Raw genomic sequence first — 225,438 nt, 5'->3', positions numbered from 1 at the left:
CAGCGTAGGTTTCAGGACACGCGGCAAGCTGCGCGAGGTTGTTGCCTGCCATTGTTCGCAATGCCGCAAGCAGACCGGTCTCTATTACGCCGCAACCAACGTCGCGCGCGAAAATCTCGTTATCGAGGGAGAAGAGGCGATTACCTGGTATCGTGCCAGCACATTCGCGCGCCGCGGTTTTTGTAAGACTTGCGGCTCGGCCTTGTTCTGGATGGCCGATAGCGCTGCCGAAATATCGATCATGGCCGGTCTGTTCGACCAGCCGAGCGGCCTCAAGATAGCTTATCACATCTATTGTGCCGACAAGGGCGACTATTATGAGGTCAGCGACGGACTGCCGCAATATCGGCAGGGCCGACCGGGATTGCTGACGGCCGGCCCCTCCGATTGACCCTCAGATACTGCCTTTTTCGATAACGAGCTTGCTGAGCTTGGCGAGCTCCTCCCGCACCACCGCGAGCTCGGTCAACACCTGCATATCAATCTTCTGGTGCAGCGATAGCACTTCCAGCTCGGATTTAAGATTGACCTCGTAATCCTTGGCCGCCTCGAAGCGGTCCCTTTCTGCCTGCCGGTTCTGGGACATCATGATGATCGGCGCCTGGATCGCGGCGAGCATGGATAGGACGAGGTTCAAAAAGATGAAGGGATAGGGGTCGAAGGCGTTCGTGGTGAGAAGGATCGTGTTGATGATGCACCAGAAGACCAGAAACAGCAGGAAGGCGATGATGAAGGACCAGGAGCCGCCGACGCGGGCAATGCCATCAGCCAGACGCTCTCCTCTGGACGATCCCGCCGAGATAGCTGCATTGATATCGGTGGAGATGACTTTTCGCTCGTGCGCCTTTTTAAGAACGCGCTTTTCGATATCGCCGAGCTGATCGGCTGTCTTGTCAAAATGGAGATGAACGAAGTTGGGAGGATTATGCATTGAGAGGGCTCCGAGGTCCAAGTGGCGTTGAATGCAACTATTCGACCAATGGGCAAAAATGCAACGAGAGAAGGTATCAAACATCACGAGGCGGTTTGCCGCTGTGCGGCCAGAGCGCATGCTGGCCGCTGAGGTTCGGAGCATCTGGGCTGCCGCCCCAGTCATTCGCGCCGTCCATGATAATGCCGAAGATCGGGTCCTTTATGGCGTAATAGGCATCGGCATTCACGGCATCGATGAAGGGAATGTCTGCCAGCGCGGATTCAATGATCAATGCGATCAAAGTCTTCTTTGTAAGGTTGGCTTAGTATTTTTCCGGGCAGAAATACCCCTTGTGCGGGTGGCGTGATCTTTGATGCGTGTGCGGGAAGGAAGGCGGTTGCGGAAGGAAGATGGCATCGCTAAATGTATGGCATGACAGAGCAAAGCCAGATTACCAACACCATTCGCATCGCCGTCGCGCAGCTCAATCCGACGGTCGGCGATGTCTCCGGCAATCTCGCCAAGGCGCGTGACGCCCGCGCCGAAGCCGCGCGCGAAGGCGCACAGCTCGTATTGCTGACGGAATTGTTCATTTCCGGCTATCCGCCGGAAGATCTCGTGCTGAAGCCGGCCTTTATCCGCGCCTGCTGGAAAGCGGTTGAGGCTCTGGCCGCGGATACGGCCGATGGCGGCCCCGGCGTCATTATCGGCTTTCCCCGACAGGACGAAACTGGGCGCTATAATTCGATTGCCGTGCTCGATGGCGGGAAGGTGATCGCCGTCCGTGACAAGGTAGACCTGCCGAACTACGGTGAGTTCGACGAGAAGCGAGTGTTCGATCAGGGCGCCATGCCCGGTCCGGTCAATTTCCGCGGCGTTAGGCTGGGTATTCCGATCTGCGAGGACATCTGGGGTGAACTCGGCGTTTGCGAAACGCTGGCTGAGAGTGGCGCTGAAATCCTGCTGTCGCCGAATGGTTCGCCCTATTATCGCGGCAAGGTGGATATCCGCCATCAGGTCGTGCTGAAGCAGGTTCTCGAAACCGGCCTACCGATGATCTATGCCGCTCAGCTCGGCGGCCAGGACGAGTTGGTTTTCGATGGCGCGAGCTTCGGCTTCAACGCAGACAAGACGCTGGCCTTCCAGATGAGTCAGTTCGAGACCGCGCTTGCCGTGACGACCTGGAAGAAGAACGGCGATGGCTGGCATTGCGCCGAAGGGCCGATGGCTCATATTCCGGAAGGTGAGGAGGCGGATTATCGCGCCTGCCTGCTGGGCTTCCGCGACTATGTCAACAAGAACGGCTTCAAGTCGGTCGTGCTCGGCCTTTCCGGCGGTATCGACTCGGCGATCTGCGCCGCGATTGCCGTCGATGCGCTCGGCGAAGAACGCGTGCGCACCGTCATGCTGCCTTATCGCTATACCTCGCAGGATTCGTTGAAGGATGCGGCCGATTGCGCCAAGGCGCTCGGCTGCCGCTACGATATCGTGCCGATCGAAGATCCGGTGACGGGCTTTACTTCGGCCTTGTCGGATCTCTTTGAAGGTACGGAAAGCGGCATCACCGAGGAAAACCTGCAGAGCCGCGCCCGCGGCACCATTCTGATGGCGATCTCCAACAAGTTCGGCTCGATGGTGGTGACGACGGGCAACAAGTCGGAAATGTCGGTCGGCTACGCCACGCTCTATGGCGACATGAACGGCGGCTTCAACCCGATCAAGGATCTCTACAAGATGCAGGTCTATGCGCTGTCGCGCTGGCGCAACCTGCATGTGCCCCCCGGTGCGCTCGGGCCCTCGGGTGAGGTCATTCCCCATAACATCATCGACAAGGCGCCTTCGGCGGAATTGAGGCCTAACCAGACGGACCAGGATTCGCTGCCGCCCTATCCGGTGCTTGACGATATCCTCGAATGCCTGGTGGAGAAGGAGATGTCGGTGGAGGAGATCGTGGCCCGGGGCCATGATGTCGCGACCGTACATCGCATCGAACACCTGCTTTATCTCGCAGAATACAAGCGCCGCCAGTCGGCACCGGGTGTGAAGATCACCAAGAAGAATTTCGGTCGCGACCGTCGCTATCCGATCACCAACCGATTCCGCGATCGCTGATCGCGATATCCAGCGGCAAGGGAGAGGAAGAATGCGCAGCTCGGTCGAGATCTATAATATCCGCACGGGTGCAAACCGGATCGTCTGGCAAACGGACCAGCTGATCGAAGCGCCGAACTATTCGCCTGACGGCCGATATCTGCTGCTGAATGGCGACGGCCTACTTTACCGGCTGCCGCTGGATGGCAGCGGCATCGCCCAGGTCGACACCGACTTTGCGACCCAGTGCAACAACGATCATGGCATTTCCCCGGATGGTTCGCTGATCGCGATTTCCGACAAGACGCAGCACGGCAAGTCCTGCATCTATGTTCTACCCGCAGAGGGCGGCACGCCAAGGCAGGTGACCACCAATCTGCCGTCCTATTGGCACGGCTGGTCGCCGGACGGGAAGCGTTTCTCCTATTGCGGCATCCGCAACGACGTTTTCGATATCTATACGATCTCGATCGATGGCGGCGAAGAGACCCGACTGACGCATGGCGAGGGCCGCAATGACGGACCTGACTATTCGGCCGACGGGCAATGGATCTATTTCAATTCGAGCCGCACCGGCCTCATGCAGATCTGGCGCATCCATCCCGACGGCACCGGCTTGCAGCAACTGACCGACGACAATTACGGCAATTGGTTCGCGCATCCGTCGCCAAAAAACGACAAGGTCGTCCTGATCTCCTACGATCCCGACGTCTTCGATCATCCGCGCGATCTCAATGTGCGGATGCGGCTGATGGATATGGACGGCGGCAATATCACGACGCTGTTCGAGCTCTTTGGCGGGCAGGGGTCGATCAATGTGCCGAACTGGTCACCGGATGGGAACGAGTTCGCCTATGTCCGCTATGAGCCGGCCTGAGCTCTGGACAGATCGCAACCGGCGCGATAGATCTGGATGCGTTCTCAGGGCGCATCCGATCCGCGGGAAGGGCTAGGCCCACCTGATGCATATAAAGTGAGACTGCCACACCTCTTTTCAGTCTGTGGGCGCGGATACCGGACGTAAATGGAAGGAGGTCTATCGTGACCACGCGCTCTTTGGCTGTCGACGCCACTCTCGATTCCCTGAAAAAGCAGGCCAAGTCTTTCCTCAAGGCCGTACAGTCGGGCGATGCTTCGGCGCGCAGCCGCGTTGCGCCCTATTTTGCCGATGTCGCTAACGTGGGGTTGCAGGACATTCAGCTCGTTCTTGCCCGCGAATTCGGCTTTTCCAGCTGGACGAAGCTCAAGGCGCATCTGGAAAGCGACGATCGTAAACATGTTCCACGGGACCAGCTCGCCAACCGTTTCCTGTCACTGGCGACGGTTTCTTACTTTGCCAATATTCCCGCCGATCCCGCGCGCTTCGATGAGGCGCTGCGACTGCTTGAAGACAATCCGGAGATTGCCGATGAAAGCATTCATGTCGCTGCCGCGCTTGGCGATGCCGACCGCGTAAGTCGTTGGCTCGATCGTCAGCCACAGCTTCTCGATCGCCGAGGCGGGCCGCATGATCTCACTCCGCTGATGTGCGCGGCCTATGCTCGCGTGTCGGGTCGTTCCAGCCTGCCGGCAGCCCGTGAGCTGGTCAGGCGCGGGGCCGATGTCAACGCCTTCTTCCTCGATGCCGGCCAATATCGCTTCACCGTGTTGACTGGCGTCTTCGGGGAAGGCGAGGCGGGGAAGGAGCGTCAGCCTCAGCATCCGGAATGCGAGGCTTTCGCGCGGTTGCTGCTCGATGCCGGCGCGGAGGCGAATGACAGCCAGGCGCTCTACAACCGCATGTTCGAACCCGACAATACATGTCTGAAATTGCTGATCGAATATGGCTTGTCCGCTAGGGATAAGAACAATTGGCTCGTGCGCGAGGATGGCAAGTTCGTCGAGAACACGCAGACCGTTTTCGACTATCAGCTTGCCTGGGCGCTGGAACATCGCATGAGCGAACGGGTGCGCCTACTGGTGGAAAATGGTGCTGATGTTCACAAGCCCGTCAATGGGAGAACGCCCTACGAATGGGCGCGGCTAGGCAATGATAAGGATCTCACATTATATCTCGTTCAGCAGGGAGCTGTAGCGGTTCGTCTGAAAGACGAGGATCAAGTCTATATCCAAATACATCGGAAGCCCCGAAAAAAGGCGATCACTCCGGCGGTAGCCGGCAAGCACATGGCGTCATTCATTAAACACATAAAGAGACTTGCGGGCGATGGTGATATCGCGGCGGCGATGCGTAAGGCCCATCCCGCCATGCTCCACGACGCTGCCGGGGAAAACGACTTGGAGGCCGTGCGCCGCATGCTGGCGTTGGGCCTCGACGTCAACGCGATGACGAGCCGTACGCCGCTGCATGAGGCGGCGCTGCATGGCCATATGGAGATGGCGAAGCTGCTGATCGAGCATGGAGCCGATACCACTATTCGCGATCCGAATTTTCATGCGCCGCCAATCGGTTGGGCCGAATATAATGGCAAGGATGAGATGGTCGAGTTTCTGAAAGCCCATCCGCTCGATATTTTCGCGGCGGCCACTTTCGGCCAGATCGACCAGCTGGCTGTCATTCTCGATAAGCATCCCGAGCAGGTGAATATCCGCTTCGGGGACTTCCGCTCGCATGGGCAGCCTACCGATCGCGATTGGATGACGCCGCTCGGGTTTGCCATTGTCAATCACTGCGGCGAGGCGGTGCGCTTCCTGCTGGCGAAGGGTGCGGATCGCTCGATCAGGGACGCTTCCGGACGATCTTACCGCGATCTTGCGCAGGAGGCGGGTGATGAGTCCGTCATCTCCCTGTTGCGCCAGTCGGCATCGGCATAAAACCTTGGAAGTAGCGCGGGTCAGGCGAAAATGAGAAACGGCTGGCCGCGCATTATTGCGTCGGCTGCGGCCCGGCCTCTTTGGGATGCTTGAGGTCGATGCTGCCCTGGTCAGTCGCGAGGAATTGCGGGCCGACCTGGCGTACCTTATGGGCTGAGGGATCGTAAGGGCGATCCGGCGGAAACTGCTGAGGCTGCGCCTGTGTTACCTTGGGAATCGGCGCGGGCGCCTGCTTTTGTTCGAGGCTCGAATTCTTCTGAAGCCTTGGCGTCTCGATGACGGTGATGGAGCTTTCAGGCTTGGCCAGGGACTGCTCCTGCGGTGCATAGGCGTCCATCTTCGTGTGGGTATCGATCACGATATCCGGGGTTGCCGAAGCCGGCAAGCTGCAGCCGTTGCGCTGCATCGTATCCAGCAACTGCCGGCGCTGCATGGCTACGGCATCGACGCGGTCGACGCTTTCCTCGCGCTGATCCATCAGCACGGAGAGATCCTGCCGCATCTGATCGATCGATTGCCTGATGTTATCGCAGACGCCCTGATTGTCCTGGCCGCCAAATACGCCATCGTCGCCTTCGGCGCAGCCCTGGTTGCGCAGATCGCTCATCGTCCGGCGGATCATCAAGTTCTGCTGCACGATGGCGCGCGAGAGCTGGCGCGTTTCCTGGCTAGCGCCGATCACCTCGTTGATGTCGACATAGCGGCCGCGCAGTTCGTCACAGAGATCGGCCTGTGCGAGGGCCGGCGTGGCCGCCAGCAGGGAAAAGAGGGCAATGGAAGCTTGTTTTATGCCGCGGTTCACGGTTCTGCTCTCGAAAGCGGTTTTAAGTCGCTAAAGATTACACGCTGCAGCTTAACAACGTATCCATGAAAAAGCACGGATTTCGAGAGGATTTTCGTGAAATTGCAGCTCGCAGCCGCCAATAGCCAGGAGATGGGCGGCACCGCGTTGCATGAAACGCGGTACCGTTCTGACGGCGGCTGCGAGGCGCAGTATCAGGCGATCTGTGAGGCCTCGACGACGGCGAGCGCCGCCATGTTGACAACGCCACGGGAAGTGACCGACGGCGAGAGAATATGGGCCGGAAGCGCCGTCCCGAGCAGGATGGGACCGACATGCAGACCATCGGTCATGGTCTTGACCACGCCGAGCGTGATATTGGCCGCATCGAGATTGGGGAAGACCAATAGATTGGCTTCGCCGGAAAGCGCGCTGTCCGGCATAACGTGGCGGCGCAGGCTCTCGGAAATGGCGCTGTCGCCATGCATTTCGCCATCGACCTCCAGATCCGGCGCTGCCTTGCGGACGAGAGCCAGCGCTTCGCGCATCTTGGTAGCGCTTTCCGACTCCCGGGAGCCGAAGTTGGAATGCGAGACGAGGGCAGCGCGCGGCTCGATGCCGAAGCGCTTGATTTCCTCGGCAGCCAGCCAGGTGGATTCCGCGATTTCCTCGGCTGTCGGATTAAAGGTCACATAGGTATCGGTGTAGAAAGTCGCGCCCCGCTGCGAAATGAGCAGGCTCAATGCCGAGAAATCACGAACGTCCGGCCGCTTGCCGATGACCTGGCGGACGATGCGCAAATGACGCTCATAACGGCCTTCGAGACCGCAGATGAGCGCATCGGCTTCGCCGCGCTTCAGAGCAAGTGCGCCGATGACGGTCGTATTGGTGCGAACGATGGTGCGCGCTGCTTCGGGGATAACGCCCGCGCGGCCGACCAGCGAGAAATAAAGCTCGACATATTCGCGGAAGCGGGGATCGTCTTCCGGATTGATGACGGCAAAATCGGTATTCGGACGGATCTTCAGGCCGTAGCGCTTCAGGCGCGTCTCGATGACGGAAGGACGGCCGATCAGGATCGGGACGGCCGTGCCTTCTTCAAGAAGAACCTGGGCGGCGCGCAGCACGCGTTCGTCCTCGCCTTCGGAAAAGACGACGCGCTTGCGCTCGGCAATCTTCGCGGCCGCAAAGATCGGCTTCATGACGAAGCCCGAGCGGAAGACGAAGCGGTTGAGCTCGTCCATATAAGCGTCGAAATCGGTGATCGGACGCAGGGCGACGCCGCTGTCTGCGGCTGCCTTTGCCACGGCCGGCGCAATGCGCAGGATGAGGCGCGGGTCGAAGGGCGAAGGGATCAGATAGTTGGGCCCGAAGACCGGAGTTTCGCCGGTATAGGCCCGCGCCGCGACATCGGAAGGCTCCTCGCGGGCAAGTGCTGCGATGGCGCGCACGGCGGCCATCTTCATCTCTTCGTTGATCGTCTTCGCGCCGCAATCGAGCGCGCCGCGGAAGATATAGGGGAAGCAGAGGACGTTGTTGACTTGGTTCGGGAAATCCGAGCGGCCGGTGCAGATCATCGCATCGGGGCGGGCGGCACGGGCGAGATCCGGCATGATTTCCGGCGTCGGATTGGCGAGCGCCATGATCAGCGGCTTTTCGGCCATCTGCGCCAGCAGTTCGGGCTTCAGCACGCCGGCGGCGGACAGGCCGAGGAAGACGTCGGCGCCCGGAATGGATTCGGCCAGCACGCGCTTGTCGCTGTCCTGGGCGTACACGGACTTCCACTCGTCCATCAGGACGTTGCGGTCCTTGTAGACCAAGCCTTCGATATCATGAACCCAGATGTTTTCGCGCCTGGCGCCGAGAATGACGAGCAGGTTGAGGCAGGCAAGCGCGGCTGCGCCCGCGCCGGAGGCGACGATCTTGACCTCTTCGATCTTCTTGCCGGCCAGTTCCAGTCCGTTGAGGATGGCGGCAGCGACGATGATGGCGGTGCCGTGCTGATCGTCGTGGAAGACCGGAATTTCCATTTTCTCGCGCAGGCGGCGCTCGACGTCGAAGCATTCCGGCGCTTTGATGTCTTCGAGATTGATACCGCCGAAGGTCGGTTCGAGCGCCGAGACGGTGTTGACCATCTCATCGACCGTCGGCGCTGCGATTTCGATGTCGAAGACATCGATGCCGGCGAATTTCTTGAAGAGAACGGCCTTGCCTTCCATGACTGGCTTGGAAGCGAGCGGGCCGATATTGCCGAGGCCGAGGACCGCCGAACCGTTGGAAATCACCGCTACGAGATTGGCGCGGGACGTGTAATAAGCGGCCGTTTCCGGATTGTCGCGAATGGCAAGACAGGGCGCGGCGACGCCGGGCGAATAGGCAAGCGCCAGATCGCGCTGGTTGCCGAGCGGCTTGGTGGCCTGGATTTCAAGCTTGCCGGGGCGGGGATAGCGATGGAAATAGAGCGCCTGTTCATCGAAATCGCCACTCGCCATGTTTTCGGCTTTTTTCGAAGTGTCGTGCGTATCCATCTCGCGGTCTCCATTCCTGCCTGCGCTTTGAGTCTTCTGCATACATCAATCGCTTCGCCTTCACAGTATGGAATTGAGGTCACAAAGCGTTTTTGTCGCGACAAAACTGAATTGCCTTTTTTGCAAGAATTAAGCGGCGCGCGTCCCTTGGATCGAACGCTGCGCTGGCGGCTGAGCCGTCAAGCACAGGGATTGTCATCTTCCTGAAACACGAGTCTGGTTTTGGAATAGCCAACGTAGGATAGGGCACGGACGTATAGTTCGTGAATGAAAACATGGACCCCCGGCATTTCCGAACGCTATTCATTTCTGACGTGCACCTCGGCTCGAAGGCCGCCAAGGCGGACTACCTGCTCGACTTTCTCCGTCATCACGAAGCCGATACCATATTTCTGGTCGGTGACATCGTGGATGGCTGGAGACTGAAGCGAAACTGGTACTGGCCCCAGCACTGCAACGACGTGGTCCAGAAGCTCCTGCGCAAGGCGCGCAAGGGTACGCGCATCGTCTATATCCCCGGCAATCACGACGAATTCCTGCGTGACTTCCCCGGCATGCATTTCGGCGGCATCGAGGTGGCGCAGCGCGCCATGCATGAAACGGCCGACGGCAAGAAATATCTGGTGCTACATGGCGATGAATTCGATGTCGTCGTCCGCAATGCCCGCCTGCTCGCCTATCTTGGTGATTGGGCCTATGACACGGCAATCCTGATCAACATCGGCCTTGCAGCGGTACGCCGCCGGCTGAACATGCCATACTGGTCCTTCTCGGCCTGGGCGAAGCTGCAGGTAAAGCACGCCGTCAATTTCATCGGCGAATTTCAGCGTGTCGTGGCCGAAGAGGCCAAGCGCAACGACGCCGATGGCGTCATCTGCGGCCATATCCACCATGCGGTGATCGAGGATCTCGATGGCATCCGTTACATCAACACGGGCGACTGGGTGGAAAGCTGCACGGCGATTGCCGAACACGAAGACGGCACGTTCGAGCTGATTACCTGGCAGAATATTCTCGAGACGCAACCGGTTGGCTCGCCTGTCGAGGAAATGCCGCGGGCACTCGGGGCACAGGCAGCATAATTCTGCGCCTGTTCACAGGCTTGCTAATAGCTTGTCATAATTATTGAACGCCTCCGGCTTCGGTTTTTCCGAAACGGTACGGTTTGGCCATTTCTCGCCATAGTCGTATTCTCGATAGCGTGATAGGGACAAATGAGTTCCCTTCAGGTCTGTCATGATTCCCGCGATCAAGTCCTTCCAGGGCGAGGGTGCGCCTCCATATTTCCGCTTGCGCACTGCCTTGTCCTACTGCGCTCCGTTGTTCGTCAACGGAATTGCCCTGCCGTTTTTCCCCGTCTGGCTGGCGGGGCTGAATTTCAATGACCATGAGATCGGCCTGGTGCTTGCCATTCCCATGGTCGTTCGGGTGCTCGTGACACCCATCATCGCGGTGCTCGCCGATCATATGACGGAGCGGGCGGATGTGTTGCTATGGTCGGGTGCCCTGTCGCTGCTGACGGCTGTCGCGCTCTACTGGACGAGCGACTTCTGGCCGGTGCTTCTGGTCTACGGCATTCAGGGCGCCACCTACGCGCCTTACGTGCCCGTGGTTGAGTCGATCGCCATGTCGGGCGTGCGCCGCTGGGGCTTCGACTATGGCTCCATGCGGGTCTGGGGATCGATTACATTCATCCTGTCGACCCTTCTCGGCGGCCAGCTGATTGGCATGTGGGGCGGCACCACTGTCTTGCCGGTAATGGTGGCCGGATTCATTCTGACGACGCTGATGGGGTTTTTCGCCCCGCGCATCGGGCCGACGCGCCGGCGCAACCTGCCGATCAATCTGCAATCGCCGACCGGAAATCTGCGCTCGCCGCACTTGCTCATCACTATGATCGGCGTGTCGATCCAGCAATCGAGCCATGCGATGCTTTATACGTTTGCATCGATCTACTGGCATAAGCTTGGCTTTTCCGGCGCGCAAATTGCTGTTCTATGGAGCATCGGCGTCGCGGCTGAGGTGATGGTTTTCTTCCTGTCGAAGAAGCTCAGTCGGCGGTTCAGCGCCTGGACATTGATCTTTTTCGGCGCGACCATGTGTATTCTGCGCTGGATCCTGTTTCCGATCAATTTCGGCTTCTTCGGCTATTTCATCCTGCAGTGTTTTCATTCCTGCACCTATGCCTGCGTCCACACAGGCATTCAGCGTCGCATAGTGGCCTCAGTGCACGAAACGCAGGAATCATCGGCCCAGGGGGCGTATTATTTTTACAATGGCATGTTCTTAGGGTTGATGACCCTTGCATCCGGCTATCTCTATGCCTGGCTTGACCTCGCCAGTTATTATGTCATGGCCGGCATTGCAGCCTTCGGGCTGGTTATGGTCATTTTCGCCTACGGGCTGCAGGCCAGGACGCCGGCAATCGGCGGCGGCGCTCACGGCGTATCCTGATGCGGTGCAACAAATTCATTTGGATATCAAAAAGCCGTGACATAAGTTGGCGTCGGCGCGAGATGGAAATTCCACGCATAGTCGGTGTATTAAGCATTGACCAAGCGGGCTCACCGAGTCGGCGTATGTTGTGCCAGATTTGAAAGACGCATGAGTTTGAAAGCAGCCGAGCAAAAGTCCGATGCACCGAAGATCGATGATGCGCCCGAAGGCGCAGGCCATCGCTATCGGCTGCAAGGCAATTGGCGCAGCGCCAATGTGCATGGCGTGCTGCGACAGATCGAGCAGTTGTCCAAGCGCAGCTCCGGCGGCGACGTCGTGATCGATCTTTCCGGTCTTTCGGATGTGGATACGGCAGGTGTGCTGCTGATCCGCCGGCTGAAAGAAAGCCAGGAAGCACACAAGGCTCGCGTTACGATCGAGGGGTCCAATCCGCATATCGACGAATTGCTGACGACTTTCGACGCGCATCCGGACGATGAGGCGGCAGCGGCGAAGCCGAGGAAATCATGGGCGGAGCGTTTCTTCGCGCCTATCGGCGAAAGCGTCTACGATATCTGGGGCAATCTCATTGCCGCCATGTATATACTGGGTTCGGCCGTGCGCGGCGGCCAGCTCAAGTTTGGCCGCGGCAGCGGTGTTTCGCCAGCCTCGATCATCAATCAGATCGATCATATGGCTGTGCGCGCCGTTCCGATCATCCTGCTGATGTCATCGCTGATCGGCGCAATCATCGCCCAGCAAGGTGCTTTCCAGCTGCGTTATTTCGGCGCGGAAATCTTCGTGGTCGATCTGGTCGGAATCCTGCAATTGCGCGAAATCGGCGTGCTTCTGACCGCGATCATGATTGCCGGCCGTTCCGGCAGCGCGATTACCGCCGAAATCGGCTCCATGAAGATGCGCGAGGAAGTCGACGCGCTGAAGGTTATGGGCCTGAACCCCGTCGGCGTGCTCATCTTTCCCCGGCTGGTGGCGCTGACGGTGGCCTTGCCGCTGCTGACGGTTATTGCCAACTTTGCCGCGCTTTTTGGCGCTGCATTGGTGTCCTGGGCCTATTCCGGCATCACGTTTGCGACCTTCATCTCGCGCCTGCATGAGGCCGTCAGCCTTTCAACGGTCATTTCAGGCATGATCAAGGCGCCGTTCATGGCGCTGGTGATCGGCATCGTCGCCGCAGTCGAGGGCTTGAAGGTGGGCGGTAGCGCCGAGTCTCTCGGTCAGCACGTGACGTCATCGGTGGTGAAGTCGATCTTCGTCGTTATCCTCATGGATGGGCTTTTCGCCATGTTCTATGCGGCAATCGATTTCTGAGGGACGATAACGATGAGCGCGCTTCACTCGGAAATCCCGTTGGAAAAAGATGAGCAGGGCAGGGACATCGTGCTGTCGGCTCGGGATGTCACTGTGGCTTTCGGCTCGAAAGTTGTTCTCGATAAGTTGAACCTCAATATCTATCGCGGCGAAATCCTCGGTTTCGTTGGCGCTTCCGGCGCCGGCAAGTCCGTGCTGCTGCGCACTGTGCTGCGGCTCCTGCCGCGCCGATCGGGCAAGATCGAGATCCTCGGCGAAGATTACGACAAGCTCGACGAAGAGGATCGCAATCGGCTCGACATGCGGCTTGGCGTGCTCTTTCAGCAAGGTGCACTGTTTTCCTCGCTGACGGTCAAGGAAAACATCCAGGTACCGATGCGGGAATATCTGGACCTGCCGAAAGAGATGATGGACGAGCTTGCGCTGATGAAGATCCGCATGGTGGGTCTCGCCGCTGACGCAGCCGACAAATATCCTTCCGAGCTTTCGGGCGGCATGATCAAGCGCGCGGCGCTGGCGAGAGCCCTGGCGCTCGATCCCGACCTCGTTTTCCTCGATGAGCCGACCTCGGGCCTCGATCCGATCGGTGCGTCGGAGTTCGACGAATTGATTGCCAAGCTGCGCGACACGCTGGGCCTGACCGTTTATATGGTGACTCACGACCTCGACAGCCTGTTTTCCGTCTGTGACCGTATTGCTGTCCTCGGACAGAAGCGGGTATTGGTGGAAGGCACGGTTGAGGACATGCTCGCCTGTGATGACCCCTGGGTGCAATCCTACTTCAGGGGCAAGCGCGCACGCTCGATCGTGCCGCGCGAGGACATCAGAGGGCACAACGACGACAAAGGCGCAGGCGCCCACAGCCGCGAGAAGTGACTGGAGACAATGGAAACCAAAGCCAATTACACGATCGTCGGGTTCTTCACGCTGGTTGTCATCGCTGCCGCCTTCGGCTTCGTCTACTGGATGGCGGAATACGGCCGGGGCGGTCCGATGGTCGAGCTCGTCGTGCGCATTCCGGGCTCGGCAAATGGGTTGAGCGTCGGCTCGCCGGTCCGCTTCAACGGTATTCAGGTCGGTTCGGTGCAGGGCCTTTCAATCGATGCCGACGACCCGAACTATTCTCTCGCTTTCACGCAGGTGCGCGCCGATGCACCAGTCTACACCTCGACCAAGGCCATTCTTGAGATCCAGGGCCTGACGGGTGCTGCCTATATCGAGCTTTCCGGCGGTCGCAACAGCGACGAAAATATCCTCAAGCGCTCGATCGACACGGGCAAGCGAGCGGTATTGCTCGCAGACCAGTCGAGCGTGACCAACCTGTTGACGACGGCCGACAAGATCCTGAACCGCGCCAACGACACGATCGGCGACATCCAGGGCTTCGTCTCGGATTCGCGCGGGCCGCTGACGGACACCGTGCGCAATGCGCAGAAATTCTCCAAGGCCATCGCTGACAATTCCGACAATATCGACAAGTTCCTGGCAAGCGTCGGCCAGCTTTCCGATACCTTCAAGACGGTCTCGGTCCGCGTCGACTCGACGTTGGATGCGATCGAAAAGCTGGTGCGCGCTGTCGATGCCCAGAAGGTCAACGACGTCATCGCCAATGCCGACAAGATCACGGCCAATGTCGCCGATGCGACGACCGATCTGAAGGCGACGATTGCAAGTTTCAAGCAGACGGCCGACACCTATACGACGTTTGGTCAGAACGCTCAAAAGACCCTGGATCGAGTCGATGCGATCGTCGCGCAGATCGATCCGGCCAAGATCAAGGGATCGGTTGACGATATTGCCGATGTGACGAAACAGGCTCGTACCGCGGTTGCCTCGATCCGGGACGTCGCTAACTCGGTTGCCTCGCATCAGCAGGATATCGATCAGACGATTGCCAATGCCCGCGAGATTTCGACCAAGCTCAATGCGGCGTCCGGCAAGGTCGACGGCATCCTGACCAAGGTCAATTCCTTGCTCGGCGACGACAGCACCAAATCGCTGTTTGCAGAAGCCAAGGACACGCTCGAATCCTTCAAGAAGATGGCGGACAATCTCAATTCCCGCATCGGGCCGATCGCCGACAATCTGCAGAAGTTTTCCAGCAGCGGCTTGCGCGATGCCCAGACCCTCATCAACGACATGCGGGGCACGGTTGACAATCTGAATAGTACAATCACTAATTTCGACCGCAATCCGCAACGACTGATTTTCGGCGGGGATACGGTCAAGACTTACGACGGCCGCGCGCGGCATTGATGAAGAGCGATATCTGGTCTCCAGGGGATAAGCGAAATATGGTCGGTTGCGTGTCGAGTGAGCGTCATCAGGTGTGGAAAGCTGTGATCGCGTTGCCGTTGCTCGCGGCCTTGCTGGGAGGCTGTGGAACCTCCTCCAACAATGATACCTACGATCTTTCCGCGTCGGCGAAGACGAATGGACCTTCGGTCAAAAGCCGCCAGATCCTCATCCCGCCGCCGACCGCGCTGCAGGCTCTGGACAGCAATCAAATCGTCATTCGCGTCTCGGGCTCGGAAATTCAATATCTCGGCAAATCGCAATGGAGCGACAAGCTGAGCAAGATGGTGCAATCGAAGCTGGTCGAGGCTTTCGAGAATACCGGCAAGCTCGGTGGCGTCGGCGTACCCGGGCAGGGGCTTGCAATCGACTATCAGATCGTCACCGATATCCGCTCCTTCGAGATCAATGCGTCCGGTGGCCATAAGACGGCAGTCGTCGAAATTTCCGAAAAGATCCTGAACGATCGCACCGGTACGGTGAAGGCCCAGAACGTATTCCGGAAGGTTGTGCCGGTCAGCGGCGGCAGCAATCCCGATTTCGTGCGGGCGCTCGATGCCGCATTTGCCGGTGTGACAGGCGAACTCGTCGACTGGACGTTGCGCTCACTGTAAGGGCGGTCAGCGCTCCATCAACTCCTTCAGCGTCTTCAGATCCCGCATGACATGCGCGGCATCGGCCGCGAATTGCTCTGCCTCCATGCCCGGTAGCTCAAGCACGGTGAACATGACCTCGCAACCATCGCCGTTCGGTACGACGCGTAAGGCATTATAGACTTGCAGATCGGATTCGAGCGTTACCCAATGGTCGATGACACCAAAGTCATTGCGGGGTGAGAAGCGCACACGTGCAGTGCCGAGCGTGCCTTCGGCGATCCAATCATTGCCATCCTGCGTCAGCCCGGATGCCAGGCCTGAGGCCCAGAAGGGCATGTTTTCAGGACGGCTGGCGTAGTCGTAGACCTTCCTCCAGTCGCGATCGATGGAGATATGTACGATCTTCGCATTCATGGTCGACATGGTGTTTTCCTCCTCTATATCACCATCAAGGGACTGAGACCGGCTGAACAAGCCAGGGTTCGCACGCGAATGAATCGCCAATTCGGCAACATTGTTGCACAGTCCTGCAAAGGGAACGATTCACGGCTTTCGGAGGCTTGCCGTTTTCCGCCCGGAGTGCAACAACAGCCCCAACGCAGGGCTGCCGCCTGTCGCGCCAAGCGCCGGCGGCATTGCGTCTCATCGGATATTGCTGCGTCTTCAGGGTGGGCTGAGCGCAGTGAACGGTTCATTGGAGGATTGTCGTGGAAAAGGCAGAAATCGGGCTGATCGGTCTCGCGGTAATGGGATCGAATCTGGCGCTCAACATCGCTGAAAAAGGCAACAAGATTGCAGTGTTCAACCGTACTCCTCAGGTAACGGATGAATTCTACGCGAATGCGGGCGCACTCAAGGACAAGATCATTCCCTGCAAGACGATCGAGGAGTTCGTCGAGGCAATCCGTCCGCCACGGCCGATCATCATCATGATCAAGGCCGGCGAGCCGGTCGACCAGCAGATGGCGGCGCTGCAGCCCTATCTGGACAAGGGCGATATCATGATCGACGCCGGCAATGCCAATTTCCGCGACACGATCGCCCGCTTCGACCGCCTCAAGGATACCGGCCTGACCTTCATCGGCATGGGCGTGTCCGGCGGCGAGGAAGGTGCGCGCCATGGCCCCTCCATCATGGTCGGCGGCACGGAAGAGTCCTACAAGCGCGTCGAAAAGGTGCTGACCTCGATCGCTGCGAAATACAACGACGATCCATGCGTTGCCTGGCTCGGCAATGACGGCGCCGGTCACTTCGTCAAGACGATCCACAACGGCATCGAATATGCCGATATGCAGATGATCGCCGAAATCTACGGCATCCTGCGCGACGGCCTCGGCAAGAGCGCTGCCGATATCAGCTCGATCTTCGGCGAATGGAACAAGGGTCGCCTCAACTCCTATCTCATCGAGATTACCGAGAAGGTTCTTGCCGCGAAGGATCCCGCAACCGGCAGCGCCATGCCTGATGTCATTCTCGACAAAGCCGGCCAGAAGGGCACCGGCAAGTGGTCGGTTATCGAAGCCCAGAACATGGGCATTCCTGCAACCGCCATCGAAGCCGCCGTTGCCGCCCGCAGCCTCTCGGCCATCAAGAGCCAGCGCGAGGCCGCCGAGAAGATCTTCGGCACGCCGGACTACAAGTTCCCGATCGCCTTCGGCCCCGACCTCTTGAAGGATCTGGAACTGGCGCTTTTTGCTGCCAAGATCGGCGCCTACGCGCAGGGCTTTGCCGTCATGACCGAGGCTTCGAAGGAGTTCAACTGGTCGCTGCCGATGCCCGTCATCGCCAAGATTTGGCGTGCCGGCTGCATCATCCGCTCACAGTTCCTCGATGAGATCACCAGCGCCTTCACGAAGACGCCGGATGCGGCGAACCTGATCGTTACTCCGGCCTTTGCAGAGATGGTCAAGGAATCGATCCCGTCGCTGCGCCGCATCGTTTCGGCTGCGACTGCTGCCGGCCTGCCGGTTCCCGCGCTTGCTTCTGCGTTGACCTATTTCGACGCGTATCGCCAGGCGCGCGGCACCGCCAACCTGATCCAGGCTCAGCGCGACTTCTTCGGCGCTCACGGCTTCGACCGTGTCGACGGCAAGGATATTCACCACGGCCCATGGGGCAGTGGTGCTACAGCCTGATAGAGTAGTCGGATACGATGATCAAAAGGCCTGCCGGTGAAACCCTGCAGGCCTTTTCCTTATCAGCCGTTTGACCAGACGGGCGGGCTGATGCTTTGCAGAAGCTCGGGCTCCACGCCGTCGATGCGCGCGATGACCGCCTTGGCGAGCTCCCGGCCGGCATGACGAAAGTCTTCCGACGCCGCAATGATATCGGGCCTGATCCAGCTCAAGACATCGGTCGATTGCTTGGCGACCATGTCGATGTCACGCCCGAGACGAAAACCAGCGGCCTCGATTCCGGCATTGACGGCAATGGCGCCGCCGCTGCTGGAGCAGATGAAACCATCGGGTGCATGTGGAGAGCGCATCAGTGCTTCGACCGTGTCCTTGATATCGGCAAGGGTGTTGTCCGTGGTGATCCCGAGCGGGATCTCTTCAGCACCATATTGACGCAAACCCGTCTGGAAACCGATGCGGGTATGCGAATAGTAAGTCAGCTTGTTGGAGGGCTGCAGAAGCGCCAAGCGACGCCGTCCTTTGGCGACCAGCGCCTGCACGGCTTCGTGCGTGAAGGCTTCGTTGTCGAAATCATGGAAGGGGTGGACGATGCCCATATCCGTCCGTCCATGCGTGGAAAAAGGCATGCCGCGATCATGCATGAGCGCGACGCGCGGATCGTTGGGTTCGGTGCGCGATATGATGACGCCGTCGGCCGAGCCAGTATCCAGGATATAGCGGACCGGAACCAGCGAGTCCTTGCTAAGCGAATGCGGCGTGATGACCAGATGATACTGGGTACCGGCGAGAACCTCGGAAATGCCGAAGACGATCTGGCTGGTAAAGCCCATGATGTCTTCGTGCATGCTCAGGACCAGGGCGATAACATTGGTCTTTCCGGTCCTGAGACGTACGCCGGCGCGATTGGGATGATATCCCAGCTGCCGCGCGACCATGCGCACCCGCTGTTTGGTCTCGGCGCCGATGTCAGGAGCATCTTTCAAGGCGCGAGAGACGGTGGTTATCCCAAGCCCGGTCATAAAGGCGATCGTCTTGAGCGTCGGCCGTTCATGTGTAGACTGCGCTGTGCTGCTGCCGGAAATCTTTTTACTGTCCATATCCTGCAATGCTGCCTCCCGCGACCGACCGCTTATAGTGCCCGCAACAGCGCTGCAAGCATATTTGTGATGTGGTCACTCCTTCCTCGTCTCGAAAATCTGTAACGATACAGTGGAAAAGTCGAGCACTTTTTCTCATGTCGAGAAAACTAATATATGCGACGGTTTAATCCGCATCCTTTTTCCAAAATTTGCAGATGCATGAGATGGTTTCTGGTGTTCGGTGGATGATGTAAAAAATAGATAAATATAATCAGTAACTTAAATTTTCCTGACACTTGCGAATGGTGGGATGAATGATGGGCATTTTGGCTTATTCGAAAGAAGGTATATAATTTGAGGCGCTATATTTGAGCCTGCTGAAAAATTTTATGAGCGAGCGGTTGCGCGTTGAAAATGATTCGACTAGGTTTTTCCGGCAACGTTTCAGTGAGGGAGGAGAACTCATGAATATTCGTTTGATGGCCGCTGTGCTGGCCGCTTCAGTTGCATTGCCGCTTGGTGCGGCCAAGGCAACTGATCTTGAGGTAACGCATTGGTGGACTTCCGGTGGTGAAGCTGCCGCCGTGGCGGAATTGGCAAAGGCGTTCGACGCGACCGGTAATCACTGGGTCGATGGTGCGATCGCCGGCTCGGGCGGCACTGCTCGTCCGATCATGATCAGCCGCATCACCGGCGGCGATCCCATGGGTGCCACCCAGTTCAACCACGGTCGTCAGGCCGAGGAGCTGGTGCAGGCCGGCCTGATGCGCGATCTGACCGACGTCGCGACGCAGGAGCATTGGAAGGACATCATCCGTCCGTCGAGCCTGCTCGATTCCTGCACGATCAACGGCAAGATCTATTGTGCCCCGGTTAATATTCACTCCTGGCAGTGGCTCTGGCTTTCGAATGCTGCTTTCAAGAAGGCCGGCGTTCCGGTTCCGAAGAATTGGGATGAATTCGTTGCCGCCGCTCCTGCGCTGGAAAAGGCAGGCATCGTTCCGCTCGCTGTCGGTGGCCAGCCATGGCAGGCGGCAGGTGCCTTTGACGTCTTGATGGTCGCCATCGCCGGCAAGGATAACTTCGAGAAAGTGTTCAAGGACAAGGACGCGAAAGTCGCTGCCGGACCGGAGATTGCCAAGGTCTTCAAGGCTGCCGATGACGCACGCAAGATGTCCAAGGGCTCCAACGTTCAGGATTGGAACCAGGCCACGAACTTGGTCATCACCGGCAAGGCCGGCGGCCAGATCATGGGAGACTGGGCACAGGGTGAGTTCGCCTTGGCAGGCCAGAAGGCCGGCACGGACTATACCTGCCTTCCCGGCCTCGGTGTCAATGAAGTCATTTCCACAGGCGGCGACGCATTCTACTTCCCGCTGCTGAAGGATGAGGCCAAGTCGAAGGCTCAGGATGCGCTCGCGAAGACGCTTCTCGATCCGAAGACCCAGGTTGCCTTCAACCTGAAGAAGGGTTCGCTGCCGGTGCGCGGCGACGTGGACCTCACAGCAGCCAACGACTGCATGAAGAAGGGCCTAGAAATTCTGAAGAAGGGTAATGTGATCCAGGGCACGGACCAGCTTCTTTCTGCCGACAGCCAGAAGCAGAAAGAAGATCTGTTCTCCGAGTTCTTCGCCAATCCTTCGATGACGCCGGAAGCGGCTCAGAAGCGCTTCGTCGAGATCATCGCTGCTGCTGATTGATCTCTATCTTCTCGCTGTAGTGATACCGGCCTCGCGTTGCGGGTCGGTATCACGGCCGGGACACGTCCTGTGATCCGGCTGGCTACGGCGCCCTTCGGCGGCGGACTCCCAGAGATGTGACGTTCGGCCGTGGATGAGGAGGAAGCGACAGGGACTGAGACCGGGTCATGGTCCAGAGTTCCTGATCGTCGAAGCAATCGCGCGTTAGAAGGAGCTACAATGACGGGTCATGCGAAAGCCGGCCGGCCAAATCAATTTCTTCGCAATCTGAATTCGAAGATTGCATCCATTCCAATGATCCTGACGGCCGTCGTTATCTTCCTCGGCGGCACGATCTGGACAGTGGTTTATTCCTTCACCAATTCAAAGCTGCTGCCACGTCTCAGCTTCGTCGGGCTGGACCAATACCACCGTTTGTGGGCGGCGCCGCGCTGGGTCGTGTCCATTGAGAATCTTGCCGTTTACGGCATTTTTTCCATGATCTTCAGTCTCGTCATCGGCTTCGTGCTGGCTGCGCTGATGGACCAGAAGATCCGGTTCGAAAACACCTTCCGCACGATTTTTCTTTATCCTTTCGCTCTCTCCTTCATTGTCACCGGCCTCGTCTGGCAGTGGCTGCTCAACCCCGAATTCGGCATCCAGTCCGTGGTGCGCTCGCTCGGTTGGACGACATTTACTTTCGATCCGCTCTATACCCCGAGCATCGTCATCTACGGTGTGCTGATTGCAGCTCTTTGGCAGGGAACGGGGCTCGTGATGTGCCTGATGCTCGCAGGCCTGCGTGGTATTGACGAAGATATCTGGAAAGCGGCGCGCGTGGACGGGATTCCGATGTGGCGGACCTATCTCTTCATCGTCATTCCGATGATGCGCCCCGTCTTCATCACCACACTGGTCATCATAGCCAGCGGTATCGTCAAGGTGTACGACCTCGTCGTCGCGCAAACGAGCGGCGGACCCGGTATCTCTTCCGAAGTTCCGGCGAAATACGTCTACGACTACATGTTCCAGGCGCAGAACCTTGGACAGGGGTTTGCTGCTTCCACCATGATGCTGGTGACTGTCGCAATCATCGTCATTCCCTGGGCTTATCTGGAATTCGGCGGAGGGCGCAAACGTGTCTAATCCTGTTACTCTCAAGAATGTAAACGGCGGTACCGCCTTGACGGAAAAGACGCTCTCCGGACCGAGTGGCCGCAAGCCGCGCCGGGTGATTTCCGGCCGCAATATCATGCTCTACGGTACGCTCTTCGTCGCCGCGGCCTATTACCTGTTGCCGCTGTATGTGATGATTGTCACGTCGCTGAAGGGGATGCCTGAAATCCGGCTCGGCAACATCTTCTCGCCGCCGCTCGAGATCACTTTCGAACCATGGGTGAAAGCCTGGGCAACGGCTTGTACGGGCCTCAATTGTGACGGCCTTTCCCGCGGTTTCTGGAATTCCGTGCGCATCACTGTGCCGTCGACGATCCTGTCGATCGCGATTGCCTCGGTCAACGGCTATGCGCTTGCCAATTGGCGCTTCAAGGGAGCCGATCTGTTCTTTTCGATCCTGGTGATCGGGGCGTTCATTCCGTATCAGGTGATGATTTATCCGATCGTCATCGTGCTACGCGAAATCGGCATCTACGGTACGCTGACCGGACTTATCCTGGTGCACAGCATCTTCGGCATGCCGATCTTGACGCTGTTGTTCCGGAATTATTTCGCGTCGCTGCCGGTGGAGCTTTTCAAGGCCGCGCGTATCGATGGCGCCGGATTCTGGCAGATTTTCCTGCGCATCATGTTGCCCATGTCGCTACCGATCTTCGTCGTCGCCATGATCCTTCAGGTCACAGGCATCTGGAACGACTTCCTGTTCGGCGTCGTCTTCACCAGGCCCGAATATTATCCGATGACCGTCCAGCTCAACAATATCGTCAATTCCGTCCAAGGCGTGAAGGAATACAACGTCAACATGGCGGCAACGATCCTCACCGGTCTTGTTCCACTTATCGTCTATTTCGTGTCCGGGCGACTCTTCGTCCGCGGCATCGCCGCCGGCGCAGTGAAGGGGTGATCCATGAACAGTAGCGTTTCCATCAAAGACCTCTCGCTCGATTTCGGCGCGGTCACCGTTCTGAAGAACCTCAACCTCGAGATCAATGACGGTGAATTCCTGGTGCTTCTCGGTTCGTCGGGCTGTGGTAAATCAACTTTGTTGAATTGCATTGCCGGCCTGCTCGATATCACCGAGGGGCAGATCTTCATCAAGAACAAGAACGTCACCTGGGAAGAGCCCAAGGATCGCGGCATCGGCATGGTATTCCAGTCCTATGCCCTCTATCCGCAGATGACGGTCGAGAAGAACCTGTCCTTCGGCCTGCGCGTTGCCAAGGTGCCGCAGGACGAGATCGACAAGCGCATCGCGCGGGCTGCCGAGATCCTGCAGATTCAGCCGTTGTTGAAGCGCAAGCCGGCCGAGCTTTCGGGCGGCCAGCGCCAGCGCGTCGCGATCGGCCGCGCCCTGGTGCGCGACGTCGATGTGTTCTTGTTCGACGAGCCGCTTTCGAACCTCGATGCCAAGCTGCGCTCGGAACTGCGCGTCGAAATCAAGCGGCTACATCAGTCGCTGAAGAATACCATGATCTACGTGACCCATGACCAGATCGAGGCGCTGACTCTCGCCGACCGCATCGCGATCATGAAGAACGGCGTCATCATGCAGCTCGATGATCCCACGACGATCTACAATGAGCCGCGCAATCTCTTTGTGGCCGGCTTCATCGGCTCGCCGTCGATGAATTTCCTCAAGGGCGAACTGGTAAACCGCGAAGGCAAGGTCGTGTTCGCGACCAATGACGTGCTGTTTTCTCTCGACGGCTACAAGGCCGGCGAGCCTCTGCAGGCCGGCCGCAAGGTAGTGCTGGGCGTCCGTCCCGAGCATATCAAGGTCAATGAAACGGCCGCGTTGGGTGCCGAGATTCACGATGCCACGGTCGATATCGAAGAGCCGATGGGCGCCGATAATCTGCTCTGGCTGAAGCATGCCGGTCACACGATGTCGGTTCGCGTCAACGGCGCGAGGCGCTTTGGCCCCGGTTCGGCCGTAAAGCTTGGCTTCGACATGTCTCTCGCATCGCTCTTCGATGCGCAGACAGAACTCAGAATATGATCCCATGCCCGGAGGCGGCCCGGCCGCCTCCTTCTTTGCAGCGGTCCGAGGAGGTCCGATGTCTTCTTCCATCAATGATAGCCTCACCGTCGATCTGGCCGGATCGTGGAGGCTGACGTCTCCCGACAGTGATCACTCGCTGTCCATGTCTCTGCCCGGTGACGTTCATTCCGCGCTCCATGCTGAGGAGCTTATTCCCGATCCTTATTTCGCGCGGAATGAAGAGATCGTGCAGTGGGTCGCCAAGCAGGACTGGGAGCTGACGCGCAGCTTCGTACTCGATGATGCCGGCGGAGACTGGTATCTCGATATCGATTATCTCGACACAGTCGCCAGCGTCTACGTCAACGATGCGTTGGTGCTGGAGGGCAATAACTGTTTTCAGCGTTATCGCCCCGACGTCTCGAAGGTGCTGAAGGCGGGTGAGAACACCATTCGCATCGTCCTGCATTCGAGCATTTCGGCTGGTGCTGCCCTGCAGGTGAAGCAGCCTTTCTACATTCCCTACAGCACCGGCAATTCGCCGATCCCGAACGGGAACATGCTGCGCAAGCCGCAATGCCATTTCGGCTGGGATTGGAACATTGCGATTGCGCCGCTTGGCCTCTATGGCACCATCGCGCTGAAGAAGCTCGAAATCGCCCGTATCGAAAATGTCGTCACCCAACAGATTCATAATGATGACGGCTCGGTCGATCTCAAGGTGACGGTGGCACTATTTGCCAAGGGAACGGGGATCGCGCAGCTTTATTTCTCGCTTGATGACGAGCGGGTTCGCCTCGATGTCGGCGTCAACGCCGGCGAGACGTCGATCACCCATTTCTTCCATATCGACAAGCCTAAGCTTTGGTGGCCGGCAGGCAATGGCGAGCAGGCACTCTATACGTTGTCGGTGGAAACCAATTTTGAAACCGTCACGCGGCAGATCGGCCTGCGCACGGTCGAGTTGATTACCGACGAGGACGAGGCTGGCAGCCGTTTCGCGTTGAAGGTCAACGGTCGCGAGATATTTGCCCGTGGGGCCAATTGGATCCCAGCCGATGCCCTGTTCTCACGCTCCAATCCGGCCGCGACCGAGGATCTGCTGCAATCGGCCGTCGATGCCAATATGAATGCGATCCGCGTCTGGGGCGGCGGCTTCTATGAGCATGACTGGTTCTACGACACCTGCGATCGTCTAGGTCTGATGGTGTGGCAGGACTTCATGTTTGCCTGCAATCTCTATCCCTCGACTGGCGACTTCCTGGAGAATGTCGAAGAGGAGGTGGGTTATCAGGTGCGCCGGCTTGCGACGCATCCGTCCATCGTTCTCTGGTGCGGCGACAATGAGCTGGTGGGTGCGCTCACCTGGTTCGAGGAGTCCCGCAAAGATCGGGATCGCTATCTCGTCTCCTACGATCGCCTGAACAGGACAATCGAGACGGCGATGAAGAAGGCGCTGCCGGATGCGATCTGGTGGCCGTCGAGCCCGGCTTCGGGCTATCTCAATTTCGGCGACGCCTGGCATGCCGATGGTTCCGGCGACATGCATTACTGGTCCGTCTGGCACGAGAACAAGTCCTTCGACAATTATCGCTCCGTCCGTCCACGCTTCTGCTCGGAATTCGGCTTCCAGTCCTATACCTCGCTGCCCGTCATCAAGACCTATGCCGAGGCGAAGGATATGAATATCGCCTCTCCGGTCATGGAACTGCACCAGAAGAATGCCGGCGGCAACGAGCGCATTGCCGGCACGATGTTCCGCTATTTCCGCTTTCCCAAGGATTTCCCGAATTTCGTCTATCTGAGCCAGGTCCAGCAGGGCCTCGCCATCAAGACGGCGGTGGAATATTGGCGTTCGCTGAAGCCGCATTGCATGGGCACTATTTACTGGCAGCTCAACGACACCTGGCCTGTCGCTTCGTGGTCCAGCCTGGATTACGGCGGCCGGTGGAAGGTTATGCACTACCTGGTGCGGCGCTTCTTCCAGCCTGTATCCGTTGCGGCAATTCCTTCGGACGACAATAAGACGATCCGCTTCTCTCTGGTCAACGACACCAATGCCGATGTGGTGGTCGATATTTCCGTATCGCTGCTCAAGCTTGATGGTGAGCGCGTGCCACTGACGACGGCGCATGCCGTCTGCACGCCGGATGTCGCCGTCACGGCGTTGTCGATCGATGCGGATCAGGTTCCCACCGATTGCCTGCTGGCGTGGCGCTTCACCGCATCGAACGGCATGGGCGGCGAGGGGCATTATGTTCACGGCACCTACAAGGCGCTTGAGCTTCAGCCCGCCGGCTTGACGGTGTTGCGGGAGGAGAAAGAGGAAAACGGGACCGTGGAACTCACCATCACCGCAAGGGGACTTGCGCTGTTCGTGATGATCGAGAGCGAGGCGGAAGGGCGTTACTCCGACAACGCCTTCGATCTTGCCGCCGGCGAAAGCCGCCGCGTCGTGTTCACGCCCACCAAGCCGCTCGCAAGCGGCGTGCCCGAATTCCGCATCTACGATCTGCAATCCAGCCAGTCGGTGGATAGCTAACCGGCGATAGCCGGCTGATGGATTGAGCTATTGCGTCGCAGTGGCGGCGCTTTCGGGGCCCCAAGCCCCAAGACGGACGGCCCGAAGGCCATTGGAGGACTATTGATGACGAAACTTGGATTTCAGCTCTACAGCGCCCGCAATTTCCAGCCTTATTCGGAGATCTTCGTAAAGCTCGGCAAGGCCGGCTATGCCGAAGTCGAAGGCTTCGGCGGTATCTATGCCGATCTTGATGAGGCCGGCCTCAAGAACCTGCGCGCCGAACTCGACAAGAACGGCCTGCGGATGGCAAGCGGCCATTTCAGCCCGGATTTCCTCGACGGCGAGGTGCAGAAGTCGCTCGCGATCGCCAAGACCCTGGGCATGGATTCGATCTATGCGCCCCATATCGGCGCCGATCAGCGCCCGAAGGATGCCGCCGGCTGGCTCGCCTTCGGCAAGCGCCTGCATGAAATGAGCAAGCCTTACAAGGATGCAGGCTTCGAATTCGGCTGGCACAACCACGACTTCGAATTCGTCAAGCAGGCCGACGGCTCACTGCCGATCGAGCAGATCTTCGAAGGTGCTCCGGATATTTCCTGGGAAGCCGATATCGCCTGGGTCATCCGTGGCGGCGGCGATCCCTTCGCCTGGATCGAAAAGCTCGGTCCGCGCATCACCGCCGTTCACGTCAAGGACATTGCGCCGGCTGGCGAGAACAAGAATGAAGATGGCTGGGCCGATGTCGGGTACGGCACCGTTCCGTGGGCAGGACTGCTCAAGGCGCTCGCCGGTACCAAGGTCAAGCACTTCGTCGTCGAACATGACAATCCGAGCGACGTCGATCGCCTGATCACGCGCTCCATCGCATCCTTCAAGAGCTTTTGAGGCACTTCCACATGGCTAAGGAACTTGGCGTCGGCATCATCGGATGCGGCAACATTTCAACTACCTATTTCTCGCTGGCACCGCTCTTCAAAGGCCTGAAGGTGCTGGCCTGCGCGGATATCAACATGGAAGCGGCGCGTGCGCGCGCCGAAGAATACAAGGTCAGGGCCCAGACGATCGACGAGCTGCTCGCCAATGACGAGCTCGATGTCATCGTCAACCTGACCATCCCGGACGCGCATTTCCCGGTTTCCAAGCGCATCCTCGAAGCCGGCAAGCACGTCTACTCCGAAAAGCCGCTCGTGCTGACGCTGGAGCAGGGTGAGGAGCTCCGTCGCATCGCCAAGGAAAGGGGGCTGGCGGTCGGCTGCGCTCCGGACACCTTCCTCGGTGGTGCACATCAGCTCGCCCGCAAATTCATCGATGACGGCGGTATCGGGCGCGTCACTTCGGGCGCATGCTATGTGATGAGCCCGGGCATGGAAATGTGGCATCCGAACCCGGACTTCTTCTTCCTGCCTGGCGGCGGCCCGATCCTCGATCTCGGCCCTTACTACGTCGCCAATCTGATCAACCTGATCGGTCCGGTGAAGCGCGTGGGTGCGATGACCTCCATGGCATCGCCGACCCGCACCATCACCAGCCAACCGCGTCATGGCGAGATTATCCCGGTGAAGACCCCGACGACGATCCAAGCGCTGCTGGAATTCGTCAGCGGCGCTCGGATTACGCTGACGGCGAGCTGGGATGTGTGGTCGCACCGCCATGCCAATATGGAGCTCTACGGCACCGAAGGCTCGCTCTACGTGCCCGATCCGAACTTCTTCGGCGGCACCGTCGAGGCGAGCGGCCGCGACAAGGACATCAAGCCGCTGGAGAACTGGGCGCATCCTTTCGGCATCGTCAACCAGGAAAGCCCGAACGGCTCGCGCGCCAACTACCGCACGGCCGGCCTTGCGGACATGGCGGCCTCGCTGATCGACGGACGCGATGCCCGTTGCTCGCTCGACCGCACCCTGCATGGCGTCGATGTCATGACCTCGATCCTGAAATCCGGCGAGGAAGGGCGTTTCATCGATCTCAGCACGACCTGCACACAGCCCGCAGCGCTCGGCATCGAAGAGGCTCAGGCGCTCTTGAAGTAGGCGCAGGAAGAGCTAGTTTGCGCGCGGGTGACCAATCCCGCGCGCTTTTTTCATCTCGAAGGAATTCCATCATGGCCTGGCAACCGGCATCCGATCGTTATTCAAAAATGAAATACAACAGGACCGGCCGTTCCGGTCTGAAACTGCCGGCGGTCTCGCTGGGGCTCTGGCACAATTTCGGCGGCGACACGCCGCATGACCGCAAGGTCGACATGTGCCGTACGGCCTTCGATCTCGGCATCACCCATTTCGACCTCGCCAACAACTATGGACCGCCTCCCGGCAGCGCCGAGACCGCGTTCGGCGAGATCCTGCGCACCGATTTTGCCGGTTTGCGCGACGAGCTCGTCATCTCCTCCAAGGCCGGCTACAATATGTGGCCGGGTCCCTATGGCGAATGGGGCAGCCGCAAATATCTGATCGCCTCCTGCGATCAGAGTTTGAAGCGCATGGGCCTCGACTATGTCGATATCTTCTATTCCCACCGCTTCGATCCGGATACGCCGCTCGAGGAGACCTGCGGTGCGCTCGACCATATCGTCCGCTCGGGCAGGGCACTTTATGTCGGTATTTCCTCCTACAACTCGCAGCGTACGCGTGAGGCTGCCGCCATCCTCAAGGACCTCGGCACGCCATGCCTGATCCATCAGCCGAGCTATTCCATGCTTAACCGCTGGGTCGAGGATGACGGTCTGGTCGATACGCTCGAGGACCTCGGCATCGGATCAATCGTCTTCTCGCCGCTCGCTCAGGGCATGCTCTCGACCAAGTATCTCGGCGGTATTCCGGAAGACAGCCGTGCCGCACAGAACCACTTCCTGAAGCGCGAGTTCATCCGCCCGTCGATCATCGACAACATCAGAAAGCTGAACGAGATCGCCGAAAAGCGCGGCCAGACGCTGGCGCAAATGGCGATCGCCTGGGTTCTGCGCGGCGGCCGCATCACGTCGGCTCTGATCGGGGCCAGCCGTTCGTCGCAGATCGTCGATTGCGTCAAGGCGCTTGATAATCTCGACTTCACTGCCGAAGAGCTGAAGCAGATCGATGTCTATGCCAAGGAGGCTGATATCAATCTCTGGGCCAAGTCGGCTGAACGCGACTGATCATCATAAGGCGCCCGGGACCTGGTTCCGGGCGTCTCATTTGTATGACCGCACATCGCCGCATGTCGTGGTCTCTGGAGGAGAGAATTTCATGATCCGCAATCCGATCCTGCCGGGCTTCAATCCCGATCCATCCATCTGCCGCGTGGGCGAGGACTACTATATCGCTACCTCGACATTCGAATGGTATCCGGGCGTGCAGATCCATCATTCGCGCGACCTCGTGAACTGGACGCTCGTGAGACGGCCGCTGGAGCGGGCTTCGCAGCTCGATATGCGCGGCGAGCCCGACAGCTGTGGCATCTGGGCGCCTTGCCTCTCCTATGCGGATGGGCTGTTCTGGCTCGTCTATACCGACGTCAAGCGCTATGACGGCAACTTCAAGGACGCCCATAACTACATCGTGACCTCGCCAACCATCGAAGGCGAATGGTCCGAGCCGGCCTATGTCAATTCCTCCGGTTTCGATCCATCCCTGTTCCACGACGATGACGGCCGCAAGTGGTTCGTCAACATGCAATGGAACCATCGCACCGAGAGCTATGGCGGCTCGCCGAAAACGCCGGCTTTCGACGGTATCCTGCTGCAGGAATGGGATCCGGCGACGAAATCGTTGAAGGGGCCGATCAGGAACATCTTTGCCGGCACCGAGCTGGGGCTGGTCGAAGGGCCGCATCTCTTCAAGCGGAACGGTTGGTACTATCTGACCACGGCTGAAGGCGGCACCGGCTACGATCATGCCGTGACCATGGCTCGATCCCGCGACATTGCCGGGCCATACGAACTACATCCGAACAAGCATCTGATCACCTCGAAGGATCATCCGGACGCGGCGCTGCAACGTGCGGGCCATGGCCAGTATGTCGAGACCCATGATGGCCAGTTCTACCATACGCATCTCTGTGGGCGGCCTTTGCCTCCGCATCGTCGCTGTACGCTCGGTCGGGAAACGGCCCTGCAGAAATGCGTTTGGAAAGAGGATGGCTGGCTCTATCTCGAAAACGGCACCAGTGTTCCCGATGTCAATGTCGTCGGCTTGAACGGTGCCGTGCCGGTCGAGAAGGCGCGCCGTAGCGGTTACAATTTCGACGAGGGCAGGCTGCCGACGGATTTCCAATGGCTGCGCACGCCGCAACCGGAACGCATCTTCAGCGTGACGGAGCGGCCCGGCCATTTGCGGCTTATCGCCCGCGAGAGCATCGGTTCCTGGTTCGAGCAATCGCTCGTTGCCCGCCGTCAGGAGCATCACAGTTTCCGCGCTGAAACGGTCGTCGATTTCGAACCCGACACCTATCAGCAGGTTGCGGGCCTGACGCACTATTACAATCGCTTCAAGCTGCATGCCATCGCCGTGACCTTGCACGAGAAGCTCGGCCGCTGCGTCACTATCATGACCTGCCCGGGCGATTATCCGAATGGCCGCTTGAGCTTTCCGATCGAGGGCGGCGTCGCTGTGCCGGATGGGCGGATCCAGCTTGCGATGGAGGTGCGGAACAACGATCTACAGTTCTTCTGGCAAGCGGAAGGCATGGGCGCATGGCAGGCGATCGGGCCAGTACTCGATGCCGGCGTCATCTCCGATGAGGGCGGGCGCGGCGAGCACGGCTCATTCACCGGTGCGTTCGTGGGCATGTTTGCCTTCGACCTCTCAGGCCGGGCAAAGACAGCGGATTTCGACTGGTTCAACTACGATGAGCTGTGAGGGATGATGACTTCCGGTAGCGCGCTGTAAAGCCCGCCGCTGTTCTCACTCTATTACGGAATTGTAATTCGACTGTCAGATGCGTTTCATGTCTGTCACGATAAGTTCGCGTGCAGATTCTGAAATGAGGAAACAACCAATGAGAAAAATCTTCACTGTCCTTCTTGCTGCATCCGTTCTCGGTATGCCGCTGGCTGCGACAGCGCAGGTCAAGCCGGCTCCCGCCGGCAAGCAGGCCGTTGTTCAAAAGGAGGCGGTGAAGAAGAAGATCGTTATCCGCAAGGGCGGATGGGTCAAGGGGCGTCGCCTGTCGGCCTCCGACCGCCGCCGCGCCACGGAAATCGACTATCGCGCCTTCCAGCTATCGACGCCTCCGCGCGGCTATCACTGGGTTCGCCTCAAGAACAATTTCCTTCTCGTCGGCATTACCAGCGGTTTGATTTCGAAGGTGCATGAAGCCAGGTAGGCCGGATGGAGCTACCACCAAGCAAACCAAGGGCGGCCGAGAGCCGCCCTTTTCGTGCCCAAAACTTATGGAGCAGTTTGAATCAAAAATCCCCGGCATCTCTGCCGGGGATCGAGCGTTCGTCTCTTATCTATCAATCTCAGCTCAGGCGGCCGGCTGCGTGGGCCAGCATCGTGTAGACCTTGCCGGTGTCCGAGGTGAGATAGGACTGTGTGACGGTGCGATCGCGATCGGTACGCGCGACATCGGCGAGCAGCTTTTCGAAGTCGGCGATGTAGCGATCGACTGCGGTGCGGAATTCCGGCTCGCGGTCGTACTTGCGCTTGATCTCGTCGAAAGTCTGCTGACCCTTGAGCGTATAGAGCCGGCGGGTGAACACATCGCGTTCGCCGCGCTGGTAACGGCGCCAGAGATCGACCGAGGCGTCATGATCGATGGCGCGGGCGATATCGACCGAAAGCGAGTTCAGCGACTCTACGACATGGCGCGGGTTGCGTGCGGCGGGAGCAGGAGCCTGTTCCGGAGGCGCCTTCGGCGCTGGTTGGCGGGCCGGCTGCAGACCGGCATTTTCATCGCGCGACGCGCCACGCAGCAGATCGCTGATCCAGCCGCCACCGGCCGCTTCCTGGCGAGCAGGAGCTGCTGTTTCCGCTGGACGCTGCGGCTGTGCTGCCGGTCGCTCGGCAGGGAGTGATCCACGCAAGCCGAGCGCCTCGATCGAAGGCTGCTGCGGCTGCGGTGCCGGGCGCTGTACGGGCTGCTGGGCGACCGGGGGCTGTGGCGCCGGTTGCTGCGGGGTCGATTGTTGTGGCGGCGGAGCTGCAGCTGCCGGGGCAGGTGCAGCGGGTTGCGGCCGTGGAGCAGGCTGTGCTTCGGCCAGCGCGCGCGCGGTCGGCTCGGAAATCTCCAGCTGCTGCGTCGAGCGGCCGACAATCTGCGAGATGTCCTGCAGGGCCTTGATCTGTTCGGCAACGGCGCGACGCATGGCTGCAGCGCTCTCCTTCGCTTCTTCCGGAAGATCGAAGGCTCCGCGCTTCAGTTCGTTGCGGGTGAGGTCAAGCTCGCGGCGGATATCGCCGGCGGAGCGGCGGATCTCATCCGTCGCACCGGCGAAGCGGCCGATCGCGTCATCGACTGCAACGCGCAGGGTTTCACGCAGCTGCTGGGCAGCCGTATCCGAGGTCTTGCCGGCGTCGGCGAGCATCTGCTCGACCTCGGACAGCGAGGCCGTGAGGCCGCCGCGCAGTCGATTGGTGAGATCGCTGGAGCGGCGCTCGGCGTTGGCGAATGTGTTCTCGACAGCCTGGTTGGCTTCTTCGCCGGCCTTCTGCAATGCGGTGCGCATGTTTTCCGCTGCATCTTCGGCACGCTTCTCGGCGTCGGAGAGAACGCGGCCGATATCGCCGAAGGAAGACTGAACGCTCTGGCGGAGATTGCCGGTCACCTGGTTCGACCGCTGTTCCGCCCGGTCGAAGGCCGTTTCCACCATAGAGCCGAGGGCGCGCATGGTGTTCTCGATCTCTTCCGAGCGCTGAACGAGACCGACGGCCAGGTTCTGCAGTGCCGTTTCGCGCTCTTCCAGCGTCGATACGAGGTTCGACTGGGCAGCGCCAAGGAGCTGGGATGCTTGCGTCAGCACCTTGGAGTGATCGTCGAAACGACCGACGATGCTGCCGACCTGCGACAAGGTCTGGCCGGTAATCTCAGACAGCTTGTCAACCTTGCCTTCGAGAAGACGGCTGGAGGCCGAGACCATCTCGCCGGCCTTCGCGGCGGATTCGGCGAAGCGTGACGAGGTTGCCATGAGGCGGTCATCGACGTTTGCGAATTCGCTTGCGGCATTGGACAGCAGTCCGGCGATCGCCGAGTTATTGTCCGCCAGACGGGCGATGATGCCGTTGACGCTCGCAAGCAGGTTGTTTTCGAGTGCGCTGACCGTGCTGACCGCGTGCTCAGTGCGCGACGAGATCGCATTGATCAAGGCGGCATTTTCAGCGCGCAGGCGTTCCGTGCTTTCCTGAGCTGCCGCCGTGATGAGAGCGGCCGCCTCCTGACCCGTTGCCGCATAGCGATCGACGATCGGGCGAGCCTTTTCGTCGATGAGGCGTGAAAGTTCGGTGGAGCGCCCAGCCAGCATCGAATTCAGCTCGCGCGTGCGCTCGTCGAGCGAGGTGCGGATGGAGGAGCCACGGGCTTCCAAGGCCTTGTCGACATCGGCAAGCGTGGTGTCGATTTCGCGGGCGCGTTCCTCCAGAGAGCTGCGGATCGCCGTGCTGCGCTCGTCGAGCGCACGCTCGACCTGCGCCATGGTGGAGGCGATTTGCTCGCTGCCGCCGGTAAGCGTGTTGCGGATGGCCGCGCCACGGGCTTCCAGCGACTGTTCGGCCGAAGAGAGCGCCTGCGAGATCGTATTGACCTGGTTGCTGACGAGGCCTTCGGCTTCGGCAACCTTGTTGACGATCGCGTTGCCTGCTTCCGAGAAGGTCTGGGCGACGGCCGCAGCCTGGCTTGCAAGCCGGTTCTGCGTTTCCGAGACGCGGTTGACGAGCTCGTCGGAGCGCTCGCTCATGGCACGCGTAAAGGCATCGCTATGGCTGCCGAGGTTCTCGGCGAATTGTTGGCCGGTATTGGCGAGCAATTCGGCCGTGCGGGTTGCTTCCGTGTCCATGCCCTGCGCGGCGTCGGCAACGGCCGTGCGCAGCGTCGTTGCAAGATTGGCGGCCTTGCCTTCGATCGTGCGGTTGACCGCTTCGAGGCCGAGATTGAGAGCGCGATCCATGGTCGAAAGGCGCTCTTCGATGCGAGCAGCTGCCTGGCTGCCGCTGTCGTCGATCTTTGCCGCGCCACTCGCCAGCGTATCGGAGAGGCGGTTGCCGGCAACATCGACCTGGGCGGCAACGCCGGTGACGCCTTCGTTGATGCGATTTTCGAGCGCCGAAAGGCTCGCTTCGACGCGCGAACCGGTCTCGGCAAAGCGGTTCGTCATGCCGTCGATCGACTGGTTGAGGTTGGATGAGAAGGTTTCGGCTGAGCGTGCGATGTCGCCGGCGGCCTGCTGGATACGGCCGGCAATGTCGCCCGCACCGCTGTTCAGGCGCTCTTCCAGCGTCCTCGCGCTGGCGTCGATGGTCTGGCGCAGCGAAGCCTCACGGTCCTCGAGCGACATTTCCAGCATGCTGGCGCTGGTGGCAATCGAGGTGCCGATGGCGGTCGTCTGTTCCATCAGCGTGTTGTCGATCTGCGCGTGGGCATCGCGCAGGGCAAGGTTGATCGCATTGCTGCGGTCTTCCAGCGTGGAACGCATACGCTCGTAGGCCGAGGCGAGGTTCTGATCCATCTGCGACAGACCGGCGCCGAGCGTATTCTCCAGCTGGCGGGTCGTCGTGCCGAGAACGGTTTCGACGCGATCGCTGTTGGCGCCGAGCATTTCGGAGAGGGTGTCCGTATGGGCGGTGAGCGAGCGGTCGAGGCGTTCCTGGTTTTCGCTATAGGCAGCACGGATGGCTTCCGCCTTGTCGCCAAAGGCTCCGGCAACGCGGGACTCTGCACCGGAGACGCTGTCGAGAAGCGCGTTGGCGCGTTCCTCCAGGGCGCTTTCGAAACGGTTCTGGTTTTCTGCAAGCGAAATTGCGAAGGCCATGCTCTTGTCGTCGAGCGTGTTGGTCAATGCCTCATGGCCGCTGGTGACGGTATGGGCAATAGCCTTGGCGCTGTGGGAAAGAGTGTCTTCCAGCTTCGCATGGCCTTCCGAAAGAGCAACGGCGAGCGCCATAGTCCGGTCGTCTAGGCTGTTGACGATTTTGTCGTGAGTGCCGGCGACGGTTTCGGAGAGGGCGTCAAGACGGCTGGATACTGCATCCTCCAGGCGTGACTGGGTGTCCGAAAGCGAAATGGCGAGGGCCATCGCCTTGTCGTCCAGTGCATCGGCCAGCGCACTGTGGTTGCTGGTGAACGCATTCGTGATCGCCTCGGCGCGATTGGCAAGCGTCGCTTCGAGACGCGATTGGCCAGAGGTCAGCGCATCGGAAAGCGCCCGTGTCTTGCCATCCAGCGTATCGGCAACGCGATCGGCATGGCCGGAGACGGTATCCTCCAGGCGGGCCTGGGCTTCCGACAATGCGATGGCGAGTGCCATCGCTCTGTCGTCCAGCGCTTCGGCCAAGGCATTATGATTGCCCGCAAATGCCTTGATGATGGCCTCGGCGCGGTTTGCGAGGGTTTCGTCAAGACGAGCCTGTCCGGAGGTCAGCGCAGCGGCGAGGGCGCTGGCCTTGCCTTCGAACGTGTCAGCGACGCGGTCTGCGTGACCGGAGACGGTTTCCTCCAGCCGAGCCTGGCTCTCTGAAAGTGCGATGGCGAGCGCCATCGTCCTATCGTCGAGAGCATTGGTGACGCTTTCGGCGTGACCCGAGACGGTGCTTTCGAGGCGAGCCTGTCCCTCGGCAAGTGCGCGTGCCAGCTCATTGGTCTTGGAATCTAGCGTGCCGGCAACACGTTCCGCATGACCGGAAACCGTGTCTTCCAGGCGGGATTGGCTTTCGGAAAGCGCGATAGCAAGTGCCATCGTCTTGTCGTCGAGCGTATCGGCCAGCTTACTGTGAGTATCGGCCATGACGCCAGTTATCGCGTCGGCGCGGCTCGCAAGCGTGTTTTCGAGGCGCAGCTGGCTTTCGGCCAGCGAAATGGCCAGCATCGAGGTACGCTCGTCCAGGGCGGCGGTCAGATGTTCGTGAGAACCGCTGACGGCGCTGGCAATTGCTTCCGAACGCTCGGCAAGCGTCTGCTCGAAACGGGACTGGTTATCGGCCAGCGCGCCGAACAAGGCGTTGCTGCGGGCGGCCATGACGGCATCGACCCGCTCATGGGCAGAGCTCAAAGCCTGCGTGATTTCGTTGGTGCGAGCAGAGAGGGTGTTGTTGATGTCGTTGGCACGGCCGGTGAAGGCCGAGGTGAGTTCTTCCGTGCCGCTTTGCAGCGCGGCGGAGACATCGCGCGTGACACCCTGCACGGCGGATGTGAAGGCACCGGCATGCGAGGCGAGGGTAGTGTTGAGTTCGCTCGTGCCCGAGGTCAGGGCGGAAGAAATGCCTGTCGTGGCGTTCTGCAGCGCGGAGGTGATCTCGTTCGCCTTGGAGCCGATCGCGCTTTCCAATACTTCCTGGCCGGTTGCCAGCGTCGTTGCGAGAGCGAAGGACTGGTCGGTGAGATGCGAACCCAGGCGCTCGATGCTGGAGGTCAGGATGCCTTCCAGCGCATCCGAATTGCTGCCGAGCGACTGATTGATGCGGGCAAGGCTTTCCGAGAGCTTGGTGTCCAGGGAGCCGGCGCGCTTGTCGAAGGCGGAGGTGAATTCCGACACGCGGTCATCGAAGGTCGTCGAAAGCTGCGCGATCGTCGACTGGAAGCGTTCTTCGAAGAAGCCGGAGCGCAGGTCGAGATCCATGATGGTGTCATCGGCTGTCGACTGCAGGCTTTGACGGAAGCTCGCGCCTTTTTCGTCGAGTGCCGTGTTGAGGCGGGACAGAACATTGTCCAGCGTGCCCGTGATGGACCGCTCGCCGCCGCTGAGGCTTTCGCTGATCTCCTTCGTGCGGGCAACCAGTGTTTCATTGAGCTGGCGTGCACGTTCATTCAATGCGGAATTCAGCTTTTCGGTGTTTGCATCGAGCGTCGAGGCGCGCGTTTCGAACTGACCGAGCAGGTCCTTGCCGCGGTCGGCAAGAGTCGACGACAGAGATTCCAGGCGGGTATCGAATTCATGGCTGAGCGCGAGGCCCGAGGCGTTGAGGTTCTGCAGCAGGCTGTCGGTCTTGGCGGAAAGCAGGGTGCCGAGGGCCTGGACCGCGGAATCCGACTTCTCCATCAGGGCGGCTGCTCGCGTGTCGATCATCGATGCGAAAGCTTCGCCAGAAGTAGAGAGCCGCACGGCGATTTCTTCGGTCGCCAGCGACAGGTCTTCCTTGATCTGATCGTGCACGCCTGAGATCGAAGAGCGGATACGCTCGGCGTGATTGACGATGGCGTCGCGTTCTGCGCCGAGTTCGTGCACGAGGCCGCGCACGCGCAATTCGTTGTCGGCGTAGCTGCGTTCCAGTGCGTTGACCTCGGAATGGACGAGGGTTTCGAGTTCCGTCGCGCGTGCAATGGTGCGCTCGATGCCTTCGTTCATCGCCGAGACTTCACGGCGAACGGCCTGACCGACCGTCATGATGCGCTCGGAAGCGATGGTTTCCGGCTCGACGAGACGCAGGGCGACTTCCGCCATGGAGCGCGCTGCATTGCGCATGTCGTGCGCACGCGAGATCATCATGCCGAAAGCATAGAAAAGCAGCACCGGAACGATAATGCCGACGATGCAGGCGATGACGCCCGGAAGGGCGGCGAGATCCGCGATGGAATGAATGTTCCGGATCTGGGTGCCATAGAGCATGAACGCGAGGCCGGCGCCGCCGATGATCCAGAGCAGCGAGAAGATCGTGGCGTTTCTAACCGCACGGCTCTGCGAGGCTCCGTCGAGCGCTCTCAATATGCTTGCGGAACTTGCCCTGTTGCCGTCATTGGCAGCAGCGAGGTTCGGATTCTTCGGTGCCTCGGCAGGGCGGGGCGGAGTGGCAGGGGCTGCGGTGCTGCGCGCGCCGCCATTCTTGCGGGCGGCATCATCCCTGGTCTGCTTTATCGGCTGTTTCGGCGGCTCAGACACATTTTGCTCCGGGATATCGGGCGTAGTTCCGCTGCGAGACTCCAAGCTCTCGTCACTGAAATCGATCTGCAAAGCTTCGTCCAATGCCTGAAAGGCCTTGTCCTCGACCGACTCGATGTACTTTTTGTTCGCCATGCGGTTACGCCTCGTTACAACTCACTCGGGCTTGCCGTGCCTTTTCCGGTAATTCCGCCGCGTCCGGAAAAGACGAACCCTGCCTCCCGTGGGGTCTTCCGCCTTCGGTCAACACCGAGCTTGGATTTCCCATTACATTCAGAGTGGATAACTGGTTTTTCAAACGGATGTTATGAAAACATTACCATCATCCACTTCCGGGGCAAAGGCATGTGCCATCCACCCAATTTACCAGTATCGTAGTGACACATTCCCCCAGTCATGACAATTAATTCCACCTTAAAGCCAGTGGATCATTAAGGGGCCATTAACCCTGTTTGACTGTTCAATGCGATGAAAACCCAAGATTTTGAGCATGTTTAACGCACGTTAACCATGTCCCGAGTTTTCAGCCCTTAATGTGCCAAAATTTAACTCGATGGCCATGTCCGGGCCGCAACTATGCGGCAGGTCTATAAAACAGACACAGATAAAAGACTGGAGCATTGGCACATGGCAGCTTTGAACATCGCATTTGAATCTCCGGACAATTCGCGGGGCGCGGCTCCGTCGCGGGAGCGGGCCATCGATCTTGTCCATCTCGGAAAACAGACGATGGGTGATAAGGCCCTGGAAGTCGAGGTGCTGCAGATGTTCGCAAGGCAGGCTCGTTCATGCCTGCAGGAGATTGGCAGCGGCGATTTGAAACGCATAGAAGCTGCATCGCACAAGCTGAAGGGGGCTGCCAGCTCCATTGGCGCCTTTCGCGTGGCGGATGCGGCCGGAGCGCTCGAAAGCAACGTCGGCGACGCTGCTCGTATGGCAGCGGTTACAGCTAGCGTTATCGAGGCCGAAAACTTCATTTTGAAGCTTTCGCGCTAGGCCGAGCGTTCGAACAGCAAATCTCAAGCATTCTTGCGCCGCCAGAAGGGATAATCCGTTTCGGCGGCGCAAATGTTGACTGCTCCAGCGAATTGTTGGAAGTAAAATTCCGATCGTCCTTCATTCAAGCAATTCGGAATTCACCCACATGACCAAATTGACCATCGTCGCCTTCGACGGCACGCGCTTTGACCTCAATGTCGACGAGGGCTCCACCGTGATGGAAAATGCAGTGCGCAACTCTGTTCCGGGTATCGAAGCGGAATGCGGCGGCGCCTGTGCCTGTGCCACCTGTCATGTCTATGTCGACGAGGAGTGGACCGAAAAGGTCGGCGGACCGGAGGCCATGGAAGAAGACATGCTCGATTTCGCATTCGACGTCCGTCCGAACTCGCGGCTTTCCTGTCAGATTAAGATGAAGAGCGCGTTGGACGGGCTTGTGGTGCATGTGCCGGAGCGCCAGGCCTGAGGCAGCGCTCCAACGCGCCTTATGCGATTCCTCGGCCAGATCTCCTGTAGACGCTCGTCACGCAAAAAGATGCCCCGCTCAGCTGGTGCAGCGAGCGAGGCGAGGCGGGCGCATCACCACAGGCAAGGGAGGAAACACCTGCGGCTTCAGGACGCGCCAGGAGAACACTTAGCGCATGCTTCGAAAAACAAACCCGACTGCGCCGAAGAGCGAATAGACCCGCCGACGCAGGCACTCGAAATCGATCCTTATGAGACAACCGCCAGGCCTTTTTCGAATCAACCAGTGCGTTTGTCTCTGTAATTGATAGGAAAAACCTATTTCAGATTCTCGTAAAGTTCAAAGAGCAGCGGGATCGCACGATTCACAGGATATAGTGACCTATTTCCCACAGCTGTCGTCACTCGATCGCTTTTTGCGCTGAGGGCAGCTCTTCGGACTACTGCGAATTGCCTTGTCGGCTGCGATAGTAGAGCAGCCTCTGCATGCGGCTCGAAAAATTGAGCGCTTCTATGCGGTCGAAGCGCGCCTGATCGGCGTCGTGCCGTTCGGTTTCGCGCGATGTCACCGCGTTTGCCCGTTCCTGCAGCGTATCGCAATTGCTGGCGGGTGGCAGAGCGAGGATCTGCTTTTCCATCTGCCGCGCATGCTGGCGGGCGATTTCGACATGCCGATCTTCGTGGCGCCGGATATCGCCGGCCAGGGTATCCCAGATCACGGAAAGCTGCTTGCTGGCGCCCCGCCGGTCCCGCCAGCGCGGCAGGATGATTTCCGTATTGACCGTTACCTTGACGCTGGAGATATGGCAGCGGCCGTTTGATTCGCTGTAGGTCGCACTGCCGCCGAAGCGGATCTTCGTTGCGCCGGGATGGTGGCTGCTTGAGCCTATCGCCAATGGCCCGCGCTGGTTCAAGGCTGCATCGAGCTCGTCGGCGGTGCTTCCCTTGATGTCGAAATAGGAAATTGACTTGCGGGCGATGACTTCTGCACCGGCCACACCGGGTATGCAGACCGCGAGCAGCAATGCACACGAAAGACTGAACTTATGGGACGCAAGCGGCATTCGTGTCGCTACCATGTTGAACTTCTGTGAACCTTGCGGCATAGCCACTGTGAGCGCAATATCAAGCGCAAGGTTTTTTCCTTTTCAATGGGATGGACAGTTCGTGACGGAGCTTCGCAGCCAAAGCTGGCATGTCGCGCATGGCCGCAGCATCGATGTCGGCGGGCAGAGTGTCATCATGGCTATCGTCAATGTGACGCCGGATTCCTTTTCCGACGGCGGTCATTATGAGGCCGTCGATGCGGCCGTTGCCCATGCGCTGGCTTGCGTCGAGGAAGGGGCCGCCATCATCGATATCGGTGGCGAATCGACCAAGCCGGGTGCTGTCGCCGTCAATGCCACCGAGGAGCAGGGACGGGTACTGCCTGTCATCGAAGCGCTGCGCGGGAGGACTGACGCACTGATTTCGGTCGATACCTACCGCGCCGATACGGCGCGGCTGGCGATCGGAGCGGGTGCCCATATCGTCAATGATGTCTTCGGTCTGCAGCGCGAGCCTGATATCGCCGCTGTGGCGGCACAAACTGGCGCCGGTCTCTGCATCATGCACACGGGCCGCAACCGGCAGAAGCTGCCTGATGTCATTGATGACCAGCTTTTCTTTCTCAATCGCTCGCTGGAGATCGCAGCCGCCGCAGGCGTAGACAGGCGGACGATCGTGCTCGATCCGGGTTTCGGCTTCGCTAAGGAAAATGTTGAGGAAAATCTGGAACTCATGGCGCGTTTTAACGCCCTGTTGCGCTTCGACCTGCCGCTATTGGTCGGCACTTCGCGAAAGCGGTTCGTCGGCACTATAACGGGTCGCGAAGCAGCTGATCGCGATGTCGGCACCGCTGCAACCAGCGCAATCTTGCGATTGCAGGGAGCTGCGATATTCCGTGTACACAATGTCGCAATCAATAGGGACGCGTTGGCCATCGCGGATGCTATTCTCGCGACGCGGGCGAGACTTAAAACATGATGCTCGGATCCAAGGAGCGGTTTTCGGACGCGATCGCGCCTGTTCGAAATGGAGATACGCCATGAGCGCTGTGACATACACCATTACTCTACAGAATTGCGCCTTCTTTGCCCGGCACGGCGTCCATGACGAGGAGGAATTCCTCGGCCAGCGCTTCTTCGTCGATGCCGAACTCGATGTGGAAGCCGGCGACGCGCTGGAGCGCGATTCGATTGACGATACCGTCAATTACGGCGTCGCCTTCAGCGTCATCGAGGAAATCGTGACAGGTCGCCGGCGTTATCTGATCGAGGCGCTGGCGCTCGATGTGGCGAAGGAGCTATGCCGTCGTTTTCCGAGTATCCGCCGGGCCAAAATCACGGTACGCAAGCCCAATGCCCCGGTTCCGGGCGTTCTCGATTATGTACAGGTGAGCATTGAGCATTTTGCCTGAGGGTGCAGCCGCGCGGACGACGCTCGGTTTGGGCGGCAATCTGGACAACCCGGTCCACGCCATGGCGCTCGCCCTGCGTACGTTGGACGCGCGTGCCGATTGCCGGGTGGTTTCGGTGTCGCGGCTTTACCGAACGCCTCCCTGGGGCAAGACGGATCAATCCTTTTTCTACAATTCCTGTGCTGCCGTCGACACGACACTCTCGCCAGAAGCCCTGCTCGACGTCTGTCTGGACATAGAGCGGCAGATGAAGCGGGTGCGGATCGAGCGCTGGGGACCACGCACGATCGATATCGACGTGCTGACCTATGGGGATTTGGAAAAGGCCGAGCCGTTGCTTACCATTCCACATCCGCGAATGGTCGAGCGTGGTTTCGTGCTGATGCCGCTTGCTGATTTTGCCGCCGATCTCGTGGTGAAGGGCAGGGCAATCTCGGATTGGCTGCTGGACGTCGATGTCGAAGGTATCGAGGTCGCGGACGAAAGCCGTGATTGGTGGCGGACAGCCTGAACCGGACCCTTGGATCTATAAAAACAAAGGCCGGCAAATTGCCGGCCTTTGTTTTTCTGAGTTCTCATCTAATGCTATTGGATCGACCCGACCGCCATCTGGTCGACGTCGGCGCGCTTCAGAGTGACGCCGATAACCGGTACCATCTGATCGCCGACCTTCACCGAGATTGTGACATTCATCGACTTGTTGTCCGCAACGCGAGCGATCATGGCGCCGTTGAGCTTCTGGCGGATCAATCCGAGAACGACGGTGTTGTCGTTGACCGCGCCTGATGTCACGTCGAGGCCCTTGCCGGCTGCGCCATCCAGGAACTTTCCGCTGTAAGAACCGCCATTCTGCGTGATCTCGGCCGACATCGGCTGCTGGAAGACGCCGACGCGGCAGGTGCCGTCGAGCTTGACGCCAGCGCTGCCACCATCGGATGGCTTGCCAGTGAGATTGCATGTGAACTTGGTGCCCTTGTACTTGCCGGCGACGATTTCGCCGGGGCCGCTCCAGGTACCTGAGATTGACTGGAAGAAGGCCTTGTCGCGGGGCGCCGCGTCGGCCGACTGCACCCAGGCGCCGGTGGAGATGGCTGCGGCTGCAAGGCTGCTTACAAGAAGAAATCGACGCGAAAACATGGACATTCCCTAGCGAGGCGGAACCGTGAAACTGATTGTCACTTTTGCCGCAGAATGGTTAATGCTTGGTTTCCTGAATGCCAAAGCGCCTGATTTTCAGGTCCTCATGCAGGATTGCGGCCGCCTACGCTCGGCGTGAGGTCGCCGGCAAAATCGGCAATGCCGGGACGCTTGAGCGCCTTGAAGGGGAGCGGCCGGCAGAGGTCCATGGCGGCGATGCCGATTCTTGCGGTCATCATGCCGTTGACGACGCCCTCGCCAAGACGCGCCGACAGTTTCGACGCCAGGCCGTGGCCGATCAGTTGCTGGACGATGCTGTCGCCGACTGCAATGGAGCCGGTGACGGCCAGGTGGGCGATCACATCGCGCATCAGCCTGACCATGCCGAGCGTTCCGGGTCTGCCGCCATAAAGCTCGGCCATGGCGCGGACGAGTCTTGCCGCTTCGTACAGAACGTAGAGAATATCGACGAGAGCACGGGGGCTGACGGCAGTTACCACCGATACCCGTTTCGAGGCACCGAGAATCAGCGCGCGGGCGCGGCGGTCGAGCGGGCCGAGCAGCTCGCGTTCGGCGAGGTCGATCAGTTGCGGCGCATCGATGATATCGTCTTCTGCCGCCTTCAGGGTCGCGCGGCCTCTTGCTGTGTCCGGATTGGCTTCCAGAATGGTGCAGAGTCGCTTGACCAATGCTTTGGCGCGTGCCGGCCGGGTTTCGACAATGGCGGCATCCGCCTCCGCCTTGATGCTCTGCACGGCGGCGAGCCGCATCATTCCAGCTGTCTCGCGGATGACGATGGCAAGCACGGCCAGGACGCCGACGGCCACAACTGCAAGGGCAGTATAGCCGAGCCAATCGGCCCGGCTGAACAGGTCGCGGATGAGCTGATCCGTCCAGAGACCGAAAGCGAGCGATACCAGAATGCCGAGCGCGCTGAGTGCCACCTTACCGAAGGAGAACCCCTTGCGGCGGGGCTTGGCGATGGCAGCCGCATCCGAATCGGCACCGAGGGCCGGGTTGATGAACGGATCTTCCGCGTCGGGCGTCAGCACGATATCGGTATCGAAGCTCTGCGGTTTGCGAACCGCTGGCGCGGTTGCCTCTTTTTGGGAGGTTTCAGGTTCCACCGCGAAGGCGCCGGGACGACGATCACCGTTCGGCTCGTTTTCGGTCGATTTCGTCATGCGAGACGGTCTCCGAGCAGGAACTGCATGGCACGGTCGAGGCGGATATGCGGCACCGAAAGCTTGATGCCTTCCCCCGTTTTTTCCAGCTCCGGCGGGCGAAACCGTACGACATTCACTTCGGGCAGATGGACGTTTGCTCCATTGGATTCAAGGGCTTCGAACAGCCAGCGGGGATTTTCCGGGAGATCGCCGGGGAAGACCGCCGTCTTGCGATTGCCGTCGAAGGTCTCGCCGGCGATGGTTTCGCCGTCCATCGGCGTGCCGACGATGACGGGAAGCGTCTGCCCGTCGCGGGTCACGGTTGCCTCGCGGGTCGCCCGCACCGAGGCGATGGCCATCACATCGATGCCGGCCCCGGCCATGCCGATACGCTCAATGGCGCGGTCGACGAGACGGCGCGTCAACGCCTCCAGCCGATCATGACTTTCATGATGGAGATGGTCGGCCTTGGTCGCGGCCACCAGCACGCGGTCGATGCGGCGGCCGAGCAGCGAGGAGAGGAGGGAGTTGGTGCCCGGACGGAAGCAGGCGAGCACATCCGTCAGGGCCCGTTCGAGATCCTGCACCGCTTCCGGGCCGCGATTGACGGCCTGCAGGGCGTCGACCAGAACGATTTGGCGGTCAAGCCGGGCGAAATGTTCGCGGAAGAAGGGCTTGACGACAACGGCCTTGTAGGACTCGTAGCGCCTCTCCATCATCGCCCATAGCGACCCTTTCGGCGCATTGCCCTCGGAAGGCAACTTCAGCGGTGCGAAGGTGAGGGCAGGCGAACCGTCGAGATCGCCGGGCAGAAGGAAGCGGCCGGGGGGCAATGTGGAAAGCGAACGTTCGTCGGATTTGCAGGCTTTCAGGTAGTCGGCGAAAGCTGTGGCAAGATTGCGCGCCTTCATTTCATCCGCGGGTTCAGCGATATCTGCCGCTTCCGTCATGCCAAGCCAATGACGTGACAGTTCGGCACGAATGCCGGTCTCCGCCAGCGCCAGCGTCTCCTCGCTGAAGGTACGGAAATCCTTGGCGAGCAATGGCAGGTCCAGCAGCCATTCACCCGGATAATCGACGATATCGATCGAGAGGCGGCCGGGCGAGAACAGGCGGTTCCAGCCGCTGGCGCTTTGGTAATCCAGCGTGAGGCGCAGCTCGGAAATCGCCCTTGTCGAATCCGGCCACACGCGGTCTTTCACGAGCGCGTGGATATGATCCTCATACTGAAAGCGCGGCACGGCGTCGTCGGGCTGCGGTTCGAGACGAACGGCGGAGACACGGCCGGACTGCACCGGCTCGAACAGCGGCAGGCGTCCGCCATTCAGGAGATTATGCACCAGCGAGGAGATGAAGACGGTCTTGCCCGAACGGGAGAGGCCCGTGACGCCCAGACGAATTGTCGGATTGACGAGACCGGCGGCTCGATCGGCCAGATTATCGAAGGCGATGAGGGCGTCGTCGGTAAAAGAGGTCAGGCTTGGGGGCAAGGCGGGATCCCTGGATGACAGCGTGACCGTGAATATAGGGATGGAAACTTGCGCCGAAAAGATGAGCGGATATGTGTCTGCAATCAGCCGCGCGGCCGCTTGCGGCCCATATCGCCGAAGTCTCTATTCGGTGACAAAGTCGAGCAGTACCCAGCCCGATGGCGTCGAATCGACAACGGCAAGGCCGGCTGTCGGAAATCCGCGCGGAAGAGCGCTGGCCAGAGCATCGCGTCCGATCAAGGCTGCAAGCGTCAGTTCGATGACCGGGTTATGCGCGACCAGCATGACCGACTCCTGATCGGTCTGCGCAGCGATGAGTGACAGATAGACATCCGGTGAGCCGTTATAGAGTTCGTCGACAAAGCGGAACTCCGTCGACGGCGCGACGACGCGGCGTATAGCCTCGGCGGTCTGGCGGCATCGCAGGGCGGTGGAGGAAATGACAAGGTCGGGCTTGTAGCCTTTATCAGCCGCCTCGTCGGCGACAATCTCGGCCGCGGCATAGCCGTTGTCGCTCAAGGGACGGTCGAAATCTTTTTGGCCGGGTGCAGCCTGCATGGCCTCGGCGTGGCGTAGAAGATAGATCCGGGAGGGCGGCGGCGAAATGCTGATCATGGCAAGATCTCGAGGCTCGATTTCACTCATGAGGTAACGTCTCTTCATTGGTGCCGTCAACTGCTGCGCGATCTGTCAGAAGGCGAAATGCTCCATCATCACGGGAAGGTTACGAGAGACGCGAATCTGGCTCGATGAGAAGAAGTGATGAAAAAATAGACCCTTAGCTGAATTTTATGACAAATTTAAAAATCAGTTGACAGCATCTATTTGGCTTGAATCGGCACTATCGGTTGGGATATACAGCCCAGCCATATGAGATGTTCTTCAGGAGAATCGCGTTGAGTGAGAAGATCGATCTTAGTAATTATGTGCCCTCGGAAGACGAGGAGTTCATGAATCTGAATCAGCGAGCTTATTTTCGAGCGAAGCTGGTGGCATGGAAAAACGACATCCTTAGAGAAGCGCGCGAAACGCTGGATCATCTGGCGGAAGAAAGTGCAAATCACCCCGATCTCGCCGATCGGGCTTCTTCCGAAACTGACAGAGCTATCGAACTTCGGGCTCGCGACCGCCAACGTAAACTCATTTCCAAGATCGATGCCGCATTGCAGCGCATCGAGGATGGCACATACGGCTATTGTGAAGAAACCGGCGAGCCGATCGGTCTCAAGCGTCTGGACGCTCGCCCGATCGCAACCTTGTCGATCGAGGCGCAGGAGCGTCACGAGCGCCGTGAAAAGGTTTACCGCGACGAGTGATGACAGCATCGGTTTCGACCGGCTTAAATAAAACAAAGGCACGATGGAAATCTCCGTCGTGCCTTTTTCGATTCCGGCGTTTCTGAGAGGCCGCACCTTATTTATCGCGGCTGACGCTCATTTCCCCAAAGATGCGAGCGACTTCCTTCTGAAGAGCGCTGTCCGCTCCGGTCAGCGGAGCGAGCTCCGGTTCGACGCGTTTTGCCGGGCTTGGGATCGTGGATGGTTCAGCATTTGGTTGCTGCTGCACCTGTCGCGGTGCCGGCGCGTTCGGAATGATCCGTTCGGCGGTCAGGTTCTTCGACATTTCCGCTTCCAGAATACGCTGGAAATCATTGCCAGGTTCGACCGATGGCGTCGGTGCGGGGGTAGCCTCGGCTGTTGCCGGGAGTGCGGGAGCCGGTTGTTGCTGAGGCAGGACGACATGTCGGGCAGCGTCCAGTATGTCGGCGGCTTCCGTCTCGCTGATAGTCGGCACCGGCTGGGGCGCCGGTTGCTGCAGCTTAACGGCGGCGGGTTGCGGGTGTTCGGCCACTTGCGGGACTGGAGCCGGCGGCGCCGTAGGCTCAGGGCGCCGCTCGTTGCGCAGATAGGCTTCGATCTTGTCCTCAGCGGTTTGCTGGCGCTGCGGAAGCGTTGCGGGAGGAGCTTCCACCGCAGCCGCCTTCTGCTGCTGCGGCCGCCTCTCTTCAAATGCCATGGGGATATCGACCGGCGTCGCGGCGGTTCCGGCGCGTGTGGGATCGGAAATGCCCGATTCGATGACGATGTCCGTCGGGCCGCCGATCATGATCAGATGCTCGATCCCATCGCGTCGCACGAGCACGAGACGGCGGCGAGCATCGACGGCGGCGGCATCCAACACCTGCAGGCGAGGCTGACGGTTCTTGCCACCGCGCACGAAGGGAGAAGGCGCTCGGTTGCGCATGACCCACAGAATGCCGATGAGCACGAGCAGGGCAATGCCAACTCCACCGGCTGCGAGAAAGAAACGGCTGCCATAGGCTCCGGCGATATCGTCCAACATGTCGAGATACTCCGTAATTGTCCCCGATGTTGCGGTTTACAGCGCCGCGCGTCACATGTGACGCGCAAAGGTCGTTGTAGTACTTTAAATCCACTGCATAATTTTACCCTTAATCAAATCCTGTTTTGGGGAATTATGCAGTAGTTGCAACTTACGAGTGTAATGCTTTCACCATGACCCTTCTATACGGCGATCATATGAACAGGATTGCGCCGGAGACAAGATGCGATTGCAGGCTGTTGTCTTCTATTGCCTGTGAATTCAAGCCTTTCTGGCCCGGCAAAGCTTTTTGCCGATGACGCAACTTGATAAAGAAGATTCGAAAGGTCCGACTCCGGCGACCCCTAAAAACGTGTATGACATGTCGCGAGGAGAACGGCCGATACGAGGAGTTCATGACGAAGCAGCGTCCGTCCGACGAGTATAGCGTGCCGCTGGTGGATCGCGGGGTTCGTTCTGGAACCGTGCTGCGCATCATCCTGCTTGCGCTCGTTCTCGTGGCCGCGGCCGCGGCTTTCGTCGTCTTCAAGAACCAGCTGGACAACGAAGCGGTTCTCGGTGGCCTGGGCATTCTCGCCATGGTCGGCATCTTCTTCCTGGTTTCCTCGATCATTGGCTTTGTCGAGGTCATGCCACAGCCTCAGTCCGACAGTCTTGCCCGGTCCTTCCTCAACAGCCATCCGGACGGAACGCTGATCACGGACGAGAAGGGGCGCATCGTCTATGCGAATGCCGCCTATGGCCGGCTGACCGGTGCGACGAAGGCGACGGAAGTGCAGTCGCTGGAGATGCTGCTGTCGCGAAATCGCGAATCCAACGAGGCTCTCTATCGTCTCGCCAATGGCCTGCGCGATGGCAAGGAAGGATCGGAGGAGTTCCGCCTGCTGAAGCCGCTCGGGCCTGTGGATGGAAGCGGCAATGTGGCGCATTGGTACCGGCTGAAGGCGCGCGTGTTGCCGGCCGAGCAAGGCGCCAACAAGGCGCTGCATATCTGGCAGATTACCGACATCACCTCCGAGCGTGACGATCAGGAACGTTTCTTCAAGGAACTGCAGAACGCGATCGACTATCTCGACCATGCGCCGGCCGGCTTCTTTTCCGCGGGGCGCAAGGGCGAGATCTTCTATCTCAATGCGACGCTGGCTGAATGGCTGGGCTTCGATCTGACGAAATTCGTGCCGGGCTCGATGACGATCGGCGATCTTGTGGCAGGCGAGGGGCTGGCGCTCATTCAGTCCGTCCAGGCCGAGCCGGGCTTGAAGAAGACGGTGACGCTCGATCTCGATCTGCGCCGTTCCAATGGCCAGAGCCTGCCCGTGCAGATCGTTCATAGTGTCACCTCGATGCGCGACGGCGCACCCGGCGAGAGCCGTACCATCGTCCTGACCCGTCAGAACGGTGCCGATACCGAGCAATCGGCCTCCGCTGCCGCGATGCGCTTCAGCCGCTTCTTTAACAATACGCCGATGGCGATCGCATCCGTCGATGGCAATGGCCGTATTCTTAGGACGAATGCGCCCTTCCTCAAGCTCTTCTCGGATCTGGTCTCGCGTGATGATATCGAGCGCGGTGCCGCCCTGGAGAGCGTCGTCAACGAAAGTGATCGGCCGCAGCTGCAGCAGGCGCTGGCGGCCGCCAAGGACCGGCAGGGTGACATTCCGCCGATCGATTCCCGTAATCCGAAAGACGAAACGCGGCATTTCCGCTTCTATGTCAATGCCGTCATCGACCAGACCGACGAGGCGCCGGAAGAGGCTGCCATCGTCTATGCCGTCGAGGTGACTGAGCAGAAGGCGCTCGAGACCCAGATGGCGCAGACGCAGAAGCTCAATGCCGTCGGGACGCTTGCTGGCGGCATCGCGCATGACTTCAACAACGTTCTGACCGCAATCCTTCTGTCTTCCGACCATCTCCTGCTGCAGGCTCGGCCTTCCGACGCCAGCTTCGCGGATCTGATGGAAATCAAGCGTAATGCCAATCGTGCGGCCGTGTTGGTGCGGCAGTTGCTCGCCTTCTCGCGCAAGCAGACGATGCGGCCGACGATCCTGAACCTGACTGATGTGATCGGCGATCTGCGTATGCTGGTTGACCGGCTGCTATCGGGTACGCATGTCAAACTCGACGTCGATTACGGGTGCGACCTCTGGCCGGTCAAAACCGATCTCTCACAGTTCGAGCAGGTGCTGATCAACCTCTGCGTCAATGCCCGCGATGCCATGCCGGGCGGCGGTACGCTGACGTTGCGCACCCGCAATCTGCGTGCGGCCGATGTCAGCGCCTTCAACTATCCCTACCTTCCGCATGAGGAGATGGTGCTCGTCGAGGTCAGCGATACCGGAACCGGTATCGCGCCTGAGATCATGGACAAGATTTTCGAGCCCTTCTTCACGACCAAGGAAGTGGGCAAGGGCACCGGCCTCGGCCTTGCCATGGTTTACGGCATCATCAAGCAGTCCGGCGGCTACATCCAGCCGGAATCGGAAGTGGGCAAGGGAACGACCTTCCGCATTTTCCTGCCGCGGCACATCGTGGAAATGCCTTCGGTAACGGAAGCGAAAGTGTCGGAAAGCCGCGATGTTACGGCCATGGACCAGGGTGCGGGTGTCGCCGCTTCTCCGGAAGAACCGGCCGATCTTACAGGCAAGTCCGCTGTCGTGCTGCTTGTCGAGGACGAAGAGGCGGTACGCCGTGGTGGCAAGCGCATGCTTGAGACGCGGGGTTATACCGTCCACGAGGCCGGCTCCGGCGTTGAGGCGCTCGACATCATGGAGGAGCTAGACGGACAGGTTGATGTCGTCGTCTCCGACGTCGTCATGCCCGAGATGGACGGGCCGTCGCTGCTGCGCGAATTGCGCAAGAAATATCCGGATCTGAAGTTCATCTTTGTTTCGGGGTATGCCGAGGATGCCTTTGCCCGCAACCTGCCAGCGGACGCCCAATTCGGCTTCCTGCCGAAGCCATTCTCGCTGAAGCAGCTTGCCGTCGTCGTGCGCGAGACGCTGGACAAGAATTAAGTGAGGGGTGTTTTGCGCCTCTCCATGTTGCCGATTACGGCGCAACGGTGTAATCAACCGCCCATGATCGACCTCGCCAAGCCCGTTTTCCAAATGTGGTGGCGCTCCTTCTAGGAGCGGCAGTCGTCATGTCTTGAAATCGACCCTGCCGCCGTAATCCGGCAGGCATGGTCCATTTCCGTTTTTCCCTTCCCGATTGCGGCGGCTCCTTTTGCGGAGCAATGAAATGTTTTCCCCTACCGATAATCGTCCCGTCATCCTGACGGGCGATCGGACCACGGGTCCACTCCATCTCGGCCATTATGCCGGGTCGCTGAAAAGCCGCGTTGCACTTCAGCACAGCCATGAGCAATTCCTGCTCTTGGCGGATACGCAGGCACTGACCGACAATGCGCATGATCCCCAGAAAGTGCGGCGCAACGTCCTTGAAGTCGCCACGGACTATCTTGCAGTCGGCATCGATCCGGCGCTGACAACGATCTGCCTTCAATCCGCTTTACCCGCGCTGGCGGAATTGACACTGCTCTATTTGAATTTCGTTACGGTCAGTCGCCTGGAGCGCAATCCGACGATCAAGACGGAAATGCAGCTGCGCGGTTTCGAACGCGATGTGCCAGCTGGCTTTCTCTGCTACCCGGTGGCGCAGGCTGCCGATATCACCGCCTTCAAGGCGACCGTCGTTCCCGTCGGGGAGGATCAGGCGCCGTTGATCGAGCAGACCAATGAGATCGTTCGCCGTCTCAACCGACAGATCGGGCGAGACGTTCTGGTGGAGGCAACAGCGATAGTGCCGGCGGTCGGGCGTCTGCCCGGCGTCGACGGCAAGGCGAAGATGAGCAAATCGCAGGGTAATGCGATCCCGCTTTCGGCATCGTCCGATGAGATCAGGGATGCGGTGCGGCGCATGTATACCGATCCGGATCACCTTCGCGTCAACGATCCAGGCAAGGTCGAAGGAAATGTCGTCTTCACCTATCTCGATGCTTTTTGTGAGGATCGGCGGTTGGTCGACGAGATGAAGGCGCATTATCACCGCGGCGGACTTGGCGACGTCACCTTGAAGAGACATCTCGAGGATGTCCTGCAGGCGCTGCTCGCGCCGATCCGAGAGCGTCGCGCGCGTTATGCCGCCGAACCGGACTATGTGATGGCAGTCTTGCGGGAGGGGACGCGAAAGGCGAGGGAGCGGACAGAGGCTACGCTTGCCGAATTGAGGTCTGCTCTGGGTCTTTTCTCTCTCACTTGAAAGAAAGAGAACGGCCGGGCGCTCGCACACCCGGCCATTCCTGTGACGACGGCCTTGATTAGTCCGCCAGAGCTACGGCGATTTCCGCGGCCAAACGCGCATTGTTTTCGACAAGCGCGATATTGGTCTTGAGGCTGCGGCCTTCGGTGATGTCGAAGATCGTGCTCAGCAGATAAGGCGTAACCGCTTTGCCGGTGATCTCGTCGCGCTCGGCACTGTCGAGGGCCCGCTCGATATAGATTTCCATCTCCTCGCGCGGGATCTCGTCGGCTTCCGGAACCGGATTGGCGATCAGCATACCGCCATCGATGCCCAGCTGCTCGCGCGTCGTCTGGAAGTTGGCGATGGCCGCCGGGCTGTTCAGCGTCAGCGGGCTTGTCAGGCCGGATGAGCGCGACCAGAAGGCCGGGAACTCGGTGCTGTCGTAAGTCACGACCGGAACACCACGGGTTTCCAGCACTTCGAGCGTCTTCGGAATATCGAGGATCGCCTTGGCTCCGGCGCAGACGACGATAACGCCGGTGCGGGACAGCTCTTCAAGGTCGGCCGAAATATCGAAGCTCTCTTCCGCGCCGCGATGGACGCCGCCGATGCCGCCGGTAGCAAATACCTTGATGCCGGCGCGGGCTGCGGCGATCATCGTGGCGGCCACGGTGGTCGCGCCCGTGCGGCGCTCGGCGATCGCAAAGGCGATATCAGCGCGGGAGACCTTCATCGCCCCTTCCGTCTTGGCAAGGGCTTCCAGCTCTTCCGGCTCGAGGCCGATATGCAGGGTGCCATGGATGACGGCGATGGTTGCGGGTACAGCGCCTTCCTGACGGATGATCGCCTCAACGCTGCGCGCCATCTCGATATTGCCTGGATAGGGCATGCCGTGGGTGATGATCGTCGATTCCAGAGCAACGATCGGCGCACCGCGGAGCTTTGCGGCAGCGACTTCCTTCGAATAGGAGATCGGAAGCAGGGGCGAGATAGGCTGGGTCATTGTCGTTTCCAATTCACTGAAACAATATACGCGTCTTGAGCAGGCTTCATGACAGAATTTCGGCCTCGGGAACAAGGGCCAGGGCCGCGTTTAGCAGCTCGGGAGAGAGATTTTCTGCCGTTGCGTAGGGAGACTGGACGGTGATTGCCGCTGCCGCCGCGCCATGACGTATGGCTTCCGCGAGATCGTGGCCGGCCATCAGCGCCGACAGAACGCCGGAAGCAAGCGAATCTCCCGCACCGGTGACATCGGCTACATCTTCGACGATAGGCGGCTGCAGGCTGACGATGGTATCGCGCGAGAATGCGATCAGGGGGCGTTTCCCGCGGGTGATCACGCCATTACGCAGGCCGAGCGCTCGCAAAGCGCTCACCCATTCGCGTGGGTCCTCCGGGCGCATTTCAGTCAACGCCGCGGCTTCGGCTTCGTTGAGGAACAGGTGATTGATGCCGGCAAGGCTTGGCTTCAGCCGCACCACTTTTGCCGGTGAGATGGCGATAGCGGCGACCGGCTTGCCGCATAGAGCAGCTCTTGCCGCGATTGCGCCTAAGGTTTCGGCAGGCAGATTGGCGTCGCAGAGAATGAGGTCCGTTTCATCGAAGGCATCGCGAACGGCGCGAATCGCCAGGCGTCGCGGAACGAAGAGCTTGTAGAGCTCCATATCGGCAAGCGCGATGACCAGATTGCCGTCATTCTCGAGGATCGCGGTATAGCTCGGCGTCTTGCGATCGAGGAAGACGAAGGGCTTGTCGTCGATGCCGGCATGGCTTGCAGCCTCGGCCACCATTTCGCCGGAGGGGTCGCCGCCGCGCGGCGAGATCAGCTTTACGTCGAAGCCGAGGCGGGCGAGATTTCGCGCCGCATTGAAGCCGCCGCCGCCGGGTTCCTCGAACCATGCGCCGGGGTTGCTGGCGCCAGGCGCCGTCTCGCCGAAGATGCGGCCACGGCGGTCTATGTGGGCGCCGCCGAGAACGAGAATCTTTTTCGCCATAGGGTTATCCTCAGCAGCCGAAAAGACGAATCGAGCGGGGCGGCGATATGCGTGAATTGGCCGCCCCATAACCGTAAGTATCTGGGAAGAAAGAAGAAAACAAAAGTAGAACGGAAATCATTTTATCTTTTTCTTTCAATTGCTTGTTGTGCTCTTGCGATAAGAGAACAAATAGAGTACAGAATTCTCATCGGCGGCGACATTGCTAGAGCGGCTTCAATAACCTAAAGGTGGATCGAATGTCTCAGAATTCTTTGCGGCTTGTAGAGGACAAATCGGTGGATAAAAGCAAGGCACTTGAAGCGGCACTCTCTCAAATTGAGCGGTCGTTCGGCAAGGGCTCGATCATGAAGCTCGGCTCCAACGAGAACGTGGTCGAAATCGAAACGGTTTCCACCGGCTCTCTGAGCCTCGATATCGCTCTCGGCATTGGCGGCTTGCCGAAGGGGCGCATCATCGAAATCTACGGGCCGGAAAGCTCGGGTAAGACGACGCTGGCCCTGCAGACCATTGCAGAGGCACAGAAAAAGGGTGGGATCTGCGCCTTCGTGGACGCAGAACATGCGCTTGATCCGGTCTATGCCCGCAAGCTCGGCGTCGACCTGCAGAACCTGTTGATCTCGCAGCCGGATACCGGCGAACAGGCGCTTGAAATCACCGATACACTGGTGCGCTCCGGCGCGATCGACGTCCTCGTCGTCGACTCCGTTGCGGCATTGACGCCGCGCGCCGAAATTGAAGGCGAAATGGGCGACAGCCTGCCGGGCCTGCAGGCCCGCCTGATGAGCCAGGCGCTGCGCAAGCTCACGGCTTCCATCTCGAAGTCCAACACCATGGTGATCTTCATCAACCAGATCCGCATGAAGATCGGCGTCATGTTCGGTTCGCCGGAAACGACGACGGGCGGTAACGCGCTGAAGTTCTACGCCTCGGTTCGCCTCGATATCCGCCGCATTGGCGCCGTTAAGGAGCGCGAAGAGGTGATCGGCAACCAGACGCGCGTCAAGGTCGTCAAAAACAAGATGGCGCCTCCCTTCAAGCAGGTCGAGTTCGACATCATGTATGGCGAAGGCGTTTCCAAGACCGGCGAACTGGTCGATCTCGGTGTCAAGGCCGGCATCGTTGAAAAGTCCGGCGCCTGGTTCTCCTATAACAGCCAGCGTCTCGGTCAGGGCCGCGAGAATGCGAAAATCTTCCTGCGCGACAATCCGGATCTCTCGCGCGAAATCGAATTGTCGCTGCGCCAGAATGCCGGCCTGATCGCCGATCGTTTCCTGCAGAATGGCGGCCCCGATGCCGATGATGGCGATGCCTCTGGCGAATAAAGGCTTCAGGAAGCAATTCCCGACCTAAGATCGAGACCCAAAAGTCGAAACCGGCCGTATTGTCCAAGGGATGTGCGGCCGGTTTTGTTCGTGCGGCTGGACAGCGCCGGGAGCGGACGATAAAAGCCACTGACTTTGATGCAAGTTGCTGAGCGCAGGACTGAAGGGCCCCATATGAGCGGTGTGAATGAAATCCGGTCGACCTTCCTCGACTATTTTAAGAAAAACGGCCACGAGATCGTGCCGTCGAGCCCGCTGGTGCCGCGCAACGATCCGACATTGATGTTCACCAATGCCGGCATGGTGCAGTTCAAGAACGTGTTCACCGGCCTGGAGCAGCGCCCCTATACGACGGCGTCTACCGCGCAGAAATGCGTGCGCGCCGGCGGCAAGCATAACGACCTCGACAATGTCGGCTATACCGCCCGTCATCACACTTTCTTCGAGATGCTCGGCAATTTCTCCTTTGGCGATTATTTCAAGGAGCGCGCCATCGAGCTTGCCTGGAACCTGATCACCAAGGAATTCGGCCTCGATGCCAAGCGCCTGCTGGTCACGGTCTATCACACCGACGACGACGCCTTTAACCTGTGGAAGAAGATTGCCGGTCTTTCCGACGACAAGATCATCCGCATCGCCACCAGCGACAATTTCTGGGCGATGGGCGATACCGGTCCTTGCGGTCCGTGTTCGGAAATCTTCTACGATCACGGCGATCACATCTGGGGTGGCCCTCCCGGGTCTCCGGAAGAAGACGGCGACCGCTTCATCGAGATCTGGAATCTCGTCTTCATGCAGTTCGAGCAGATCACCAAAGAGCAGCGCGTCGACCTGCCGCGTCCGTCGATCGACACCGGCATGGGTCTCGAGCGCGTTGCCGCCGTGCTGCAGGGCAAGCATGACAACTATGACATCGACCTGTTCCGCGCTCTGATCGAGGCTTCGGAGGAGGCAACGGGTGTGAAGGCCGAGGGCGAGCATCGTGCCAGCCATCGCGTCATCGCCGATCACCTGCGTTCCTCCGCCTTCCTGATTGCCGATGGCGTGCTGCCGTCGAATGAGGGCCGTGGCTACGTGCTTCGCCGCATCATGCGCCGCGCCATGCGCCACGCGCAGCTGCTCGGCGCCAAGGAGCCGTTGATGTGGAAGCTGCTGCCGGCGCTGATCCAGCAGATGGGCCGTGCCTATCCGGAGCTGGTGCGCGCCGAAGCGCTGACCTCCGAGACGCTGAAGCTCGAAGAAACCCGTTTCCGCAAAACGCTGGAACGCGGCCTCTCGCTGCTCAACGATGCCACTTCGGATCTGCATAAGGGCGACAGCCTGGACGGCGAGACCGCCTTCAAGCTCTACGACACATATGGCTTCCCGCTCGACCTGACGCAGGACGCGCTGCGCGCCCGCGGCATCGGCGTCGATATCTCAAGCTTTACCGATGCCATGGAGCGGCAGAAGGCCGAAGCGCGCTCGCATTGGACCGGCTCCGGCGACAAGGCGACCGAAACCATCTGGTTCGAGCTCAAGGAAAAGAACGGCGCGACCGAATTCCTGGGTTACGATACGGAATCTGCCGAAGGCGTCATCCAGGCGATCGTCAGGGATGGCGTTGCCGTTGACAGCGCCTCTGCCGGCGACAAGGTGCAGATCGTGGTCAACCAGACGCCCTTTTACGGCGAGTCCGGTGGCCAGATGGGTGATACCGGCGTGATCTCCAGCGACCAAGGCAAGCTCACCGTCAGCGATACGCAGAAGAAGGGCGAGGGTCTCTTCGTTCACAGCTCCGAAGTTTCGGAAGGCAAGATCAAGGTCGGCGATGCCGTCGTCCTGAGCGTCGATCACAACAGGCGCTCGCGCCTGCGCGCCAACCACTCTGCGACCCATCTGCTGCACGAGGCACTTCGTGAAGTGCTCGGCACCCATGTCGCGCAGAAGGGCTCGCTGGTCGCGCCCGAGCGCCTGCGTTTCGACGTCTCTCATCCGAAGCCGATGTCAGCTGAGGAGCTGAAGGTTGTCGAAGAGATGGCCAACGAGATCATCCTTCAGAACTCGCCTGTTACGACCCGCCTGATGAGCGTCGATGATGCCATCGCGGAAGGTGCGATGGCGCTGTTCGGTGAGAAGTATGGCGATGAAGTCCGCGTCGTGTCGATGGGGCAGGGCGTGCGCGGTGCAAAGTCCGGTAAGCCTTACTCGGTCGAGCTTTGCGGCGGTACGCATGTCTCCGCTACCGGCCAGATCGGTCTCGTGCGCATTCTCGGCGAAAGCGCCGTCGGTGCCGGCGTGCGCCGTATTGAAGCTGTGACCGGCGAATCCGCGCTTAGCTATCTTGCCGAGCAGGACGAGCGCGTAAAGAACCTCGCCTCGACGCTGAAGGTACAGCCGGCAGACGTGGTTTCGCGTGTCGAATCCTTGATGGATGAACGCCGCAAGCTGGAACGTGAATTGGCTGATGCCAAGCGCAAGCTTGCCATGGGCGGCAGCCAAGGCGGCTCCGCCGATGCAGTCCGTGAAGTCAACGGCGTCAAGTTCCTCGGCAAGCCGGTTTCCGGCGTCGACCCTAAGGATCTCAAGGGCATGGCGGATGAGGCTAAGGCAAACCTCGGCTCCGGTGTCGTGACGCTGATCGGCGTTTCCGAAGATGGCAAGGCAAGCGCCGTTGTCGCCGTCACGGAGGATCTGGTTGGCCGCTTCAGCGCCGTCGATCTCGTCCGCGTCGCTTCAGCTGCCCTCGGCGGCAAGGGTGGCGGCGGCCGTCCCGACATGGCGCAGGCCGGTGGCCCTGATGGCGCCAAGGCCGACGAGGCGATCGAGGCGATTGCTGCGGCGCTTGCTGGCTAAGACACTGGTTTCCGATTGATAATTAAAGATGGCGGATGCTTCGGTGTCCGCCATTTTTCTTTGTGCAGGCAACTCCGCAGGATTTGTCAAATCGGGTTATGCTCTTGTCGGGCCGATCGATTTGCAAGGGGTTTGACATGAGCGGTGGAACGGCGTGGACGCTTTACGAGACCCGGCTGCGGCGGGTTTCGGCCTATATCCATGAGCATCTGGACGATGAACTCGATATGGAAAAGCTCGCCGAAATCGCCTGCATGTCCAGCTATCACTGGCATCGGATCTATCGGGCGATCTATGGCGAGACGGCGGCGGCGACCGTCAAGCGGCTTCGGTTGCATCGTGCCGCCGGCGATCTCGTCAACACCCGTCTATCCGTCAGCGACATTGCAAAGCGGTCGGGCTATCCCAACCTCCAGTCGTTCAACCGTATCTTCAGATCTGTCTACGGCATGCCGCCGGCGCGATATCGGAATGAGGGAAGCCACACGATCTTCGAACCGAGTACCCAAGGAAGGATCACGGTCATGTTCGACGTTACGCTTCGCACTATTTCCCCGATGTCACTGATCGGTGTCGCCCATCGCGGCTCCTATATGCAGATCGGCCAAGCTTTCGAAACACTTTTCGGTACCATCTTCGCCCGCGGCCTCGCCGGGCCGGATATGCGCATGATCGGTGTCTATCTCGATGATCCGGATGTGGTGGAAGCGGACAAACTGCGCTCGTATGCCTGCGTCACCGCTGGCGAGGCCGTCGTTGCCAATGCTCCGCTGGAGCGGCGTTCGCTCGATGGCGGCGACTATGCCGTGCTGCGCCACAAAGGCCCTTATGCAAACATGCATAAGGCCTATCACTGGCTTTATGCGCAGTGGCTGCCGGCTTCCGGTCGGCAATTGCGCGATACCGTCATGTTCGAGGAATATATCAACAATCCGCGCGACGTGCCGCCGACGGAGCTTTTGACCGATATCTATATGCCGCTGCAATAGCGGCATATAGGTGCGCTCGAAGATTTCTTTTTAATGCCTTGTATTGTCAGGCATTTGCTGGCTTCGGCATGGCTGCATTGTCGATCTCGTTGCCGCGGCGGTAAGCATCGCGGTCGCTGACCCGGGCCCAATAATCGACGAAGGCCTGGCGCTTCTCGATCGTGCCGAAATTGAGACCCCAGCCGATATGCGAACCGACATAGACGTCGGCGGCCGTGAAGCGGTCGCCGGCGATGAATGGCGAGCTTGAGACTGCATATTCGATCGTATCGAGCACGCCCTGGATGCTACCGCAGCCGGCCATGCGCTGACGTTCCGGTGGAATTTCGAAGCCAAGCGCGCGGATGGTAACTGCGGCTTCCAACGGGCCTGCGGCAAAGAACATCCAACGGAAATAGCGACCGCGCTCGGCCGCTGTCGGGGCGAGACCAGCCTGCGGGAAGGTTTCGGCCAGATAGGCGCAGATGGCGGCACCCTCGGTGACGACGGTATCCCCATGCTTGATCGCCGGCACCTTGCCCATGGGGTTGACCGCAAGATATTCCGGCGATTTCATCGTCGTGCCGTAGTCGAGATATTCGGTGCGGTAGGGCTGGCCGGTCTCCTCCAGCATCCAGCGGGCGATGCGTCCGCGCGACATCGGGTTGGTATAGAAAACAAGTTCTTCAGCCATCTGCCTCTCCCTTTTGTTGCGCGCATTTTTGCCATTGGTTCGCCCCGGCGGCAAGATTTCGCGTAAAAGAAAACCCGGCGCTAAGGCCGGGCTTTCGGATGTTCAGATAGCGGCAAGGCTTAGGCAGCCATGGCCTTCTTGAGGTTCTCGTCGATCTTGTCGAGGAAGGCGGTGGTCGAGAGCCACGGCTGATCGGGGCCGATCAGCAGCGCCAGATCCTTGGTCATGTAGCCGGCTTCGACGGTATCGACGCAGACCTTTTCCAGCGTGGAAGCGAACTTTGCGAGTTCTGCATTGTCGTCGAGCTTGGCACGATGGGCGAGACCACGGGTCCAGGCGAAGATCGAAGCGATCGAGTTCGTCGAGGTTTCCTGGCCCTTCTGGTGCTGACGGTAGTGACGGGTCACCGTGCCGTGTGCGGCTTCGGCTTCCACCGTCTTGCCGTCCGGCGTAAGCAGAACCGAGGTCATCAGGCCGAGCGAGCCGAAGCCCTGGGCAACGGTATCGGACTGAACGTCGCCGTCGTAGTTCTTGCAGGCCCAGACGTAGCCGCCGGACCACTTGAGGGCCGAGGCGACCATGTCGTCGATCAGGCGGTGCTCGTAGGTGATGCCGGCTTCGTCGAACTGAGCCTTGAACTCGTTCAGGTAGACTTCTTCGAAGATGTCCTTGAAGCGGCCGTCATAGGCCTTGAGGATGGTGTTCTTTGTGGAGAGGTAGACCGGCCACTTGCGCATCAGGCCGTACATCATCGAGGCGCGGGCGAATTCGCGGATCGACTCGTCGAGATTGTACATGGCCATGGCAACGCCGGCGCCCGGAGCGTTGAAGACTTCCTTCTCGATGACTTCGCCATCTTCGCCGACGAACTTGATGGTCAGCTTGCCCTTGCCGGGGAATTTGAAGTCGGTCGCGCGATACTGGTCGCCGAAGGCGTGACGGCCGACGACGATCGGCTTGGTCCAGCCGGGAACCAGGCGCGGAACGTTCTTGCAAATGATCGGCTCGCGGAAGATGACGCCGCCGAGGATGTTGCGGATGGTGCCGTTCGGGCTCTTCCACATCTGCTTCAGGTTGAATTCCTTGACGCGATCTTCATCCGGCGTGATCGTCGCGCACTTGATGCCGACGCCATGCTTCTTGATGGCGTTGGCGGCGTCGATCGTGACCTGGTCGTTGGTCGCGTCGCGGTTTTCGACCGAGAGGTCGTAGTAGTCGATATCGATGTCGAGGTAGGGGTAGATCAGTTTATCTTTGATAAACTGCCAGATGATGCGAGTCATTTCATCGCCATCGAGATCGGCAACGGGATTTGCGACCTTGATCTTCTTCATACTTCTGCCTCGTTTAAGCTAATGGGACCGGATGGTCCTGTGGGTAATGTGAAGTCCCGAGGGCTATAGCACCGCAAGCGCGGAACGCAAAGCCGATAGAGCCTTCTGCGTCGCGTTTTTGATCATTCGTGACATCCCGCGCAATTTGCGATCCGGCCATTGCCAAAGCGGTCGATGGGTCTAATGTCGCGCATGTTTTGCCTGTTGCAACGGAATCATATCATGCAGAAATTTGCCGCCTCCGCGATTGCCTTTACGCTTTTCCAGTTTTCGTTTGGTGCGCATATGGCGCTTGCTGCCGATGCGACGACGCCGGTCAAGGCCATCATGGATGCGACCGTCTCGAACTGGGCGGGCGGCGACAGTGACTGGCAGGATATTTTCGGCGAGGACAAGCTCAACGAAATCTACAGCAAGGATTTTGGAGCGAAATACCAGGCGGCGGCGCAATTTCCCGCCGCCGACGAGGATGGTATCTCGCCTTTCGACTACGATGTCATCGTCAATGCGCAGGACGCGTGTCCGCTGGAGGATGTGAAGATTGCAGCCCAGCCGCCGAAGAACAATGTGACGGAGGTGCTGGCGACCTTCAAGAAATTAACCTGCATGGGCTCCGACGCCGATTATCAGAAGGTGACGACGGTTCGTTTCGAGGTCATCGAGGAGGGTGGACGGCCCGTGGTGGATGATATCGTCACCAACGACGACAACGGCAATCCGAGCTCGCTCAAGAGCGTGATGGTGGATCTCGTCAAACAGCAACAGCAGCAACCTTCCGATCAGCAGAAGTCGGCCAATCCGCAATAATCGGGAGGGCTCGTAGCGGCGCTGACACTCAAAAACCTTGCCGAGTGGCTGGTGTGACGTTATTGCGACCGTGATTTGCGCGATTGAGTTCGCGCGCGGAGATTTAGGCATCATGGCAGGCACGAACAGCGAGCGTCAACTTCTGGCCGAAGGACCGGCCATCATTCTGGTCGAGCCGCAAATGGGCGAGAATATCGGCATGGTGGCGCGCGCCATGGCGAATTTCGGCCTTGCCGAGTTGCGTCTCGTCAACCCTCGAGATGGCTGGCCGAACGAGAGGGCGCAGGCGACAGCCTCGAAGGCAGATCACATCATCGAGGCGACGAAGGTCTATGAAACGCTGGAACAAGCGATCGCTGATCTCAACTTCATCTATGCGACGACCGCGCGCGAGCGGGATGGCTATAAGCCGGTGCGTTCGCCTGTCGTTGCGGCGGAGACCCTTCGCGCAAAGTTCAAGGCAGGTGAGGGCACCGGCATTCTCTTCGGGCGCGAGCGCTGGGGCCTGACGAATGAGGAAGTGGCGCTTGCCGATGAGATTGTGACCTTCCCGGTCAATCCCGCCTTCGCTTCTTTGAACATCGCGCAGGCCGTGCTCCTGATGTCCTATGAGTGGATGAAGTCAGGCATGGAGGATCTGGGCGATGTGCCGTTTCAGGCGATCGAGCAGCGGCCTTCGACCAAGGAGCAGCTTTTCGGCCTGTTCGATCAGCTCGAAGAGGCGCTGGATGCGCGCAATTATTTCCATCCTGCCGGGAAAAAGCCGAAAATGGTCGACAATCTTCGGGCCGTCCTCTCGCGCCGGGCGTTCACCGAACAGGAAATCAGCGTCTTGCGCGGGGTGATCTCGTCTCTTGACCGCTTCTCGCGGAAGTCTCCGCGCGGTAGCGGCTCGCATCCCAGATCCTCGAAAGCACCGAAGGAAGCCCCAAGCGATGACAGCAACGGCGAATGAGCTGAAACCGGTCCTCGTCTTCGATTCAGGGATCGGTGGTTTGACGGTGCTGCGCGAGGCGCGCGTGCTGATGCCCGAGCGCGGTTTCATCTACATCGCCGATGATGCTGGATTTCCCTATGGCAGCTGGGAGGAGCAGGCACTGAGGGAGCGCATCGTCGATCTCTTCGCAAAGCTGCTCGTGCAATATGATCCGGAAGTCTGCATCATCGCCTGCAATACGGCGTTCACGCTGGCCGGCGCCGCTCTTCGTGCCGCCTTTCCGCAAATGACGTTCGTGGGCACGGTACCCGCGATCAAGCCGGCCGCCGAGCGAACCCGCTCCGGCCTTGTATCGGTGCTCGCGACACCGGGCACCGTCAAGCGCGCCTATACGCGCGACCTGATCCAGTCTTTTGCCACGCAGTGCCATGTGCGGCTCGTCGGATCGCAGGACCTGGCACGCCTGGCGGAAGCCTATATTCGCGGCGATGTCGTCAGCGATGAGGCGGTCATGACCGAGATCGAGCAGTGCTTCGTCGAGATGGATGGCCGCAAGACCGATATCGTCGTACTCGCCTGCACGCATTATCCTTTCATGGCCAATATCTTCCGCAGGCTCGCACCATGGCCGGTCGACTGGCTCGATCCGGCTGAAGCGATCGCAAGGCGTGCCCGCAGTCTTGTGCCGCAGGTGGCCGATGCCGTCCATCCCGATGATTTTGATTTTGCGGTGTTTACCTCCGGTGCGCCAGATTTTCCCACCCGCCGGCTGATGCAGGGTTTTGGACTCAAGGCTTGATGATGAAAGACAAAGTTTCGCTGCGCAAACTCGAGCTCGTGGATATGCCGGCCGCTGCAGCCGTTCATCGTGCGTCCTTCAACGAGCGGCTGCCGACGCTTGCGGGGCTTCATACGCCGGAAGAGGATGTCGGTTTCTGGAGCGCTGTGGTCTTCAAAGACTGCCAGGTCTGGGGGGCGGAAGAGGGCGGTCGCTTGGTCGGCGTCATTGCCTTCCTCGAGGATTGGATCGACCAGCTCTACGTTCTGCCCGAGGCACAGGGGCGTGGCATTGGCAGCCGCCTGCTCGATGTCGCTAAGTCGACCTACCCGGCGCTGTCGCTCTGGACATTCCAGAGAAACGAGCCGGCGCGCCGCTTTTACGAGAAGCACGGCTTCTTCGTGGTTGACGAGTCTGACGGAGCAGGCAATGAGGAAAAGGAGCCGGATGTGCTTTACAAATGGGAAGCGCGCTTGCACCGGCTGTAATGCAGGATTTGACTGAGCGGCGGGATATTGGGGGGTATGTCATTGATGTCTTTTGAGAATGCCGAGGTCAGCCATGCGTCTGCGTGAGTGCCACAATTTCCATGATTTTCGTCTTCTTGCGAAAAAGCGTCTTCCCGGCCCGATCTTCAACTATATCGACGGCGCAGCCGACGACGAGGTGACGCTGCGGCGAAATACAACCAGCTTTGAAAGCTGCGATCTCGTGCCCAACGTTCTGCGTGGGGTCAGCGAGATCGACATGTCTGTCACCGTTATGGGACAAAAGCTCGCCACGCCCTTCTATTGCTCGCCGACGGCGTTGCAGCGTCTCTTCCATCATCAGGGCGAGAACGCGGTGGCTGCTGCGGCCTCCTCGCTCGGCACGATGTTTGGTGTTTCTTCGCTCGGTACTGTCAGCCTTGAGGAAATTCGCAAGAAGCATTCCGGGCCGCAGGTCTACCAGTTCTATTTCCACAAAGACCGTGGCCTGAACCGTGCGATGATGGAGCGGGCAAAGGAAGCCGGTGTCAATGTGATGATGCTGACGGTGGACAGCATTACCGGCGGCAATCGTGAGCGTGATCTTCGCACAGGGTTTTCCATTCCGTTCAAGCTCAATCTGGCTGGGATCACCCAGTTCGCCATCAAGCCCGCTTGGGCGCTGAACTATGTCACGCATGAGAAATTCCGCCTGCCGCAACTCGACGAGCATGTGGACATGAGCGGCGGCGCGATGTCGATCGGCAAGTATTTCACGGAAATGCTCGATCCATCGATGAACTGGAACGACGTTGCCGAGATGGTGAAGCACTGGAACGGGCAGTTCTGCCTGAAGGGCATCATGTCGGTCGAGGATGCCAAGCGTGCTGTCGACATCGGATGCACCGGCATAGTGCTCTCAAACCATGGCGGTCGGCAGCTGGACGGCTCACGCTCGGCATTCGATCAGCTAGCCGAGATCGTCGATGCCGTCGGCCATCGCATCGATGTGATGATGGACGGCGGCATCCAGCGCGGCACACATGTGCTGAAGGCTCTGTCACTCGGCGCCAAGGCTGTTGGCCTCGGCCGTTTCTATCTCTATCCGCTCGCGGCTGCCGGTCAGGCTGGTGTGGAGCGGGCGCTCAGGCATCTGCGCACGGAAGTCGAGCGCGACATGAAGCTGATGGGCTGCACGTCGGTCAGTGAGCTGTCGCGCGCCAATCTGCGCTTCAGATAGGTTTCATAATCGCCTGTGGGTTTTTTCAATCCACGGGCGCGAAGCTTGGAAATCTTTGCTAGACGAGGGCGCGTCCTTTCAGAAAGATGGGGCGCATTCACATTTGATTCTTGCTCATAGGGGAAGTGCATTGCAGGTCGGCATCGACATGGGAACGGCGTCCGGCGGGACCAGCGCCCAGCTCGATATCGAGGAGCTGCTGGCGACCCGTCTCCTGGTGCAGGGCAATTCCGGTTCCGGAAAATCGCATCTGCTGCGACGGCTGCTGGAGCAGTCGGCGCAGTGGGTGCAGCAGGTTATCATCGATCCCGAAGGGGATTTCGTTACGCTGGCGGACAAGTTCGGGCATGTGGTCGTCGATGGCGAGCGTACGGAAGCAGAACTTGCCGGCATCGCCAACCGCATCCGCCAGCATCGCGTTTCCTGCGTGCTGACGCTCGAAGGGCTTGATATCGAGCAGCAGATGCGTGCTGCCGCCGCCTTCCTCAACGGCATGTTCGATGCCGATCGCGAATTCTGGTATCCGGTTCTCGTCGTGGTCGACGAAGCGCAGATGTTCGCGCCCTCGGTCGGTGGTGATGTCTCCGAAGATGCGCGCAAGATGTCGCTCGGCGCCATGACCAATCTGATGTGCCGCGGCCGAAAGCGCGGTCTTGCCGGCGTCATCGCCACGCAGCGTCTCGCGAAGCTCGCCAAGAACGTTGCGGCGGAAGCTTCCAATTTTCTGATGGGCCGCACCTTCCTCGATATCGACATGGCGCGTGCCGCCGATCTTCTCGGCATGGATCGCCGGCAGGCGGAAATGTTCCGCGACCTCAAGCGTGGCAATTTCGTCGCGCTCGGGCCGGCACTTTCGCGTCGCCCGTTGCCGATCGCCATCGGCGCAGTGGAGACCTCGGCGCGCTCTTCCAGCCCGAAGCTGATGCCGCTGCCGGATGCGCCGCAGGATGTCGAGGATCTGATCTTCACGCCAGACCCGGAAGAGTTTGCGAGGCCCGTTGTCCGCCGCACCACGCCAGCGCCGCGGCCGACGACCGATATTCTGGCAGAGCTTTCCCGCTCCGTGCCGGCGGCAAGCCAGGCGCCTTCCGAGCCAAAGGTCAGCCAGCCGGAATTATCCAGCGAGGATCGCGAGGCGAGGGTGAGCGCCGTGCTTTCCGAAATCCTCGACGACCCGGCCTCGGGCTTCCGCACGGATTCGGTGCTCTATCAGGAGTTTCTCGTTCGTTTGCGCATGCGCCGGGTTCCCGGTGCGCCCATGAGCCTCTCGGAATTCCGTCGCCGCGTGGCGATTGCTCGCTCCGGCGCCGACGAAGAAGTCATGGCAACGGATCAATGGGCAACGGCGCTTTCGCTGTCTACCAGCGTCACCGATGACCTGCAGGGCGTCTTTTTAATGTTGGCCAAGGCCGCCATCAGCGGAGAGCCGTGCCCGTCCGACGCCCGCATCGCCCGTGCCTACGGCACACATTCGGCGAGACGCGCGCGGCGACTGCTGAGCTATTTCGAAGAGCAGGGCAGCGTCGTCGTTCACACGGATTTCTCCGGCAAGCGGATCGTCGCTTTCCCGGATATGGGCTCACAGACCGCGCCCGGCGATGCCAATGCGCCCGATCTGGAGGGTGGCGAGCAGGCGGCGGCCGAATAGCCTGAGATATGGGCACTCTTGATCCGTATCCGGGATACGCTTATATTCATCGTTGCAGGAGATGAATTCATGGCCGTGCGTGACAGGATCCAGCGATATAGGGAAAGTGGTGGAGCGTCCGACCTAGTGAGGGTGGAGGTTCTAGTTCCCGCAGCGTGCCGCAATGATATCCTGTCGCAAGCGGCGGAAATGCGCGCAGAACATCGACAAAGGAAAGAGCGTCTTCGAGAGAATGTCGAAGAAGCGCTTGACCGCTACGGCACCCGTCTTCTTGACAATATCGATCTGGATCGCCTGCCTGATTTGGCACAGAAGGCAAGGGTGATAGCCAGCGCCTTGATGGAGCGCGGCGATGCACGCGCCTTTGCAATGGGGCGTCGTATGCTTGACGAGGTTGGGCGATAGGCGATGGCGCTGACCAAACTGCAAAAAGAGATTATGGCGTCCATTGCGAAAAATCGCTCGGAAACCAGCTATGTCGCAGGTGGGCTTGTCCTTAATATGAATTGGCCTCGTCTGTCCGACGATATCGATATCTTCCAAGATACCGACGAGGAAATCGGTCCTGTCGCCGAGCGGGACATGGAAACGCTCAAAAGTGACGGTTTCCGTGTTTATGTCGAGGTAAATGTCTATGGCTGTGTCGAGGCGGAAGTCTCCAAGGCGCGGGAGAATACGCTCATTCAATGGATGAGCGAATCTCGAACCCGGTTTTTCCCGCTTATTCGAGACAAGGAGTGGGGTGCAAGGCTTCATCCAGCGGATCTTGCCGTGAATAAGGTTCTCGCGGCATCAACCCGGACAAAGCCTCGGGACTTCGTCGATTTGTTAATGATCGACGAAAGGTTGTCTCCGCTTGGTGCGGTTGTCGTCGCAGCCTCGGGAAAGCCACCGCATTATTCTCCAATCAGGATAATTGATGAAATTCGGCGAAGAGGGCTATCGGTTTCGACCGAGGATTATGATTCCGTGAGAGGTCTTCCCCTCGATCTTACGGCCAGCGTCATTCGCGACAGGCTTGTGGAGGTGCTGAATGGAGCGGAGCGCTATATTCGATCGGTGCCATCGGATATAGTCGGTCTGCTTGCAGTCAATCCCAGCGGCATCCCAATTCAGATATCGGCTTTGACCGACGATGGCGTTCAGTTTCGAAAGGCGACATCCGAGCCGGACCTAATGCCGTCGTTACCAGATGTGCCCGAGGACTGGCGCGGCCTCGGGCGTGCGGAATGAAACTGCGCGCTTCTCGCCGATCCTGCTGTTGACAATTCCATGACAACCCCTTACAGACCGCGCCAACGCCGGGCAGAAATGTCCGGTGTTTCATTTGACATGTCCCGTGGCTTCGTCCGTTCGCTAACGTGAGAAGCCTGTCAGAGCTCGAAAACGGAGTTCAGAGGAGGGCGTGTTTCCTTCGCGGTTCGGCAACGGGCCGCCATAACACTTGAAAGGAAATGCGATGAGCAAGCGCGAATCGTCCAAGTACAAAATTGACCGCCGCATGGGCGAGAACATCTGGGGCCGTCCGAAGTCGCCGGTTAACCGTCGCGAATACGGCCCGGGCCAGCACGGCCAGCGCCGCAAGGGCAAGCTTTCGGACTTCGGTGTGCAACTGCGCGCCAAGCAGAAGCTGAAGGGCTACTACGGCGACCTGCGCGAGAAGCAGTTCCGCGCGATCTTCGCTGAAGCTGACCGTCGCAAGGGCGACACCTCGGAAAACCTGATCGGCCTGCTCGAATCGCGCCTCGACGCGATCGTCTACCGCGCCAAGTTCGTTCCGACCGTTTTCGCAGCCCGTCAGTTCGTCAACCACGGCCACGTCACCGTTAACGGCGTTCGCGTCAACATCGGTTCGTACCGCTGCAAGGCTGGCGACGTTATCGAAGTTCGCGAAAAGTCCAAGCAGCTCGTAACCGTTCTGGAATCGGTTGCTCTCGCTGAGCGCGACGTTCCGGACTACATCGAAGTCGATCACAACAAGATGGTTGCGACCTTCGCTCGTGTTCCGGCTCTCGGCGACGTACCGTACGCCGTCGTCATGGAACCGCATCTGGTCGTCGAATTCTATTCGCGTTAATAAGCGGATAACTTTCTTGATGAATGAAAAGCCGCTCGGTTCGAGCGGCTTTTTTGTCTTTGGAGCGCCTCATGACGGATTTGCAGGCTATTCTCGACGGCATTCACAACGAGCTTTCGCCGCGCATCGGCGAGGGCAGGGTTGCCGATTACATTCCGGAGCTGGCAAAGATCGATCCGAAGCAGTTCGGAATGGCAATCGCGACTGTCGATGGCAAAGTCTATAGCATCGGTGATGCCGGCGTTCCGTTCTCCATCCAAAGTATCTCCAAGGTCTTCATGCTGACCTTGGCGCTCGGCAAGGTCGGCGAGAGCCTGTGGAATCGTGTTGGGCGCGAACCATCCGGCACGGCTTTCAACTCCATCGTCCAGCTGGAGCGGGAAGAGGGGATTCCGCGCAATCCCTTCGTCAATGCAGGTGCCATCGCCGTCAGTGACGTCGTACTCGCTGGACACGAGCCGCGCGAGGCGATCGGTGAGCTGCTGCGCTTCGTCCGTTATGTGGCCGACGACGAGACGATCAGCATCGATGACAGGGTAGCGCGTTCGGAGACGCAGACGGGCTTTCGCAATTTCGCGCTCGCCAATTTCATGCGCGCTTATGGCAATATCCACCATCCGGTCGAGCATGTGCTCGGTGTCTATTTCCATCAATGTGCGCTTTCCATGAGCTGTCGGCAGCTTGCCAAGGCGGGGCTCTATCTCGCTGCGCGCGGCAGCAATCCGATCACCGGGCACTCCGTCGTCTCGCCGAAGCGGGCGCGGCGCATCAATGCGCTGATGCTGACCTGCGGGCATTATGATGGCTCAGGGGATTTCGCCTATCACGTCGGCCTGCCGGGCAAGAGCGGCGTCGGCGGCGGCATCCTGGCCGTAGCGCCCGGCATTGGCTCGATCGCAGTCTGGTCGCCGGGCCTGAACAAGGTCGGCAATTCTCAGCTGGGTGCCGTGGCATTGGAAATGCTGGCGGCCCGCACCGGCTGGTCCGTATTCGGCGATTGATACCCATGTCTTCTCGTCCCGCTTTCTGCTATCAGCGTGGCGAGATCCAAGGAATGACGGAATGAATATCGCGACCACGGTGAAAGACGACATCGATATCGAGGCTGAAGATGGCGGCTCTGCCGCGCATCCGATGTTTTCCGATGCGCCGCGCTCCGTCTCTTTCAACAAGCTGCGCAAGCGCCTGTTGCGGCAGGTCCGCCAGGCTATGGAAGACTTCCAGATGCTGAAGGGCCAGAAGCGTTGGCTGGTTGGCCTTTCCGGAGGCAAGGATTCCTATGGTCTGCTGGCGCTCCTGCTTGACCTGAAATGGCGCGGTTTGCTGCCGGTGGAAATCATCGCCTGCAATCTCGATCAGGGCCAGCCGAATTTCCCGAAGCATATTCTGCCCGAATATCTCACCAAGATCGGCGTTGAGCATCGCATCGAGTATCGCGACACCTATTCGATCGTGAAGGAGAAGCTGCCGGAGGGGGCAACCTATTGCTCGCTCTGTTCGCGCCTGCGCCGCGGCAACCTCTACCGCATCGCCCGCGAGGAGGGCTGCGATGCGCTGGTGCTCGGTCATCATCGCGAGGATATTCTCGAAACCTTTTTCATGAACTTCTTCCATGGCGGCCGGCTGGCCTCCATGCCGGCGAAGTTGCTCAATGACGAAGGCGACTTGATGCTGCTTCGTCCGCTCGCCTATGCCGCCGAGGACGATCTTGCCAAATTTGCTGCGGCCATGCAGTTTCCGATCATCCCGTGCGATCTCTGCGGCTCGCAGGATGGGCTGCAGCGTAATGCCATGAAGGACATGCTCGCCGATATCGAGCGGCGCATGCCGGGGCGCAAGGATACGATGCTTCGCGCTCTGGCGCATGTGAATCCGTCACACCTGCTCGACCCGAAACTGTTCGATTTCGCTGGGTTGATGACACAGGGGCCTTCCAGCGATCCAACGTAAATTCAGCGCTTTTGCCACACCGATGTCATCGAATCGGGCATAAGAGGAAGCCCTTTCAAAACAGAGGCTTCCTATGACTTTCTCCGATGCTGATTTCGACTATGTGATGATGATCGTTGCCGAAGCGGCGTCAAAGGAAATCATGCTGCGTTTCCGCAACCTGGACGCTGGCGACATATCGGAAAAGACCTCGGCCATCGACCTGGTGACCGAGGCTGATCTTCTGGCTGAGCGGCACATCACCGCGGCGTTGAAGACACGGTTTCCGAAGGCTGTCATCGTCGGCGAAGAAGCCTATGAGGCCGACAAGTCCGTCGTGCCAGCGCTGGTGCATGCGGAATTGGCTTTCACCATCGATCCGGTGGATGGCACCTTCAATTTCGCTGCCGGACTGCCGGTCTTCGGCACGATCGTCGCCGTCATCGCCAATGGCGAGACGATCGCCAGCATCATCCACGATCCCGTGCTTGGCGACACCCTGACCGCCATGAAAGGCGGTGGCACTTTCCTGCGCCGGCAAACCGGGCAAGTGAGACGGCTTGCCGTCGCCGCGCCGGCGTCTTTGAACGCGATGACGGGCGCCATATCCTGGGGGCATATGGATGAACCGGACCGGTCGCGCATCTGCGGCAATCTATCGAAGACCCGTATGGCTTTCTCTCTCAATTGCTCGGCCTACGAATATTGGATGGTGGCGTCGGGCAAATGGCATTTCATCGGCCATTCCAAATTGATGCCATGGGATCATCTGGCCGGCGTGCTGGCGCATCAGGAAGCTGGCGGTTATACCGCCAAATTCGATGGTACGCCCTATAAGCCCGGCGAAACGACCGGCGGCATCATTTCTGCGCCTGACGAGGAAAGCTGGCGGATGATCCGCCGCGAGATTATCGGCGCCTGACGCGAAAGGAAAAAGCATGACATCGCTCGTTGACGTTACCACGCTTGCTCATGTGCTGCGCCGCGCGGCGCAGACGGAGATCCTGCCGCGTTTTCGCAGGCTCGGCAGCGACGATGTCCGCGCCAAGAGCGAGGCAACCGACTTGGTAACGGAAGCCGACGAGCGGGCTGAGCGCATGATCAAGGCCGAGGTTTCGCGGCTCTGGCCTGAAGCGCTGTTCATCGGCGAGGAATCGGTTGCCGCCGACCCGTCGCTACTAAAGAAGCTGCAGGATGCCGATCTCGCCATCATCGTCGATCCCGTCGACGGCACGTTCAATTTCGCAGCCGGAATTCCAGCCTTCGGCGTTATGGCTTCGGTGGTCTCGAAGGGGGAAACCGTTGCCGGCATCATCTTCGATCCGATGGGTGATGACTGGGTGCTGGCGGAGCGCGGCAGTGGTGCGTGGCTGCGCCGGCCTGATGGTGAGACGCTGCGTCTCAACGTTGCTCCGTCCGCTCCGCTGGAAGAGCTGGTCGGCATGGCGGCCACCGGTTTTCTGCCGAAGGAAAAGCGTGCGGAGGTCATGGGTAATCTCGCCAAGGTGCGCTATACGACCTGCTATCGCTGCGCGGCGCATGAGTATCGCACGCTCGCGGGCGGCTATGTTCATTATCTCATGTACAACAAGCTGATGCCTTGGGATCACCTTGCGGGATCGCTGATCTCGGCTGAATCCGGAGCCTATGTCCGCCGTTTCGACGGTTCGCCCTATTTGCCGCATCACGTCGATGGCGGGCTCCTTGTCGCGGTGGACAAGGACACATGGGAGCTGTTGCGGCGCGAAGTCTTCACTCTTTGAGGGGAACCACGCCACGATAGCCGGCGCGGCCTCTTGGAAAGTGACAGCCGGAGGGCTATCTTTGCTCCAACAGGCAAGAGCCTTGGTCGGCGCTTGCCGCGGGGATGAGACAGATGTCCGAGACGAGCCGCAAGCTGACCACCATCTTCTGCGCCGATGTGCAGGATTATACGCGCCTCATGGGAAAGGACGAGGAGGGGACGCTTTCAACCCTTCGTCGTTACCGCGACGCGATGAAACGGCTGATCGAAGCCCATGGCGGCCGGGTCATCAACACCTGGGGCGATGGTGTCTTCGCCGAGTTTCCAAGCGTCGTCGAGGCCGTGCGCGCTGCGATCGACACGCAGAACGAGCTTGCCGGCTACAATGCCGTAATCAAACCCGACAAGCAGATGCTCTTTCGCATCGGCCTCAATCTCGGTGATGTAATCGCTGATGGCGACGATCTCTATGGAGACGGCGTCAATATTGCCGCCCGGCTGCAGTCGCGCGCTGCTCCAGGCGGCATCGTCATTTCCAACACCGTCTATGATCAGGTCCGCAACAAGGTGGCGGTCGGTTTCGATTTTCTCGGGCAGCTCGAGGTCAAGAACATCGAAGGCGGCGTGCCGAGCTATGCGGTGCGGATCGGCGGCGTGCAGGTTGTCGACACTACATCCGATTATCGGTCCGCCCCGGAGCCAACTCCTGTGCAGGCGCCGAAACCTGCGTTGGGGGTACCCGTGCCGCAAGACTGGCGGCGGAGCTATGGCAGCGCCCTCATCGTCTGCATCGCACTTGCCATCATCAATGGGCTAACCTGGGATGGCGAGTTCTGGGCTAAATGGCCCATACTTGTGATCCTATGGGTTGCTGCGGTCCGCTACGCCCGCAGCAACAGGCAGATCGATATGGCGATTGCCAGCCTTGTCATCACCGGCATCGGCATCGTCGCGATCAATCTTTTCACCTGGCACGGCACGCCTTGGGCGATGTGGCCGCTCTTCGGGCTTGCGATCGCCGCCGCGCTTCGCTGGGTCAGCCGGCCGCGCAGCGGTGTTTAATTCATGAAGTCACGTCGCTCTAGACGTGCCCCATTCCCGGCTCCAGCGCCGGCGTATCGCCGGGATGGGTGAAGAGCTTGCCGCGTTCCGCCCACAGCGTTGCGACGATCGACAGCGCGCCAAATATGGTGAAGCCGGCAAGCAGCGGCTGTGCAGTGCCATCGAACATCTGGCCGACGACGCCGCCGAGCAGGACGCCGACCGTCGTAGAGACCGAGCTAGTGATGGCGGCTGCCGTTCCCGCCAGGTGTCCCATCGGCTCCAGGCTGATGGCCATGCAGTTGGTGGTGATGACGGCGAACATCATCAGCATGACCGAGATCAGCACATAAATGAAGGTGAAGCTCGGCTGGCCGAACATGCCGACGATGTAGCCGATGGCGCCTAAGACGGTGAAAACGATCATGGCGGCATGGGAAATGCGGCGCATGCCGAAGCTGCGGACGAAATAGCCATTGGCGAATTGTGCGACGGCGGTGCCTGCGGCCGTTGCCGCAAAGGCGATCGGGAACGTGTCCCCAAGGCCGTAGACTTCGCCGAAGACCTGCTGCACGGAGACGATGTAGGCGCAGATAATGCCGGTATAGAGCGTCAGCCCGATCATGTAGCCGCAGGTGATGCGGTTGGTCAGTACGGTTTTGAAGCCCGAAAGGACCGACGAAACAGAAAGCGGCAGGCGCTCTTCAGCGGGCAGCGTCTCCTTCATACGGAAGAAAGCGACCAGGAAGAGGGCGGCGCTGACGATGCCGAGCAGAATGAAGATCCATTGCCAGTTCGAATAGGCAACGATCATCTGGCCGACGAAGGGCGCGACCATCGGCATGATCATGAATACGATCATGACATAGGACATGACGCGGGCCATTTCGCGACCGCCGAAGCAATCGCGGACGATGGCAAGCGTCGTGATGCGCACGGCTGCAGCGCCGACGCCCTGAGCAAAGCGCATGGCAAGCAAGGCAAACAGGCTGCCGCTCCAGGCCGCGGCAAACAGGGTCACCGTATAGAAGGCAAGACCGCCAAGCAGGATGTATCGTCGGCCATAGGTGTCCGACAGGCTGCCGAAGAAAAGCTGACAGATGCCGAATCCGAGGAAATAGACGCCTATGACGAGCTGGATGTCGTTCGGATTGGCGACATTAAGCGACTGGCCGATATTCGGCAGCGCCGGCAGCATGCTGTCGATGCCCATGGAAATGCTGGCAGTCATCAAGGCGATGGTGAGGATAAATTCCACGATGCCAAGACCGATGCGGCTGGAGCCGGACTGCACCGGCGGCTGAGCCGGCGACTGGGATTGAGGCGGGGTTGTCATTCGAATATGCCTGTCAATGTAAAGCGAGAGACTGATCGGCCGGAGGCGGCGCATTGTGCGGGCGGAAGAGGCGCCCCCTTTCGGCGATCACCACGAACACCAGACCGATCAGCGAAACGGTGAAGTAGCCGATGACCATCGGCGTTGCCGTACCGTTGAAATACTGGCCGATACCGGCGCCAATCGAGGCGCCGCCGACCGTGCTCATGAAGCCAAGCACGGAGGAGGCGGTGCCGGCGACATGGCCGAGAGGCTCCATGGCGAGAGAATTGAAATTCGAGCCGATCCAGCCGAACTGGAACATTGCCAGCGCGAAAAACAGCATGAACAGTGGGAAGGGCATCGGCGCTGGGCCATAGAGCTGCACCAGCATCCAAATGAAGGTGATGAAGGAGAAGCCGAGCAATGCCGCATGGGAAAGCCGCCGCATGCCGAAGCGGCCGACGAGCTGTGAGTTTATGAAGGAGGACAGCGCCATGAAAAGCGCCACGCCGCCAAAGGCAACCGGCGTGTACACGCCCAGCCCATAAATGCCGCTATAGATCTGCTGCGCCGAATTGATGAAGCCGAACAGCGCTCCGAACAGGAACGTGCTGGCCAAGGTGTAACAGAGCGCCACGCGGTTCGTCAGAACTATCCTGAAGCCGGAGGCGACCGATCTGATGGTCAGGGGACGGACATTTTCCGGCTTCAATGTCTCCGGAAGCCGGAAATACATCCACAGACCGACGAGCGTCGCCATGGTGCCGATGAAGACGAATATCATGTGCCAGGTGCTGACGAGCATGATGATCTGGCCGCTTCCCGGCGCGATGACCGGAACGATCATGAATACCATCATGATGAGCGACATCACTTCGGCCATCAGGCGGCCGCCGAAGACGTCACGGACGATGGAAATGGTGATGACGCGCGTCGCCGCCGATCCTAGACCTTGAATGAAGCGGAGCGCCAGGAGGCCGGCAAAAGACGGGATAAGGGCAATGCCGAAAGCGGAGATGACGTAAACGGTCAGGCCGATCAACAGGGGCAGGCGGCGGCCGAAGCGATCCGACAGGGGGCCGTAGATGAGCTGCGCCGAGCCGAAGCCGATCAGATAGGCCGTCACCACATATTGCCGATGATTCTCGTTCATCACGCCGAGGCTGGAGCCGATCTGCTGCAATGCGGGGAGCATGATGTCGATGGCAAGCGAATTGATCGCCATCAGAAAGGCCGCGAGTACGATGAACTCGCGTTTGCCCATGGGCAGCTGCCCATGGGACATGGCCTGGGATGAAGTCGTCACGGTTTTATTCCCATAAACATGTCAAGGCGCCGCCCGGCGGCAGCGCCCAATTGATCAAATTTAACTATGGAAACCGGACGAGGAGCCCGGTGCCCGGTCAGGCGGCGCCGCGAACGCTGATGCCGTGTTCCTGAAGGTGTTGCTGCAACTCGCCCGCCTGGAACATCTCGCGCACGATATCGCAGCCGCCGATGAATTCGCCCTTCACGTAAAGCTGCGGGATGGTCGGCCAGTTGGAATAGTCTTTGATGCCCTGGCGAATCTCGGCATCGGCAAGGACATTGATGCCCTTATAGTCGACGCCGATATAGTCGAGAATCTGGACCACCTGGCCGGAGAAGCCACACTGCGGGAACTGGGGCGTGCCTTTCATGAAAAGAACGACGTCGTTGTTCTTAACTTCATTATCGATGAATTCGTGAATGCCGCTCATTGTCCAGTTCCTTTCACATGCGGGGTCAAGGTCCGCAGCGTTACATCTGTCCCTTAAATAGCAAGCAGCCGACAAGATTTCCAGCCGCAAAACATGCGCATCGTTTTTTTCATCGCATGAATGGACTCGCGGATTTACGACGTGGGACGACAGCGAATAGGCCCTATTGAGCTGATTTTCTGAACAGTGCGTTTTGAAAACGAACCTTCAACTCCGTGCCTGAACAACACACATAAATTTGAAGCAAGGGACGGCGAGTATTAGTCTGCTATCTAATTTACAAACGATCGGTATGTTTGTAAAAGTGTTTCGATTGATGCGATTTGGCGCGTATCGGCCCCTTGTGAGCATTACAGTCGCATTTTGAGGGAGCGGACACCATGAGCCACCACCATTATTCAGACGGGCAGGTTGGTGAAGAGCGCGAATTTTATAGCTCTGAAGACACCAGCGAAGGCGAGCGGGAATATTTCGAGCACGTGCGCACGCCAAGAGCATCAATCCTGAATAGCGCTGTAACCGTCAGTGCCATCGTCCTTATATTGAGTATCGCTTTCGGCTATCGTGCCGCGACCGCCCCGACACAGCAGCGGATGGCGTATCCTATCGCCGAAAAAATCATGATTGCTCCACCGGTAGACTCATGTGCCGAGGCTTCTCCATATCCTCGCCATGAATGCTGAGATATGCCGTGCTGCCACAATATGGCACGTCAGGGGGCGGGATTCTTGGGAACAGGCTTTTTCTGCCCACGGCAACGATCGTAAACGTTTGATTCCAGACTTTTTATTTTCAGCAGATTATATTGCTCCGCCATGAAAAAGCCGGCAGTTCGTGGTCATGGCCATCTTCAGTTTTATCAGTGCGTTTGGCGCGTCCCGGGGACAGACTATAATATGAATCCTATCAAGAAGAGGGTGGTTCTCCACTTCCCTGGCTTCGAGCCGCTGGATGCTGCCGCACATCGGGCTCGTTACGAGCGTTCCGCGCGGCAGAGCGCCGCCGCCTGGGATTTCACCGCGTCAGTGAATGAGATGAAGAATTTCGGCCGTGCGCCGTATTTCGATGTCACGGCGACGGCTGCGGATTGGCATACGCAAAGCCGCATTCACATCGTCGATCACAACGATTTGGTTGCCACGCTGAACGGGAGGCCATTCTTCACACGGTTGATGCAGGGCTATCTTGCCGCAGCAAAAGTTGCCGCTTCGGGCGGCATGACCGGCTATTTCCGCCATGCATGGCGCTTCGGCCTGTTCTTTATCTTTCCCTTTCTGCTGATGCTTGCGGGGCTGATTCTCAGCCTGTCGATCGCGTTTGCGCCAATCCTTTTCGGGCTGCCGGCCTGGAGTCATATCGGCAGCATCGCGCTCGCAGTCGCCTTTTTCGTCTATGTTTTCCTGCCGCAAGCCGAAAAGCTGCATACTCTGCATCTCTTTTCCGATTGGGAGATGGCGGTCGCGATGGCGGGTTTAAACGGAATAGGCGCAGAACAGTGGCTGGAAGCGAGCGCCGTCAGCGTCCGGCGAGCCTTGGATGAGCCCGACGTCGAAGAGTTCGTCATCTCCTCGCATAGCATGGGCTCGTCCGTGGCAGCTCACGTGGTCGGCCTATTGCTGGAGCGCGAGCCGGACCTGCTGCAAGGCAAGCGCGTGGTGTTTACGACCCTTGGCAGCGCCATCCTGCAATGTGCTCTCATGCGGCCGGCAAAGGTGTTGCGCTCACGCGTCGGATTGATCGCGCGCTGCAAGAACATCTTCTGGCTCGACGTTCACTGTCTGACCGATGCAATCCATTTTTATAAGGCGAAAGTCGCGGCTGTTTGCGGCCATGAGGATGTCCGGCAGGCTTCGATCCTCTTGGTGCGCTTCAAGCAGATGCTGTCGGAAAAGCATTACAAGAAGATCAAGCGGGATTTCCTGCGAGTTCACCGGCAATATGTGCTCGGTCCCGATCTCAGGGCCTTCTTCGATTTCACGCTGATGACAGCCGGTCCGTTGCCGGCTGCGGATTTCGCTGAATTCTCAGTGAAGAGATTGCCGGAGCTGAGCTTCAACTCCGGCGAAGCGGCGCAGGCGCTCTCAGTCGGGCGCTGACGTCTGCAGCGCGAGGGCGTGCAGAACACCGCCCATATTGCCCTTCAGGGCATCATAGACCATCTGGTGCTGCTGCACGCGGCTCTTGCCGCGGAAGGCTTCCGCGACAACTTCGGCTGCATAGTGATCGCCATCCCCGGCCAGGTCGCGAATCGTCACCTTGGCGCCGGGAATGCCGGCCTTGATCATGTCTTCGATATCGCCGGGGTTCATGGGCATAAGTGGTACCTCGATTATTCAGCAGCGGCGAGCGCGCCGCCATCCATGAAGGCAGGAAACCACGATTCATGCGCCTCACGCAACTGTTCAACCGGAAGCGTTAACAACCCATCGATAACGAGTGCATCGCCGCCGATCGTTCCGAGACGGCGGAAGGGGATGCCGGCGCTTTCAGCATTGATGCAGACGAAATCCGCCACATCGGCCGGAACGGCGATGACGTAGCGGGCCTGATCCTCGCCGAAGAGGGCGGCATGTGGCAATGTCTTGCATTCGCCGAGATCGATGCGCAGCCCCTTGCTCGACGCCATCGCCATTTCGGCAAGTGCAAGCGCGAGGCCGCCGGAGGAGATGTCGTGGCAGGCCGTGACCTGACCGTTGCGGATGGCGGAGCGCACGAAATCGCCGTTGCGGCGTTCGGCGAAGAGATCGACTTCCGGGGCAGGGCCGTCGGTCGAGCCGAGGATGTCGCGGAGATAGATCGAAGAGCCGAGATGGCTGCCGTCGACGCCGATCATCAGTACGTGGTCACCTTCCGAAGCGGAGCCGATGCGGGCCATCGCCTTCCAATCCGGCAGTAGGCCGACGCCTGCGATCGTTGGGGTCGGCAGGATGGCAACGCCATTGGTCTCGTTGTAGAGCGAGACATTGCCGGAGACGATCGGGAAATCCAGCGCGCGGCAGGCTTCACCGATGCCTTTAATGGCGCCAACGAACTGGCCCATGATCTCGGGCTTTTCCGGATTGCCGAAGTTCAGATTGTCGGTCGCGGCCAGCGGCTCGGCACCGGTTGCGGTGATGTTGCGCCAGCATTCGGCGACGGCCTGCTTGCCACCTTCGAAGGGATCAGCTTCGACATAGCGCGGCGTGACGTCGGAGGAGAAGGCGAGAGCCTTGGTCGCATGGCCTTCGACGCGGACGACGCCGGCGTCGCCGCCTGGAAGCTGCAGCGAATTGCCTTGGATCAAGGTGTCGTACTGCTCGTAGACCCAGCGGCGGCTGGACTGGTTGGCAGAGCCAACGAGCTTCAGCAGAGCCTGACCGTAATCTTCCGGCGCGGCAACCAGATCAGCGGGCAGGGCGACACGCTTGTCGGATTCCCGCCACGGACGATCATATTCCGGAGCCTGGTCACCCAGATCCTTGATCGGTAGATTTGCGACTTCCTCGCCCTGATGGATGACCCGGAAACGCAGGTCGTCGGTCGTCTTGCCAACGATGGCAAAATCCAGGCCCCATTTGACGAAGATCGCCTTGGCCACTGCTTCCTTTTCCGGCTGCAGCACCATGAGCATGCGCTCCTGGCTTTCCGAGAGCATCATTTCATAGGCCGTCATCCGCTCTTCGCGTACCGGCACCTTGTCGAGATCGAGCTCGATGCCGAGGTCGCCCTTGGCGCCCATTTCGACGGCGGAGCAGGTAAGGCCAGCCGCACCCATGTCCTGGATGGCGATGACGGCGCCCGTCTGCATCAGTTCCAGGCAGGCTTCCAGCAGGCACTTTTCGGTGAATGGGTCGCCGACTTGAACGGTCGGGCGCTTTTCCTCGATCGATTCGTCGAATTCGGCAGACGCCATGGTCGCGCCGCCGACGCCGTCACGGCCGGTCTTGGCGCCGAGATAGACGACCGGCAGGCCGACGCCCTTGGCTTCGGACAGGAAGATGGCGTTGGATTTCGCAAGGCCCGCCGCAAAGGCGTTGACTAGGATATTGCCGTTGTAGCGCGCATCGAACTCGACTTCGCCGCCAACAGTCGGAACGCCGAAGGAATTGCCATAGCCGCCAACGCCGGCAACGACGCCGGAGACGAGGTGGCGGGTCTTCGGATGATCCGGTTCGCCGAAGCGCAAGGCGTTCATGGCAGCGACCGGGCGAGCGCCCATGGTGAAGACGTCGCGCAGGATGCCGCCGACGCCTGTGGCAGCACCCTGATACGGCTCGATGTAGGACGGATGGTTGTGGCTCTCCATCTTGAAGACGACGCAATCGCCGTCATCGATGTCGACAACGCCGGCATTCTCGCCCGGCCCCTGAATGACGCGCGGTCCCTTGGTTGGCAGGGTGCGGAGCCACTTCTTGGAGGACTTGTACGAGCAGTGCTCGTTCCACATGGCCGAAAAGATGCCGAGCTCGGTGAACGTGGGCTCGCGGCCGATCAGATCCAGAATGCGCTGATATTCATCCGGCTTGAGGCCGTGGGCGGCAATCAGTTCGGGGGTGATCTGGATCGTATTGGAAATGGTCATGGGCGCTCGAGTGTCCTTGCCTGTAAAGGATTTGAAGACCGGTCAGGGATCGGGGTCTCTTTAGCGCAACTCTCCCTGTCGTGCGACAGGAAAATCACCGGCGTTCACAACACGCCGGCGTAGATGCAGCGAAAATCAAGCGCGCGGCCATCGGCGGCCGCTTCGCAAGGTCAGAATTTGTAGCCGACCATGATGCCGGCGCGCGTCATGCCGCCGTTAGGCCCATCGCAAAGATTGGCATGCGACGAGTGCGCGATCTGCGCCATTACGTTCCAATGATTATCGAAATTGTAGCCGAGGCCGGCATATTCGTGGAAGAGCAGGCGGCAGCCGAGCATCGGACCATGCTCTCGCCAGTCGTCCAGGTTGCCGGTGTGCACCGTGCCGCCGAAGCCGAGTTCGGTGAAGATGCCATTGCTATTCGTGAGCGTCCAGGAAAGGCCGCCATAGACCTGCGTCGCGGAGCCAGACGTACCAATCGACGTGCCTACATGGATACGAGGATGGGTCAGCTGATCCTTCCAGTCGGCGGTCGGATTGTAGCCGAACGGATTGAAGAGGACCTGAACATCCGGGAAGACACCGCTTTCGTGCTCGTTGCCGCTCTGGATGGAGCCGCTTGCGCCAAAACGCAGTTCGTCGAAGATCTTGACTTGAGGGGCGGGTGTCGCCGCCACTGCGTCGGCGGCGATCGCCGTCGATTGACCCGTAACGAATATCGAACTGACTGTCAGAAAACTCAAAACCAAACGCTTGCTGAAAAAGCCTGCAATAGCCATGCGCTCCCCCTAGTGTAGCGGGCGAATCCTCACGTTCATTGATAGAATGGTAGCGTGCTAAGTGTCGAGGCGACGAATGCGCATTTAGCCAAGATGTCTGTCGATAAATTGATAAGGCTTGCTTAAATGTGACTATCGTAACCCGATGAGCCGTTTTCCAACAACCTGCGTAATGTCATGAACCCGGCGGCAACATCTTTTCGCTGTGGTGGTGACGAAAAGGCGACGCGGACGCGATGATAGACCCTATCGATTCGGGCGGCCTTGAATTCATCCTCGTCATCGATGAGCACGCCTTCGGAGAGGGCTGCATTCTTGAAGGTACCCGAAAGCCAGGGTTCCGGCAGCTTCAGCCACAGGAATGGCAGATGCGGATGCGAATTGAACTCGAAGCCCGATAATGCCTCACGTGCCAATTGCTCGCGTGCCTTGATCTCTTCGACGGATTTGCGGCGCAGTTCCAGGGCATGACCGCCGAGCACGAGCCGGGCGCAGGTTTCGGCCAATATGAAAGGCAAGCCGCCTGTCGTCATCTTGTGCGTAACCTTGATGCGCTGGGCGAAATGCGGTGGGCAAGCGACCCAGCCGCCGCGCACGCCGGCTGTCACCGATTTAGACAGGCTGCTGACCACGAACGTCCGCTCAGGCGCAATGGCCGCCATCAGCGGGTTCTGGTCGCCGGTCATGCCGCCGTAGAGGTCGTCCTCGATCAGCCATACGCTGTGGCGGCGGGCAATGGCGGCAATCGCCCGGCGTCTTGCCTCCGGCATCGTCACCAGCGTGGGATTATGGGCTGTCGGCATCAGGAAAGCGAGGCGCGGATGCTGCTGCTGGCAGAGACGTTCGAAATCCTCCGGGATCATCCCGTGCTCGTCCGAATCCACGAGGATCGAGCGCCTTCCGAGCAGGCGCGCGGCGCGGCTGATCTGAGTATAGGTGAGGTTCTCGAAGACAATCTTGTCGCCCGGCGAGGTGACGGCGGAAATGACTGCTATGGCGGCGGCGTGCGCGCCGAGCGTCGGCACGATCGTTTCGATTGCCGGCTTCCAGCCGTTTCGGGCGAGCCAGATCTGCCCGGCCTCAAACCAGTTTGCCGGGAAGTTCCTTGAGTAGGAAGAGATCTCGGATTGGTGCTCGCTGCTGATGTCGGCGAAAAGCTTGCCGATGATCGTGCCTTGGCCGATGTCGGGAGCGGCGGTCGTGTCGAAGCGGATCTTGGCGTCGGGCGTGTTCAGGCCGCGGGTACCGGCAAGCGCCTGCGTGATCGGGTCGACAAGCTCGATCTGCTTGCCGTTCGAACGCTCGAGAACATAGGTGCCGCGGCCGACTTCGCCAGCGACGAGGCCGCGTTCATGCACAAGCGCATAAGCCCGGCTGACCGTGCCGATAGTAACGCCGATATCATAGGCGAGATTGCGCTGCGGCGGCAGCTTCGTGCCCGGCGGCAAGACGCCATGCGTGATCGCATTTTCGATGCTGTCAGCGACGCGGATGTAAACCGGGCCGGTTCCGCTTGAAATGTCAGGGAGCCAATTTGTCATAATGACAATTTCCTAGATTGTCCCTGTCGTTGAGTCAAGAGTATGAGTCAATTTGTACCGTTTGGCTCGGTACATCAAAATTGTCATCATCATCTGGAAATAAAAATGAGCACAATGGTTACAATCTGTTCGGCCGAGGCGGGAGACGCCCGTTCGGTGAACATGGAGAGTGCGGCGGCGCAGCCAAGGCCGCATGTCGTGCGTCGGCTTTGGGCACTTTACCTGCATTGGCAGGAGAAGCGCGAAGGACGGCGGGTTCTCAGGGATCTGACAGATGACCAGTTGGTCGACATCGGTCTGACGCGCCGCCAGGCGGTCAAAGAGGTCAACAAGTCGTTCTTTTGGGATTGAGAAGGGTTGGCATCAACTCATAGACGTGCAACCACAGCCATGACGAGACGAGCTGGATCGGAAAGCCCCGGGCGTCGACAGCGACTTGGATCTTGGTCGTGAGTCCGTGTCGTGATCGATCGAGACAATGATTTGCCCTCGATATACCGTTCGTCCACAAATTGGGCATGCCCGTAAATGGTCCTCGGCGATATTCTGCAAAGCTTGACAAAACAGCAAGATCGGTCGAGCGCGCCTTGCCTGCGTACGCCTAAATGATGTGGCCACGCAGGAGAGACGATGAAGACGGCGCTTCACAACTATCGGGCACGAATGCTGCGAGTGCTGGACCACATCGACCGGCATCTTGACAGTGATCTGGACTTGGAAACGGTGAGCGATATTGCGGCCTTTTCGAAGTTCCATTTCCATCGGCAGTTTACGGCGACCTTCGGGTTGTCCGTACATCGCTATATCCAGCTTGCCCGCCTGAAACGTGCGTCGCACCGGTTGGCCTACACGGACGACCAAAGCGTCACGGACATAGCGATGGATGCCGGCTATGACGCACCGGACGCCTTCGCCCGCGCCTTTCGGCAAAGGTTCGGGCAATCGCCTTCGTCGTTCCGAAAGTCTCCGGACTGGGAGCCGTGGCTTGCGGCCTTAGAGCCTTTCGACAACGCAAGGAGCACGCTCATGCAGAAGACCTTTACCTTTGACGACGTAACAATCCGCGAGGTGCCGGTGACGCCGGTAGCGATCATGGAGCATCGGGGCGACCCGGCGACGATCGGCACCACCATCAAGCGGTTCATCGCGTGGCGTAAGGCCGCTGGCCTGCATCCGAAGACAAATCCGACCTTCAATGTCTGGCGTTCCGAGCGGCGCCCCGCGTCGCCAGCGGATTATAGTATGGACCTCTGTGTCGGGACCGACCAGCCGGTCGAGACGAACGGCGAGGAGATCACCGTCGGTGAGATCCCCGGCGGGCGCTGCGCGGTCCTGCGTGTGGTCGGCAACACCGACAATCTGGAGCCAGCCGCGCTCTATCTTTATCGCGACTGGCTTCCAGCCAGCGGCGAGGAAGCGCGGGACTTCCCGATCTATTGCCAGCGGCTAGCCTTCTTCCCGGAGGTGGCGGAACATGAAACGGTCGCGGAACTGTTTTTGCCGCTGAAATGAGGGCCTCCGACGACAGCCTGTCCCTTCCGATCGCAAGAAGTGGGCAGGTGGACAATGATCCCTAAGATTAAGGGCACGTCATGCGTCGGCTGCGGGATAGCTTGAAACAGATAAACCTAAGGCTTGCAGCTTAGCTGCAGGCCTTCGATCCCCCAGCCCAGCGATTGACGTCGCCGGTGATGCGGCCGCCGGAGGCGCCTGACATCATCGGACCGAAGGCCTGCAGCTGTGCGGGATTGCCTTCCGCCTGCACAACGAGCGATGGCCTGCCGGTCGGGTGCTTCTTGTCGACCACGAGGATGCGCGGGCGACCGGTAAAGGAATTGAGCTCGGGAGCGAGCTGATAGCTGGCAAACGCCGGGTCCGAAGACTTGAACCAGCATGCATTGGCGTTGAGCATGATGCGTTCCATCGTCGACAGGGCGCTGTGATCCGTCGCGATGATGCTCGGCGGGCGCGGGCCGCAAGAGGTGACCAATAACCCAAGCATCGCGATAACGGCGGCGGAGTAAAGTCCTGTCAGGAGGCGAGGGCGCATCAATCTCTTTCCAATAAGGCGGTGGGGCTGGTCTGCCGGGTCGCATTCCGGCGCCCTGCTGTTCGATCCAAAAACGCCGATTTTATGGTTCTGATGGGGCTCTGGCCTATCAGGCCGCGATCACGCCAAGCGCGGATGCAAAGAGGCCACGGCCATCGCTACCGCCATGGGCTGCCTCGATCAGATTTTCCGGATGCGGCATCATGCCAAGCACATTGCCCTTGGCGTTCATGACACCGGCAATGTCGTTGACCGAGCCGTTCGGGTTGGTGCCTTCGGCATAGCGGAAGACCACCTGGCCATTGTCTTCGATTGCCTTCAGCGTTTCGGCATCGGCGAAATAGTTGCCGTCGTGATGTGCGACCGGGCTGCGGATGATCTGACCCTTGGCATAGGCGGCCGTGAAGTCCGTTTCGGCATTGACGACTTCCAGCTTCACTTCGCGGCAGACGAATTTCAGCGAGGCGTTGCGCATCAGCGCGCCGGGAAGCATGCCGGCTTCGAGCAGGATCTGGAAACCGTTGCAGACGCCCAAAACCTTGACGCCCTTATCGGCCTTGTCCTTGATTGCCTGCATGATCGGCATGCGGGCGGCGATCGCGCCGCAGCGCAGATAATCGCCGTAGGAAAAGCCGCCGGGAATGACGATCAGGTCAACATCCGGGATTTCGGTCTCCGTCTGCCAGACCGTAACGGGCGCATGGCCGGAAATCTTGGTCAGCGCCGCGATCATGTCGCGATCGCGATTGAGGCCGGGGAGTTGGACGACTGCTGATTTCATGATGCTGTTCCCGAGAGAGGCGAAAGATACAGACTTGGAACGTGATCGGTGAGCCATACTCCATTGTCGCTGACAAAGAAAGAATGACCTTCCGCATGCATGCGTGCCGCATCGATTTCAAGAATGATATAGTCACCCTTGCGTCTCGTCGCGACGATGTTGGCGGTCTCGATATCCGGCGACAGGTGCACATGATGTCGCTGCATTTTCTTCAGCCCTGAAACTTGAATGGCCGGCCAGCTTTCGAGCGATGTTCCGTGAAACAACTTCGACGGCGGCTCCCCCGGTCTTAGCGCCAGATCGACGGTGACGCTGTGGCCCTGAGCTGCGCGGATACGATGATCCAGTAGAGTGAAGCGTTTCTTCGGATTGGACTCGATCACTTCGAGGATATCGTCTTCGGAGACATCGAAGCGATCAAGAACCGCCCTTTTTAGATCGTTAAAGGGCACCCATCCTTCCGAATCCAGAGACAAGCCGGCTTCATGGGGCGCATGCCTCAGCACGTAGCTCATGAATTTCGAGATGTCGGTCTGAAGTTTGGTGGATGCCATTAACGGTGTCAGTCGATCGAAATGCTGAAGTTCTCGATGACCGTATTGGCGAGAAGCTTCTCGCACATGGCCTTGAGATCGGCTTCGGCCTTGTTCTTGTCGGTGCCCTCAAGCTCGAGATCGAAGACCTTGCCCTGGCGGACCTGATGGACGCCGTCAAAGCCGAGTGCGCCAAGCGCGCCTTCGATTGCCTTGCCCTGCGGATCGAGAACGCCGTTCTTCAGCGTAACGGTTACACGAGCCTTGATCACGATTGTCCTTTCTGAACTTACTTGACGAGAACCGGGCCCGTGCCGCGCACGGGTTCGTTTTCATTGATGATGCCGAGGCGGCGAGCCACTTCCGAATAGGCTTCGAGCAGGCCGCCCATGTCGCGACGGAAGCGGTCCTTGTCCATCTTTTCGTGGGTTTCGATGTCCCAGAGACGGCAAGAGTCCGGCGAGATTTCGTCGGCGAGGATGATGCGCATCATGTCGCCTTCGAACAGGCGGCCGCATTCGATCTTGAAATCGACGAGCTGGATGCCGACGCCGAGAAAAAGGCCGGTCATGAAGTCGTTCACGCGGATGGCGAGCGCCATAATGTCATCGAGCTCGGCCGGATTGGCCCAGCCGAAGGCGGTGATGTGCTCTTCGGAGACCATCGGATCTTCGAGCGCGTCGGACTTGTAGTAGAATTCGATGATCGAGCGGGGCAGGACCACGCCTTCCTCGATGCCGAGGCGCTTTGCGAGCGAGCCGGCGGCGACGTTGCGCACGACGATCTCGAGCGGAATCATCTCCACTTCCTTGATCAGCTGCTCGCGCATGTTGAGGCGGCGGATGAAATGGGTGGGAATGCCGATCTTGTTCAGATGGCTGAAGATATACTCGCAGATGCGATTGTTCAGAACACCCTTGCCATCGATGACTTCGTGCTTCTTCTTGTTGAAGGCGGTGGCGTCGTCCTTGAAGAACTGGATCAGCGTGCCCGGCTCAGGCCCCTCGTAAAGGATCTTGGCCTTGCCCTCGTAAATACGGCGGCGACGGTTCATTGGTATTCTTCTCTGTCTTTGGCGCTCATGGGACAGCGCAAGTGGATCGTATGTGGGCGTCCCCATAACGGATAAGAAGCGAATTCACAATCCGCCTGCGCCTCCTTCCTCGGAATTCCGGCCTCGGCGGGGTGCCAATGCCAGATTCGGGGTCCAGTCATGACCTGTTTTACAGGTTTTTATCTGACGATGGAATGAAGGTGCCGGGTACTTCACAGGCTAGTGAGGCGAGGCATGCCTCTATTCATCGTCACTCAGCAATAATACTACGGCTTCAGCTGGCTGAGAAACTTCGAAAAGACCATTGTGCCTTCCGGCCAGGGGCCGTGGCCGGATTCGGTATTGATATGGCCGGATTCGCCTGCATCGATCAGTAGCGAGCCCCAGCTGTTGGCAATATCGTCGGCATGCTCATAGGTGCCGAAGGGATCGTTGCGGCTGGCAATCGTGATCGACGGGAACGGCAGGGGATCGCGCGGGTAGGGACCGAAGGTCATCAGATGCTTTGGCCGGATGCCAGGGTTGGCGACATCCGGCGGCGCGACCAGGAAGGCGCCTGCGACCTTGTTGCGGAAATGCGGGATTGCATGGATCACCGAGGGAACGCCGAGGGAATGCGCGACCAGCACGACTGGCTTGTCCGAGGCATTCACTTCTTCCGCAATGCGGGCCACCCAATCGTCGCGCACGGGCTTCGACCATTCAGCCTGTTCCACGCGCCGCGCGGTCGAGAGCTTCTGCTCCCAGCGGGTCTGCCAGTGGTCGGGGCCGGAATTCGTATAGCCGGGGATGATGAGGATGTTTGCGTCGGAGGCTTTCATGATTTCGCCGATGTGGAAAAGGGGAGCCCAACTGTCAAGGGAAAAAGGCGACAATTGCGGCAAAATTTGCTATGATTACTGCTGCCGGTAGCGAATGACGATGTCGGTGACCCGTTTTGCCGCCATCTTGCACCGCCAACCGCGCGCTACGGTTGAGGAGGAGAGCATTATGACGGCCTTTCACGTCATGGCTGGAGCAGACCACACTTTTAAGCGTCCGGCCATCCGTAAGATCGCTATCGCCGATCTCGTCGATGCCCTGAAAATGGGACTGGACGATTTCAGCGAAAAACCATCGCACTATGTCTTCCTGTGCCTGATGTATCCGATTGCTGGCATTGCCCTGGCGATATGGAGCACCGACCAAAATCTGCTGCCACTGCTGTTTCCGCTGATGTCCGGTTTTGCCCTGCTCGGACCCTTGGCCGCGATCGGTCTCTACGAGATCAGCAGGCGGCGGGAAAAGGGGCTGGATACGTCGTGGAGCCATGCGTTCGACGTGCGCTTCTCGTCAGCCTTGCCGTCGATCATCGTCGCCGGCCTCATGCTGTTCGGCCTGTTCATCGTCTGGCTCGTCGTGGCGCAGAATATCTACTTCTTCTATTTTGGCGACGGTGTTTCCCCGACGCTTTCATCTTTCGTATCGAGCGTTCTGACGACGCGCGAAGGCATGGCGATGATGCTTTGGGGCGATCTGATCGGGTTTATCTTTGCACTCGTCGCGCTGACGACCACGGTCGTTACTTTCCAGCTGCTGCTGGACCGTGACGTCGGGGTCGTCGCGGCGATCGATGCAAGTATACGGGCGACGCTGACCAATCCGGTGCCGATTGCGGTCTGGGGGCTGATCGTGGCGGCGCTGCTCGTTGTCGGCACCATTCCGATCTTTGCGGGTCTGGCAGTCGTCATGCCGATCCTAGGCCATGCCTCCTGGCATCTCTATCGCAAGCTGATCGTGGCTGAAGATTAGGAGGACCGGCTTAGGAGGCAGGCCGCTATTGTTGGAACCGCGGCGCGGTTTTTGACGTTGATCCGCGTCACAAGGAGATGCGGATCATGGTGCGACTTACCCATATTTTCACCCGTTTCGCAGTCGTGGTTTCGGAATGGACTGGCAAGCCGGTCATTTTCGTGCTGGCGCTGCTTTCGGTGGTTCTTTGGGGAGCCACCGGGCCAATCTTCGGCTACTCCGACACATGGCAGCTGGTCATCAACACCAGCACGACGATCGTCACCTTCCTGATGGTTTTTCTGCTCCAGAATGCGCAGACGCGCGATACGCGGGCCATCCAGGCCAAGCTCAACGAACTTATCCTGACGAGCGCGGCCGAGAACCGCTTTGTCGGGATCGAGAATCTTGACGAAGAAGATTTGAAGCACCTCGACCGGCTGGTCGAAAAGGCGGCAAAGCGCGAACCTGAACAACATCAGGACAAGGCTGGCGAGAGCATCGAGTGTGACCGCGCTATCGCGGCCACAGCCGCCAACAACAGAAAGAGGCGGCGCGTCAGCCGCACCGCCTCAAGCAAAGCAAAATCGGAAACGGAAAACTCTAGCCGAAAACCCGCTTGAAGATCGTGTCGACATGCTTGGTGTGATAGCCAAGGTCGAATTTTTCGCGGATATCTGCTTCCGAGAGAGCCGCACGCACTTCCTGGTCGGCCAGCAATTCCTCGAGGAAGTCCTTGCCTTCCTCCCAAACCTTCATGGCGTTGCGCTGGACGAGCCGATAGGAATCCTCGCGGGAGACACCGGCCTGGGTCAGCGCCAGCAGCACGCGCTGTGAATGAACAAGCCCGCGGAACTTGTTCAGATTCTTCATCATATTGTCCGGGTAGACGAGCAGTTTGTCGATGACGCTGGTGATGCGGGCCAGCGCGAAATCGAGCGTGACGGTCGCGTCCGGGCCGATCATGCGTTCGACGGAGGAGTGCGAGATATCGCGCTCATGCCAGAGAGCGACATTCTCCATCGCCGGGATCGAATAGGAGCGGACCATGCGGGCGAGGCCCGTCAGGTTTTCCGTCAGCACCGGATTGCGCTTGTGCGGCATGGCGGACGAGCCCTTCTGGCCCGGTGAGAAATATTCCTCCGCTTCCAGAACTTCGGTGCGCTGCAGATGGCGGATTTCTGTGGCGAGGCGCTCGATCGAGGAGGCGACGACGCCGAGTGTCGCGAAGAACATCGCATGACGGTCGCGCGGGATGACCTGGGTCGAGACCGGCTCGGGCTTCAGTCCGAGTGCGGCGGCGACATGCTCCTCGACGCGGGGATCGATATTGGCGAAGGTGCCGACGGCGCCGGAGATCGCGCAGGTGGCGACTTCCTCGCGCGCGGCGATCAGGCGCTGCCTGCAGCGCTCGAATTCGGCATAGGCGAGCGCCAGCTTGACGCCGAAGGTGGTGGGTTCGGCATGGATGCCGTGCGAGCGGCCGATGGTGACGGTATCCTTATGCTCGAAGGCACGGCGCTTCAGGGCTTCCAGCAGCTTGTCAATATCGGCGATGAGCAGGTCGCTGGCGCGCACGAGCTGGACGTTGAAGCAGGTATCGAGCACGTCAGAGGAGGTCATTCCCTGGTGCACGAAACGGGCGTCCGGCCCGACGATTTCGGCCAGATGCGTCAGGAATGCGATGACGTCGTGCTTGGTGACGGCTTCGATCTCGTCGATACGCGCCACGTCGAACGTGGCCTTGCCGCCCTTTTCCCAGATGGTATCGGCTGCCGACTTCGGAATGACGCCGAGCGCGGCCAGCGCGTCACAGGCATGGGCCTCGATCTCGAACCAGATACGGAACTTGGTTTCGGGAGACCAGATGGCGACCATTTCCGGTCGGGAGTAGCGCGGGATCATAGGCTCAAAGCTTTCTTGGCTGACGGAAAGGGAGAACTCGGCGCCCCCATAACAAAGACGGGCGGCAATCACAATGTTTCATGGGCACAATGTTTCAGGGCCTCAATCTCTCTGCCGCGCAAGATAGGCCGAAACAACGATCAGGCATAGCAGGCCGAGCGGCAAAAACAGGGTAAGGCCGAGGACGGCGAACTGGTAGACGGCGCTGGCGCCGGTGAACAGGAACTGGAAGATCCAGATAAGCGAGCCGAATGGCGCATGCCAGCGCGAATAGAACCAGCGATAGTCCATGGCGAAAAGGAAGGCCGTCATCGCCGCGGTGCCGATGGAGAGGGCCAGAAAGAAGGCGGCAAAACGCGCGCTGGTCGGCCGCTGGCGGGCAAAACGCCGGGTGAGCGGCACAAGGATGGGCCAGGCGAGGGCGCTGCCGAAGAAGTAGATGAGGGTGAGGGCGGTGATGTGGCTGGTCAGAAGGCCATTGCGAAAACAGAGGGTGACAAGTGCCGAGGCGGCCATGGCCGCGCCCCAGCCGACCGCGCCAGCGAAGACTTCCAAGCAATGCGAGGCGACGGTCCGTGCCCGGCCCGTCGCTATTAGAACATTGGTTGGATTAGTTTGATCCAACGCGGCCTCGTTCGGCGGCCGCCCGGAGATCGCCGACAGTCTGACGGTAGGCGTCGACCGATTCGCCCTTGAAGATTGCCGAGCCGGCGACGAGGACATTGGCACCGGAAGCGGTGATCAGAGGGGCTGTTTCAACCGAGACGCCGCCGTCGACTTCCAATTCGATCGGGCGGTCACCGATCAGGGACTTGGCGCTGCGGATTTTATCAGCCATGGCCGGGATGAACTTCTGGCCGCCAAAGCCCGGATTGACCGACATGATCAGGATCAGGTCGATATCGTCGAGGACGTTTTCCAGCACGGAAAGCGGCGTTGCCGGATTGAGGGTGACACCGACCTTTTTGCCGAGATGACGGATCGTCTGCAGCGAGCGGTGCAGATGCACGCCGGCTTCGGCATGGACCGTGATGCGGTCGCAACCAGCCTTGGCGAAGGCTTCCAGATAGGGATCGGCCGGCGAGATCATCAGATGGCAGTCGAAGGTAGCGGTCGTGTACGGACGCAATGCCTTGATGACATCGGCGCCGAAGGAGATGTTCGGCACGAAATGGCCGTCCATGACATCGAGATGGATCCAATCGGCGCCGGCTTCGGTCACATCCTTGACTTCCTGCCCGAGCTTGGCGAAGTCGGCGGCGAGAATGGAAGGGGCAATGCGGATCGGCAAGGTCATGGGTGGCTGAGCTCCAACTGATTATTTCGCGCCTGGATTAGCACCGCTGCAACGGGCAAACAACCGCCAGAACGGCTTGCCTCAGTTCGATGGCGTCACCGGCACGAAGGCATTGCCCCGCCATTCCAGCAGGCGATAGGGGTTCTCGGTCAATTCGTGGTTTTGTCCGAATGAGATTTGTCCGATCACCGTTTGGAAAACTGTCCCCACGAACTTTTCGGCAACGGGCTTATTGTCCGCCTTGGCGCCGTCGACTGCCTGGCTGGCAATCTGAGCCGCTGCTGCAGCCGGCAGGGTATATCCGTCAGGTTCGATGCCACCTGCGCGCATCGCCTGCACAGTGGGCTGGGCTGCCGGCAGGCTGGCATAGTCGGGCAACGCAATTGCCTGCACGCCCTCCAGCAGGGGCAGGGGCTGATCTGCGGCGCGCATGGCATCGCCGCCCATCAGGACCAGCGGGATGTTCTCGCTCTTCGCGTCGCGGGCGATCACGGCGACATCGCTGCGATCGCCGCCGACGAAGACGCGTGTTGCGCCTGCCTTCTTCAGGCGTCGCACGAGGGCGATCTGTTGGTCCTGTCCGGGACGATAGGTATCGGTGAAAACAGGCTTCAGACCTTTTTCCTCAAGCGCGTTGCGGATCGCGCCAACCAGTTCGCGGCCGTGTATCGTGCCGTCATCGATCAGCGCCATCGGCTCTGCCGCCCAGTTCTTCAGAATGGTATCGATTGCCACGGCCGCCTCGGCGCTATCGACCGGAGCGAGGCGGAACAGGGGCCAGCCGTTCTTCAACGCATCTTCCATGAGAATGCGCGAGCGAACGGAAACGGTGATGACGGGAATGCCGGCATCCTTGAGGCGCGGCAGCGCGCCCTCGAGGGCCTCTGTGCAAAGAAAGCCGATTGCGACTTGTGCTTTGGCAGCCACCAGCGCTTCAGCGGCGGCTCGACCGCCATCCTCCGTACAAGGCTCGTTGACGACAGTTGCCGTGTCCTTTTGGGCCTGGATCTGGAAATTTGCGCCGGCTATTATCTCTGCCCCGAGCGCTGCGAAATTACCGTCCTGCGGTGCCACGACGCCGATGTGAATTCCTGCGGCATAGCTGCTGCCGGCTGCCGAAAGCAGCGCAAACAGGAGCGGAAGGCGGCGCAGAACGTTCATCGATGGAGTATCCCGGACAATTTTCCTGCCCTATTTATCCGTCTGCAGGGCATCGTCAAAGAAAAAGCAGCAAAATCACTCTGTTTTCAATAATGCTATTGTAGAAAAGCTAACATCTGATCGTCATATTGAATGGCAGGCAAGCACGCCTCAACAAAGGGAGACGGTGGTGCTAGACAGGCAACGTATGGACCCGGCGCTTTATCGCGATGCCATGAGCCGTTTTGCGGGGCATGTGCAACTGGTGACGACGGCGCTCGGTGCGGAGCGGCGTGGCGTGACGATCACAGCCGCGTGCTCGGTGTCGGATAGCCCGGCGACGGTTCTGATCTGCCTCAACAACAGCAATGCCAAGAACGAGATCTTTTTCAAAAGCGGCATCTTCGCCATGAATACGCTCGGCGCGGATCATCAAGCCCTGGCCGACGCCTTTTCCGGGAAGACACAACTGACCGTCGATGAACGTTTCGCTGCCGGCAGGTTCGAGACGCTGGCCACGGGTGCGCCGGTGCTTGCCGATGCGCTCGCGGCCTTCGATTGCCGCGTGCTCGAGATCAAGCAGGCCTCCACGCACAACATCATCTTCGGCGAAGTGATGGCCATACGCTACAGCGAACCGAAGCCGGCACTCCTCTATATGAACCGGGGCTATCACACGCTATAACCCCTGCAAGGGAGTTATCATGGCGGATCAGACATTACCTTCGCTGCCGAGTTCGATCGATGAGACGATGGCGTTACTCGGCGCGCACGACTATCTGGCCGGACGCGCGCTCGGCACGGTGCTTTTTCTCGCATTGAAGATGAAGCGGCCGCTCTTTCTGGAGGGCGAGGCCGGCGTCGGCAAAACGGAAATCGCCAAGGTCTTGGCGAAGGCGCTCGACCGGCCGCTCATCCGCTTGCAGTGCTATGAAGGACTGGATGTTTCCTCGGCCGTCTATGAATGGAACTATCCGGCGCAGATGCTGGAAATTCGCCTCGCTGAAGCGTCCGGCCTCACCGACCGGGACCGTATCGAGGCCGATATCTTTTCCGAACGCTATCTGATCCGCCGGCCGGTGCTGCAGGCGTTGTCGACCGTTGGCGGTCGGGCGCCGGTCTTCCTGATCGATGAACTGGATCGTACCGATGAGGCTTTCGAGGCATTCCTGCTGGAGGTGCTGTCCGATTTTCAGGTGACGGTGCCGGAACTCGGAACTATCCGGGCGGCTGAACCGCCCATCGTCATCATCACCACCAACCGGACGCGCGAGGTGCATGACGCCTTGAAACGGCGCTGTCTCTATCATTGGGTCGATTATCCGCAGGCCGAGCAGGAGCTTGAGATCATCCGCCGTAAGGTGCCCGGCTGCAATGAAGCGCTGTCGCGCCAGATCGTCGCCTATGTGCAGAGGCTGCGCACGCTCGACCTTTTCAAGAACCCGGGCGTTGCCGAGACGATCGACTGGGCTACCGCCCTAACAGAACTCGATCGGCTGGCGCTCGATCCGGAGACCGTTTCGGATACGCTCGGCACTTTGCTGAAATATCAGGACGATATCGCCCGTATTCAGGGCGCCGAAGGCAAGCGTGTGTTGGATGAAGTCAAATCCGAACTGCTGGCGGGATGAGCCATGAAGCCGGGCGCGCAGGATGGCATCATTGTTACGCCGTCACCGCCCGGTGACGGGCGTCTTGCCGATAATATCGTGCTGTTCGGCAGGGCGTTGCGCAAGGCCGGGCTTAAGATCGGACCTGGGGCGATCGCCGACGCTATAGAAGCGGTCGAGGCTATCGGCATCGGTTCCCGCGAGGAATTTCACGCCGCCCTCTGCTCCGTCTTCGTCAAGCGGCATGAGGATCTTGTCGTCTTTGACGAGGCATTCCGGCTATTCTGGCGCTCGCGCGATCTCGTCGCCAAGATGATTGCGATGATGTCGCCCGTTACACCCGACCACCGGCAGAAGGAAAAACCGAAGCCGGGCGAGAGCCGGGCAAGCGATGCCTTGCTCAGCGACCGTGACGAACGGCGTCCGCAGCGCGAGGCGCCTGATATCGAAATAGATTCGCGATTTACCAGCTCCGGCAGCGAGGTTCTGCGCCATCTGGATTTCGCCCAGATGTCGGCGGCGGAAATTGCCGTCGCCAAGAAGGAGCTGGGGAAGCTGCAACTGCCGCTGGACCGCGTGCGCACGCGCCGTTTCGCACCGTCACGCACGGCGGCCAAGGTCGATCCACGCGCGACGATGCGCTCGGCCTTGCGCACGGGAGGGGCGCTGATCTTGCCGCGCTTTCGGCGGGCGAAGGAAATTCAGCCGCCGTTGGTCGTGCTCGCCGATATCTCCGGCTCGATGAGCCAGTACACGCGCATCTTCCTGCATTTCCTGCACGTGCTGACCGAGCGGCGACGGCGTGCTCATACGTTTCTGTTCGGAACGCGCCTGACCAACGTGACCAGGGCAATGCGCCACAAGGACCCCGATCAGGCGCTGGACGAATGTGCGGCTGTTGTGCGCGACTGGTCGGGTGGAACGCGGATCGGCGAGACGCTGAAGGAGTTTAACAGACTATGGGCGCGCCGGGTGCTCGGGCAGGGCGCGATCGTGCTGTTGATCACCGATGGGCTGGAGCGCGAAGGCGTTGAGTTGCTCGCGCAAGAGATGGATCGCCTGCATCGCTCCTGTCGGCGGCTGATCTGGCTCAATCCGCTTCTGCGCTTCGAGGGTTTCGAGGCTCGGGCTCGCGGTGTAAAAGCAATGCTGCCGCATGTTGACGAATTCCGTCCCGTTCACAATCTATTATCTCTGGCCGATCTCGTATCGGCTCTCACCGCCGGCCGCTCGGACACTTATGATCCCAGGCGGTTTCTCGGCAAGCAATGAGGCTCCGATGTCAGATATATCCGAAAGCCTGGATCCGCTTGTGATTGCGGAGGAATGGGTGTCGGCAGGCCGCAACGTAGCCATGGCGACTGTCGTCGATACCTGGGGTTCGGCGCCACGCCCGTCCGGCAGCCATCTCGTTATCGACGGCGAGGGCAATTTTCATGGGTCGGTTTCCGGCGGCTGCGTCGAAGGTGCCGTCATCACCGAGGCGCTCGACGTCATCGAAACGGGCAAGTCGCGCATGCTGGAATTCGGCGTCGCCGATGAGACGGCTTGGCGGGTTGGTCTTTCCTGCGGCGGCCGCATCCGCGTCTATGTCGAAAGGCTCGGCTGATGGACCGGCAGATACTGGCGCGGCTGAACGAGATGCGGCGCAAACGGCAGGCGGCGATCCTTGTTACCGATCTCTCCGGGGGCCCGGATCGGCTTATCGTCGAAGGCGATGCGCTGGAAGGTGCACTCGCGGATGCGGCTTCAGCGGCATTTCGTTCGGGCAAGTCCACAGCACTTGATATCGATGGGCAGAAGCTGTTCTTCAATGTGCATCTGCCGCCGCCGCGGATCGTTATCATCGGCGCTGTGCATATCAGCCAGGTTCTCGCGCGAATGGCGGCCCTTGCCGGCTTCGATGTGACGATCATTGATCCGCGCACCGCCTTTGCCACCCCGGAACGCTTTGAAGGCATCGATCTCATCGCCGATTGGCCCGTGGATGCGCTGAAAGAGCGGCCGCTCGACAGCTATATGGCACTCGTGGCGGTAACCCATGATCCGAAGATCGATGACGAGCCGATTATTCAGGCGTTGAAGACGGGCTGTTTCTACGTCGGCGCACTCGGCAGTCGCAAGACGCACGCCGGCCGCGTGGAACGCTTGACGCGGGAAGGCTTGAGCGACGCCGAGCTCGCCCGCATCCATGCACCGATCGGGCTTGCCATCGGCGCTGCCAGCCCGGCCGAAATTGCGGTTGCCATCCTGGCGGAGATCATCGGCTCGCTTCGTGGGCGCGAGGTCTCGTCGCCAAAGGGCGTTGCACCATGATCTTCGGTGAGTTCTTGACGGCTGAGGCGGAGGGCGCGGTTCTCGCGCATTCAATCCGGCTGACCAATGGCAGTTTTTCCAAGGGACATCGGCTTGGCGGCGAAGATATAGAGCAACTCGCCGCTGCCGGAATTGACCGCGTTATCGCTGCGCGCATCGAACCGGGCGATCTCATGGAGGACGAGGCAGCCGAGCAATTAGCCCGAGCTGTCGCGCCCGATCATCTGACGTTCTCTGAAGCGGCGACAGGGCGTGTGAATGTTTACAGCGCAGTTGACGGTCTGTTCGTTGCAGATCGCATGGCGGTCGATCGGATCAACAGTCTCGATCCGGCGATCACCCTTGCCTGTCTTGCAGACCATGTACCTGTGCGAGCCGGCGACATGGTGGCGACCTTCAAGATCATTCCGCTTGCCGTTTCCGGAGCCAAAATCGCTGCTGGTGTTGAAATCCTCCGGCGGATGCCGGTTTTCGAGGTCAAACCCTTCATGCCGCATGCCGTTTCGCTTGTCGCCACGGAGTTGCCGTCGCTGAAGGTCTCGGTCATGGACAAGACTGCACGCATCCTTTCGCAGCGGCTGCAGCCTTCGGGCAGTGTGCTGCAGCGGGAAGAGCGTGTTGCCCATAGAGCGGCCGATGTTGCCGGCGCGATCCGTCGCGCTCTCGCTGCGCAGGACAGGCTTGCGAAACTGGTAATCGTTTTCGGGGCTTCGGCTGTTATCGATGCCGGCGATGTCATTCCGGAGGCGATCCGGCTTGCCGGTGGCGAGGTCATTCAGGTCGGCATGCCCGTCGATCCGGGCAATCTACTGGTGCTGGGCAGGGTGGGCGACGTTTATGTCGTCGGGGCGCCAGGATGCGCGCGCAGCCCGAAGGAGAATGGCTTCGACTGGGTGCTGGATCGTATATTAGCCGGCGAACGACCAGCGCCGCAGGATATCAGCGGCATGGGCGTCGGAGGGCTGCTCATGGAAATTCAATCACGCCCACGGCCGCGTGACATCGTCAACAAACCGCCGTCGGAGATCTCTGTGGCCATCGTCCTGCTGGCTGCGGGAAAGGCAAGCCGCATGGGCGAAGGTGGCTCGCACAAGCTTCTGGCGGAATTCGATGGCGTGCCTCTGGTACGCCGTTCGGCATCCATCGCCATCGCAAGCGGCGTATCGGATATCGTTGTCGTCACAGGGCACCGGCGCGATGAGATCGAAACCGCACTAAGTGGTCTCGCTGTCGAGGTCGTACTCAATCCGGATTATGCCTCGGGCATGGCCAGTTCGCTGGTCGCCGGTGTCGGTACGCGGGCAGCGCAGAGGGCCGATGGTGTCCTTGTCGTGCTGGCCGATATGCCCGGCGTCACCAGCAGCGATCTGAAAGCCTTGATATCAGCCTTTCGTGAGACCAACGGCCAGGCGATCGTGCGGGCGGTATCGGGCGGTAAGCGTGGCAATCCCGTTATCCTGCCACGGTCGGTCTTGAACGCCGTGATGCGGCTGGAGGGCGATGTGGGCGCCCGGCATATTATCGAGACATCGGGGCTTGCGGTCATTGATGTCGAGATCGGCGAGGCGGCACATCTCGACGTCGATACGCCTGAGGCCGTTGTCGCGGCTGGCGGGGTTTTGAAGGGGTAGGGTAGAGAATGGACAATATCGATATCGAGGAGATGTTTCAGTCGCTCGGGCCGATTACCATCAAACGGATGTTCGGCGGCAAGGGCATCTATCATATGGGTCGGATCCTGGCGCTGGAAGTGGGTGACGAAATCCTTCTGAAGGCGGACGATACCAGTGCTTCCGAATTCGAAGCGGCAGGCGCTCGGCGCTGGGCTTACGAGGGCAAGAAAGGCAAGGCCGTCAACATGCCCTATTGGTCGATACCAGAAGATGCGTTCGACGATCCGGATGAAATGGCGCGTTGGGTGCGGCTTGCCTATGAGGCTGCGCTTCGCGCCGATAAATAGGCGTCAGCGGAAGTCTTCTTCGCTCAAATGGGCGATGGTTGCCTTGGCGAACTTGGAAAGCTGAGCCGGCAATTCGTTTCGGCCAAACCAGCCGAAATCGGAGAGCTTATCCGGTTCCATCAACCGTGGTTCGCCGGAAAAGGCCCTGCAGATATAGATGAGCGAGATCCAGTGCTGCCGATCGGCCTCGATGATGACTTCCTCAGTGCAGAGATAATCGATTTCACCGATGGAGAGGCCGCTTTCCTCTTCGGCTTCGCGAACGGCGGCGCTGGCCGCCGGCTCCATATGATCCACCTTGCCGCCGACGATACTCCAGCATCCGGCTTCCGGTGCCTTGAGGCGTCGGTAGAGCAACAGCTTGCCGTCCCGCAAGATTGCGAGACCGGTTCCCAGTCCTGGGAAATCGATGCCAGGCTTGCCCAATATTCAGATCCCGAAGTTGGACGCAGCATCTCGCTAGCCGATTCGCTGCGTATCTGAACTGGATATATCAGGCCTTGGCGTTTGCCACGATGAGCATGAAAGCGGGAATATCGTCGCCAAAGCCAACCGGAGTCGGGCCATCATCCTGATCGCGATAACGATTGCGGCGCTCGCGATGATCGTCATTGGCAGCGGGGAATGGCCGGTGGCTGTTGCGAGAACCGTTATGGGATCTGTTATTGTTGTTCTCAGACTTGCGCTCGTTCTTCACGCTTTCGGCCTTTGCTGGTGCTGCTTCGATCGCTACGACGTCATTATCCTCGACGTCGATATCAGATTTATGACTCGAGCCGTTGCGGCCTCCACGGCTGCGATCCCGGTCGCGGCCCTTGCCCTTCTGGTCACGACGGCGGGACGAGCGATTGTCGTCACCGCTCTCGTCAGCGGGCGGCAGAGCCGAAAGATCGCCGTTCAGCCACTGGACATCTTCGCCGATCAGCTTCTCGATGGCATCGACATGCTTGGTGTCGCGCTTCGTCACGATAGTGAATGCTGCGCCGGAACGACCGGCGCGACCGGTGCGGCCGATACGATGGACATAGTCTTCCGAATGGATCGGAACATCGAAATTGAAGACGTGACCGACATCGGGAAGATCGAGACCCCGAGCTGCGACGTCGGAGGCGACGAGAAGCTGGATCTGTCCGTCACGGAAGTTCTGCAACATCGTCGTGCGCGAACGCTGATCCATGTCGCCGTGCAACGCGCCGACAGAAAAGCCGTGGCGTTCGAGCGAGCGGAAGAGATCGGCCACATCCTTCTTGCGATTGCAGAAGATGATCGCGTTCTTCAGATCCGTCTGGGCGCGGATAAGATCGCGCAGGGTGGCGCGCTTCTCATAATCCTTACCGTGCGAGGCAACGAAGCGCTGCGTCACGGTCTTGGCGGTCGATGCCGGCTTGGCGACTTCGACGCGCTCCGGGTTCTGCAGGAAGCGGTCGGCCAGCTTCTGAATTTCCGGCGGCATGGTTGCCGAGAAGAACAGCGTCTGGCGCGTAAACGGGATGAGCTTGGCGATGCGCTCGATATCCGGGATGAAGCCCATGTCGAGCATGCGGTCGGCTTCGTCGATCACGAAGATCTCGACGGCGCTCATCAGCAGCTTGCCGCGTTCGAAATGATCCAGCAGGCGGCCGGGCGTGCAGATCAGCACATCGGCGCCACGCTCGAGCTTGCGGTCCTGCTCTTCGAAGGAAACGCCGCCGATCAGAAGGGCAATGTTCAGGCGGTGGTTCTTGCCGTATTTTTCGAAGTTTTCGGCGACCTGCGCTGCGAGTTCGCGCGTCGGCTCCAGAATGAGCGTGCGCGGCATACGAGCGCGAGCGCGTCCCTTTTCGAGCAGCGTCAGCATCGGCAGCACGAAGGACGCGGTCTTGCCGGTCCCTGTCTGGGCAATGCCGCAGATGTCACGGCGCTGAAGCGCAAAGGGGATTGCACCGGCCTGGATAGGAGTCGGTGTGGTGTAGCCCGCGTCAGTCACCGCGGAAAGGACTTTTTGGCTCAGGCCAAGGTCAGCAAATGTTGTCAAAGGGAAATCTAATTCCGTCTTGGTTCAGTCGAACGCCATGAGTCGACACACAGGAGCGTGCCGCAATGCAGCGCGACATAGAACCAAATACCCGTGAAGTCAAGGAAAGCAGGCGCTTCAACAGCCTCGAAGTTCATTCATAACGCAATTTTTGGATTAGTGCCATCTTTGTTGCGCGTTTGTCACAATTCCGGCAGCTAAATTGCGCCCAATCCGCTGATGTAACTTGCGAGTTTCGTGCCGGCACCAATGAAATACATCGGGTCTATGGCATGTCCGTTCTCGCGCACTTCATAATGCAGATGCGTTCCTGTCGAGCGCCCGGTGCTGCCGGCAAGACCGATCGCATCGCCGGCGCCGACCTTGTCGCCGACTTTGACGAGCACCTGTTCCATATGTCCATAACGGGTGGAGATGCCGTCGCCGTGGTCGATCTCTACCATGTTGCCGTAGCCGCCAGTCCAGCCCGCCGAAACCACCTTGCCGGGGGCGGTGGCCTTGACCTTCTCACCGGGGCTGAAATGGAAGTCGGTACCGGTATGGAGAGCCAGCGTGCCGAAGAAGGGATCCTTGCGGTTACCGAAAGGGCTGGTGATAAGCTTGCCCGGCGCCGGGTTGCGGAAGGGCAGGCTTTCGGCTGCGCCCCGCACTGTTTCCAGATGTGTCAAGGCGGTATCGAGCGCCGCCATGGATCGCTCGAACTGGTCGATATTCTCAGGCGGCACATAAGGGCCGCCCACACCGCTATCCGTATCCTCACGCGCAATGCCCGCGATCTCGTTCGGCACCTTGATGCCGACATTCTGCATGATCGACTGGATCGAAGTGGCGGTTTCGGATGCATCTGCGGTGAGATTGCGGATGCGGGACAATTGATCCTGTTCGATATGCTTCAGCGACAGCGTCACCTTGGAGAAAACCCGGTCGGCACGGTCGGCGACGGTTTCGGGTGCCGGGACGTAGGCAAGCGTGGAGTTGTCGGGTGTGGCGTCAGCCGGCTTGCCGCTCAGGAGAAGCTTTTCGATTGCCTTGGGTGACGTCAGCTGGGCATGTTCATTCTTTGGCGCAGCAGAGTTGGCATCCGTATGCGCGTTCTTGTCGGTCAGGCCGGAGTTCTCTGCCCGGTCGAGAAGAGTGCTGAGCTTGCCGTTGCGCGAGGAGAGCTGCTGCTGCTGTTCGATCAGCTTGTCGACCTTCTCCTCCACGACCTGCTGATCCAGGAGTTGACGCGAGGTGACACGGTCGACCTGCGCCCGCAGCGCGGCGATGCGATCTTCATAGTCATATTGCATGCGCGCCTGGCGAGCCATCGTCGCGCCGATGAGATCGTCGCGAAGTACAAGGTAGGAGGTTGCAAGCAGATAGCCGATCGAGAAGACCCCGACCATGCAGACGGTAACGGCAGCCATCCACGGGCGCACGGTCATATGGCGCACGGTATCGCCGCTCGCCAGAATAATGGTGTGATGTCGCTGTTGCTTGCCGAAAACCCGGTTTTGAGGCTTGGCTGTCACCGAGAATCTCCCAATCGGTGCGTATTGGCACCCAAGGGAAGTACACGGCATTATGGTTAACGAATGCTTTCTTTTGCAATATTAGATGCTGGAAAAGCTGCTTGTTATCAGTATATCAAGCATTGCTTGTAGACGTCAGGGAACGGTAGAAGGATGGCGTCAGCCCGGCTTCCGCCCGCGCGATGTCATTGAAGGGAGCTTTCAGCGAACCACGGAAATTGGCGCGCACCAGCTCCTGGAAGGTTCGGGCCGGATCGCGCTTTTCCCTCGCGCACAGGAAGCGGAACCATTTGGCGCCGACGGCGACATGGCCTTTCTCGTCATTGTAGATGACGTCGAGTATGGCGGCGCTCTCCAGGTCGCCGGTTTCGCGCATTTTGGCCTGCAGCGCCGGCGTCACGTCTAGGCCTCTGGCCTCGAGAATCAATGGTACCACGGCCAAGCGGGCTGTAAGATCGGTGCGCGTCGCATGGGCAGCCTGCCAGAGGCCGTCATGGGCGGGCAGATCGCCATAATCCGCGCCGAGTTCGCGCAGGCGAGCCCGCACCATGCGAAAATGCTTGGCTTCCTCGAAGGCGACCTGCATCCAGCCGTCGAAGAAGGAGTTGGGGACCGGGCCGGTTGCAAAACGTGCGACGATATCGAGCGCCAGATCGACGGCATTCAGCTCGATATGGGCAATGGCATGCAGGAGCGCGATGCGGCCTTTCAGCGTGTGCAGCGAGCGCTTCTCCATGTTTTTCGGCGGCACCAGCTGCGGCTTTTCCGGCCGGCCGGGCCGATCGGCGAGCGGCGGGTCGAGCGGCGAACGCAGCGACAGGGTGCGCGCAAACCAGCGGTTTGCCGATTCCTGGGCAAGCTCGGTCTTGCGATCGAGATCGGCCGACCGGATCGCGGCAATGGCGCCGCCGCGTAGCGACGTGATGGTTTCGGGACTGCCGGACACGCCTTCAGAGTTCCCTGGCTGCGGCCAGAACGGCTTCGGCGTGTCCAGCAACCTTGACCTTGTCCCATATTGCAGCGACGCGCCCATCGGCGCCGATCAGGAAGGTCGAGCGCACCACACCCATATAGGTGCGGCCATACATGCTCTTTTCGCGCCAGACGCCATAGGCCATTGCCATGGTCTTTTCCTCGTCTGAGGCGAGCGGCACGGAAAGCGCATGCTTCTTGACGAATTTGTCATGGCTTTTCACCGTGTCAGGCGAGACGCCGAGAAGGGCGACGCCGAGCCTTGCGAAATCGGCTGACAGTGCCGTGAAGGTAATCGATTCGGTCGTGCAGGCGGTGGTGTCATCCTTGGGGTAGAAATAGATTACCAACGGCTTTCCGGCAAAATCGGCAAGGCGAACGCGATCGCCGCCGTCGCGTGGAAGATCGAAATTCGGTGCCTTATCGCCGATGCTAAGTTGAACTGGAAAAACTTCCGCCACGGGAAAACCTTTCTTTTGCCGGTTTTTTAGATGACACTTGAGGGAAGGCATATATACTGCTCGCGTGTGCCGTCCAATGGGACGCAGCGTCACCAACAAAATTGTAGAGAGCGAAAGGCACGCGCAGGAGTGATCCGAGGCGAAAAGATAACATTCCGCAAAAAGGATCTCGTGCCGCTCGACAATCTGCCGTCCGCCCAAGCCGAAGATCCGTTGATCGTGCATGTGCCGGAACGCGTTCGCCGTCGTCGTTCGCATGTCTGGCATGTTTGCCGTATCACGCTGGTTTTCTTTGCTTTTCTCGCCATCATTTTCGGTGCTGTCATAGCGACCATCGAAAGCGGCATCTTCGACGAGCCGCTGTCGCAGAAGGCGCAGACGGCGCTCGATCATGCCATCGGCCCGCGTTACAAGGCAGAGGTGGGCGCGACCGTGGTCCGATTTACCTCCGATCTCCGCCTGGCGTTGGAGGCCCGTGACGTCAACGTCGTCGACCAGGAGAGCGGCAAGCATCTGTCGACGATGTCGGCCGTCAACATGGAACTTGACCCCCTGGCCCTCATCGAAGGCCGGGTGGAAGTGGCAAGTGTCGCGGCAGAGGGGATCGCGCTCGATACCTCGCTGCTGCCGCAAGGCGACCCGGTGGATTTGACTGCCCTGCGCGTTGATGCCTTGCCCAAGGCCCTGAATTCGGCTTTCGACAATCTCGACTTTCTCGAACATTTCGTCCAGCGAGGCGGCACGAATTCCGTGCGTATTTCCGGCTTCTCCATGAAGCTGGCGCGGCAGGAAGGCGAGCCGATCTCGCTTGTCGTCGATAATCTGACCTTCGAGCGCACTGCACCGAATTCTCTGCATCTCTACGGCGAGGTGGCGATCAATGGTTCCGTGGCGCTTCTGGATGTGCGGGCGGATCAAAAGGAGGCCGGTCGCACCTCTTCGCTCGCGGCCAGGATATCCAATCTCGACCTCAAGCCGCTCACGATGGCCTATGATCCGAATGGTACGCCCCGACAGGGCTTCACGACCTTCGGGGACATCACGCTTTCGGCGGTCAAAGGAGAGGCGGGTGTAGATCCGAAGCTGAATGCCACCGTCAAAGTTCAGCCCGGCACCCTCTATATGGACCATGATCCGCAGGAGCTGACGCAGGCCAATATCAACCTGGCCTACAATTTCGATCACCAGACCCTGGAGATTGCTCCCTCCAATGCACAGTTCCTTGGGACGACCGTGCCGTTCTCTGGCGCGCTGATCGATCTCGACCGCGTCGACGCCAATGCAGGGAAGGGCTTTGGCATCGACTTCGTGATCAAGGATGGGGTCGCCGCCTCGTCTCTGTCAGGGGAGAAGCCCATCAGCTTCGATGGTCGTGCTACCGGCCGGTTCTTTTCGGCGACCAAGGAATTCCAGTTCGATAATCTCGGCATATCGACACCACAAGGCGCGCTTTTCGGCTCCCTGCATATGAAGCTTGGCGACAGTTCGCCTGAGATCAGTTTCGGCGGCCGCGCGGATAAGCTCGACACAGCTGCCGTCAAGCAGCTATGGCCGTTCTGGATGGCCTCGAAACCTCGAACCTGGGTCGAGGGCAATCTCTTCGGCGGATCGGTGACCAACGCCGTCATATCCGTTTTCATTCCGGCTGGCCGGCTGCGTGAAGCGTCACAGACCGGGAAGCTGCAGCTTGGCAAGAATGAGCTGCATATCGCCTTCGACATCGACGGCGCGCGGATGAATGTCCCGGGCGAAATCCCGCCATTGCGCGACACCAAGGCCCATTTCGATCTGACCGGTCCGAATATGGTGGTCGCTATCACCTCGGCGACCTCCTACTTCTCTACCGGGCGCACGATCACGCTGAGCGACAGCAGCTTTTCGATCCCGGCGACCTACGATAAGCCGCTGATGGCCGATCTCGATTTGACGATTTCAGGCTCCGGCGACGCCATCGGCGAACTTCTGAGCTACAAGCCTCTGGAGGTCCTGCAGCGGACCGAATTCAAGCCGGCGGATTTCAATGGCAAGATCGTCGCCAAGGTCGATGCCAGGATCGGGCTGATCAAGGATCAGCAGCCACCTCCGCCGGAATGGCAGGCGACGCTTGATCTCGACAATGTCGATCTGCTGAAACCGATGAACAATCGCAAGATCGACAATTTGACTGGCGTGATTTCGGCCGATCCGCAATCCGTGCATCTGCAAGCCCAGGCTCAGATCGATGGCATTCCCGCCCAGATCGACATGGTCGAGCCGACCGATAGCAAATCGACCGTCAAGCGCGCCCGGGTGATCACGGCAACGCTGACAGATGCGCAGCGCAATACCGTTCTGCCTGGACTTCGCGATATGATCGACGGGCCTGTCAAAGTGGAGTTGACCCGTATTGATGACGATCGTCAGGGCGTGAAGGTCGATCTCGGCAAGGCTGCCCTGACCGTTCCTTGGATCGGCTGGTCGAAGGGCAGCGGCATTGCGGCGACGGCACAGTTCGAAGCATCCGGCCCGGACAGCCAGACGGCGCTCAAGAATTTCACGCTCAAGGGCGATGGCTTCGGCGCCAGCGGCGATCTTCTGATCAGCAAGGGGAGCCTTACCTCGGCGAGTTTCACCAGCGTGAAACTTTCGGCGCTCGACGATTTCGCGCTTTCGCTCAAGCGGAGCAAAAGCGGCGGCTATGACGTCGCCGTATCGGGAAATTCCGCTGACATAAGACCGATCCTCGCGCGCCTGAAGGCATCCACATCGGGTGGACAGCAGAGTTCAAACGGGGATGGTTCGGCGAGTGCGACCGTTCGCGCCAATCTCGACAAGGTCATAGGCTTCAATGACGAGACGATCGGCAACGTCAAAGGCGTTTATTCGATCTCGGGCGGCAAGACGACGGCTGCGGATTTTTCGGGCTTGACCCGTAGCGGCGAAGCGCTGGTCACCCAGATGAGCAAAGGGGCCAACGGCGTCATCCGTATCACAAGCGGCGATGCAGGCGCCGTTGCGCGCTTCACCGACCTCTACAAGCATTTGCAGGGTGGGCTGCTCAATCTGTCGCTGCGCTCGATCGGGCAGGATGACTGGGACGGCTCGCTCGATATCCGCAACTTCTCCATCAACGACGACAAGAAACTTTCGACCATCGTGTCGACGCCGAGCGGGAAGAACGGCAAGAGCCTGAATTCAGCGGTGAAGCAGAATATCGATACGCGTTCGCAGAGCTTCGAGCGCGGCTTTGCGCGGCTGGTGATGCGCGATGGGGTGCTCTCGGTCGAAAATGGCGTGGTGCGTGGCGTGCAGGTCGGAGCGACGTTCCAGGGCGTGCTGAAGGACGCCAGTGGCAAGATGGACATGACGGGAACCTTCATGCCCGCCTACGGCCTGAACCGGCTGTTCGCGGAGGTTCCGATCGTCGGCTTCATCCTAGGCAATGGCAGCGATCGCGGTCTGATCGGCATCACCTTCAGGCTGACCGGTACGATCGAGAAATCGAACCTGCAGATCAATCCTCTCTCGATCATCGCACCGGGCGTTTTCAGGCAGATATTTGAATTCTGAATATTGAGGCGGACGGTGCTACGGCCTCCATCTTTCGATAGCGGAGGCAGGGCTGATTATTTTTCTTCCGCCAATCGCTCGCGTATACGCTCCGGCCCACCGCTCATGCGCTTGGCGAATGGTCGATCAGGGTCCACGATGCGCCAAAACGGGGCCGCGCCGCTCTGGCTGAGCTGTACCAGATGTCGTTGAACGGTGACAGGGCAGCAGGCATCCGCGCTATACTGCCTGGCAAGCGCCTGTCTTACTCCCGCAATATCGGACAATTGGCCCGGAGGCGCTGCCCAGAGCGCGCGAGCAACCATCTCCTCACTGGGAATCAACATGCTTTGGGTAGAGCTTCGGCCCTTGCGCCTTATCTTGATTACCGGCAATTCATCCATAATCCACCTCCAGGGTTGGAACCTTAACAGAGGACGAATGGGCAGGTCGCGATCCGACATGGGGATACAGAGAAACATCCGGTCAGCATTGATGGTGCTTTGCATCCGTGCCGGCCTAAAAATGACAAAGCCGGCGCGAAGGCGCCGGCTTTGTTCATTCTCGTGGCCCTCGGACGCTCAGGCGGCCGGGCGGATCAGGATATGCTTCTTCTTGCCGAGCGACAGCTTTATGACGCCATCGGCGGTGACTTCGCCGCTGCCGATGATCTTGCGCTCGTCGCTGACCGCCTGATCATTGATGCGCACTGCGCCGCCCTGGACATGGCGGCGAGCTTCGCCGTTAGAGGCGGCAAGGCCGGCACGCACGATCAGCGCCAGCAGACCGATGCCAGCTTCGAGTTCCGATGTCGGAACATCGATCGACGGCAGGTTTTCCGACAGCCCGCCTTCCTCGAAGGTCTTGCGTGCGGTTTCGGCTGCCTGCTCGGCTGCCGCGCGGCCGTGAAGGATTGCGGTGACTTCGGTCGCAAGGATCTTCTTGACCTCGTTGATCTCTGAACCAGCGAGCGCGGAGAGGCGAGCGATCTCATCCATCGGCAGCGTCGTATAGAGCTTCAGGAAGCGAGAAACGTCTGCATCCTCGGTATTGCGCCAGTATTGCCAGAAATCATAGGCCGAGAGCAGGTCGGCATTTAGCCACACTGCGCCTGTAGCAGACTTGCCCATCTTGGCACCGGACGCCGTTGTCAGCAGCGGCGAGGTGAGGGCAAAGAGCTGTTTCGTCCCCATGCGGTGACCGAGATCGATGCCGTTGACGATATTGCCCCACTGATCCGAGCCGCCCATCTGTAGGCGGCAATCGTAACGCTTTGCCAGTTCGACGAAGTCGTAGGCCTGCAGGATCATGTAGTTGAATTCGAGGAACGACAGCGACTGCTCACGATCCAGGCGCGTCTTGACGCTATCGAAGGACAGCATGCGGTTGACCGAGAAGTGCCGACCGACATCGCGCAGGAATTCGAGATAGTTTAGCGAACGCAGCCACTCGGCGTTGTTGATCATCAACGCATCCTTCGGGCCTTCGCCATAGGTGAGGTAGTTCGAGAAGCAGCGCTTAATCGAAGCGATGTTGTTCTCGATCGTGTCGATCGTCATGAGCTGGCGGGACTCTTCCTTGAAGGAGGGATCGCCGACCATGCCGGTGCCGCCGCCCATCAGCGAAATGGGCCGATGGCCGGTCGCCTGCATCCAGTGTAGCATCATGATCTGGATCAACGAGCCCGCATGCAGGCTCGATGCAGTCGGATCGAAGCCGATATAGGCCGTCACGGTTTCCTTGGCGAAGAGGTCGTCGAGGCCGGCTTCATCGGAAATCTGATGAATGAAGCCGCGCTCTTGCAGGGTGCGCAGGAAATCGGATTTGAACTCAGCCATGATCTTGGTCTCTCGAGGTCGCATTGCTGGAAAGCGCGGCGAAGTCGCTATTGTTTGACGTTGGGCGCGTTTAGCACCGATTTGGCGGCGCGTCATCATTTTGCTGGAACAGACGACAAGTTTCGGCGTGGGCAGCGTGTGTAACCGAGTACTTCTGAACGTCAATAGACCGTAACATGGCCGCGAATCTGCCTGGAATAAGTCCCGCATTCGCCCGAATCGAATCCTAGGCATTTTCTTATTGATCCCGTACGCACCTCATGTTTCGTGAAAGAAACCGGTATGTCGCCTCTGCTTTCGAAGATGGGATTGTCATCCAAAAAGACGATCTGGGCATTTTTTGCCATGATGTTGGTTTTGGCCGGTATTGCTGCTGCGAATCCGGCCGAAGCTCAGGGTTCCCCTGAAAAGAGAATAGCGCTTGTCGTCGGTAATGCCGCCTATACGGTGGGGGCGCTTCCGACACCGGCCAATGATGCCGGCCTGGTCGCGCAAACGCTGCAGGCTGCCGGCTTCGATGTGATCGGCGCGCGCGATCTCGATCAGAATGGCTTGCGCGATGCCATGCGCGACTTTCTGACGAAAGCCAACGCGTCAGGCCCCAACACCGTCGTCTTCGTCTATCTGGCGGGCTATGGTGTTCAATATCAGGGCGACAATTATTTTGTGCCTGTCGATGCGCAGATCGCCAATGCCACGGATGTCCCCGTCCAGGCCGTCCGCGTGAGCGACTTCACAAAATCGCTGTCGGCCATCAACAATCGTGGCAGCATCGTCGTGCTCGACGCGGCCAGAGCCAATCCGTTCGTGCAGTCCAATCAGCCGCTGGCGGGTGGTCTGGCGCTGGTCGATCCCGATGCCAATCAGCTAATTGCCTTCAATGCGGCGCCCGGCACGGTCGCACCGCAAGAGGCCGGTCCCTATGGTTCTTACGCGCATGCGCTGGCGGAGATGATCCGCGTTGGCGGCCTTTCGCTTGACGATGTCTTCGATCGAACGCGCCTGCGTGTCGGCGATCTCACCAAGGGCGCCGAGATTTCCTGGGATGCCTCCAAATTCAAGAATTCCTTCACCTTCTTCGATCGCAGTCCGAACGCGCCGGCCGCTGCGGTGTCGAGCACCGAGGATGTGGCAAACCGGACGAAGCCCATTCGCGATTTCGATGAACGCGATGCCTATTTCGCGGCGCTCGATCGCGACACGCTGCAGGGCTACGAGGATTTCCTCGCCGCCTATCCGAACGATTCCATGGTCAGGCGTGTCCGCGCCATTGTCGCCGCCCGCCGCGAGGCCATCACCTGGCGCGAGACCTGGATTGCCGATACGCCCGAAGCCTATTGGTCTTATCTGAGGCGTTATCCGCGCGGTCCCCACGTCTGGGATGCCCGCCGCCGTCTCGAGCATTTCGAGGCAGCGCTCGAGCCGCCGCCGTCTTTCACCGTGATCGAGTATGACGTGCCGCCGCCCCCACCGCCCGAGGTGGTCTATATCGACCGTCCCGTGCTTTATTTCGATGATGCAGACTTCGGCTATGCGCCGCCGCCGCCCGTCGTCTTCCTGGCACCGCCGCCACAGGATTTCGTCGAGTTGGCGCCACCGCAGCCCGCGGTCGACCTCTATGTGTTGCCGGCACCGGTCTTCGTTCCGGTCCCTACATGGGTCGAACCGCCACGCGATATCGCGCCGCCGGAAAACAACATTATCTTCAACAACATCCACAATACGGTCGTGAACAACACGACGGTCATCAACAACACTGTGGTCAACGAGAACGGGGCGGCACCCGTAGCACCTGGGCTGACGACAGGTCAGAAACTCGCCGGTGCAGCCGTTATCGCCGGAGCAGGGGCTGCAGCACTGCATGTTGCCCTGCCGCCATCGGTACAGAAGAAGGCGGCAGTTATACAAAGGCAGAATCCCGCCGCGGCCGCTAAGACGGTGCCTGGGGTTGCTCCGGCGGCGGCGCCGTTGGCGCAGCCGCAAGGCGGAAACGCCGCTGCCCACGTGCTTCCCGGCGCCAATGGTCAGCCGCTGCCGGCTGGTGGCAAGCTGCCCGTCAATCAGGGAACGGCTCAGACGAAGCAGGGGCAATCGCCGCAAGCTGCGCCGAATGCGGTGCATAATCCGTCTGTTGCCCCTCAACCCGCCCAGCAAGGTACAAATACCAATGCGCATACGCTTCCCGGCGCGAATGGTCAGCCTTTGCCAACCACGGGCAAGCTGCCGGTCAATCCTGGCGCAGCGCAGACGAAACAGGCTCAACAGCCTCAGGCTACGCCGAACGCCAATACACATGCGCTTCCCGGTGCCAAGGGACAACCGCTGCTGGGCGTTGGCAATGCGCCTGCCGTGAAGGGGCAAAACCAGATTGCCAAGACCCCGGCACCGCAAGCAATGCCGGGCGGCAAACCGAATCCAGTCGCCGCTGCACCGAAACCCAATGGGCATGCTCCGGCAGCGCCGGCTGTTGCCGCCAGAACTCCGGCGAAGCCCAAGGCCATCCCCAACAATCCACCTCGGGTCAGCAGTCAGCCGCATGTCGCTGCCACGCCGCCCCGGCAAGCCAACCCGGCTCCTGCGCAACCCAAACCCGCGCCGCACGTGGTGGCACAGGTGAGGGCGCCAGCACCCAAGCCACAGGCTCAGCCGAAGCCGCAACCGCAGCCGAAGGTCGTGCAACAGCAGGTGAAGAGACCACCTCCGCCTCCGCCGCAGAAGCCTCCCGAAAAGAAGAAGTGCGGCGCTCCCGGTCTGCCGGCATGTCACTGACGGATGATATCAAGCGATAACCTGCAAGGCCCGCTTCGGCGGGCCTTCGCATGCGACATTGTCGCTTGATCGGCTTGTTGAAATCAGGCTGAGCGGTTAGCACTCACCGGCGGGTTGTCAATCGGCGCTGCCATACACGTTACGGCAGGCTGGAGATCCATCACGAAAACAGGCAGGCAGATGAGTAATACTATCATACTCGAAACCCCACGCCTCGTTCTGACGATGTGGGATAAAGGAGATGCCGAAGAGATTCGGCAATTGCATTCGACGATCGAAACGACGCGCTATCTCTCAGGTGCAGCACCGTGGACCCTGGAGAAGGCCGAGGAACGGCTGAAAAGCTGGTTCGATGAACATGCGCGCGATGGCGTGACCAAATATAAGATGCTGCGGCGCGACGATGGACGCTTTATCGGCCGTGCCGGCTTTTCGCGCTTTCAAGAGAGGGGACGTGGCGAGTTCGAACTCGGTTATTCGCTTCGGCAGGACGCGTGGGGCAGCGGTTACGCCACGGAGATAGCCGGCGCCCTCGCGCAGTGGTTTTTCCGCCGCGGCTTTGCCGATCGATTCATCGCATTCACACATCCGGAAAACGCCGCATCGCAGCGAGTTCTCCAGAAAATCGGCATGCAATACGAAGCGCCGATCGTTGTCAGCGGCACTCCAGGCCTTTGCTTCAGGATGTCACGCTAGGAACAGTTCCGGCAAAAATGCGCAGCAGATTTTCGACCGGAATGTGTAAAACAGCAAGATTGAGCGTTTCCGTGTTTTAAAGAACGGCGGAAACGCTCTGAGAGCGCTGCTTTTTAGCGAATGCGCTTGGCAGCCGGTTCCGGCACCAATTCGCCGTTCAGGCGACGATCGAGATAATCCTCACATTCGCCGAGCAGCGTTTCGACCTGACCGTTGAAGAAGTGGTTGGCGCCCGGAACCACCTTGTGCGTGATCAGGATGCCCTTCTGGGTCTTCAGCTTCTCGACGAGGCCGTTGACGTCCTTTTCCGGAGCAACCTTATCTGCATCGCCGTTGATGATCAGGCCGGACGAGGGGCAGGGCGCCAGGAAGGAGAAGTCGTAGATATTCGGCTGCGGCGCGATCGACATGAAGCCTTCGATTTCCGGACGGCGCATCAGAAGCTGCATGCCGATCCAGGCGCCGAAGGAGTAGCCGGCAACCCAACAGCTCTTCGAATCGGGATGAAGGCTCTGCACCCAGTCGAGTGCAGAGGCAGCATCGGAAAGCTCGCCGGCGCCGTGGTCGAATTCGCCCTGGCTGCGGCCGATGCCGCGGAAATTGAAGCGGAGCGTGGTGAAGCCGCGCTTCTGGAACATATAGAAGAGCTGGTAGACCACCTGATTGTTCATCGTACCGCCGAACTGCGGATGAGGATGAAGGATAATCGCGATCGGGGCGCTCTTTTCCTTGGAGGGCTGATAGCGGCCTTCAAGGCGACCCGCGGGGCCGTTGAAAATTACTTCGGGCATCGATACTCCGGCTCTTCTTTTTCTGCGTTCAAACCATACGGCACGCAGCAAGTTGACTTGACGAATGCGCTCATCTTTTCTAGAACGCAGTTTAGAACAATTCGAAACTTGATGCGGTGGTCCGTGCGTTGTTTGTGCAACGGTTTGTGGAACGTGTCATAAGGCATGCCCGGCTGAAATTTCAAGGAAAATGAGCCGGTCGCAGCAAAGCAAAGTCGCGCAGGAAGAAGATTATGGCTGCAACACGCCTCTATCTCGACTGGAATGCTACCGCGCCGCTCCATCCGGCGGCCCGCGAAGCCATGCTGCGTGCTATGGATATTCAAGGCAACCCCAATTCCGTTCACGGTGAAGGTAGGGCAGCGCGCGCAGCTGTCGAGGCCGCACGCCGGCAGGTCGCGGCTCTTGCGGGCGCAGAAGCTGCCCACGTCGTTTTCACCAGCGGCGCCACCGAAGCGGCCAATATGGTGCTGACGCCGGAATTCCGAATGGGGCGCACGCCGCTTGTCGTCAGCCACCTTTATATATCGGCTGTCGAGCATCCGGCCGTGCGCGAAGGCGGGCGATTTGCCAGGGATAATGTCAGCGAAATACCGGTGACATCGGGCGGTACGGTCGATCTTGCTGCACTGGAGGCCACGCTCGCTGCCCACGACAAGGCGAGCGGCTTGCCGATGGTTGCCATCATGCTCGCCAATAATGAGACCGGAATTGTCCAGCCTGTCGGCGAAGCGGCCAAGCTCGTTCAGGCCGCGGGCGGCCTTTTCGTGGTGGATGCCGTTCAGGCGGCTGGTCGCGTTCCGATCGATATCAATGCGATCGGCGCGGATTTTCTGATCGTCTCCTCCCACAAGATCGGCGGTCCCAAGGGTGCCGGCGCGCTCGTCTCGCGCGGCGAGGTGCTGATGCCGAAGCCGTTGATCCATGGCGGCGGTCAGGAAAAGGGCCATCGTTCGGGTACGGAAAACACGCTTGCCATCGTCGGCTTCGGTGCGGCAGCCGAGGCTGCTGCCGCAAATTTAGAGGTTCGCAATGCTGCGATCGCTTCGTTGCGCGGCCGGCTGGAGGCGGGCATGGAGCTTGCAGCGCCGGATGTCATCATTCATGGAAAGGATGGCCCGCGTGTTCCGAACACCAGCTTCTTCACGCTGCCGGGACTGAAATCCGAAACGGGGCAGATCGCCTTCGATCTTGAAGGGGTTGCCATATCGGCCGGCTCAGCCTGCTCGTCGGGCAAGGTCGGTGAGAGCCATGTGCTCGTGGCGATGGGATGTAACCCGAAACTCGGGGCTCTCCGCATTTCGCTGGGGTCGACTACAACCGAAGCGGATATCGATCGCGCAATCGCCGCGTTTGCCCGCATAGCGGGAAGGCGCAAGCTGGCGGGCGCGGCGGCCTGACGGCCACAATTTTGCGGAAACCGAAATTTCCGCTTGCCAAGCGGGGTGAAAAGTCCCTTTTGGCCGACTACATAAGGGGCAGACATAAGTCTGCCGCAACGTTGACAAGCTGCCGGACCTTGGATCCGGCGAGATTGGAGAACGAAATGCCTGCAGTCCAGGAAACGGTCGATCAGGTTCGCCTGATTGACGTGGACCAATACAAGTATGGTTTTGAGACCATCATCGAAATGGACAAGGCTCCCAAGGGTCTGTCCGAAGACATTGTCCGTTTTATTTCCGCCAAGAAGCAAGAGCCGGAATGGATGTTGGAATGGCGTCTGGAAGCCTATCGCCGCTGGCTGACGCTGGAAGAGCCGACATGGGCGCGCGTCGACTATCCGAAGATCGACTTCAACGACATCTACTACTACGCCGCGCCGAAGAAGTTCGCTGGCCCGAAGTCGCTCGACGAAGTCGACCCGGAACTCCTGAAGACCTATGAGAAGCTTGGCATTCCACTGCGCGAGCAGGAGATTCTTGCCGGCGTCGAGAAGCCGAAGATCGCCGTCGATGCGGTGTTCGATTCCGTTTCGGTCGTCACTACTTTCAAGGAAGAGCTGAAGAAGGCCGGCGTGATCTTCATGTCGATCTCGGAAGCCATTCGCGAGCATCCGGATCTGGTGCGCAAGTATCTGGGCTCCGTCGTGCCGACCTCGGATAATTTCTATGCGACGCTGAATTCGGCCGTCTTCACCGATGGCTCCTTCGTCTTCGTGCCGAAGGGCGTTCGTTGCCCGATGGAATTGTCGACCTACTTCCGCATCAACGAGAAGAACACCGGCCAGTTCGAGCGCACGCTGATCATCGCCGAAGAAGGTGCCTACGTCTCCTATCTCGAAGGCTGCACGGCACCGCAGCGCGACGAAAACCAGCTGCATGCCGCCGTCGTCGAGCTCGTTGCGCTCGATGACGCCGAGATCAAGTATTCGACCGTCCAGAACTGGTATCCGGGCGACAAGAACGGCAAGGGCGGCATCTACAACTTCGTCACCAAGCGTGGCGATTGCCGCGGTCATCGCTCCAAGATCTCCTGGACGCAGGTCGAGACCGGCTCTGCCATCACTTGGAAGTATCCGTCCTGCATCCTGCGCGGCGACGACAGCCGTGGCGAGTTCTACTCGATCGCGGTTTCGAACGGCCATCAGCAGGTCGACAGCGGCACCAAGATGATCCACCTCGGCAAGAACACGTCGAGCCGCATCGTCTCGAAGGGCATCGCCGCCGGCGTCTCGCAGAACACCTATCGCGGTCAGGTTTCGGCTCACCGCAAGGCGTCGAACGCGCGTAACTTTACGCAGTGCGACTCGCTGCTGATCGGTGACAAGTGCGGCGCCCATACGGTGCCTTACATCGAGGCGAAGAACTCGACGGCGCAGTTCGAACATGAGGCCACGACGTCGAAGATTTCCGAAGACCAGCTGTTCTACTGCCTGCAGCGCGGTATCCCGACCGAAGCGGCGATCGCACTGATCGTTAATGGCTTCGTCAAGGAAGTGCTGCAGGAGCTGCCGATGGAATTCGCCGTCGAAGCGCAGAAGCTGATCGGCATCTCGCTCGAAGGCAGTGTTGGCTGACGCGCCCGAACCAGAATTAGCTTTGGCGCGCCGTGCGCGCCGCACCTTCATTCCTGCGATAGGATACTAAAATGCTTGAAATCAAGAACCTGCACGCCCGTATCGCCGAAGACGGCACCGAGATCATCCGTGGTCTGAACCTGACCGTGAAGGCAGGCGAAGTCGCTGCCATCATGGGTCCGAACGGCTCCGGCAAGTCGACGCTCTCCTACATTCTCGCCGGCCGGGAGGATTATGAAGTCACCGAGGGTGATATCCTCTATAATGGCGAGAGCATCCTGGAGCTCGACGCTGCCGAGCGCGCTGCCAAGGGCATCTTCCTGGCGTTCCAGTATCCGGTCGAAATCCCCGGCGTTGCTACCATGCAGTTCCTGAAGGTAGCGCTGAACGAGCAGCGCAAGGCGCGCGGTGAAGACGAGCTGACGACGCCGGATTTCCTGCGCCGCGTCAAGGACGCTGCCGCCAAGCTGCAGATCAACATGGACATGCTGAAGCGCCCGCTCAACGTCGGCTTCTCCGGTGGTGAAAAGAAGCGCGCCGAAATCCTGCAGATGGCGCTGCTCGAGCCGCAGCTTTGCGTGCTCGACGAAACAGACTCCGGCCTCGATATCGATGCGCTGAAGATCGTTGCCGATGGTGTCAACGCGCTGCGTTCTCCGGACCGCGCCGTGATCGTCATCACCCACTATCAGCGCCTGCTAGACTATATCGTTCCGGACACCGTTCACGTGCTCTACAAGGGCCAGGTGATCAAGTCCGGCGACAAGACGCTGGCGCATGAGCTGGAAGCCAACGGCTATGCCGACATCATCGGTGCTGCAGCCTGATCGAGGCGGAAAGGACACGTCGATGAACATTCAGACGACGAACCGCCTGACGTCAGCCGAAACGGCGCTGATCGAGGCGTATAACGACCAGATGGGCGACTTGCCTGGCGATGGCGAGGTTTTCGCCGTCCGTGATCGCCTGCTCGACGAGCTGAAGACCGCCGGCCTGCCGACGCGTCGCGTCGAGGCTTGGCATTATACCGATTTCAAGAACCTGCTGCGTCTGGTGCCGAGCGACATCGGCAAGGGTCTTGCGGAAGCACTGCCGGCGACGGTTGAAGGATCGCCAGTTATTGCCGTCCTTCAGGGCAAAGCAAGCGAGAAGGCATCGGTGAAGAATTTGACCGTTGCGCGCTACGCCGACAGCTTGATCAACGGCACGGCTGCTGTCGGGCTCGAGGCGCTTGGCAAGGATGACGCTATCGGGCGCATCAATGCGAGCTTCGTGCGTGACGGTTATGTCATCGATTTTCCTGATGGTACCGAACTCCAAGCGCCTCTGGAAGTGCAGTTCATCCATGCCGGCGGCCAGATCCACAGCCGCCTGCCGGTTACATTCGGCGCCGACGTCAAGGCGACCTTTATCGAGCGTCATCAGGCGGTCGAAGGCGCTGCCGCGCTGGTTTCCTCGGTGAGCGAAGTCAAGATCGGCAAAGGGTCCGAGATCACCTGGATTATCCTGCAGGAGCAGGGCAGTGAAGATACCCATCTCGGCCAGCTCCGCATCGATCTCGGAGAAGATGCCAAGCTGAAGCTGTTCGTCATCAACGCCGGCGGCAAGCTGGTGCGCCAGGAACTGTATATCAAGGTAGCGGGCGAGGGCGCCGATCTGACGCTGCGCGGCATCAACCTGCTCGGCGGCGATACGCATACCGACGTGACGATGGTGCTTGGTCATGATGTTCCGAACACAGGTTCCACCGAAGTTATCCGCAATGTGGTCTTCGACCGCGCTCGCGGCGTCTTCCAGGGCATGATCCGGGTTGCTCCGGATGCGCAGAAGACCGATGCCAAGATGGCCTGCAACACGCTGCTGATGTCCGACGATGCCGAGTTCTCGGTGAAGCCGGAGCTTGAAATCTTCGCCGATGACGTTCAGTGCGGCCATGGTGCCACTGTCGCGGATATCGACGGCAACCATCTCTACTATCTGATGGCGCGCGGCATTCCGGAGAAGAAGGCGCGGGCCATGCTCGTCAATGCCTTCGTGGCCGAGATCGTTGAGGAACTGGAAGACGAAGCCCTGGTAGAGGCGCTGGAAGGCGTTATCTCGGCCTGGCTGGAAAAGCACGCCTGATTGGAGGCAAAGCCCGTGGACAAGATCGTGCCGGCAACGGCCTATGACGTCGAAGCCATTCGCCGGGATTTTCCGATCCTGGCGAAGACGGTGCATGGCAAGCCGCTCGTCTATCTCGACAATGGCGCCTCCGCCCAGAAGCCGCAGGTCGTCATCGATGCTATCTCGCATGCCTATTCCAACGAATATGCGAATGTGCATCGCGGCCTGCACTTTCTGTCCAATGCTGCGACGGAAGCCTATGAAGCGGCTCGCGAAAAGGTGCGCCGCTTCCTGAATGCGCCGTCGGTCGACGATATCGTCTTCACCAAGAACTCGACGGAGGCGATCAACACGGTCGCCTACGGCTGGGGCATGCCTAAGATCGGCGAGGGCGACGAGATTGTCGTCTCCATCATGGAGCATCACTCCAATATCGTTCCCTGGCATTTCATTCGCGAGCGTCAGGGCGCGAAGCTCGTCTGGGTGCCAGTCGACGACGAGGGCGCGTTCCATATCGAGGATTTCGAAAAGAGCCTGACGGAGCGCACGAAGCTCGTCGCCATCACGCATATGTCAAATGCGCTTGGAACTGTCGTTCCTGTGAAGGAAGTGTGCCGCATCGCCCATGAGCGCGGCATCCCGGTGCTGATCGATGGCTCGCAGGGCGCGGTGCATATGCCCGTCGACGTGCAGGATATCGATTGCGACTGGTATGTCATGACCGGCCATAAGCTCTATGGCCCCTCGGGCATCGGCGTTCTCTACGGCAAGAAGGAGCGGCTTGCCGAGATGCGACCGTTCCAGGGCGGCGGCGAGATGATCTTCGATGTCACCGAGGAAAATGTCACCTATAACGAGCCGCCGCACCGCTTCGAAGCGGGAACGCCACCGATCGTTCAAGCGATCGGTCTTGGCTATGCGCTTGATTATATGGACAGTATCGGTCGTGAAGCGATTGCTCGGCACGAAGCCGAACTTGCCGCCTATGCGGCGGAACGGCTGCGGGATATTAATTCGCTGCGCGTCATCGGCACGGCGCCCGGCAAGGGTGGCATCTTCTCCTTCGAGCTGGCGGGAATTCACTCCCACGACGTCTCGATGGTGATCGATCGCCAGGGTGTGGCGGTTCGTGCCGGCACGCATTGCGCCCAGCCGCTCTTGAAACGCTTCGGCGTCACCTCCACATGCCGTGCATCGTTCGGCATGTACAATACGCGAGCCGAGGTGGATGCCTTGGCCGATGCACTGGAATATGCACGGAAATTCTTTGCCTGAGGAGGCAAGCGATGTCACTCGACGAAAGCGAACAGAAGATCGACGTACGCGAAGGGATCGTGCATTCCAGCATCCCCGCAGATGAACTGGCGCGCCTCAGCGACGACATCATCTCTGCGCTGAAAACGGTCTACGATCCGGAAATTCCCGCTGATATCTTCGAACTTGGCCTGGTCTACAAGATCGATATCGAAGACGACCGCATGGTGAAGATCGTCATGACGCTGACTGCACCGGGTTGCCCGGTTGCCGGCGAAATGCCGGGCTGGGTCGAAAATGCCGTCGGCGCCGTCGAAGGCGTTTCCGGTGTCGATGTCAGCATGACATTCGATCCGCCGTGGACGCCGGATCGCATGTCGGAAGAAGCGCAGGTCGCCGTCGGTTGGTATTGAAGCTTTAGGCCGCCGGCTTTACATTGAGACTCGAAGCGCCGGATCTTGACCCCGGTTGCGGAAGGAGAATGAGCCCATGGGCTTCGCAATCATGAGCATGACGGACGCGGCAGCTGCCCGCGTCAAGGCGATCGTCGAAAATTCCGGTCCCGATGCCAAGGGCGTTCGCGTCGGCATCAAGAAGGGCGGCTGCGCCGGGATGGAATATACCATCGATCTGGTGACCGAGCCGAATGCGAAGGACGATCTGATCGAGCGCGATGGCGCAAAGGTCTGGGTTGAGCCCTCGGCCGTCCTCTATTTGCTCGGCACAGAAATGGGCTTCGAGACGACGACCTTGCGCTCGGGCTTCATCTTCACCAATCCGAACCAGACATCGGCCTGCGGCTGCGGCGAATCCGTCGAATTGAAACCTGCCGATCTCGCCGCACTGGCGGCGCAACGACAGGCTGCGCAACCCGCCTAAATACACCTCCTGTATTTCACCTTGCAGCATTTCGTGCTTTGATCGATGGATGCTGAGGGTCTTCCATCGCCCTCGGCTGACCAGCGGCTTCGAGCCGGATGAGGTCGGGGCGCGCAAGGGGGGATCTTATGGCGGCATCGGCATGGGTTTACACATTGATCCCGGCGGCAGCAGCCATCGCGGGTGCCGTGGTTGCGGTGAATACGCGGCCGGGGCCTAATCTTGTCAGCGCGATCCAGCATTTTGCCGCGGGTGTCGTCTTCGCCGCCGCCGCGGGAGAAATTCTGCCTGATGTCATGCATCGCGGTTATCCCCTGGCGACGGTGATCGGCGGCGCAATTGGTGTTGGTGTGATGTTGCTGGTCAAGCAATTGGAAAATTGGGCCAAGGGGCCGGTCGGTCTTCTGGCTGCCATCGGCATCGACATCCTGATCGACGGGCTCGTGCTGGGCATCGGTTTTGCAGCGGGGCCGAAAGTCGGCTTGCTGCTGACCATCGCCCTGACGATCGAGGTGCTATTCCTTGGTTTGACAGTGGCGAACGAACTTGGCGAGAGTGTCCGTTCTCGAACGAAGATCGTCGCGGTGACGGCAGCGCTTGCGCTGCTGCTGCCGATCGGCGCCTTGCTGGGAACACCGATCGCTTCGTTGCCCGGCCCGATTCTGACTGGCTTCTTCGCGTTCGGGCTGATTGCGCTTCTCTATCTCGTCACCGAGGAGTTGCTGGTCGAAGCCCATGAAACACCCGACCGCCCCTGGGTGACCGCTATGTTCTTTGCGGGCTTTCTCGTGTTGCTTCTGCTTGAGGAGGCGATCGGCTAGCGGCTGAAAGTTTCAGTTAGCTGCCGAAACGGGCGTCAGCTTGAGGCCAAGCGCCTTGACGACTTTCAAGATCGTTGCAAATTCGGGATTGCCGTCGCCGCTGAGCGCGCGATAAAGCGCTGAGCGATTCATGCCGACATCCTTGGCAAGCTTGCTCATGTTACGCGTGCGCGCGACTTCGCCCAGCGCCTTGGCGATCGAGGCCGGATCGTCGGTTTCGAAGGCGGCGGCGATGTAGGTGTCGGGGTTGTCCACGTCGAATCGTTCCGGCATAAATCTGAATTCCAAGGTCCCACCGTGGCGTCATCAAAAACGCCGCGCATCCTTTCGGACATGCGGCGTTTTCATAGACAAGTTTCGCAATAGATTTATGTCTGTTTCCAGCGAAGCGACTGAACCGCTTCGCTTTTTTGCAAAAATCCTATTCTGCCGCCTCGGCGTAGGATTCCAGCGGCGGGCAGGTGCAGATCAGGTTGCGGTCGCCATAGACATTGTCGATGCGGTTGACCGGCGACCAGTATTTGTCGACGCGGAACGCGCCGGGCGGGAAGCAGGCCTGTTCGCGCGAATAGGGGCGATCCCATTCGCCGACAAGGTCTTCCACCGTGTGCGGCGCGTTCTTCAACGGATTGTTGGCCTTGTCCATCCGCCCGTCCTCAATGGCGCGGGCTTCCTCACGGATGGCCAGCATCGCCTCGCAGAAGCGGTCGAGTTCTGCCTTGGTTTCCGATTCGGTCGGCTCGATCATCAGCGTGCCCGCAACAGGCCAGCTCATGGTCGGGGCATGGAAGCCGCAATCGATCAGGCGCTTGGCAACGTCGTCGACCGTCACACCGGCGCTTGCGGCCAGCGGGCGGGTGTCGATGATGCATTCGTGTGCCACGCGCCCATCCTTGGACTTGTAGAGCACGTCATAGGCGCCCTTGAGCCGGGCAGCGATGTAGTTGGCGTTGAGGATTGCCACCTTCGTCGCCTGCGTCAGGCCTTCGCCGCCCATCATCAGGCAATAGCTCCAGGAGATCGGCAGGATGGAGGCCGAACCAAAGGCTGCCGCCGAGACCGTTCCGCTGCGGCCGTCCGTTTCCGGATGGCCGGGCAGGTGGGGCGCCAGATGCGCCTTGACGCCGATCGGACCCATGCCGGGACCGCCGCCGCCATGCGGGATGCAGAAGGTCTTGTGCAGGTTCAAATGGCTGACATCGGAGCCGATATCGCCGGGACGCGAGAGGCCGACCATGGCGTTCATGTTGGCGCCGTCGAGATAGACCTGACCGCCATGCTTGTGCACGAGATCACAGATCTCCTTCACCGTCTCCTCGAAGACGCCGTGCGTCGAAGGGTAGGTGATCATGCAGCAAGAGAGGCTGTCGGCATATTGCTCGGTTTTGGCGCGGAAATCGGCCATGTCGATATCGCCATCGTCGCTGACTTTCACGACCACGACCTTCATGCCCGCCATCTGTGCCGAGGCGGGGTTGGTGCCGTGCGCGGAGGTCGGGATGAGGCAGATGTCGCGGTGACCTTGGCCATTGGCAATGTGGTAATTGCGGATGGTGAGGAGGCCGGCATATTCACCCTGTGCGCCGGAATTCGGCTGTATGGAGAAGGCGTCATAGCCGGTTACGGCGCAGAGCTTGTCAGTGAGGTCGTCGATCATTTCGCGGTAGCCGAGCGCCTGATCGGCCGGGACGAACGGGTGGATATCCGAAAATTCCGGCCAGGTGATCGGCAGCATTTCCGCCGTCGCGTTCAGCTTCATGGTGCAGGAGCCGAGCGGGATCATCGAGCGGTCGAGCGCCAGGTCGCGGTCCGAAAGACGACGAATGTAACGCGTCATCTCGCTTTCGGCACGGTTCATGTGGAAGATCGGATGTGTGAGGTATTCGCTGGTGCGCAGCAGAGTCTTCGGCAGGCGATAGGACGGCTCGAAATCGGCGATGCGGAAATCGCCGCCGAAAGCGCGCCAGACGGCTTCCACCGTTGCCGGGCGCGTGCGCTCGTCCAGGCTGATGCCGATCTTGGTTTCACCAACCTTGCGCAGGTTGACGCCTTCGGCGACGGCTGCACGCAGGATCAGACCCTGCATGTGGCCGACCTCGACGGTGATCGTGTCGAAGAAGGTTTCAGGCTCAACGATATAGCCGAGCTTTTCCAGGCCCTTGGCCAACAGCACGGCCTTCTGGTGGACCTGCTGTGCGATCGCCTTCAAGCCCTGCGGACCATGGAAGACCGCATACATGGAGGCCATGACGGCGAGGAGCACCTGGGCGGTGCAGATGTTCGACGTCGCCTTTTCGCGGCGGATATGCTGCTCGCGGGTCTGCAGCGAGAGGCGATAGGCGCGATTGCCGCGTGCGTCGACCGAGACGCCGACGAGACGACCGGGCATGGAGCGCTTGTGGTCGTCCTTGACGGCCATAAACGCGGCATGCGGGCCGCCATAGCCAACCGGAACGCCGAAGCGCTGCGACGAGCCGATGGCGATATCCGCACCCATTTCACCGGGGGATTTCAGCAGGGTCAGCGCCAGGAGATCGGTCGCCATGATGGCGATGGCGCCGGTCTGGTGCAGGCGGGCGATCAGGCCGCTGAAATCGTTGATGTGGCCGTGCGTGCCCGGATACTGGAAGATAGCGCCGAAGACGTCGACCGGATCGAGATCGGTGAAGGGATTGCCGACGATGACGGTCCAGCCGAGCGGCTCGGCGCGGGTCTTGATCAGCGCGATGGTCTGCGGATGACATTCGGCGTCGACGAAGAAGGCTTTTGCCTTCGATTTTGCGACGCGTTCTGCCATTGCCATGCCTTCGGCTGCAGCCGTTGCTTCATCGAGCAAGGAGGCGTTCGCGACATCGAGACCGGTGAGGTCGCTGATCATCGTCTGATAGTTCAGCAGCGCCTCGAGGCGGCCTTGGCTGATCTCGGGCTGGTACGGGGTATAGGCGGTATACCAGGCCGGGTTCTCCAGAATATTTCGCTGAATGACCGGCGGCGTGATCGTGCCGTAATAGCCCTGGCCGATGAGCGAAACGAGAACCTTGTTCTTGTTGGCGGTCTCGCGCAGACGGTCGAGCGCCTCGCGCTCCGTCATCGCTGCGCCCCAGGCGAGCGGCGCCTTCTGGCGGATCGCCGGCGGCAACGTTGCGTCGATCAGGCCATCGAGACTCTTATAGCCGATCACCTTGAGCATATCGGCCATCTCCGACGGAGACGGGCCGATATGGCGGCGGTTGGCGAAATCGTATGGCTGGTAATCGGTGAAGGTGAATTCCGTAGGCGTCGCCATTATCCGATCAGCTCCTTGTAACCGGATTCATCAAGAAGACCATCGAGATCCCCGATGTTCTTCAGCTTCAGCTTGAAGAACCAGCCAGCACCCATGGGGTCGGAGTTGACGAGGGCCGGATCGGCAGTGATGGCTTCGTTGATTTCCGTGATTTCCCCGTCGAGCGGACAATAGACTTCGGAGGCTGCCTTAACGGATTCGACGGTTGCCGCGTCGGCTCCCTTGGAGAAGCTGGCACCGACCTCGGGCAATTCCACGAAAACGAGATCGCCGAGCTGTTCGGCTGCGTGGGCCGTGATGCCCACGATTGCGACATCGCCTTCGACCTTCAGCCACTCGTGTTCTTCGGTGAATTTCAGCATGGATAATCCTCTCTGGAAAAGACGTTCAGCGTTTGTAGGTGGGTTTGATGAAAGGCAGGGCGCTGACGGCGACGGGCAGATATTTGCCGCGCACTTCAGCGTAAATGGCGGTGCCGGGGGCCGTGAATTCGGTCGGCACGTAGCCCATGGCAACCGGGGATTCGACGCTAGGACCGAAACCACCTGAGGTGACTTCGCCGATCTCCGTCTTGCCTTCGGCATCGGCATAAAGCTTGGAATGGCCGCGCACCGGTGCCTTGCCCTCCGGCTTCAGGCCGACGCGGCGCCGCGTGGTGCCGCCATCGAGTTCGCCGAGGATGCGGGTTGCGCCGGGGAAGCCGCCGGCGCGGACACCGCCGGTCTTGCGGGCCTTCTGGATCGCCCATTCGAGTGCGCCTTCGATCGGCGTCGTCGTCTGGTCGATATCGTTGCCATAAAGGCAGAGGCCGGCCTCCAGGCGCAGCGAGTCACGGGCGCCGAGGCCGATCGGCTGTACATCCGGGTGCTCCAGCAGCCGCTTGGCGATATCCTCGGCCTTATCGGCCGGGACGGAGATTTCGAAACCGTCTTCGCCGCTATAGCCGGAGCGCGAGACGAGGCAGGAGACATCGTGGAGGCGACAATGGCGCACGTCCATGAATTTCATATGGGCGATATCGGCCCAGAGCTCGGCAAGCACGTCGACGGCGCGAGGTCCCTGCAGGGCAATGAGGGCGCGATCAAGTAAGGTAACTTCGCAGCTATCGCCGATATGCTCTTGAAGATGCTTGAAATCCTGTTCCTTGCAGGCAGCGTTGACGACGACGAAAAGATAGTCGTCCATGTGGGCGATCATCAGATCGTCGAGGATGCCGCCCTTGTCGTCGGTAAAGAAGCCATAGCGCTGGCGATTTTCAGCGAGACCGAGAATATCGACCGGCACCAGGCTTTCCAGTGCCAGGGCCGCATCCTCATATTTGCCTGAGCGTGCGCGGATCGTCACCTGACCCATATGCGACACGTCAAACAGGCCTGCAGAAGATCTCGTCCAAAGATGTTCTTTCAGCACGCCGGGGGCATATTGCACCGGCATGTCGTAGCCTGCGAACGGCACCATGCGGGCGCCGAGGGACACATGCAGGGCATGAAGGGGGGTAGTCTTGAGGGCAGCGGTCTCGTCCAAATGACGCCTCCGGGTTTTGCGCTCGTTTCGAAGCGCAGAGCTCACAATTTCGGCGCGGTTGCGCCTGACGATGAGCCCCCTCTGTCTGTTTGCCTGAGATTGTTATCCCTTCGGCGAACGCTTGCGCGCTTCTCTCCAGAGTTCCGTCTGCCCCTTGCTGGTCCTTTGGCCTGAGAGTTTCCGGGGCGGTTGCTCCTTCGGCACCGGCTTGCGCCGGATTCTCCCAACAAGGTTGACAGCCATTATCCGGTCCCGGCGGAAGATGGCAAGGGGCAAATGTCGTCGCTGAACAAATTTTTGTCGCGCCGATCAATCCTGCGTTTCCTAATGAATACGGGCCTTTGCAACAGAGATGGGAGAGGCTATCCCTTCTCATCGATTGAGGAGCCGGGCAGGAGACAAAGATGAACCGCAACTACGCAGCCGCATTGCTGATGTCCATTGGCGCATTTTCGCTTCCTTCCAGTGAAGCGATGGCTGAGGACACCGGCACGATGAAATCCATGCCCGGTATGCACATGGATGCGGGTGCGGCGCCTTCCGGCTCCGCGACTGCCAAACTTGGCGATCTCGATATCAGCGGCGGCTATGTTCGCGCCATGCTTCCCGGCCAACCGGTCGGTGGCGGCTATATTACCATCCACAATACCGGCAAGACCGACGACAAACTCACTTCTGTCACCTCTTCAGCCGCCGGCAAGGTGGAGCTGCACGAGATGAAAATGGAAGGCGAGATCATGAAGATGCGCGAGGTGAAAGGCGGCATCGCCATTCCCGCCGGCGCGACGGTGACGCTCGCGCCGAATACGATGCACATGATGTTCAAGCAGGTGAAGACGCCTTTCAAGCAGGGTGGCACGGTGCCCGTGATGCTGATGTTCGACAAGGCAGGCATGGTCGACATCAATCTGCCCGTGGTATCGGCCCAGGGAAATTGAACCAGAAAATTATCCTGCCGTATAATTCCGGTTTCCACTTTTCCTCGAAATGCTCTAAAGCCACGTCAAAAGGCCGGGAAATCTCCCGCCGCGGGGCTGATGCCCTGTCGTTTGAATTTGCATGATCCGCCGAACGCAGGTTTGGCAACGCTTGGGACATGCCGCGGTATTTGAAAGAAGAAGAATGGCCGGGATTGAGCATATTAAGGTCGAGCCTGACGAGGCCGGCATGCGCCTGGACCGCTGGTTCAAGGTGCATTTTCCAGGGCTCGGCTTCGGACAATTGCAAAAGCTGATGCGTTCGGGCCAGGTGCGTGTCGATGGTGGCCGCGTGAAGACGGATGCCCGCGTACAGCCGGGGCAGGTGGTGCGCGTGCCGCCGCTCGATGTCGACGCCAAAGGGCCGAAAGGCGGGCCTATTGCCAGCAACGACCTCAAGCACTCCGGCGACGCCGAACTTCTTGCGCGCATGCTGCTGCATGAAGACGACAAGGTCTATGTCCTGAACAAGCCGGCAGGCCTCGCCGTGCAGGGCGGTTCCGGCCTTACGCGCCATATCGACAAGATGCTCGAGGCATGGACCAGCAAGAAAGGCGAGAAGCCGCGCCTTGTGCATCGTCTTGACCGCGATACGTCAGGCGTCCTCGTCGTTGCCCGTACCCGGGGTGCAGCGCAGAAGCTGACAGCTGCGTTCCGCGAGCGCGATACCAAGAAGACCTACTGGTCGCTGGTCAAGGGCGTGCCGCGCAAGCATGAGGACAAGATCTCCACCTGGCTGGTGAAGGAAGCGACGGCCGATGGCGACCGCATGCGCATCGCCAAGCATGGAGAAGAGGGCGCCGATCACGCCATCTCCTACTATCGCGTGCTCGAGACCGCAGCGCAGAGCCTAGCCTGGCTGGAAATGGAGCCTTATACCGGCCGTACCCACCAGCTGCGTGTCCACGCGCTGCATATGGGCCATCCGATCATCGGCGACCCCAAATATTTCGATGACGATCCGAACTGGGATTTTCCGGGCGGTGTCCAGAAGCGCCTGCATCTGCATGCGCGCCATATCGACATCCCGCATCCGAGCGGCGGACGCCTGCGCGTCACCGCGCCTTTGCCACCGCATATGGTTCAGACCTGGAACCTTCTCGGTTTCGATATGGAATCGGCAGGGGAGCCGGACGACGAATGAAGCTGGTCCTATTCGATTGTGACGGCACGCTGGTCGACAGCGCGCGGCTGATCCATGAGGTTATGGCGCGCACCTTCGTGGCCTTCGGCTATAAGCGCCCCGATGTTTCTGCGACGAAATCGATCATCGGCCTGACGCTCGATATCGCCATTGCCCGCCTGCAGGGCAAGCCGCATGTCGACGACGAAGCGATTGCCATGACGGCGCACTACAAGTCGATCTTTCCGGAGGTGCGAGACGAGGCCGACATGCAGACGCCGCTTTTCGACGGCATCAAGCCGCTGATCGAGACGCTTGCGGCCCGCGATGAACTGCTGATCGGCGCAGTGACGGGTAAATCCCGTCGCGGCCTGACCCATATCCTTGAGGTCAACGACTTCGCGCCCTATTTCATTGTCTCACGCACCGCCGACGACTGCCCGTCCAAGCCGCATCCGGCGATGGTCACGGAATGCTGCGACGAGACTGGCATGGATCCGCACGATACGATCGTGATCGGTGACGCCATCTACGACATGCAGATGGCGAAGTCGGCGGGTGCGACTGCCATCGGCGTTGCCTGGGGCTATGCTTCGGTCGAGGAGCTGCTGGCAGCAGGCGCCGATGCCATCGCCCACCATCCGAACGATTTGTTGAGCCATATTCTCTGAGGTGACGCCATGCGCGACCTGTTGAACGATCTTTCCGAAGGTCTCAGCCATCCCGATCCGATCCGCCGTGCTCAGATCCAAATGAAGAAGCCGTTGCCGAAACGCTTCTATAAGGATGTGGCGATCTGCGCGGAGGAGGGCGGTCATGCCATCGCTCTGGATGGCAAAGTAGTGAAGACGCCGGCGCGGTATTCGCTGGCCCTGCCGACAGAAGCACTTGCCAAGCTGGTGGCCGCAGAATGGGCGCGTCAGGTTGACGTGATCGATCCCGCGAGCATGCCTGTGACGCGCCTCGTCAATACCGCCATCGATGGCGTTGCGACGGAGAGCCAGGCCGTATTCGACGAAATCGTCCGCTTCTCCGGCAGCGATCTGCTTTGCTACCGCGCCGACGGTCCCGAGCGGCTCGTCGAGCGGCAGTCGGAGCGCTGGAATCCGGTGATCGAATGGGCAGCGCGCGACCTAGGTGCCCGCTTCATCCTGGCCGAAGGCGTCATGCACCAGGAACAGCCTAAAGAGGCTATCGCGGCTTTCGCCGCTGCTTTGCACGAGTTCGACACACCGATGGAACTCGCGAGCTTGCACACGATCACGACTCTGACCGGTTCGGCGATCCTGGCGCTGGCCTTTGCGAAAGGTTTCCTGCCGCTTGCCGAGGTCTGGTCGCTCGCTCATCTCGACGAGGATTGGACAATCGAGCATTGGGGCAGCGACGACGAAGCCGAGCAGCGTCGTGCACAACGTTTTGAGGAGTTTCAGGCCGCGGCCGCGGTTTTTTCCGCGCTTCGCAGTTGAATATTGTTGATTTCCAGTCCTTTATATCGATCTGCATATCTTGCAAATTCGAAAGTCGGGGCAGGGATCATGTTGTTGTGGAGGCCGAGAGCCATACCGGCGCTCGTGGGAAGTCTGGCATTGGCCGCTTGCTCGAGCTGGTCCGTGGATCCTCCGCCTCCAACCTATGCCGTGCGCAGCGCAACCGTCGTCGCCGATCAAGCACTGCCGCCGGTGTCGCCGGCACTGGTTGCAGCCGTCAATGATCGTGTCAACGCCGCGATCGCCGCTACGAGCTTCGGTCCGCAATTGCCACAGGTTGCCATCACAGTCCGACTGAGCGACGTGCGCAAGGCACGCGGCTTCAATCGCGACCGCAGCAGCGCCAAGATCAATATCGATGCTGCGGCAGCCGATGGCGGCGCTGTGATTGCCATGGCATCGTTCGAGACCAGAACTGTCGCTCCTGATCCTGCCACCGCCGATGAGCTAATGGCGGAAGACATCGCCGCGCGGGTTCGTTCCATCTTTTCGCTGAACACACCACGGCTCGCAAACTAAGCCAACAGCTTCAAACAGGGCTCGCGCCATGCTAAGCCCGAGCGATGATGGAGAGAGGGCCGCATGAAGGAAATCCTGCAGGAACTGGAACGCCGTCGCGAGATTGCAAGGCTCGGCGGCGGGCAGGTGCGCATCGACGCACAGCACGCCCGCGGCAAGCTGACGGCTCGTGAGCGCATCGATATCTTCCTCGATGAGGGCTCTTTCGAAGAGTTCGATATGTTCGTCGAGCATCGCTCGACCGATTTCGGCATGGACAAGAGCAAGATTGCCGGCGACGGCGTCGTGACCGGCTGGGGCACGGTCAACGGACGAACTGTCTTCATTTTTGCCAAGGATTTCACAGTCTTCGGTGGATCTCTTTCAGAAGCACATGCGGAAAAGATCACCAAGGTGCAGGACATGGCGCTAAAGAACCGGGCGCCGATTGTCGGAATCTACGATGCCGGCGGCGCCCGCATCCAGGAAGGCGTGGCCGCACTCGGCGGTTACGCTGAGGTATTCCAGCGCAACGTACTGGCCTCCGGCGTCATTCCGCAGATTTCCGTCATCATGGGCCCCTGCGCCGGCGGTGACGTCTATTCTCCAGCCATGACCGACTTCATCTTCATGGTTCGCGACACCTCCTATATGTTCGTCACCGGGCCGGATGTGGTGAAGACCGTTACCAACGAGACCGTGACATCCGAGCAGCTCGGCGGTGCCTCCGTGCACACGACGAAATCCTCGATTGCGGATGCCGCCTACGACAATGATGTCGACACGCTCCTGCAGGTGCGCCGTCTCATCGATTTCCTGCCGCAGTCGAACACGGCCGCGGTGCCGGAGATCGAGTGCTATCAGTCGGTGACGGCACCGGATAATTCGCTCGATACGCTGATCCCAGCCAATGCCAACAAGCCCTACGACATCAAGGAACTGATCCTGAAGGTGGCGGACGAGGGCGATTTCTTCGAAATCCAGGAAAGCTTCGCCAAGAACATCGTCTGTGGCTTTGGCCGCATCGAGGGCGCCACGGTCGGATTTGTCGCCAATCAGCCGATGGTGCTTGCCGGAGTGCTCGACAGCGACGCGTCGCGGAAGGCTGCGCGTTTCGTGCGTTTCTGCGATTGCTTCAATATCCCGATCGTCACCTTCGTCGACGTGCCGGGCTTCCTGCCGGGAACGGCACAGGAATACGGCGGCCTGATCAAGCACGGCGCCAAGCTGCTATTCGCCTATGCAGAAGCGACCGTGCCGAAACTGACGGTCATCACCCGCAAGGCCTTCGGCGGCGCCTATGACGTCATGGCCTCGAAACATCTGCGCGGCGACCTCAACTATGCCTGGCCGACGGCGCAGATCGCCGTCATGGGCGCCAAGGGTGCCGTAGAGATCATCTTTCGCAAGGATATCGCCGATCCGGAGAAGATCGCGGCTCATACGAAGATGTACGAAGACCGTTTCCTGTCGCCCTTCGTTGCCGCGGAGCGCGGTTACATCGACGAGGTGATTATGCCGCGCTCGACCCGGCGCCGGCTGGCCCAGGGTCTCAGAATGTTGCGCAACAAGGATCTGACCAATCCCTGGAAGAAGCACGACAATATCCCCCTTTGAGTCCGTGACAACACGTCACGGATATCACACGGAAAATTGATCCGACGTCAGAAGCCGTGTTTTCACGTTCCCGGTCGTGCGCACTATTGCTTCCTCGTGGGGGAGTTAAAACTGGAGTTTAACATGGCGCTTTCCGATCGGCTGAATCAATATCAGCCCTATGCTCTTACTGTCTTGCGCGTCGTCACCGGCGCGTTGTTCATCGAACACGGCTTGCAGAAGCTGTTTGGCTTTCCGCTCGGCGGTCAGTTCCCAAGCCCGCTGCCGACCTTGCTTCTGGTTCAGGGTATCCTTGAAGTTATCGGTGGATTGGCAACGATCGTGGGCTTCTTTACCCGTCCGGTCGCGTTCATTCTGTGCGGCAACATGGCGGTCGCCTATTTCATGGCGCATTATCCGAAGAATTTCTTCCCGGCCAACAACGGCGGTGACGCGGCGATCCTCTATTGCTTCGTCTTCCTGTTCCTGATCTTCGCAGGCCCGGGCCTGCTGGCGATCGACAACAACAAGAAGTAACCAGCCTCTCCGTCGGACTCGGTTGAATTGCCGGGTCCGGCGAATAAATTCGTCTCTCGCGTGTTTACTTCGTAAATCAGCGAAACGAGAGCACTTCTGACAGGATCTCCTTCGCATCCCCTATCGAACGGAGATCCTCATGTCATTTTCCGAGCGCTTGTCGCCCTACCAGCCTGCAGCCCTTGCAATTCTGCGAATCATAACTGCGCTGCTGTTCATCGAACATGGCACGCAAAAGGTCTTCGGCTTTCCGCCGGCGCCTTACGAAATCACGACGCTGTTCTTCGTGGCTGGGATCATCGAGCTCGTGGGCAGTGTGCTGATCCTGCTTGGACTTTTCACCCGGCCGATCGCCTTTCTCCTGAGCGGTGAAATGGCGATAGCCTACTTCATGGTGCATATGCAGATCGACTTCTTCCCGGCCAACAATCAGGGAGACGGGGCGATCCTGTTCTGCTTCATCTTCCTGTTTCTGGTGTTCGCCGGACCGGGAAGCTGGGCGCTGGACAATCGCCAGCGCCGATGATCTCAGTCAGGCGGTAAGCTTGAGACCGGCGATGCCTGCAACGATCAAGCCGATGCAGAGTAGTCGAACCAAGGTTGCGGGATCGCCGAGCAGCCATATGCCGAGCAGTACTGTGCCGACGGTACCGATACCGGTCCAGACCGCATAGGCCGTGCCCATGGGGAGGGTCTTTACGGCCAGACCGAGAAGCACGACACTGATGACCATGGAGATGACGGTGAGAACAGTCGGCACCAGCCGGGTGAACCCGTCGGTATATTTCAGGCCGACGGCCCAGCCGATTTCAAACAAGCCTGCGAGGAAAAGCACGAACCAAGCCATTTTACGCTCCTTTGTTAAGAGCGAGGCCGTCCCCGCGATGTCTACGGCCGATTTTGGATGTCGGCCGCCGCAGTCGTCTGCGTGCTTCCTATATGCCTTTGCCGACTGCCTATTTCAAGGCGATCGTACTACCTTTACTTTTCCAGCCGTTCGGCATGCCACTTCAGGTGATCGTCCATGAAGCTGGAGATGAAATAGTAGGAGTGATCGTAGCGCTCGTGCATACGCAGCGTCAGGCTAATATCCGTGCCCTTGATTGCGTCTTCGAACAGCCAGGGGCGCAGGCCGTTTTCGAGGAAGCTGTCGGCCTTGCCCTGATCGATGAGGAATTCGGGGAAGCGGGCGCCGTCTTCGACGAGCGCACAGGCGTCATAGCAGCGCCATGCGGCCTTGTCGCTGCCCAAATATTTCTCCAGCGCAGGGGCGGACCAATCGGCTGTCGACGGCTGTACGATGGGAGCAAAAGCGGAGCAGCTCTTGAAGCGGTCCGGGTTTTTCAACGCGATCGTCATGGCGCCATGGCCGCCCATGGAATGGCCGAAGATGCCCTGACGGCTCATGTCGGCGCGGAATTGCCTGGCGATGAGAGCGGGCAGTTCCTCGGTGATGTAAGTGTACATCTGATAGTTTTCGGCCCAGGGCGTCTCGGTGGCGTCGAGATAGAAGCCGGCGCCTTTGCCCATCTGCCAGTTGGTGAGCTCGTCCGGCACGTCATTGCCGCGCGGGCTGGTGTCGGGGCAGACGATGATCATGCCAAGCTCGGCGGCCATGCGGCGGTATTCGCCCTTTTCCATGACATTGGCGTGGGTGCAGGTGAGGCCGGAAAGATACCAGAGAACCGGTCGAGGCTCCTTGACGGCCTGAGGCGGCACGAAGACGGCAAAGGTCATCTCGCATTTGCAGGCTTCGGACTCATGCGAGAAGACACCCTGCATGCCGCCGAAGGCGGTGTTCTGGGAAATGATGTTCACGGCTGGCCTCCAGGCGTTTGATTGGCTTTTGAACGCCGGCAGAGCCGGTCGAAAGTTTCGAGAAAGTTGGAGCGGTCACGCGGCGAGAAGGCGGCGTTGTAGCCCTTGCTTTCGCCGGTTTCGCGAAGATGTGCGCCGAGGTCGCGCATGGCGGTCGCCATGCCGATATTGGTCTTATCGAAGACGCGGCCGGTTGGTCCCGTCACCAGCGCGCCGGTCGCAACGCAACGGCCCGCGAGCGGCACGTCGGCGGTGACGACGATATCTCCGGCACCGGCATGCTCGGCGATCCAGTTGTCGGCGGCATCGAAGGCATTGGAGACGATGACGTTGTGCACCATCGGGTCGCGCGACGGCCGCAATCCCGAATTGGCGACGAAGGTCACCTCGATGCCGTGGCGTTCGGCAACCTTCAGGATTTCCGGCTTGACCGGGCAGGCGTCGGCATCGACATAAATCATGATATCAAATCTTTTCAGTTATATGCGGCGATTTTCTCATGCGCCGCATACATCTTGCCAAGTGGCTTTTACCGTCAATACAGGACGACGCTACGGATGCTTTCGCCGGAATGCATGAGTTCGAAACCCTTGTTGATGTCTTCGAGGGGCATGGTGTGGGTGATCATGGGATCGATCTCGATCTTGCCTTCCATGTACCAGTCGACGATCTTCGGGACATCGGTGCGGCCACGCGCGCCGCCGAAGGCCGTGCCCATCCACGAGCGGCCGGTGACGAGCTGGAACGGACGCGTCGAGATCTCCTGGCCGGCGCCGGCAACGCCGATGACCACCGACTTGCCCCAGCCGCGATGGCTGGCTTCCAGCGCCTGGCGCATCACCTTGGTGTTGCCGGTGCAGTCGAAGGTATAGTCGGCGCCGCCGATCTGGTCGGCCCCGCGCTTGGTCATGTTGACGAGATAGGGCACGATGTCGTCGCCGACCTCCTTCGGATTGACGAAATGCGTCATGCCGAAGCGCTCGCCCCATTCCTTCTTGTCATTGTTGAGATCGACACCGATGATCATGTCGGCGCCGGCAAGCCGCAAGCCCTGGATGACGTTCAAACCGATGCCGCCGAGGCCGAAGACGATCGCCGTTGCACCCATCTCCACCTTGGCGGTGTTGATGACCGCACCGATGCCTGTGGTGACGCCGCAGCCGATATAGCAGATCTTGTCGAAGGGGGCGTCGGGATTGACCTTGGCGACGGCAATCTCCGGCAGCACGGTATAATTGGCGAAGGTCGAGCAGCCCATATAGTGATGGATCTTGTCCTTGCCGATCGAGAAGCGCGAGGTGCCATCCGGCATCAGACCCTGGCCCTGGGTCGCGCGGATCGCGGTGCACAGATTGGTCTTGCGCGAGAGGCAGGACGGGCATTCGCGGCATTCGGGGGTATAAAGCGGAATGACGTGATCGCCCTTCTTCACCGAGGTCACCCCCGGACCGACATCGACGACGATGCCGGCGCCCTCATGGCCGAGGATCGCCGGAAACAAGCCTTCCGGATCGGCACCCGAGAGCGTGAAATCATCGGTATGGCAGATGCCGGTTGCTTTGACCTCGATCAGCACTTCGCCGGCTCTCGGCCCCTTAAGCTGAACCGTCATCACCTCAAGCGGCTTGCCAGCCGCAACCGCGACTGCTGCTCTTACGTCCATGATCTCGTCCCTTCCTGCTATGATTTGGTCCGCCCGACATTGGCATGGGCATATGGGGCGGCTCAAGCCAAAATCAGACACTTAGCGTCGCAATTATCATGTTTTAGCCGAGCAATCGCCGCGCGGCTTTTTCCACATGGCTGCGATGGCGAAGCTTCTCGATCAGGTGAATTCCATGATCACGGCGTCAACGGCGAGGCTTTCGCCCGGCTTGGCGTTGATCTTGCCGATGACCAGATCGCGTTCGGCTCGCAGGACATTTTCCATCTTCATCGCCTCAACAATGGCCAGTGTTTCGCCTGCCTTGACTTCCTGTCCCTCGGCGACGGCAATCGCGACGACCAAGCCCGGCATGGGGCAGAGCAAGAGCTTCGACGTATCCGGCGGCAATTTGACCGGCATCAGCTTGTCGAGTTCGGCCTGACGCGGCGTAAACACCCTGGTCCGGACGGAAATGCCCTGCCAATCGATGCGCAGACCATTGAGCACGGTACGGATCTGGGCTGTCAGCTTGCGGCCGCCGACGGTGCCGGCCCATACCGAATCGCCGGGACGCCAGTCGGTCGCGACAGTTACGATTCGGGTGCCGATCTGCATGTCCATCTCGAAGGGAATGGTCACCATGCCCTCAAGCAACGTCACAGGCAGATAGTCGGCACCAAGCTTGACAACCCAGCTCTCCCGCAGCGGCGCGGCGGCTGGACGCAGCCGGTCGGCATAGCGCTCGCGGCGGTTGGATTCGATCAGGCTGCAGGAAAGGGCGATTGCCGACAGCAAAGCGGTTTGGTCCTCGTCCGGCGTCACCGGCGCAAAGCCGTCGGGATATTCCTCGGCAATGAAGCCCGTGGAGAGGCGGCCTTCGCGCCAGCGCGGATGCTTCATCAGAGCCGAGAGGAACGGCATATTGTGCTCGATGCCATCGACGACAAAGCCATCCAGGGCTGCGCCCATCGCTTCGATCGCCTCCAGCCTCGTCGGAGCCCAGGTGCAGAGCTTGGCGATCATCGGATCGTAATACATGGAGATTTCGGCGCCCTCGAAGACGCCGGTATCGTTGCGCACGACCGATGTCTCGGTCTTACCTTCACGCGGCGGACGATAGCGCGTCAAGCGGCCGATCGAGGGCAGGAAGTTGCGGTAGGGATCTTCCGCATAGAGGCGGCTTTCGATGGCCCAGCCGTTGAGCTTAATATCCGCCTGCTTGAACGGCAGCTTCTCGCCGGCTGCAACACGGATCATCTGCTCGACGAGATCGATGCCGGTGACAAGCTCCGTGACCGGATGCTCGACCTGCAGGCGGGTGTTCATTTCGAGGAAATAGAAATTCCTGTCGCGATCGACGATGAATTCGACCGTGCCGGCACTTTGGTAATCGACGGCCTTGGCGAGCGCCACGGACTGTTCGCCCATGGCCTTGCGCGTCGCTTCGTCCAGGAAAGGCGAGGGCGCTTCTTCGACGACCTTCTGGTTCCGGCGCTGGATGGAGCATTCGCGCTCGCCGAGATAGACGACATTTCCGTGAGCGTCGGCCAATACCTGGATTTCAATATGTCGGGGGTCGACTACGAATTTTTCGATGAAGACGCGGTCGTCGCCGAACGAGCTTTTCGCCTCCGAACGGGCGCGCTCGAAACCGTCGCGCACTTCGTCCTTGCTCCAGGCGATGCGCATGCCCTTGCCGCCGCCGCCGGCGGACGCCTTGATCATGACAGGATAGCCGATCTCGGCGGCGATTCTTTCGGCCATCTCGGCATCATCGATGATGCCGAGATGGCCCGGAACGGTGGAAACCTTGGCCGCATTGGCGAATTTCTTCGATTCGATCTTGTCGCCCATGGCTTCGATCGCCTTTGGCTTCGGGCCGATGAAGACGATGCCTTCCTTCTCCAGTGCCGCGCAGAAGGAGGCGCGCTCTGAGAGGAAGCCGTAACCTGGATGAACCGCTTCTGCGCCTGTCTGCTTGCAGGCAGCGATGATCTTGTCGGCGACGAGATAGCTTTCGGCAGCGGGAGCGGGACCGATATGGACTGATTCATCCGCCATTTCGACATGAAGAGCATCCCGATCAGCATCGGAATAGACGGCGACCGTGAGGATGCCCATGCGGCGCGCAGTCTTGATCACGCGGCAGGCAATCTCGCCGCGATTTGCGATGAGGATTTTCTTGAACATGCAATCTCCGCCCAACTACTCTATTCAGTCAGTGTTTTAGCCATAAATTGCTTGCCTGGTCCATGCGCAACATGTCCGCGCTTACGTCGTTTTTTCCAAACTCGACTGCATACGCTCCCGCCAGATGATGAAGAGGCCCGAGCCGACGATAATGGCAATGCCGATCCATTTGGAAAGATTGGGAAAATCGCCGAAGATTGCGTAGCCGAGAACGGTGGCGGAAATGATCTCGAAATACTGGAATGGAGCAAGCAGCGACAGTGGCGCCAGCCGGAAGGCTCTGACGACGAGCATATGGGCGTAGCCTGAAATCGAACCGAGAATCAGGAGAAGCATCAGTCCGAGCGCCGAGGCGGGCAGGGACGGCTCAAAATCCGCAATACCGGCTGACGAGCCGGCAAACAGAGCCACGGCCATGAACACGGTGCCGCCGAGACCCGCCATGATCTGCATCGTCAACGGTGAGTCCGCCTCGCCGACAGCGCGGTTCATGAAAAGATAGAGCGCATAGAGAAATGCACAGGCGACCGGCAGCAGCGCCTTCAAGCCAAAGATCGCAAAACTCGGCTGAATGACGATCATTGCGCCGCCGAAGCCAATGACGATCGCCAGCCACCGCCGCCAGCCGACTTTATCGCCAAGAAACAAGGCGGAAAGCGCCGTCAGCATGAAGGGCTCGACGAAATAGATCGCGAAGACATCGGCAAGCGGCATGTATTTGACCGCGGCGAAAAAGAGTAGGCTCGCGGCGCCATGCAGCGCGCCGCGTAAAAGGTTCATCCATGGGCGCTTCGCCGAAAAGGCTGACCGCCCGGCTGCGGTCGCAAGGAGCGGCAGCATGCACACAAGCTGGAAGAAGAAGCGATAGAACGTCACCTGGCCCGGCGACATGCCTTCAAAACTCGCCATGTACTTGGCGATCGCATCCATCGTCGGCAGAAGGATCATGGCGCTTGCCATGATCGTCATGCCTCTAAGCGGATTTTGCTGCGTGGAAACGGCGGAAGAGAGGGGCATGCGTCAACTTCAAACACAGGACAAACATGCAAGCAAGACGCGCTTGAAAGCAGGTTGCAAGATGCGGTGGCAGCCATCCGCAAATGCCGTACTTTTCCAAATGGGACAGATCTCCCTGGCGAGATGACGCCCTTAGACCTATCTGGAGCTTTGGAACCGGCTAAAACATGACTGCGCGGCGAAAAATTGCTGGCGCGACCAGGAAAGGGATCGCACCGATGTTCAAACCAGAACAAGAGACGACCGTTTTTTCGGATGAAGGCGGCGATACGCTTGGCGGACGCCTGTCAATGGCTCGCGATGCCGCGGGAATCAGCCTCGAAACGCTGGCCGGACAGCTTGGCGTCAGCGAGGAGACGATGCTCGCGTGGGAATCCGATCGCGCCGAACCCAACCCCTCCGCGCTGGCCAAGATGTCAGCTCTTTTCGATGTTTCACCGGCATGGTTGATGACCGGATCGGGTGACGGACCCGGAGAGGACAGCGATGAGCGCGCCCTTGAAGCCGTGAAGAACGAGCTATCGCGGCTGCGCACCGCCTATCAGGAGGTCGGTCGGCTGATAGAGACGACAACAAAGCAGCTCGAACGCCTCGACCATCAGATCAGGCTGCGCAATCTGAGCAAGGATGTGGCGCATTGAGCGCGGCTTCCCTCGACGTGGCGCGGGCTTAAGTACTTCTAGCTTAATCGGGCAATCGTATCGTCGAGGGTGTCGATCGCGAGTTGTTCACGGGCGATCATGTCGTCGAGATCGATGACCTCTCCGATCTGTTTCGCGTCAATGCCCTGCATCTTCATCGCCAGCAGTTCGTTGCGATGGGCGATCTTTTCGCCTCTGATTTTGATAAGCTTCAAGCGAAAATCATCATTCATTTCCAATCCCTCCGTTTGGAATGAAGTGTCGCCATTTCCGGACTGCCATCGTTCCCCAGCTCGTCTCGTCTGCTTCAATCTCAGTCGTGTCCACGGCCGCGATAGGTGGTAGGAACGCCGGCTTTCTCATGGCATTGCGCTAGGGTTTCCAGCCATTCCGCCAACCCTTCCGGGACTTTGGCATTTCCAGCTTCCAGCGCCTCCACCCATGACAGGTCACATTGCAGAGCGCTCGCCAGATTGATGGGCGTCCAGCGTATATGCAAAAGGCATTCTGAAAAGCGCTCCGGTGTCATTCATCTTCCCCCTGTCTGAAGAGTTTCACGGTGCCAGAGAGGGGCGCGAAGTCAAGTGATCAGGGAAATACGACGGCTGTTCCGGCCCATCAGGGTAGGCGAACTACCTCTCGGCATGAATTTCGCGAGTAACTTGTGTGGGTAACGGGGGCAGCATGGCAATATTCCCGACGCTTTGATCGGTTCGCGTGTCGTCAGCAGGCGGACGATGGCGTGCAAGATAATGTGGTACTGAAGCAAGCGTTAGCTACGCATTGTTTTAAAAACAAAAAACCCGGCCAAAGCCGGGTTTTTGGTGCGGTCGAGAAGACTCGAACTTCCACGGGTTGCCCCACAGCGACCTCAACGCTGCGCGTCTACCAATTCCGCCACGACCGCATCGTGGTAGGCCGGATTGCTCCGGCGCGGCTGCATGTAGCAAAAGCATTCGGGGGGCACAAGAGCGATATGTCAGTTTTTTTAAATTCCTTCACAGCTCCTCCGATCTGACATGTGCGAATGCTGCCGAAACGCCTTACATGTTTGAATTCCCGCTCGAATGACGCCATATGTGGACAACCCGTCGGCGCGCAGGATTTCCACACATGCGGCCTGCGGCGCGCAAAGGACTGCCATATGCTTCGCACCGAACTTTCTCACCAGATGTTTCCCGTTCAAGGTACGCCGCCCGTCCGCTGGCGGATCAGCGACGGTCTCGTGCCTTATGAGGAGGCGGTTGCCACCATGGAGGCGGAGGTAGCCGCGATTGCCGAAGGGCAGGCGCCGGAGCTCGTCTGGCTGGTCGAACATCCTCCGCTCTATACGGCGGGCACCAGCGCTGATGCTGCCGATCTGATCGAACCGGATCGATTCCCGGTCTTTGCGACTGGACGCGGGGGTGAATATACCTATCACGGGCCAGGTCAGCGCGTCGCCTATGTCATGCTGGACCTCAAGTGTCGGCGGCAGGATATCCGTGCCTTCGTCGGCGCGCTCGAGGAGGTCATCATCCGCACGCTTGATTCGATGAATGTGCGTGGCGAGCGGCGAGAGGATCGAGTTGGCGTTTGGGTCAGGCGCCCGGAGAAGCCCACTCTGGCTGACGGCACCGTGTCAGAGGACAAGATCGCGGCGCTCGGCATCCGCGTGCGCAAATGGGTGACGTTTCACGGCCTTTCGCTGAACGTCGACCCCGATCTCGGGCATTTCACCGGCATCATTCCTTGCGGAATTTCGGCCTATGGTGTCACCAGTCTCGTCGACCTCGGCTTGCCGGTCATGATGGCGGATGTCGATATGCGCCTGCGCGAGGCGTTCGAACAGGTCTTCGGCGAAACTGTCAATGACGCCTGAAAGTGATCGGCGATCGTCCGAAGACGATGCCGGATGTTGCGATGAATTTTAGTGCTGAGCAGGACAGGTCAAACGACCTGTCCGATTTGATGGCGAAAACTGCTAGAACTCGCAGGAGCGCTCTTCGGCGTCCTCTACCATCGGTACTTCCGAGTCATTCGGAACGAAGCGTTTCGATTTCTCCAAAAGATCGATCCTGTCTTCTGCCTTGAGAAGATCATGCAGTTTCTGATCGCTTAGGATATTGTCGCCAGTATCATGCGAGGTCATGCGGGCAACTCCTTGACCTCTGCAGGCGAGAGTAATTACCTCTCTCAGCCGCTAGCGCCTACGGGTTCGGTAGCCAACGGTGATATAAGGCTATACTCATTTGAGCGCTGTGGCGAATCTTTTGGTGCGTTGTCTCTCGACGGCCTTATCTACCAGAAAAAACGTCTGAAAGAAAAATGCCCTGGAAGGGAGAGCATCCAGGGCATAGAGAGGGGAACTGCATAACGGAAACTAGGGCGAGGTGCCCGCACTTCAAGGCCGAAGCTCACGATAGGTTGTATTTCGTCTGCGATCGCCCTTGCCCAAGCGCATCGCTGATCTGCGAATGACGGAAGTAAAATTGCAATGTGAATCGGCACCATCGATTCTTCCGTCTCCGGCTGACCTCAACACAGCGATGAACCGCCATCCAGGATTGCTGCTTCAGTCAAGTCACTCTTTTCGATAGCTATTTTTGTACAGTTTGCGTTCATGTTCGTCCGCATATGGTGTCTTCCGTCGCCCCCAGATCGCGTGTCGATTGACAATCGGCGGGGACGATACGATTAATAGTTTCGACATTCGTCATAGAGCGGAGGAAATGCCAATGACAAGTCGTGCCATTCTGTTGATGTCTTTTGCGTCTCTCACAGTTGTAGGCTCGATGGGCCTCGCTTCTTCGGCTTCTGCGCTAACCATGAAAGAGTGCAGCGCCAAATATCAGGCTGCCAAAACTGCTGGTACCTTGAACGGCCAGAAGTGGAATGACTTCCGCACAACGCAGTGCAGCGCGGACGCCAGCGCCACCACGACCACCGCTCCCGCAACCACTGCACCAGCGGCTACGACGCCTGCCAAGCCGGCGAAGACCACTGCGGCAGCCAAGGTCGACGCCAACGAGCCCGATGCTACCAAGCCGCCGGCAGCAGAACCGGCAAAGCCGACCACGGCTGCCCCGGCCGGCGTAACCTTCCCCGCAAAGGTCGACCCGAAATATGCTACCGAGACGCCCGGCAAGGGCCGCTTCCACACCTGCGTCGACGCCTATAACGCCGCCAAGGCCAGCAATTCGCTCGGCGGCCTGAAGTGGATCCAGAAGGGCGGCGGCTATTACAGCCTCTGCAATACCAAGCTCAAGGGCTGATTGCGGATCCAACCTCTTGCAGAACGGGCGCCTTTGGGCGCCCGTTTCTGTTTGCTTATATCAATGCTGCATCTTCTCCCATTTCTTCACCAGTCGGTCGCGCTTGAGCTTGGAGAGCCGCTGCAGCCAGAAAATGCCGTCAAGCTGGTCAATCTCGTGCTGAATGCAGATGGCCAGAAAGTCATGCGCCTCCGCTTCATGGGTTTCGCCGGCGATATCCCGATAGCGAAAGCGGATCGATTTCGGTCTGACGATCTCCTCCGTCGCTCCGGGCATGGAAACGCTACCCTCGGTATGCCGCATGGTTTCCGCCGACGACCATAGAATTTCCGGATTGATATAGATGCGCACGCCATCCTCGCGGCTGAGTTCGATCACGACGACCCGCTTGAGGACGCCGATATGCGGGCCGGTGATGCCGACGCCAGGCGCGGCCCGCATGGTGTCCAACAGATCATCGACAAGCATCCGCAGATCGTCATCGAAAGCGGTCACGGTGGTGGAGGGGGTTCGCAATAGCGGATCGGGAAAGCGGATGATGGGACGGACCGACACGGCACTCTCTAGCGGAAATGGAGGACATGGGTAGGAGGCTGCCAGGGTAAGGGGAAGATGATGGCAATGCCACCGCCTTGGTGGCCGCGTTCCCATCGCATTGATTCGTGCATTCGAATGGCCAAGGCGTCTGCTGTCTCTATGACGATTCCCATCGAATTTACGGGAAATTTCGTCCTCTCAGGCCTTGTGAGCCTATGATTTGGTGCCGCACTGGCAGGTCGAAAACTGACGGCAACCCGTCAAAATTGACTATTACGTAAAAGTCAATATTATGCTGACCAGCAGATTAGGGGCGGATTCTTGGTCGACGGATACTATAGCATAACGGAGCTCACTCGGGAATTCGGGGTTTCGACCCGAACGTTGAGGTTCTATGAGGACGAGGGCCTCATTCATCCTGAGCGCAGGGGCCGAACGCGCCTATTTCGCCCGGCCGACCGGCGTCTGATCATGGAAATTCTGCGCGGCCGCCGCATTGGCTTCACCATTGCCGAAATTCGCGAGATCATACAGGTCTACAAGGAGCCTCCGGGCGAGATCGGCCAGCTGAAGCTGCTGATGAAGCGCGTCGATGAGAAGCGCGACGAGCTGCGTCAGAAGCGCAAGGATATCGACGATACCCTGAGCGAGCTCGACAATGTCGAGGAAGCCTGCCTGGGGCGCCTGGCTGAAATCGGCGTTGGAACGTGATCAATCTACCTTTGCTTTATTCGCATTGTCCGAGCTTTTTTGTCATCTTGTAAGGAGGCCGGCAATTGGCTTGCCGTTTGAATTTCCGTTAATCGTCTGCTAGGCCGGTCCAGGCGGAGGAGCGAATGAACTTTTGCTCGTCATTGGCCGCCGACTCATCGAAGGCTGCTTTGTAGCGTCTTATCGTATCTGCCAATTGGTCGGCGGATATGTTTTGCAGATGGTTTGCCTCAAAAGTTATTCGGAGCAGATCAGTTCGAGCGGCTTTTACGGAGTCGGTGAGATGAGGTGCGCTTTCGCTACCATCCAATATCAAGATAACCTCTTTAAACAGGCGATATTGGCCACTTGCCTCTACTCGGACGCTCTTTATCTTCGCCCAAGGCAGAATCCTAAATATAATCCCGGGTGCCGATATGCCTTCTCGCGAAATTATCAGCACGATCTTGCTCCAATCCATACGGGATATCGTATAGGTGGCGGCACTCGCGAAGAGGATAAACGTCGTCAGCCAAATCAGAATGCGGATTTCATGGTCTAACGCCGGCTCGCCGGCGACCAGAATTTCTATAAATCGCAATGATCCATGAGAGAGTATGACACAGCAAGTGGCGGCGATGAGATAGTAGAACCGCTTCGAACGGCAAACAGCAATCGTTGGGTACTCATCAGCGTGATCGGCCAAACATCAAACTCCAAGATATTCGCCTCATTGCCAGGATGGGTTGGCACGATGCGCACACAATTATCAAATTAATCAAACGTAGGTTGTTGGAATTTACAACCAACGCCGTGTCCGTTTGCAATAAAATTCGAATTCGCAGCCGAATCGCGAGAGGAGATGCATCTCCTCGCAGCGGATGACGAGCAACGTCGTCAAGGCGGCTGCCACTGCCGCCATCGCCAGGAACCAGAGATTGCCGATCAGTAGGCCGAGGCCTGCAGTCAGCAGGGTATAGCCGAGATAGGTTGGATTGCGGGTGAAGCGAAAGGGGCCGGAGGTCACGAGATGCGCGCTGCAGCGCTGGGTCAGAATGGTGGTGCGGCGCTCCATCAACGTTTTGACGGCCCAGACATTCAACGTCACCGCAAAGGCGGTCAAGAGCGCGCCGACCACCCACGAAACCAGCGCCCAGATGAAGGGCAAAGGCAGAGGATACAGCCGCTGCAGAGACAGCGCCGCTATGACGGCCAAGCTATAGAGCAGCGGCGGCCACGGAAAACTCAGCGACTTCGAACGATAGGCATTCATAGAATAACCCTGTCATTGCGCTTCATCCGTGCATTGTATCGCGATTCGGCTTACACGTTCATCGCTATCTGCTTTGATCGCTCCGGATTGCAATGGTTTGAAAAGATTCTGGGCCTGTAACTTATCGAGTGTGCATTGGCAGAAGCTGCGGCACATGGCTTCGCTGCCCGACCGGGTGCAAGAGGCCACGCATTGCCTGATATAGCCAACCGTTGGGTCTTGCGGCGGGGCAGGAGCGACGAGCGATAGAAGATAGACGAGGCCAAACAGCACCGGCTGATGAACCAGATAGAAGATCAGGCTGTGACGGCCGGCGCGGGCGACGAGATTGCGGCCGGGCCCGAATTTTGCGAGCTGCTTCAGCCAGCCGAGAGAGGTTGCCAATTGCGCGATGCCGAGGCCGAACAAAAATGGCGTTAGCCACGGGAAGAGCGGCACATAGTCGTTCGAGCGCTGGATATTTTCCGAAAGCCCGACCCACCATAGCCACGGCGTGTCGAAGAACGTTGAATGCAGCGAGAGAGGCGCGATGACGTTGTCGATCACGATGCCGACGGTGAGCAATGCCGCGACCAAAAGCGTCAGGAATGCGGGCAGGCGCAGGAACAGGAGGCCAATAAGGCTCGCCGCCGCGATGCCGTGCAGGATGCCGAAGAAGATCCATTCGTCTTGCATACCAATGAAGGTGACGAGTGAGATTGCAGCGGCTGCGGCGACAATCATGCCCAGCCGTCGCCAGTAGGACCGCCAGCGAATTTCCGGCGTATTGGCAAGCACGAGACTGAAGCCAGCTAGGAACAGGAAGGTACTGGCAATGGCGCGGGCATAGAGCTTCAGCCAGCCGGTTTCCGCCGTACCAGAATCAAGATAGCCGAAGAATTCGAAATCCCAGGTGCCATGATAGCTCGCCATGGCGAGCAGGGCAGCACCGCGCGCCGTATCCAGAATGCCGATGCGAGGCGTCTTTTGCGGAACGTCGGCGCTCGCGGCGATGGCGGCCATTACTGAGTCCTTCCAGGCATGAATTCAAGTCTTTGCAGCGGTATGGGCCGACGCGGCCTTGTCATGACATATCGCCATCCATGATGGCCAGACGGGCGTCGGAAAAAAACTGACGGCGGATCAGCACTACGATGATGAAAATCGTCGTCGCCATGAAGACATAGGGGCTCAGGAACCAGCCGAGATAACCGATGGACAGGAAGATTGCCCTGAGGCCGGCATTGAAATTGCGCGCGGCAATGATGTTCATACGCACCACGCGCTCGGCGGCTCTCTCCGCGGCCAGCGGATCGAGAATGGCATCTTCGCGCATCGGCAGGGAGCCGAAGAGAATGGTGCAATAGTTGAACAGGCGGTAAGCCCAGCCGAATTTGAAGAAGGCATAGCCAAAGAGGCAGGCAAGCCCGGCCACCTTGATTTCGAAGGCCGTGCGACCACCGTTGAGAATGAAGGGCATGTCCGAGAAGAAGGCGTTGATCTTGTCGGTGGCGCCGAGAAGCGCAAAGCAGCTGCCGATGGCGAAAATCGATGTGGAGGCAAAGAAGCCGGTGCCGTTCTGCAGGCCGGCGAGGATCTGCGTGTCGATCATCTTCAGATCGCGGCGCAGCGAATTATAGATCCACTCGCGGCGGCGCTCGTTCATTGCCCGCGTCAGGCTGATGCGATTGAAGAAGCTGGCGCTGCTGGTGATCCAGTTCAGTGCGACCCAGAGAAAGATGAAAAGGGCGAGGGCGACATAGTCGGCAGTCGTCATAAAGGCAGGTTCTCCAGATCAATACCATGTGGACTGTAGCTCAGCGCGAGCCGCGCGCAATGGCCTTCTGTTTGCTTCTCGAATGCCTATATGTAATGTCGCTGCCATGAAATCCGATGTCGGCCAATCACCGTGCAAGCTTGCCGCGATAGCGTAGCCTTGCGGGAAATCGATTTGCCTGGAGGCACCAAAGGTCCATGTTTCTCTCAGTTTTTGATGTGTTCAAGATCGGTGTGGGACCGTCCAGCTCGCACACGATGGGCCCAATGTCGGCCGCGAATCGCTTCTTGGACCTCTTGCTGTCGAACGAGTGGCCGCGACCGTCTTCGAATGTACATGTTGAGTCGATCAAGGTCAGCCTGCATGGTTCGCTGGCGCATACGGGTATCGGCCACGGCACGGGCAGGGCCGTCATCCTCGGCCTGATGGGCGAAAAGCCTGACAGCGTCGATCCCGACCATATGGATGGCATCATCGACGAGGTCGAGCGCAGCGGGCGCATCACGCCGCCAGGTCATCCGACCTATCAATTCCAGCCGAAGACCGATCTGATCTTCGACAAGAAGGTGCCTCTCCCGGGCCATGCCAACGGCATGAGTTTTTCTGCTTTCGACCGGGATGATCGGCTGCTCCTGAAGCGCATCTATTATTCCGTCGGCGGCGGATTCGTTGTCACCGATACCGAATTGGAGCAGATGAAAGCCGATCGGAAAAAGCCGGCTGCAGCGGGCGAACGGATTCCTTTCCCCTTTGCCACCGCCAAGCAGATGCTTGAAATGTCGGAGCGCTCCGGCCTTTCCATCGCGCAGATGAAGCGCGCCAATGAAGAGACGCGCATGAGCGCCGAGGAACTGGATGCCGGTCTTGACCGCATCTGGGCGGCCATGAGCAGTTGTATCGATCGCGGCCTCAAGGTCGATGGCATCATGCCGGGTGGCCTGAAGGTCCGCCGGCGCGCACGCGCCATTCACGACAAGCTGCAGCAAGAGTGGCGCAGCAACCGCATCAATCCGCTGCTCGCCAATGACTGGCTGAGTGTTTACGCCATGGCCGTCAATGAAGAGAATGCTGCCGGCGGCCGCGTCGTCACAGCGCCGACCAATGGCGCGGCAGGCGTCATTCCTGCTACGATCCGCTACTATCAGCATTTCCATGAGGATTGGGATCAGGACGGCATTCGCAACTATCTTCTGACGGCTGCCGCCGTCGGCGGCATCATCAAGCATAATGCCTCGATTTCCGGCGCCGAAGTCGGCTGTCAGGGCGAGGTCGGTTCGGCGGCTGCGATGGCGGCGGCCGGGCTTGCCGCCGTGATGGGTGCGACGCCGGAACAGATCGAGAATGCCGCAGAAATCGCGCTGGAACATCATCTTGGCATGACCTGCGATCCGGTCGCCGGACTGGTGCAAGTTCCGTGCATCGAACGAAACGCTCTCGGCGCGGTCAAGGCAGTCACTGCTGCCTCGCTCGCCATCAAGGGCGACGGCCAGCATTTCGTGCCGCTCGACGCCTGCATCGAAACCATGCGTCAGACGGGTCACGACATGAGCGAGAAATATAAGGAAACCTCCACCGGCGGTCTGGCGGTTAACGTCGTGGAATGCTGAGTGTGGACGCCTGATCTAAAAGCTTGACGCTGCCGGTCAAAAGGACTTCAACGGCACTATGGCTTTGCATCTCATCAAATTGTGCGTCGGCGCGGATTCGCTGGATGATCTGCGCGAATGGGTCTCCGAGCGGGCGATGAACGCCATCGCTGCAGGACTGGAGCCGCACACGACCCATACGACGCGCATGGTGCCGAAGCGGATCGAGGAACTGTTGGACGGCGGCTCGCTCTATTGGGTGATCAAGGGACAGGTGCAGGCAAGGCAGAAATTGCTAGGTATCGAGAGCTTCACCGATGCTGATGGTATTCAGCGTTGCCGGCTTATTCTCGACCCGAGCGTTGTCGAGACGACAGGGCAGCCGAGGCGTCCGTTTCAGGGCTGGCGGTATCTGCCGCAGGACGACGTGCCGCGCGATCTCGATAGTCTCGGCGCGGCAGCCGAATTGCCCGCCGATCTGCGGCGGGAACTTTCCGAACTTGGTTTGCTTTAACGCAGCCGCATCATGATCGGCGCACGGCCGGTCGGCGCAGTGATATGCAGATGAATATGAGCCTCCGGCTGCGCGTAGCGCCAGGCGCGCGCGCCGTGGCAGAGCAGAACGCCGATCAGGTCTTTCGTCTTGTTGCGCGAGCGCGAACGGCTGAGACCGAGGTCCGCCAATCGCATCGCCGCCTCATGCAGCGGATGAAGAGCAAAGCTCTTCTGTTTCATCTTGCCCCCGCTATCGAGCGAGAAACCGGGAAAGTTCTCGTTCATTGCCATTTCAAAACCCCGTACACGTTACAAACTCAGGGCCGGCCCGTTTGACGTTCGGAACCGGAAGATCAGAGCCATAGAGGGCCCGACCAATTTTCAAATCATGAGGCGCGAAAACACCCGCCACATGCTTATTCCATACTCGCCCAGCACTTGACGCCGGCACGCTTGAGCGCCTTGCAGGCATTCACTGCCTCGCTCTGATCTTCAAAGCCGCCGAAGCGGGCGCGGTAACCGCCGTCAAAGGCGACTGCATAGGGCTTGGCCGAACGCAATGCCTTGCCGGCTTTGCTCTTCGCCGTATCAAGGAGATCGGTCGCGCCATCCTTACTGGAGGAAACGCCAATCTGAACGATCCAGCCGCTAGGCCCGCGTTCAGCTTTGGTTGTCTTTGCAACCTTCTCGGTCTTTTCAGTGCGCTGCAGCTTTACCAGCTTCGTATCGCTTCTGGAGGTCGATGCTGTCGTTACGGTATCGATTTCGTCCTCATCCGCGTCGTCCGAGGATCCGGCGGCAGCTGTTTCGTCATAGGCGGGCTGCTTCACGGGCTCTGGCTTTGCCGAAAGCAGTGGATTGGAAGAGGAAGATTGTGGCGTTACCGCTGCGAAGGCTGCCGCGCTGGAAGGACTGGAATCGGCGACTTCGGTCGCCGCGTTGTTCTTGATCTTTGCACGGCTGATATCCGCCATGCGTGCACTGGCTGCCTGCACGTTGGGGGATGCGGCTGGCACCTGCGCGATCACATTGGAATCAATATGTTTTGTCGATGCCTTGGGCAGATAGTCAGCGATCAGCTTGCGCATCTGATTGTCGCGAGCCGGCGTCGAAGCGCCGCCAAGGACCACACCGACTATGGAACGACCGTCGACTTTGACAGAGGTCGCCAGATTGTAGCCGGCGGCGCGCGTGTAACCGGTCTTGATGCCGTCAACACCGCGCACGGAGCCGACCAGGCGATTGTGGCCAAGGATCGTGCGATTGCCGAGCCGGAAGCTCGTTTCGGAGAAGAAGCCGTAATATTCCGGAAAATGTTCGCGCAAAGCGATACCAAGGCGAGCCTGATCACGAGCCGTCGTCATCTGCGCTGTGTTCGGTAGGCCGTTCGGGTTGCGATAGGTCGTGCGCGTCATACCAAGCGCTCGCGCCTTATCGTTCATCATCCGGGCAAAACCTTCCTCCGAACCGCCGAGCATCTCGCCAAGCGCCATCGCGGCGTCGTTGGCGGACTTCGTGACGATGCCAAGGATCGCCTCGCGCACGGTCACGGAACGACCGGGGCCGATACCGAGCTTGGTCGGCGCCTGAGCGGCAGCATTCTTTGAAAATACGACGGGAGTATCCAGGGTGATGCGACCGGCCTCAAGCGCTTCGAAGGTCAGGTAGACCGTCATCATCTTGGTCAGCGAGGCAGGATAGTGGAGCGTGTCGGCATTTTCGCTATAGAGAACATTGCCTGTATTGGCGTCGATGACGATGCCGGCATATTTCGGACCGGCCGCGCTTGCGTCAACGACAGTCACAGTGATCGTCGCCGTCGCGATCGAAAAACCAAGAAGCGCTCTCGCCAGAATTTTACCGGTTTGAGACGACGAAACGGGTAGAATGGATCTGGACACTAAATCACTCTCTGCTTGCATTTACATTCTCGATTATCCGGCCGCCGCCTCCATGAACGGCCGTTCCGCTCGACAGTAGAGGCTTAGCGTTACCAATCGGTTTATGATGAACAGTTGGTTTCAGGTTTCTGCGTCATTTTAGCGGCCACCAACAGCCATTGCCGCGGGCGTGGCATCATCCACAAGGCGCGTCTTGACGAAGTCCTGGATGGCGGCATCCATCGTGCGCCAATCCCCGAGCTGATTGCTGGAAAAGCGGTAGAGAACACTCAGATCCTTGCCAACCTTAACATCCCTCTGGCAATCGCCGCTCGTTGCCAAGGCTGGCGAGGAGGGCAGGAGGCAACGCACGACATAGTCGGTTTCACCGGATCGCGAAGCGGTTAAAAGGATTTCACCATTGTAGCCGGCATCGGCGCGAAGCCGATGTGCCGTCAGGCCAAAGGGGCCGGCATAGGAAGCGCCGTCCATCAATTGCGAATAGATCGGACCAAGCCGGCCGGACATATCACGAGACATCGTGCTCTGGCTGATCTGGAGAAAGATCAGCGAGGACGCTTGCGAGATATCGTCGAAGCGCAACCGGTCGGCTTCACTATAGCCCTGCATCTGCGGCCAGGTCAGATAGAGATCGACGCGCTCGGCCGGGCCATTGAGGCGCTCGCTCGGAAAGCGGATGGTGTTCGCGGCGAGGCGTATCGTGTCATCGCCGATCGTGATGGAGATAGGTTTGGTATCGGTCGTATGACCCGCGAGCGAAATTTTCTCGCCGAGCCAGTTTCCACCGACGGATATGGCTACGGTCAGCGCAGCCAGGACGGCAACACCTGCCATGAGCCGATAGACAAAGCCGCTCGATATTAGCGGGCTTTCTTCGACCATTGTGGCGGATGACAGTGGAGCCATGTTCTTGCCTTCATCTCCTTGCGCCCGCCATCTTCGATGACGAGTACTGAGGGCGTCCAACTTTCGAGTCTCATTGAAGATATGATTGGCGCGGCGATGGTTAATTGACGGTTAAATATAGGTCGCAATCCGTGCTAACGGCACAGTTAATTCGCCGGAATGTTCAGTGCTTATCTCGCGAGGGCCGCGAAATGAAAAGAGCCGTTCCCGGGGACAGCGGGAACGGCTCGGAGGCACCGGCCTGGACAGAAATCAGGGGACGAGACCGGGCCTCTGACTTTACCGCCGACGCTAGGCCGCCGGCGATCTGGTATGGGGGGCTTACTTCAAGCTGCCGACCGCAACAGCGCGGCCGTCCTGGATCTTGACCCAGCGAGCCGGATGATCTGCGGACTGGCGCTTCAGGAAGGTGTATTCGGTCTCCGACCAGAGCTTCACCTTGTTGCGCATGTTATCGAGAATGAAATCACCACGATCCGTGCGGACGGTCAGAACGGCATGGCCTTCGCCGTTCGGCTGCAGCACCACGGTCATGAGCAGATCGGAAGGCGAGACGCCGGCATCGATGAGCTGCTTGCGCTTCAGCAGCGCGAAATCCTCGCAGTCGCCGGCTGTGGTCGGGATCGCCCACTTCTCCTCAACACCGTAAAGTTCCATATCCGTCATCGGCTTGATGGTCGTATTGACCGTGTAGTTGACCTTCAGGATCGTCTTCCAGCTATCCTCATTGAGGATCATCGGCCCTGCATCGCCACCGGAATAAGCGCATTCACGCGGGTTTTCCTTGCAGAATTCGTAATGACCGATCGGAGGAGCAGCGTCGCCTGTTATCGTCATGTTGGCGGGTGCTGCCTGAGCAGCACCGAACAAGCCAAGAGTGGAAAGCGCCAGAGCGGCAACGCCGCGAATTGCGATTTGAAAGTTCATGTCCCTGTCCCTGTTTTATTGGGATCAGAATGACACGCGTGATTTTATCTGACGCAAAATTGCACAGTCAAATTAATGGCTTAGTTAAATCAAATCTGGCGAAAATTCTCATAAAATACGCAGAAAACTTGATTCAAGTTCGCGGCAAATTCGATTAAAATTTGAGGGATTTCGGTATGGATTGCAGCAATGCAAGAGTCTGACATCCGCTGTTTCCAAACAGCTTTCAGCTATGGGGATCGTTAACGGCCGCGTGCCAATTAAGGCAGTAGACGTCTGTATTGATACAGAGTTCGCGTGGCGACAGGTCGGATTTGGTGTTGGAAATGGCTGCAAGAGCCTGAACTTGTCCCATTTTGGGAAAACCGGCTCAAAAATATTTTTGATTTTTATTGCCGAGTGTGCAGGCGAAGCCCATTGGTCGCGCGGGTGATCGCAGCCGCCATCTCCACGACCGCCAACGAGTGTGCCGCGTTCGCGACGACCACCAGTTCCGCCTCTGGCCATACCTGTGACAATTCCCAGGCGGTGACGAGCGGTGCTTCGAGGTCCAAACGACCATGGATCATCGTGCAGGGGATACCGGCGAGCCGATGGATGTCGCGCAGGATCTGCCGCTCCTCGAGCCAAGCCAGATGGTGGAAGTAATGGGTGATGATCCGGGCGCGCGCCGTCAGATAGCGTGGGTCGGACCACCGCGGCGACAGGGTTGCGCGCGGATCGACCAGGATCGAGGCGGCTTCCCATTCGTGCCAATCCCTGGCCGCTTTCACGTGGATTGCCGGGTCGGGATTGCGCAAAAGGCGGTAATAGGCGGCAACTAGGTCACCATCGCGATCAATCTCAGGTACAGCGGCCCGAAAGCGTGCCCATTCCACAGGAAAGAAACGGCCGAGACCTTGATAGAGCCCATCGATTTCCGATCGCCTCGTCATGGTGACGCCGACGAGGAGCAAGCTTTCCACCCGCTGCGGATAGGTTTCGCCATAGGCAAGCGCAAGCGTGCAGCCCCAGGAATTGCCGAATATGATCCAGCGTTCGATTCCGAGACGCAACCGCAATTGCTCGATATCGGCAATCGTGTGCCATGTCGTATTGGCCGAGAGATCGATCAGCGGTTCCGACGCATGCGGAAGACTGCCGCCGCAGCCGCGCTGATCGAATTGGATGATCCGATAATATTGCGGGTCGAAATAGCGCCGTGTTCCAGCCGAACTCCCTGATCCCGGGCCTCCGTGCAGGATGAGGACGGGTCTACCCTCGGGATTGCCCGATTGCATCCAGTAGATGCGCTGGCCGTCGCCGACCTCAAGCAGGCCTTCGTCAAAAGGGATTATGTCCAGGTAGGGCATGTCGCGGTCACGCATCGAAGAGAAGATAGAGATCGCTATTTCGCGACGCTGCGTGACGGGAAGATGACGGTATCAGAGAAATTCGCGCAAGGTTTCGCGAGACTGTAGCGAAAGGAATTCGATCGCAACGCCCTCTATGAAATGACGCACGACGCGGCCGCGCATATTGCCGAGACGCACCGGCGTTCCGATGGTGGGGCGTATTTCGACGTCGACCGCTGCGCCTGAGAGCGAGAGGTCCATGATGCGGCAGACATATTGCGTACCGTCGTCGAGCGTGAGTTCGCTGCGGGTATTGCGCGGCGTCAGACGATCGTGGCGGCGATCTTCCGGCAGACCGAGTTCGTGCTTGTTGGCAAGCCATGTCAGTTGCGCCGCAAGCTTTTCACGCTTCCGCTCGGTTGCATTGATCGACATGGTGAAACCGCGGCCGTCGACCGCAACGACATAGCCCTCGACTCGGCCGAGGTGGTCGATATAGGCGACGACCCGCTCATCGGCGCGCGGCCGTCCCAAACAGGTCACATGAAGGTCGCCCGGCGACATTTCCGTGACAACGCATTCGAATTCCTCATAATTTGCCAGCATCAGACGACCCTGCATATTGATCGGGACCCGCTGAAAGGTCCGCTGATCATTACGAGCAGCATTGCCTGTCATTTGATTGGGCCGCGTCGCCTGGGCTGGCTGAAACGAGTGCATGGAGGCGTCTTGAATCCTATTGCGTCTCATCCAACTAATAGCCGCAACTCCTTAAAGTAAGGTTGTCTTTTCAGAGGCATAAATAAGAGACGATCGTCTATCTTGTTCCGCACTGGGTCAGTTCTAACCCTGTCGCGCCCCATTTTTTGCTTGAATCAACTTTCGGCGGACCCATTCACCAAGGCTCGTGCTTCCCCGATGTGGCAGAAGATTTGCGGGGTCTGGATGGGGAGGCGCATCCACGAGCCGCACGCGGCGCTCGCGAAGCAGCCGGCTGCGATCCAGCGCCAGAAATTCAAGGTGTTCGTTGCCGAGCCAAGGCGCATAAACGGTTGGCGTCAGACAGCCAAGCAGTCTGTCGCAAGTGTCGCTCGATGTGCGCACCGGCAGCAATATCATCTCGAAGGTCATGCTACGGCCGCTGATACAGTAGCCCGTCGCATGAACCAACGCGGGAACCACGTGTTTCATCACGCCGGCGGCTATGCGTACCGGGTCATCCTGCTGGCTGCCAGCCCAGAGCGCTGCGAAATTCTCGCCACGGAGTTCGCGCCCCATCAGGTTGCAGATCGCCGTACCGGCCAGGCGGAAGCGGGGATTATCGTCCACCGTATTTTCCAGGATAAACAGCTCGGGAAGAATGTGGCCGATTGCCGATGGCTGTATCAAGTTGCGCAGGGGAGCATCCGCGTTGCCGCGTAAACGCTCCCAATAGGTAAATATATCGGTGCTCGTCTTATGGCGCATAATGCGTCCGTGTCCCATTTCACTTCAACTACAAGGGCATTCATTGCCCTCGAAACTGACGTTGCGAATTCCATGCCAGAACCGGCCCGTTAGGGTTAACGAAGGGTTTCGGTTGCCTTGTCGAGCGGTCGATGTAAATCTTTGTTCATCACTTCACCAAGTGACCTTCAGCACGAATTTCCCGGGCGCCGGACGAACCATTGAGGTCAGATCCGGAGAGGAGCGCCCCGGTATGCCGCCCGACACTACGGGCGGCTTTTTTTTTGATTTTCGCTGCGTTATGTGTCGATGACTTCCGGAGCCTTTCCGCTTTTCTTCGAATCGCGAAAACGCTCCATCCCTTTGTTTTACGCAATTCCGGATGGAAAACCGCTTCGCACTTTTCCTGGAATTGCTCTATCGACAAGCAGAGCAAGACATGGATGACGAACAGCTGCCGCGCCCAGAGCCGGAAAATCCGCGGCCGCAGCAGCGGGTCCCGGCCTTCAACTTGCCTCCTGCTATTCTGGCGAGCCTTGCCGTCCTGATCGTCATTTTTGCGGTCATGAACCTTCCCTGGTGGTCGGACGATACGCTGAACTGGATTTATTTCGCCTTCAGCTTCATCCCGGCCCGCTATGCCTTTCCCTTGTCACAGCAGGGGCTGGAATGGCTTTGGACGCCTGTCACCTATTCGCTGCTGCATGGCGGGATCGAGCATATCGTGTTCAACAGCCTTTGGCTGATGGTCTTTGCGGCACCCGTGGCACGACGCATCGGCGCGCTGCGCTATGTGATTTTCTGGATTTTCTCGTCGGCGGCCTCCGCCTTCCTGCATGCGGCACTCTACTGGGGAGACCAGACGCTGTTGATCGGTGCGTCCGGTGTCGTCTCGGCGCTGATGGGGGCGGCTTGCCGCTTTGCCTTTCCGGCGATGGACGGTCGCAGAGTGTCCATGCGGCAGGCGCATCTCAACCCGCGCCTCGGCATTTTGCAGTCGCTTCGAAGCCGGACAGTCGTCGCCTATATCGTCATGTGGGTCGCCGGCAATGCGCTTGTTGCTTTCGGCATCAACCTTGCGGGCGACAGCTCTCAGCCGGTGGCCTGGGATGCTCATATCGGCGGCTTCCTGTTCGGATTCCTGCTTTTCGCGCCCTTTGACCGGCAGCCGCCCGAGGAAGTTCGGGAACCTTTACCACTCGATGAATGAGCTGTTGCTTTCTTACTGACACAGGCGCACCATTGGCATCCGTCGATCGTGGGATGAGGAGATCGACCGACCGACGGGCAAAGCGCCGGTTTGAGCTCCGGGGGTAATTTCGGAACATATCGGACGCTTCAGGTGTTCATCATGCTTTCGAGATGGGAGGATCGAATGTCAGTTTCCGTAAAGGCCATACTTGAAGCCAAAGGCCGCGACGTCGTGACGACGGGCGGCAATACGACCGTTGCAGAGGCCGCGAAAATTCTGAACGAGAATCGGATCGGCGCTATCGTCGTTGTCGGACCGGGCGGCAAGATTTCCGGCATCTTCACCGAGCGGGATGTGGTCAATGCCGTTGCCAAGCAGGGGCAGGAATGCCTCAACAAGCCGATTGCATCGATGATGACGGCCAAGGTGCACCGCTGCAAGGAAGACACGACAACCGACGAATTGATGGAACTGATGACGATGCGCCGCTTCCGTCATGTTCCCGTCGAGGAGAAAGGCAAGCTTTCCGGCATCATCTCCATCGGCGACGTCGTCAAATGGCGTATCCGCGAGATCGAACTCGAGGCCGAACAGATCAAGGCCTATATCGCCGGGTGAGGCGAAGTTCGAGACGCCTCAGGCAATCGACCCAGCGGGCCGATTGCAGCGATCAGCGTCTCACGCCGAAAGCGAGGGCAAGCCTCGTTTTTTACAGATTTCGGATGACCCGCCAGAGCGGTTCAGTTTTTCACGGAATCTCTGAGCCGCTCTATCTCTTTGTTTTCACGCAATTCCGGACGGAAAACCGCTACGCACTTTTCCTGGAATTGCTCTAGCGCGCGTAGGTTTCCTGCATGCGGCGGATTTCCGGCAATCTCGTCAAAGTTTCCTCATAGCCGCGTTCAATAGCTTCGCCGGCGCGATGGAATTCCGACAGGCCGATATCGCTGAGGCGGGGATGCATCGCAAGATCCGGCGGGTCTCCGGCAAGACGGGCGCGAGCAATCCTATCCTGGATGATATTGAAAGCCTGCACCATGACGCCGGTCATGCCGAGTTTCATGGGCGGCGTCTCATCCCGCCGCAGCAAATCTCCGTTCGGCTGGCCCACATTGTGTTTGACGACAGCCGAGCGGCCGAAAAGGTCATAGTTCAGATTGACCGCCGCCACGAGCGGCTGCTCATAGGAACGGCATACCGAAACCGGAACGGGATTGACGAGCGCGCCGTCGACCAAGGTACGGCCATTGCTTCGTACCGGCTCGAAAATGCCGGGCAGGGCATAAGAAGCCCTCAGCGCCGTGATCAGCGAGCCGTTCGCAATCCAGACCTCATGCCCAGTATTCAATTCCGATGCGACAGCGACAAAGGGGCGGTCCAGATCCTCGATCGAAAAGCCTTCCAGGTGCTCCTGCATACGCTTGGTCAACCGCATGCCGCCGAACAATCCGCTGCCGCCGATGGTCAAGTCAAGAAGACTGGCGATGCGGCGCATCGTCAAAGAACGGGCAAAGGCTTCGAGTTCGTCGAGCTTACCTGCAAGATAGCAGCCGCCAACCAGGGCGCCGATCGATGTGCCGGCGATCATGCCAACTTCGATGCCTGCCTCGTCGAGCGCGCGCAGAACGCCGATATGCGCCCAGCCCCGCGCCGCGCCGCCGCCGAGCGCCAGAGCGATTTTGACTTTCCTGGGGGGAGCCGGAGGGAGAAGCGGATTGGAGGTATCCTGCGAGAGGCCTGAATCGGTTAAGTTCTGTCCGCCGTTAAGACGATTCAAGCCCCAGTTCAGCATTTAAACGCCTCCTCCAAGGCTCCGTGTGCCTCGGCTAAAATACTGTCCCTTTTTCGTTTCAAAATCGTATACTGGTTGTGGTTGGTTGAAACACCATCCCCGATAGATCTACTGCTTGTAAACTTCTTCCGGATTGAAATGCAGGTGATCGTCGGTCACGCTCAGTACCGGCTTGCCGTCTTCGAGCTCGACCGTTCGGTAGAAGCAGGAACGACGGCCAGTATGGCATGTTGCGTCATGTCCGGCCACCTCCACTTTCAGCCAGATTGCATCTTGATCGCAATCCGTGCGGATCTCCTTGACCGATTGCAAATTTCCGGAGGTTTCGCCCTTTTTCCAGATCTTTCCGCGCGAGCGGCTGAAATAATGCGCCGTGCCTGTCTTGATCGTCAGGGCGAGCGCTTCGGCATTCATGTGCGCAACCATCAGCAGCTCGCCATCCTGCGCATCGGTCACGATCGCGGTGATCAGGCCGCGATCGTCGAAGCGAGGGGTGAAATCGCCGGCATCTTCGAGTTCGGATTTATCTTCGGAAGGCGCATTGAAAATCAGATTCATCTCCGGCTCTTTCGTTGAAGCCCGGTCAGCGACCTCGGACCAAAGACATGAAGCGGGCCTGTTCAGCCGGATCGGCCTTGAAGGCACCCGTGAAGGTCATCGTCAGCGTCGAGGAACCCTGCTTCTGCACGCCGCGCATAGCCATGCACATATGCTCGGCGTCGATCATGACCGCGACACCGCGGGGACGCAGCGTATCGTCGATCGCATTGGCGATCTGAGCCGTCATGGCTTCCTGCGTCTGCAGGCGGCGGCCGAAGATTTCAACGACGCGGGCGATCTTGGAGAGGCCAAGCACGCGGCCGTTCGGCAGATAGGCGACATGCGCTTTGCCGATGATCGGCACCATATGGTGTTCGCAATGGGAGAAAAACGGAATATCGCGGACGAGGACGATGTCGTCGTAGCCCGAAACCTCTTCGAAGGTTCGGCCGAGCACGTCTTCGGGATTCATGTCATATCCGGCGAAAAGCTCGCGGTACGCCTTGGCGACACGCGCAGGCGTATCGAGCAGGCCTTCGCGCTGCGGATCATCGCCAGCCCAGCGAAGCAGAAGGCGAACTGCGTCTTCGGCTTCCTTCTGCGACGGGCGTTCGGAATCAACGGCTTGCGGAAAGTTCTTTACAATGGCGTCCATTACCTGTGGTTCTCCTGATCCGCCAAGCGGATATCATCTTGTCGGACTCGCCACTGGCATTCCCCGAGGTACGGAGATTGTGTACCTTTGGCGGGCTCCGGGGCGTTCTGGCTGGCGGACAAGCCTGCCGTCCTGCACGGTTTCCCATCAAACTTACAGAAGACCATTGCATTTCGATGGTCTTCGAACGACATACATATAGTATGGCATTGTCCCTGTGAAAGTGTCCTGAACGGACACGCTGTGTTTTTTGTTTTGAAACGCAAAACAGGTGCATCGGAGCGAAATCTGTGATGGACGACATCTACAACAGCAAAATCCTGGAGTTTGCCGGCAATATCGGCCGCATCGGCAGCCTTCCCGACGCCGATGCCAGCGCCCAGGCCCATTCCAGACTGTGCGGTTCTCGCGTCAAAATCTGGCTGAAAATGGACGGCGATGTGGTGACCGATTTTGCCCATGACGTCAAGGCCTGTGCGCTCGGCCAGGCATCGTCGTCGATCATGGCCCGCCATGTTGTCGGTGCTTCGGCGGAAGAAGTCCGCAAGGCCAGGGAAGACATGCTTGCCATGCTCAAGGCTGACGGCGAGGGGCCGGAGGGCCGTTTTGAGGATATGCGTTATCTGAAGCCCGTCAGGGATTACAAGGCGCGTCATGCCTCGACGATGCTGACATTCGATGCGGTCGTGGATGCCATCGGGCAGATAGAAGCGGCGCGGGCCGAGGTTGTTGAGGCCGTATCGTGAGTATCTTTGTGCCGAGAGCGCATACCCCCCTCTGTCACTTCGTGACATCTCCCCCACAGGGGGGGAGATTGTTGGGAGAAAGCCGCACCCTTCTGATATTGCCACTAGGTCTCGAGGGGTAGCCGCTCATGTGCTATCTCTGCTCGATCCAGGATGATGAGGATGAAGGTGGAGCTGCGGCTGGCTCCAAGCCGATCTCCCCCCGTGTGGGGGAGATGTCACGAAGTGACAGAGGGGGGTATGGGGCACAGCAGGTTGGCCGAAACTATTCCGGGCCTTTCCGCAAGACGCCCGACCGGCTTTTCGGAATGGGCCTCATTCGCCTATATCAGCTGACGCTTTCCGGCTTCATTGGCAATTCCTGCCGCCATATCCCGACCTGCTCGGAATATGGCTATGAGGCAGTTGCCCGCCATGGGCTTTGGGCTGGCGGCTGGATGACATTGTTTCGCGTCGCGCGCTGCGGGCCGGGAGGAACGAGCGGGCTCGATCCGGTTCCCGGCGAGCTGGAGCGCCGCTATCATTGGTGGACGCCCTGGCGCTATTTCCGCCTTGGGCAAAAGGCTGCCTGACCCGCATGGCGGTCTATGTCGCATTGCTCTACAGCATTGGCCTCGACTCGGGCCGCAGAGTTGTTATGGCCGATCTCAAGGCCATGGCGGAGAGTTTAGGCTTTCGCAATGCCCGAACGCTTGTCGCAACCGGCAATCTCGTTTTCGAAGCCGAGCCGCAGCCGATTGCGTCGATCGAGGCACAGCTTGAGACCGGCTTCGCTGCGGCTTTCGGCAAGCATGTCGATATCATCGCGCGTGATGCCGACGCATGGCTGAAACTTGCCGAGGGCAATCCTTTCCTCGACGGGATCGCTAGCGAGGTCATCGTGCGGGTGATGCGCCAGCCGCTCGAACCGGACGTTCTTGATATGCTCGCGAGATATAGGCGAGATGAGCGCATGGCCGTTGTCAACGGCGATCTCTGGATCGATTTCGGCCTCAAGGCTAGTAACACGAAAATGCTGCCGGCCCTGACGACAAAGCGGCTCGGCATCGGAACGATGCGAAACTGGAACACCGTGCGCGGTTTGGCCGAGATGATCCGGGCCTAGCGCCGCTTTTCCTTTACTAGAATACGAAATACCGCTATCAGGCGCGCGGACTTAAGTACGCATTTACTTAGTCCGTATCTTTCGAAACCACCCGCATTCGTTGGCGGGACTGGACAAGGAGAATATAAATGTCCCAATCCGTTTCCTTGACATTTCCCGATGGTTCCGTGCGCAGCTTCGCTGCCGGCACGACCGGTCGCGATGTCGCCGAATCCATTTCCAAGTCACTTGCCAAGAAAGCTGTCGCCATTGCCGTCGACGGCACCGTGCGCGATCTTTCCGATCCCGTGACCGACGGCAAGATCGAGATCATCACCCGGTCGGACGACCGTGCGCTGGAACTGATCCGCCACGACACCGCGCACGTGCTTGCCGAAGCCGTACAGGAGCTTTGGCCGGGAACGCAGGTGACGATCGGCCCGGTCATCGAAAACGGCTTCTATTACGATTTCGCCAAGAACGAGCCGTTTACTCCCGATGATCTGCCTGTGATCGAGAAGCGGATGCGCGAGATCATCCAGCGCAACAAGCCGTTCACCAAGGAAATCTGGTCGCGCGAGAAGGCGAGGGAAGTCTTTGCCGCCAAGGGCGAAAACTACAAGGTGGAGCTGGTCGATGCGATTCCGGAAGGTCAGGATCTGAAGATCTATTACCAGGGTGAATGGTTCGATCTCTGCCGAGGTCCGCACATGGCTTCGACGGGCCAGATCGGCAACGCCTTCAAGCTGATGAAGGTCGCCGGCGCCTATTGGCGTGGGGACAGCAACAATCCCATGCTGACCCGCATCTATGGCACGGCGTTTGCCGAACAGTCGGATCTCGACAACTATCTGCACATTCTTGCTGAGGCCGAAAAGCGCGATCATCGCCGTCTCGGTCGCGAAATGGACCTGTTCCATTTCCAGGAAGAAGGCCCCGGCGTCGTCTTCTGGCACGGCAAGGGCTGGCGCATGTTCCAGACGCTGGTGTCCTATATGCGCCGGCGGCTGCAGGGCGACTATCAGGAAGTCAACGCACCGCAGGTGCTCGACAAGTCGCTTTGGGAGACCTCGGGTCACTGGGGCTGGTACCGTGACAACATGTTCAAGGTCACCGTCGCCGGCGACGATGCCGACGACGATCGCGTCTTCGCGCTGAAGCCGATGAACTGCCCGGGCCATATCCAGATCTTCAAGCATGGCTTGAAGTCTTACCGCGAACTACCGATCCGCCTTGCGGAATTCGGTGCAGTGCATCGCTATGAGCCTTCGGGTGCGTTGCATGGCCTGATGCGCGTGCGCGGCTTCACGCAGGATGATGCGCACATCTTCTGCACCGACGAGCAGATGGCGGCAGAGTGCCTGAAGATTAATGATCTCATTCTCTCGGTCTATGAGGACTTCGGCTTCAAGGAGATCGTCGTCAAGCTCTCGACCCGCCCGGAAAAGCGCGTCGGTTCGGACGAACTCTGGGACCGTGCCGAAAGCGTGATGATGGACGTGCTGAAGACGATTGAGGCGCAGTCCGAAGGACGCATCAAGACCGGCATTCTGCCGGGCGAGGGCGCTTTCTACGGTCCGAAGTTCGAATATACGCTCAAGGATGCCATCGGCCGTGAATGGCAGTGCGGTACGACCCAGGTCGATTTCAACCTGCCGGAGCGCTTCGGTGCCTTCTACATCGACCAGCACTCTGAAAAGACGCAGCCTGTCATGATCCACCGCGCCATCTGCGGCTCGATGGAACGCTTCCTCGGCATTCTGATCGAGAACTTTGCCGGCCATATGCCGCTCTGGGTCTCGCCGCTGCAGGTCGTCGTCGCGACCATCACCTCGGAAGCCGATGCCTATGGCGAAGAAGTTGCCGAAGCGCTGCGCGACGCCGGTCTCGATGTCGAGACCGACTTCCGTAACGAGAAGATCAACTACAAGATCCGCGAGCACTCGGTGACGAAGGTTCCGGTGATCATCGTTTGCGGCAAGAAGGAAGCCGAAGAGCGTTCGGTCAATATCCGCCGCCTCGGCAGCCAGTCGCAGACATCCATGTCGCTCGACGAGGCGATCGCCTCGCTTGCTCTCGAAGCGACGCCGCCGGACATTCTGCGCAAGCGCGAAGCACGGCGCGTCAAGGCCGCTTGACGCCATCATACCTGACGGCACCTTCAGGGTGCCGTCAGAGAACTGACATACAGCTTTCATATAGTTGATGAATCAACGCGTTGCTGTGGCTGCAGCATGTGACGCAACTGAGACCATAGGAGCGGGGCAGCCCCGTCGCGCACTTGGAATTCAAAGAATTATCCTACGCCAACGAACGGGACACGCGGATCAAGCGCTGGTTCATCCGCTCCATCGAAGGTCTTTCCGGCCGGGACCGTTACGCCCGGCTCTACGATATCTGGCGCACCGATATCGTCGGCAAGAGCGAGCGGGTCTTCGGCAAGATGCTCGATCTCATCGATGTGCGCCTGCTCATCAAGGGCGAGTGGCCGCCGAACCAGATTCCAGAGGCGCCGATCGTCATCGTCGCCAATCACCCCTACGGCATCGGCGACGGGATCGCGGTGCTGGCGCTTGCCGAGCAACTGGGGCGCCCCTTCAAGGTCCTCATCAACAACGAATTGTTGAAAGTGCCTGAAATGAACGACTATTCGCTACCGGTTTCCTTCGAGGAAACTAAGGAAGCGATGGCAATCAACATGAAGACCCGGCATGAGGCTGTTCGCCTGCTCAAGGAAGGCACGACGATCATCGTCTTTCCAGCCGGCGGTGTGGCAACCGCCAGGAAGGGTTTCGGCCGGGCGGAGGATCTGCCCTGGAAAATATTCCCGGCGAAACTCATTCAGGCGGCCCGCGCCAGCGTCATTCCCATCTATTTCGAGGGACAGAACGGCCGGCTGTTCCATCTGGCAAGCCGGATTTCGATGACCCTGCGCATCTCGCTGCTGATCCGCGAATTCCGGCGTCTCTCCGGCAGCACCATCACTGCCCATATCGGCGCTCCTCGCAGCTGGGAGGCCCTTAGCGAGGGCAGTGACCGCAAGGATCTGCTGGCGAAGCTCTATGGCGCAGTCTTCTCCATGGCCCCGCCGAGAAAGCTGCTCCGGCGTCGGGCGGGATGAATCGCGAGACTTTTGTCGCCGAGTGAACTGTCTGGATTGTTCGCGCCAGCGACAAAATGGCGACGTCGCAGTCGTCAATCCATGCTATCGCCGTCGTCGCCGCCAGCGGCCGGCGCCAATTGTTCATAGGTGGGCAGCGGCTGCTGGTTGGTTGTGGCCGGCGGTGTCTGGCTCTGGCGCATTGGCGGCATCTGGATCGGTAGCTGTCGGGCCGATTGTTCGGTATCGACCTCCTGCGGCTGTTGCTGTTTCATCAGCACTTCCACATCCGTATTCATGCCGGCGGCGACGGTAAAGTCGCGCTGATAAATCTTGTCCTTGTTTCGGGCGACGGCCGTGTAGCGGCCTTCCGCAAGCACCATGGTCGGAAACGCGCTGACGCTTTCGCCAACGATATCGCCCGCAGCTGTCAGGATCGACCAGGCAGTATCGGCGATTGCCTCGCCGCCGGCATCCGAAACCAGCTTGAAGGTGATCTTTGCCGCCCTGTGCTGAATGGTCGCTTCCGTCACCTTGCCGGCTTCCACCTGGATATCGGCGCGGATGACGGCATTGACCTCGCCATATTCGGAGACGACATGATAGGTGCCGGCACTGAGGCCGACGAGCGTGTTTGGTTTGACGTCGTCCATGACAAGACCGCGTTCGCCGTCTTCTTTGGTTTCGCTCGAATAGATCGAGAAGCTCAGCTCGTTCGGAGGGATGCGGACATCGGGCCCGGATACCGCGTTCAGAACGATGCCACCGGCATCGAGAACCATCGTCTGCTTCTGGGTGTCGCCGCTTTCAGGCACGCTCAGCCGCTTGGTGACGCCGGCGCGGCCGAAAGAGACATTGACGAAATAGTCGCCGGGCAAAAGGTGAAAGGAGGCCGAGCCTCCGCGCGAACTGGCAACCAGCGGCAGCTTGCCATCAGCGCCCGCAATCGGGCTGAAGACGTACCAGGCGAGGCCCTGCTGCTGCGGGCCGCTCTGGGGCGTGAGTTTGGCTTCGAGGGAAACGTCGCGCAATGTGCGCGCAGGCGAATTCTCGCCATTCGGTGCCACGAAAGCATTGAGCTTCGGCATCTTGACGCTGCCGTCGAGCTGCTTGAATTCCTTAAAGGCATCCTGTGCCGGGACGGCAGTGTTCATGCTCACAAGCATCGCGAAAGCCGCGCTCAATCGGCGAGCGGATGAAATGCCTGACATGAATACCCAACCGATTGACTTCCGATAAAACACACGCCACTTCAAAACCAATGCGGTGGCAAATTCAAGACCTACATCCCATAAAGCCCAAATGAAGGCAGTTCCCTAATGAAAACCGATATCAAGCTGGTCGACTATCTCGCGGTGCGCCGATCCATTCCCGCGTTTCAAATGTCGGAACCAGGCCCGGACAAGGCTGAAATCGAGGAGATTCTCCGGTTGGCGTCGCGTGTGCCGGATCATGGCAAGCTCGCGCCCTGGCGCTTCATCGTCTATCGCGGCGGGGAACGCGCCCGCATCAGTGAAGAGCTGCTGAAGCTCGCGCTGGAAGCCAAGCCGGACCTGTCGGAGGAAATGATTCAGGTCGAGCGCACCCGGTTCACTCGTGCACCCGTGGTCATCGCAGTCGTCAGCAAGGCGGCGCCGCATTTCAAGATCCCGGAGTGGGAGCAGTTGATGTCGGCGGGCGCGCTTTGCTTGAACTTGCTAATGGCGGCCAATGCCCATGGCTGGGTCTCCAACTGGCTGACGGAATGGTTCGCCTTCGACGAACGCGCCTATCCGCTGCTCGGCGTCCAGCCTGGCGAGAAGGTCGCCGGCTTCATCCATATCGGCTCCACAAGCTTCCCGCCGGTCGAACGCCCGCGCCCGGAGCTGTCGGAAACGGTGACCTGGATCGGCGGCGAGGACGCATGATGTTCTATACGACAGACACCAATCGCCACGGTCTGGCGCATGATCCGTTCAAGGCGATCGTCGCGCCGCGGCCGATCGGCTGGATCGGCAGCAAGGGCAGGGACGGTTCGCTGAACCTCTCGCCCTATTCCTTTTTCAATGCCGTCAGCGATCGGCCGAAACTGGTAATGTTTTCTTCCGCCGGTCGAAAGGACAGCGTGCGCAATGTCGAGGAAACCGGCGTCTTTACCGCCAACCTCGTCAGTCGCCATATCGTGGAGAAGATGAACCACTCTTCGATTGCCGTTCCCTATGGGGTCAACGAATTCGAACTTGCCGGACTGACGGCGAAGCCGGGCGAGCTGGTCGATGCCCCCTATGTCGCCGAAGCCTTTGCCGTGCTCGAATGCCGGGTGACTGAAATCCTCCAGCCCAAGGGTCTCAATGGCGAGACATCCGAAAATATTATGGTCATCGGCCAGGTCGTCGGTATCCATATCGACGAGACGATCATTCGCGAAGGCAGGCTGGATATGGCGTTGGCGCGTCCCATCGCACGCATGGGCTACATGGATTATAGCGAGGGCAGCGAGGTCTTCGAGATGATGAGGCCAAAGGCGCCCTGAAGGCGCCACTCATGCCTGCCGGAGAAAGGTTAACAAGCAAGGTAAACGTCCCGTAAACCTTTGCCCGATAAGGTGAAGCCTAGGAATTTGCGGGGCAAGAATCGCCTCGCCGATATCGGGGCGTTACGTGATCATAGAAGCATTCCTTCGCTGGGCTGAAACCGCCAAGGCAGAAAGCAGAACCCGGGCGGCCAATGCGCTCGGCAGGGCCTATCTGCAATCGGAGATGCCGGAGGAAGAGCGCGCGGCCGCCGAGATGGCGATGACCTATCTGCTCGACGATCCGTCTCCTCGCGTGCGGTTAGCGCTCGCAGAAGCGGTCGCGCATTCGACCGGCGCCCCGCGGAACGTCATTTTGTCTCTAGCCGAGGATCAGCCTGAAATCGCCGGGCAGATCATCCTGTTTTCGCCCGTGTTCACCGATGCCGATCTCGTCGATCTCGCATTGCGGGGTAGCGAAGTGACGCGGGTACTGATCGCGTCGCGCGGGGAGGTGCCGTGTGCCGTCTGTGCTGCGCTTGCCGAGATGGGCGGAGAGGTCGAAATTCTGTGTCTGCTCGAGAACGACGGCGCCTTGCTTTCGCAGGCCTCCCTCAAGCGCATCGCAGAGCGCATGGGCGACTGCGCTGACATACGCGGACTGCTTCTTTCCCGGGACATTTTGTCCGCAGATATCAGGCACCTGCTGATGCGGTACGTCAGCGAAGCGCTTTCGGAATCGCCTCTCGTCCAGAGTTTTGTCGGCAGCTCCAGGCTGCAACAGGTCACGCGTGAGGCGACGGAATCCGCAACCGTTGCCATTGCAGGAACGGCGCAGCACGAGCAATTGCCTGATTTCGTCGAGCATCTGAGGCGCAGCGGCTGGCTGACACCGGCATTCCTCATGCATGCGCTATGCTCCGGCAAGGTCGATTTCTTTGCCTGCGCGATCACCAATCTTTCCGGATGCGACGAACGACGCGTGCGCTCGATCGTTTCCAGAGGACGCGTCCATGCCCTGCGGGCTCTCTACGAGAGCGCCGGCTTGCGCCGAGATATCAGCACGATCTTCGTCGAGGCGACGGTGATCTGGCGCGAATCCTCCCGCAGGAACGGTATGGCGATGCTGGAAGATGTTTCTTCGCGGCTGATGCGAAAGTTCCGCCTTGCGGAGCCACGTCCGGTTGCTGCAACGCAGCTCCTCGACATGGTCGAGAAGCTTGCCAATGCCGAAAAGCGGCAAACTGCGCGCAGCTTTGCCGCCCTGGCGACGCTCGCCGCCGCGTGATATCCAGCCGGCGTTCTAAAGCGCGTCACGATCTTTCAGATTCGCTTCCCGCGCTTTAGGTCTTTGATTTTACGCATGTCGTTATCGTAAAACCGCCGCACACTTTTGCACGACATGCTCTAGGTTCCGAGGTTCATCTTGTCACTGACGATCGCTATCGAATCCCCGCGTCAGGAAGGCGTCATTCGCCTTCTCGACATGTCTAGCGCCTATGCGGAATCGCTCTACCCGGCGGAAAGCAACCATATGCTTGATCTGTCTTCGCTGGAGAAGGCTGAGGTGACCTTCTGGGTCGCCAGGGCAGAGGGGACGATCGTTGGATGTTGCGCGTTGGTGGAAGCCGGCGACGGCACGGCGGAGATCAAGCGCATGTTCGTCGATCCAGCCGCCAGGGGCCGAAGCGTCGCACGCAGGCTCATGGAAACGCTCGAAGCGGCAGCGCACGAAAAAGGTCTTTCCGCGGTGCGGCTTGAAACCGGCATATATCAACCGGAAGCGATCGGACTCTACCGGAAATTCGGCTATCTCGAAATTCCGCCTTTCGGCAGCTATCAGCCGGATCCACTGAGCCTTTTCATGGAAAAACGGCTGGAACAGACCAGCTGAGCAATCAACCCTCGGCAGCATCCCGGACATGCAATTGCAGTTCGGGCTCCTGCGCGTGCTGCTCCTCGGTCAATTCGGCTTCGCGAATCCATTCGCGCCAAATGGCAACGATGATGGCCATCAGCACCGGGCCGATGAAGAGCCCGAGGAAGCCCATGGTCTTCACGCCGCCCACAAGGCCGAAAAAGGTTGGCAGGAAGGGCAGCTTGATCGGCCCGCCGACGAGTTTGGGGCGAAGCGTCTTGTCGACAATGAAAAGCTCGATCGTACCCCAGAGGAAGAGGCCAATACCGGCCCAAAGCGAGCCGCTGGCGACGAGATAGATCGAAACGAGCGACATCGAGAGCGGGGCGCCACCCGGGACAAGAGCCATGACGCCCGTGAGAACGCCGAGCGTGATGGCCGATGGAGCGCCGGCAATCCAATAGGCCACACCGAGAACGATGCCTTCACCGATAGCGATCAGCGTCATGCCCATGACGGTAGAGCTGATCGTCGCCGGCACGACGCGGGAAATCCGTTCCCAGCGATTGGGAAGGATACGTTCGCCGAGCAGATCGACCTGGCGAACGAAGGTCGAGCCATCGCGATAGATGAAAAACAGGGCGATCAGCATGAAGAGCAGGGTCAAGACGACGTGGAAGGCGCCACCGCCTGCTGCGAGTACTGCCCTGTAGATATTGCCGATATGGGCGCCGCTTACGAGCTGCGCCAGCTCACCGAGTGAGCCAGGGCTGCCGACATATTGCGTCCACTGCTCGCCGAGCCAGGAGCCGACGACCGGCAAAGCCAGAATCCACTGCGGCGGCGGCGCCCCCTCACGATTCACATGGATTGCCCAGCCGAACCATTCGCGTACTTCTCCGGCCATGTAGAGGGCGGAAAGAACGATCGGCAGAACCAGAAAGGTCACGATGAATGCGATGGCGATGGTGGCGGCAACTGTCGTATTCCCGCCCGTTCGCCGGACGATATCGCTGTAAAGCGGCCAGGTGGCAAAGCCGATCACCGCGGCGGCCAGAACCGGAACGAGAAAGCCGTAGAAGAAATAAATGCCGGCAATGGCAATCAGAATCAGCAGCCAGCGTGCCGCGGAAATGGATGGGATCAAAGGCATGCGCGCATGCGCGCTCGGCCCCAGCCACCGGTGTTCCTTTGGCTTATGACGTTCAAATACACCCACCGGTCTTACTTCGCCCCAATTTACTAGATCATCCGGTTATGGGGTATGATCTAGGCCGTTTCAAGAGCAACGGCTTCAAGCTTCTTATTCAGCCGTTATGACAATAGCACGACTGCCCTGCGCGCCATAATCAAGGCCACAAAGCATCTTGAACACAAAGAACTGAGTTTCTACGTCGAATTGAACTGTTTTTTGGTAAGCAGGATCAGCAAATCCGTTCGGCAGTTGGCTCGCCGTCAGATATCCAGATCCTCCGCAAAGGCAGCGCGCTCCTGAATGAAGCGGAAGCGTGCGTCGGCCTTGGTGCCCATCAGATTGTCGACCGCGTCGCGGGTGCCTTCGAAATCCACTTCGTCGATCTCGACGCGCAGCAATGTGCGCTTGGCCGGGTCCATCGTCGTTTCCTTGAGCTGAGCCGGCAGCATTTCGCCCAGACCTTTGAAGCGGCTGATCTCGACCTTGCCCTTGCCCTTGAATTCCGTCTGCATGAGTTCCAGGCGGTGGGCGTCGTCGCGGGCATAGATGGATTTCGAGCCCTGCGTGATCTTGTAGAGCGGCGGTACGGCCAAGAAAAGATGGCCCTGGCGGATCAGCTCAGGCATCTCCTGATAGAAGAAGGTGATGAGCAGGGAGGCGATGTGAGCGCCATCGACGTCGGCATCGGTCATGACGACGATGCGCTGATAGCGAAGATCCTCCTCGCGGTATTTCGAGCGCGTGCCGCAACCGAGCGCCTGCACCAGATCGGCAATCTGCTGGTTGGCGGAAAGCTTCTCGCGACCGGCGCTGGCAACGTTGAGGATCTTGCCGCGCAGCGGCAGGATCGCCTGATTCAAGCGATTGCGCGCCTGCTTGGCAGAGCCACCGGCCGAGTCACCTTCGACCAGGAAAAGTTCCGCGCCAGCGGCGGAGTTCTGCGAGCAGTCGGCCAGCTTGCCGGGCAGGCGCAGCTTGCGCACAGCCGTCTTGCGATTGACTTCCTTCTCCTTGCGGCGGCGCATGCGCTCTTCGGAGCGCTCGATTACCCATTCCAGCAGCTTCTCGGCTTCGGCCGGATTATCGGTGAGATAATGGTCGAAAGGGTCACGCAGGGCGTTTTCGACGATGCGCTGGGCTTCGACCGTCGCGAGCCTATCCTTGGTCTGGCCGACAAATTCCGGTTCGCGGATGAAGATCGACAGCATGCCCACGCCGGAAATCATCACGTCATCCGTGGTGATATTGGCCGCACGCTTGTTCTGGGTGAGATCGGCGTAGTTTTTCAGGCCCTTGGTCAATGCGATGCGGAGGCCTGCCTCGTGGGTGCCGCCTTCCGGGGTCGGAATCGTATTGCAATAGGAATGGATCTGCGGGTCGCCGCCATACCAGGTGATGGCCCATTCGAGCGAGCCGTGGCCGCTTTCCTTCTCAGACTTGCCTGCAAAGATTTCGCGGGTGACGGTGAATTCATTGCCCATCGTCGCCTTGAGATAATCCTTCAGGCCGCCCGGGAAGTGAAAGACCGCCTTTTCCGGAACATCGGCGCCTTCCGGCGCCAGCTCGGGATCACAGCCCCAACGGATCTCGACGCCGCCGAACAGATAGGCCTTGGAACGGGCCATGCGGAAAACGCGGGCCGGATCGAAGCGGGCGTGATCGCCGAAGATCTGTGGATCGGGATGGAAGCGGACGCGGGTGCCGCGCCGGTTATGCACATCGCCCAACTCTTCCAGACCGCCGACCGGCAGGCCTCGCGAGAAGCGCTGGCGGTAGAGCTTGCGGTTGCGGGCAACTTCAACTTCCAGGTCGTCCGACAGCGCATTGACGACGGACACGCCGACGCCGTGCAGACCGCCCGAGGTCTCATAGGCCTTGCCGTCGAACTTACCGCCGGCATGCAGCTTGGTCATGATGACTTCGAGCGTCGATTTGCCGGGCACCTGCGGATGGTTTTCCACCGGAATGCCACGGCCGTTATCCGTGACGGTGAGATAACCTTCACGATCGAGATAGACTTCGATGAAATTGGCGTGACCGGCCACAGCCTCGTCCATCGAGTTGTCGATCACTTCGGCGAAAAGGTGATGCAGCGCCTTCTCGTCCGTGCCGCCGATATACATGCCGGGACGCATGCGGACCGGCTCGAGCCCTTCGAGAACACGAATCGAGCTCGCGCCATATTCCTCCGACGACTGGGTCGTCGGCGCCGCGCGCTGTGCGGGAGCAGGGGCAGGGGCAGGGGCAGGGGCAGACTTTTCTGCCTTTACCGCCGGCTTTTCCGCTGCCTCCGGCTTCGGGGAGCGGGGGAGTCCGGAGAAGAGATCGTTGCTATTGTCCATAGAATTTCAAGCTGCTCAGATTTGTTCTGGTGGGGCCAGACCCCTTCATTATCGCATTTGTCGCCGCTATTCGCGAATCACCGTGATTCTGCCAGAAACAGCGCACAAGAGCGATGGCGCCCCACGACGGGGCAGATTCATGAAAGAGATTTGCGTTGCCGGGTGAAGAATGGCAAGCCCGATGGCCGATCGGAGGAAGTATCCGCATGCCAATGTCCACAGCTCATTTGCCCGTTCTGTCCGCAATCTCGGGCATTTTGTTGCTCGCCACCGCCTCGGGAACCTCTGCCGATATGCTGAAGCCGTTCAAGGACGAACTGTTTTCCAGCCAGACGGTCATTGAGAGTCACGACAACGGCGCCTTCCAGACGATCGATTATCAGGAATTGCGGGATATCAACGGCCGCGACCAGATTCCGGAAAAGCGTGTCAAACTGGCTTATGTCGATACCGGCGTGCGCTGGAAGGCGCAAGAAGACGAAACGCTCGAGATCGGCGATCGCAGGGTCGATGTCACTCGCATAGGCCCCGCATCGAAACAGGCCTTTACCGTGATCTTCATTCACGGCCGAGGCGGCGACCGCCGGCTTGGCTCCAACGACTATACGTTCGGCGGCAATTTCAACCGGCTGAAGAACCTGGCTTACAAGAACGGCGGCACCTATTATGCGCCGAGCGTCAGAGGTTTCGACAGCAATGGCGTTGCCGATATCGCGGCGCTCATCCGCTATTCCTACGAGCAATCCGGCGGCAAGCCCGTCATACTCACCTGTGCTTCCATGGGGAGCTTCATCTGCTGGGGCATCACGCGCGATGCCGAAAGCGTCAAGCGGCTGAAGGGCATGGCGATCCTGAGTGGCGTTACCGATCCGGATTTCACGAAGAGCGCTTTCTACAAGGCAAAGCTGCCGCTCTGGTTCGCCCATGGCAGCAAGGATCCGGTCTACGCCGCGGCTGACCAGCAAGCCTTATTCGAGAAACTTTACAAGGCGCATTATCCCACGCGTTTTACGCTTTTCGAAACCGGAAATCACGGAACGCCGGTGCGCATGACCGATTGGCGCAAGGTGCTAAACTGGCTCGTCGATCCACAGGCATCGTGAAACACATCGCACAATTCGATTTATTTTCCGGATAAGCATTTTTTCAAACGATTTGAACAGGTTTCGGCCTTGTTCGCTAACTTTCCTTTGCTCCGCCTTTTTGTTAGTCCGATGGATGAAATAGGGGGAGAAACCGGAATGACGAAGACGATACGGCCGCTTTTGGCCGGAAACTGGAAGATGAACGGCACACGCGCGAGCCTGGATCAGATCAAGGCGATCGCGGATGGCGTCAAGACGCCACTGTCGGAGAAAATCGACACGCTGCTCTGCCCCCCGGCGACGCTGCTCTATGTGGCAACGGCGCTGTGCGACGACAGCCCGCTCGCCATCGGCGCCCAGGATTGCCATCAGCAGGTCAGCGGCGCTCATACAGGTGACATCTCGGCCGAAATGATTGCCGACTGCTTCGGCACGCATGTCATCGTCGGCCATTCCGAGCGCCGCAGAAATCACGCGGAAAGCGACATGCTTGTGCGCGCCAAGGCACAGGCCGCGCACGATGCCGGCCTGATTGCCATCATCTGCATCGGCGAGACCGCCTACGAGCGCAATAGCGGCCAGACGCTTGACGTTTTGAAGCGGGAGTTGATCGGCTCGGTTCCCGATGGTGCGACCGCCGCAACGACCGTAATTGCTTACGAGCCAGTCTGGGCAATCGGCACCGGCGTGGTTCCGACCAGCGAGGATGTCGAGGAAGCCCATGCCTTCATGCGCGCGGAGCTTATCGAACGCTTCGGCAAGGAGGGCGCAAACATGCGAATTCTTTACGGCGGATCCGTCAGCGGTGCGAATGCGCGCAGTCTTCTCGACATTCCGCATGTCAACGGCGTGCTTGTCGGCGGACAGAGCTTGAAAGCGGCGGACTTCCTTGCCATTTATGCCGCATTCGAACGGCAGTTCGCCTGAAGCAACAACTTGCCCGGAGTTCCGGCCTTAAAAGGGCTTGGAATAGGCGAGAGCCTCATGTAAAGAGCCGCGAGCTTTTATTTTTGATGCCCGCACCGGGCAGGACTGGATCTATGCAAACCGTACTGCTTGTCATCTATCTCATGATCGTCGTCGCCCTTATCGGCGTGGTGCTGATTCAGCGCTCCGAAGGTGGCGGCCTTGGCATCGGCGGCGGATCGGGCTTCATGTCTGCGCGCGGTACGGCCAATGCGCTGACGCGCACCACGGCCATTCTTGCGGCGCTGTTCTTCGCACTTGCGCTCGGCATGAACGTGCTGTCCCGCTTCGAGGCACGTCCGACCGACGTTCTCAATCGTATTCCGAGCACGGCGGGTCAGGGCAACGGTATCCTCGATTCGCTTGGTGGCCAGAAGGGTGCTGCTCCGGCAACCACCCAGCCGAAGCCGGCCGACAATAGCGGCGTGCCAAATAGTGGCGCCGTTGCTCCGCAATCGCAGGCGACGCCGCCGGCCGCGACGAATCAGGCAGCACCTGCGCAGCAGGCTCCGGCCGCGACCGGTCAGCAGACCGCGCCGGCGACGACGACTCCTGCGCCAGCCGACAACGGCGGCGTCCCGACCGGCAAGTAATTCCGGTCGCCAAAGATCACCCCCGGCAGGTCCTCGGATCTGCCGGTTTTGTTTTGTCCATATTCCGCGTTCTGTAGCCAAAATTCCGGAAACGAATTTTAGGGCTAGCGGAATCATTTGTGAAAAGGTATCCGGTGACTCCCATGGCGCGATATGTATTCATCACTGGCGGCGTGGTTTCTTCCCTCGGAAAAGGAATTGCGGCTGCGGCTCTCGGAGCGTTGTTGCAGGCTCGTGGTTATCGAGTCCGCCTGCGCAAACTCGACCCCTATCTGAACGTGGATCCGGGCACCATGAGCCCGACCCAGCACGGCGAGGTCTTCGTCACCGACGACGGAGCGGAAACCGACCTCGATCTCGGCCACTACGAGCGCTTCACTGGCCGCTCGGCCACCAAGACCGATAACATCACCACCGGTCGCATCTATAAGAACATCATCGACAAGGAGCGCCGTGGCGACTATCTCGGCGCGACCGTTCAGGTCATTCCGCACGTTACCAACGAGATCAAGGATTTCGTCACCGAAGGCAATGACGAGTATGATTTCGTCATCTGCGAGATCGGCGGCACGGTCGGCGATATCGAAGCCATGCCTTTCATGGAAGCGATCCGCCAGCTCGGCAACGACCTGCCACGCGGCACGGCTGTCTACGTTCATCTGACGCTGATGCCGTATATTCCGGCTGCTGGCGAATTGAAGACCAAGCCGACACAGCATTCCGTCAAGGAACTGCAGGCCCTCGGCATCCATCCCGATATCTTGCTCGTGCGTGCCGACCGGGAAATCCCCGAAGCCGAACGCCGCAAACTCTCGCTGTTCTGCAACGTGCGGGAATCTGCCGTCATTCAAGCGCTCGATGTTGCGAACATCTATGACGTGCCGATGGCTTACCACAGGGAAGGCCTGGATAACGAGGTGCTGGCCGCCTTCGGCATCGAGCCGGCTCCGAAGCCGCGTCTCGAACAGTGGGAAGAGGTCTGCAATCGCATCCGCACGCCGGAAGGCGAGGTGACCATCGCCATCGTCGGCAAATATACCGGCCTCAAGGATGCCTATAAATCGCTGATCGAAGCGCTGCACCACGGCGGCATTGCCAACCGTGTCAAGGTTAAGCTGGAATGGATCGAGTCCGAGGTCTTCGAAAAGGAAGATCCGGCACCGTATCTCGAGAAGGTTCACGGCATTCTCGTTCCCGGCGGTTTCGGCGAGCGCGGTTCCGAAGGCAAGATCCTGGCTGCCCGTTTCGCGCGCGAACGCAAGGTGCCGTATTTCGGCATCTGCTTCGGTATGCAGATGGCCGTCATCGAAGCGGCCCGCAATCTGGCGGGTGTCGAGCATGCCTCGTCGACCGAGTTCGGCCCGACCAAAGAGCCGGTGGTCGGTCTGATGACCGAATGGCTGAAGGGCAACGAGCTGCAGAAGCGCACCGCTTCCGGGGATCTCGGCGGCACCATGCGTCTCGGTGCCTATAAGGCGGCCCTGAAGAAGGGCACGAAGATTTCGGAAATCTACGGTTCCACCGATATTTCTGAGCGCCATCGCCACCGCTATGAAGTCAACATCGACTACAAGGATAAGCTGGAAGATTGCGGCCTGACCTTCTCCGGCATGTCACCGGATGGCGTGCTGCCTGAGACGATCGAATATGCGGATCATCCGTGGTTCATCGGCGTCCAGTATCACCCGGAACTGAAATCCCGTCCGCTGGAACCGCATCCGCTGTTCTCCAGCTTCATCGAAGCGGCGACGGAACAGAGCCGGCTGGTATAGAGCGCTTCACCGAAGCGCTCTAGATCTTTGCTTTTACGCAGCTCCGGACGGAAAACCGCTACGCACTTTTCCTGGAATTGCTTTGAGGACAGCAAATCGCTTGCGGTAGTCGCTCGGGCTTACCGCAAGCCTCTCCCGAAAATGATGGCGCATGGTGGCGAGCGATCCAAATCCGCTTGCCACCGCGACATCGTCAAGCGAAATAGCCGTTTGTTTCTCCAGGAGATCGCGGGCGTGCCGCAGCCGCTCGCTGAGGAGCCATTCGCCCGGCGCCATGCCGGTGGTCGCCTCGAAACGGCGCTGAAAAGTCCGCACGCTCATGCCGGCCCGCGCTGCAAGCGTCGCAATGGGCTGATCTTCCTGCAAACGCTCGCGCATCCATTCAAGCAGGGGGCCTAAACGCGCGCCCTCGCGCTGCCTTAAAACCGGCGTCTCGATATATTGAGCTTGGCCGCCTTCGCGATGCGGGGGCACCACGAGACGGCGGGCGACGCTATTGGCGGCGTCAGGTCCGAAGTCCCGACGTACGACATGTAGGCAGAGATCGATCGCGGCGGCACTGCCGGCGGCCGTGAGCACCTTATCCTCATCGACATAGAGAACATCGGCATCCACTGATATATCCGGATAGCGCGCCGCGATGGACTCGACATAGCGCCAATGCGTCGTCGCCTTGCGACCGGTGAGCAATCCGGCGGCGGCGAGGACCGCAACGCCAGAGCAAAGCGACATGATGCGGACGCCGCGACAGCTCGCCGCTTGGAGCTGGGCAATCAGCGGGGCAGGGACTGCCGTGCCTATACCACGCCAACCGGGCACGACGATCAGATCGGCATCGGCAATGACCTCGAGGCTATGATCGACCTGTACCGTCAGCCCGCCGGCGGCGCGCAGAGGACCATCCTCGATCGCGCAGGCGGAAAACCTGTACCAGTCGTCGCCCATCTCCGGTCGCGGCAGGCCGAAAATTTCGTAGGCGACACCGAATTCGAAGGTGCAGAGCCCGTCATAGACGAGGGTGACGACATGTGGGCCGTGAAGATTGGGGTTATTTGAGTTTGGCATGATATTGACGTTATATGGCATTTCGGCCAATTTCAACCACGGGATCGCTCAGGCATGAATGCACCGTACCAAAGAAGGAGCGTTCCATGTCTCTCGTCAGTGAAATCCCTACCGCAGATCCCAGTTTCGTCGCCGAGCACTATGCCAAGAGGCTTGGCTTCGAAACCGATTGCTCCGACGTCTACCAGTCCATGACATCGGGCAATGTCGATTTCGTTCTGCTCGATGTCCGCGGCCCTGCCATGTTTCAAGAGAAGCATATCCCGGGTGCGCTCAACCTGCCGCATGGCAAGATGACCACAAGGAAGATGGCGGAATGGCCAGAGGATACACTCTTCGTCGTCTATTGCGCCGGGCCGCATTGCAACGGCACCGACAAGGCGGCTTGGCGTCTGGGCACGCTCGGCAAACGCGTGAAGGTCATGATCGGCGGCATGACCGGCTGGGCCGATGAGGGTTATCCGTTCGCGAAGGGCTGAGCGCGAGGGCAGAGCTGGCATATGCCGGGTCTGCCCGTTTTTGCGACACTGCGAAAAACTTCGGCATCTACGTCATTTACCTGTCGCGCCGCTTTCCTTTCCGTGACACTGTGTGAGTAAGCATAACGGGAACAAAAGTATGATCCTCAATCCATTTGATGATGGCGTCGAGCGGCCGAAAGCGAAGATCGCCATCACCTTCACGCTGTTGATCGCTTTCAATATTGCCGCGTGGGCTTGGGCCTGGATCGCCTTTGCAGACCGCCCGTCTTTGCTTGGCATTGCGCTTCTTGCCTATATGTTCGGCCTACGCCACGCTTTCGATGCCGATCACATCGCCGCCATCGACAATGTCGTACGCAAGCTCATTCAGGAAAAGAAGCAGCCTTATGCCGTCGGCTTTTTCTTCTCGCTCGGTCATTCCTCCATCGTGGTGATCGCCTCGATCCTGATTGCCGCGACGGCAGCTGCCATGCAGAGCCAGCTCGATTCCTTCCACGATATCGGCGGCGTCATCGGCACGACGGTTTCGGCGGTTTTTCTCCTGCTGATCGGCATCGCCAATCTCTTCGTACTGAAAGGTGTTTGGTCGGCCTTCAGAAAGGCGCAGAGGGGCGAGAGGATCGCGGAAGAGGATCTCGACACGCTGCTTGCCGGCGGCGGCTTCCTAGCGCGCATCTTCCGGCCCATGTTCAAGATCGTAACCCGCTCCTGGCATATGTATCCGATCGGCTTCCTTTTCGGCCTCGGCTTTGACACAGCAACAGAGATTGGGGTTCTAGGCATTTCCGCGGCTCAAGCCGCGCAGGGCATGTCCTTCTGGACCATCCTCGTCTTTCCGGCGCTATTTACCGCCGGCATGTCGCTGATGGATACTCTCGACAGCACGCTGATGACGGGAGCCTATGGCTGGGCCTTCGTCAAGCCGGTGCGCAAGCTCTGGTACAATCTGACCATCACCGCGGCGTCAGTCGTCGTCGCCGTCTTCATCGGTGGCATCGAGGCTTTGGGGCTCATCGCCGACAAACTCGGCCTCGAAGGAGGTTTCTGGAGCTTCGTGGGCGAACTCAACGACAATCTTGCCAATTTCGGCTTCGCGGTCGTCGGCATTTTCCTTTTGAGCTGGCTGGTTTCGACGGTGCTCTATAAAGCCGGAGGCTACGACAACTTGCAGATCAATCGCTCTTGACGCATCATTGCGCCCGGGGATCGATCATGTTTTGACTGGACATCGTCGTCCGCGGCTCCAGTTATATGCGATGAGGGGCCACCACCATGATCCATGCAAGCAGTATTCGCAGCCTAGGACTGACGGCAGGCATCCTGTTCGTCATCGGCGCCGGCACAACTTTTGCGCAAACTGTCACGAATTGCCCGCTGCAGCCGACCGTCAGCACCGAACGCCGGACTTTGAATTGCCAGCCTGGGCTTAGCATCACCGTCGAGCGCGGCGCGCATTTCCACCTTGCTGACCGAAATCGGGATGGCCGGGTGGATGCTATCGTGCTCGACAGCAAGGCGGCCTTGGTCGATGTGGACAGCAGCCGTGTTCAGGGTGGGTTCGAAGTGGTAACGCCGCAGGCGATCGCTGCCGTCCGCGGCACGCGATGGGCTGTTGACGCGCAACGTGGCAAGACATCCGTGCTTGTGTTGCGCGGCCGTGTTGCGGTTAACAAGGTATCGACCGGGCAGGGGGTGACGCTCGGGCAAGGGCAAGGTGTTGATGTGGATCGCACCCGCTCTGCCTTGCGTGTCAATCCGTGGGGACAGCCGCGCATAAACGCCTTGATGGCACGCCTGGGCCAGTGAGATCCCGACGCCATGCGCAGACCATCGCTGCAAACGCTGATTGCGCTTCTCTTGACTGTCGCCTGGAGCCTGGGTCTTGGCATTGCGCATCTGCGCGGTGACATTCCCTTCATCGACGGCGCGGAAGCAACCCTTACAAATCTCCGCAATACGCTCGGCGGCCATAGCCAGCCGCCCGATCTTGTCACGATCGTCGCCATCGACGATGAGACCTCGCGAGTGGCGGGGCGCTATCCCTTGCCACGCGCCACGCTTGCCAGGATCGTTGATGCCATCGCCGCCATGGGACCCAAAGCCATCGCCCTCGACGTGCTTCTGGTCGATCCCGGTGACGAAGCCGGCGATACGGCGTTGGAGCAATCACTCAAGCGGACCAACGTCGTGCTGGCTGCAGCCGGCATCTTTCCCGAAAGCCGCCAGCGCGTTGTCGACAACAGCAACGAGCCTCTCGCCCGCGTGCCCAGCGCGCTGCAATTCCTCGAACCGCAGCAGCGGTTCGCCGATGCCGCAAGCTATGGGATCGTCAATCTGCAGACCGACAAGGCGGGCACGCCGCGTTTCGTTCCGATGCTGTTTCGCAGCGGCGAACGGATCGAGCCATCCTTTTCGCTGCGCGTGGTTTCCGCCGCAAGCGGCGAGCAGACGACTGTTCTTTCCGACCATATCAAGATCGGCGACCGCTCCATCCATACCGACGCCGGCTATCTCATGCCACTTACGTTTTATGGTCCGCGCGGTACGATACGCACCGTCAGCGCCAGCGCGGCGCTGAGCGGCCAGTTACCGGAAGCTGCGATCAGGGACCATGTCGTCGTTATCGGCGCGACCGTTACAGGGGGAGGAGATGTCTTTCCGACGCCGTTCGATCCCGTTCTGCCCGGTATCGAGGTGATCTCCACTTCCATTACGCATCTGATCTCAGGAGATGGCCTGGTACGCGACCGCAACGTTCGTTTCATCGACCTTTATTTCGCCGTCGGGCTGCCGATTGCCGTTGTCAGCCTTCTTTCATGGGGACGCAGCACCATAGGTCTGATCATGGTGCTGGGCGTCGTCCTCCTTTGGTTTGCCATCAACGTCAGCGCCTTCAAGCATGGAATTTGGCTAAGCGCCGCCCTTCCAATTGCGGCAACTGTCCCGCCGGCGCTGCTGTTTGGCGCGATCCAGCTTTGGCTCGACCGCAGACGCGCCACCCGCTTCGCCGAACAAAGTCAGCTGCTGCAGCGCATCCAGGCGCCTGGTCTGGCCGAGCATCTTGCGCGCGATCCCGGCCTTCTCGCAGAGCCGGTACACCAGGAGGCGGCCGTCGTCTTCATCGATATCAATGGCTTCACCGGCCTTAGCGAATCGATCGGCCCGACCGCCGTGCGTGAACTGCTGAACGGCTTCTACAATCTCGTCGACGAAGAAGTGACTGCATCCGGCGGTGCCATTACCAGCTTCATGGGTGACGGCGCCATGATCCTTTTCGGCCTGCCGCATCCAAAGCCTGCCGATCCTGCCAATGCGGCGCGTTGTTGCATTCGCCTGGCTCATCGGATGAGAGATTGGCTCTCGGCATTGCCGCAGGGAATAACCTCGCGAATCGGTTTCAAAATCGGCGCTCATTTCGGCACCATCGTCGCCTCGCGGCTCGGCCGTGGCGATCGTCAACAGATCACTGCGACGGGCGATACGGTTAACGTTGCCAGTCGCTTGATGGAGGTTGCCGCAGGTCACCATGCGGAGGCTGCCATCAGCGCCGACCTCTTGCTTGCGGCGGGTCGCGACAGCGCTCCCTTCAAAGAGGGGCACCTCAACGGCCCGATCGAAACAAGCCTGCGTGGCCGCGCCGGTTCTTTGACCATATGGCTGTGGCGCGGTCGGCCGTGACCCGCGAGATCTCAGCGCGTCGGATCTTATTCGTACCACATGGGAGCGATTGAAATCACGAGGAGGCAAGCCAAACAGATGTTGACCGCTCGCCATTGCCAAGGCGTTTTCAAGAGGTGCCCGAGCATTTGCCCCAGAGCACACCAAACCGCCAAAGAGAAAGCGGCAATAAGGCAGAAGGTCACGCCGAGTAGGAGTGCAAGTCTGGTCGGACTATCCGCCAGCGCGGCAAAGGAGGCGGCGGCGCCCATCGTCATGGCCCAGCCCTTGGGATTGTGCCAGAGCATCCAGACGCCGGCAAGGAAGCCTGTCGGCCTCACCATCTGCCCGGCCTCGTGCGGCCGGCCGCTTCTGCCGATTCGAATAGCGAGCCAGATCAAATAGAGCGAGCCCAGCGTCTTCATGGCGATTTGCAACATTGGCAAGGCCATCAAAACGCCACCCAGCCCAGCCGCCGCCGCACCGGCCATGGAGCCCAGGCCGAAGGCAAAGCCGCCCATGACAGGTATCGAGCGGCGGAAACCGAAATGCGCACCGGACGCAGTCGCGAGCGTGGTCGCACCGCCCGGCGTTATGGTGGAAACCAATGCGAAGAGTATCAGCGGCAGCAAGGGTTCGATCGTCATATCCAGCCTTTCTCTAATTGAAAAAGGCATAGGCGCCGCTCCAGCATCATGAAATCGAATATTGAAGGATCGATGCATTAGCAATTATAATGCCTGCATGATCCGAAACTTTGATATTGCCCTCATCAGAACCTTCGCCACGGTTGCCGACCAGGGGAGCATGACGATTGCAGCCAATATGCTGCATATGACGCAAGGCGCCGTCAGCCAGCAGATCAAGCGGTTGGAGGACATGCTCGGCTGCGCCCTGTTCGAGCGCGACAGGCGTGGACTGCGGCTGACGGAAGCCGGAGAACGGCTGCGCGGCAATGCCCGCCGCCTGCTTGTCTTGAATGACGATATCTGGGACGACATGACGGAAAGCACGGTTCGCGGTGGCGTCCGGCTCGGCGTTCCCTATGATCTCGTCGGAGCAACGCTGGCCCCCGTTCTGAAATCCTATGCCGAGCGCCATCCGCAGGTGGAGATTTCGCTGGTCTGCGCATCGTCGCCGGAACTGCTTGAAGAGCTGGGGAAGGGAGCTATCGACCTCTGCGTGGCGGAGGAGCCTTACGGCACCTCGCAGGGGGAATGTCTGGCTGTGGAACGGCTCGTCTGGGTCGGAGCGAAGGCCGGCAACGCCCATCGCAAGGTGCCGCTGCCGATCTCGATGGTCGCTGACACCTGTGCCTTCCGATCGTCCGTCTTTGCGGCGCTCAGCAAGGATGGTCTGCGCTGGCGGACGGTCTTTGAGAACGGCAATATCGAGGCGACCACGGCAACTGTGCGCACGGACCTGGCTATCACCGCCTGGCTCGCTTCGACCGTTCCGGCTGATCTCGATATTCTCACCGTCGAGCAGGGTCTGCCCGAATTGCCGGTCTTTTCGATCAATCTGCATTTGCCGAAAAGTGGCGCGACGCCGCAGGCGCTGGAGCTTGCCCGCCATATCCGCGAGGGCATGATGCGACCGCGCCAATCCGCGGCCGCCTAACTTCCGCCTTCTGGCAGGCCTGCCTATGCCGCCTTCGGCAGCGGACCGACATAGCGCGATTGCGGGCGGATCAAACGTCCGTCAAGCGTCTGCTCGCGGGCATGGGCGATCCAGCCGACCGTGCGGCCGATCGCGAAGACGCCGGTGAAGGAGCTGCGGGGGAAGCCGAGGGCATCGAGCAGCAGGGCGGTGTAATATTCGACATTGACGTCCAAGGGCCGATCCGGCTTGCGCTCTTTCAACAGCGCCAGCGCTGCCGTCTCGATCGCTTCCGCCAAGGCGATACGTCCAGCATCTGCCTGGCCGGTGGCGAAGATCGGCTTTAATGCCGTCTTCAGCGCATCCGCGCGCGGGTCGCGGACGCGGTAGATGCGATGGCCGAAGCCCATCAGCCGCTCGCCACGATCGAGCGCCTGCGACAGCCAGGCGCGTGCATTTTCGGGCTTTCCGACACCATCAAACATATCAAGGACCGGACCGGGGGCGCCGCCGTGCAGCGGGCCTTTGAGGGCGCTGATTGCTGCAAGCACGGAGGAGGTCAGGCCGGCCTGGGTCGAGGCGATGACGCGGGAAGCGAAGGTCGACGCATTCAAGCCGTGATCGGAAATCGTCACCAGATAGGCATCGAGGCCTGCCGTCTGCTCTGCCGTCGGCAATCGACCCGTCAACATGCGTAGGATATCACCGGATTGGGACAAGGAGGCATCCGGCTTGATCGGCGCTTCACCCTTCTGCAATCGCAAGATGGCCGGCAGGAAAACGGCCGGGGCCGCCATCAGGCGGATCGCCGTTCCAAAATCCTCGCCGTCAGCAACGCGCGCCAGCAAGGCCCGCACGGCGTCCACCGGCGGCAGTCCGAGCAGAGCGGCATCGGCAGCCTCGACATGCGGGAACAGCGCAACGCGAGCCGCGCCGAGTTGAGTTCGGATGGAAGCTGCATCGATATGTTCGTCAAACAGGCCATCCAGCAGCAGCGCCGCAACATCCTCGAAGCGGCTGGTTGCAACCAGATCATCGAGCGACACGCCGCGGATGATCAGGCGACCGGCAGCGCCGTCAACGTCGGACAGCTTGGTTTCTGCGGCAATGACATCTTCAAGACCACTTTTCATTACGGTTCTCCTTTGACTATCCGATTAGATCGGATCTATTTCTATTGACGTCAATCTTGATGCAATTGATCAATATGAGGACCGATGAGCTGGCTGACGGCAGAGCAGGCGCTGAACCTGCTGGGAACGAAATCACAGACGCTCTACGCCAATGTCAGCCGCGGGCGCATTCGTGCGAAAGCCGATCCCGCAGATACGCGGCGCAGCCTTTATTTCGCCGATGACGTCAAGCGATTGGCCGCCCGCCATGCCGGAAGGCGCAAGACCGAGGCGGTGGCCGCCGAGGCCATTCAATGGGGCGATCCGGTATTGCCATCGGCGCTATCGACCGTTTCGAACGGCAGGCTTTTCTATCGCGGCAGGGACGTGGCGATGCTTGCCGAAAGCGCAAGCCTCGAAGACATCGCGCTGCTGCTTTGGGACATGAAGCGGCCGTTGCGATTCGAGCAAAGCGAGGCGCGGCGGAAGCCGTCTTCCCTGAATAGCGCTTTCTCCATGCTTGCCGAGCGCATAACGGGCGATCTGCCGTCACTCGGACGTTCACTTCCGGCCCTCCAAAGCGAAGCTGAAAGCGTATTCGGTACGGTGGCCGAAGCATTGGCTCCCGGGCCATGGGATCAGCCGCTGCATCGACGTCTCGCGACTGCCTGGAACCGTCCGGATGCCGAGGATGTGATCCGCCGTAGCTTCGTCCTGCTTGCAGATCATGAGTTGAACGCGTCAACCTTCACCGCGCGGATCACGGCATCGGCAGGCGCAACATTATCTGCGGCCACTCTATCCGGCCTTTCGACGCTGACGGGTCCGCTGCATGGCGGCGCATGGCAGAGCGTGCGCACGCTGATCGCGCGGGCAGCCACGACGGGCGTGGATGAGGCGGTCCGCAGCTATCTGGCGGAAGGGCGGCCATTGCCGGCTTTCGGCCATCAGCTTTATCCCGACGTCGATATCCGTGGCGAGGCATTGCTCGGCTGCTTCACACTGCCTCCGCTCTTCGCCAGGGTTCGCGATGTCGGCGAGCAATTGGTCGGTGAGCGCGTCAATGTTGATTTCGCACTGACGGCGATGACCCACGCCTATCATCTCCCGGAGGATGCACCGCTGATCATTTTCGCGCTGGCACGGACGGTCGGCTGGCTTGCGCATGCCATGGAACAGGCCACCAGCGGCAGGCTCATTCGCCCGCGTGCGCGCTATGTCGGCCCGCCGGTAGGGTGATTTGTCCGCTGGCTGCGGTGATGGCTATATGGTCCCAAAGGAGCACAGATACGCGCTATGGAAAGAGGCTTTCGATGAAGGCTCCAATATCCGTGCGCAAAGGAGAGTTCGGCGTAGCGGCGTCAATCCGATAAAAATCGTGCTGCTTTCCTGCGTAGGCTTTCCAATAACTCGGAAGAGTGTCGTTCCAACTTTCGGTTGGCCGATATGGGTCGGCCTCTCCCCAGAGTACCATAGTCGGTATATTCAAAGGGGAGGTTTCCAAGCGCAGTCTCGTTGATGACACGCAGATCAAAGCCTTGAGCTCCAGCCCCTCCTTGACCGCATTCCATAAAACAGTTCCACCTGCGCTGAAGCCGATGCCGACGCACATGCGTCCATCAAGTTCGAGAAGTCCTCGAAGCGCTTGTTGCAAACCACCTTTATTGAAAAGGTGGTCGTGAAGATTGTCTCCACTCAGATCAGGGCGCCCGCTGAGGCTGGCAAGCTGTAAGCCGCGGTGCCTAAAGCCTCCGGCATCCAATAGTTCGACAAAGGCTTCCGGAAAGCCATGGATATCGCTAACGACCAACAAGTCTTGCGTTCTTGAACGGCACATAATCAGACCATTTTTTATCGTTTCGATAGCCGCATTGCCTTCGCGCCGAGTCGGTCGTACTGCGCTATGTCGGCGACCCTTATAGTGACTTCACAGGAAATGCAGCTCCCGCCACTCAGGTCGCCGGCAAGTGACAAACCGCTTCGATGTTGTGGCCATCCGGATCGAGAACGAAAGCGCCATAGTAGTTCGCGTGATAGTGAGGACGAAGCCCGGGAGGGCCGTTGTCGATGCCGCGGGCAGCAAGTGCCGCCCGGTGAAATTCGTCAACGATTTTCCTGCTTTCGACCGTGAAGGCTATATGTGCACTTGTTTGCGGTGCATCGCGCTGACCGATCCAGAAGAAAGCCTTCTGTCCAATGCCGTAACCCGCAAATCTTTCGCCTTCGGCATAAAGACGCTCTATGCCGATAGAGCGCAGTATCGTGTCATAAAAGATCTTCGATCGCTCGAGATCGCGAACCCCGATCGTCACATGATCAAGCACATCACCCTCCAAAAGTGAGATTGAGCTCGACTACCGCTGGCCAACGGTGCCAGCGTCGCGGTCGGCAAGCGCGACCCAGCTGATGACGAGTTTGCGGTTAGCAATCAGCCAGATCGTCGCCAGCGCGATCAAACCCACGACGATATTGGCGGCGACGAAGAGAATGGGGGCAAGTTGCGTGACAGGGCCGACATCGCCGCGTTCGACAAGGCGCATCGGGGCAGTCGCTAGTGCCGTTGCACCGAAGGTGAAGGCCCAATAGGCGGGGCTAAAGCCTTCCTTCATGATCCAGGGCAGGAGGCGCAACATGATCAGAGCCTGCAGCAAGCCGTAGCCGATCATTGCATGGACGAGCATATCGGGAGGGCCTTGCGTGACGCTGATATAGGCTAGTGCACCAACGGCCGGCGGAGCCAGCTGAATTCCAAGGGTCGGTCGCAGCGGCGCGGCCAATGCCGGTCCGGTCAGCAGGCGATGCAGCAGCGCGGATTCGATGGCAAGCCAGGCGAAGAAGCCGGCGCCGAAGAAAAGCTGCGCCCATTGCGGAAAGCCGAGTGCGGCGCCGACGATGGCGGTCACGAAGCTGCCGGCGACGCTTGGCAGGTAGAGCACGGCAGTGGTCGTCGCAATATCGCGTTCGCCCTGCCAGAGCCCACCCGTGCGCCAAACGGAGAATGCCAGTGTGTAGACGGCGCCAATCAGGAATATGGTTTCGGCACCGATGCGCGAATAGGGCAGCAGGCCACCGGCCACCAGCATGGTTGCGACGCCGACGAGGCCGATGAAGCAGCACTGGACAGGGTGCGCCACTTCCTTGAAGGCCTCCTCGCGCACAACCATCCATTTCAAAGCGTAGAGTACGATCAGCACCAGCCAGACGGCTAACGCAATAAAGGTCAGCACTTCACCGATAAGAGCCGGCAGCCGCCAGATGCGTGCACCCACGCGCCACGCATTGGCGAGACCAGAAAGGCCAAGAACCATGCCGAAAAACGAAGCTGGAACCAGCGGCAGTTTCAAAGACGCAGTCATATGCCCCCTTTTTGTGCCCTATGTGAGGCCCACCTTAAAGAGAATTGTGGCAAGGAATTCGAGATCGATGCTAAATCTATCAATGCGAACGGGAAGCAAAATACAGCTTTCCTCCAAGCCGGCAAAGCGCGATCATGGAGAAAAGCGGGGGGCTTCGGCATGCGAGATCACGGATGCGTGAGCATACGCATTTTTCTCCGCTCCATGGCTCCTGCATAGCTCTCCCGTCATTTGTTCATTGGAAAATATTGCGAAATATCTCTATGCAGTATTCAAACGATTGAAACCGTCCTAGGAGACTGAAACATGCAAATCGGAATGATTGGCCTTGGCCGTATGGGCAACAACATGGTGCAGCGCCTGATGCGAGGCGGTCACAGCGCCGTTGTTTTCGATGCGCGCCCGGAAAGCATCGCCGGGCTTGAACAGCTCGGCGCCACCGGCAGCAAGTCTCTTGCGGATTTCGTATCGAAACTTGCAAAGCCACGCGTCGTCTGGCTGATGTTGCCGGCGGCAATCGTCGATCAAGAATTGGCGGCGATCGTCCCGTTGCTGGAAGAGGGCGACATCGTCATCGATGGCGGCAATTCCTATTATCACGACGATATCCGCCGTGCCGAAGAGCTGAAGCCGAAGGGCATCCACTATGTCGACGTCGGCACCAGCGGCGGCGTTTTCGGCCTCGAGCGCGGCTATTGCCTGATGATCGGCGGCGAGAAGGATACAGTGCAGCATCTTTCGCCGATCTTCGCAACGTTGGCCCCCGGCGTCGGTGACGTCGCTCCGTCGGCCATGCGCTCGGAAGAGGCTGCCAAGAACAGCACGGCAGAGCAGGGCTATCTGCATTGCGGCCCGTCCGGCGCCGGCCACTTCGTCAAGATGGTGCATAACGGCATCGAATATGGCCTGATGGCCGCCTATGCCGAAGGCCTGAACGTGCTGCGCCATGCCAATATCGGCAAGCAGGACGCCGAGAAGGACGCTGAAACCGCGCCGCTCTCGCATCCGCAATACTATCAGTATGATCTCGACATCGCCGAAATTTCCGAAGTCTGGCGCCGCGGCAGCGTGATCACCTCGTGGCTGCTCGACCTCACGGCCGACGCGCTGCATGGCGACGCAGCCCTTTCGCAATATGCCGGCCGCGTTTCCGACTCGGGCGAAGGGCGCTGGACGATCTCGGCTGCGATCGACGAAGGCGTTCCGACGCCGGTGCTGAGCGCTGCGCTTTACGGCCGTTTTGCTTCGCGTGGCAATGACGATTACGCCAACAAGGTTCTCTCCGCTATGCGCGCCGGCTTCGGCGGCCACCATGAGAAGCCGGTCAAGTAATTGATTGGCCTATCGATCTGATGATTGCGAGCCGGGTGGGTCGAACCTCCCGGCTTTTTCTTGTCCGCTTTTGTTGTCTTAATGCTTCCAGCAGGAAAGCCGCGCCAAGCACTTCCCCCCGGGTAACTTCAGCCCAGCAGATCGGGTCGCAGAACCATGACTGGAGTGGGCGAGCCTATATCAAGCTGCGGCGCATGGGGCGGGCGGACGACCAGGCAGTCGGCGCGCGAAAAGACTTTCATCATCGACGAATCCTGCTTCGAAAAGGGCTCGGCGAGCCAGCCGCCGTCGGCAGCTTTCGTCAGTGTTGCGCGCACATAATCCTGTCGCCGATCGTTGGCGGGGAAGGGCACGGCGGCGCGCGCAATGCCTTCACGCTTTATCACGGGCAGGGATGCGAGCTTTCTTATCAACGGCTCGAGAAAGAGCAGGCCACAGACAAGGCTGGAAACGGGATTGCCGGGAAGGCCGAGGACATGCATGTCGCCAAGGCTGCCAACCATCAGCGGCTTGCCAGGGCGCATGGCGATGCGCCAGAAATCCAGCTTCATGCCGGCTGATATCATCGTTGCCTGTACCAGATCGTGATCACCGACAGAGGCGCCGCCGAGCGTGACGATGATGTCGGCCTTGGCCACCTGCGCCCGACCGATAGCAGCGGTGATTTCGTCGGTGTCGTCGGCGACGATGCCGAGATCGAGCACATGCGCGCCGGCATTGCGCGCCAGCGCAGCGATGCCGAAGGTGTTCGAGGCAATAATTTGCGAGGGACCCGGTTGATTGCCGGGCGCCACGAGTTCGTCGCCGGTTGCGAGAATCGCCACAAGCGGCCGGCGATAGACATCCAATGCCGGATGATTCATGGCCGCGGCGACCGTAAGGCGCGAAAAGTCCATCACGGTACCGGCGGGAAGCACGGCTTCGCCTTCCAGAAAATCCTGTCCGCGCGGGCGTATGTGCTGCCCTTTGCGCAAGGGGTAGCTGGTTTTGATACGATCGCCGTCTAGCCGTACGGCGTCTTCCTGCAGGAGAACCGAATCGGCGCCTGTGGGAACGGGAGCACCGGTGAAAATGCGAACTGTTTCGCCCTTGCCGACGGTTCCCTCGAAGGCATGACCCGCGGCAGAGGCACCGATGACCTGCAGCTCCGAACCCGGCATTGCCGCATCATCGAAGCGCAGCGCGTAACCATCCATCGCCGAAGCGTCGAAAGGCGGCTGTGTCAGGCGGGCCGTCAGATCTTTGGCCAGAACCCGGCCTTCGGCCATATCGAGCGGAACGCTTTCAACACGATGGATCGGCGCTGCACTGTCCAACAGGCGCGCCTGCGCTTCGGCAACGGGCAATAGGCTCATGTGTCAGGCCCCCGGATGGCGGAAATCCCCCGATTTGCCGCCGGATTTCTCCAATAGAGTGATACCGCCGATTTCCATGCTGCGATCGGCGGCCTTGGCCATGTCGTAGATCGTCAGGCAGGCGACCGAAACCGCCGTCAGTGCTTCCATCTCGACGCCGGTGCGGCCGGTCAGCTTTGCCATCGCGGTCACACGCAGGCCGGGCAGGGCGGCATCCTCTACGATGTCAACGGCAACCTTCGTCAACATGAGGGGATGGCAGAGCGGAATGAGATTGCTGGTCTGCTTCGCTGCCATGATGCCGGCAAGCCGCGCCGTGCCGATGACATCGCCCTTCTTGGCGTTGCCGTCGCGGATCAGCGCCAGGGTCTCCGGCTTCATCCTGACGTAGCCGGTCGCGGTGGCGCTGCGTGCCGTCTCGGCCTTGTCGCCGACATCGACCATATGAGCCTCGCCCGAAGCGTCGATATGCGTAAGACCGGCCTTCTCGGTGCTCATTTCACTCAGCCGCCAGAATGCCGGTTTCGCCGTTCAGAAGTAGTCTGGTTGCCGCCGTCACATCATCCTTGCGCATCAGGCTCTCACCGACGAGGAAGGTGCTGATACCCACGGCCTCGAGGCGCTTGCAATCGGCATGCGTGAAGACTCCGCTTTCACCGACCAGCAACCGATCCTCCGGCACCATGGGGGCCAAGTTCTCGCTGACCGTCAAGCTGACTTCGAAAGTGCGCAGATTGCGGTTGTTGATGCCGATCAGCGGGGAGGAGAGTTTTAGCGCACGCTCCATCTCTTCGGCGTCGTGCACCTCGACCAGCACGTCCATGCCGAGGCTGAATGCCTCGTCCTGAAGACGCTCGGCATCATCATCCGAAAGCGAGGCCATGATGAGGAGGATGCAATCGGCACCCCAGGCACGAGCTTCCTGCACCTGATAGGTGTCGAACATGAAGTCCTTGCGCAATGCCGGCAGAGAGCAGGCCGCGCGGGCAGCCGTCAGGAATTCCGGAGCGCCCTGGAAACTTGGCGTATCGGTCAACACCGAAAGGCAGGCGGCACCGCCTGCTTCGTAGGCCTTGGCGAGGGCAGGCGGGTCAAAATCGGGGCGGATGAGCCCCTTTGAAGGACTTGCCTTCTTGATCTCGGCAATCAGGCCGAAAGCGCCGGCATCCTTTTTGGCGAGCAGCGCCTTATGAAAACCGCGCGGCGCGGACTGTCCGGCCTGCATCGCCTTGAGGTCAGCAAGGGAAAGCCTGGCCTTGGCAGCGGCGATTTCCTCGCGCTTGTAGGCCTCGATCTTTTGAAGGATATCGGTCATGACGTCCTAGTCCTGTTCTTCCTCGTTGGAAACGGCGATAAGCTTTTCCAACGCAACGGCGGTGGCGCCGCTATCGAGCGAATGGGCCGCGAGCTTCATGCCATCATGAAGCGTTTCCGCCTTGCCGGCAATGACCAGCGAGGCCGCCGCATTGGCAAGGGCGATGTCGCGATAAGCGTTCTTTTCGCCGGCGAGCACGGCACGAAGAGCTGCAGCGTTGGCAACGCCGTCGCCACCCTTGAGATCGGCAAGGTCGGCATGCTGCAGGCCGAAGTCGGCCGGTGTCAGCTCAAAAGTGCGGATCTTGCCATTCTCAAGTGCTGCGACGGAGGTCTTGCCGGTCGTGGTGATTTCGTCCAGACCGTCGCCGTGCACGACCCAGACACTTTCCGCATTGAGATCCTTCAGCACCTCTGCCAACGGCAGCACCCATTGCGGCGCGAAGACGCCCAGCAGCTGGCGACGGGCGCCAGCAGGGTTGGACAAAGGCCCAAGCAGATTGAAGATCGTCCGCGTGCCGAGTTCGACGCGCGAGGGACCGACATGGCGCATGGAGGAATGATGCAGCTGCGCGAACATGAAGCCGATGCCGGCTTCCCGAATGCAGCGGGCGATCGTCTCCGGCCCGATATCGAGCTTGATGCCCAACACGGATTGCGTATCGGCGGTGCCGGCCTTGGAGCTCTGGGCGCGGTTGCCATGCTTGGCCACGGGTACGCCGGCGCCGGCGACGATGAATGCGGCCAGCGTCGAGATATTATAGGTTCCGACACCGTCGCCGCCTGTTCCGACGATATCGATGGCATCGGTCGGGGCTTTCACCGGCAGCATCTTGGCACGCATCGTGGTCACGGCGCCGACGATTTCGTCGACGGTTTCGCCGCGCACGCGCAGAGCCATCAGGAATGCGCCGATCTGAGACGGCGTGGCCTCACCCGACATCAGGATTTCGAATGCCTGCCGGGCTTCATCCCGCGTCAATGCCTCGCGATTGGCGACCTTGGCGAGAAAAGGCTTCAATTCGCTCATCGACTATCCATCCTCCCGACCGGGTCTAGCGGGACATCGCCTGTTCGGCGAGGCTCTGGTTGACCGTGACGGTATATTTGCCCTGCAGCTGGCTGACCATCTGATCGAGAATGTCGTCGCCGGCGGCGTTGGCGATCTGGGCAACCTGCTGATCGTCGTTGCTCAGCGCATCGGTCGTCGGATTGTCGTTGACATCGGTGACCTTGAGCAGGATCTGCGTGGTGTCATCGGCGCCGACGGCGCTTCCGGCCGTATCGACGGGACCGGAGAAAGCTGCAGCGATACCGCCGCGACCCAAAACCGGATCGTCCGTCGAGCGGGTAATGCCGCTCTTGCTTTCAACAGCGATACCAAGCGGCGCGGCGATATCGGCAAGCGACTTGCCCTTCTGCGCTTCCTGCTTCAGCTCGACCGCCTTGGCAGCGAGCGCAATCTTCTGCTGTTCGGCAGTCCAGTCGGCAACGGCTTTTTCGCGCACTTCCGCAAGCGGACGATCGTGATCGGGCGTGATGTTCGTCACATCGTACCAGATATAACCATCATTGCCGACCGTCAGAGGAGCGGGGTTGCCGCCCTGATCGGCCTTGAAGACTTCCGAAAGCAGCTGCTGGCGGGCCGGAAGGTCCTTGATCTCTTTGCCATTCTGATCAAGGCCGGTCTGATCGATCGAATCGACGGTGACGAGTTTAAGCTTGAGCTGCGATGCTGCATCCTGCAGCGATGCGCCGGAGCCGCGCAGGTCTTCGAACTTGTCGTGAACGCTGGTGATCTCGTTTGCGGCGTTGCTGAGCGCAATCTGCTTGCGAATATCTTCCTTGACGTCGTCGAAATTCTTCGCCGTTTCGTTCTTCACATTGGTCACGCGCAGGATCACCGGGCCGAACGAACCTTCGACAACGGGAGTGGTGCCACCTTCCTTGGAAACGGCGAAGGCTGCTTCGGCTACGGTCTTATCCGGAACCTGATCCTTGGTGAAGGTGCCTAGCAGCACGTCGGAAGGCTTCTTGCCCTGGTCGGAGACAAGCTGATCGAAGGAGGTCCCGGTCTTCAGCGCATCGGCCGCGGCATTGGCGAGATCCTTGTTGGCGAAGGTCAGCTGCTCGATCGTGCGGGTTGCGGGCGTGGTGAAGCTATCCTTGCGCTTGTCGAACTGCGCACGCACTTCGTCATCCGATACGCTGGCAGTGTCGGCTATATCTTCGGCCTGCAACTTCACAAAAGCGAACTTGCGATATTCCGGCGCGCGGTATTTCGACTTCACGCCATCGAACCACTTCTGCAGCACGTCGTCGGCCGGGGCCTTGACGGGATCGATATTGGCGTTGGTCAGCAACAGGTAATCGATGCTGCGGGTCTCGTTGTGATATTGCTTGACGGCATCGACAAGGACTGTCGGTGCGGTAAAGCCGTTCGATATGGCCTCGACAATCTGGCCACGGATCGCGACCTTGCTGCGCTCCTTGATGTAATCATCGGGCGATATGTTGCTGTTGTGCAGCAGCAGGTCGAATTTCTGGCGGTCGAAAGCGCCATTCGTTGCTTTGAAAGCAGGATCGTCGCCGATCAGCTTGGCCAGCCGATCCTGCGAAAGACCGAGACCCATATCGGCGGCAAGTTGATCGAGGGAAGCGCCGGCGACCAGCTGTGACACCGTCTGCTGCCCGATACCGAAGGCGCGCGCCTGTTCCGGCGTGATTTGCATGCGCAACTGCTGACTGATCGCCTGCATCTGTCGACGATAGGCGAGACGGAATTCATTGGTATCGATATGCTGATCGCCAACCGTGACAACCGTATTGCTGCTGCCGCCGGTGATGAGGGACCGCTCGACGCCCCATACACCAAAGGCTGCCGCAAGAAGAAGCAACAGGCCCTTGGCAAGCCAGGTCTGGGCGATTTTTCTCAGCACGTCGAACATCGGAAAGCAAACCTCGTCATCATCAAGTCTTCGCACGCGGCGAAACAATCGGAGTTCCTTAGAACAATCCGAACCGGAATTGAAGAGCCAGTGGGGAAATCGCCCGATGAGGCGCAGCTATGCCGGAACCTTTGATAGGCGACGGCGTTTTAGCAACGAGAAAACATGAGGAGCACATGATGGCAGACACGAAATCAGCTTCCACTCTCTCATCTTCGGCGCGGGCGCAGACGGAAACGGCAATGGAAGATCTTGCCGCCCAGGTCGCAGCATTGCGGGAAGATTTGGCAAAGCTTTCGCAGAGCGTGGCAGCCGTAGGGCAGGGAGCGAAGTCTGTCGTCACGGAAGAAGCCCAGGAACTTACCGAGCAATTGCGCGAACGCGTTCGCGAGGAGCCGATTTTCATGGTCGTCGCGGCAGCCGGGCTCGGCTATCTCATCGGCCTGCTGAATCGCCGCTAGCCAGGCTGGCTCTCTCAATTTGCAAAACTGCAGAAGGCGCAGCCGAGTGAGCTGCGCTTTTTTTATTGAACGTTAGAGGCCTTTGTTGGCGCTTCGTTCATACCTGGCTCAAAACGCCACCGGCGGCTGCGACATCTTGTGCCATCGCCATTTGTTGATCACATAACCCCTTGTATCGCATGCGCGCTTACTATACGTAGCAATCATTATAAGGTTGCTTATGAATAGCAGGCTTCTTATAGATGAGTTCGACACCCACTCTCGGCTTTCTTCTCCATGACGTTGCCCGGCTTCTTCGGAAGCGATTCGAGCAGCGCGCAAAAGATCTGGGCCTGACACGTTCGCAATGGCAGACGCTCGCCTACCTCGCAAACAACGAAGGCATTCACCAGGCTGGCCTGGCCGAAATGCTGGAAATCGAGCCGATCACCTTGGTTCGCATCCTCGATAAGCTCAGCGAACGCGGTCTGGTGGAGCGTCGGCAGCATCCAAACGATCGAAGAAGCTGGCTGCTCTACATGCGCGACGAAGCCCGACCATTGATGGACACGATGCGCGGTATGGGCGACCTGACACGCAGGGAAGCGCTCGAGGGAGCCTCGCAGGAGGATCAAGAACGCCTCTACGAATTGCTTATCCTTATGAAATCGAACCTGATTAGCGCCTGCCGTTCAAAGGCAGTCGACAAAGAGTTACAACATGGCTGAAGCTTCTTCCTCAATCCGCGTACCCGCGAATGCAAATTCCGCTGAACAGACTGAGGCCCCGGTGGCCGAGGCCCCGTCCTCCAATCCCTCACCACAGCCGGCGGCGGCTGCAGCGGCGGCGCCGGTCTCGCCACCAGAAATGCCTCGCAAGCGCCGCAAGCTGACGCGACCGGTGCTATTTGCACTGCTGCCTGTCGCGCTCGTCGTCGGCGGCTATTACTACGTCACCGGCGGGCAGATCATGTCCACGGACAATGCCTATATCCAGGCCGATATGGTTGGTGTTTCCACCGACGTTTCCGGCACGGTAATATCGGTCGACGTGCGTGAAAACGAAGTGGTGAAGAAAGGGCAGGTGCTCTTCCGCCTGAAGCCTGCTTCGTTCCGGATCGCACTGGACGGCGCGAAGGCGCAGCTCGGCAATGCCAGAAACCAGATCCTGAATCTGCAGGCGAGCTACAAGCAATCCCTGGCGGAAATCGCCCAGGCGCAGGCCGATATTCCGTATTATCAGACGGAACTCGACCGCCAGCAGAACCTGATTACCAATTCGGTCGCTTCCAAGGCAGCTCTCGACCAAGCCAGACACAATCTCGAAGCGGCACAGCAGAAGGTATTGGTCGCAAAGGCCACGGCCGCCGCGACCCTTGCACAGTTGGGCGGTGAAGGCGCTGCCGATCTGCCTGCGGAACAGAACCCGCTTTATCTGCAGGCCAAGGCCGCAGTCGACAATGCACAGCGCGAACTTGACGATACCGTGGTGAGGGCTCCCTTTGACGGAGTGACCGCCAACGTTCCCTCCCTGCAGGTCGGCGCTTATCTAACCTCGTCCCAGCCTGGTTTTTCGCTGGTTTCGACCACGCATATGTGGATCAATGCCAGCCCGAAGGAAACCGAGCTGACCTATGTGCGATCCGGCCAGAAGGTCGATATCTCCGTCGATGCCTATCCGGGTGTGACGTGGAAGGGCACGGTCGCCAGCATTGCGCCGGCATCCGGCTCCAGCTTCTCGCTTCTGCCGGCACAGAACACGACCGGCAACTGGGTCAAGGTTGTCCAGCGTATGCCGATGATCATCAGTATCGACGATATGGCGGGCAAGCCGCCGCTGCGCGTCGGGATGAGCGTCGTCGCCGATGTCGACACTGGCCACGCCCGCGGCTTGCCTGATTTCATCACCAACCTGCTGGGCCGCCCAGGCGGTCAGGATCATGAGTAACGCCACCACCGCCTCGCCATCGGCGCCAGTCGCCAACCGCGGTGCGATCACCGCCTGCGTCATCCTGTCTGTCATCATGCAGGCGCTGGACACCACCATCGCCAACGTCGCTCTGCCGCATATCCAGGGCGACGTTTCGGCCAGCGCCGACCAGATCAACTGGGTCCTGACATCCTATATCGTTGCAGCGGCGATCATGACGCCACCTTCCGGTTTCCTTTCGGCAAAGTTCGGCCGCAAGCGGGTCTTGCTGGTCGCCATCGCCGGCTTCGTCGTCGCCTCCGTTTTGTGCGGCCTGTCTGAATCGCTGATCCAGATCGTTGGTTTTCGCCTGTTGCAGGGCCTGTTCGGCGCCTCGCTCGTACCGCTGTCGCAAGGCATTCTGCTCGATATCTACAGTGTTGAGGAACGCGGCCGCGCCATGGCGTTGTTCGGCGTCTCGGTCATGGTCGGGCCGGTGCTGGGTCCCGTCATCGGCGGCTGGCTGACCGATAATATCAGCTGGCGCTGGGTATTCTACATCAACGTACCGATCGGCGCGCTCGCCTTCTTCGGCATCGTCGTCTACGTGACGGAAACCAAGCTCGATGCACTCGCCAAGCTCGATTGGTTCGGCTTCGGCATGCTCTCGATCGCGATTGCCGGCCTGCAGCTTTTCCTCGACCGCGGCGAGCAGCTCGACTGGTTTTACTCGACCGAGATCATCATCGAGGCGCTCGTCTGCGTCAGCGCCTTCTATCTCTTCCTGGTGCACATGTTCACGGCCGAGCGAAGCTTCGTCAATCCGCGGCTTTTCATGGACCAGAACTTTGCCGTCAGCATCCTGTTCATCTTCATCGTCGGCGTGACCTATCTGGCATCGCTGGCGCTGATGACGCCCTATCTGCAGACGCTGATGGGCTATCCAGTCGTCACTGCCGGCATCGTCATGGGGCCGCGCGGGCTCGGCACCATGTTCTGCATGTTCCTTGTGGGGCGCCTGATCGGCAAGATCGACACGCGCTGGCTATTGTTCATCGGCCTCGCGCTGACGGCCTGGGCCATGTACGACATGACGGGCTGGACGCCGGATGTTTCACAATGGACGCTGATATCGGTCGGCTTCGTTCAGGGTGCCGGCCTCGGCTTCCTCTTCGTGCCCTTGACCACTATCGCCTTTGCGACGCTGCCGGCGCAGATGCGCGGCGAGGGGACGGGCCTCTACAATCTCTCGCGCAACATCGGCTCCAGCGTCGGCATTTCGGTCGTCTCGATGCTGATTACCGAGAACACACAGGTCAACCATGCCAACATCGCCGCCTATGTCACGCCATTCAACCGCTATTTCGACCTCACGGCCGCGCAGGGCGTGAGCCCGTTCACGGCGGTCGGCAGGGCCTCGCTTGACGGCATGATCACGACGCAGGCGACCATCATCGCCTACATCGACGACTTCAAGCTGCTGATGCTGATGTCGATCTTCGCCATGCCGCTGCTGGTGCTCTTGCGCAAGCCGAAGGCGCCACCGGCGGTCGACCACAGTGTCGCGATGGAATAGAGCATTTCCAGGAAAAGTGCGAAGCGGTTTTTCCGTCCGGAATGCGTTGAGAAATCATAGGACAAGCGTTTCGCGATTCGATGGAGAGCGGAAAAGCTTGCCACGCAGTCTTTCCAGTTTCACTGCGTGGCCAGACGGCCGCCGGGCACCACCCCGGCGGTCTTTTTTGACCATGATTACGGGAAACGGCGGCTGACGAAGCGCGAGCCAGCAGCACCGAATCGCCAGAGCGGATCGATATTCTTCGTGATGCCGATGCGCTTGCCTGAGACGATCGGCACCGGTTCCGCCCGAGACAACGAAAATGGTGCCGCATCCAGCGAGCGACCGTCGAGGCTTATATCGATAGCAAGCGCCTGCGAAAGCTTTCCCGGCCCGTTGCAAAGCGAGACGATGTCGGCCAATCCCCGCCGCCGGATCATGTCTTCAATGCCGTTTTCCGGCTCGATCGCCCGGATGAGCACAGCGCTCCCCTTGGTGCAAACGAAATTCAAACACCAGTGAATGCCGTAGGAGCGGTAGACATAGACATGGCCGGCCGGTCCGAACATGGCCGCATTGCGCGGTGTCGGCCCGCGATATGCATGGGACGCCTCGTCATCGGGCCTATAGGCTTCCGTCTCGACGATACGACCGCCTATCCCCGCAACCGTGAAACGCATTCCGATTAACTCCGACGCGACCGCGACGGCATCTCGACTAAAAAAAGCGGCGAGGGCAGGGCCGGCGAGTGGCTTGGTGCCGAGCGAGAGGGAATGATCGTCCGAAGTCATGGGAGGAAACTATCCCGGATAGCCGAAGCCATCAACAGGACGCCGAACATCAAGTGCTTGGTGCGACGTGCTGACAATTGACAAAAAATAAGCATGACTTATTAATTGCTTGCTTCAGTCAGATTTGACCCCTGACCTGGCGAAGGTGGCCGGCCCTTTCCAGCGGCCGGGCCACCTTATTTTTAGCGCGCTGACGACATGAATTCCCCACGGCAGCACCTGAACCGACCGGCATTCCTCAATTGCCATTCCAGCCGACCTCGAGAATGCGAGGGAGCTAGGCGGAACAAGTTGACGCGGCGACCAAAGCTGCTAAAAAGCCAGCCGTCGAGTGATTGGGCAGAAAACCGGTAGCCACACCCGGTTTCGAAAAATCAGCGCTGCTTAGATTTTTCAGGCCTTTTCAGTTGCTTGGAAGAGTGTCCGAGTGGTTTAAGGAACCGGTCTTGAAAACCGGCGTGCGGGAAACCGTACCGTGGGTTCGAATCCCACCTCTTCCGCCAGAAGCTATTGTTTTCATTATATAATTTCTAATATTCTGCGAAGATTCCATGCTCATACCCATATTGAATGAGCTGCCTGTAATGAACCTTATTTTTTCGTATGCAGCTGTTTGGCAGCTTTCTTTTTAGGAGCAGCTTTCGTCTGTGCCTGCTTCTTTTCCGCTTCACGCTTCTTTCTTAAATCGTCCACAGCACGAATCATCGTATCGAACGCGTTCTCCATTTCATTCTCCCCGCTCCGTTCTTGCAGGCTTTGGCCTACAAGTCTCGAAGCCGCGACCTGCAGCGCTCCGCGAACCATTTTTCGGTGGGCAATCTGCCGCGAGAGCCAATACTCATCATGATACTCAATAGGATCTCTGGGAGGGTCCAGCGCGACGCCGATCGAGTGATCGGATGGGAAGCGCCCCGCGACTTCGTCAAAGGCCACAGCAAGGTTCACAACGTCGGCGCATTGCGTGATAATTTCATGAGGCTTCCCCGCTCCACGGACGATCCTGATGACATTGACAGCAAGTTCAATGACTGAGCGATTGAAGCGCTCTTGGGCATAATCTGTGTCAATTTGTTTCTGCGTTCGTTCTGAAACGACGGAAAGCTTTGGTTTATCCTTATCGTCGGTCATCAAAAAATCCTGCCGCTTCCTCGAACGGCAGGATTTAAGAGTTCGCGATCCTTAGCAAGTTCCATATTACCCGTGTCTCGCGACTTTATTCAGGAAACCGCTATCGCGGACCCGTATATCTGCAACAACGTAGCCAAGCGCTATTTCCTCAAACTCATCTTTCGTGATCGTATGTTCGATGATGTAGAACGGGTTATCGTGCTTCATAAGGACCTTGCCCCGAGGCATCGATTGGACGCGAAACAGATCCGGCCCAATCCCATTATGCATGAGATAAATTCCCTCACCGCAATAACGTTGGGTCGGAGCCAGTAAGACATAATCATGAGGACGTATATCGGGAGCCATGCCATCGCCGATGACGCGATGAACCCAAAGCTGGTCGGCGGGTTGCCGTTCTGTAAGCACCGAAAGGACGTTAAAGTCGTTCATACCGCCCTCCCAATGGCATCCAGGGCATGCTTAAGATTGTTCTCGTCGTCGCCAATGTACCCGCTTTGGGTATCATATGCCAAGGCGATCCACCGTGCCTTCTGAGACGCTTCCTCAAACGTTTTCGGGACGAAGTCGATTATTCGGCGCTCTATTTCCTTGAGCTCGTCCGAGTTCGCGCGCGCCTCCTGTAGGGCATGTATATATCCGCATTCAATTTCAATGCGCTCGCGTTCAGCTCTAAGGGCATCGAGTTGGTTTAAATATTGGCGCATCCTTTCATGGTAGCCGGATTTTATCTTCTCCCGCGTCTCAGAGTTCCGATCTCCCGGAAAGATCGAAAGCTGCGCATCCATATGAGATTCCACGCGTTTGGTGACCTGCTCGGCGCTGTAGGCATAGATTGGATCCCAAACGTCGGCTCCGTTGCCGTCCCGTCCTTTCAGACGGCGCCCGACCTGAATGCGTACAATAGGGCAAGCCTCCATCGGGGCCGAGTCGTGAATCTCACTAACCCTATTCCAAGCAGCGTCGTAGGACACGAGTGCTGACGCATGCAGATCGAGTAACTCTCCTAGCGAACAAGCGGCATCGCCTTCCGAATTGTCGATCGCTAAGATGCGGGTTCCATCTTTGGCACCGGTGGCGGGAGCCAGCAGGACCCTCTCTATTCGTCTGCGTTTCGCTGCCTCTTCGGCCGGATCAAGATGCTCCATTGTTATCAACGCGGAGCTAAAATCTTGCGCGATGGAAACATCAAAAGAGCTTCCCTCACGCACATCCCTCATTGCATTTAAAGCTTCGCGGATATGCCAGTGCACACGCTCCTCGTCTGTCATCTTGTATAAATCGTTGTCCTGTTTGAACTTTCTTCTGTCTTGGAGGTCGGTCACCACGAAATTGATAGCGAAACCGTACTTTTCCGACGGAAAGATCTGAGCGTGCATTTTGCCATCGGCATATGAATTCAGCGCTTGTGCAAGTTCCCATCCCAGCCGGTTTACCTTGTCTACGGCGCACTCCTCGTTTACGCCCACGCCCATCGGAAAAGCACCAAAGCCTCGCGACATCGGCCTTCCAGCTGGCATGACGTGGGCAAACCATGTTCCGTCGTCGCACTCTGCCATCACCTCCGACAGTTCTTTGCTAAGACGCCTTGCTTTTTCCCATGGGTGCTCATCGTGCACTTGTGGGAGCACCGAAAGCATAGAGAGCGCGCCTTGCACATCTCCTGCTTTTAGAAGCTTCGAAAGATCTCGCAGAGCAGTTTCCGTAGGCATAGCTTCGCCATCGGCCGTAACAGCATAGTTCGGCATTGTACTGTCCTCTTGTTGTAACTTTACACTTTTGATATAAGGACAACAAACTTTGGAAGTCAACACTTTTGATATAAGGTTGCTAATTTTGCCTATAACCGCAGAACAATGCCGCGCAGCTCGTGCCATGTTGGGATGGTCACAAGATCAGCTTGCCGGAACGTCAAAAGTTGCGAAGGCCACCATCGCGAATTTTGAGGCTAACAAGCGTTCTCCTTACGAGAGAACGTTGCTTGATATTCAGGAAACTCTAGAAGAGGCCGGAATAGCGTTCCTCGGCGACGGCGAAACGGTGGATGGCGGTGTAGGGGTGCGGCTGCGGAAATGACACTGGTTCCGGTATGCCGATCGCTTCATGGATTATGCGCAAGATGCGCTTTCTATGATTCTTCAGGCGCAATCTGATGAAAATTAAATCAAACGAAATCAATTAGTCACAGACTAGGGTTGAATTCGCCACTGGTAGTCAGGCTCGAACAAGTTTATGTAGCTACGCGTTATGCCCGTAGTGATACGGCCATTTAGCTCAATTGTGAGCGATAAGGAGATCGAGATGTCCGTAAGGGATGTAGCAGAATACATCTTGCGGTTGTGCGGCGAAATGACCGCAATGAAGCTTCAAAAGCTGGTTTATTACTCACAGGCATGGTCGCTTGTTTGGGATGACCGTGAACTTTTCCCTGAGAGAATTGAGGCTTGGGCCAACGGTCCGGTGTGCCCTGAGCTCTACAACGCGCATCGTGGACATTTCACTGTGACGAGCGTGGGTGGCAACGTGGAAAACGTCGACGAGCTCGGCAGAGAAACGATAGATGCGGTACTCGGCGCATATGCCGATAAGTCGGCGCAGTGGCTTTCTGACCTTACTCATTCTGAAGATCCTTGGATGGATGCACGCGAGGGGCTCGACCCGGGCGAAAGAAGTTCCCGTCGAATTACACCAGCCGCGATGGTTGAGTATTATGGGGCCCTTTAGCTTTGGCAAAATCAGACAAGAAGCAGCCGCGGTACAAGGTTGAGCCTAAAGTCGAGAAAAAACCGAAGTTTGATGACTCAAAGATAAAAGGTGCCCCATTATCCTGGCGCTTTTCCCATTGCGATAAGGGCGGTCAATTCTCCTGGTCTAGCATATATGAATCGGGCGACCTGCAAGAGGTCATCGAACGATTGGCGGCAGTGGAAGGCCTTTCAGAGCAAAAGCTCGGGGAAGACGGTTCTCACTCAATCGAAATTCACAAGCTTAGCAAGGCCGCAAAAGAGCGGCTGACCGCGATGCAGCACGACGATCTTGATTCCGTTTTTTCTCTTAGGGTCAGCGGGCAGAAACGGGTGTTCTGCATTCATCACGGAAACATTATGCGCGTGCTCTGGTATGATCCCAAGCACGAGGTCTGCCCTTCTGTCAAAAAGCACACATAGTCCGTCGCTTACCATCGACAACCGTTTTGAGCTGGCCGAGTTCGAACGCATCGTCCAGCTCTACCATGAGCGTGGCCTTCCACTCCTCCTTTACGCGAAATCTCGCCATCGACATTCGCGCAACCTCTGATAATTTGATTCTGCCAAATGTAATTGGAGGGGAACATGACGGATTTGACCGCGGCACGGGCCGCAGGCGAAAGCATCGAGCAAGTGGCCTTTAAGCTGCTGATTATGGTGGGAGAGGCTGAGAAAAAACTAACGGGTTCGGGATCGACGGTGCAGGGCACTGATCGAGCATGGATATTAGATACATTTGCTGAATGCCTGCAAGCCGCTAGAGGATATCGATAGCGGCTGACGGCGTTGACCGATTGGGTAAGCGGCCTTCGCAATCTAAATGCTGGCATGAACCATGCTCACGGTCGTTTAGGCCAGTTTCAGCAATCTGTTGTATTGCTCGTTGTGCGAAACTGGCGCCCCCAATCGAAGTTTCGCATGAGGCGCCATGATAGCGTTTTAGCTCTCAGCTCAATTAATGATCTTTGGCGGCGGCGTCAAAGGCGTGCGATACCTGGGAGTGTCGGTCGGCTGCCGAGAATTTAATCTATGAGGCTTCCAGATGAGCGGTCTCCGTAGTTGGTTGCCATGGCGAGAAATGAAAAAGAGACAACCTAGATGAGTGTTTTACGTCATTTCACTATCAATGTTCCGGCACATGTCGGACTACAAGATCTATTCAAAAGTTGGGTGCTGAAGCATGCGAAAAGGATCCACGTCATCGCGAAAGATGAGGCGGAAGCACTTTCGCATCTTTCAAACGTCTACGCCAATCGCATCGGTGGGCATGCAACACTCGACTTCAAAACGGCTCATAGCGAGGAAGCGGCGATAATCGCCGGCAAGGTGGCAATGGCTCAAGTACTCTGTGGTTCCATTATCATTGATGGTTTAGTGGTGGTCGATACGCCAAGCCTCGCTGGCGGCGGAAGCGTTACTACCAACATCTGGGTTGTTGCCCACGAAGGCGGCAGATCCAGAGTTGCGCGTTTTTCGGCCAACGCAGAAGTCAGCTTTGGACCGGGTACGATCGCAGACGCGCTATTCGAGCTTTTCTGATGAGACAATAAGGGAGCAAGCAATCCATAGAAGACGCATCGATCTAGGAACGGATGCCTTCATGTTAGCCACCGTGGGCGTGCCGTAACGGGTCGAAGACGAGATGAGTTGCCGCAGAGGGGTGGGTGAACCCCGCGGAGGGACGCAGAATAGGGCACCGAAATCTCCGCAGCTCTCGTTGATGATAGTCATGCTGCCCTCGCCATCCGCATATATCGCTGAACAGTCCCATAGCTAAGACCGGATTGTTCCTGCACCCATGGTAGCCATTCGCCACGAGGCAGGCGAGATCTGATCTCGATGAGTTTCCGGCCCATTTCGATCGCCTGCTCACGATTGGCATTGCTGCGCGCCCGACCGACTTCGGGAACCTTGTTCTTAAGGGTGCTGGCAGTGTCCTTGGCTGACATGCGCTGCTGAGCATAGGTACACAGACGCCAGTAGATTGCACCGGCCAGGGCGTGACGCTGATTGATGACGCCGCGAAGCTGGTTGATGGTGGCAATGATCGGCCCGAGCGGAATTTCATCCCACCACTGCAGCCACTCCGAGGTTCGCTCCTCTACCCACTCCGGACAGGCCCGTATCAGGTCAGAGACGGCCCACAGCGTTACTTGGTCGATCAGCGCATTATTTCCCCGTGTCTCGCCCAATGTCGTCATGACGAGCCGGAAATGGCCTTCTCCGTATTTCGCCAGGATCTGGCACATCGTGGAGATGGCACGGGTTTGCCCAGGCAAGGGATAGACGTTGCCTGGGATGATTTCGATGTCGTACTCGGCGCAGATGGCACGCACCATCACTTCAGCTTTGGCGTTGTGCTTCATGGAAGTCTCCCAATGAAAAAGGCGCCCCGAAAGACGCCTAGCCGTTAACTACCCATGCAAACATACTGGTAGGACGTTGAGGGCGCGGATGCTGAAAAATTTACCGTGAAGGCCGCATTTGTCTGGGATGAGATATAGAACGACTGGGCAATTGACGTTGCCCCTACCGGCGTTACAGCGCAAAAAGCTGTAGTCGGGAAAGCGACGTCAAATGTCAGAGTGCAAGAATTGACAGTTCCGGTTCCGGTCGTGAAACGACCACCATGCTTGGAGGAATTCCCACTCATTGATGGACTTGTGCCGCACGCCGAAATCACCTGCGTACCGGCTGTCGAGAGAAACTGAGATGCCCTAGCCGCTCCATTCACGTCAAGAGAGTAGGCCGCTGTTTTGTTGATTCCTACGCCTGTTGTGGTGATGTTGAGGGCGTTATATCCGCTAGTGCCCAAGAAAAGATTGTAAGTATCGTTCCCTAGGATGATTTGGCCATGGCCAGAAAATGCATTGTTGAACACACGCCAGCTCCGGTCACCGGCTGAATTGTACCAAGACAGGCCGGTATTCGGCGGCATGGAGATAGCCGGCGCATAGCCAGAAGATGTGTCAAGCGCGCCGCTGCCAACGACCAAACCCGAATAGGCAACGCCACCATTGTAAAGCATCGATAGATAATTACTGATGTTACTGACGCCTGTATTGCCGACACCGGAATTGAGCCGTAGGTTTTCGGTAACGCGGCTGCCAGGACCAAAATTCGAAAATGGATCGGTTTGAACGGAGTAAGCCGATTTGTTTTCGATGCTGTTCTCATCATTGACATGCAAACCGAAGTTGCTCGTTGCGGTAATGTTCGCTTGCTCATAACGGCACCATGAGGCGACCTGAGCATTGACGGTATTGTCGGGAACAACCAAGCACGTGTTAGCGATCACATTTTGACGGCCGCTGCCAGTATTGTCCGACGTCCGCGTTGCTGCAAACACGGTGCTGTTGCTACCGACAGGATCGATAAGATAAGCTGTCGTCAGTGAGGTATTAAACCCTGGCATATAGGTAGATGGCCACGTCAAGCTGCCATTGACCTGCAAATTCGACAAGTTCAGTTGCGAAGAGGTCGCAGCCCCGGACAGGTTCGCAAACGAAGGTTGCGCTAAGGTGGGCAAGCCAGTAGTGCCGATTGATGTAACAAATTGATGGATACTGGCGCTACTGCCAAGACACCGCCCAAAAGGCTTGTCGTTGGTGTCGGAAGCCGCACAGATGATAATGTTCCGGAATTGATCTGACTTGCGTCGATGCTCTTGTTCGTTAGGGTCTGCGGATCCGTGGTGCCGACTATCGTTCCAGAGGGGAGAGATTTACCGCTATCAAGAAGCGAGCGCCCGTTCGTCCCTCCCCATGTAGCGACATTGCCAACGACGGATGTTGATGGGCCGGTAATCGTTCCCGACCCGATGGGGCCAAATGTAATATTTCCGGCCCGATAATAAAGCCCCGTCGAAGTAAGCCAGACATCGCCATTGTTAGGCAGATTGGGAGCTATACCCGGAAGAAGTGCGAATCCGGATGTGCTTACCGTAGACGGTGCGGTTTTCAGGGGGCCGAGCATGGTGCCGCCAGCCTGGTTAAGCGGCGTATATCCGAGGACATCTTGCTTTGCAGCGAAATAACTATTCCACTGCCCGGCAGTTGGAACTTGCCCGTAGGTGAGCCCTGGGGAGGATTGGGCGAAAACCACGCTCGGCAGTGCTACAGCCACGGCAAGGGATATGAGAGCGTTCGTATATTTCATAAATTGGCTTCCTTCTAAGGGACGGGCGCGTCATCACGACGGGCCAAGAGCGCTTGCCTAAGGCGCGGTTCGGCTGTGCTGGTCTGGAAAATCAGTTCCCGAACCGGCAAAAATCAGTTTCCACTTCCTGGAAAGGTGCTGTGAGACCGCCGAATGATCTTCGATCCAAGCCTTGCCTGTGATTTCGGACCAAAGCCGAGCTGAAAGACGGCATAGCCTGGTGACTTCATCCAAGGATATCTTCGGATCTGGCACGAAATAATCCTGCAGCGCGCGCTCCATTTCGACGACCTTCTGTGCGAGATCGTGCCGATTATGGTCGAGCGCTGCAGAGAGCATCTCTCCGATCATTGGTAATGGTGATTCAGCGCTGGTCATTGGGTGCCCACCGTGATGAGTTCGAGCGTCATAAACCACTTGCCATTGGGGACAAAGGATTCGAGTTCGTAGACGATGGCAGATACCTGCCATTTGCCGTTGGCCGGCGTCAGATCACTTTTCACCTCGACCAAGCCGAGATGCTTGACGGCGGGATTGAAAAGGCATCGGACGATGACCTTGGCCTCGGAAAATTGCGGATAGCCTACCAAGCCCGTCTCCGGAGAGATCAGGATTGCGTCCCCTTGCCGTGGTTGGCCACGGGGAGAGATCACCATCGTATTCCGTTCAAAGATCAGATCGAAATTTCCGTGACGGGCGATGCCATGGCTTGCGTCCAGGCCGTGCCTCCGAAATACGGGTTCGAAAGCTTGACGTTGACGCCATTATTCTCGAAACCAAAGCCCATCTGCTTTGCTAGGTTTCCCATCATGCCGGCAGCATCTGCGGAACCGCGCACGCTCAGTGGTTGCGCCGGTTTGACGGCCACAAATGTTCCTGGAGTGGCTAAGACGCGGAGCGCCACGTTTGGCTGACTGTTGCCATCGACAAACGCATCAAAGATGCGACCGCCAAAAACAAGAGTCATGCCGCTTTCAGCATCGCCGGCTTCGACGGTAATCGAGTTATTATATCGGGCATTTAGCTGCGAGCCGACCGTGCTCAACTGATTCATCATCGAAAGAGGCAGGCCCCAGATCGACAGATTCATGGTTCTGCTCGATGCGCCACCGGTAGCCTGAATGGTCGCAGACGTCCGGAGCCCTGAAACCGTGGCCCGATTGTTTCGACCGTCGCCAAACGCCCCGTTCGCGAGATCAAAGTTCACGGTGATGAGTTTTTCAGTGAAGCTCAAGCATCACCTCCGGATGAGATGACTCCCGGCCCAAGGAGATCAAGACCGGGAGCCGAGTGCCAGGAAGCACGGGTGACCATCCCCAGCAAAAGCGAAGAAGGAACTGTGATGGCCTGCGGGTGTTCTTCCGCACACCGCCCGCTGGTGCGCCCGTGCCGGCTGGACTGCGATGAAAAAGCACGGGAACTCATGCTTACACCTCCGGAACGGCTGCGTTCGCATCCGCCTGTAGGGCAACATAAGCATTCCTCAAAGGCTCGATAGCCGGCGCAACGATGGGATCGTCTCGGTATTTGCCATAGCAAGGGACGGCGCGCATCGGATCGTTCAACAGCCGTTGACGCTGGCGATAGTCATCAGACGGATGGATGCTTCGATCCATTGTCTGCAGAAAACTCAACTGAGCAAACAGAGGGCTCAAATCGTTCAGAAGGGATCGAATGCGATCCTCCACCTGGGCGGCCAATGGCAGCAAGATGGCCGACGCAGCGTTTTCCATCCGCTCTTTCGACAGCCGGAGTATGTTTTCCGCGTTCTCGGCAGATTTCTCCAGCACTTCATGCGCCGCATCCGCCGCATTCTTTGCTTCTTCAGCATCAGCAAGACGCTGTTGGGCGTCTTTGAGGTCGCGGTCAACGAGATCCTTTCCATCAAGAACGCGGGCGGCGATGCGCTCGGAACGCGTATCGATGAGCGTGGTGACCTCCGCGGCCAGTTTGTCGATCTCATCGAAGAAATCCCAGCAGCGTTGCTGCGACTGCTCAAGAACCGAAGCGATACGATCACGCTCCCGTTTTGCCTGATCATGCGCTTCGATCGCTTTGCGCAGCTCCTCGCGTAGTGGATCGCTGCCGGAAGGTGGCAGAGCAGATCGGGCGAGTTTCAGGACCGTGTTCCTCATTTCTCACCTCCGATAAGACGTGCCGCGTCGGGGAAACGCTCTGCAAAACTCTTCTCCTGGGTTGCCGTCATCGAAACGCGCTTCTTTGCCTTAGGCGGCACGTAGCCCTTGATGCGATCGACGTTGGGAAGCCAATCAAAAGTCTTGTCAGAAGCTCGCTCTACGCCCGTCGTGGGCATGCCCGGAAACGAGAGAGGGCTATCCTTGGCCCCGCGATCCTTGGCCGCTTCCATCCGTTTCAATTCCGCCCGTTCTTCATCAGAGAGCTTGGCACGGTCGTAATCGTCTTCCTCATCATCGCCGGTCTCGCCTTCCATGCAGGCATCACGCAGCGCCGCCCAGCCTTCCGGGGAAAGCTTCGAAGCCAGTTCGCGGAGGAATGCCATGCCTGTCTCGCCAGAAGAAACCACGTCATCGGGATCGGCATCCATGGCAAAGCGGGTAGCGTCGAATTTGCCGCCCTTGCGGAAATCCTTGACCAGCGTCTTGAGCGGCTTGCCGGGAACGCGACGGATATTCTTCGGCATGGCGTCGAAGGCTGCTTGCGGAGCCGGCCGCGTCAAATGCGGATTGCTACGCAAAAAGATCTCGAAATTGTGCAATTCGAGGTCGGATAGAGGATCGATTGGATGGCCGTGCATAAGGGTTTCCTTTCAGTGCCGGACGAATGGTTGAGAAAAATGGGCGCCGGGCATCGAGGCCCGAGCACGGGGCGATACTGCGGAGGCGGCAACCGCTTCGTTGCTGATGACCATGGGTCCCTTTTTGCCGAGAACCTGAAACACAGCTCCGGCAACGGCGTTCGCAACGTCGTCATGAAATGCAGCGCCGGGAGGGTGATCGATGATATCGCGACCGCTGGAGCCAGAGCGCCGCTCTAGCTCAATGAGCTGGTTTGTGGCTCTCTCGTTGTCGAGAAGGCTGATGCGGCCGGAGTTGATGGCGGGCACCATCGCGGCATAGAGTTCGCTCTTGGGCGCGGTGCTGCGCTCGTAGGTGACGCCGTGACGGCTGAAGGGTTCCTTGCACCATTCACCGCCGAAGTTGTCGCCGGTCACCGAATGAATGCCATAGCTCTTCAGCAGGTCGCAGTAGTCCTTGGTAACGGCTTCCGGGCTGTAAGGTGGCTTGCGCTCGCGTAGGACGTCCAGAACAGCCCTGTTGCCATCCTTGTGCGCAATACCCAATGTCATGCTGTCGGAACTGCCACCTGAGGGATCGACAAAGCCAAAGTAGCGGATGCCAGGCTCACGAGGGCGTTCCACCACGCCTACATCAACTGCAGCTTCGACCACTTCGCGGGAGAGCAGCGTCTCAACGTCGGTTCGGAATTTGCCTCCATACTCTGCGCTGGCTGCCGATGCATCGCGCTCGTAGGCTCGATCGATGACGCGCTGGGGGAGGGTGCTGTTAAGCACCTTGGACTCCGCATTGGCGATCAGGATCAGGGGATCACCGTCTGCCTTGAAATCCCTGCGGTAATTCGCCCAAAGCTCTCCACGGCGCGCGTAGGGGCTGCTGATGCATACCAGAGGCCCTTCTGTCGTTGCCAATGCGGGGCGGGCCGCTGCAAGGATTTCCTTGTCAGGGTTTTTGGAACCCTCGATAGACCAAAACGCGATCTCGTCGCAGATGATGGCGATGGCGGTGATCGACCGAATGGTTTTGAAATTGGCCGGTACGATGTTGATATCAACGCGCGTCGAAAGCCTGATTGCGTCCGCGGTCGGCTCACCCTCAAGCAAGGCGCTGAGATCGGGGGAGTGCTGAAGGATGCCAGCAACGTGCATGAACGCTCGGGACGCCTGATAGGTGTTCGCCGCAAGCACGGGAAGCACGGCGCGCTCACCAGGGGCAAGGCAGTCCGTCCAGTCAATGCAGGTTGCCAAATAGGAGCCCAGGACGGCTGCAGCACGCGTCTTGCCACTGCGACGGCCCGCGACTGTCCAGAACTCCTCAACGCGTTCCCGGGGCTCCTGTGTGCGCCCCGTGACGAGGGTGAATAGCTCTCGTTCCTCAGCCGTCAGTGTCTCGCCCATGGAAGCCATCAGCAGAGCACGCCAGATGGCCCAGGACTCGCCGGCAATGGCTTGTCCTAGCAACCTGTCATCGCTAAGGGCTTCGCGCAGGCTGATCAGAACCTTCATGCAGCGACGCCCCTGCGGCTGAAGATATCGGACTGTGTACGGCGCGCCTGTTTACCCTTGGGCTTCCTGAGGGCTGCTAGGGTCCTTGTAACGGCATTGGAAAGACGGGTGATCTCAACTTCGTTGACCGTCTCGCCACGGATCAGGGCAGCCTGTAATTCCTCTGAACGAACCGTGAGCGCTGCCGCCTGTTTCACGAGTGCCTGCTCGGATTCCGAGAGGTTGGAAGCGCCGCCCATTTCATCAGCGAAGGCCATGGCCAAGTCGCGATATCGTCTTGCGGAAGCAGATCGACCGTCAATGCCGTCCAGCAACGCGCTGCCGTTGGATACACGGCTACGAGCGGTTTGCTTCAGGCTTGCGATGTTATTGCTATCCGGCGGCATTTTCAGAAGTCCCTACAACATGGGTACGGACTATGGATATCTCATTTAAATAACAAAAATGCAAATAATTTCAATTGAACGATTAGGAGGATACGTCCTTCACACCCTCCGACAAACGTCAGCAAACGTCAGCAACATGAAAACTTTTTTGTGGACCAAACATTGGCTGGAGCAGAAACAATGTTCTCTAATTCGCTCACGCAACAACGAAACACATCCGACTTGCCGCGGTCTAATGCCGGATGGCGCACAAAAATTCTATGTTTTAGCGCCCGCGTTCCTCCTCTACCCGCTTGTACAAACTGAAAATTCAAGGAATCTGGTTGCATTAGCACTTCGATACAGCTCAGGGGACAGGAAATGAGGCAAACCAATATTCCGTCTGTTGCACCGGCCAATGCCATGCCCATAAGTATTCGCTGCCCATTCTGTCGGCACATGGGCTCATTCTTTGCCATCCACGGTGTCTCTGATGTACGGGAGCACACTCCCGTGCAATCCGCCAATGGCCCCGGACTGTCTGTGAGAGTGTATGGCGTGAGGCGGTGCCCAAATGAAACCTGCAATCGGCTGGTGCTATTTGAGGGAGATAACGACAGCAATAGGATCTACCCACCAGAGGGATTAGATTTTGATGATACCAACGTTCCACAAAACATCGCTGCAAGCTTGGAAGAAGCGCTTAAATGTCACGGCGCTGGCTGCTATCGCGCTTCGGCGTTGCTGGTTCGCCGGACACTTGAGGAGCTATGTGCGGACAAAAGTGCCGCCGGTGACAACCTGAAGAAGCGCATCGAAGCTTTGAAATCAGCCGCCATTATACCCCCTGGTCTTCTGGAGGCTGCGGACGAGCTTCGTGTTCTGGGAAATGACGCCGCCCACATTGAGGCCAAAGACTATGACGCTATAGGCCAGAAAGAGAGCGAGATCGCGATCGAACTCAGCAAGGAACTTTTAAAGGCCGTCTATCAATACGATAATTTGGTCTCGAAACTCAAAGCGCTAAGGAAACAACCAAGCCCATAGAATATTCTAGCGATCTGCACTTGGGCCGAGGGGATGCAATTTGCGCTTCTTGTAGATCACGCAGCTCCTCGTTTTAGAGATATTAGTTCCCCTGATTTGGGAGCTGGTGGCCATATGGGCTCCGCTGCAATCTTCCTGATGAGCGCTGGCATGATGTTGATTACTTCCGCAGAAGGCCTGCCCTCAGCCCACTCGAAAAGATCAAGCTGCTTCATGCCGCACCTATCTCTGTTTCAATGAGGCCTTCGAGATCAAACGGGGTTAAGTTTCCGCCCAGAAGGCTTCGAAGGCATTCGTCCACCTTGGACCTGGGCACATTCAGGCTCGCGAGAAAATCTCTGCCCTCGCTGAGAGATTCCGGGACGGGGTACGGCTTGAACATATCATCTTGGCCCAATGACTGGTTTGAAGTTTTTTCCGTTCCAAAGCCAAATGTTCCTTTTCCTTCTTCTAGGTCCTTCATCTTGTCCTTATCCTTCTCCTTGCTTCGAAGGGGCTTCGAAGGGGCTTCGTGTGAATCGGAATAAGCAAGCTCGAACTCCTCAAGGCACCGCTCCTCGGGGAGATGAAAGGGGAGGCGGTACTTTCCATAAAAACCCAATGTTGTCATACAGATAGGAAGCATGGAAAGCTGTTCGGCAATGCCGCGGACACGCTTATCTTTAGGCGAGAGCTGAGGTGCAATCTGATCCGATGCCATCTCGCAGACCCAAACCAGATCCCTCTCGTAATCGTAAGCACAGATTCCTGCTTGGATGAGGCTTGAAAGCCCCTTCGATGCCCCTTCTATGGGGCATCCGATCTCATGGGCAATATAGGCGACCGGGACGTAGTAGAGGCCCAGCATATTCGCGTGACCGCTGGTCGTCAGGTGGTAGTGAACGGCGATCGCATTCAAGTCACCGCGCACAGACTTTAGGTCGGCTTGCCAGATCCGAGGCGGAATAGAAGCGAACTTCCTCAACCGGAGATCCTCCTAACCTTGTGGCTTTCGGCAATTGCAAGGCACGCCTCTAAGGCGCTCAAGCCGAACATTTTCCGGAGAGCTGGGACAAGGGGAACCGGCCGACCTTCAGGCGGTGTAAAGACAAGAAACTGAGCAGCCTCGCATACTGCATGGCTATGCTCGTGCTCGGGAGGAGCAATTGGGATCTGGGCCATTATGCAGCCCTCGACTTTGACGCGAATTTGGCATCAGGCAGCGATGCCAAATGCTCCTTCACGCTGGTGAAGATAACGAGGGTGCGTCGGCCACTCTTCTTAGCCTGGTAGACACCGCGGCGAAGCTTGTCCTTCACCGTCCATTCAGATTCTGCTGTGTACACGGCAGTATCTGCGATTGAAAGGAACTGAGGTTCAAGTCTTTTAGTATGCATATGCGCGTTCTCCATTGACAACCACGCACAAGCAAGTAGCGATGTATATGATTTTATTGAATTAGTGGATTGTAGTGACAGCGTTTCCACCTGGTGGATTGAAAGATGTGCATTTCCACTAGTCGCCTACCATTTTCGACGCGTTTTGCTGACACGCCCATCTCGAACGGTCTTGAAGTCAACCTGCGATCCTGTCATCGGCACTGATATTGCGGCGATCAGGCGATACGCCGCTTCATTCGTGAGATTCAATTCCCGCGTGCTATAATCGAACACAGCTCCCGCATAGCCGGTCCATCGCTCGACAGGCGCCGAGAGTTCCACAATTGGCTCATGAGGCAAGCCTCGGGCCATAAAGCCATTTATTGCCGATATAAGAGACTCTATTGCCCCCACATCGGCCTTGGCGTCATTGCCGGTCTGAATGCCGACCTGCGTTGCCACCTCGCCGTAGTTGGGATCAGCCGCCCAGTTTGACAAAGATGTGACAATGGCGCGGTGTTCAGCCAAACGTGCTGGGAGCACGCGAAGCATGACTTGAATCGCCTCGACCAACTCCTGATTTTCATTGATCTCTTCGGCCCCATCTTGTCTTAGCGATGCTAATACCCGCAGGTTCTCGAGAAAGACTGCCAGATCGCGAACTTTGCGCGGACCCGGCTTCGGACACTTGCCATGTGTCCTGATAACCTCGTCCAAAACTGCCTGGGTGCGCTCTTGTGTGAAATACATCACGCACTCCTGCGCATCGGAGTAACGTTTGATCCATTAGGCGCTGGCTTGGTGCAATAAGCTGCCCACGCGTCCATAATTGCGATACGCTTCTTGAAAGCGTCGCCTCGGGCGTAGGCGCGCTCTACTTTGTCACCAACGGTGTGACCAAGGGATATCTCGGAAAGCTCCCAGGGAAAGTTTGTGGCTTCCTGTGCCCAGGTTCTGAATGTTGCACGGCAACCGTGGGCGGTCATCGCTCCTTTCCGTTCCATGCGGGCAAGAAGCGCGAGAATAGCGTTGCCGGAGAGGTCTTTCCCTGTAACGTCATTGGGGAAGGCATATTCACTCTCAGCTACTTCACCGCCGATCTCTGATGCCATTGCTCGGGCTTCGTCGAACGCCTGTAGCGCAGCTGGAGATAGAGGCACCTTGTGGGGCTTGCCCGTCTTGCTGAAAGAGGGGATGGTCCAAACGCGTGCCTTGCGGTCGATATCGGAAACCTTGGCATTCCGCACATCCGCTGTTCTGACGCATGTTGTGATAAGAAAGCGCAAGGCCAGCGAAGCCATACCCTTACGATTGAGAAGCTCCGAGAAAAAGGCGGGCATTTCCTGCCAAGAGAGTGCCAGTTGATTTCTGGTTGGCTTGATCTTTTCTTTGGATGCTAGAAGATTATCCAGGTGCCCGCGCCACCGTGCTGGGTTCTCTCCGCTACGGTAGCCACTGACCGTTGCCCACCCAAGGATGGATTCAATACGGCCACGGACGCGGCTAGCCGTCTCGGTTTTAGTCGACCAAATGGGTTCAATCACCTTCATTACGTGCGCAGTCGTGATGTCTGCCACAGACATTTTACCGAGCACGGGATCGGCATAGGTTTTGATTGTGCTGGACCACTGCTTGGCATGGATCGGATTTTTCCAGCTTGGCCGATGTTGTCGAATATAAGCCTCTGCAGCCTCGGCAAAAGTCATGGTCTTTTTCAGTGCGGCCAGATTTTGAGCAACCTTGCTGTTGCGCTCCTCGATCGGGTCTTTTCCCTCCCGTACAAGGTTGCGATATTGCCGAGCCAGTTCTCTCGCTTCGGATAGGGAAACATCATTTGCCGAGCCCATCCCCATATCACGAGGCTTCATTCCTGGCATCTGATACCGGAAGATCCAAGACTGTCGTCGTGCACCATCCTTGCTTTCCGTTACCTGAAGATAGAGGTTTCCCCCATCCGCATGGAGGCCAGGCTTCTTGCTCCTGAAGCTTGCTGGCAGGCGATGAATGGCTCTAGTCATGATGCGGTTCCCATGTCCGTACCCATGTTCTTCAAGCAACGCGTACCACCTTCTGCAACCGAAGACAACTATCATTCATGAAAAAAATCATTTTAAAACAACGATTACAACCGTCAACAACCGCTAGAAACAGTTAGTAGGACAGACACCTCTTCCGCCAAAGGGCCTTCCCAATTTTTGCGTTCTCGTAAAATCCAGGCACGTCACAATCCGCGCCCGTGCCTTGTCATGTCCTTCGCAACACTAAATTCGAAGGAGATGACAATGATCCGGCAGGGCATCGCAATCGTGTATCATAGCGGCTACGGACATACCGGTAGACAGGCCGAGGCCGTCAGGGCAGGGGTCGAAGAGGTTGGTGGGGCGGAAGCGATACTATTGACCGTGGACAGGGTGGAGCGCCACTGGGATGATCTCAATGCGGCGCAGGCCATCATCTTTGGCTCGCCGACCTATATGGGAGCGGTCTCCGCGCCATTCAAAGCATTCCAGGAAGCGACGTCGAAGACCGTTCTTGCGAGGGGCTATTTGTGGAGGGACAAGATCGCGGCTGGTTTCACTACCTCGGGGTCACGATCCGGTGACAAGCTTTCGACGCTGATGCAGATGGTAATCTTCGCAGCCCAGCATGGAATGCATTGGGTCGGTCTCGATCTGCCGCCGGCCAATTGCTCTTCGACGGGCTCGGAAGAAGACATGAACCGCCTCGGCTTCTGGCTTGGTGCGGCAGCGCAGGCGAATACGGACGAAGGTCCGGAGACTGCGCCGCCCGCATCCGATCTCGCCACAGCCCGCCATCTTGGCCGGCGGGTGGCGCTGACGGCGCTGCAGTTTGCCCGTGGCCGCGAGGCCAATCCATTCGCGCGCGAGTTTGCTGCCAATGAATGAGGTTACGTCCGACCCGATCTTCTCCGAGCTGCGTCCGCGCCTTGTCAGGCTTGCCTATAGAATGCTCGGATCGGTCGCGGATGCCGAGGATATCGTACAGGATAGCTGGCTGCGCTGGATGGCAACCGATCGCGCCTCGGTCCGAGAACCGGCGGCATTCCTGCGGACTATCGTTACCCGGCTTTGCCTGAACGAGTTGAAATCGGCCCGCCGCCGCCGGGAATCCTATGTGGGTTCCTGGTTGCCCGAGCCGATCTTCGATCCGGAGGACGGCGATGCCGCTGACGACATAACCATGCCGCTGATGTTGGCGCTAGAGCGTCTTTCGCCTTTGGAGCGGGCCGCCTTTCTCCTGCATGACGTGTTCGGCATGGATTTCGACGACGTCTCGCTGGCGATCGGTCGCGAAACGGCCGCCTGCCGCAAGCTTGCAAGCCGGGCGCGGGCGCATATCACCGAGGCCCGGCCGCGCTTCGCCATCGGCAAGGAAGAGGGGCTCAAGCTTGCCACGGCCTTCTTTACTGCGTCGAGAACGGGTGACATGGCCTCTCTTCAAGCGCTGCTTTCGGAGGATGTCATTGTCTATGCCGACGGCGGCGGCAAGGTGCCGACATCGCAGCGACCACATATCGGGCTTCCTGCCACCATGCGGCTTCATGAGCAGCTGGCACAAATCTTCCGGGCACAGCCCTCGCAACTGATCCACTATGCGATCATCGATGGCTTGCCAGGCTTCGTGACGATAGAGGGCGGCAACATCGCGCAGACCACTTCGCTGCAGATCGAGCGGAAAAAAGTCGTCGCCATCTATTGCACCCGCAACCCGGACAAGCTGAAGCACGTTATCGGGCGGTAGAGTCGGCGGCATCTATCGCGACGAACTACTGATGCGACTTGATACAAGCACTTGAAAGAACTGCTCCAAATCTGTCCATCAAAATCCCAGCGCAATCCCAAACCGAGTGCAACTGTTGCAATCCGGACCGACGCGTGGCGATCAGAAAGCAGTCCACTACCGGAGCGAAACAGTTTTGAACGAGACTACTTGAAGCCGGCATTGCTTTACTGAGCATTAACCATGATCTTCGGAATTTCTTCGGTGCGCTCAATTTGCATCGCAAAATGGACAAACTGCAATCATGATTAAAGCACCGTTAGGTGATTGGAGCGTAGCAGGATACCGGAACGAGGGACTACCGGTAGCGGACCTCCGTCAAAGTAATGAGTAGCGGCTTGGGACAGATGACATTCGAAAATCGTGCGGTGACATACACAACGGCCATGCGTTGGTTTGCTCTCTCACTGATGTGCGCAACCATCACGGCCTGCGGAACGACGCAGAAAGCGCCTAGCAAGCGCCAGCACGGCAAGGAATATTTCTCCGAGAAGGAATATGGCGTGAAGGCGAGCCCTCGCGTCGTCAATAACGGCCCGGTGCCGAAGGGCGGCGGCCGCTTCATGGTCGGCAATCCCTATCAGGTGAAAGGCAAGTGGTATTACCCCAAGGAAGATTTCGGCTATAACAAGGTCGGCGTCGCCTCCTGGTATGGTTCGGCCTTTCACGGCCGCCTGACCGCCAACGGCGAAGTCTACGACCAGCAGTCGCTGACCGCCGCCCATCCGACTTTCCCGCTGCCGAGTTATGCCCGCGTCACCAACGTCGAGACCGGCTCCTCCATTATCGTTCGCGTCAACGATCGCGGCCCATACCATCCCGGCCGCATCATCGACCTTTCGAACAAGACGGCACAGCTGCTCGACCTCCAGCACAGCGGCACCGGCGACGTACGCGTGCAATATGTCGGCCGTGCCCGCATGGACGGTCATGACGAACCCTATCTGATGGCTTCCTACATCCCGAAGGGATCGCGTCTGCCCGGCATCAACCCGGGTGGCCAGATCGCAACCGGTGTGATGGTGGCCTCTGCCGGCCGGATGACTGCCGATCAGCTGCCGGATTCGTATACCCCTACGCCGACGCGCCCCAGCCGCCAGGTGCGCAGCTTTGATGCCGCGCCGGCGATCGCACCCGTCCCACGCCAGTCGCCCTATTCGGCAACGGCCTTCGCCGATGCGCCGAAGCCGGCATACAATGGCGACAAGCGCAACAATCCGCCGCCGATGACCTGGAACGGCGGCGCCTTGCCTGCCGCCGAGAGCGCCGAACCGGCCATGATCGTTCTGCCGCAAATCGGGCCGATTCCCCGTGAGCGACCGGATTTCACGCCCCGACTGGCGAGCATTGACGGTCAATCGATCGGTTCGACTGTCGCCGCCTATCAGAATGCGCCGGTCAAAACAGTTTATGTCGACCTCGCTTTCGATGCCGTCATGGTTCGTAACGACGGCCTCACGCAGGAATCGATTCTCTCGTCCTATCGCCGCCAGCATCAGGGTACGACGCAGGTCGATTGATCGACGTCATTGCCTGAATCTTAACCCGTCACTAAAATAATCGTGCCGGTGGTCGGATGAAGGGGACGATATGCCAAAGCGCTTGATTCTTTTGTTCCTTCTTCTCCTCGGGTTCGCGAATGTCACGGCCTTCGCGCAGCCGGCCGCGCCAGGTGCTTTCGACACGAAAGCCGCGCAGGCATTCATGATCGAGGCGTCGACCGGTACTATCCTGCTTGCCAAAAACGAGGATCAGCTGATTTCGCCCGCGTCGCTTGCGAAACTGATGACGCTGGATATCGTTTTCGATGCGATCGGGCGAGGGGAGATCAATCTCGATACCGAATATCCCGTCTCGGAAAATGCTTGGCGAACGGGCGGCGCTCCCTCGCGCGCATCGACAATGTTCGCAGCCCTGAAATCGCGCATCCGCGTCGGTGATCTGATTCAGGGTGTTGCCGTGCAGCAGGCAAACGACGCCTGCATCGTTCTAGCGGAAGGCATGTCTGTCAGCGAACGCGAATTCGCCCGTCGCATGACGGCGCGCGCAAGGGAGATCGGCATGTCCCGGTCCACCTTCACCAATTCCACCGGACTGCCCGATGCCAACGATCCCAATGCCGGCGGCAAGGTTTCCGCGCGAGAGATGGTCATGCTGGCTCAGGACCTGCAGGAAAAGCACCCGGATCTCTACAAGTATTTCGGGCAGGCCGACTTTACCTGGAATAAGATCTATCAGCGCAACAAGAACCCGATGCTTCTGCTCAATATCGGCGTGGATGGTTTGGGGCTTGGCTTTGCCGAAGGGGAAGGCTTCTCGATCGTAGCGTCCATTCAGCGCGACGGCCGCCGGCTGTTCCTGGCACTCGGAGGGTTGAAGAGCGACAAGGAGCGCATCGAGGAGACGCGACGCGTCCTCGAATGGGGGCTCAGCAATTTCAAGAGCCAGCGTATCTTCGCCGATGGCGAAGTGATTGGCGATGCCAGTGTCTATGGCGGCGCCGCATCGACCGTCGGCCTGCGGGCTAAGATACCCGTCGATATATACGTCCCTGTGGACACGCCGGACCGGCTATCTGCTCGCATCGTCTATCGCTGGCCGCTGACGGCGCCGGTGGCTGCGGATTATGAAGCCGGAACTCTCCGCGTCTTTCTGGGCGCGCGTCTGCTACGAGAGCTGCCACTCTATACGAAGGAATCGGTCGAGCGGGGCACATTGGGTCGCCGCGCTTTCGATGCCTTCATGGAACTGACGGAATCACTGCTGTTCTCCTGGCTGTGGGACAAGCCTTTGCCGACGTGAGTGGGCCGCAAGGCTCGCGAAATCTCTGTTCACACCCCATATAGAGTGGCGGAGACCGGGACATGCACGGTTCCACCTGGACATGTCTTGGGTTAAACAGAATGCGTATCGCACGCCGCACGAATGGCACGCGAAAAGTGCAGGACATGATCATTGGCTGATGCAAACGGATTATTCGTAAGCTTCGAAGGCGGCGAGGGGGCTGGCAAATCCACCCAGATTCGCCGGCTGGCTGAGCGGTTGCGCGAGCGTGGCCACGAGGTTCTGGTAACGCGTGAACCCGGAGGCTCGCCAGGAGCGGAAGCGGTACGGCACGTCCTGCTTTCGGGTGCTGCGGAAACCTTCGGCACGCGCATGGAGGCGATCCTCTTCGCTGCTGCCCGCAACGATCATGTCGAGGACGTCATTCGTCCGGCACTTTCGCGCGGCACCATCGTCCTTTGCGATCGGTTCATGGATTCCTCGCGCGTCTATCAGGGTGTGACGGGCAATCTCGAGCCTGACTATATCGAGGCTCTACAGAGGGTTGCCGTCAACGGCGTCATTCCGCATTGCACCCTGATTCTCGACATTCCCGCCGAAGTCGGTCTGGAGCGCGCACGCAAGCGCGCCTCCGCAGTGGCCGCACCCGATCGCTTCGAGAAGGAAGAGATGCAGACCCACGAGAAGCGCCGCGAGGCGTTCCTCGATATCGCCGCCCGCGAGCCCGAGCGTTGCCACGTCATCGACGCCCTGAAGCCGGAAGACGATATCGCCGCCGAAATTGCCGGGATCGTCGACAAGCGGCTCGGCGCTGCCAATATCGTCGCCAGATCGGAAGCCGCGCAATGAGCGACGAGCGACCGGGTGTCCTCGACGGCGCCATTCCTCCGCAGGACAATACGAAGCTGTTCGGCCATCAAGAAGCCGAAGCCTTCCTCGCTCAATCCTATCGCTCCGGCAAGGGGCATCATGCCATGCTGATCGAAGGCCCCGAAGGCATCGGTAAGGCGACCCTTGCCTTCCGTTTCGCCAATCACGTCCTCTCGCATCCCGATCCGGCTTCCGCGCCGGAGACGATCGGCGATCCCGATCCGGCATCGGTCGTCAGCCGGCAAATTTCCGGCGGAGCATCGCATAATCTGCTGCATTTGAGCCGGCCGGTCGACGACAAGACCGGCAAGATGAAATCCGCGATCACCGTCGACGAAGTGCGTCGCGCCGGAAAATTCTTCTCGCAGACCTCAGGCACGGGCAACTGGCGCATCGTCATTATCGATCCCGCTGACGATCTCAACCGAAGCGCGGCCAACGCCATCCTGAAAATCCTCGAGGAGCCGCCGAAGCGCGCTTTGTTCCTCGTGCTGTCGCATGCGCCAGGCCGGCTTTTGCCGACGATACGCTCGCGCTGTCTGCCTCTGAGGCTCGCGCCGCTCGAAAACGAGCCTCTGCGCCAGGCGCTCGAAAATCTTGGCGTGCCGGCGGGGCAGGGGAACGACGTGCTTTCAGC

223 protein-coding genes, 2 tRNA genes and 1 riboswitch (2 of these 226 running past the window's edge) are annotated in these 225,438 nt (G+C 59.1%); of the genes, 123 read left to right on the top strand and 102 right to left on the bottom strand.

What is annotated here, in order from left to right; all coding sequences use genetic code 11:
• Window positions 1–391, top strand: partial view of a GFA family protein gene (locus AC13RE_RS02570; RefSeq protein WP_488561840.1) — the 3' portion only. 35 nt of this gene lie to the left of the window's left edge; the window shows 391 of its 426 coding nt (coding positions 36–426); the start codon falls outside the window, past its left edge; its stop codon occupies window positions 389–391.
• A 3-nt stretch (window positions 392–394) separates the two neighbouring features.
• Here the strand turns inward: AC13RE_RS02570 and AC13RE_RS02565 are convergent, their stop codons facing one another.
• Together AC13RE_RS02565 and AC13RE_RS02560 are read right to left on the bottom strand one after the other, a co-directional pair.
• Window positions 395–931: a DUF1003 domain-containing protein gene (locus tag AC13RE_RS02565; RefSeq protein WP_488561839.1), complete on the bottom strand. Its 537-nt coding sequence runs from the start codon at window positions 929–931 to the stop codon at window positions 395–397.
• Window positions 932–1,007: 76 nt separating this feature from the next.
• On the bottom strand, window positions 1,008–1,205 hold the full coding sequence (locus AC13RE_RS02560) for a hypothetical protein (protein ID WP_488561838.1): 198 nt from the start codon (window positions 1,203–1,205) through the stop codon (window positions 1,008–1,010).
• 140 nt (window positions 1,206–1,345) lie between these two features.
• On the opposite strand from AC13RE_RS02560, the gene AC13RE_RS02555 reads away from it, so the two are divergent.
• The 3 genes from AC13RE_RS02555 (at window position 1,346) to AC13RE_RS02545 (ending at window position 5,818) form a co-directional block, all read left to right on the top strand.
• A complete protein-coding gene (locus AC13RE_RS02555) occupies window positions 1,346–3,025 on the top strand; it encodes an NAD+ synthase (RefSeq protein ID WP_112334832.1) in 1,680 nt (559 codons plus the stop codon).
• Between the two features lie 31 nt (window positions 3,026–3,056).
• Complete coding sequence (locus AC13RE_RS02550) at window positions 3,057–3,881, top strand: TolB family protein (RefSeq protein WP_488561837.1); 825 nt, start codon at window positions 3,057–3,059, stop codon at window positions 3,879–3,881.
• A 164-nt stretch (window positions 3,882–4,045) separates the two neighbouring features.
• Window positions 4,046–5,818 carry an ankyrin repeat domain-containing protein gene (locus AC13RE_RS02545; protein ID WP_488561836.1) on the top strand — a complete coding sequence of 591 codons (1,773 nt, stop codon included), beginning with the start codon at window positions 4,046–4,048 and terminating at the stop codon, window positions 5,816–5,818.
• A gap of 52 nt (window positions 5,819–5,870) precedes the next feature.
• Here the strand turns inward: AC13RE_RS02545 and AC13RE_RS02540 are convergent, their stop codons facing one another.
• Window positions 5,871–6,620, bottom strand: coding sequence for a hypothetical protein (locus tag AC13RE_RS02540; RefSeq protein WP_488561835.1), 750 nt, complete (start codon window positions 6,618–6,620; stop codon window positions 5,871–5,873).
• Between the two features lie 194 nt (window positions 6,621–6,814).
• Entirely contained in the window at window positions 6,815–9,127 is a 2,313-nt protein-coding gene (locus AC13RE_RS02535; protein ID WP_488561834.1) for an NADP-dependent malic enzyme, read from the bottom strand.
• Window positions 9,128–9,402: 275 nt separating this feature from the next.
• Here AC13RE_RS02535 and AC13RE_RS02530 point away from each other — a divergent pair, with 275 nt between their 5' ends.
• The 6 genes from AC13RE_RS02530 to AC13RE_RS02505 all read left to right on the top strand — a co-directional run bounded on the left by AC13RE_RS02530 (window position 9,403) and on the right by AC13RE_RS02505 (window position 15,801).
• Window positions 9,403–10,209, top strand: a complete 807-nt coding sequence (locus AC13RE_RS02530; protein ID WP_132716810.1) for a UDP-2,3-diacylglucosamine diphosphatase — start codon at window positions 9,403–9,405, stop codon at window positions 10,207–10,209.
• A 154-nt stretch (window positions 10,210–10,363) separates the two neighbouring features.
• Window positions 10,364–11,581, top strand: a complete 1,218-nt coding sequence (locus tag AC13RE_RS02525; RefSeq protein WP_132716809.1) for an MFS transporter — start codon at window positions 10,364–10,366, stop codon at window positions 11,579–11,581.
• A 150-nt stretch (window positions 11,582–11,731) separates the two neighbouring features.
• Window positions 11,732–12,892 (top strand): MlaE family lipid ABC transporter permease subunit, encoded by a 1,161-nt coding sequence (locus AC13RE_RS02520; protein WP_488561833.1) that lies wholly within the window; start codon window positions 11,732–11,734, stop codon window positions 12,890–12,892.
• Window positions 12,893–12,904: 12 nt separating this feature from the next.
• Window positions 12,905–13,768 (top strand): ABC transporter ATP-binding protein, encoded by an 864-nt coding sequence (locus AC13RE_RS02515; protein WP_041677900.1) that lies wholly within the window; start codon window positions 12,905–12,907, stop codon window positions 13,766–13,768.
• Between the two features lie 9 nt (window positions 13,769–13,777).
• Window positions 13,778–15,148 carry an MlaD family protein gene (locus AC13RE_RS02510; protein WP_015340103.1) on the top strand — a complete coding sequence of 457 codons (1,371 nt, stop codon included), beginning with the start codon at window positions 13,778–13,780 and terminating at the stop codon, window positions 15,146–15,148.
• Window positions 15,149–15,186: 38 nt separating this feature from the next.
• Complete coding sequence (locus tag AC13RE_RS02505; protein WP_488561832.1) at window positions 15,187–15,801, top strand: ABC-type transport auxiliary lipoprotein family protein; 615 nt, start codon at window positions 15,187–15,189, stop codon at window positions 15,799–15,801.
• 6 nt (window positions 15,802–15,807) lie between these two features.
• Here the strand turns inward: AC13RE_RS02505 and AC13RE_RS02500 are convergent, their stop codons facing one another.
• Window positions 15,808–16,206, bottom strand: a complete 399-nt coding sequence (locus AC13RE_RS02500) for an SRPBCC family protein (RefSeq protein WP_488561831.1) — start codon at window positions 16,204–16,206, stop codon at window positions 15,808–15,810.
• Between the two features lie 284 nt (window positions 16,207–16,490).
• Here AC13RE_RS02500 and gndA point away from each other — a divergent pair, with 284 nt between their 5' ends.
• Window positions 16,491–17,918 (top strand): NADP-dependent phosphogluconate dehydrogenase, encoded by a 1,428-nt coding sequence (gndA, locus tag AC13RE_RS02495; RefSeq protein WP_488561830.1) that lies wholly within the window; start codon window positions 16,491–16,493, stop codon window positions 17,916–17,918.
• Window positions 17,919–17,980: 62 nt separating this feature from the next.
• Here gndA and AC13RE_RS02490 read toward each other — a convergent pair whose 3' ends face one another.
• On the bottom strand, window positions 17,981–19,015 hold the full coding sequence (locus AC13RE_RS02490) for a LacI family DNA-binding transcriptional regulator (RefSeq protein WP_132716805.1): 1,035 nt from the start codon (window positions 19,013–19,015) through the stop codon (window positions 17,981–17,983).
• Between the two features lie 446 nt (window positions 19,016–19,461).
• Here AC13RE_RS02490 and AC13RE_RS02485 point away from each other — a divergent pair, with 446 nt between their 5' ends.
• The 10 genes from AC13RE_RS02485 (at window position 19,462) to AC13RE_RS02440 (ending at window position 31,658) form a co-directional block, all read left to right on the top strand.
• Window positions 19,462–20,697 (top strand): ABC transporter substrate-binding protein, encoded by a 1,236-nt coding sequence (locus tag AC13RE_RS02485; RefSeq protein ID WP_015340098.1) that lies wholly within the window; start codon window positions 19,462–19,464, stop codon window positions 20,695–20,697.
• A 219-nt stretch (window positions 20,698–20,916) separates the two neighbouring features.
• On the top strand, window positions 20,917–21,822 hold the full coding sequence (locus tag AC13RE_RS02480; RefSeq protein ID WP_488483260.1) for a carbohydrate ABC transporter permease: 906 nt from the start codon (window positions 20,917–20,919) through the stop codon (window positions 21,820–21,822).
• A complete protein-coding gene (locus AC13RE_RS02475) occupies window positions 21,815–22,756 on the top strand; it encodes a carbohydrate ABC transporter permease (protein WP_488561829.1) in 942 nt (313 codons plus the stop codon). Before AC13RE_RS02480 ends, AC13RE_RS02475 begins: the two co-directional genes overlap by 8 nt.
• Before the next feature lie 3 nt (window positions 22,757–22,759).
• Window positions 22,760–23,851 carry an ABC transporter ATP-binding protein gene (locus AC13RE_RS02470; RefSeq protein ID WP_488561828.1) on the top strand — a complete coding sequence of 364 codons (1,092 nt, stop codon included), beginning with the start codon at window positions 22,760–22,762 and terminating at the stop codon, window positions 23,849–23,851.
• 58 nt (window positions 23,852–23,909) lie between these two features.
• Entirely contained in the window at window positions 23,910–26,375 is a 2,466-nt protein-coding gene (locus AC13RE_RS02465) for a beta-mannosidase (RefSeq protein WP_488561827.1), read from the top strand.
• 105 nt (window positions 26,376–26,480) lie between these two features.
• Window positions 26,481–27,242 carry a sugar phosphate isomerase/epimerase family protein gene (locus AC13RE_RS02460; RefSeq protein WP_488561826.1) on the top strand — a complete coding sequence of 254 codons (762 nt, stop codon included), beginning with the start codon at window positions 26,481–26,483 and terminating at the stop codon, window positions 27,240–27,242.
• A gap of 11 nt (window positions 27,243–27,253) precedes the next feature.
• Entirely contained in the window at window positions 27,254–28,387 is a 1,134-nt protein-coding gene (locus AC13RE_RS02455; RefSeq protein ID WP_488561825.1) for a Gfo/Idh/MocA family protein, read from the top strand.
• Between the two features lie 71 nt (window positions 28,388–28,458).
• Window positions 28,459–29,490 carry an L-glyceraldehyde 3-phosphate reductase gene (mgrA, locus tag AC13RE_RS02450; protein ID WP_488561824.1) on the top strand — a complete coding sequence of 344 codons (1,032 nt, stop codon included), beginning with the start codon at window positions 28,459–28,461 and terminating at the stop codon, window positions 29,488–29,490.
• Between the two features lie 91 nt (window positions 29,491–29,581).
• Window positions 29,582–31,192 (top strand): glycoside hydrolase family 43 protein, encoded by a 1,611-nt coding sequence (locus tag AC13RE_RS02445; RefSeq protein WP_488561823.1) that lies wholly within the window; start codon window positions 29,582–29,584, stop codon window positions 31,190–31,192.
• A 139-nt stretch (window positions 31,193–31,331) separates the two neighbouring features.
• Entirely contained in the window at window positions 31,332–31,658 is a 327-nt protein-coding gene (locus AC13RE_RS02440) for an RcnB family protein (protein WP_488561822.1), read from the top strand.
• Between the two features lie 139 nt (window positions 31,659–31,797).
• On the opposite strand, the gene AC13RE_RS02435 is transcribed toward AC13RE_RS02440, so the two are convergent.
• Window positions 31,798–38,493, bottom strand: coding sequence for an apolipoprotein A-IV repeat region-like domain-containing protein (locus tag AC13RE_RS02435; RefSeq protein WP_488561821.1), 6,696 nt, complete (start codon window positions 38,491–38,493; stop codon window positions 31,798–31,800).
• Window positions 38,494–38,985: 492 nt separating this feature from the next.
• Here AC13RE_RS02435 and AC13RE_RS02430 point away from each other — a divergent pair, with 492 nt between their 5' ends.
• Both AC13RE_RS02430 and AC13RE_RS02425 read left to right on the top strand, forming a co-directional pair.
• Complete coding sequence (locus AC13RE_RS02430) at window positions 38,986–39,354, top strand: Hpt domain-containing protein (RefSeq protein WP_488483266.1); 369 nt, start codon at window positions 38,986–38,988, stop codon at window positions 39,352–39,354.
• A gap of 148 nt (window positions 39,355–39,502) precedes the next feature.
• Window positions 39,503–39,823, top strand: coding sequence for a 2Fe-2S iron-sulfur cluster-binding protein (locus tag AC13RE_RS02425; RefSeq protein ID WP_015340086.1), 321 nt, complete (start codon window positions 39,503–39,505; stop codon window positions 39,821–39,823).
• A gap of 439 nt (window positions 39,824–40,262) precedes the next feature.
• Here the strand turns inward: AC13RE_RS02425 and AC13RE_RS02420 are convergent, their stop codons facing one another.
• The gene (locus AC13RE_RS02420) at window positions 40,263–40,886 is read right to left on the bottom strand and encodes a DUF922 domain-containing Zn-dependent protease (RefSeq protein WP_488483342.1); all 624 of its coding nucleotides are present in this window, start codon (window positions 40,884–40,886) and stop codon (window positions 40,263–40,265) included.
• A gap of 103 nt (window positions 40,887–40,989) precedes the next feature.
• Here AC13RE_RS02420 and folP point away from each other — a divergent pair, with 103 nt between their 5' ends.
• The 3 genes from folP (at window position 40,990) to folK (ending at window position 42,791) form a co-directional block, all read left to right on the top strand.
• Window positions 40,990–41,847 carry a dihydropteroate synthase gene (gene folP, locus AC13RE_RS02415; RefSeq protein ID WP_488561820.1) on the top strand — a complete coding sequence of 286 codons (858 nt, stop codon included), beginning with the start codon at window positions 40,990–40,992 and terminating at the stop codon, window positions 41,845–41,847.
• 61 nt (window positions 41,848–41,908) lie between these two features.
• The gene (gene folB / locus AC13RE_RS02410) at window positions 41,909–42,280 is read left to right on the top strand and encodes a dihydroneopterin aldolase (RefSeq protein ID WP_112398356.1); all 372 of its coding nucleotides are present in this window, start codon (window positions 41,909–41,911) and stop codon (window positions 42,278–42,280) included.
• Window positions 42,273–42,791, top strand: coding sequence for a 2-amino-4-hydroxy-6-hydroxymethyldihydropteridine diphosphokinase (gene folK, locus AC13RE_RS02405; protein WP_132717686.1), 519 nt, complete (start codon window positions 42,273–42,275; stop codon window positions 42,789–42,791). Before folB ends, folK begins: the two co-directional genes overlap by 8 nt.
• A 74-nt stretch (window positions 42,792–42,865) precedes the next feature.
• Here folK and AC13RE_RS02400 read toward each other — a convergent pair whose 3' ends face one another.
• The 4 genes from AC13RE_RS02400 to AC13RE_RS02385 all read right to left on the bottom strand — a co-directional run bounded on the left by AC13RE_RS02400 (window position 42,866) and on the right by AC13RE_RS02385 (window position 46,688).
• Complete coding sequence (locus AC13RE_RS02400; RefSeq protein WP_112606368.1) at window positions 42,866–43,417, bottom strand: hypothetical protein; 552 nt, start codon at window positions 43,415–43,417, stop codon at window positions 42,866–42,868.
• Between the two features lie 104 nt (window positions 43,418–43,521).
• Window positions 43,522–44,601: a YcjF family protein gene (locus tag AC13RE_RS02395; protein ID WP_488561819.1), complete on the bottom strand. Its 1,080-nt coding sequence runs from the start codon at window positions 44,599–44,601 to the stop codon at window positions 43,522–43,524.
• Window positions 44,598–46,073 (bottom strand): YcjX family GTP-binding protein, encoded by a 1,476-nt coding sequence (locus AC13RE_RS02390; protein ID WP_488561818.1) that lies wholly within the window; start codon window positions 46,071–46,073, stop codon window positions 44,598–44,600. The genes AC13RE_RS02395 and AC13RE_RS02390 overlap by 4 nt, the downstream gene beginning before the upstream one ends.
• A gap of 123 nt (window positions 46,074–46,196) precedes the next feature.
• Window positions 46,197–46,688 carry a SixA phosphatase family protein gene (locus AC13RE_RS02385; protein ID WP_488562530.1) on the bottom strand — a complete coding sequence of 164 codons (492 nt, stop codon included), beginning with the start codon at window positions 46,686–46,688 and terminating at the stop codon, window positions 46,197–46,199.
• A 281-nt stretch (window positions 46,689–46,969) separates the two neighbouring features.
• Between AC13RE_RS02385 and dksA the strand changes: the two genes are divergently transcribed.
• Window positions 46,970–47,389, top strand: a complete 420-nt coding sequence (gene dksA / locus AC13RE_RS02380) for an RNA polymerase-binding protein DksA (protein WP_015340076.1) — start codon at window positions 46,970–46,972, stop codon at window positions 47,387–47,389.
• Window positions 47,390–47,486: 97 nt separating this feature from the next.
• Here dksA and AC13RE_RS02375 read toward each other — a convergent pair whose 3' ends face one another.
• Window positions 47,487–48,416 carry a flagellar biosynthetic protein FliO gene (locus tag AC13RE_RS02375; RefSeq protein WP_488561817.1) on the bottom strand — a complete coding sequence of 310 codons (930 nt, stop codon included), beginning with the start codon at window positions 48,414–48,416 and terminating at the stop codon, window positions 47,487–47,489.
• Between the two features lie 395 nt (window positions 48,417–48,811).
• Between AC13RE_RS02375 and cckA the strand changes: the two genes are divergently transcribed.
• A complete protein-coding gene (cckA, locus tag AC13RE_RS02370; RefSeq protein ID WP_488561816.1) occupies window positions 48,812–51,430 on the top strand; it encodes a cell cycle histidine kinase CckA in 2,619 nt (872 codons plus the stop codon).
• Between the two features lie 226 nt (window positions 51,431–51,656).
• A complete protein-coding gene (gene trpS, locus AC13RE_RS02365; protein ID WP_488561815.1) occupies window positions 51,657–52,676 on the top strand; it encodes a tryptophan--tRNA ligase in 1,020 nt (339 codons plus the stop codon).
• A gap of 58 nt (window positions 52,677–52,734) precedes the next feature.
• On the opposite strand, the gene AC13RE_RS02360 is transcribed toward trpS, so the two are convergent.
• Window positions 52,735–53,661, bottom strand: a complete 927-nt coding sequence (locus tag AC13RE_RS02360) for a pseudouridine-5'-phosphate glycosidase (protein ID WP_488561814.1) — start codon at window positions 53,659–53,661, stop codon at window positions 52,735–52,737.
• A 46-nt stretch (window positions 53,662–53,707) separates the two neighbouring features.
• Window positions 53,708–54,652 carry a carbohydrate kinase family protein gene (locus AC13RE_RS02355; RefSeq protein WP_488561813.1) on the bottom strand — a complete coding sequence of 315 codons (945 nt, stop codon included), beginning with the start codon at window positions 54,650–54,652 and terminating at the stop codon, window positions 53,708–53,710.
• A 239-nt stretch (window positions 54,653–54,891) separates the two neighbouring features.
• Between AC13RE_RS02355 and recA the strand changes: the two genes are divergently transcribed.
• The 3 genes from recA to AC13RE_RS02340 all read left to right on the top strand — a co-directional run bounded on the left by recA (window position 54,892) and on the right by AC13RE_RS02340 (window position 59,801).
• Window positions 54,892–55,977, top strand: coding sequence for a recombinase RecA (recA, locus tag AC13RE_RS02350; RefSeq protein ID WP_015340070.1), 1,086 nt, complete (start codon window positions 54,892–54,894; stop codon window positions 55,975–55,977).
• 174 nt (window positions 55,978–56,151) lie between these two features.
• Complete coding sequence (alaS, locus tag AC13RE_RS02345; protein WP_488561812.1) at window positions 56,152–58,812, top strand: alanine--tRNA ligase; 2,661 nt, start codon at window positions 56,152–56,154, stop codon at window positions 58,810–58,812.
• A gap of 137 nt (window positions 58,813–58,949) precedes the next feature.
• Entirely contained in the window at window positions 58,950–59,801 is an 852-nt protein-coding gene (locus AC13RE_RS02340; protein WP_488561811.1) for an AraC family transcriptional regulator, read from the top strand.
• 46 nt (window positions 59,802–59,847) lie between these two features.
• Here the strand turns inward: AC13RE_RS02340 and AC13RE_RS02335 are convergent, their stop codons facing one another.
• Both AC13RE_RS02335 and AC13RE_RS02330 read right to left on the bottom strand, forming a co-directional pair.
• The gene (locus AC13RE_RS02335; protein ID WP_132716785.1) at window positions 59,848–60,474 is read right to left on the bottom strand and encodes a glutathione S-transferase family protein; all 627 of its coding nucleotides are present in this window, start codon (window positions 60,472–60,474) and stop codon (window positions 59,848–59,850) included.
• Between the two features lie 119 nt (window positions 60,475–60,593).
• Window positions 60,594–61,808 (bottom strand): NADP-dependent isocitrate dehydrogenase, encoded by a 1,215-nt coding sequence (locus tag AC13RE_RS02330; RefSeq protein ID WP_488561810.1) that lies wholly within the window; start codon window positions 61,806–61,808, stop codon window positions 60,594–60,596.
• A 222-nt stretch (window positions 61,809–62,030) separates the two neighbouring features.
• Between AC13RE_RS02330 and AC13RE_RS02325 the strand changes: the two genes are divergently transcribed.
• The 14 genes from AC13RE_RS02325 (at window position 62,031) to AC13RE_RS02260 (ending at window position 74,497) form a co-directional block, all read left to right on the top strand.
• Entirely contained in the window at window positions 62,031–62,615 is a 585-nt protein-coding gene (locus AC13RE_RS02325; protein ID WP_488561809.1) for a hypothetical protein, read from the top strand.
• A gap of 112 nt (window positions 62,616–62,727) precedes the next feature.
• The gene (locus AC13RE_RS02320) at window positions 62,728–63,570 is read left to right on the top strand and encodes an RNA methyltransferase (protein WP_488561808.1); all 843 of its coding nucleotides are present in this window, start codon (window positions 62,728–62,730) and stop codon (window positions 63,568–63,570) included.
• A complete protein-coding gene (gene murI / locus AC13RE_RS02315) occupies window positions 63,551–64,351 on the top strand; it encodes a glutamate racemase (RefSeq protein ID WP_488561807.1) in 801 nt (266 codons plus the stop codon). The genes AC13RE_RS02320 and murI overlap by 20 nt, the downstream gene beginning before the upstream one ends.
• 2 nt (window positions 64,352–64,353) lie before the next feature.
• Window positions 64,354–64,818: a GNAT family N-acetyltransferase gene (locus AC13RE_RS02310; protein WP_488483346.1), complete on the top strand. Its 465-nt coding sequence runs from the start codon at window positions 64,354–64,356 to the stop codon at window positions 64,816–64,818.
• 73 nt (window positions 64,819–64,891) lie between these two features.
• A complete protein-coding gene (locus tag AC13RE_RS02305) occupies window positions 64,892–66,037 on the top strand; it encodes an alpha-hydroxy acid oxidase (protein ID WP_132716781.1) in 1,146 nt (381 codons plus the stop codon).
• A gap of 130 nt (window positions 66,038–66,167) precedes the next feature.
• Window positions 66,168–67,685 carry a helicase HerA domain-containing protein gene (locus tag AC13RE_RS02300; RefSeq protein ID WP_488561806.1) on the top strand — a complete coding sequence of 506 codons (1,518 nt, stop codon included), beginning with the start codon at window positions 66,168–66,170 and terminating at the stop codon, window positions 67,683–67,685.
• A gap of 69 nt (window positions 67,686–67,754) precedes the next feature.
• Window positions 67,755–68,090, top strand: coding sequence for a hypothetical protein (locus AC13RE_RS02295; protein WP_132716779.1), 336 nt, complete (start codon window positions 67,755–67,757; stop codon window positions 68,088–68,090).
• Window positions 68,091–68,093: 3 nt separating this feature from the next.
• Window positions 68,094–68,918 carry a nucleotidyl transferase AbiEii/AbiGii toxin family protein gene (locus AC13RE_RS02290; protein WP_488561805.1) on the top strand — a complete coding sequence of 275 codons (825 nt, stop codon included), beginning with the start codon at window positions 68,094–68,096 and terminating at the stop codon, window positions 68,916–68,918.
• Window positions 68,919–69,144: 226 nt separating this feature from the next.
• Window positions 69,145–69,762: a 30S ribosomal protein S4 gene (gene rpsD / locus AC13RE_RS02285; protein ID WP_015340058.1), complete on the top strand. Its 618-nt coding sequence runs from the start codon at window positions 69,145–69,147 to the stop codon at window positions 69,760–69,762.
• 71 nt (window positions 69,763–69,833) lie between these two features.
• Entirely contained in the window at window positions 69,834–70,763 is a 930-nt protein-coding gene (locus AC13RE_RS02280) for a glutaminase (RefSeq protein WP_488561804.1), read from the top strand.
• A gap of 61 nt (window positions 70,764–70,824) precedes the next feature.
• Entirely contained in the window at window positions 70,825–71,712 is an 888-nt protein-coding gene (ttcA, locus tag AC13RE_RS02275) for a tRNA 2-thiocytidine(32) synthetase TtcA (RefSeq protein WP_488561803.1), read from the top strand.
• A gap of 73 nt (window positions 71,713–71,785) precedes the next feature.
• The gene (locus tag AC13RE_RS02270; protein WP_488561802.1) at window positions 71,786–72,613 is read left to right on the top strand and encodes an inositol monophosphatase family protein; all 828 of its coding nucleotides are present in this window, start codon (window positions 71,786–71,788) and stop codon (window positions 72,611–72,613) included.
• 16 nt (window positions 72,614–72,629) lie between these two features.
• On the top strand, window positions 72,630–73,454 hold the full coding sequence (locus AC13RE_RS02265) for an inositol monophosphatase family protein (protein ID WP_488561801.1): 825 nt from the start codon (window positions 72,630–72,632) through the stop codon (window positions 73,452–73,454).
• A gap of 113 nt (window positions 73,455–73,567) precedes the next feature.
• Window positions 73,568–74,497, top strand: a complete 930-nt coding sequence (locus AC13RE_RS02260) for an adenylate/guanylate cyclase domain-containing protein (RefSeq protein WP_488561800.1) — start codon at window positions 73,568–73,570, stop codon at window positions 74,495–74,497.
• 19 nt (window positions 74,498–74,516) lie between these two features.
• Here the strand turns inward: AC13RE_RS02260 and AC13RE_RS02255 are convergent, their stop codons facing one another.
• The 3 genes from AC13RE_RS02255 to grxD form a co-directional block, all read right to left on the bottom strand.
• Window positions 74,517–75,812, bottom strand: coding sequence for a multidrug effflux MFS transporter (locus AC13RE_RS02255; protein ID WP_132716773.1), 1,296 nt, complete (start codon window positions 75,810–75,812; stop codon window positions 74,517–74,519).
• Window positions 75,813–75,825: 13 nt separating this feature from the next.
• Window positions 75,826–77,058: a multidrug effflux MFS transporter gene (locus AC13RE_RS02250; protein ID WP_132717681.1), complete on the bottom strand. Its 1,233-nt coding sequence runs from the start codon at window positions 77,056–77,058 to the stop codon at window positions 75,826–75,828.
• Between the two features lie 139 nt (window positions 77,059–77,197).
• Window positions 77,198–77,533 carry a Grx4 family monothiol glutaredoxin gene (gene grxD, locus AC13RE_RS02245; protein WP_015340050.1) on the bottom strand — a complete coding sequence of 112 codons (336 nt, stop codon included), beginning with the start codon at window positions 77,531–77,533 and terminating at the stop codon, window positions 77,198–77,200.
• A 380-nt stretch (window positions 77,534–77,913) separates the two neighbouring features.
• Between grxD and AC13RE_RS02240 the strand changes: the two genes are divergently transcribed.
• Both AC13RE_RS02240 and AC13RE_RS02235 read left to right on the top strand, forming a co-directional pair.
• Complete coding sequence (locus tag AC13RE_RS02240) at window positions 77,914–78,216, top strand: hypothetical protein (RefSeq protein ID WP_488561799.1); 303 nt, start codon at window positions 77,914–77,916, stop codon at window positions 78,214–78,216.
• A 213-nt stretch (window positions 78,217–78,429) separates the two neighbouring features.
• Window positions 78,430–79,629 carry a hypothetical protein gene (locus tag AC13RE_RS02235; protein ID WP_488561798.1) on the top strand — a complete coding sequence of 400 codons (1,200 nt, stop codon included), beginning with the start codon at window positions 78,430–78,432 and terminating at the stop codon, window positions 79,627–79,629.
• Here AC13RE_RS02235 and AC13RE_RS02230 read toward each other — a convergent pair.
• The 4 genes from AC13RE_RS02230 to AC13RE_RS02215 form a co-directional block, all read right to left on the bottom strand.
• On the bottom strand, window positions 79,615–79,848 hold the full coding sequence (locus tag AC13RE_RS02230) for a BolA family protein (protein WP_004108912.1): 234 nt from the start codon (window positions 79,846–79,848) through the stop codon (window positions 79,615–79,617). The two genes, AC13RE_RS02235 and AC13RE_RS02230, sit on opposite strands and share 15 nt — an antisense overlap.
• A gap of 14 nt (window positions 79,849–79,862) precedes the next feature.
• Window positions 79,863–82,094, bottom strand: a complete 2,232-nt coding sequence (gene purL / locus AC13RE_RS02225; protein ID WP_488561797.1) for a phosphoribosylformylglycinamidine synthase subunit PurL — start codon at window positions 82,092–82,094, stop codon at window positions 79,863–79,865.
• Window positions 82,095–82,264: 170 nt separating this feature from the next.
• Window positions 82,265–82,873 (bottom strand): acyloxyacyl hydrolase, encoded by a 609-nt coding sequence (locus AC13RE_RS02220; RefSeq protein WP_488561796.1) that lies wholly within the window; start codon window positions 82,871–82,873, stop codon window positions 82,265–82,267.
• Between the two features lie 122 nt (window positions 82,874–82,995).
• The gene (locus AC13RE_RS02215) at window positions 82,996–84,414 is read right to left on the bottom strand and encodes an aminotransferase-like domain-containing protein (protein WP_183709979.1); all 1,419 of its coding nucleotides are present in this window, start codon (window positions 84,412–84,414) and stop codon (window positions 82,996–82,998) included.
• Between the two features lie 105 nt (window positions 84,415–84,519).
• On the opposite strand from AC13RE_RS02215, the gene AC13RE_RS02210 reads away from it, so the two are divergent.
• Window positions 84,520–84,765, top strand: coding sequence for a DUF1127 domain-containing protein (locus AC13RE_RS02210; RefSeq protein WP_488561795.1), 246 nt, complete (start codon window positions 84,520–84,522; stop codon window positions 84,763–84,765).
• A 279-nt stretch (window positions 84,766–85,044) separates the two neighbouring features.
• A complete protein-coding gene (locus AC13RE_RS02205; protein ID WP_488561794.1) occupies window positions 85,045–85,926 on the top strand; it encodes an AraC family transcriptional regulator in 882 nt (293 codons plus the stop codon).
• A gap of 130 nt (window positions 85,927–86,056) precedes the next feature.
• Here AC13RE_RS02205 and AC13RE_RS02200 read toward each other — a convergent pair whose 3' ends face one another.
• The 6 genes from AC13RE_RS02200 to AC13RE_RS02175 all read right to left on the bottom strand — a co-directional run bounded on the left by AC13RE_RS02200 (window position 86,057) and on the right by AC13RE_RS02175 (window position 89,653).
• Entirely contained in the window at window positions 86,057–86,464 is a 408-nt protein-coding gene (locus tag AC13RE_RS02200; protein ID WP_488561793.1) for a hypothetical protein, read from the bottom strand.
• A gap of 109 nt (window positions 86,465–86,573) precedes the next feature.
• On the bottom strand, window positions 86,574–87,245 hold the full coding sequence (purQ, locus tag AC13RE_RS02195; protein WP_488561792.1) for a phosphoribosylformylglycinamidine synthase subunit PurQ: 672 nt from the start codon (window positions 87,243–87,245) through the stop codon (window positions 86,574–86,576).
• Window positions 87,242–87,799: an RNA 2'-phosphotransferase gene (locus AC13RE_RS02190; RefSeq protein ID WP_488561791.1), complete on the bottom strand. Its 558-nt coding sequence runs from the start codon at window positions 87,797–87,799 to the stop codon at window positions 87,242–87,244. Before AC13RE_RS02190 ends, purQ begins: the two co-directional genes overlap by 4 nt.
• Window positions 87,800–87,807: 8 nt before the next feature.
• Complete coding sequence (gene purS / locus AC13RE_RS02185) at window positions 87,808–88,050, bottom strand: phosphoribosylformylglycinamidine synthase subunit PurS (RefSeq protein WP_069613006.1); 243 nt, start codon at window positions 88,048–88,050, stop codon at window positions 87,808–87,810.
• Between the two features lie 17 nt (window positions 88,051–88,067).
• On the bottom strand, window positions 88,068–88,832 hold the full coding sequence (gene purC, locus AC13RE_RS02180) for a phosphoribosylaminoimidazolesuccinocarboxamide synthase (RefSeq protein WP_015340039.1): 765 nt from the start codon (window positions 88,830–88,832) through the stop codon (window positions 88,068–88,070).
• A 266-nt stretch (window positions 88,833–89,098) separates the two neighbouring features.
• Window positions 89,099–89,653 carry an RBBP9/YdeN family alpha/beta hydrolase gene (locus AC13RE_RS02175; RefSeq protein ID WP_092716524.1) on the bottom strand — a complete coding sequence of 185 codons (555 nt, stop codon included), beginning with the start codon at window positions 89,651–89,653 and terminating at the stop codon, window positions 89,099–89,101.
• A gap of 169 nt (window positions 89,654–89,822) precedes the next feature.
• On the opposite strand from AC13RE_RS02175, the gene AC13RE_RS02170 reads away from it, so the two are divergent.
• Both AC13RE_RS02170 and AC13RE_RS02165 read left to right on the top strand, forming a co-directional pair.
• Window positions 89,823–90,623 (top strand): DUF2189 domain-containing protein, encoded by an 801-nt coding sequence (locus AC13RE_RS02170; RefSeq protein ID WP_488561790.1) that lies wholly within the window; start codon window positions 89,823–89,825, stop codon window positions 90,621–90,623.
• 86 nt (window positions 90,624–90,709) lie between these two features.
• The gene (locus AC13RE_RS02165; RefSeq protein ID WP_488561789.1) at window positions 90,710–91,225 is read left to right on the top strand and encodes a low affinity iron permease family protein; all 516 of its coding nucleotides are present in this window, start codon (window positions 90,710–90,712) and stop codon (window positions 91,223–91,225) included.
• On the opposite strand, the gene purB is transcribed toward AC13RE_RS02165, so the two are convergent.
• The 4 genes from purB to AC13RE_RS02145 all read right to left on the bottom strand — a co-directional run bounded on the left by purB (window position 91,206) and on the right by AC13RE_RS02145 (window position 94,965).
• The gene (gene purB / locus AC13RE_RS02160) at window positions 91,206–92,507 is read right to left on the bottom strand and encodes an adenylosuccinate lyase (RefSeq protein ID WP_488483299.1); all 1,302 of its coding nucleotides are present in this window, start codon (window positions 92,505–92,507) and stop codon (window positions 91,206–91,208) included. The genes AC13RE_RS02165 and purB overlap by 20 nt on opposite strands.
• 102 nt (window positions 92,508–92,609) lie before the next feature.
• Window positions 92,610–93,023, bottom strand: coding sequence for a hypothetical protein (locus AC13RE_RS02155; protein ID WP_488562529.1), 414 nt, complete (start codon window positions 93,021–93,023; stop codon window positions 92,610–92,612).
• A 94-nt stretch (window positions 93,024–93,117) separates the two neighbouring features.
• A complete protein-coding gene (gene rpe / locus AC13RE_RS02150) occupies window positions 93,118–93,804 on the bottom strand; it encodes a ribulose-phosphate 3-epimerase (protein WP_112334753.1) in 687 nt (228 codons plus the stop codon).
• Window positions 93,805–93,885: 81 nt separating this feature from the next.
• Window positions 93,886–94,965 (bottom strand): ABC transporter substrate-binding protein, encoded by a 1,080-nt coding sequence (locus AC13RE_RS02145; protein ID WP_488561788.1) that lies wholly within the window; start codon window positions 94,963–94,965, stop codon window positions 93,886–93,888.
• Between the two features lie 169 nt (window positions 94,966–95,134).
• Between AC13RE_RS02145 and AC13RE_RS02140 the strand changes: the two genes are divergently transcribed.
• Genes AC13RE_RS02140 through AC13RE_RS02110 form a run of 7 tightly spaced genes read left to right on the top strand, consistent with a single transcriptional unit; the run spans window position 95,135 to window position 100,830 of the window.
• A complete protein-coding gene (locus tag AC13RE_RS02140; protein ID WP_132716759.1) occupies window positions 95,135–95,629 on the top strand; it encodes a flavin reductase in 495 nt (164 codons plus the stop codon).
• A 19-nt stretch (window positions 95,630–95,648) separates the two neighbouring features.
• Window positions 95,649–96,575, top strand: a complete 927-nt coding sequence (locus AC13RE_RS02135; RefSeq protein ID WP_488561787.1) for an AAA family ATPase — start codon at window positions 95,649–95,651, stop codon at window positions 96,573–96,575.
• A 3-nt stretch (window positions 96,576–96,578) separates the two neighbouring features.
• Window positions 96,579–97,826 carry a vWA domain-containing protein gene (locus tag AC13RE_RS02130; protein ID WP_488561786.1) on the top strand — a complete coding sequence of 416 codons (1,248 nt, stop codon included), beginning with the start codon at window positions 96,579–96,581 and terminating at the stop codon, window positions 97,824–97,826.
• 7 nt (window positions 97,827–97,833) lie between these two features.
• On the top strand, window positions 97,834–98,163 hold the full coding sequence (locus AC13RE_RS02125) for an XdhC family protein (protein ID WP_015340028.1): 330 nt from the start codon (window positions 97,834–97,836) through the stop codon (window positions 98,161–98,163).
• Window positions 98,163–98,870: an XdhC family protein gene (locus AC13RE_RS02120; protein WP_488561785.1), complete on the top strand. Its 708-nt coding sequence runs from the start codon at window positions 98,163–98,165 to the stop codon at window positions 98,868–98,870. Before AC13RE_RS02125 ends, AC13RE_RS02120 begins: the two co-directional genes overlap by 1 nt.
• Window positions 98,867–100,501, top strand: coding sequence for an NTP transferase domain-containing protein (locus AC13RE_RS02115; protein ID WP_488561784.1), 1,635 nt, complete (start codon window positions 98,867–98,869; stop codon window positions 100,499–100,501). Before AC13RE_RS02120 ends, AC13RE_RS02115 begins: the two co-directional genes overlap by 4 nt.
• 8 nt (window positions 100,502–100,509) lie before the next feature.
• Window positions 100,510–100,830 carry a TfoX/Sxy family protein gene (locus AC13RE_RS02110; protein WP_132716754.1) on the top strand — a complete coding sequence of 107 codons (321 nt, stop codon included), beginning with the start codon at window positions 100,510–100,512 and terminating at the stop codon, window positions 100,828–100,830.
• Between the two features lie 3 nt (window positions 100,831–100,833).
• Here the strand turns inward: AC13RE_RS02110 and AC13RE_RS02105 are convergent, their stop codons facing one another.
• The 5 genes from AC13RE_RS02105 to AC13RE_RS02085 form a co-directional block, all read right to left on the bottom strand.
• Window positions 100,834–101,256 (bottom strand): NUDIX domain-containing protein, encoded by a 423-nt coding sequence (locus tag AC13RE_RS02105; RefSeq protein ID WP_488561783.1) that lies wholly within the window; start codon window positions 101,254–101,256, stop codon window positions 100,834–100,836.
• Between the two features lie 67 nt (window positions 101,257–101,323).
• A complete protein-coding gene (locus AC13RE_RS02100) occupies window positions 101,324–102,844 on the bottom strand; it encodes a DEAD/DEAH box helicase (protein ID WP_488561782.1) in 1,521 nt (506 codons plus the stop codon).
• 197 nt (window positions 102,845–103,041) lie between these two features.
• Window positions 103,042–104,358, bottom strand: a complete 1,317-nt coding sequence (locus AC13RE_RS02095) for a peptidoglycan DD-metalloendopeptidase family protein (RefSeq protein WP_488561781.1) — start codon at window positions 104,356–104,358, stop codon at window positions 103,042–103,044.
• 115 nt (window positions 104,359–104,473) lie between these two features.
• A complete protein-coding gene (locus AC13RE_RS02090; RefSeq protein ID WP_132716750.1) occupies window positions 104,474–105,304 on the bottom strand; it encodes a ferritin-like domain-containing protein in 831 nt (276 codons plus the stop codon).
• Between the two features lie 4 nt (window positions 105,305–105,308).
• Window positions 105,309–105,791 (bottom strand): peroxiredoxin, encoded by a 483-nt coding sequence (locus AC13RE_RS02085; protein WP_488561780.1) that lies wholly within the window; start codon window positions 105,789–105,791, stop codon window positions 105,309–105,311.
• Window positions 105,792–105,920: 129 nt separating this feature from the next.
• Here AC13RE_RS02085 and AC13RE_RS02080 point away from each other — a divergent pair, with 129 nt between their 5' ends.
• Window positions 105,921–109,340, top strand: a complete 3,420-nt coding sequence (locus AC13RE_RS02080) for a YhdP family protein (protein WP_488561779.1) — start codon at window positions 105,921–105,923, stop codon at window positions 109,338–109,340.
• 56 nt (window positions 109,341–109,396) lie between these two features.
• On the opposite strand, the gene AC13RE_RS02075 is transcribed toward AC13RE_RS02080, so the two are convergent.
• Complete coding sequence (locus tag AC13RE_RS02075) at window positions 109,397–109,723, bottom strand: hypothetical protein (protein WP_488561778.1); 327 nt, start codon at window positions 109,721–109,723, stop codon at window positions 109,397–109,399.
• 177 nt (window positions 109,724–109,900) lie between these two features.
• Entirely contained in the window at window positions 109,901–111,157 is a 1,257-nt protein-coding gene (gene tyrS / locus AC13RE_RS02070; RefSeq protein ID WP_488561777.1) for a tyrosine--tRNA ligase, read from the bottom strand.
• A 282-nt stretch (window positions 111,158–111,439) separates the two neighbouring features.
• Here tyrS and AC13RE_RS02065 point away from each other — a divergent pair, with 282 nt between their 5' ends.
• Entirely contained in the window at window positions 111,440–113,926 is a 2,487-nt protein-coding gene (locus AC13RE_RS02065; RefSeq protein ID WP_488561776.1) for a caspase family protein, read from the top strand.
• Between the two features lie 180 nt (window positions 113,927–114,106).
• Window positions 114,107–114,622, top strand: a complete 516-nt coding sequence (locus AC13RE_RS02060; protein WP_488561775.1) for a GNAT family N-acetyltransferase — start codon at window positions 114,107–114,109, stop codon at window positions 114,620–114,622.
• A gap of 113 nt (window positions 114,623–114,735) precedes the next feature.
• On the opposite strand, the gene AC13RE_RS02055 is transcribed toward AC13RE_RS02060, so the two are convergent.
• Complete coding sequence (locus AC13RE_RS02055; RefSeq protein WP_004108794.1) at window positions 114,736–115,413, bottom strand: alpha/beta hydrolase; 678 nt, start codon at window positions 115,411–115,413, stop codon at window positions 114,736–114,738.
• Window positions 115,414–115,646: 233 nt separating this feature from the next.
• Here AC13RE_RS02055 and AC13RE_RS02050 point away from each other — a divergent pair, with 233 nt between their 5' ends.
• From AC13RE_RS02050 to AC13RE_RS02015, 8 genes are all read left to right on the top strand, one after another.
• Window positions 115,647–116,813, top strand: a complete 1,167-nt coding sequence (locus tag AC13RE_RS02050) for a cysteine desulfurase family protein (RefSeq protein WP_488561774.1) — start codon at window positions 115,647–115,649, stop codon at window positions 116,811–116,813.
• A 146-nt stretch (window positions 116,814–116,959) separates the two neighbouring features.
• On the top strand, window positions 116,960–118,429 hold the full coding sequence (sufB, locus tag AC13RE_RS02045; protein ID WP_015340014.1) for a Fe-S cluster assembly protein SufB: 1,470 nt from the start codon (window positions 116,960–116,962) through the stop codon (window positions 118,427–118,429).
• 71 nt (window positions 118,430–118,500) lie between these two features.
• Entirely contained in the window at window positions 118,501–119,256 is a 756-nt protein-coding gene (gene sufC, locus AC13RE_RS02040; RefSeq protein WP_092716448.1) for a Fe-S cluster assembly ATPase SufC, read from the top strand.
• A 22-nt stretch (window positions 119,257–119,278) separates the two neighbouring features.
• The gene (gene sufD / locus AC13RE_RS02035; RefSeq protein ID WP_488483315.1) at window positions 119,279–120,553 is read left to right on the top strand and encodes a Fe-S cluster assembly protein SufD; all 1,275 of its coding nucleotides are present in this window, start codon (window positions 119,279–119,281) and stop codon (window positions 120,551–120,553) included.
• Window positions 120,554–120,568: 15 nt separating this feature from the next.
• Entirely contained in the window at window positions 120,569–121,810 is a 1,242-nt protein-coding gene (locus tag AC13RE_RS02030; protein ID WP_488561773.1) for a cysteine desulfurase, read from the top strand.
• A gap of 11 nt (window positions 121,811–121,821) precedes the next feature.
• On the top strand, window positions 121,822–122,202 hold the full coding sequence (locus tag AC13RE_RS02025) for an SUF system Fe-S cluster assembly protein (RefSeq protein WP_015340010.1): 381 nt from the start codon (window positions 121,822–121,824) through the stop codon (window positions 122,200–122,202).
• A gap of 76 nt (window positions 122,203–122,278) precedes the next feature.
• Window positions 122,279–122,668: a Fe-S cluster assembly scaffold SufA gene (gene sufA / locus AC13RE_RS02020; protein WP_285202695.1), complete on the top strand. Its 390-nt coding sequence runs from the start codon at window positions 122,279–122,281 to the stop codon at window positions 122,666–122,668.
• Between the two features lie 128 nt (window positions 122,669–122,796).
• On the top strand, window positions 122,797–123,489 hold the full coding sequence (locus AC13RE_RS02015) for a ZIP family metal transporter (protein ID WP_488561772.1): 693 nt from the start codon (window positions 122,797–122,799) through the stop codon (window positions 123,487–123,489).
• A 12-nt stretch (window positions 123,490–123,501) separates the two neighbouring features.
• On the opposite strand, the gene AC13RE_RS02010 is transcribed toward AC13RE_RS02015, so the two are convergent.
• From AC13RE_RS02010 to gcvT, 4 genes are all read right to left on the bottom strand, one after another.
• Window positions 123,502–123,762: an addiction module antidote protein gene (locus AC13RE_RS02010; RefSeq protein ID WP_132716737.1), complete on the bottom strand. Its 261-nt coding sequence runs from the start codon at window positions 123,760–123,762 to the stop codon at window positions 123,502–123,504.
• A 148-nt stretch (window positions 123,763–123,910) separates the two neighbouring features.
• The gene (gene gcvP / locus AC13RE_RS02005; protein WP_488561771.1) at window positions 123,911–126,775 is read right to left on the bottom strand and encodes an aminomethyl-transferring glycine dehydrogenase; all 2,865 of its coding nucleotides are present in this window, start codon (window positions 126,773–126,775) and stop codon (window positions 123,911–123,913) included.
• Window positions 126,775–127,137, bottom strand: a complete 363-nt coding sequence (gene gcvH, locus AC13RE_RS02000) for a glycine cleavage system protein GcvH (protein ID WP_132716735.1) — start codon at window positions 127,135–127,137, stop codon at window positions 126,775–126,777. The genes gcvP and gcvH overlap by 1 nt, the downstream gene beginning before the upstream one ends.
• A gap of 25 nt (window positions 127,138–127,162) precedes the next feature.
• The gene (gene gcvT, locus AC13RE_RS01995; protein WP_488561770.1) at window positions 127,163–128,299 is read right to left on the bottom strand and encodes a glycine cleavage system aminomethyltransferase GcvT; all 1,137 of its coding nucleotides are present in this window, start codon (window positions 128,297–128,299) and stop codon (window positions 127,163–127,165) included.
• 148 nt (window positions 128,300–128,447) lie between these two features.
• Window positions 128,448–128,535, bottom strand: a riboswitch (glycine riboswitch).
• A gap of 168 nt (window positions 128,536–128,703) precedes the next feature.
• Here gcvT and AC13RE_RS01990 point away from each other — a divergent pair.
• The 8 genes from AC13RE_RS01990 (at window position 128,704) to AC13RE_RS01955 (ending at window position 135,043) form a co-directional block, all read left to right on the top strand.
• Window positions 128,704–129,237 carry a copper chaperone PCu(A)C gene (locus tag AC13RE_RS01990; RefSeq protein WP_488561769.1) on the top strand — a complete coding sequence of 178 codons (534 nt, stop codon included), beginning with the start codon at window positions 128,704–128,706 and terminating at the stop codon, window positions 129,235–129,237.
• Between the two features lie 184 nt (window positions 129,238–129,421).
• The gene (locus AC13RE_RS01985; RefSeq protein ID WP_488561768.1) at window positions 129,422–130,420 is read left to right on the top strand and encodes an RluA family pseudouridine synthase; all 999 of its coding nucleotides are present in this window, start codon (window positions 129,422–129,424) and stop codon (window positions 130,418–130,420) included.
• Window positions 130,417–131,070, top strand: a complete 654-nt coding sequence (locus AC13RE_RS01980) for an HAD-IA family hydrolase (protein ID WP_015340000.1) — start codon at window positions 130,417–130,419, stop codon at window positions 131,068–131,070. Before AC13RE_RS01985 ends, AC13RE_RS01980 begins: the two co-directional genes overlap by 4 nt.
• A 9-nt stretch (window positions 131,071–131,079) precedes the next feature.
• On the top strand, window positions 131,080–131,865 hold the full coding sequence (locus tag AC13RE_RS01975; protein ID WP_488561767.1) for an ATP12 family chaperone protein: 786 nt from the start codon (window positions 131,080–131,082) through the stop codon (window positions 131,863–131,865).
• 144 nt (window positions 131,866–132,009) lie between these two features.
• A complete protein-coding gene (locus AC13RE_RS01970; protein WP_488483322.1) occupies window positions 132,010–132,405 on the top strand; it encodes a hypothetical protein in 396 nt (131 codons plus the stop codon).
• 63 nt (window positions 132,406–132,468) lie between these two features.
• Window positions 132,469–134,001 carry an acyl-CoA carboxylase subunit beta gene (locus AC13RE_RS01965; RefSeq protein ID WP_488561766.1) on the top strand — a complete coding sequence of 511 codons (1,533 nt, stop codon included), beginning with the start codon at window positions 132,469–132,471 and terminating at the stop codon, window positions 133,999–134,001.
• 123 nt (window positions 134,002–134,124) lie between these two features.
• Entirely contained in the window at window positions 134,125–134,517 is a 393-nt protein-coding gene (locus tag AC13RE_RS01960; RefSeq protein ID WP_488483323.1) for a DoxX family protein, read from the top strand.
• Between the two features lie 139 nt (window positions 134,518–134,656).
• On the top strand, window positions 134,657–135,043 hold the full coding sequence (locus AC13RE_RS01955; protein ID WP_488561765.1) for a DoxX family protein: 387 nt from the start codon (window positions 134,657–134,659) through the stop codon (window positions 135,041–135,043).
• Between the two features lie 6 nt (window positions 135,044–135,049).
• On the opposite strand, the gene sugE is transcribed toward AC13RE_RS01955, so the two are convergent.
• The 6 genes from sugE to AC13RE_RS01925 all read right to left on the bottom strand — a co-directional run bounded on the left by sugE (window position 135,050) and on the right by AC13RE_RS01925 (window position 141,187).
• Window positions 135,050–135,364 (bottom strand): quaternary ammonium compound efflux SMR transporter SugE, encoded by a 315-nt coding sequence (gene sugE / locus AC13RE_RS01950; RefSeq protein WP_488561764.1) that lies wholly within the window; start codon window positions 135,362–135,364, stop codon window positions 135,050–135,052.
• A 134-nt stretch (window positions 135,365–135,498) separates the two neighbouring features.
• Window positions 135,499–136,335, bottom strand: coding sequence for an S-formylglutathione hydrolase (gene fghA, locus AC13RE_RS01945; RefSeq protein ID WP_488561763.1), 837 nt, complete (start codon window positions 136,333–136,335; stop codon window positions 135,499–135,501).
• Window positions 136,332–136,796 carry a YaiI/YqxD family protein gene (locus AC13RE_RS01940; RefSeq protein WP_488561762.1) on the bottom strand — a complete coding sequence of 155 codons (465 nt, stop codon included), beginning with the start codon at window positions 136,794–136,796 and terminating at the stop codon, window positions 136,332–136,334. Before AC13RE_RS01940 ends, fghA begins: the two co-directional genes overlap by 4 nt.
• A 74-nt stretch (window positions 136,797–136,870) precedes the next feature.
• On the bottom strand, window positions 136,871–137,998 hold the full coding sequence (locus AC13RE_RS01935; RefSeq protein ID WP_488561761.1) for an S-(hydroxymethyl)glutathione dehydrogenase/class III alcohol dehydrogenase: 1,128 nt from the start codon (window positions 137,996–137,998) through the stop codon (window positions 136,871–136,873).
• A gap of 162 nt (window positions 137,999–138,160) precedes the next feature.
• Entirely contained in the window at window positions 138,161–140,170 is a 2,010-nt protein-coding gene (locus tag AC13RE_RS01930) for an acetyl-CoA carboxylase biotin carboxylase subunit (RefSeq protein ID WP_488561760.1), read from the bottom strand.
• Between the two features lie 81 nt (window positions 140,171–140,251).
• A complete protein-coding gene (locus AC13RE_RS01925) occupies window positions 140,252–141,187 on the bottom strand; it encodes a DMT family transporter (protein ID WP_488561759.1) in 936 nt (311 codons plus the stop codon).
• Between the two features lie 218 nt (window positions 141,188–141,405).
• On the opposite strand from AC13RE_RS01925, the gene AC13RE_RS01920 reads away from it, so the two are divergent.
• On the top strand, window positions 141,406–141,828 hold the full coding sequence (locus AC13RE_RS01920) for a helix-turn-helix domain-containing protein (RefSeq protein WP_112339000.1): 423 nt from the start codon (window positions 141,406–141,408) through the stop codon (window positions 141,826–141,828).
• Between the two features lie 38 nt (window positions 141,829–141,866).
• Here the strand turns inward: AC13RE_RS01920 and AC13RE_RS01915 are convergent, their stop codons facing one another.
• From AC13RE_RS01915 to AC13RE_RS01905, 3 genes are all read right to left on the bottom strand, one after another.
• Window positions 141,867–142,061: a hypothetical protein gene (locus AC13RE_RS01915; protein WP_015339987.1), complete on the bottom strand. Its 195-nt coding sequence runs from the start codon at window positions 142,059–142,061 to the stop codon at window positions 141,867–141,869.
• 80 nt (window positions 142,062–142,141) lie between these two features.
• Window positions 142,142–142,357, bottom strand: a complete 216-nt coding sequence (locus tag AC13RE_RS01910; RefSeq protein ID WP_015339986.1) for a hypothetical protein — start codon at window positions 142,355–142,357, stop codon at window positions 142,142–142,144.
• Window positions 142,358–142,650: 293 nt separating this feature from the next.
• Window positions 142,651–142,735: transfer RNA gene (locus tag AC13RE_RS01905), tRNA-Leu, on the bottom strand.
• A 237-nt stretch (window positions 142,736–142,972) separates the two neighbouring features.
• Here AC13RE_RS01905 and lipB point away from each other — a divergent pair.
• Entirely contained in the window at window positions 142,973–143,689 is a 717-nt protein-coding gene (gene lipB / locus AC13RE_RS01900; RefSeq protein ID WP_488561758.1) for a lipoyl(octanoyl) transferase LipB, read from the top strand.
• A 102-nt stretch (window positions 143,690–143,791) separates the two neighbouring features.
• Here the strand turns inward: lipB and AC13RE_RS01895 are convergent, their stop codons facing one another.
• The gene (locus AC13RE_RS01895; RefSeq protein WP_165915193.1) at window positions 143,792–143,959 is read right to left on the bottom strand and encodes a hypothetical protein; all 168 of its coding nucleotides are present in this window, start codon (window positions 143,957–143,959) and stop codon (window positions 143,792–143,794) included.
• Window positions 143,960–144,545: 586 nt separating this feature from the next.
• Between AC13RE_RS01895 and AC13RE_RS01890 the strand changes: the two genes are divergently transcribed.
• Window positions 144,546–145,082 carry a hypothetical protein gene (locus tag AC13RE_RS01890; RefSeq protein WP_041677455.1) on the top strand — a complete coding sequence of 179 codons (537 nt, stop codon included), beginning with the start codon at window positions 144,546–144,548 and terminating at the stop codon, window positions 145,080–145,082.
• A 60-nt stretch (window positions 145,083–145,142) separates the two neighbouring features.
• Here the strand turns inward: AC13RE_RS01890 and AC13RE_RS01885 are convergent, their stop codons facing one another.
• Window positions 145,143–145,637: a peptide deformylase gene (locus AC13RE_RS01885; protein WP_488561757.1), complete on the bottom strand. Its 495-nt coding sequence runs from the start codon at window positions 145,635–145,637 to the stop codon at window positions 145,143–145,145.
• A gap of 303 nt (window positions 145,638–145,940) precedes the next feature.
• Here AC13RE_RS01885 and AC13RE_RS01880 point away from each other — a divergent pair, with 303 nt between their 5' ends.
• A complete protein-coding gene (locus AC13RE_RS01880; protein ID WP_069612249.1) occupies window positions 145,941–146,330 on the top strand; it encodes a MerR family transcriptional regulator in 390 nt (129 codons plus the stop codon).
• Between the two features lie 88 nt (window positions 146,331–146,418).
• On the opposite strand, the gene AC13RE_RS01875 is transcribed toward AC13RE_RS01880, so the two are convergent.
• From AC13RE_RS01875 to AC13RE_RS01860, 4 genes are all read right to left on the bottom strand, one after another.
• Window positions 146,419–147,015 carry a hypothetical protein gene (locus tag AC13RE_RS01875; RefSeq protein ID WP_488561756.1) on the bottom strand — a complete coding sequence of 199 codons (597 nt, stop codon included), beginning with the start codon at window positions 147,013–147,015 and terminating at the stop codon, window positions 146,419–146,421.
• A gap of 93 nt (window positions 147,016–147,108) precedes the next feature.
• Entirely contained in the window at window positions 147,109–147,582 is a 474-nt protein-coding gene (locus AC13RE_RS01870) for a methyltransferase family protein (RefSeq protein ID WP_488561755.1), read from the bottom strand.
• 12 nt (window positions 147,583–147,594) lie between these two features.
• Complete coding sequence (locus AC13RE_RS01865) at window positions 147,595–148,584, bottom strand: heparan-alpha-glucosaminide N-acetyltransferase (protein ID WP_488561754.1); 990 nt, start codon at window positions 148,582–148,584, stop codon at window positions 147,595–147,597.
• Window positions 148,585–148,645: 61 nt separating this feature from the next.
• Window positions 148,646–149,338, bottom strand: a complete 693-nt coding sequence (locus AC13RE_RS01860; RefSeq protein WP_488561753.1) for a DUF599 domain-containing protein — start codon at window positions 149,336–149,338, stop codon at window positions 148,646–148,648.
• A 197-nt stretch (window positions 149,339–149,535) separates the two neighbouring features.
• Between AC13RE_RS01860 and AC13RE_RS01855 the strand changes: the two genes are divergently transcribed.
• Window positions 149,536–150,945 (top strand): L-serine ammonia-lyase, encoded by a 1,410-nt coding sequence (locus AC13RE_RS01855; RefSeq protein WP_132716637.1) that lies wholly within the window; start codon window positions 149,536–149,538, stop codon window positions 150,943–150,945.
• A 58-nt stretch (window positions 150,946–151,003) separates the two neighbouring features.
• Window positions 151,004–151,438, top strand: coding sequence for a DUF1489 family protein (locus tag AC13RE_RS01850; protein ID WP_488561752.1), 435 nt, complete (start codon window positions 151,004–151,006; stop codon window positions 151,436–151,438).
• On the opposite strand, the gene AC13RE_RS01845 is transcribed toward AC13RE_RS01850, so the two are convergent.
• The 7 genes from AC13RE_RS01845 to AC13RE_RS01815 form a co-directional block, all read right to left on the bottom strand.
• Complete coding sequence (locus tag AC13RE_RS01845; RefSeq protein ID WP_132716636.1) at window positions 151,435–151,710, bottom strand: hypothetical protein; 276 nt, start codon at window positions 151,708–151,710, stop codon at window positions 151,435–151,437. The two genes, AC13RE_RS01850 and AC13RE_RS01845, sit on opposite strands and share 4 nt — an antisense overlap.
• 125 nt (window positions 151,711–151,835) lie before the next feature.
• Window positions 151,836–153,341, bottom strand: a complete 1,506-nt coding sequence (locus AC13RE_RS01840; protein WP_488561751.1) for a serine hydrolase — start codon at window positions 153,339–153,341, stop codon at window positions 151,836–151,838.
• A 117-nt stretch (window positions 153,342–153,458) separates the two neighbouring features.
• Window positions 153,459–154,226 carry a hypothetical protein gene (locus AC13RE_RS01835; protein ID WP_488561750.1) on the bottom strand — a complete coding sequence of 256 codons (768 nt, stop codon included), beginning with the start codon at window positions 154,224–154,226 and terminating at the stop codon, window positions 153,459–153,461.
• A gap of 321 nt (window positions 154,227–154,547) precedes the next feature.
• On the bottom strand, window positions 154,548–155,153 hold the full coding sequence (locus AC13RE_RS01830; RefSeq protein WP_488561749.1) for a transglutaminase-like cysteine peptidase: 606 nt from the start codon (window positions 155,151–155,153) through the stop codon (window positions 154,548–154,550).
• A 389-nt stretch (window positions 155,154–155,542) separates the two neighbouring features.
• Window positions 155,543–156,505, bottom strand: coding sequence for a prolyl aminopeptidase (gene pip / locus AC13RE_RS01825; protein WP_488561748.1), 963 nt, complete (start codon window positions 156,503–156,505; stop codon window positions 155,543–155,545).
• A 72-nt stretch (window positions 156,506–156,577) separates the two neighbouring features.
• The gene (locus AC13RE_RS01820) at window positions 156,578–157,207 is read right to left on the bottom strand and encodes a PilZ domain-containing protein (RefSeq protein WP_132716632.1); all 630 of its coding nucleotides are present in this window, start codon (window positions 157,205–157,207) and stop codon (window positions 156,578–156,580) included.
• 123 nt (window positions 157,208–157,330) lie between these two features.
• Complete coding sequence (locus tag AC13RE_RS01815; protein WP_488561747.1) at window positions 157,331–157,954, bottom strand: PAS domain-containing protein; 624 nt, start codon at window positions 157,952–157,954, stop codon at window positions 157,331–157,333.
• Between the two features lie 418 nt (window positions 157,955–158,372).
• Here AC13RE_RS01815 and AC13RE_RS01810 point away from each other — a divergent pair, with 418 nt between their 5' ends.
• Window positions 158,373–159,143, top strand: coding sequence for a rhomboid family intramembrane serine protease (locus tag AC13RE_RS01810; RefSeq protein ID WP_132716630.1), 771 nt, complete (start codon window positions 158,373–158,375; stop codon window positions 159,141–159,143).
• 165 nt (window positions 159,144–159,308) lie between these two features.
• Window positions 159,309–159,743, top strand: a complete 435-nt coding sequence (locus AC13RE_RS01805) for a CBS domain-containing protein (protein WP_488561746.1) — start codon at window positions 159,309–159,311, stop codon at window positions 159,741–159,743.
• Window positions 159,744–159,957: 214 nt separating this feature from the next.
• Here the strand turns inward: AC13RE_RS01805 and AC13RE_RS01800 are convergent, their stop codons facing one another.
• The 3 genes from AC13RE_RS01800 to folE form a co-directional block, all read right to left on the bottom strand.
• The gene (locus AC13RE_RS01800; RefSeq protein WP_132716629.1) at window positions 159,958–160,917 is read right to left on the bottom strand and encodes a patatin-like phospholipase family protein; all 960 of its coding nucleotides are present in this window, start codon (window positions 160,915–160,917) and stop codon (window positions 159,958–159,960) included.
• Window positions 160,918–161,025: 108 nt separating this feature from the next.
• Complete coding sequence (gene hisI, locus AC13RE_RS01795) at window positions 161,026–161,475, bottom strand: phosphoribosyl-AMP cyclohydrolase (RefSeq protein WP_112338982.1); 450 nt, start codon at window positions 161,473–161,475, stop codon at window positions 161,026–161,028.
• Window positions 161,476–161,500: 25 nt separating this feature from the next.
• Complete coding sequence (gene folE, locus AC13RE_RS01790; RefSeq protein ID WP_488561745.1) at window positions 161,501–162,112, bottom strand: GTP cyclohydrolase I FolE; 612 nt, start codon at window positions 162,110–162,112, stop codon at window positions 161,501–161,503.
• A 293-nt stretch (window positions 162,113–162,405) separates the two neighbouring features.
• Here folE and AC13RE_RS01785 point away from each other — a divergent pair, with 293 nt between their 5' ends.
• The 5 genes from AC13RE_RS01785 (at window position 162,406) to AC13RE_RS01765 (ending at window position 167,063) form a co-directional block, all read left to right on the top strand.
• A complete protein-coding gene (locus tag AC13RE_RS01785; RefSeq protein ID WP_132716628.1) occupies window positions 162,406–162,858 on the top strand; it encodes an iron-sulfur cluster assembly scaffold protein in 453 nt (150 codons plus the stop codon).
• Between the two features lie 128 nt (window positions 162,859–162,986).
• A complete protein-coding gene (gene yidD, locus AC13RE_RS01780; RefSeq protein WP_488561744.1) occupies window positions 162,987–163,430 on the top strand; it encodes a membrane protein insertion efficiency factor YidD in 444 nt (147 codons plus the stop codon).
• A 5-nt stretch (window positions 163,431–163,435) separates the two neighbouring features.
• Window positions 163,436–163,963, top strand: coding sequence for a DUF1697 domain-containing protein (locus AC13RE_RS01775; RefSeq protein ID WP_488562528.1), 528 nt, complete (start codon window positions 163,436–163,438; stop codon window positions 163,961–163,963).
• Between the two features lie 128 nt (window positions 163,964–164,091).
• Window positions 164,092–166,080 (top strand): threonine--tRNA ligase, encoded by a 1,989-nt coding sequence (gene thrS, locus AC13RE_RS01770; RefSeq protein WP_488561743.1) that lies wholly within the window; start codon window positions 164,092–164,094, stop codon window positions 166,078–166,080.
• Window positions 166,081–166,223: 143 nt separating this feature from the next.
• The gene (locus tag AC13RE_RS01765) at window positions 166,224–167,063 is read left to right on the top strand and encodes a lysophospholipid acyltransferase family protein (protein WP_132716624.1); all 840 of its coding nucleotides are present in this window, start codon (window positions 166,224–166,226) and stop codon (window positions 167,061–167,063) included.
• A gap of 74 nt (window positions 167,064–167,137) precedes the next feature.
• On the opposite strand, the gene AC13RE_RS01760 is transcribed toward AC13RE_RS01765, so the two are convergent.
• On the bottom strand, window positions 167,138–168,253 hold the full coding sequence (locus tag AC13RE_RS01760) for a hypothetical protein (RefSeq protein WP_488561742.1): 1,116 nt from the start codon (window positions 168,251–168,253) through the stop codon (window positions 167,138–167,140).
• Window positions 168,254–168,361: 108 nt separating this feature from the next.
• On the opposite strand from AC13RE_RS01760, the gene AC13RE_RS01755 reads away from it, so the two are divergent.
• The 4 genes from AC13RE_RS01755 (at window position 168,362) to AC13RE_RS01740 (ending at window position 171,427) form a co-directional block, all read left to right on the top strand.
• Complete coding sequence (locus AC13RE_RS01755; protein ID WP_488486609.1) at window positions 168,362–168,949, top strand: nitroreductase family protein; 588 nt, start codon at window positions 168,362–168,364, stop codon at window positions 168,947–168,949.
• Window positions 168,949–169,554: a flavin reductase family protein gene (locus AC13RE_RS01750; protein ID WP_488562527.1), complete on the top strand. Its 606-nt coding sequence runs from the start codon at window positions 168,949–168,951 to the stop codon at window positions 169,552–169,554. Before AC13RE_RS01755 ends, AC13RE_RS01750 begins: the two co-directional genes overlap by 1 nt.
• Before the next feature lie 112 nt (window positions 169,555–169,666).
• The gene (locus AC13RE_RS01745; protein WP_488562526.1) at window positions 169,667–170,821 is read left to right on the top strand and encodes a DUF2336 domain-containing protein; all 1,155 of its coding nucleotides are present in this window, start codon (window positions 169,667–169,669) and stop codon (window positions 170,819–170,821) included.
• Between the two features lie 138 nt (window positions 170,822–170,959).
• The gene (locus AC13RE_RS01740) at window positions 170,960–171,427 is read left to right on the top strand and encodes a GNAT family N-acetyltransferase (RefSeq protein ID WP_488561741.1); all 468 of its coding nucleotides are present in this window, start codon (window positions 170,960–170,962) and stop codon (window positions 171,425–171,427) included.
• A 4-nt stretch (window positions 171,428–171,431) separates the two neighbouring features.
• On the opposite strand, the gene AC13RE_RS01735 is transcribed toward AC13RE_RS01740, so the two are convergent.
• Window positions 171,432–172,610, bottom strand: a complete 1,179-nt coding sequence (locus AC13RE_RS01735) for an AI-2E family transporter (RefSeq protein ID WP_488561740.1) — start codon at window positions 172,608–172,610, stop codon at window positions 171,432–171,434.
• Window positions 172,611–172,846: 236 nt separating this feature from the next.
• The gene (gene parE, locus AC13RE_RS01730; protein ID WP_488561739.1) at window positions 172,847–174,928 is read right to left on the bottom strand and encodes a DNA topoisomerase IV subunit B; all 2,082 of its coding nucleotides are present in this window, start codon (window positions 174,926–174,928) and stop codon (window positions 172,847–172,849) included.
• Between the two features lie 206 nt (window positions 174,929–175,134).
• Here parE and AC13RE_RS01725 point away from each other — a divergent pair, with 206 nt between their 5' ends.
• From AC13RE_RS01725 to pyrG, 4 genes are all read left to right on the top strand, one after another.
• Entirely contained in the window at window positions 175,135–176,031 is an 897-nt protein-coding gene (locus AC13RE_RS01725) for an alpha/beta fold hydrolase (protein ID WP_488561738.1), read from the top strand.
• Window positions 176,032–176,169: 138 nt separating this feature from the next.
• Window positions 176,170–176,940 (top strand): triose-phosphate isomerase, encoded by a 771-nt coding sequence (gene tpiA, locus AC13RE_RS01720; RefSeq protein ID WP_112338968.1) that lies wholly within the window; start codon window positions 176,170–176,172, stop codon window positions 176,938–176,940.
• A 113-nt stretch (window positions 176,941–177,053) separates the two neighbouring features.
• Window positions 177,054–177,572 carry a preprotein translocase subunit SecG gene (gene secG, locus AC13RE_RS01715; RefSeq protein ID WP_015339948.1) on the top strand — a complete coding sequence of 173 codons (519 nt, stop codon included), beginning with the start codon at window positions 177,054–177,056 and terminating at the stop codon, window positions 177,570–177,572.
• 134 nt (window positions 177,573–177,706) lie between these two features.
• Window positions 177,707–179,344 carry a CTP synthase gene (pyrG, locus tag AC13RE_RS01710; RefSeq protein ID WP_015339947.1) on the top strand — a complete coding sequence of 546 codons (1,638 nt, stop codon included), beginning with the start codon at window positions 177,707–177,709 and terminating at the stop codon, window positions 179,342–179,344.
• Window positions 179,345–179,377: 33 nt separating this feature from the next.
• On the opposite strand, the gene ftrA is transcribed toward pyrG, so the two are convergent.
• Entirely contained in the window at window positions 179,378–180,430 is a 1,053-nt protein-coding gene (ftrA, locus tag AC13RE_RS01705; RefSeq protein ID WP_488561737.1) for a transcriptional regulator FtrA, read from the bottom strand.
• Between the two features lie 65 nt (window positions 180,431–180,495).
• On the opposite strand from ftrA, the gene AC13RE_RS01700 reads away from it, so the two are divergent.
• The 4 genes from AC13RE_RS01700 to AC13RE_RS01685 all read left to right on the top strand — a co-directional run bounded on the left by AC13RE_RS01700 (window position 180,496) and on the right by AC13RE_RS01685 (window position 184,569).
• Window positions 180,496–180,888, top strand: coding sequence for a rhodanese-like domain-containing protein (locus AC13RE_RS01700; RefSeq protein ID WP_488561736.1), 393 nt, complete (start codon window positions 180,496–180,498; stop codon window positions 180,886–180,888).
• A 139-nt stretch (window positions 180,889–181,027) separates the two neighbouring features.
• Complete coding sequence (locus tag AC13RE_RS01695) at window positions 181,028–182,077, top strand: HoxN/HupN/NixA family nickel/cobalt transporter (RefSeq protein WP_488561735.1); 1,050 nt, start codon at window positions 181,028–181,030, stop codon at window positions 182,075–182,077.
• Between the two features lie 86 nt (window positions 182,078–182,163).
• Entirely contained in the window at window positions 182,164–182,697 is a 534-nt protein-coding gene (locus tag AC13RE_RS01690; protein WP_132716613.1) for a FecR domain-containing protein, read from the top strand.
• A gap of 12 nt (window positions 182,698–182,709) precedes the next feature.
• Window positions 182,710–184,569, top strand: a complete 1,860-nt coding sequence (locus tag AC13RE_RS01685; RefSeq protein ID WP_488561734.1) for a CHASE2 domain-containing protein — start codon at window positions 182,710–182,712, stop codon at window positions 184,567–184,569.
• Between the two features lie 26 nt (window positions 184,570–184,595).
• Here AC13RE_RS01685 and AC13RE_RS01680 read toward each other — a convergent pair whose 3' ends face one another.
• Complete coding sequence (locus AC13RE_RS01680) at window positions 184,596–185,195, bottom strand: LysE family translocator (RefSeq protein WP_488561733.1); 600 nt, start codon at window positions 185,193–185,195, stop codon at window positions 184,596–184,598.
• A 97-nt stretch (window positions 185,196–185,292) separates the two neighbouring features.
• Here AC13RE_RS01680 and AC13RE_RS01675 point away from each other — a divergent pair, with 97 nt between their 5' ends.
• Entirely contained in the window at window positions 185,293–186,168 is an 876-nt protein-coding gene (locus tag AC13RE_RS01675; RefSeq protein WP_207899593.1) for a LysR family transcriptional regulator, read from the top strand.
• A 23-nt stretch (window positions 186,169–186,191) separates the two neighbouring features.
• Here AC13RE_RS01675 and AC13RE_RS01670 read toward each other — a convergent pair whose 3' ends face one another.
• Window positions 186,192–187,280, bottom strand: a complete 1,089-nt coding sequence (locus tag AC13RE_RS01670) for a citrate synthase/methylcitrate synthase (protein ID WP_488561732.1) — start codon at window positions 187,278–187,280, stop codon at window positions 186,192–186,194.
• Between the two features lie 84 nt (window positions 187,281–187,364).
• On the opposite strand from AC13RE_RS01670, the gene AC13RE_RS01665 reads away from it, so the two are divergent.
• Window positions 187,365–188,498 carry a citrate synthase gene (locus tag AC13RE_RS01665; protein WP_488561731.1) on the top strand — a complete coding sequence of 378 codons (1,134 nt, stop codon included), beginning with the start codon at window positions 187,365–187,367 and terminating at the stop codon, window positions 188,496–188,498.
• A gap of 55 nt (window positions 188,499–188,553) precedes the next feature.
• On the opposite strand, the gene AC13RE_RS01660 is transcribed toward AC13RE_RS01665, so the two are convergent.
• The 3 genes from AC13RE_RS01660 to tehA form a co-directional block, all read right to left on the bottom strand.
• Window positions 188,554–189,072 (bottom strand): dienelactone hydrolase family protein, encoded by a 519-nt coding sequence (locus AC13RE_RS01660; protein ID WP_488561730.1) that lies wholly within the window; start codon window positions 189,070–189,072, stop codon window positions 188,554–188,556.
• A 139-nt stretch (window positions 189,073–189,211) separates the two neighbouring features.
• Window positions 189,212–189,583, bottom strand: a complete 372-nt coding sequence (locus AC13RE_RS01655; protein ID WP_488484995.1) for a VOC family protein — start codon at window positions 189,581–189,583, stop codon at window positions 189,212–189,214.
• 30 nt (window positions 189,584–189,613) lie between these two features.
• Window positions 189,614–190,615, bottom strand: coding sequence for a dicarboxylate transporter/tellurite-resistance protein TehA (gene tehA / locus AC13RE_RS01650; protein ID WP_488561729.1), 1,002 nt, complete (start codon window positions 190,613–190,615; stop codon window positions 189,614–189,616).
• A 306-nt stretch (window positions 190,616–190,921) separates the two neighbouring features.
• Between tehA and gnd the strand changes: the two genes are divergently transcribed.
• The gene (gene gnd / locus AC13RE_RS01645) at window positions 190,922–191,947 is read left to right on the top strand and encodes a phosphogluconate dehydrogenase (NAD(+)-dependent, decarboxylating) (protein ID WP_488561728.1); all 1,026 of its coding nucleotides are present in this window, start codon (window positions 190,922–190,924) and stop codon (window positions 191,945–191,947) included.
• Between the two features lie 128 nt (window positions 191,948–192,075).
• Here the strand turns inward: gnd and AC13RE_RS01640 are convergent, their stop codons facing one another.
• From AC13RE_RS01640 to AC13RE_RS01620, 5 genes are read right to left on the bottom strand one after another with little or no spacing between them, the layout of a single operon-like run.
• Window positions 192,076–193,302, bottom strand: a complete 1,227-nt coding sequence (locus AC13RE_RS01640; protein WP_488561727.1) for a molybdopterin molybdotransferase MoeA — start codon at window positions 193,300–193,302, stop codon at window positions 192,076–192,078.
• A 3-nt stretch (window positions 193,303–193,305) separates the two neighbouring features.
• Window positions 193,306–193,800 carry a cyclic pyranopterin monophosphate synthase MoaC gene (moaC, locus tag AC13RE_RS01635; protein WP_488561726.1) on the bottom strand — a complete coding sequence of 165 codons (495 nt, stop codon included), beginning with the start codon at window positions 193,798–193,800 and terminating at the stop codon, window positions 193,306–193,308.
• A 1-nt stretch (window position 193,801) separates the two neighbouring features.
• Window positions 193,802–194,617, bottom strand: coding sequence for an indole-3-glycerol phosphate synthase TrpC (trpC, locus tag AC13RE_RS01630; RefSeq protein ID WP_488561725.1), 816 nt, complete (start codon window positions 194,615–194,617; stop codon window positions 193,802–193,804).
• 6 nt (window positions 194,618–194,623) lie between these two features.
• Window positions 194,624–195,646, bottom strand: a complete 1,023-nt coding sequence (gene trpD / locus AC13RE_RS01625) for an anthranilate phosphoribosyltransferase (RefSeq protein WP_488484990.1) — start codon at window positions 195,644–195,646, stop codon at window positions 194,624–194,626.
• A gap of 25 nt (window positions 195,647–195,671) precedes the next feature.
• Window positions 195,672–197,564, bottom strand: coding sequence for a peptidylprolyl isomerase (locus tag AC13RE_RS01620; RefSeq protein ID WP_488561724.1), 1,893 nt, complete (start codon window positions 197,562–197,564; stop codon window positions 195,672–195,674).
• Window positions 197,565–197,743: 179 nt separating this feature from the next.
• Between AC13RE_RS01620 and AC13RE_RS01615 the strand changes: the two genes are divergently transcribed.
• The 4 genes from AC13RE_RS01615 to AC13RE_RS01600 all read left to right on the top strand — a co-directional run bounded on the left by AC13RE_RS01615 (window position 197,744) and on the right by AC13RE_RS01600 (window position 201,488).
• A complete protein-coding gene (locus tag AC13RE_RS01615) occupies window positions 197,744–198,025 on the top strand; it encodes a hypothetical protein (RefSeq protein ID WP_132716720.1) in 282 nt (93 codons plus the stop codon).
• A 242-nt stretch (window positions 198,026–198,267) separates the two neighbouring features.
• A complete protein-coding gene (locus AC13RE_RS01610; protein WP_015339927.1) occupies window positions 198,268–198,732 on the top strand; it encodes a MarR family winged helix-turn-helix transcriptional regulator in 465 nt (154 codons plus the stop codon).
• A complete protein-coding gene (locus tag AC13RE_RS01605) occupies window positions 198,725–199,951 on the top strand; it encodes an HlyD family secretion protein (RefSeq protein ID WP_488561723.1) in 1,227 nt (408 codons plus the stop codon). The genes AC13RE_RS01610 and AC13RE_RS01605 overlap by 8 nt, the downstream gene beginning before the upstream one ends.
• Window positions 199,944–201,488 carry a DHA2 family efflux MFS transporter permease subunit gene (locus AC13RE_RS01600; protein ID WP_488561722.1) on the top strand — a complete coding sequence of 515 codons (1,545 nt, stop codon included), beginning with the start codon at window positions 199,944–199,946 and terminating at the stop codon, window positions 201,486–201,488. Before AC13RE_RS01605 ends, AC13RE_RS01600 begins: the two co-directional genes overlap by 8 nt.
• A gap of 176 nt (window positions 201,489–201,664) precedes the next feature.
• Here the strand turns inward: AC13RE_RS01600 and AC13RE_RS01595 are convergent, their stop codons facing one another.
• Complete coding sequence (locus AC13RE_RS01595) at window positions 201,665–202,261, bottom strand: DNA-3-methyladenine glycosylase (RefSeq protein ID WP_488561721.1); 597 nt, start codon at window positions 202,259–202,261, stop codon at window positions 201,665–201,667.
• Between the two features lie 413 nt (window positions 202,262–202,674).
• Between AC13RE_RS01595 and AC13RE_RS01590 the strand changes: the two genes are divergently transcribed.
• Window positions 202,675–202,764, top strand: a tRNA-Ser gene (locus tag AC13RE_RS01590).
• An 88-nt stretch (window positions 202,765–202,852) separates the two neighbouring features.
• On the opposite strand, the gene AC13RE_RS01585 is transcribed toward AC13RE_RS01590, so the two are convergent.
• From AC13RE_RS01585 to AC13RE_RS01575, 3 genes are all read right to left on the bottom strand, one after another.
• Complete coding sequence (locus AC13RE_RS01585; RefSeq protein WP_488561720.1) at window positions 202,853–203,389, bottom strand: hypothetical protein; 537 nt, start codon at window positions 203,387–203,389, stop codon at window positions 202,853–202,855.
• A gap of 66 nt (window positions 203,390–203,455) precedes the next feature.
• On the bottom strand, window positions 203,456–203,821 hold the full coding sequence (locus AC13RE_RS01580; RefSeq protein ID WP_488561719.1) for a hypothetical protein: 366 nt from the start codon (window positions 203,819–203,821) through the stop codon (window positions 203,456–203,458).
• Entirely contained in the window at window positions 203,818–205,137 is a 1,320-nt protein-coding gene (locus tag AC13RE_RS01575) for a hypothetical protein (RefSeq protein WP_488561718.1), read from the bottom strand. Before AC13RE_RS01575 ends, AC13RE_RS01580 begins: the two co-directional genes overlap by 4 nt.
• Window positions 205,138–205,189: 52 nt before the next feature.
• On the opposite strand from AC13RE_RS01575, the gene AC13RE_RS01570 reads away from it, so the two are divergent.
• The 5 genes from AC13RE_RS01570 (at window position 205,190) to AC13RE_RS01550 (ending at window position 207,675) form a co-directional block, all read left to right on the top strand.
• Complete coding sequence (locus tag AC13RE_RS01570; protein WP_488561717.1) at window positions 205,190–205,465, top strand: helix-turn-helix domain-containing protein; 276 nt, start codon at window positions 205,190–205,192, stop codon at window positions 205,463–205,465.
• 225 nt (window positions 205,466–205,690) lie between these two features.
• Entirely contained in the window at window positions 205,691–206,113 is a 423-nt protein-coding gene (locus AC13RE_RS01565; RefSeq protein WP_488561716.1) for a Panacea domain-containing protein, read from the top strand.
• Between the two features lie 2 nt (window positions 206,114–206,115).
• The gene (locus tag AC13RE_RS01560) at window positions 206,116–206,556 is read left to right on the top strand and encodes a hypothetical protein (protein ID WP_488561715.1); all 441 of its coding nucleotides are present in this window, start codon (window positions 206,116–206,118) and stop codon (window positions 206,554–206,556) included.
• Window positions 206,557–206,721: 165 nt separating this feature from the next.
• Window positions 206,722–206,910 (top strand): hypothetical protein, encoded by a 189-nt coding sequence (locus tag AC13RE_RS01555; protein WP_488561714.1) that lies wholly within the window; start codon window positions 206,722–206,724, stop codon window positions 206,908–206,910.
• A gap of 324 nt (window positions 206,911–207,234) precedes the next feature.
• Window positions 207,235–207,675, top strand: coding sequence for a hypothetical protein (locus AC13RE_RS01550; protein ID WP_488561713.1), 441 nt, complete (start codon window positions 207,235–207,237; stop codon window positions 207,673–207,675).
• 188 nt (window positions 207,676–207,863) lie between these two features.
• Here the strand turns inward: AC13RE_RS01550 and AC13RE_RS01545 are convergent, their stop codons facing one another.
• From AC13RE_RS01545 to AC13RE_RS01500, 10 genes are all read right to left on the bottom strand, one after another.
• Window positions 207,864–208,502, bottom strand: coding sequence for a DUF3102 domain-containing protein (locus tag AC13RE_RS01545; protein WP_488561712.1), 639 nt, complete (start codon window positions 208,500–208,502; stop codon window positions 207,864–207,866).
• Window positions 208,503–208,546: 44 nt separating this feature from the next.
• Entirely contained in the window at window positions 208,547–209,599 is a 1,053-nt protein-coding gene (locus AC13RE_RS01540; RefSeq protein ID WP_488561711.1) for a hypothetical protein, read from the bottom strand.
• Window positions 209,600–209,652: 53 nt separating this feature from the next.
• Window positions 209,653–210,294: a hypothetical protein gene (locus AC13RE_RS01535; protein ID WP_488561710.1), complete on the bottom strand. Its 642-nt coding sequence runs from the start codon at window positions 210,292–210,294 to the stop codon at window positions 209,653–209,655.
• A gap of 57 nt (window positions 210,295–210,351) precedes the next feature.
• Window positions 210,352–210,672, bottom strand: a complete 321-nt coding sequence (locus AC13RE_RS01530) for a hypothetical protein (protein WP_488561709.1) — start codon at window positions 210,670–210,672, stop codon at window positions 210,352–210,354.
• A complete protein-coding gene (locus AC13RE_RS01525; RefSeq protein ID WP_488561708.1) occupies window positions 210,669–210,950 on the bottom strand; it encodes a baseplate hub protein in 282 nt (93 codons plus the stop codon). Before AC13RE_RS01525 ends, AC13RE_RS01530 begins: the two co-directional genes overlap by 4 nt.
• Window positions 210,951–210,967: 17 nt before the next feature.
• The gene (locus tag AC13RE_RS01520; RefSeq protein WP_488561707.1) at window positions 210,968–211,528 is read right to left on the bottom strand and encodes a hypothetical protein; all 561 of its coding nucleotides are present in this window, start codon (window positions 211,526–211,528) and stop codon (window positions 210,968–210,970) included.
• A 193-nt stretch (window positions 211,529–211,721) separates the two neighbouring features.
• The gene (locus tag AC13RE_RS01515) at window positions 211,722–212,429 is read right to left on the bottom strand and encodes a hypothetical protein (RefSeq protein WP_488561706.1); all 708 of its coding nucleotides are present in this window, start codon (window positions 212,427–212,429) and stop codon (window positions 211,722–211,724) included.
• Window positions 212,426–213,070, bottom strand: coding sequence for a hypothetical protein (locus AC13RE_RS01510; protein WP_488561705.1), 645 nt, complete (start codon window positions 213,068–213,070; stop codon window positions 212,426–212,428). The genes AC13RE_RS01515 and AC13RE_RS01510 overlap by 4 nt, the downstream gene beginning before the upstream one ends.
• A 12-nt stretch (window positions 213,071–213,082) precedes the next feature.
• Window positions 213,083–214,576 (bottom strand): hypothetical protein, encoded by a 1,494-nt coding sequence (locus AC13RE_RS01505; protein ID WP_488561704.1) that lies wholly within the window; start codon window positions 214,574–214,576, stop codon window positions 213,083–213,085.
• A complete protein-coding gene (locus AC13RE_RS01500) occupies window positions 214,573–214,833 on the bottom strand; it encodes a hypothetical protein (RefSeq protein ID WP_488561703.1) in 261 nt (86 codons plus the stop codon). Before AC13RE_RS01500 ends, AC13RE_RS01505 begins: the two co-directional genes overlap by 4 nt.
• Window positions 214,834–215,322: 489 nt before the next feature.
• On the opposite strand from AC13RE_RS01500, the gene AC13RE_RS01495 reads away from it, so the two are divergent.
• Window positions 215,323–215,988, top strand: coding sequence for a DUF4145 domain-containing protein (locus tag AC13RE_RS01495; protein WP_488561702.1), 666 nt, complete (start codon window positions 215,323–215,325; stop codon window positions 215,986–215,988).
• Between the two features lie 211 nt (window positions 215,989–216,199).
• Here the strand turns inward: AC13RE_RS01495 and AC13RE_RS01490 are convergent, their stop codons facing one another.
• The 3 genes from AC13RE_RS01490 to AC13RE_RS01480 all read right to left on the bottom strand — a co-directional run bounded on the left by AC13RE_RS01490 (window position 216,200) and on the right by AC13RE_RS01480 (window position 219,364).
• Complete coding sequence (locus AC13RE_RS01490) at window positions 216,200–216,952, bottom strand: hypothetical protein (RefSeq protein ID WP_488561701.1); 753 nt, start codon at window positions 216,950–216,952, stop codon at window positions 216,200–216,202.
• Between the two features lie 538 nt (window positions 216,953–217,490).
• Window positions 217,491–218,096, bottom strand: coding sequence for a hypothetical protein (locus AC13RE_RS01485; protein ID WP_488561700.1), 606 nt, complete (start codon window positions 218,094–218,096; stop codon window positions 217,491–217,493).
• Entirely contained in the window at window positions 218,096–219,364 is a 1,269-nt protein-coding gene (locus AC13RE_RS01480) for a tyrosine-type recombinase/integrase (RefSeq protein ID WP_488561699.1), read from the bottom strand. Before AC13RE_RS01480 ends, AC13RE_RS01485 begins: the two co-directional genes overlap by 1 nt.
• A 264-nt stretch (window positions 219,365–219,628) precedes the next feature.
• On the opposite strand from AC13RE_RS01480, the gene AC13RE_RS01475 reads away from it, so the two are divergent.
• The 6 genes from AC13RE_RS01475 to AC13RE_RS01450 all read left to right on the top strand — a co-directional run.
• On the top strand, window positions 219,629–220,252 hold the full coding sequence (locus AC13RE_RS01475) for a flavodoxin family protein (RefSeq protein WP_488561698.1): 624 nt from the start codon (window positions 219,629–219,631) through the stop codon (window positions 220,250–220,252).
• Window positions 220,245–221,108, top strand: coding sequence for a sigma-70 family RNA polymerase sigma factor (locus AC13RE_RS01470; RefSeq protein ID WP_488561697.1), 864 nt, complete (start codon window positions 220,245–220,247; stop codon window positions 221,106–221,108). The genes AC13RE_RS01475 and AC13RE_RS01470 overlap by 8 nt, the downstream gene beginning before the upstream one ends.
• A gap of 386 nt (window positions 221,109–221,494) precedes the next feature.
• Window positions 221,495–222,667, top strand: coding sequence for a septal ring lytic transglycosylase RlpA family protein (locus AC13RE_RS01465; RefSeq protein WP_488561696.1), 1,173 nt, complete (start codon window positions 221,495–221,497; stop codon window positions 222,665–222,667).
• A 70-nt stretch (window positions 222,668–222,737) separates the two neighbouring features.
• On the top strand, window positions 222,738–223,949 hold the full coding sequence (locus tag AC13RE_RS01460) for a D-alanyl-D-alanine carboxypeptidase family protein (protein WP_488561695.1): 1,212 nt from the start codon (window positions 222,738–222,740) through the stop codon (window positions 223,947–223,949).
• Between the two features lie 153 nt (window positions 223,950–224,102).
• Entirely contained in the window at window positions 224,103–224,780 is a 678-nt protein-coding gene (tmk, locus tag AC13RE_RS01455) for a dTMP kinase (protein WP_132716594.1), read from the top strand.
• On the top strand, window positions 224,777–225,438 hold the 5' portion of the coding sequence (locus tag AC13RE_RS01450) for a DNA polymerase III subunit delta' (protein ID WP_488561694.1). It continues 370 nt past the right edge of the window; the window shows 662 of its 1,032 coding nt (coding positions 1–662); the start codon lies at window positions 224,777–224,779; its stop codon lies beyond the right edge, outside the window. Before tmk ends, AC13RE_RS01450 begins: the two co-directional genes overlap by 4 nt.

It is taken from the genome of Martinezella sp. CNPSo 3959 (genome assembly GCF_057784355.1).
The sequence above is the reverse complement of the archived record's forward strand: the minus strand, read 5'-3'. Positions and strand labels throughout refer to the sequence as shown.

What these genes read in the sequence shown, in the direction of transcription:
- AC13RE_RS01930 (WP_488561760.1), bottom strand. Translation starts at nt 140,170, where the DNA reads ATGTTCAAGAAAATCCTCATCGCAAATCGCGGCGAGATTGCCTGCCGC.
- AC13RE_RS01895 (WP_165915193.1), bottom strand. Translation starts at nt 143,959, where the DNA reads ATGACCTCGCATGATACTGGCGACAATATCCTAAGCGATCAGAAACTG.
- AC13RE_RS01820 (WP_132716632.1), bottom strand. Translation starts at nt 157,207, where the DNA reads ATGCACTCGTTTCAGCCAGCCCAGGCGACGCGGCCCAATCAAATGACA.
- gnd (WP_488561728.1), top strand. Translation starts at nt 190,922, where the DNA reads ATGCAAATCGGAATGATTGGCCTTGGCCGTATGGGCAACAACATGGTG.
- AC13RE_RS02050 (WP_488561774.1), top strand. Translation starts at nt 115,647, where the DNA reads ATGGCTGCAACACGCCTCTATCTCGACTGGAATGCTACCGCGCCGCTC.
- AC13RE_RS01470 (WP_488561697.1), top strand. Translation starts at nt 220,245, where the DNA reads ATGAATGAGGTTACGTCCGACCCGATCTTCTCCGAGCTGCGTCCGCGC.
- ftrA (WP_488561737.1), bottom strand. Translation starts at nt 180,430, where the DNA reads ATGCCATATAACGTCAATATCATGCCAAACTCAAATAACCCCAATCTT.
- AC13RE_RS01580 (WP_488561719.1), bottom strand. Translation starts at nt 203,821, where the DNA reads ATGAACGACTTTAACGTCCTTTCGGTGCTTACAGAACGGCAACCCGCC.
- AC13RE_RS02555 (WP_112334832.1), top strand. Translation starts at nt 1,346, where the DNA reads ATGACAGAGCAAAGCCAGATTACCAACACCATTCGCATCGCCGTCGCG.
- AC13RE_RS01535 (WP_488561710.1), bottom strand. Translation starts at nt 210,294, where the DNA reads ATGAAATATACGAACGCTCTCATATCCCTTGCCGTGGCTGTAGCACTG.
- AC13RE_RS01605 (WP_488561723.1), top strand. Translation starts at nt 198,725, where the DNA reads ATGGCTGAAGCTTCTTCCTCAATCCGCGTACCCGCGAATGCAAATTCC.
- AC13RE_RS02075 (WP_488561778.1), bottom strand. Translation starts at nt 109,723, where the DNA reads ATGGATGAATTGCCGGTAATCAAGATAAGGCGCAAGGGCCGAAGCTCT.
- cckA (WP_488561816.1), top strand. Translation starts at nt 48,812, where the DNA reads ATGACGAAGCAGCGTCCGTCCGACGAGTATAGCGTGCCGCTGGTGGAT.
- AC13RE_RS02290 (WP_488561805.1), top strand. Translation starts at nt 68,094, where the DNA reads ATGGCGCTGACCAAACTGCAAAAAGAGATTATGGCGTCCATTGCGAAA.
- tehA (WP_488561729.1), bottom strand. Translation starts at nt 190,615, where the DNA reads ATGACTGCGTCTTTGAAACTGCCGCTGGTTCCAGCTTCGTTTTTCGGC.
- AC13RE_RS02460 (WP_488561826.1), top strand. Translation starts at nt 26,481, where the DNA reads ATGACGAAACTTGGATTTCAGCTCTACAGCGCCCGCAATTTCCAGCCT.
- secG (WP_015339948.1), top strand. Translation starts at nt 177,054, where the DNA reads ATGCAAACCGTACTGCTTGTCATCTATCTCATGATCGTCGTCGCCCTT.
- gcvH (WP_132716735.1), bottom strand. Translation starts at nt 127,137, where the DNA reads ATGCTGAAATTCACCGAAGAACACGAGTGGCTGAAGGTCGAAGGCGAT.
- AC13RE_RS01670 (WP_488561732.1), bottom strand. Translation starts at nt 187,280, where the DNA reads ATGAAAAGTGGTCTTGAAGATGTCATTGCCGCAGAAACCAAGCTGTCC.
- AC13RE_RS01495 (WP_488561702.1), top strand. Translation starts at nt 215,323, where the DNA reads ATGAGGCAAACCAATATTCCGTCTGTTGCACCGGCCAATGCCATGCCC.
- AC13RE_RS02500 (WP_488561831.1), bottom strand. Translation starts at nt 16,206, where the DNA reads ATGTCGACCATGAATGCGAAGATCGTACATATCTCCATCGATCGCGAC.
- AC13RE_RS02325 (WP_488561809.1), top strand. Translation starts at nt 62,031, where the DNA reads ATGCAGAAATTTGCCGCCTCCGCGATTGCCTTTACGCTTTTCCAGTTT.
- trpS (WP_488561815.1), top strand. Translation starts at nt 51,657, where the DNA reads ATGTTTTCCCCTACCGATAATCGTCCCGTCATCCTGACGGGCGATCGG.
- trpC (WP_488561725.1), bottom strand. Translation starts at nt 194,617, where the DNA reads ATGACCGATATCCTTCAAAAGATCGAGGCCTACAAGCGCGAGGAAATC.
- AC13RE_RS02170 (WP_488561790.1), top strand. Translation starts at nt 89,823, where the DNA reads ATGACGGCCTTTCACGTCATGGCTGGAGCAGACCACACTTTTAAGCGT.
- AC13RE_RS02220 (WP_488561796.1), bottom strand. Translation starts at nt 82,873, where the DNA reads ATGGCTATTGCAGGCTTTTTCAGCAAGCGTTTGGTTTTGAGTTTTCTG.
- murI (WP_488561807.1), top strand. Translation starts at nt 63,551, where the DNA reads ATGACAGCAACGGCGAATGAGCTGAAACCGGTCCTCGTCTTCGATTCA.
- AC13RE_RS02480 (WP_488483260.1), top strand. Translation starts at nt 20,917, where the DNA reads ATGACGGGTCATGCGAAAGCCGGCCGGCCAAATCAATTTCTTCGCAAT.
- AC13RE_RS01755 (WP_488486609.1), top strand. Translation starts at nt 168,362, where the DNA reads ATGAAAACCGATATCAAGCTGGTCGACTATCTCGCGGTGCGCCGATCC.
- AC13RE_RS01665 (WP_488561731.1), top strand. Translation starts at nt 187,365, where the DNA reads ATGAGCTGGCTGACGGCAGAGCAGGCGCTGAACCTGCTGGGAACGAAA.
- AC13RE_RS02465 (WP_488561827.1), top strand. Translation starts at nt 23,910, where the DNA reads ATGTCTTCTTCCATCAATGATAGCCTCACCGTCGATCTGGCCGGATCG.
- AC13RE_RS02515 (WP_041677900.1), top strand. Translation starts at nt 12,905, where the DNA reads ATGAGCGCGCTTCACTCGGAAATCCCGTTGGAAAAAGATGAGCAGGGC.
- parE (WP_488561739.1), bottom strand. Translation starts at nt 174,928, where the DNA reads ATGGACAATAGCAACGATCTCTTCTCCGGACTCCCCCGCTCCCCGAAG.
- AC13RE_RS02445 (WP_488561823.1), top strand. Translation starts at nt 29,582, where the DNA reads ATGATCCGCAATCCGATCCTGCCGGGCTTCAATCCCGATCCATCCATC.
- AC13RE_RS01615 (WP_132716720.1), top strand. Translation starts at nt 197,744, where the DNA reads ATGGCAGACACGAAATCAGCTTCCACTCTCTCATCTTCGGCGCGGGCG.
- AC13RE_RS02120 (WP_488561785.1), top strand. Translation starts at nt 98,163, where the DNA reads ATGGACCGGCAGATACTGGCGCGGCTGAACGAGATGCGGCGCAAACGG.
- AC13RE_RS01760 (WP_488561742.1), bottom strand. Translation starts at nt 168,253, where the DNA reads ATGTCAGGCATTTCATCCGCTCGCCGATTGAGCGCGGCTTTCGCGATG.
- sufC (WP_092716448.1), top strand. Translation starts at nt 118,501, where the DNA reads ATGCTTGAAATCAAGAACCTGCACGCCCGTATCGCCGAAGACGGCACC.
- AC13RE_RS02525 (WP_132716809.1), top strand. Translation starts at nt 10,364, where the DNA reads ATGATTCCCGCGATCAAGTCCTTCCAGGGCGAGGGTGCGCCTCCATAT.
- purC (WP_015340039.1), bottom strand. Translation starts at nt 88,832, where the DNA reads ATGAACCGTCGCCGCCGTATTTACGAGGGCAAGGCCAAGATCCTTTAC.
- AC13RE_RS02010 (WP_132716737.1), bottom strand. Translation starts at nt 123,762, where the DNA reads ATGCCGGAACGATTCGACGTGGACAACCCCGACACCTACATCGCCGCC.
- AC13RE_RS02305 (WP_132716781.1), top strand. Translation starts at nt 64,892, where the DNA reads ATGCGTCTGCGTGAGTGCCACAATTTCCATGATTTTCGTCTTCTTGCG.
- AC13RE_RS01870 (WP_488561755.1), bottom strand. Translation starts at nt 147,582, where the DNA reads ATGAATGCCTATCGTTCGAAGTCGCTGAGTTTTCCGTGGCCGCCGCTG.
- AC13RE_RS01700 (WP_488561736.1), top strand. Translation starts at nt 180,496, where the DNA reads ATGTCTCTCGTCAGTGAAATCCCTACCGCAGATCCCAGTTTCGTCGCC.
- AC13RE_RS02145 (WP_488561788.1), bottom strand. Translation starts at nt 94,965, where the DNA reads ATGAACGTTCTGCGCCGCCTTCCGCTCCTGTTTGCGCTGCTTTCGGCA.
- AC13RE_RS01915 (WP_015339987.1), bottom strand. Translation starts at nt 142,061, where the DNA reads ATGAATGATGATTTTCGCTTGAAGCTTATCAAAATCAGAGGCGAAAAG.
- AC13RE_RS02310 (WP_488483346.1), top strand. Translation starts at nt 64,354, where the DNA reads ATGAAAGACAAAGTTTCGCTGCGCAAACTCGAGCTCGTGGATATGCCG.
- AC13RE_RS02055 (WP_004108794.1), bottom strand. Translation starts at nt 115,413, where the DNA reads ATGCCCGAAGTAATTTTCAACGGCCCCGCGGGTCGCCTTGAAGGCCGC.
- AC13RE_RS02340 (WP_488561811.1), top strand. Translation starts at nt 58,950, where the DNA reads ATGAGCGGTGGAACGGCGTGGACGCTTTACGAGACCCGGCTGCGGCGG.
- AC13RE_RS01505 (WP_488561704.1), bottom strand. Translation starts at nt 214,576, where the DNA reads ATGAAGGTTCTGATCAGCCTGCGCGAAGCCCTTAGCGATGACAGGTTG.
- AC13RE_RS01940 (WP_488561762.1), bottom strand. Translation starts at nt 136,796, where the DNA reads ATGATTTATGTCGATGCCGACGCCTGCCCGGTCAAGCCGGAAATCCTG.
- AC13RE_RS01860 (WP_488561753.1), bottom strand. Translation starts at nt 149,338, where the DNA reads ATGACGACTGCCGACTATGTCGCCCTCGCCCTTTTCATCTTTCTCTGG.
- AC13RE_RS02190 (WP_488561791.1), bottom strand. Translation starts at nt 87,799, where the DNA reads ATGGCATCCACCAAACTTCAGACCGACATCTCGAAATTCATGAGCTAC.
- AC13RE_RS02215 (WP_183709979.1), bottom strand. Translation starts at nt 84,414, where the DNA reads ATGACAAATTGGCTCCCTGACATTTCAAGCGGAACCGGCCCGGTTTAC.
- AC13RE_RS02155 (WP_488562529.1), bottom strand. Translation starts at nt 93,023, where the DNA reads ATGGCCGCCTCGGCACTTGTCACCCTCTGTTTTCGCAATGGCCTTCTG.
- AC13RE_RS02335 (WP_132716785.1), bottom strand. Translation starts at nt 60,474, where the DNA reads ATGGCTGAAGAACTTGTTTTCTATACCAACCCGATGTCGCGCGGACGC.
- AC13RE_RS02200 (WP_488561793.1), bottom strand. Translation starts at nt 86,464, where the DNA reads ATGCGCCCTCGCCTCCTGACAGGACTTTACTCCGCCGCCGTTATCGCG.
- AC13RE_RS01500 (WP_488561703.1), bottom strand. Translation starts at nt 214,833, where the DNA reads ATGGCCTTCGCTGATGAAATGGGCGGCGCTTCCAACCTCTCGGAATCC.
- AC13RE_RS01990 (WP_488561769.1), top strand. Translation starts at nt 128,704, where the DNA reads ATGAACCGCAACTACGCAGCCGCATTGCTGATGTCCATTGGCGCATTT.
- AC13RE_RS01805 (WP_488561746.1), top strand. Translation starts at nt 159,309, where the DNA reads ATGTCAGTTTCCGTAAAGGCCATACTTGAAGCCAAAGGCCGCGACGTC.
- AC13RE_RS02115 (WP_488561784.1), top strand. Translation starts at nt 98,867, where the DNA reads ATGATCTTCGGTGAGTTCTTGACGGCTGAGGCGGAGGGCGCGGTTCTC.
- recA (WP_015340070.1), top strand. Translation starts at nt 54,892, where the DNA reads ATGTCTCAGAATTCTTTGCGGCTTGTAGAGGACAAATCGGTGGATAAA.
- AC13RE_RS02125 (WP_015340028.1), top strand. Translation starts at nt 97,834, where the DNA reads ATGTCAGATATATCCGAAAGCCTGGATCCGCTTGTGATTGCGGAGGAA.
- AC13RE_RS01695 (WP_488561735.1), top strand. Translation starts at nt 181,028, where the DNA reads ATGATCCTCAATCCATTTGATGATGGCGTCGAGCGGCCGAAAGCGAAG.
- AC13RE_RS01830 (WP_488561749.1), bottom strand. Translation starts at nt 155,153, where the DNA reads ATGAACTTTCAAATCGCAATTCGCGGCGTTGCCGCTCTGGCGCTTTCC.
- AC13RE_RS01960 (WP_488483323.1), top strand. Translation starts at nt 134,125, where the DNA reads ATGGCGCTTTCCGATCGGCTGAATCAATATCAGCCCTATGCTCTTACT.
- AC13RE_RS02265 (WP_488561801.1), top strand. Translation starts at nt 72,630, where the DNA reads ATGACATCGCTCGTTGACGTTACCACGCTTGCTCATGTGCTGCGCCGC.
- AC13RE_RS01675 (WP_207899593.1), top strand. Translation starts at nt 185,293, where the DNA reads ATGATCCGAAACTTTGATATTGCCCTCATCAGAACCTTCGCCACGGTT.
- yidD (WP_488561744.1), top strand. Translation starts at nt 162,987, where the DNA reads ATGTGCTATCTCTGCTCGATCCAGGATGATGAGGATGAAGGTGGAGCT.
- AC13RE_RS01525 (WP_488561708.1), bottom strand. Translation starts at nt 210,950, where the DNA reads ATGGTGATCTCTCCCCGTGGCCAACCACGGCAAGGGGACGCAATCCTG.
- AC13RE_RS01850 (WP_488561752.1), top strand. Translation starts at nt 151,004, where the DNA reads ATGGCTTTGCATCTCATCAAATTGTGCGTCGGCGCGGATTCGCTGGAT.
- AC13RE_RS02395 (WP_488561819.1), bottom strand. Translation starts at nt 44,601, where the DNA reads ATGACGAAATCGACCGAAAACGAGCCGAACGGTGATCGTCGTCCCGGC.
- AC13RE_RS02375 (WP_488561817.1), bottom strand. Translation starts at nt 48,416, where the DNA reads ATGTTGGACGATATCGCCGGAGCCTATGGCAGCCGTTTCTTTCTCGCA.
- AC13RE_RS02490 (WP_132716805.1), bottom strand. Translation starts at nt 19,015, where the DNA reads ATGGACAGTAAAAAGATTTCCGGCAGCAGCACAGCGCAGTCTACACAT.
- AC13RE_RS01845 (WP_132716636.1), bottom strand. Translation starts at nt 151,710, where the DNA reads ATGGCAATGAACGAGAACTTTCCCGGTTTCTCGCTCGATAGCGGGGGC.
- AC13RE_RS01680 (WP_488561733.1), bottom strand. Translation starts at nt 185,195, where the DNA reads ATGACGATCGAACCCTTGCTGCCGCTGATACTCTTCGCATTGGTTTCC.
- AC13RE_RS01610 (WP_015339927.1), top strand. Translation starts at nt 198,268, where the DNA reads ATGAGTTCGACACCCACTCTCGGCTTTCTTCTCCATGACGTTGCCCGG.
- gcvP (WP_488561771.1), bottom strand. Translation starts at nt 126,775, where the DNA reads ATGGCGACGCCTACGGAATTCACCTTCACCGATTACCAGCCATACGAT.
- AC13RE_RS02270 (WP_488561802.1), top strand. Translation starts at nt 71,786, where the DNA reads ATGACTTTCTCCGATGCTGATTTCGACTATGTGATGATGATCGTTGCC.
- AC13RE_RS02230 (WP_004108912.1), bottom strand. Translation starts at nt 79,848, where the DNA reads ATGCCCATGAACCCCGGCGATATCGAAGACATGATCAAGGCCGGCATT.
- AC13RE_RS02110 (WP_132716754.1), top strand. Translation starts at nt 100,510, where the DNA reads ATGGACAATATCGATATCGAGGAGATGTTTCAGTCGCTCGGGCCGATT.
- rpe (WP_112334753.1), bottom strand. Translation starts at nt 93,804, where the DNA reads ATGACCTTGCCGATCCGCATTGCCCCTTCCATTCTCGCCGCCGACTTC.
- AC13RE_RS01465 (WP_488561696.1), top strand. Translation starts at nt 221,495, where the DNA reads ATGACATTCGAAAATCGTGCGGTGACATACACAACGGCCATGCGTTGG.
- AC13RE_RS01910 (WP_015339986.1), bottom strand. Translation starts at nt 142,357, where the DNA reads ATGACACCGGAGCGCTTTTCAGAATGCCTTTTGCATATACGCTGGACG.
- AC13RE_RS02425 (WP_015340086.1), top strand. Translation starts at nt 39,503, where the DNA reads ATGACCAAATTGACCATCGTCGCCTTCGACGGCACGCGCTTTGACCTC.
- AC13RE_RS01585 (WP_488561720.1), bottom strand. Translation starts at nt 203,389, where the DNA reads ATGACCGACGATAAGGATAAACCAAAGCTTTCCGTCGTTTCAGAACGA.
- AC13RE_RS01575 (WP_488561718.1), bottom strand. Translation starts at nt 205,137, where the DNA reads ATGCCGAACTATGCTGTTACGGCCGATGGCGAAGCTATGCCTACGGAA.
- AC13RE_RS02485 (WP_015340098.1), top strand. Translation starts at nt 19,462, where the DNA reads ATGAATATTCGTTTGATGGCCGCTGTGCTGGCCGCTTCAGTTGCATTG.
- AC13RE_RS01965 (WP_488561766.1), top strand. Translation starts at nt 132,469, where the DNA reads ATGAAGGAAATCCTGCAGGAACTGGAACGCCGTCGCGAGATTGCAAGG.
- AC13RE_RS02400 (WP_112606368.1), bottom strand. Translation starts at nt 43,417, where the DNA reads ATGTTTTCGCGTCGATTTCTTCTTGTAAGCAGCCTTGCAGCCGCAGCC.
- AC13RE_RS01800 (WP_132716629.1), bottom strand. Translation starts at nt 160,917, where the DNA reads ATGCTGAACTGGGGCTTGAATCGTCTTAACGGCGGACAGAACTTAACC.
- AC13RE_RS02065 (WP_488561776.1), top strand. Translation starts at nt 111,440, where the DNA reads ATGTCGCCTCTGCTTTCGAAGATGGGATTGTCATCCAAAAAGACGATC.
- AC13RE_RS02165 (WP_488561789.1), top strand. Translation starts at nt 90,710, where the DNA reads ATGGTGCGACTTACCCATATTTTCACCCGTTTCGCAGTCGTGGTTTCG.
- AC13RE_RS02535 (WP_488561834.1), bottom strand. Translation starts at nt 9,127, where the DNA reads ATGGATACGCACGACACTTCGAAAAAAGCCGAAAACATGGCGAGTGGC.
- AC13RE_RS02385 (WP_488562530.1), bottom strand. Translation starts at nt 46,688, where the DNA reads ATGATCAGCATTTCGCCGCCGCCCTCCCGGATCTATCTTCTACGCCAC.
- AC13RE_RS01480 (WP_488561699.1), bottom strand. Translation starts at nt 219,364, where the DNA reads ATGACTAGAGCCATTCATCGCCTGCCAGCAAGCTTCAGGAGCAAGAAG.
- purB (WP_488483299.1), bottom strand. Translation starts at nt 92,507, where the DNA reads ATGATCCCGCGCTACTCCCGACCGGAAATGGTCGCCATCTGGTCTCCC.
- AC13RE_RS01485 (WP_488561700.1), bottom strand. Translation starts at nt 218,096, where the DNA reads ATGTATTTCACACAAGAGCGCACCCAGGCAGTTTTGGACGAGGTTATC.
- AC13RE_RS01840 (WP_488561751.1), bottom strand. Translation starts at nt 153,341, where the DNA reads ATGCAAGCAGAGAGTGATTTAGTGTCCAGATCCATTCTACCCGTTTCG.
- AC13RE_RS02565 (WP_488561839.1), bottom strand. Translation starts at nt 931, where the DNA reads ATGCATAATCCTCCCAACTTCGTTCATCTCCATTTTGACAAGACAGCC.
- AC13RE_RS02505 (WP_488561832.1), top strand. Translation starts at nt 15,187, where the DNA reads ATGGTCGGTTGCGTGTCGAGTGAGCGTCATCAGGTGTGGAAAGCTGTG.
- AC13RE_RS02435 (WP_488561821.1), bottom strand. Translation starts at nt 38,493, where the DNA reads ATGGCGAACAAAAAGTACATCGAGTCGGTCGAGGACAAGGCCTTTCAG.
- AC13RE_RS01835 (WP_488561750.1), bottom strand. Translation starts at nt 154,226, where the DNA reads ATGGCTCCACTGTCATCCGCCACAATGGTCGAAGAAAGCCCGCTAATA.
- AC13RE_RS02320 (WP_488561808.1), top strand. Translation starts at nt 62,728, where the DNA reads ATGGCAGGCACGAACAGCGAGCGTCAACTTCTGGCCGAAGGACCGGCC.
- AC13RE_RS02510 (WP_015340103.1), top strand. Translation starts at nt 13,778, where the DNA reads ATGGAAACCAAAGCCAATTACACGATCGTCGGGTTCTTCACGCTGGTT.
- AC13RE_RS01550 (WP_488561713.1), top strand. Translation starts at nt 207,235, where the DNA reads ATGAGTGTTTTACGTCATTTCACTATCAATGTTCCGGCACATGTCGGA.
- lipB (WP_488561758.1), top strand. Translation starts at nt 142,973, where the DNA reads ATGCTTCGCACCGAACTTTCTCACCAGATGTTTCCCGTTCAAGGTACG.
- AC13RE_RS02060 (WP_488561775.1), top strand. Translation starts at nt 114,107, where the DNA reads ATGAGTAATACTATCATACTCGAAACCCCACGCCTCGTTCTGACGATG.
- AC13RE_RS02235 (WP_488561798.1), top strand. Translation starts at nt 78,430, where the DNA reads ATGAATCCTATCAAGAAGAGGGTGGTTCTCCACTTCCCTGGCTTCGAG.
- AC13RE_RS01600 (WP_488561722.1), top strand. Translation starts at nt 199,944, where the DNA reads ATGAGTAACGCCACCACCGCCTCGCCATCGGCGCCAGTCGCCAACCGC.
- AC13RE_RS01975 (WP_488561767.1), top strand. Translation starts at nt 131,080, where the DNA reads ATGCGCGACCTGTTGAACGATCTTTCCGAAGGTCTCAGCCATCCCGAT.
- sugE (WP_488561764.1), bottom strand. Translation starts at nt 135,364, where the DNA reads ATGGCTTGGTTCGTGCTTTTCCTCGCAGGCTTGTTTGAAATCGGCTGG.
- AC13RE_RS02205 (WP_488561794.1), top strand. Translation starts at nt 85,045, where the DNA reads ATGAAGACGGCGCTTCACAACTATCGGGCACGAATGCTGCGAGTGCTG.
- sufD (WP_488483315.1), top strand. Translation starts at nt 119,279, where the DNA reads ATGAACATTCAGACGACGAACCGCCTGACGTCAGCCGAAACGGCGCTG.
- mgrA (WP_488561824.1), top strand. Translation starts at nt 28,459, where the DNA reads ATGGCCTGGCAACCGGCATCCGATCGTTATTCAAAAATGAAATACAAC.
- AC13RE_RS01750 (WP_488562527.1), top strand. Translation starts at nt 168,949, where the DNA reads ATGTTCTATACGACAGACACCAATCGCCACGGTCTGGCGCATGATCCG.
- tyrS (WP_488561777.1), bottom strand. Translation starts at nt 111,157, where the DNA reads ATGGCTGAGTTCAAATCCGATTTCCTGCGCACCCTGCAAGAGCGCGGC.
- alaS (WP_488561812.1), top strand. Translation starts at nt 56,152, where the DNA reads ATGAGCGGTGTGAATGAAATCCGGTCGACCTTCCTCGACTATTTTAAG.
- AC13RE_RS01925 (WP_488561759.1), bottom strand. Translation starts at nt 141,187, where the DNA reads ATGCCCCTCTCTTCCGCCGTTTCCACGCAGCAAAATCCGCTTAGAGGC.
- AC13RE_RS02530 (WP_132716810.1), top strand. Translation starts at nt 9,403, where the DNA reads ATGGACCCCCGGCATTTCCGAACGCTATTCATTTCTGACGTGCACCTC.
- grxD (WP_015340050.1), bottom strand. Translation starts at nt 77,533, where the DNA reads ATGAGCGGCATTCACGAATTCATCGATAATGAAGTTAAGAACAACGAC.
- AC13RE_RS01810 (WP_132716630.1), top strand. Translation starts at nt 158,373, where the DNA reads ATGGATGACGAACAGCTGCCGCGCCCAGAGCCGGAAAATCCGCGGCCG.
- tpiA (WP_112338968.1), top strand. Translation starts at nt 176,170, where the DNA reads ATGACGAAGACGATACGGCCGCTTTTGGCCGGAAACTGGAAGATGAAC.
- AC13RE_RS02025 (WP_015340010.1), top strand. Translation starts at nt 121,822, where the DNA reads ATGTCACTCGACGAAAGCGAACAGAAGATCGACGTACGCGAAGGGATC.
- AC13RE_RS01620 (WP_488561724.1), bottom strand. Translation starts at nt 197,564, where the DNA reads ATGTTCGACGTGCTGAGAAAAATCGCCCAGACCTGGCTTGCCAAGGGC.
- sufA (WP_285202695.1), top strand. Translation starts at nt 122,279, where the DNA reads ATGGGCTTCGCAATCATGAGCATGACGGACGCGGCAGCTGCCCGCGTC.
- AC13RE_RS01785 (WP_132716628.1), top strand. Translation starts at nt 162,406, where the DNA reads ATGGACGACATCTACAACAGCAAAATCCTGGAGTTTGCCGGCAATATC.
- AC13RE_RS02135 (WP_488561787.1), top strand. Translation starts at nt 95,649, where the DNA reads ATGGCGGATCAGACATTACCTTCGCTGCCGAGTTCGATCGATGAGACG.
- AC13RE_RS02440 (WP_488561822.1), top strand. Translation starts at nt 31,332, where the DNA reads ATGAGAAAAATCTTCACTGTCCTTCTTGCTGCATCCGTTCTCGGTATG.
- AC13RE_RS01510 (WP_488561705.1), bottom strand. Translation starts at nt 213,070, where the DNA reads ATGCACGGCCATCCAATCGATCCTCTATCCGACCTCGAATTGCACAAT.
- sufB (WP_015340014.1), top strand. Translation starts at nt 116,960, where the DNA reads ATGCCTGCAGTCCAGGAAACGGTCGATCAGGTTCGCCTGATTGACGTG.
- AC13RE_RS02360 (WP_488561814.1), bottom strand. Translation starts at nt 53,661, where the DNA reads ATGACCCAGCCTATCTCGCCCCTGCTTCCGATCTCCTATTCGAAGGAA.
- AC13RE_RS01920 (WP_112339000.1), top strand. Translation starts at nt 141,406, where the DNA reads ATGTTCAAACCAGAACAAGAGACGACCGTTTTTTCGGATGAAGGCGGC.
- AC13RE_RS01725 (WP_488561738.1), top strand. Translation starts at nt 175,135, where the DNA reads ATGCCAATGTCCACAGCTCATTTGCCCGTTCTGTCCGCAATCTCGGGC.
- AC13RE_RS01545 (WP_488561712.1), bottom strand. Translation starts at nt 208,502, where the DNA reads ATGAAGCACAACGCCAAAGCTGAAGTGATGGTGCGTGCCATCTGCGCC.
- AC13RE_RS02240 (WP_488561799.1), top strand. Translation starts at nt 77,914, where the DNA reads ATGAGCCACCACCATTATTCAGACGGGCAGGTTGGTGAAGAGCGCGAA.
- AC13RE_RS02520 (WP_488561833.1), top strand. Translation starts at nt 11,732, where the DNA reads ATGAGTTTGAAAGCAGCCGAGCAAAAGTCCGATGCACCGAAGATCGAT.
- AC13RE_RS01515 (WP_488561706.1), bottom strand. Translation starts at nt 212,429, where the DNA reads ATGAGGAACACGGTCCTGAAACTCGCCCGATCTGCTCTGCCACCTTCC.
- AC13RE_RS02455 (WP_488561825.1), top strand. Translation starts at nt 27,254, where the DNA reads ATGGCTAAGGAACTTGGCGTCGGCATCATCGGATGCGGCAACATTTCA.
- rpsD (WP_015340058.1), top strand. Translation starts at nt 69,145, where the DNA reads ATGAGCAAGCGCGAATCGTCCAAGTACAAAATTGACCGCCGCATGGGC.
- AC13RE_RS02295 (WP_132716779.1), top strand. Translation starts at nt 67,755, where the DNA reads ATGGCCGTGCGTGACAGGATCCAGCGATATAGGGAAAGTGGTGGAGCG.
- hisI (WP_112338982.1), bottom strand. Translation starts at nt 161,475, where the DNA reads ATGAATCTGATTTTCAATGCGCCTTCCGAAGATAAATCCGAACTCGAA.
- AC13RE_RS02130 (WP_488561786.1), top strand. Translation starts at nt 96,579, where the DNA reads ATGAAGCCGGGCGCGCAGGATGGCATCATTGTTACGCCGTCACCGCCC.
- AC13RE_RS02250 (WP_132717681.1), bottom strand. Translation starts at nt 77,058, where the DNA reads ATGGGCAAACGCGAGTTCATCGTACTCGCGGCCTTTCTGATGGCGATC.
- AC13RE_RS02260 (WP_488561800.1), top strand. Translation starts at nt 73,568, where the DNA reads ATGTCCGAGACGAGCCGCAAGCTGACCACCATCTTCTGCGCCGATGTG.
- pip (WP_488561748.1), bottom strand. Translation starts at nt 156,505, where the DNA reads ATGCCCTACCTGGACATAATCCCTTTTGACGAAGGCCTGCTTGAGGTC.
- AC13RE_RS01530 (WP_488561709.1), bottom strand. Translation starts at nt 210,672, where the DNA reads ATGACCAGCGCTGAATCACCATTACCAATGATCGGAGAGATGCTCTCT.
- trpD (WP_488484990.1), bottom strand. Translation starts at nt 195,646, where the DNA reads ATGAGCGAATTGAAGCCTTTTCTCGCCAAGGTCGCCAATCGCGAGGCA.
- AC13RE_RS01460 (WP_488561695.1), top strand. Translation starts at nt 222,738, where the DNA reads ATGCCAAAGCGCTTGATTCTTTTGTTCCTTCTTCTCCTCGGGTTCGCG.
- folE (WP_488561745.1), bottom strand. Translation starts at nt 162,112, where the DNA reads ATGGACGCCATTGTAAAGAACTTTCCGCAAGCCGTTGATTCCGAACGC.
- AC13RE_RS01690 (WP_132716613.1), top strand. Translation starts at nt 182,164, where the DNA reads ATGATCCATGCAAGCAGTATTCGCAGCCTAGGACTGACGGCAGGCATC.
- AC13RE_RS01985 (WP_488561768.1), top strand. Translation starts at nt 129,422, where the DNA reads ATGGCCGGGATTGAGCATATTAAGGTCGAGCCTGACGAGGCCGGCATG.
- purQ (WP_488561792.1), bottom strand. Translation starts at nt 87,245, where the DNA reads ATGAAATCAGCAGTCGTCCAACTCCCCGGCCTCAATCGCGATCGCGAC.
- AC13RE_RS01855 (WP_132716637.1), top strand. Translation starts at nt 149,536, where the DNA reads ATGTTTCTCTCAGTTTTTGATGTGTTCAAGATCGGTGTGGGACCGTCC.
- AC13RE_RS02430 (WP_488483266.1), top strand. Translation starts at nt 38,986, where the DNA reads ATGGCAGCTTTGAACATCGCATTTGAATCTCCGGACAATTCGCGGGGC.
- purL (WP_488561797.1), bottom strand. Translation starts at nt 82,094, where the DNA reads ATGACCATTTCCAATACGATCCAGATCACCCCCGAACTGATTGCCGCC.
- AC13RE_RS02255 (WP_132716773.1), bottom strand. Translation starts at nt 75,812, where the DNA reads ATGACAACCCCGCCTCAATCCCAGTCGCCGGCTCAGCCGCCGGTGCAG.
- folB (WP_112398356.1), top strand. Translation starts at nt 41,909, where the DNA reads ATGAGCGCTGTGACATACACCATTACTCTACAGAATTGCGCCTTCTTT.
- AC13RE_RS02550 (WP_488561837.1), top strand. Translation starts at nt 3,057, where the DNA reads ATGCGCAGCTCGGTCGAGATCTATAATATCCGCACGGGTGCAAACCGG.
- AC13RE_RS01640 (WP_488561727.1), bottom strand. Translation starts at nt 193,302, where the DNA reads ATGAGCCTATTGCCCGTTGCCGAAGCGCAGGCGCGCCTGTTGGACAGT.
- AC13RE_RS01775 (WP_488562528.1), top strand. Translation starts at nt 163,436, where the DNA reads ATGGCGGTCTATGTCGCATTGCTCTACAGCATTGGCCTCGACTCGGGC.
- thrS (WP_488561743.1), top strand. Translation starts at nt 164,092, where the DNA reads ATGTCCCAATCCGTTTCCTTGACATTTCCCGATGGTTCCGTGCGCAGC.
- AC13RE_RS01890 (WP_041677455.1), top strand. Translation starts at nt 144,546, where the DNA reads ATGACAAGTCGTGCCATTCTGTTGATGTCTTTTGCGTCTCTCACAGTT.
- AC13RE_RS01595 (WP_488561721.1), bottom strand. Translation starts at nt 202,261, where the DNA reads ATGACTTCGGACGATCATTCCCTCTCGCTCGGCACCAAGCCACTCGCC.
- AC13RE_RS02355 (WP_488561813.1), bottom strand. Translation starts at nt 54,652, where the DNA reads ATGGCGAAAAAGATTCTCGTTCTCGGCGGCGCCCACATAGACCGCCGT.
- moaC (WP_488561726.1), bottom strand. Translation starts at nt 193,800, where the DNA reads ATGAGCACCGAGAAGGCCGGTCTTACGCATATCGACGCTTCGGGCGAG.
- AC13RE_RS02280 (WP_488561804.1), top strand. Translation starts at nt 69,834, where the DNA reads ATGACGGATTTGCAGGCTATTCTCGACGGCATTCACAACGAGCTTTCG.
- AC13RE_RS02470 (WP_488561828.1), top strand. Translation starts at nt 22,760, where the DNA reads ATGAACAGTAGCGTTTCCATCAAAGACCTCTCGCTCGATTTCGGCGCG.
- AC13RE_RS01565 (WP_488561716.1), top strand. Translation starts at nt 205,691, where the DNA reads ATGTCCGTAAGGGATGTAGCAGAATACATCTTGCGGTTGTGCGGCGAA.
- AC13RE_RS01815 (WP_488561747.1), bottom strand. Translation starts at nt 157,954, where the DNA reads ATGCGCCATAAGACGAGCACCGATATATTTACCTATTGGGAGCGTTTA.
- AC13RE_RS02420 (WP_488483342.1), bottom strand. Translation starts at nt 40,886, where the DNA reads ATGCCGCTTGCGTCCCATAAGTTCAGTCTTTCGTGTGCATTGCTGCTC.
- AC13RE_RS01475 (WP_488561698.1), top strand. Translation starts at nt 219,629, where the DNA reads ATGATCCGGCAGGGCATCGCAATCGTGTATCATAGCGGCTACGGACAT.
- AC13RE_RS01955 (WP_488561765.1), top strand. Translation starts at nt 134,657, where the DNA reads ATGTCATTTTCCGAGCGCTTGTCGCCCTACCAGCCTGCAGCCCTTGCA.
- AC13RE_RS02330 (WP_488561810.1), bottom strand. Translation starts at nt 61,808, where the DNA reads ATGAAGAAGATCAAGGTCGCAAATCCCGTTGCCGATCTCGATGGCGAT.
- AC13RE_RS01980 (WP_015340000.1), top strand. Translation starts at nt 130,417, where the DNA reads ATGAAGCTGGTCCTATTCGATTGTGACGGCACGCTGGTCGACAGCGCG.
- AC13RE_RS02210 (WP_488561795.1), top strand. Translation starts at nt 84,520, where the DNA reads ATGAGCACAATGGTTACAATCTGTTCGGCCGAGGCGGGAGACGCCCGT.
- AC13RE_RS01555 (WP_488561714.1), top strand. Translation starts at nt 206,722, where the DNA reads ATGACGGATTTGACCGCGGCACGGGCCGCAGGCGAAAGCATCGAGCAA.
- AC13RE_RS02015 (WP_488561772.1), top strand. Translation starts at nt 122,797, where the DNA reads ATGGCGGCATCGGCATGGGTTTACACATTGATCCCGGCGGCAGCAGCC.
- AC13RE_RS01685 (WP_488561734.1), top strand. Translation starts at nt 182,710, where the DNA reads ATGCGCAGACCATCGCTGCAAACGCTGATTGCGCTTCTCTTGACTGTC.
- AC13RE_RS01935 (WP_488561761.1), bottom strand. Translation starts at nt 137,998, where the DNA reads ATGGACGTAAGAGCAGCAGTCGCGGTTGCGGCTGGCAAGCCGCTTGAG.
- ttcA (WP_488561803.1), top strand. Translation starts at nt 70,825, where the DNA reads ATGAATATCGCGACCACGGTGAAAGACGACATCGATATCGAGGCTGAA.
- AC13RE_RS02175 (WP_092716524.1), bottom strand. Translation starts at nt 89,653, where the DNA reads ATGAAAGCCTCCGACGCAAACATCCTCATCATCCCCGGCTATACGAAT.
- AC13RE_RS01865 (WP_488561754.1), bottom strand. Translation starts at nt 148,584, where the DNA reads ATGGCCGCCATCGCCGCGAGCGCCGACGTTCCGCAAAAGACGCCTCGC.